Origin of the sequence: Paenibacillus sp. S-38 (assembly GCF_049942825.1) — a bacterium.
In the GTDB taxonomy this organism is placed as follows: domain Bacteria; phylum Bacillota; class Bacilli; order Paenibacillales; family NBRC-103111; genus Paenibacillus_G.
Genome location: NZ_CP187970.1, coordinates 5,964,295 through 6,194,980, shown reverse-complemented (window position 1 = coordinate 6,194,980; position 230,686 = coordinate 5,964,295). Strand labels below are relative to the sequence as shown.

The window sequence follows — 230,686 nt, the reverse complement described above, 5'->3', positions numbered from 1 at the left end:
GGAGCCAGGGGTCTCCGGCTGCCATGATGCATGACAGAGAGCAGGACAGCGCCACCGTGGCCGCGTCCTACAGCCGGGAGCACGCTCCCCTGAAGCCGGCTGCGCCCGGATTAGCCCACAGCCTTCCTGGCGTCCCCACGCCGGGCCGTCCGGAAACAGCAGCTGCCAAGGGGCCTGGGTTAAGCAGGCCGGCAGAACCTGTCGGCGCAGTGCTTCCGGATCTTCCGGCAACGGCTGCCGTCAGAGCCTGCGAGCCTGTCACAGCCGCCGTCACTGTCCACGGCCATCCGGCTGCCGCTGGGGCCTCCACTCTGTTGACGCCCACTGTGCCCCGAGATGATCTCGCTCCTGCCTCTGCCGGCCCCAGCCAGCAGGGGGACTACGGCGCAGCCGGGACACTGCCGGATACCGAGCCCCCGGACCCGGTGCATCCCTGGATCCGCCGCCGGCATCCCGTGGCGAAGTGGATTGTCTACCTGCTGCTGTCTGCAGGCATGCTGATCCAGGGCACCTGGGCCGGCCTCGGAGCCGGAGCCCTGCTGCTGACCTTCTGTCTGGTCCGCTTCCGCGTGCCGCCGGCTGTCCTGTTGAAGCCGCTGCGGCCGTATCTGCTCTTCCTGTTCTTCGCCTGCCTGCTGGCGGGCATGCAGTGGGGGCCGGGAGCGGCAGACGGCGGGGCCGGGGGTGTATTCTCGGCCGAGCAGGCCTCGGCGACGTTCCTCCAGCTCACGAATCTGGCGCTGGTGATGATGCTCGGCTTCGTCTTCGTGCGGGTGACGGGTCAGCGCGGGCTGCGCCAAGGGCTCGAGCAGGTACTCGGCCTCGTGTCGCGGGTCGGTATTCCCGTCGGCACGGTCAGCCTGTACGCCGCCCTGCTCCTGCGGATGATTCCCCAGCTGTTTCGGGAGATGGGCCGGATGTCGCTCATCGTCCGCTCCCGGGGACGCGCGCGGGTGAAGCCCGGTCAGGTCCGGCTGCGGGACGTGCCGCCTTTTCTGATCCCGCTGCTGCTCTCCATGATGAAGCAGGCGGAGGATCTGGCACTCGCGCTCGAGGCCAGAGGCTGCCGGATCGAGGGGCCTTCCGTACGCCGCAGGGAGCCGATCCGGTGGGACCGGGGGGACATCCTGCTGCTGGCCGCATCCGGAGTCCTTTTTCTGGGACTTCTTGCGGTTGCCGGCTGGGCGTAAGGTATGCTACCATGACGGAAGAAAAGAGTTTGCAATGGAATATTGATAGGAACACTAGGGGTGCCGCCAAGGCTGAGAGAGACGCAGGTCTTAACCCTTGAACCTGATCTGGGTAATGCCAGCGAAGGGAAGTGGTCTGCCGTCCGCCGCACACACCTGTGTCCATGGATGTACGAACCGCTTTCCTTTGGGAGAGCGGTTGTTTGCTTTGCCGTCCTGTCTGCGGTTTAAGGTCTGCATCGTCGTTAAGGCCAGGCGCCCCCAAACCTGTACATGAGGGGGAAGCCGGGAAATGAAGAACACACCGAAGGATATGGTTCAGGAGCTTCCGGGCGGGGAGACATCCGGAGCACCGGGCCTTCAACCTGCCGCAAACCAAACGCTCGAGCATTTAACCGGCTTGGTGGAACAGCGGGAGGAAGAGCTGCTGGCGCTGGCCTCGAAGCTGATTGCCTTTCGCACGCCGGCCCCGCCGGCACGCAATACGGAGGGGGCCCAGGCCTTCGTCGCTAGCTACCTGGAGGAACGGGGATTCTCCGTCGACCGCTGGGACGTGTATCCCGGCGATCCTAATGTCGTCGGGGTACTTAAGGGAACCGAGCCCGATGCCTACCGGAGCCTTATCGTCAACGGCCATATCGACGTGGCGGAGGTCGGGGCGGACGAGCCGTGGGACCAGGACCCGTTCGCTCCGGTAGTGCGGGACGGCCGCCTGATCGGGCGGGGCGCCTCGGATATGAAGGGCGGGCTGGCCGGCGCCTTGTTCGCCATCGGTCTGCTGCATGAGGTGGGGATCCGCCTGCCGGGCGACCTCACCTTCCAATCGGTGATCGGCGAGGAGGTCGGCGAAGCGGGCACGCTGCAGTGCTGCCGGCGCGGATACACGGCGGACTTCGCCGTGGTGGTCGATACTAGCGACCTGCACATCCAGGGCCAGGGCGGCGTGATCACCGGCTGGGTGACGGTCCGCAGTGCCCGAACCCACCACGACGCTACGCGCAAGCGGATGATCCACGCGGGAGGAGGGCTCCACGGCGCCAGTGCCATCGAGAAGATGATGAAGGTCATCGCGGGTCTTCAGGAGCTGGAGCGGCATTGGGCCGTGATGAAAAGCTATCCGGGCTTCGAGCCCGGCACGAACACGATCAATCCGGCGGTGATCGAAGGGGGGCGGCATGCGGCCTTCATTGCCGACGAGTGCCGGCTGTGGATCACGGTGCATTTTTATCCGGATGAAACGTATGAAGGGGTGGCCCGGGAGATCGAGGAGCATCTGGAGCGGGTGGCTGCGGCGGATCCGTGGCTGCGCGAGAATCCGCTGGAGTTCCGCTGGGGCGGCACTTCGATGATCGAGGACCGGGGCGAGGTATTCCCGTCCCTGGAGGTCGATCCGGACCATGAAGCCGTCCGGCTGCTGCAGCGCTCGCACGAGGGGGTGCACGGCGTACCGGCCGTGGTGGATGTGTCGCCTACCGTGACCGACGGCGGTTGGTTCGCCGATGCCGGCATTCCGGCCGCCATCTATGGCCCGGGGGACCTGCAGAACGCCCACGCGGTGAACGAGAGCGTATCCGTCAGGCAGCTCGTCGATTATACGAAGGTGATGCTGCGTTTTATCTACGAGTGGGGTCATACGCCCAAGGGGTAACATACGATACTACGAAACTACGATATTACGAGAGTCGAGGAGAGGGTTAACGATGACATTCACGCAGAGGCTGCTTGGCAGGCTGGAAGGGGTCTGGCGGCAAAATCACTCGCATCCGTTCGTTCGCGAGATGGGCGCAGGGACGCTGGACCGGGACAAATTCCGTTTCTATATGATCCAGGACTACCTGTACCTGATCGATTACGCGAAGCTCTTCGCGTTGGGGGCGGTGAAGGCGCATGACCTGGCGACGATGGAAAAGTTCGCCGCCCTGCTGCATTCGACGCTGCACGAGGAGATGGCGCTGCACCGTGCTTATGCGGCCCGCTTCGGCATCTCGGAAGAGGAGCTTGAGGCGGCGGAGCCGTCGCCGATCACGCTGGCCTACTCGCATTACATGCTTCATGCGGCGCAGAACGGATCGCTGGCGGAGCTCGTCGCCGCCCTGCTGCCCTGCATGTGGAGCTACTGGGAGATCGGCAAGGAGCTGAGCCGGATCCCGGGTGCGGCGGACCACGAAGATTACGGCGAGTGGATCCGCATGTACAGCTCGGAGGAGTTCGGGGCGCTGGCCCGGTGGTGCATCAGCCTGCTCGACGAGCTGGCGGAAGGGCGGTCCGAAGCGGAGCTGGCGAGGCTCGAGGAGATTTTCCTGAACACGACCCGTTACGAGTACATGTTCTGGGACATGGCCTATCACGGCCAAATGTGGCCGGCGGGCTGACCCCTCTTGGTACAATAGAAGGCCTCCTGCGGCTCTGTATGCGGGAGGTCTTTTTTAGCGGCCTGCCCCCCGTTCCAGCAGCGTAAGGAACACCTGCGGGGCGACCTCCAGCTCCCCGGCTTCCGTGAATCCGTAATTTGTATAAAGCTGCTTGGCCGGCCCGTTCTTCGCTCCGGTGCTCACCCGGTACCCCTTCACCCCAAGGTCCAGTCCGAGCAGAAACCGGATAAGGGAGCCCCCAATGCCCCTGCGAAAAAACTTCGGATGCACGACCAGCCTCGTGATCTCCATCGTATCGCCATCAAGCTCGTAGGCTGCGGCTCCGGCCAGCTCGCTCCCGGTGAAGGATCCGTAGAAGGTCTCCCCGGACTGGGCCAGGGATTCCACCGTGTCTTTCAGTGCAGGAATGCCGTGGAACCCGATCAGCTCGGCTTCGACGAGGTAGGAAGGGGTCTGCACCTGCAGTAGACTCCGCGCGGTTGTGGGGTCGGTTAGATCCAGTCGGACGATCATCAGGCGTACACGTCTCCTTTTTTCGGTCATGAGGTTATTGGTCATTTGTATGGCGGAGCGGGATCAAGTTAGGGCTGTGGTAACGACTGCCATTACGGTTCCACGATACGCGCGTCAGATCATACCTGTCAATCACATCCGGATGGGAAGAATCGGAAACACCGTTTTTTGAACAAGGAAGTCGGCTCTGTGGGTGGACGGAGGACGGCCGCTTCGTTATAGTCGGATTAGACTGGGGCGGACAGATCAGCCGTCCGATGCCGCACAGATGTCAGGAGGATGAAATCATGCTTCGCAGGGATGAAATTCGGATTCGTGATCCGTTCGTGGTGCCGGTGCACGGCGAGGGGCTGTATTACCTCTACGGAACCACCGATGAAAATGTATGGGAGGGCACGGGCGCCGGGTTCGACGTGTTCCGAAGCCGGGACCTGGAGTCGTGGGAAGGGCCGTTCCCTGCCTTCCGCCCGGAGCAGGGCTTCTGGGCGGACCGCCACTTCTGGGCGCCGGAGGTGCATCTCTACGAGGGCCGCTATTATATGTTCGCCTCGTTCAAGGCGGAGGACCGCTGCCGGGGCACGCAGATTCTTGCGGCCGACTCGCCGCTCGGGCCGTTCGTGCCGCTGACCGAAGGACCCGTCACCCCGGCGGAATGGGAGTGCCTTGACGGCACGCTGTACCGCGATGAGGAGGGAGCTCCCTGGATGGTCTTCTGCCGGGAGTGGCTGCAGGTGCATGACGGCGAGATGTATGCGGTGCGCCTGACACGCGATCTGCAGGGCACCGAGGGCGAGCCTCTGCTGCTGTTCCGCGCTTCGGAGGCTCCGTGGACGCGGCATGCCCGGGAGGAGACGGACTATGTGACGGACGGGCCGTTCCTGCACCGCACGGAATCCGGTGAGCTCGTCATGCTGTGGTCGAGCATCGGGGACAAGGGCTATGCGATCGGCTTGGCCCGTTCGGCGTCGGGCCGCATAGAGGGCCCTTGGGTCCACGACGCGGATCGGCTGCTCGAGGAGGACGGCGGGCATGGCATGCTGTTCCGCACCTTCGAGGGCGAGTGGATGCTGACCATCCACGAACCGAACCGGACACCGAACGAGCGGCCGGTTTTCTATCCGGTGAAGGAGCTGCGGGCAGCGGGCCTGCTGTAAGGGAAGAGGGAGAACAGTCTGCCGGGAGGCGGGCTGTTTTTCTCTTGGAAAGCAGGTATAATGGGAGGGATTTCCAAAGGGGGTTGCACTTATTCGTTCCGTATTCCGGTATTTGCTTCAGAAGATGGCTTCAGCTGGATTTGCCCTGCTGTGTCTCTGGGCTCTATTCCTGCTCACGGGCGGAGGGTATCTATCTTTTCGCTTGATGGAGGAAATCAACTTATGGGGAATCCTTTATCTTTACGGCGCTGCATGTTCTATCATTATCGATATGTTCGTGCGATACTTTCCTTCCAAGCGGACCCTTAAAGAAGGGCTGCTCTATGCTTTTTTCGGTTATTGTTATTTTCCGGCCGCCGGTTATCTCAGCAAAGGGGCTGCGTTATCCGCTAGGGAGTTGCTCGGCACCTTGTTCATTGCCGGTACCCTTGGAGCGATTACGGCGCTGATCTTCTGGGCAGGCGGCAGACTGGCGGCCAACCATCGACGGACCTCTTATTTGATGGGCATTGTAATCCCCGGAGTGCTTTTCCTCTCCATGACGATTGTGAACGATCTGAAAATGGGGTGGAAGGAAACCTTTACAAATTCAACCTACGAGGCGGCTTTTGATTCCTTTAACGGAGCCCAGGAGATTCCGGTAGAACTGCGCAAAGGACAAACGCTGGTCTTCGGTGTTTTATGGAATGTAAAAGGAGGCTCGTCCACGGGTCATCATGTCCTGAAGCCAAACGGCGGGTATGCTGCGCTGCAGACAACCACTGATCATAGAACCGCCATTAGTGCAGAGGAGGATGGTGTCTATCGGATCGTGGCTCAAGCCAGAGGAGGTGGCAGCGGGAGCTTCAAAGTTACATGGGAGATCCGTGATTAAAAAATAAATACGACCCCACAAGGAGGCGCCACCATGCAAACGATAAAAAAAGTAGGCGAACGATTCTGGTACCAGACCCCTGTGTCCGAGACGGACCGTCCGATCCTCGGCATGGTCGTGGGACGCGAGCGTAGGCTCATGATCGATGCGGGCAATTCGGAAGCCCATGCCCGGTATTTCCTCGAAGAACTGGCGGAGCGGGGGATCGGGGCGCCGGACCTCGTGGTGCTGACGCATTGGCACTGGGATCATATTTTTGGCCTGGAATGGCTGCATGAGCATGCCGTGTCGATCGCGTCCTTCGGGACGAGGGAGGCCATGGAGAAGCTCGTGCCGCTCTCCTGGAGCGATGAGGCGCTGGATCGGCGGGTGGAGGAAGGGACTGAGATCGAGTTCTGTGCCACTGCCATCAAAAAAGAGTTCCGGGGCTACCGGGACATTCGGATTGCGCTGCCGGTGATGACCTTCGGGAACCGGATGGAGCTGGACCTCGGGGGGGTCACCTGCGTGCTGCAGCATGTGGGCGGGGACCATGCCGGGGATTCGGTGGTGATCTATATCCCCGAGGAGAAAATCCTGTTCCTCGGCGACTGCATCTATGCCGACATTTTCTCCGCCAAGCGGAACTATACGCCGGGGAAGACGCTTGCGCTGCTCGATGTTCTGGAGACATTCGATGCCGAGACGTACGTCCTCTCCCACTGGAAGCCGGTGTCAAAGGCGGAGTTCCGGGAGGAGGCGGCGCTCCTCCGGACGATGGCTCAGCTCACGGAGGAGTTCGCGGGAGATGGAGACGGGATGCAGGAGGCGTACGAGAAGCGGAAGGGTAGAGGGCTGACCGAGGAGGAGCAGGAGACGCTGGAGTATTTTGTGAATGGGGCAGACCTTCAAAAAAAGACCTCCATGACATAAAGTCTGCGGTTCTCTGCGTCCAGCACCGCCAGCATCCGGCTTCCATCCTCTTTGGACCGGGTTAAATACAGCAAGCGTTCGTGGGAGGAGACCGGATGGCTCCGGAACTGTTCCTCCAGCACTTGGGACTCCTGGGAATGCAGCTCCTTCATCAGGGATTGGAAGGAATCGACATGGGCCTGCACGGCACCCGGGACTCCGGCGGAATGCCAGGCATTGCGCCGGCGGAGCTCTTCCACAGCCTCTGCGCTGTATTCGACTATGATGTACTGATCCGGGTCCCGGCCGGCATGCTCGAATACGGTGGTCTTCCGCTGCTCTGGAGGCGTCTCGAAGGCCCAGTTCGCCTGCCAGACCTCGATTTGATGGTCCTGCGTCGCGTAGTGAAACCAGACCACGAAGACAGCCACCAGGAACACGGCAAGGCCGGCAAAGGTCAGGACGAGCTTTTTGAACATACCGTGTACTTCCTCCCGTATTTCTTCCCCATCTGACGGCGGCTCCTCCTCTTACCCCCGCCGGGCCTGCGGCAGGCGTTTCATATAGCTCTGCGGGTCCCGCTGGAAGCCGAACTGCTCATACAAGCCGTGCGCATCCCTGGTTCCCAGAATCCCGGTCATCCACTCGAATTCAGGCGCATGGGTGATGAGCTCCACGAGCTTCTTCGAAATCCCTTGTCCCCGGTACGCTTCGAGCACGAAGACGTCGCATACATAATAGACAGTAGCCCCGTCGGTGACGACACGGGCGAAGCCGACCATCCGCTCCCCCTCGTACACGCCGTAGCATACCGAACTGCGGATCGAAGCGCGGATCCGCTCCGGCTGCCTGAGGTTCGCCCAATAGCTGCCCGCGAGAAAATCGACCACCGTCTCCACCTGAATTTTGGACCGGTCATCGCTGATCACGTACTGCTTGTAAGTGGTTTCCATCGTGCACCTCCGGTAGGAATGTGAATGCTGATTGTGCTTTTTCATACGATTGCCGGCCTCTAGTCTACCATAAATTAGTAGATTCCGACATGAAAAAGGAGCGCAATTCGTAAGAAATCCGGCATCCGGCGGCATGGTACAGTTAAGGCAGAACATGAGCCAAAGGCTGAAAGGATGGAAGAAAAGATGGCGAAGCATAACACGTATTTTTTCTCGGAGGATGCACGGGCACAGGCGGACTTCTACGTGCAGGCGCTGGGCGGCGAGATTCAGGCCGTCATGACGAACGGGCAGCTCCCGGATGCGGCGGAAGGAACGAAGGATAAGGTCATCCACCTCAGCATGGTCGCCGCCGGCGTGAACTTCTGCCTGGCCGATGCCGTATTCGGTCCGGTCAGCCCGGGGAGCGCGATCTCCCAGTGCCTGACTTTCGCAGCGGAGGCCGAAGCCCGCGATGCGTTCGAGAAGCTGTCGGAGGGCGGGACGGTGAGCCAGCCGCTCGAGCCGGCGTTCTGGGGGGCGCTGTTCGGACAGCTCGAAGACAAATTCGGCGTCCAGTGGATGATCACCACGGAAGCGCAGGAGTGCCAAACCCCGGCTTGATTGCCCATAGGTTGAGAAGCGAGGTCGCCGTGATTCACGGCAGGCCTCTTTGCTGTACCCGGCAAAGCGCTGATCCGGGTGGGCCGGGTAGGAAACGGGAAATGCGGCGGGTCATTCCTGACGTGCCTATACCCAATGGGCATCTCCCAAAGTGAGCACAAGAGTGCTATTCATCAGGCTACGTGAGTGTTAGTTTTTACCAAAAATACCCACTATACTGAAGGGGCATGAGGGAAGCCTGCATGCAGACTCTTGCGGAAGTGAACGTGACCGATGGGGTTGAACCTTGTGACCCCAGCCTGCCTCTCTCGTGCAAGATAAGCAGGTAAGCGTTTACTTACCCGGGGAAGGATTCGAGACGAATACGCCGCATGGCGCGGTGAAGGAGGCGGTGGAGCGGACGAAACCGATGTCTTAGGCGGAGCATCCACACCAGCGGCAGAAGCAGCGGTTCTTGTTGAGAAGCATCAGGGAACAGCGCAGGTATGACGGAAGTCAAGTGGAATCCAGGCAGTTTTTATATGAGAGGATGGGTGAATGATTTGAGGAACAAGCTGTGGCGCACAATCTCCTCGGCTCTTGCGGCGGCGGCGCTGCTGGGCGGGCTGCTGCCGGCAGGCGCGGCAACGTCCTATGCGGCGGAAGCGCATGTCGATAATCCGTTTGCGGGAGCGACGGCCTATGTCAACCCGGATTATGCGACGCTGATCGACACGTCGATCGCCAGGACTGCAGACGCGTCCTTGAAGGCCAAGATGGAGACGCTCAAAAGCTACCCGACCGCCGTGTGGCTTGACCGGATCGCGGCGATCGGCGGCGGGGACAGCAACGGCGGACGGCGGAGTCTCGAGGGGCATCTGGATGCGGCCTTGGCCCAGAAGAAGGGTACGGCGCCAATTACGGCGACTTTCGTCATCTATGACCTTCCGGGCCGCGACTGCCACGCCCTTGCATCGAACGGCGAGCTGCCGCTTACCCAGGAGGGGCTGCAGCGCTACAAGACGGAATATATCGACGCGATTGCGAGCATCTTCGCCAATCCGAAGTACCAGGACATCCGGATTGTGACGGTCATTGAGCCGGACGGTCTGCCGAATCTGGTGACGAATCTGAGCGATCCCAAATGTGCAGCGGCTAACTCCAGCGGAATTTATGTCGAGGGCTTCCAATATGCGCTGAACAAGCTGCACGCGATTCCGAACGTGTACAACTATCTGGACATCGGCCACTCCGGCTGGCTCGGATGGGACGATAACCGCCGGGGAGCGGTGACGCTTTACACCAATGCCGTCAAAGGGACGGCAGCGGGCCTGGCGAGTGTGGACGGCCTCATCACCAATACAGCCAATACGACGCCACTCGTCGAGCCGTATCTGACCAATCCGAACCTCACGATTGGCGGCCAGCCGATCCGTTCGTCGAAGTATTACGAGTGGAATCCGAATTTCGACGAATCGGATTTCACGGCAGCCCTCTATGCCGACTTCACGGCAGCCGGCTGGCCTTCGACGCTCGGCTTCCTGGTGGACACGGGCCGCAACGGCTGGGGCGGGGTGAACCGGCCGGCTGGCGCGAGCGGCTCGGACCTCAACACGTACGTGAACTCCGGCCGGATCGACCGCCGGGCGCACCGCGGGCTGTGGTGCAACAACAGCGGTGCGGGCATCGGCCTGCCTCCGCAGTCGGCGCCGGCAGAGTATGCGGCATCCCATATCGATGCGCTGGTCTGGGTCAAACCGCCGGGAGAATCCGACGGAGCAAGCAAGTTCATCCCGAACGACGAAGGCAAGCTGGCGGATCCGAACTGCGATCCGACCTATACGACGTCCGACGGCGTACTGACCGGCGCCATGCCGGATGCGCCTCTGGCAGGCCACTGGTTCCATGACCAGTTCGTGATGCTGGTGCAGAACGCCTTCCCGGCCATCCCGGCTTCCGGCGGCGGCACACCGACGGTTCCGGCAGCACCGGCAGGCGTGAAGGCCGCAGCGGGCAATGCACAGGTGACATTGACATGGAATGCTTCTGCAGGGGCGGCGAGCTATACCGTGAAGCGTGCGTCCGTCAGCGGCGGCCCTTACACGACGGTAGCGACGGGGGTGACGTCCACCAGCTTCACGAACACGGGACTGACGAACGGCACGGCCTACTATTATGTCGTCACGGCTTCGAATGCTGCCGGTGAAAGTGCGGCGTCGGCGCAGGTGAGCGCCGTGCCAACCAGCGGTGTGACCGTTCCAGCCGCGCCGGCAGGCGTGAAGGCCGCAGCGGGCAATGCGCAGGTGACGCTGACGTGGAACGCGTCTGCCGGAGCGGCGAGCTACACGGTGAAGCGCGCCTCCGTCAGCGGGGGTCCTTACACGACGGTAGCGACGGGACTGACGGCGACCAGCTTCACGAACACGGGCTTGACGAACGGTACGGCATACTATTACGTGGTCAGCGCGGTGAACGGTGCCGGCGAGAGCGTGAACTCGGCAGAGGTGTCCGCGGTTCCACAGGGCACCGTGACGCCGGCCGGCAGTCTCGCCGTGCAGTACCGTGCAGGCAACACCAACGCGACCGATAATGCGATTTCGCCGCATTTTAACATCAAGAACAACGGTACGGCGGCGGTGAACCTGAGCGACCTCAAGCTCCGCTACTACTTCACGAAGGACGGAAGCGCCGGCCTGGATTCCTGGGTGGATTGGGCGCAGGTGGGCGGTGCCAACGTACAGCGGGTATTCGGCAGCACATCCGGCACCGGAGCCGACACGTATGTGGAGATCAGCTTCACGTCCGGAGCGGGTTCGATTCCGGCAGGCGGGCAGACCGGGGACATTCAGCTGCGGATGGCGAAGACCGACTGGTCGAATTTCAATGAGACCGGTGATTACTCCTTTGATCCTACCAAAACAACCTATGCGAACTGGGATAAAGTCACGCTGTACCAGGGCGGCAAGCTGGTTTGGGGAATCGAGCCGTAGGCATAGGAGCGATGTAGGCACTTAGCCGTCTGTGGAGCAGGGATCCGCCTTCCGGGGCGGGTTCCTTTGCTTTATGATGCAGCGCATGACCAAGGACTTGGAGAGGGGACGGGAAACATGAAATCATTCCGCTTATGGGGGGCATGGCTCGGTACCGCGGCGGCGGTCCTCGGCCTGCTGCTGCCGTTTGGCGCAGGACAGAGCAAGGCGGCTGCGGCCGTGCCATATGGCCAGCTGAAGGTGCAGGGGGCCGATCTGCTCGGCGAAGGAGGGCAGCGCGTCCAGCTGAGGGGGATGAGCTCCCACGGCATGCATTGGTACGGGGAGCTCGTGAACCGGGACAGCCTCAAGTGGCTCAAGGAAGACTGGAACTCCAATCTGTTCCGGGTGGCGATGTACACAGCGGAGAAGGGATATATCACCGACCCGTCCGTGAAGGAAAAGGTGAAGGAGGCGGTGCAGGCCGCTATCGATCTCGGGCTCTACGTCATCATTGACTGGCACATCCTGACCGACGGGGATCCGAACACCTACAAGACGCAGGCCAAAGCGTTCTTCCAGGAGATGGCCTCGCTGTACGGGCAGTATCCGAATGTGATCTATGAGCTGTGCAACGAGCCCAACGGGAACGTGAGCTGGGCGGGGCAGATCAAGCCGTATGCGCAGGAGCTCACGCAGGCGATCCGGGCGATCGATCCGGACAACATCATCATCGTCGGCACGCCGAACTGGAGCCAGGATGTGAACCAGGCGGCGGACAGCCCGCTGCCTTACGGCAACATCATGTACGCGGCTCACTTCTACGCGGGCACGCACGGGCAGTGGCTGCGCGATAAGATCGACTATGCGCGGGGCAAGGGAGCATCGGTGTTCGTCACCGAGTGGGGCACCAGCGACGCTTCGGGCGACGGAGGACCGTTCCTCACCCAGGCGCAGGAATGGATCGACTTCATGAACAGCCGCGGCATCTCCTGGGCGAATTGGTCCTTGGCCGACAAGGAGGAGAGCTCCGCGGCGCTGCTTCCCGGTGCGAATCCCACCGGCGGGTGGCCGGCTTCCCAGCTGAGCGCCTCCGGCCAGTTCGTGCGGAGCAAGCTTCGCGAGAGCCTGGTGAGCGTGCCGGCGGCCCCCGCGGGACTGAAGGCGCTCCCGGGCAGCGGGCAGGCCGCCCTGAGCTGGGATGCCGTTGCGGGAGCGACCGGCTATACGGTGAAACGGGCGGCAGCCAGCGGCGGTCCGTACACCGCGGTCGCCGACGTGACGGGAACCGCCTACACGGACACGGGACTGGCGAACGGGACGACATACTACTATGTCGTCAGCGCCAAGAACGCGGCGGGCTCTGGACCGGCTTCGGCGCAGGTAAGCGTGCAGCCGGCTCAGGGAGGGGGAGGCACGCCGCCGCCCGGCACCTTGGTCCTGCAGTACCGTGCCGGTGACACGAATGCGGGGGATAACGGGATCAAGCCTCATTTTAACATCCGCAATACCGGCACAGCCCCAGTGGATCTTACCGGAGTGAAGCTCCGCTACTATTTCACGAAGGACGGGACCCAGCCGCTGAACTTCACGGTGGACTGGGCGCAGGTCGGCAGCCAGAACGTCAAAGGGACGTTCGGCAGCATCTCAGGCACCGGTGCGGACACGTACCTCGAAGTGAGCTTCACGGGGGGCAGCCTCCCGGCCGGCGGCCAGACGGGCGACATCCAGACCCGCATTCACAAGGGCGACTGGTCGAACTTCCAGGAGACGGGCGATTACTCGTACGATCCGTCTAAGACCGCGTACGCAGACTGGAGCAAAGTGACGCTCTACCGGGACGGCACGCGGGTTTGGGGGACGGAGCCGTAAGAGGTGGTACCCATGCGAGGGGTGCTCGGCGGTACAGTGCGAGGAATGGGTGGCGGTACAGTGCGAGAAAGGGGCCTCGTCGGCCGCCCATCCGAAGGTATGAAAAGCATCCAACTTTACCGGGACGGTACGCGGGTTAGGGGGACCGCGCTGTAAGAGGCGGAGCCCATGGTACAGTTCGAGGAAGGGGCTCGCCGGCCGCCCATCCGGAGCTCGGGCGTAGGTTCGAAGCAGCCCCTGCCGGAGGCAGATTGTACAATTGCCGCTGTCAAGTCTGTCACCGGATGGGGCGAACTAGGATTTTAGCGGAACTGGAGTTCGTTATATGCTCCATGAGGAGTGTGGTTTTGAGGTTAGCGGAACTGAGGTTCGCTATTTCGACGGCAGGGGCAGATTTTGAACGCTTCGAAGGCTCATAAAGCACTGGATTTCCGCTATTCGCTGGGAAATGTCAGGAAATAACCGGATAAGGCATCCTGGTTCCTTTATTTCAAGACAGATTGTAATATGAAGTGCGACAGTTAGAAAAAACAAAAGGCCCATGTATGGATTCGTGTAAAATGGAAGTCACCACAACACCATTTACAAGGAGAACCCCTACATGAGCTACTCCCATCTTAGCATAATTGAGCGTGGACAACTAGAGACATTGTATCGGCTTGGCTGGTCGACACGTGCCATTGGCCGTCAGCTCGGGCGGCATCATGCTACTATTGCCCGTGAACTTAAACGCGGCCAGTACGAACAGTGTTACGTCGCCCTGCCAGCTCAAAATGCGTATCACAAACGAAGAATGGCTAGCGTACCGGTCGGTAAATTTACTTCGGAGCTTGCAGCAGAGGTGCAAGAGAAATTAGAACAAACCTGGTCACCCGAGCAGATCGCCGAAAGACGCAGATGCGAAGGAAAGCCATTGGTTTGCTTTAAGACGATCTACAGATGGCTCTATGACCGCCGGTTGTCCGTTTCAGAGACAGATGTATTGCGTCACAAAGGAAAGCGGCGGCAACCCCAGGAAACAAGGGGAAGGTTTCTGGTTGGGACGTCGATTCACCAGCGCCCCAAAGAAGTGCGTAAACGCACAACCTTCGGACATTGGGAGATCGATACCGTGGTCTCCAGCCGAGGAAGCAGTAAGGCCTGCGCAGCTACGTTCGTCGAGCGAAAGACACGTCGCTACCTCGCTATAAAGATGCCGGATCGTACAGCACATTCGATGGAGGTGGCCTTTGGGGTGGCCGTGAGCCAATATCCGCAGGGAACCTTTCAAACGGCAACAACTGATCGTGGAAAAGAGTTCGCCTGTTATGCCTCTCTTGAACACCATCATAACATCAATGTTTATTTCGCAGATCCCTACTCTTCTTGGCAGCGAGGCTCTAATGAGAATGCAAATGGACTTTTACGGGAGTTTTTCCCCAAGGGTTATGATCTGGCCACGGTTACGGATGAAGAGCTGGCAGAAGCCATCGATCTGATCAATCATCGACCTCGAAAATGTCTTGGCTGGAAATCTGCTTACGAATCCTTCATGGAAGAACTGTCGCACTTAGCTTGACAATCCATCTCAAATAAAACGGCCGGGACGGGACATCCGTACATTGGATCCGTGGTCTTCCTCCCATTCCACCTCTTTTCCAGTGCACACTTGGCTTACGGTAGGTGCTATGCCGGAGCCGAACCAATGCAGCTCCACAGCAGCGGCTTCATGGTTTTGAAATAGGAAGCGTCAGGTTTCCCGCTCCGTTGGAAGCAGCATACACCATGCACCGGCCCTGGGGCCGGTGTTTTACTATGCAGCTGCCCAATCGCATCCTGCTCGTTGCTCTCCATACCGTACATTTTGCCTCAGCCCACACGCATACAGTCCTCGAGTACAAAGTAAGCCGTCAAACCTCTCATTCGCACTCGTATTCGCACTAGTATTCGCACTAGTATTCGGACTTGTACTCGTCTTCGCCCTCGTCTTCGTATTCGCACTTGTACTCGTATTCGCCCTCGCACTCGTATTCGCACTCCTACTCCTTTGACCCGCGCTTTCCTATCCCGTTCCGGGCCCAATATATGGTATGCTAGATAGGATAAAAAGGAGGGATGGGATGAAAGCGACCATCTACGATGTGGCCAGAGAAGCGGGCGTCTCCATTGCAACCGTCTCCAATGCGATCCGGGGCAAAGGCAAGATCAGCCCCAAGAAGCGGGAGGAAATTCTGGAGATCGTCGAACGGCTGCAGTATCAGCCCAGTATGATCGCCTCGGCCCTGACGGGCAAGAGAACCTATACACTCGGACTGCTCGTGCCGGATATTTCGAACCCGTTCTTCGGGGAGATTGCGAGAGCGGTGGAGGAGCGGGGACAGCAGCTCGGCTACAGTGTCATCATTTGCTCAACGGACAACAAGGACGAGCGGGTCGAACGCTACATCAGCCTGCTCGAGCAGAAAAGCGTGGACGGCATCATCATCGGGACGGGGATATCGGATGCGGCGCTGCTGGAGCGGCTGTCGTCGCGTTCGGTCCCCGTGGCCATGATCGCCAGAGACCTGCCGTCCGCGGACGTGCATAAGGTCGTCATCGACGACTATCTCGGCGGCGAGCTGGCCGCCCGGCACCTGCTGGAGCTCGGCCACCGCCGGTTCGGCGTCATCTCGGAGAAGCATAACCGCGAGCGGGTCCGCGGCTTCTGCGAGACGGTGGAGCGCTCCGGTCAAGCGCTTGCGCCGTGCGGCATCCGCATCTTCGGCGACGACGACCAGATTCAGGATGGCGGGCGGGCCGCCGCCGAGCTGCTCGAGCTGGAGGCGCGTCCGACCGCCCTGTTCTGCTGCAACGATATGTCCGCCACGGGGGCGCTGCGCGCGGCCAAAGCCCGGGGACTCGCGGTACCGCGGGACATCTCGATCGTCAGCTTCGACAACACGATACTCTCGGAGGTGTGCGATCCGCCCATGACCACCATTGCCCAGCCCATGGAGGAGATGGGCCGGCTTGTGGTCGACGCGCTGCTGCAGGAGCTCGGTGAAGGCGGGGCCAAGCAGCGCTTGGTGCTTCAGCCGGTGCTGCTTGTGCGGGGATCGACGGCGGCCTGCATGCCGGAAGAGCGGAGGAATGCATAACACGGCGGAGATCAGGGAAGCTATTGGAAGATCCTTCCCTGCAGGCTAGAGCAAGAAGATTCAATTTCAGACAAAATGGACAAGGGCGGGGGGAGAAACCGAGCGGTTCCATGACCTATAATGGGAACACAAACCGGCAGAATGCCATTCCATTTCAGAAAAGTAGGTGCATCCTTTTATGTCATCGATAGAACCGATCGTCTCCGGGGCCTCCTGGACCCTGTCCGAAGTCCGGCTTCCTTCCATCCCGGAGCGCTCCTTCTCCGTTACCGACTATGGCGCGGTGGGGGACGGCTTAACCGACAATACGGAAGCCTTCCATAAGGCTATCGCGGCCTGCTCCCAGGCCGGGGGCGGACGGGTGGTTATTCCGGCCGGCGTCTGGCTGACCGGCCCGCTGTCCCTGGCCAGCCGCCTGGAGCTGCATGCGGAAGCCGGAGCGCTGGTGCTCTTCTCGCGCCGCTTCGAGGATTATCCGATGATCTTCTCGCAGTATGAAGGACAGCCTTCGATTCGCTGTCAGTCGCCGCTGGACGGCGAAGGGCTGGAGCATGTGGCCATCACGGGAGCGGGCGTCTTTGACGGGGGAGGCGATGCCTGGCGTCCGGTCAAGGACTGGAAGATGACCGAGAAGCACTGGGCGAAGCTCATCGCCTCCGGCGGGGTAGTCGATGAGGCTGCGGGCATGTGGTGGCCGTCCGAAGCCGCAATGAACGGGCCGGCGAAGGTCGCGCAGCTGAAGCGGGAAGGCAGCACGGATCCGAAGGACTATGAAGCCGCGCGGGATTACCTTCGCCCGAACCTGCTCAGCCTGCGGCGCTGCAAGTACGTGCTGCTCGAGGGTGCGACCTTCCAGAACTCCCCGGCCTGGAATCTGCATCCGTGGGCGTGCGAGCATGTGACGCTGCGCGGGGTAACCGTGCGCAACCCGTGGTACGGCCAGAACGGGGACGGCCTGGATCTCGACTCGTGCCGCTACGGTCTGGTCGAGGACTGCTCGTTCGACGTGGGCGACGACGCGATCTGCATCAAGAGCGGCAAGGACGAGGCCGGCCGGGCGCTTGGTATCCCATGCGAGGACATCCTCATCCGGAACTGCCGGGTCTATCACGGACACGGAGGCTTCGTCATCGGCAGCGAGATGTCCGGCGGCGTCCGCCGTCTGCGCGTGGAGGACTGCACGTTCATGGGCACGGATATCGGGCTCCGCTTCAAGAGCACCCGCGGCCGCGGCGGCCTGGTGGAGGATATCGAGATCGAGCGCATCCGTATGAACAGCATTGTCGGCGAGGCGATCTCCTTCCACCTGTTCTACGAAGGTAAGGAAGGCTCGGGGGTAGCGGGCGAGAACCTCGTTCCCGTATCGGTGGAGACCCCGGTCTTCCGCGGGATTACGATCCGCGATGTCCAGTGTGCAGGGGCCGAGACGGCGCTGCTCATCAACGGGCTGCCGGAGATGCCGCTCGACGGGCTGGTCGTCGAGAACTTCACGGCTTCTGCGAAGCGAGGAGCGGTCTGCACGAATGCGCAGAACCTGACGCTGAAGGACGTGACGCTGCATGTGGAGCAGGGGCCGGTCGTCTCCCTCCGCCATGCGCAGCAGGTGAAGATCGAGGGGCTCGGCGGCGGCGCGCCGGAGGGCAGCGATATGCTGGAGGTATCGGGACGCGGTTCGAAGGAGATTGCCTACGGCGGCATTCGGCTTCAGGAAGAGCTCCGCGGCGTGAAGATCGCTATGGAAGTAGAAGACAAGAATTCGATTCGCGGGTAATGGCAAAAGCCCCGGTTCGGCAGCCTTTTGGCGGCGGACCGGGGTTTTTAGTGTGTAGAAGAGCGCTCAAGAGGGATCAAGCCTCCAAAAACGATTGTACCGCATCCAAAAACGCCGGCAGCCGGGTAGAATGAACATGGTGTCCGCCCCCCTCGACCGTCACCAGCTCGCAGGTAGGAATCAGGCGGGAGACTTCCTGCAGCTTATCCTGCGGAATTGGGCTGGTTGACCCGCCTCCGATAATCAGCGTCGGGGCCTGGATGTCGGGCAGCCGGGCCCACCAATGCGGATCCGGCTCGTTAAGCTGCCCGATGATCGAGGGTACCAGGGACCAATCAAAGGGCAGCGGTTCGGACGGCTCCGGAGGAATGTCGAACTTTTTGCCTGTAAAGGGAGGGGGAGTATCCTCCACAATGAGGCGTTGCACTCTCGACGGATAGGTTTGTGAGAAGAGGTAGGATACGGTGCCGCCCATGGAATGTCCCAGGAGTGTGAACCGTTCGAGCCTCAGGCGATCCGCGAAAGCGAGCACGTCTTCGCACATCAGCTCAAAGCTGTAGCTTCCCGTTCTGGCACTTGCACCATGCCCGCGCTGGTCCAGTGCCAGTACGCGGTGAGTCTCCCCTAATACGGCCGCGGCTTCATCCCAGGATTCGGCCGTCATCCCGAGCGCATGAAGAGCGATGATCGGCGGTGATGAGAACTCTCCCGTCTCCCGGTATTGAAACGGTAGTCCATTCCATTCGAGTTGCTTCACAAGCGTTTGCATCCTTGTCATCTCCCTTGTAGGACTTGGCCGCCATAGTGTCGTCGTTGTTCGTTCAGCGGCAGGCTGTTTTGAATTCCCCATACTTCCTCAATTTATCATTGAACGAACATTCAGTCAATTAATTTGACGGCAGCTTTCTTCTTCGCATATGATGGATGGACAATCGTAACCCAAAGGTGAACACATATGCCTAGAACTCCCCAAGAAAATGAACGGATCCGTGCCATGGCCAAGGATAAAATCCGCGCCGCGGCGATCGAGGTTTTTATCGAAAAGGGCTTTCATAAGGCCTCGATTGACGATGTGGCCAAAAAAGCCGGCATCTCCAAGGGCCTGCTGTACAATTATTTTAAGGGCAAAACCGACCTGCTGGCCGAGCTGGTTCACATCCGCAAAGAGGAGATCGTGCAGGTTATGGAAGAAGCGGTGGGGCAGGCATCCCCTAAGGAACAGCTGCATTATATTGCAGAGCATGCGCTTCGCAATGTGCAGCAGCAGCCCCATGTCTACCGCTTTTACCTCCATCTGCAGACGCATCCGGAAGCGGATGAAGTCGTGTCCGCCTACAGCCAGACCCTGAAGGACGAGATGGCCCGCCAAGCCGAAGTCCAGGCGGAGATCTTCCGGAAGCTGAACGCGGCCAGGCCCGAAATGGAGTCACTGCAGTTCTCGACCCTGCTGCATGGGATCATGCTGATGTACTCCACCTATCCGGACCAGATTCCGTTAGAAGAACTGAAGCGTGATTTGGTGACCGACTTCATCAACCGCTATTCGTAAAAGGGCGAGGGACTGCTCTTAGAACCCTATAAGGCCGCCGTTTTGTGAACGTCAGCCTTAGTGGATATTTATACCAAATGGGCGGTATTCGCAAAGTCCACCAAACGGAACCGGCCGTCTTCGCAGCTCACTCGGGTTATGGAGCATTCGGCGACCAGCTGGCTTTGCTCCGCCAGGAATCGGGAATGCCACTTGTCCAATTCCGCCTCTGCGATGACATGGACAAGGAAGTCGGTGATCAGGCCGCCATGAGTCACCACAAGGATGGGTGCCGGAGGATGCTCCGCTGACAGTTCGAGCAGGCAGGAAGCTAACCGTTCGCCCGCCTGCCTCGCCGAATCGCCTGCAGGCGGGGTGAAGTCCCGGTCCTGCGTGCACCGGTTCCACATCTCCACGAACGCCTCGAAGGACTGCCCCGGAAGATCACCCCAGTTGGCGCGCTCCCGCAAGCGGCTGTCCTCTGAAAGGCCGGCCCCCGTTTCATTTGCGATGATGGCCGCGGTCTGCTTAGCCCTTTGCAGTGGACTGCATAGGATTCGGGTTATCGGTATTTCACACAAGTACCTTGCCGTGGCCAGAGCTTCCAGCACGCCTTCGGAGGAGAGGGCCACGTCCCCCATCCCCTTTTCCTTCTTCGCATGCCGGACCAGGTAAAAGTCGGTTCTCATCACATCAGCTCCCCTGTCATATCATTACTGCCTGCTCAGTCTTCTTCTGATTTCTCCGACAAGCAGGTTCTTTTCATCCTCGGATATCGCATCGGCCGATAGCTTGCGGGCTGCGACAGGAGTAATCCAGGGATCGATCTCGTCATATGAAATCCCTGTCAAGCTTGTATATTCATCGATGAACGTATGAATCATCGACTCTCTGCTGGAATTCAGGTAATCTATCACTTCCTGCGGCATAGAGGAGGGCAGGACGGCATAGCGAATCATGATGATGTATTCAGCCAGATCGGCTTCCGGATTGCCGAGCGAGGCATTCATCCAATCGATCATTACCGCCCGGCCGTCCCGCATCAGTATATTCCTCGGATTCGGGTCACCATGACACATCTGCCGCTTGAGGGGCAAGCGGTCCAGCAGGGTGAGGGCGGCCTCCTTCTCGGCAGGGTGCAAATAACCAGCCCCCAGGATCCCATGCTTTATTTGCTCCCTTTGGGAGGGCAGATTCGTATGGGATCGGGCATGAATCTCGCTTAAGATCCGGGCGGTGAGCCGTACATCAGGATGCGCATCCTTTCCCGCAGAATCATTGTCTGAAGCAGGTCGGTTCAAAGCCTGGTGTATAAAGCGCTCCATCAGCGTTTCCCCATGGATCCGTTCCGAGACCAATCCCGGCCGGCCGTCCAGATCGACATGCTCAAAAGGCTGGGGAACGGATAACCCCAGATTCCATGCGATGCGATGGTTGTCATATTCTCTTCTCACAGCGTCCCGGCTTGTGTTAGCACGTGCTAACTTCAGGATCTTATCGGAATCATCCCACTCCAATACTTCGGAGCAGCCGCCCTCGCTGATTTTTTTGCCCCTGTTCGCGTTCATGCGTAGAAACCCTCACCCTCCATCTGCCGGCATGAAAAAATATCCATATATAGGGATCTTAAAGAATGTATGTTCGTTTGTAAACGGTGAAAAAAAGGAGCCTTTTTGCCGCGGCAAAAGGCTCCTTCATGCTGCAATAACAACGTTCGTCCCCGGACATGTCTGTCGGTTTTCTTTTGTCATAACGGATTCCCTACCTGTGTTGGTCGCGGTACTGCAGAGGGGAGAGGCCCGCGATGCGCTTGAACGTCTTGTTGAAGTGGGAGATATGCTCGAAGCCTACCTGCTCGGAGATCGACTGGACCTTGTCGCGGGTGGTGCGCAGGAGCTTCTGCGCTTCACGGACCCGGACGACGCGGATATACTCGCTGAAGTGAAAGCCCGTCAGCTTCAGGAATACGCGGCTCAGATAGGCCGGGGAGATGAAGAACTGCTTGGCCACGCCGCCAAGCGTCAGAGCGTCCTGATAATGCCCGTGGATGTAGGAGGCGATCTCCGTCACCTTCTGGTGCATCGGATGCACGCTCTCGGGCGGCTCCTGCTCGATCAGCCCCCGGCGGTGAATGCGCACGAGAAGCTCGCCGAGCAGGTGCCGGACGCAGGAATCGTACAGCGGCGGCTGTTCGCGGCATTCGGCATGGAGCTGCAGGAGCAGGTGCTCGAACTCCGGCTGCTCCTTCATCGGAATGCTGAGCAGCGTCGACTCCCGGAAGGGGGGCAGCTCCATCAGGCCGGTCCCTTCCTCTCCCAGGAAGCCGGGCGAGTAGTGAACGAGCATCCGCTCGAATTCGGCTACAGCCGAGGAAGCGGTGGAGTGGAGGTCGTTCGGTACGACCACCACCAGATCCCCCTTGCGGGCAGTATAGACCTTGCCGCCGATGAAGTAGACGCGTTCGCCGTGAAACAGGTAGTAGAGCTCATAGAACTCATGCGAATGAGGGCGGGGCATGGAGGTTATGCCGGTCTGCTGCAGCTGCTGGATCGCAAACGCGGTGTCCCCGATCGTATATTTGATACCGGTGCTTTCGGTCATGATCGTCTCTCCTGCGAAGATATGTCTGCCCCGATTGTAGCACAAGGCGATGCCGGCCGGAACAGGGATACGCATTTCAAAAAATTTGTTGTTTACGATACGCAGGTTATTTGATAAGATAGTCGCAACATTGAATTGCGATTGCTATCCGATCCAAATGCGATGAAGAGAAGAGTAGGTAGATCTTAATCTTTCACAGAGAGCTCCGTCCGCTGAAAAGGAGCAAAGAGGGATGTATCGAAAAAAGACTCAGAGCAGCACGCCGGAACCTTCGGAGGGGATGGTGTGACAGGAGCTCCTGTTACAGAGCTAGAGTATACGCAGGGCGTCGTTAGGCCCCTAAGCCGTACTCGAAGAGGCTGATGTGGTGACATATCGGCGAATCTGGGGTGGTACCACGAGGATCCGAATCTCGTCCCTAAGACTATCGACGTCTTGGGGGTGGGATTTTTTTTATTATGCGGCGGCGGTTCGGCTGACCCTGAACCTTAGGGGAACGAAATCCGTAACGAAAACAGACAGGTTGAATAGGTTTTAGGAAGAGGTTCCTTACAAGCAGGTTTACTTCATAAATTTGAACCGGAGAGGAATGGAATGTCATGAGCGCAAAGTTGAAGGTGGGTATTGTCGGAGGAACGGGTATGGTAGGTCAGCGGTTTATGCAGCTGCTGGATCAGCACCCTTGGTTTCAGGTAACGGCGATCGCGGCGAGTGCAGGCTCGGCAGGCAAAACGTATGAGGAGTCCGTACAGGGCCGGTGGAAGATGGACGGCCCGATTCCTGAAGGTGTGAAATCCATCGTGGTTCAGGATGCTTCCAAAGTCGAAGAGGTGGCGTCCGGGGTCGACTTCATTTTCTGCGCGGTGGACATGAAGAAGGCAGAGATTCAGGCGCTCGAAGAGGCGTACGCCAAAACGGGCACGCCGGTCATCTCCAACAACTCGGCGCACCGCTGGACGCCGGACATCCCGATGGTCATTCCGGAGGTAAACCCGGGGCACATCGAGATCATCGAGGCCCAGAGAAAGCGTCTCGGCACCTCGACCGGCTTCATTGCCGTAAAGCCGAACTGCTCGATTCAGAGCTACGTGCCTGCGCTTAACGCGCTGCTGGATTACCAGCCGAAGGTCGTGGTGGCCTCCACTTACCAGGCGATCTCCGGTGCGGGTAAGAACTTCACCGACTGGCCGGAGATGCTCGATAACGTGATTCCGTACATCGGCGGCGAGGAAGAGAAGAGCGAGCAGGAGCCGCTGCGCATCTGGGGAAGCATCCAGGGCGGCGAGATCGTGAAAGCGAGCGCGCCTCTGATCACTACGCAGTGTATCCGCGTTCCGGTAACGGACGGACATATGGCGACCGTATTCGCTTCCTTCGAGAAGAAGCCTTCGAAGGACGAGATTCTCGACCGCTGGCGTACCTTCAAGGGCCGTCCGCAGGAGCTCGGTCTGCCCAGCGCGCCGGAGCAGTTCATCACGTACTTCGAAGAAGAGAACAGACCGCAGACTAAGCTCGACCGCGATATCTACGGCGGCATGGGCGTATCGGTAGGACGTCTGCGGGAAGATACGGTGTACGATTACAAGTTCGTCGGGCTGTCGCACAATACGCTGCGCGGCGCAGCGGGAGGCGCGGTGCTGATCGCCGAGCTGCTGAAGGCGGAAGGCTACATTCAGGCGAAATAAAAAGCATAACGCAGGACAACAGGAGGCTGCCGGCATGACCCGGCAGCCTCCGCTCATCATTACGGGGACCGTGGGGGAGAGAGACGGATATGAAGAATCAGGTGGATCTTGTTCATTGGGATGCCGAAGAACTTGGCAACCACCACCGCATCTTGTCGGAACGGTACGAGGCGTACCGGGAGCAGAAGATCTCCTTGGATATGTCGAGGGGCAAGCCCTGCCGGGAGCAGCTCGAGCTGTCCGCGCCCATGCTCCAGATCCTGCCGCCGGACGATCCGCTGAGGGCGGAAGACGGCTCGGACTGCCTCAATTACGGCGGGCTCGATGGGATTCCGGAGGCGAAGGCGCTGTTCTCCCAGGTGCTTGGGGTAGATCCCAAGGAGCTCCTGATCGGCGGGAATTCGAGCCTTACAATGATGCACGATACGCTGTCCAGAGCGATGCTGCATGGCGTGTACGGCAGTGAGCTGCCCTGGGGGAAGCTTCCCAAGGTAAAGTTTCTATGTCCCAGCCCCGGTTACGACAGACATTTTGCCATTTGTGAGCTGCTGAATATAGAGATGATCGTCGTTGATATGCTGCCGGGCGGGCCTGACATGGAACAGGTGGAGCAGCTTGTCAGAGAAGATGATTCCATCAAAGGCATATGGTGCGTTCCGAAATACAGCAATCCGGACGGCATCACCTATTCAGATGAAACGGTGGACCGGCTTGCCCGGATGAAGACGGCAGCGGCGGATTTTCGGATTTTTTGGGACGATGCCTATACCGTCCATCACTTGACATCGAAACCGGATGAGCTCAAGAGCATCCATGCCGCTTGCAGGACTGCAGGGAATCCTGACCGTGTCTTCATCTTCAGTTCGACAGCGAAGATTACGTTTCCCGGTGCCGGCGTGGCCGTATTGGCATCCAGCGAGAGGAATCTCGACTTGATCAGGCGGCAGCTCGCGGTCCAGACGATTGGCCCCGACAAGATCAACCAGCTTCGGCATGTCCGTTTTCTTCCGGATGCGGATCATGTCAAGCGGCATATGGAAAAGCACGCGGCGATCATTAAGCCCAAGTTCGATTTGGTCCTGCAAAAGTTTGAAGCTGAGTTAGGCGGCAAACAGATTGCATCTTGGCATAAGCCGAACGGAGGGTATTTCATCTCCCTCAATACGCTGGACGGGTGTGCGAAAGAGGTTGTCCGTATGGCGGCGGAAGCGGGTGTGACCTTGACAAAGGCCGGAGCAACCTTCCCTTACGGCAGGGACCCGAGGGATCGGAACATCCGCATTGCCCCCACGTTCCCCTCCCTTGCGGAGCTCGATACCGCCATGGATATCCTGTGTCTGTGTGTGCAATTGGCAAGCATACGGAAGATCTTGTCCGAGAGATAAGGGCCGTGCGGCAGGACGCACCGGTTGACGGTAGAAAGCAGAACCACCAGGAAGAAGAGGCAGCCGCCGGCTGCCTCTTCTTTTATCGCTCAGGTCTGAACTTAGGCCCGCCGTACCAGCCCGCTCCAGCATAGAAAATGCCGTAACTGAGGAGAAGGACGGCGAAAAACAGCTCCACGAAGCTGACGGCATGACTCCATCTGGAAGCGTCCCGGTACAGCGCAGCCAGCTCGGTTACGATGAACTGCGGGCGCGTGGCCAAATCCCAGGAGTTCCAGCGCAGGATACGCCCGATATACACGCCGAAGCTCGCGAGGGCCATGGCGGCCGCTGCGAACAACCATCCGGACAGCGCTCCGAACCGTCCTGCGCTCAGCCTGTGCAGCAGGAGCAGGGAGTATGCGGAGAGGGCAAGCCCTAGGCAGGCCAGACCGAAGATAGGCAGGACGCCGTACCAATAGTCGATCCCGGTCCAGAAGCTTGGCTGCATCTCGAAGAAGCGGAAGGCATGCAGCAGCTCCGTGACCAGGTAAGCCGAATTGGGGAAGAAAGCGAGCCAGGCTATGCCGACAACAGCACTCAGCCCATGACGGACCCAGCCGGGCTTCAGCCCTTCCAGCGACAGGAACAGCAGGGCGAGCCCAACGGGAATCCAGGCCAGCGTTACATCCCACCGGAGAAAGTGATACTCCTCGCCCAATCGGGCACTGAGCGTAAGGCAGGCTGCCGTTGCAAGCAGGAGGAGCATAAGGAGATAGGCCCCAGGCAGTAGACGGTTCCGATTCATGAAGTTCCTCCCGCAGGATATTAGTTAGCTGATCGGAGGCGGATCCCGCTCTTTCAGCGTTTTCCCGAAGTATACCAACACGGGCGGGAACGATCAACTTTGTGGGCTGGCATGGGCAGGTTTTATCGAATTCAAGGAACTTTTTGGAAATCCATGCGTCTAGAGTTGAGGAAGATTGTAGGAAGCGGACAGGAGAGATGGCAGATGAGAACACAAAGAATGGGCCTATGGCTTGCGGCAGCGGTGATATTCGCTTCGACTTCGACTTTGGCCCTGCCGTATGCCAAAGCGGAACCCGAGATGGCCGAGCAGAGTGTGATGCCTTACATTACGCTGCTGGACGATTTTAAGCTGTATAAGAGCGAGCAAACCCGGAGCAGCGAAGTGATCGGGGCGCTCAACGGGCTCCAATCGGTCCAGCTGGCCCCCATCAAGGCGAACGAGATGATGAACATTACAATCATGAATAAAGTGCCGGTTACCACGTGGCTCGGCACCGCCTGGATTAACCTGAAGGAAGGGGCATACAAGTACGGCCAGCTGGAATGGAAGGAAGAGGCGGTCACGCTCCTGCAGCCGGAGACCGAGCTGTACGGCGCGCCCATGAAGAGCACAGCGTATAAGCTGGGTCCCCAGCAGGTGCAGGCGGTTGCGTCCCTGCCCGTTTGCGATCCGTTCACTTCATGTTATTCCATGGACAAATGGTATCTCATCCGCACGTCCTGGCTGGGGGACAAGTGGATTCTGCCGTATCATTATGCCGAAAAGTACAAGGCCTCTCCGGTGGAAGGATACATCAGCATCGAAGAGGAACAGGAAGTCTATTTGTACCCCGATGATGAACCATTGAAGGATGAGCCGAAGGTGAAGCCGCAGATCATCAAGCCGGCGGGCAAGTATCTGAGGGTCAGCCGGATGGTGCCTCCGTGGTTGTGGTACCAAGTCGAGACGGAGAAGGGTCTGCGCTGGATTAGCATGGGAGACAGCCGAGGACTGGGCTTTGAGAACGTGGAGCCCGTAGACCAGAAGCTCGATCTGCCCGTTCCTTTCCAGTATTACATCACGCCTTTTTCCTACGAGGAGCCTTCTCCGGCCGTGGAGCCGCAAACCGTTCAGGCGTTGGGGCGACGGGGAGACTGGTATTTCGTCCTGACGGATGGCAGGGGGCGGTGGATCAACCCGGCGATGGAGATCGCGGCACGGATCACGGGGGACTTGGAGAAGGATGCGGAGCTGGGGGTGCGGGCGAGCAGCAAACAGGTGATCTTAACCGCCCAGTCGGTCGGTCTCGATAAGCCTTATCTCGACGAGGGTCGCTTTAGCGGCGACGACATCCTCACCTTTACTTCGCAGGTGGCGACCGCGTCTAGGGTATGGAATTCTCCGAACGGGGAGACGTGGTATTACATCCATACCTGGCGGGGCGCCAAATGGGTGCGTCCCTGAGCTGAGCTAAGACGCAGCTGGAGCAAGCAGTTCGTTCTCAGAGAGAGTGATGACAGCACCTAAGGGGGAGAGAAATACAATGTCCTTATTTCAAAAAGTCATTCCGGCCGCCGCTCTGTTTCTTCTGGCTTCAACGGGCAGCACCTATGCGTATGACGTGCCTTTACGACCGTTCAGCGACATAACGAACCGCGATTGGTTCCAGGAGGAGGTCTACTCGCTCTCCGCGCTCGGGATTATCGACGGGTATCCCGATGCGACGTACCAGCCCGACGGCATGCTCACCCGGGAAGCCTTCCTCAAATTGTTCGTGCAGGCGAAGCGTCTCGATCCAGCCAAGCCTGCAGGCACAGCCCCTTCGGATGTGGAACAGGCGAGGTGGTCCTATCCGTACATAGCCGCTGCCTATGAGCGAAAATGGATCGCCGGCTTGCTGGACGGCAAGCATGCCTTGGACCCCGAGCGGGTCATCACGAGGGGAGAGGTGGCGGCGGTCGCCGGCACGGCCCTGCTTGAAGCCCAGCCGGAAGAGGCGCGGAGCCGGTGGATGAGCCAAGGCTGGCAGAAGGAGAAGGAGAAGCGGAAGTTCGCCGACGCAGAGGCGCTCGCGGAAGGGCTTCGTCCGTATGCCTATTACGCGGTAAGCCGAGGCCTCATGGAAGGCGACGAGAGCGGCTTCCGCCCGCAGCAGCCGCTGACGCGCAAGGAAGCGGCTGCCATCATCTATCGGCTCATTGACGAGGAGACGGGGGGTGTGGAGCTGCAGAATACGGGCTTTTATGCGATCCGTTCCTACCCGGCGATCGGGCACATGCCGCAGCTGAACCAGGTCGCATTCGGATGGTCCCATCTGGAGTACACCACGCCGGGGACGGCCCGGCTGAACACGGAGAAGACCGAATACCGCATTCCTTCCGGGTGGGAGGAGGCGGTCAGCGCAGCCGATGCGGCCAAGGCGGGCAAGGAGCTTATGGTTTACTACGGCGACAAGAACCTGAAGGACTTCCTGAAGGACGAAGGGGCCCAGCAGGGGTTCATCGAATCCCTGAAGGCCGTTCTTACGGATGGGAAGTACGGCTTCACCGGAGTGTGTATGGACTTCGAGGGGCTCCTGGAGCCGGCCAGCGGGGCGGATTATGTGCAATTTCTCCGGGGCTTGAAGCGTAGCATACCGGACCGCAAACTGACCGTCGCCGTGCAGCCGGATTACTACTATAAAGGCTATGATCTCAAGGAAATCGGCAGCCTGGCGGATACGGTCATTCTCATGGCGTATAACTTCACCCATGACGCCAGCCGGCTGCCTTCGGCTCCGCTGCCGCTTGTCAATGATTCGGTGAAGCGCGCGCTGGCCTCCGTGCCAAAGGAGAAGCTGGTGCTCGGGATCTCCAAGCAGGCCAATCAATGGGTGACGACCCCGGACGGGGTGACGGACTCCTTCAATCCGGAGATCGCAGAGGTCGAGAAGCGATTGGCGGCTCCAGGCGTTTCGCAGGAGATGAGCTATCCGTACTTCCTGCGGCGGATTGAATTTGAGGATGAGCGGGGCCATCACGAGATGTACTACGAAGATCCGGAGAGTATCGGGAAGAAGCTCTGGCTGGCGAAATACTATGGACTAAAGGGCGTGTCCCTGTGGTACATGGGGAATTATACGGAATCGGACTGGAAGCTGCTGGACTAAAGCTGCAGGGGAGAGGGAGGCGCAGGTTGAGGCCTCTCTTTTCTAAATCGGATGAGGTGAGGGGGACGACGAAGATGATGTCGATCGCACTGGACCAGCTCTGTATGGCGGCCGCCCGAATATCGACCGTAGTCATCCCTTGGATTGCGGTGTATTGGCTGGCCCGGTTTGTTAAGGCGTATGAGCGAAAGAACTGATGGCATTGACGCCATATCGGGAGAGAAAGCTAGTTCTTTTATGAAGAAAATGATTATATTGGCTTGCCTCCTTCTGCTGCTCGGCTGCAATAAATCTGACAATAAAATAGGGGAAATTACGTATCTTCCTATTTTATCAGAAGATGTTTCCGGTATGAGCATAACGGGAGATGCAATAGAGGGCCGGGAGGCAGCCCCGGAGGAGCGGGAGCAGATTGTACAGTGGATCAACAGCGTGAAACACTTTGAAAGGGAGTCCCGTGGTTCGGATCGGCTGTGTCCTCTTCGGGTTACTATACAATTAAAGTCTCATGGTGAAATCTGGATATGCTATAACGATCCGTATGGTGGTACTTCCGGCGCTTTTGGTCAATTGGAACTTACATCAAGATATCAATTCTCCCAGAAGGATTTGCAAAGGTTTTTTCATAAGATGTTGCAAGATCAGGTGAAAGAGGAAGCGTGACAAAAGGAGCCTGCCGCCCGGCAGGCTCCTTTCGTTCTAACGAGCAGAAGGGTGGGACGTCCTCCGTCGAACCCGCCACACCCGCGCCTACATCCCCGACGTATACTTGCCGGGCTCCTTCTCGAGCACGAGATACTCGAAGAACCGCAGCAGCTCCATGTCCCAGAATTCCCACGTATGAGCCATGCCCTCCGGCTGATCGTACCGGTAATCGTAGGGATTGCCTTCGAGCCCCTCGAAGAAATCCCGCACGATCAGGTTCAGATCGAGCCAGGGGTCGAGGCTGCCGCAGGCATGGTAGACCCTCGGCAGCGGGGAGCCGCCCGCAAGGGCGGTCCGGCCGAGATGCTGCAGGTCGTTCTCCGTGCCCTTCAGGCTTCCTTCGCCGAACAGCTGAATCCGGTCGCGCGAGCGGGGGGAGCCGTCGTTCACGAACGGAATGTCGGATTTGTCGCCGGCCGAGAAGGCGCCGATGGCTCCGTACAGATCGGGCCGCGCCAGTCCGGCCTTCAGGCAGCCGTAGCCGCCGTTGGAATAGCCGGCAATATAGTTGTCTTCGCGGGCGGCCGACAGGCGGGGGAACAGGTGGCGCAGCAGGGGCGGCAGCTCCTGCGTCAGATAGCTGTGGAACTTACCCCCGTGCTCCATGTCCGTGAAGCAGGATTGCAGGCCGCCGGGTACGATCAGGGCGATGCCATACTCGTTCGCGTAACGCTCCGCCGAGCTCATTCGCAGCCACGCCGTGTGATCGCCGGAGCCGCCGTGGAGCAGCCAGAGCACCTTCAGCCTCCCGTCTCCCGAATACGGCTGTTTCTCTTGAGGGAGGATGACGCTCACGGCAGCGTCCATCCCGAGCACCGCCGAGTGGATGTGCGTTTCGATCCGCATGGGCTATTCCTCCTCCTTAACCGGGCTTCCGGCGGGCGCCAGCGGCAGACGCTGCAGCAGCCGCTCGATGCACCGGTCCCAGTGCTTCCACTCGTGGCCGCCGGGGCCTTCCTCGTAGACCAGCGGCAGGCCGAGCCGGGCGGCATGATCCCGGAAGCGCACGTTGGCCTCGTATAGAAAATCCTCGGTTCCGCACCACTGGTACAGGTCGGGGACGCTGTGCCCGGAGCGGGCCAGCCCCTCTGCGGCAGCGAAAAGATCGTTCACGCCGCCTTCGAGAGCGTCCCGGCTCCCGAAGATATCGGCGGCCTGTCCGGGATCGAGCCGGTCATACGCACGGAGCACGTCCAATGCGCCGGAGAACGAGGCCGCCGCCCCGAACCGGTCCGGAGCGAGAAGTCCGGCCTTCAGAGCGCCGTACCCGCCCATGGACAGCCCGGCGATGAACCGCTGCCCGCGTTCGGCGGCCAGAGGGAAGTTCCGCTCGCATAAGGCGGGCAGCTCCCGGGTGATGAACTGGAAATAATCGCGGCCGCTGGCCATATCCGTATACCAGCTGAGATGAGCGGCCGGCATGACGATGGCCAGAGGAAGTCCTTCTACATACCGTTCCACACTCGTGCGCCGGAGCCAGGCGGTCTGGTCATCGGTCCGGCCGTGCAGCAGATAGAGCGCGGCGTAGGGTCCGGGGACGGCCGTTCCGCGCGGACCGCCATACTGGGGCAGCAGCACCTCCATGGGAACCGGCATGCGGAGGATTTCGGAGTAATACTCAATATGCAGCCAAGCCATAGGGCAGCCTCCTTGAGTTCGACTATTTTGCAGCCTCTTCTACTTTCTTGGCGAAGGAGGGAGAACCCTTCCACAATGCCCGATTTGGAGTTAAAACGTTTAGATAGTCTGATTTTTGAACACGAATCTCTGATTTTTCCTGTTTTTTTTCTTGTAAATTTTAACTAGGATGTAAGCACCAGGGGTCAATTCAACGCGAACCTGGAACATGAAAACAAGGGCGGTGAGATGCCAAACGAATAAGTAAGCGTTTACGAGTGGAGTGGATGATCCCACAAGCTGCTCATCAAGCCCGGAGGCAGCGAAGTACAAGAACGGAGGATCGGAATTAGGAAGAAGCAGTTCGGCAGTTATGGAAATCAATGGACACAGGGTTTCGACCAGAGGTAGGAAAGTGGACTCGCCCACGAATCGTAATGTAAACGGAGGAATGAACCTTATGAATAAAAGAAAGCGTTTCCCGCTGCGCACGACGGCAGCCCTTCTCTTTGCGGCCACGCTGGCCGCGTCGCCGGTTCTCCCCCAGCCTGAGGCTCATGCGGCCGCCCGCCAGGCGGAGAAGCTGAACCGCGGCGTCGTCGCCGTCCAGACATCGAATGGCGTCTTCGTCTCGTGGAGACTGCTGGGAACCGAGGACAGCTCGGTTTCCTTTAATCTCTACCGGGGCGGCACCAAAGTGAATTCGTCGCCGATCACGAACAGCACCAACTACCAGGATACGGCAGGCACTTCATCCTCCAGCTATACGGTGAAGGCGGTTGTGAACGGAGCGGAGCAGAGCGCTTCTCCGGCCGCCGGGGTGTGGGGCTCCGGCTATCTTGATGTGCCGATCCAGAAGCCGGCCGGCGGGACGACGCCCGACGGAGTGGCATACACCTACAGCGCCAATGATGCGAGCGTAGGGGACCTGGATGGTGATGGGGATTATGAGATCGTGCTGAAGTGGGACCCGTCGAATTCCAAGGACAACTCGCAGAGCGGGTATACCGGCAATGTATACCTGGATGCCTACGAACTGAACGGCACACGGCTCTGGCGGGTCGATATGGGAAAAAACATCCGTGCCGGTGCCCACTATACCCAGTTCCTCGTATGCGATTTTGACGGAGACGGCAAAGCCGAGGTGGTCAGCAAAACAGCCGACGGCACAAAGGACGGCACGGGGGTTACGATCGGCAGCTCCACGGCGGACTACCGCAACTCCAGCGGATACGTCCTGGACGGTCCGGAATTCCTCACCGTCTTCTCCGGTACGAACGGCAAGGCGCTGTCGACCATCGACTATGTGCCGCCCCGGGGTACGGTATCGAGCTGGGGCGACAGCTACGGTAACCGCGTCGACCGATTCCTTGCCGGCGTGGCCTATCTGGACGGCGTAAGACCGAGCATTATCATGGCCCGCGGCTATTACACCCGCACGGTGGTCGTCGCGTTCGATTGGCGCAGCGGCAGTCTTACCCGCAAGTGGACCTTCGACAGCGACAGCTCGACGAACGGGTCGTCGACAGCCGGACAGGGCAACCATAACCTGAGCATCGCGGATGTCGATGGTGACGGCAAGGATGAGATCGCTTACGGTTCGCTGGGGATCGACGACAACGGGGCGAAGCTGTACGTCACGGGCCTCGGTCACGGTGATGCGATGCACCTCGGTGACCTGAACCCGGACCGCGCCGGGCTGGAGGTCTTCCAGGTCCATGAGAGCACCGGAGCCGCGTACGGCGCGGAGATCCATGACGCGAAGACGGGGGCGATTCTGTGGGGGCAGAAGACCGGGGCCGACACCGGCCGCGGCTTGTCCGCCGATATCGATCCGCGCTACAAGGGTGAGGAGCTGTGGGCTTCCGGTGTCGGACTGTACTCCGTAACCGGTACCCAGATCAGCAGCTCCAATCCGGGCTCGATCAACTTCGCGATCTGGTGGGACGGGGACCTCTCCCGCGAGCTGCTCGACCATACCGGCGGGACCGGCAAGATTGACAAGTGGGATTACAACGCAGGCTCCCTGACAAGATTGCTGACAGCCACCGGCACCAGCTCCAACAACTCCACCAAGGGCAATCCTTCCCTGCAGGCCGACCTGATCGGCGACTGGAGGGAGGAAGTCATCTGGCGGACATCCGACAGCTCAGCCCTGCGCATCTACACGACGAGCGCGGTGACGACGACGAAGCTGCATACCCTGATGCATGATCCGGTCTACCGTCTCGGCGTGGCCTGGCAGAATACAGGCTACAACCAGCCGCCGCATACGAGCTACTACCTTGGCACGGGCATGAGCACGCCGGCTAAGCCGAGCATCTATACGACGCCGTAACCGGCATCCGGACTGCAGCAGAAACAACCTCTTGCCCATAGCTCCACGGGAGAGAGGTTGTTTTTGGTGCGAAGAGAAGGACGGCGAGCCGGACGATCAAACCGGATCTTCCGCTCCGTCCGGACATAAGATTATCCAGAAAAACAGGAGGGTCCGGCGCCGCGGGGACTCTTTAGGTAACGCAAAAAGCCGCCGGACAGGCCTGCGGCTCCCTGCTTCAGAAGTCAAGATCCCGGTTCATTCCAACCCCGGATCAAGCGAGACGAAGAGATCGTCGGACTCCGCTCTTCCAGTACGCCGGCTTCCGTTCACCGTGTACTTGAACGGTACGATAATCCGCCACTTGAGCCAAGTTCGGTGAGGGTGCCTTAGGATCCGGATGCGGTAAGTGATCTCAATCGAGCTGCGGGCGGGCACTCTGAAGCTGCCGCCTGGATCTTCCGCGCCCTGCCACTGGAGACTTCCCTCCACGTACTCCGCACCTAGCGGAACTAAGTTCCCAGGCACAATCAGGGCTTCGGTATTCCCTGAGTTGGTGACCCGAATCCGCACGGTGACGAGATCTCCGGGATCGGCCGTCCCCGGAGCAGCCCCGGCATTCACGGTAAGCAGCGGCATGACCAGGCGGGTGAGGGCCGTACCGGAGAGGAAGGCGCCGTGTACCGAGCGGCCCCCCTTCAGCTGCAGCGTATAGCCGAGCTCCGCTTGGTTGGACAAGAGCTCTTGAAAGGGCGGCGTGTGTACGCTGCTGACGGTGGTCTGGAACGTGACGGTGCTTTGGGCGCCGGGCCCGAGCAGACCCAGCGGGATGCCGTCCGAGGGCTGGGCTCCAGGCATCGAGGTTCCGTTCAGCTGCAGACTGCCCAGGACGAACAGGCTCCCGGGGGGAATGGTGTCGGTCAGTACCGCATTCACAGCACAGTTGCCTGAATTGGTCACTACCATGAGGTAATGCAGACGGTCGCCGGGTGCGGCTTGGGCCAGATCCACCCTTTTGGTGATCGTCAGGTTCGGCGCCAGGATGACCGCGGCTGCTGTGTTCGAGACGGCGGTAGAGCTCAGCTCGATGCCCTCCGGGATATAGCGGACCACAGCTTGGGAAGCGATGGTATAAGGCGGAGCGGGCAGCCCGGTCACCCGGACCCGGAATGCAGCCTCCACCGAACCGCCCGGCCCGATGTCTCCGAGGGGAATGCCTTGGAGGGGGGAGGCCCCCGGCTGGAAAACCCGGTTCAAGGAGACACTGCCCTTCACGAATTCGGCGAAGGCGGACAGCGGGTCGTTGAGCCAAACCTCCCGGATGGCGAGCGTGCTGTCATTGCGGATGGTGATCCGATAAGTAATCGTATCCCCGACAAGCGCTTCCTCGGGATCCACCCGTTTGACCACGGAGACCTGAAGTCTCTGCACCCGGACCAGCGAGAGCGAGGACAGGGCTTCGCCATGCACCAGACGGCCTTCAGGGGTCCGGAAGGAGTAGGCGGCCCGCGCCCGATTCTCAAGTCTCCCCATAGCGGGGAAGGCGGCGAGCAAGAGCTGGAAGGCCGCCGACGCCTCTCCCTGCGGCGGGATGCTGCCGAGCCGAATCCCCGTATCCGGTGCGGCACCGGGCAGGGGGAGCCCGCGTACCGAAAGCGAATTGGGCACATAGACGGTGCCTTCCGGGAGGGGGTCGAACAGGACGACATCGGCCTCCGCATTCCCCGTATTCCTCACCCGGATGCGGTAAGCGAGGGTCTGGCCGGGCAGGGCCTGCACCTGATCCGCCTGCTTTTCTACCGTGAGCATAGGGCTGATGACCGGCGTATGCACAACATTGGAATAGGCACTGCCGGTGTAGCTTCCCCATTGAAAACGGACAACGGATTGATTGGTCAGCGGCTGAGGCGGCTGCGGTTCGTTCATGGTACTACAACAACCTGGAAGGTAACGGTGCTGGAGGCTCCCGCAGCAATGGCAGGCAGAGCCACGCCGGTGGCAGGGTTGTCGTTCGGCCGGGCTGTGCCGTCGACCGTAACGCTGCCGGGGACCAGCTGCGTGCCTGCAGGGATCGGATCGGAGAGCAGCACATTGTTTACGGGTTCAAACCCATTGTTGGTCACAACCACGGTATACGTGAGCGTATCGCCCACGACGGCGTCGATGGCGTTCACGCTCTTCACCACCGATACGTTCGGGGCGGAGACCGGGATCGTTACGATGTTGGAGGCTGCGGCCCCGGTTACAGTGCGCCCGGAGGGCGGAGTGAAAGTAAAGGAAGCATAGCCCGAATTCACAAGCTGCTGCGGCGAAGGCAGGGCATCCACGGTCACTTCAAGGGAGACGCGGACGGACACCGTTTCCCCGATTCCCAGCGTCCCCAGAGGAATGCCCGCTTCCGGATCGGTGCCCGGCTGGGGCAGTCCGTCGACAACGACGCTGTTCGGTACGAAGGCGGTGCCGTCCGGCAGCGAGTCGGTCAGGAGCACAACCGCCGGAATGTTCCCGGTATTGGTGACATTGAAGAAAAAGGCGATGGTGTCCCCAACCGTCGCATTGGTGCTGTTGGCTGTTTTGGTGAGTGTGATCAGCGGTTGGAAGACCGGAGTCTCCACGGTATTGGAGAAGCTGGTGGCCGAGAACGTACCCGAGGTGAAGCTGGCGGACGAACGGTTGCTGAGCCGGTCCGGGTCTGGCAGCAGGGCCACTCTGACCTGGAAGCCGACGGCTGCGGACGCTCCCGGCGAGAGTGAACCGAGGGAGACCCCGGACTGCGGGTCGGCATCCGCCAGGGGGGTCCCGTTTACCGTCAGGGTGCCGGGAACAAAGGATGTTCCTGTTGGGACCGGATCGTGGAACACGATATTGCTGACTTCCGCCGCACCGGTATTGGTCACGACGGAAGTATAGACTACCGTATCTCCGACGACCGCATCTACCGCCGGCGTCGATTTCACGATCGCAATATTCGGCGAAGATACCGCTACGGTAACTTGATCCGATAGCAGGCTGCCCGTCAGCGTCCGGCCGTCAGGCGGACTGTACGTATAAGCCCCCGCCGCCTGGTTGGTGAGCCGCTGCCCGGGAGGCAGCGTATCGATCACCACAGCGAACGTGGCGGTGACGGGTGAGTTCGGGGCGACGGGACCGAGGGAGAAGCCTGCCTCCGGGCTTGCCCCCGGCTGAACGACGCCGTTCACGATCACGCTGTTGGGCACAAAGGAGGCTCCCGCGGGAATCGGGTCCGTGATCGTTACGACGGCAGCCAGATTCCCGGTGTTCTCTGCAGTGACGCTGTAGACCAGAGTGCTGCCGACCGTGGCACTGCTGGCACTCGCGCTCTTATCAAGCGAAAGGATAGGCTGGAATACGGGAGTGACCGAGGTATTGGATACCGAAGTGCCGGAGAACGCGCCGGAAGTGAAGCTGACGAAGGACCGGTTGGTGATCTGGGGCGGGTCCGGCAGCGACGTCACCCGCAGCTGGAAGGTCACCGTGACGGAGCTCCCCGGTTCGATGGAACCGATCACTACGCCGGATGCCGGAGTGGCATCCGGCCGAACCGCCCCGTTCACCCTGACACTGCCGGGCACGAAGACGGTACCGCTTGGAAGCGTATCAAAGAGCACCACGTTCTCCACGACCGTACCGACCCCGTTGTTCGTCACGGCTACGGTATAAGGGATAATGTCTCCCACAACCGCATCCGTCACGGTAGTGCTTTTGACAGCGGAGACGTTCGGCGAGGAGACGTGGAAGGTGACCGTATTGGAGATCGCCGAGCCGGTGAGCACGCGGCCGTCGGGCGGCGTGAAGGTGAAGGCGGCCGATGCCTGGTTGGCAATCTGCTGCGAAGGCGGCTGGCTCTGGATCAGGATGGAGAAGGACACGGGTACGGTTGCCCCCGCAGCCACGGTACCGATAGAGAAGCCGGTTGACGGGCTCGCCCCCGGCAGAGGGGAACCGGCAGCGATGACGCTGTTGTCCACGAACACGGTTCCCGCAGGGACCGCATCCGTCAAGGTGACGCTGGCGGGGAAGTTCCCCGTATTGCGTACATTCACCGTGAAAGTGACGGTGTCCCCTACCGTGGCGTTGGCCGTATTTGCGGTTTTGGCCAGGTTCAGGATCGGCTGGTAGACCGGCGTGACATCCGTATTCGAGAAGGCGGAGCCCGAGAAAGTCCCGGAGGTGAAGGAGACGATCGCCTGATTGTTCAGCTGTGCCGGCGAAGGAAGGGAGTCCACTCTCACACTGAACGTTACGGTTACGGTGCTTCCCGGCGGCAGGGTCCCCAGCGTAATGCCTGAGGCAGGGTCGCCCGGTGCCGGACTGCCGTTCACTGCAGCGCTCCCGGCGACATAAGAGGTGCCGGAGGGGAGACGGTCGGTGAGCACGGCATTCGTCACGGCCTCGATGCCGCTGTTTGTGACCGTAATCGAGTAGGCGACAACGTCCCCGACAACGGCGTCGATGGCCGGTGAGCTTTTCACCACGTCCACATTCGGGAGAGCGACAGGGAAGGACACGCGGTTGGATACGGCGGACCGTGTCAGGACTCTTCCGTCCGGTGGTGTGAAGGTGAAGACAGCCGAAGCCTGGTTCGACTGCTGCTGCCCGGCGGGCAGCGTGTCGATGACCGTGGCGAAGCTCACGGCAACCGTCTGCCCGGGAGCCACCGTTCCCGCGGCGATGCCGCCTGCCGGAGATGCGTTCGGCTGGGGAACACCGCCCCCCACCACACTATTCGGTACGAACGTGGCGTTCGCGGGCACCGAGTCGGACACCGTTACCTGGGCGGCCAGATTGCCGGTGTTGCTTACCGTGATGGTGAAGACCACCGTATCGCCGACCGTAGTGTTCGTCGTATTGGCCGTCTTCACCAAAGCGATCTCAGGCTGGGTGACCGGTGTAACGACCGCGTTCGACGAAGAAGAGGCCGCGAATGTGCCGGATGTATAGCTGACGGTCGACTGGTTATTGATATTGGAAGGCGTAGCCATGGTAATCATCACCTCGTAAATCAGGGTAACCGTATCGCCCGGGGGCAAGGTTCCGATAAGAACACCGGTCAGCGGATCGGCGGAAGGCACGGAGGTGCCGTTCAAGCGAATGCTGCCGGGAACGAAGGCGGTGCCTTCGGGATTGGAGGCGGCGAAGACGACATGATCGGCTGCGGCCGTTCCATTGTTGCGGATCACCGCCGTATACGTGGCGGTATCACCTGAGGTAACGGCGGTGGTGCCGGTGGTCAGCGTCACGGCGATCTCCGGAGCGGATACCGGAATGCTGACGGAATTCGAGAGGGCCGATCCGGTGATGAGCCGTCCGTCTGAGAGGGAGAACGAATAGACTGCCTGTGACCTGTTCACCAGGAACTGCGGAGAAGGGAGCGAGGTCACGGCCACACCGAAGGTCACATCGATGCCGGTCCCCGGGGCCAGCACCCCCAAGGGGATGCCGGTTAGGGGACTCACGCCCGGCCTTGGCCGGCCCCCGGCAATAACACTGTTCGTGACGAAGGTGCTTCCCTCGGGCAGCGGATCGCTCAGCGTAACCACCGCCGCCGCGCTCCCCGTATTGCTTACCGTCACACGATAGGCGAACGTATCTCCTGCCGTCGTGGCACTCCGGTTCGCGCTCTTGATCACGGCGAGGACAGGCTGCAGGATAGCCGTCACCGTCTCACCGGAGAACGCCGCCCCTCGGAAGGTACCCGAGGTGAAAGAGGCTGCGGCGCGGTTCATGGCCTGGGGCGGATCCGGCAGCGATCGCACCCGCACCTGGAATGTCGCGATGACCGAAGCACCGGCGGCTAGCGCTGGGATCGCGAGGCCGGCCTCGGGATCTCCCTCCGGCCGGGCCGCACCGTTCACGGTGACACTGCCGGGAACGAAGGCGGTGCCGGCCGGGGCCGCATCCGAGAGGACGATCCCGCTCACGGGCGCGAGGCCGCTGTTGGTTACGGTGACCGTGTAGGTCAGCAGGTCGCCGAAGGCGGCCTCCGCCAGACTCGCGGTCTTCTGAAGGGTGAGCTGCGGTGAGGAGGCCGGCAGGTCTACGGTATTCGACACCGAAGAGCCTGTGAGCGTTCTGCCGTCCGGAAGCAGGTACGAATAAGAAGCCGTGCCGCGGTTGCTCAGCCGCGGCGGGGACAGCAGGGCATTCAGGAGCACGCGAAACGAGACGGTGACGGCCGTACCGGGAGCCAGGGTGCCGGCCGCGATCCCGGAGACGGGGCTGGAGCCGGGACTCGGGCTCCCGCCGACCGTGACGCTCCCCGGAACGAAGGAAGCCTCGGCTGCCGGCACGTCGGTCAGTGTGACGGCAGCCGCAATGTTCCCGATATTGCGCAGCGTGAACACATACCCGATCTCGCTGCCTACGACCGCGGCGCCGGCCGTGGAGGCTTTCTCCAGCGTAATCACCGGCTGGTACACAGGGGTCTGCACGGTATTGCTTAAGGAGATGCCCTGGAAGGTGCCTGAGCTGTAGGTGAGATAAGCCTGATTCGACAGCTGGGCGGGAGAAGGCAGCGCTGCGGCCTCCAGCCGGTAGGTAACTACCGCTGTATCCCCCGCTGCGATCGTGCCGAGAGCGATGCCTTCCGCCGGATTGGCATTCGGCAGGGCGCTGCCCCGGACGGTGACGCTCCCCGGAACAAACCGGGCTCCTGCAGGCAGAGCATCGAAGAGTACTGCCTGCGTGATACTGCCAATCCCGTTATTCGCCGCCGCGGCCGTATAGGTAATGACATCGCCTACAGCCGCAGCCGACAGGCTGGCCGACTTGGCCGTGATCACATTGGGCAGCGACACCGGGAGGGTGACCGTGTTCGAGGCGGCGGTGCCCGTCAGCACCCGGCCGTCCGGCACTTGGGCCGAATAGGCCGCGGTCCCCTGATTGACGAGCTGAGGCGGGGAAGGCAGGGCGTTCACCCGCACATCGAAGGCAACGGTAACGCTGCCTCCCGCCGCGATGGTGCCGGCCGCGATCCCCGCCGCAGGGTTTGCCCCTGCGGCCGTCGTTCCGTTGATCCTGACGGAGTTCGGGACAAATGAGGTGCCGGCCGGAATGTTGTCCGTTACTGTCAGCACCGCCGCGAGATTGCCGGTGTTGGCGATCTGCAGGGTATACGTGAGGAGGTCACCGACCGTGACGGCCGCGGCGCTTGCGGTCTTCGATACGCTGATCAGCGGTGCATATACGGGCGTTACCACGGTGTTGGAGGGAATGACCCCCGAGATAACGGAGCCCCCCGCCACGCTTTGGAAGGTAAATGCAGCCTCCGCCTGGTTGGCAATCTGCTGGGGGCTTGGAACGGAAGTCACCCTTGCCCGGTATGTAAGAGTAACGGATGAGTTCAGGGCCAGCGAACCGATCGGCACCCCTGTCGTAATATCGAGCGTCGGCTGAGAGACGCCGGAGATCGTAACAGAGCCGCTGACGAAGGCGGAGCCGGCCGGCAGGCGGTCGGAGACGACGACGCTGGCCGCATTTGCCGTACCCGTGTTGCTTACCGTGACGGTGTACGTAAGGATGTCCCCGGCAATGGAGCCTGACGCCGAGGCGCTTTTGGCCACCGAGATGCGGGGGGCGTTGATGTCGATCTGTATGGCATTGCCGTTCACCACATAAGCATCCCCGGAGGTCGTGAGCTGAAGGACGGCGGAAGACTGGTTGTTGACCAGTCGGGCCGAGATATCGACGTTGGTGATGTCCCAGCCCTGACGGCCGCCGGAGATGTTCGTTCCCGGCGCTCCGTTGGTCTGATTGCGGGTGCCGAAGGTGCCCGTGGTCGAGAGTTGGCCGTTGTCCCCGTTGATCTGCGACGCAAAGAAGTTATTCGCCAAATTGTTCGGTCCCGACAAGGCCGCCAGGGAGGCGGTGGTGGGGCCGAACAGCGCCTGATCCCCCGTCCGGTTCGCATCCCCTTCCTGGGCGCTGAACAGGGCCCGGCCGCCGAGCGCTCCGGTGACCGGGGTTGCAAAGCCTGTCAGCGTCGTGGAGACCGCGGCGGATGTGGATTGGACAAGCACGGCCCCGGCACGGAGCGACATGTTGCGGAAGGGCAGGGACGGGTTCTCGTAGATCACGCCGAGCGTCCAGCCGGCATGATTGGCTGTAGGGTCGTTCGTAGTCACGAGCGTACCGACCACCCGGCCGACCGTATAGGTCCCCGCCCCTCCCCCCTGGATAAGCGAAGTGACGTTGGCCGTCCGCACATAGGCGAAAGCCCCGCTGCCAAGATCCACCTCGTTACGGGTGGCCGTGTCAGGCGTGATGCTGTAGGTGGTTCCGGCCGGGGTCGTGAGCGTGATGGCATTATTGATCGAAGAGTTGAGATTCACATTGCCGTTAATATAAGTGGCACCCCAGATCAGCTCCGCATACAGTACCGTGCTTCCCGAAGGGAGGGTGAGTACGGCGGATGAGCTGCTGCTGAGATACTGGCTCGTCGTTCCCAGCGGGTAAGTGCCATAGCGTACTGTGGCGTTGGTCGTGACAAAGGCACCGATGCTGTCGTTGGTTCCCGGCGTTCCTTCGCTGTTGCCGCGGCTTAAACCAAGCGTATTGCCGGTAAAGGTGATGGCTCCTGTGGCGTTGAGAGTGGAGCGGACAACAAGAGGAATATTCCTCACCCCCTGAGCATCAGGATATATGGCGTCAAGTAAGCCTGCCGCTTTCCGGGCGCTGCATCCTCTACCATTTTATGAGGGCTCAGGGAATTATTGATCGACTTTATGCAAAAGAGGAGCGGGAACGCTCATTTATCTTCTGCTGCCGGTCCCCCGCGGGCGCCGGCTGCGGCTGGATTTGCGCTTGCGGACCCGCGGCGGAAGAGGGGGGCTCCGCCGCGGGTCCGCGGGCCGCGTCTCCCGGGAAGAAGGGGGCGCAGATTCCTCCTCTCCTCCTTCTTCCGGTTCGGATTCCCTGACCGATCGCAGGGAAGCGGCCCATACGGGTTCCTCGTGCCCTTGTCTGCTGAGCTGATGCAGCTCTTCGGGGGACATCTCCGCTTTGCAGACGACGAGGTGGAACATCATTTCATCGACGACATTCGGCTCGAAGCTCTTTAGCCCCTCCAGTTCCTCCTCATCGTACAGCGGTGGCCGATAAGGGGGGCTGTAGAACAGTTCCATCCGGAGCAGCCGGAAATCGTAGGGAACTTCTTCTCCCCCGTATGCGGACAAGGGCGGACACCTGGCACCGGCCGCGGCTTCCCAGAAGGAGTTGGTCCAGTACCTAGGCGAGGACTCGTCAAAAAGCTGCCGGAGGTAGGGATTGGAGCGGTGCCGGAAGTGATGGGCATAGGGGACAAGCATGCAGACGACGGCCTTATGAATGCACACCCGGTAGATTTCGCTGAGGAGAGCGGGGAGGTCCCGGGAATAGGCCAGAGACCGGCTGGCGATGACGAATTCGACCGAATTCTCCGGCAGGGGGAACCCCTGGTCAAAATCACAGACGAGATCCACCCCCTCGAGAGGCCGTTTGTCGATGCCGAGGAATCCGGGGTGTTTGGACTCCCCGCAGCCCAGATCCAGTTTCAATGCGGTTCACACTCCCTGTCTCGGTTTCTATTCAGCGTATGAGCTATAGGAGGGGACCGTCCGTCAGAAGGGGCGGATTTTTGACAGGGGGAGGTATAGAGAAGGCGGATGCCGGACAATATAATATCAACGGTGAAAAGCGAGGTGTCGATCCGTTGAACGATTCAACGTTAGACAAGGTGTCAGGCGGAATCTGAAATGAAGTGAGGGGATGTGCCGCAGAGACGTTAGTGCAGCAATAACTGCGATAGTGTTTTCTAGGTAAAAGAACCGAACTCTCATGATGTTCCCTAATGAACCAACAAATCCATTCACCGTTGAAAAGGTCCCGAAAGGGGCCTTTTTCTTATGCCCGCAGCTCTTCCGGCCGCAGGAACTCCGCTTGCCACCAATTGTTTCGGGAACTGCTCTTGTGCTATCACAGTACAAGCCGTTCTTACATTTATTAAGAGAGGATGGTAAGAAGGAGGAGTGAAGCGTAATGGGAGTCATCCTGTACCCGCCCACAATCGATTGGTCCTGGATGAAGCAGCGCCCCCAGCACCTGATGGACCAGTTTGCGACGCATGGACATACCGTGTTTTATTTCAATAAAACGGGCACTGCCGGCCAGCCGGTGGTCGAACCGATTGCTCCGAACTTATACCTGGTGCATCACGCCGAATATTTCCTTAAAGAGCTTTGGCCGGGAATCAAGCCCGGACAAGGAACCGTCTACTGGACTTCCTGGAGCAGGCAGCTTCCCCGCGGCCGTTCCGTATATGGGGCCGACTATGTCATTTACGACTGCGTGGATGACTTTCCGGATTGGGAATCGGATGAGCAGAAATATATCCATACGGCAGATGCCGTCGTCTGTACGGCGGATGGTCTGGAGGAAAAGATGACGGCGCTCGCGTCTTCGAAGCCGGTGATTCAAGTGCCGAACGGCTGTGACTGGGACTTCTTCCGGAAGACCATGTTCTTGAACCGCAGCGTTCCGCTTCCCGGCATGCCGAATACGCGGGGCCCGAAGATCGGGTATATCGGCGCCTGGGCGCCCTGGGTGGATGAGCGGATCATCCAAGCCTTGGGAGAGCGGATTCCGGAAGCCCAGGTTGTGATCGTGGGGCCTAGACTTAGAGAAGATACGCTGGCCTATCCGCCGAACGTGCATTTCCTGGGATATCAGGATTACAGCAAGCTGCCGGAGATTCTCCCGCATCTGGATGTCTGCATCATCCCGTTTCATGTCAACCGGATTACCCGGAGCACCAACCCGATCAAGGTTTACGAGTACCTGGCCGCAGGCAAGCCTGTCGTCTCGACCGATCTTCCCGAAGTCCGCAAAATGGTGCCGCATGTGTCGATCGCGGGAGATCCGGACGAATTTGTCCGTCAGGTTCAGGCTCAGCTTGCCTCGCCGGGACGCCGTCAGGAGCAGCGCTCACGCTACGCCCAAGCCTTCAGCTGGCGCAACCGGTACCTGAGCATCCAGCAGCATCTCGGCCAGTGGTATCCTGAATTCAGCGACGTCACCACGCCGCTGCCGCCGATCTCTTCACCTTACGCACATGAAATTCCCCTGTCCCATCAGACGGTGAACTCCTACTATTCGCAGACGGTATTCCACCGCGAGCCCCCCTGGGTCGGTCATATGGCGGCCGGCGAATACCGTTTCGTGGTGAAGCTCGATCCGAGCATCATACCGGCTGAGGCCGAGCGGGTGTACCTCGAACTGGACGGTACCTGCCGGGCGGAGGACGGGATCATCCTGCGTCTCGGGGTCAGTGACGAGCCGTGGTCGGCCGATTCGCTCAGCTTCAGCAGGCTTCCCTCGTTCAAGCCTCTCGCTTCCATAGAGGCGAACGACCGTCTGCAGGAAACGTTCTCGTTCGATGTGACGTCTTACGCGAAGCTGGATCATTCCGTTTCCTTCGAGCTGTCGAGTCCGCAGCCGGTCGTTACCCGGCTAGGCCGCCCGAGATTGACCTGCTTTGTTCCAACTTCCGAAGGAGGAATCCGTACATGAACATCTGCGTATGCGGCTACCTGGGCATGGGCAATTTCGGCGACGAGCTGTTCCTGAAGACGTTCGCCCAGACGCTGAAGGGTCACCGCGTGTTCCCGTGGGTTGCACAGGTTGACGTGGATCGCGTGGATGCGGTGATCATCGGCGGGGGGGACCTGATTACCCCCTACGCCTTCAACTCGTTCTATTTCCCTCCCCAGCTGGAGAACAAACCGACCTGGATCTATGGTGTGGGCATTGTGGATTATTACCCGGAGCCGACATGGCCCCAGAAGGAAGTAGAGCAGTACCGGATCCGGACGGCCAAGGCGCACGGCATGGCACTGCGGGACCAGCGGTCGGCTGAGATTGCAAGCAGGCTGTCGCTGAACACGGCGGTGGAGGTCGTCCCTGACGTGGCCTTTGGCTATGAGCCGCCGGGCTACCCGATGGGCCGTTTCTCTGCCCGTCCCACTGCGGGCCTCTGCATATTTACGTATGACGCGTTCCCGAAAGACAAGCTGATCGCCATCGCTGAACGCCTGATCGGCAGAGGATACGACCTGGTGTTCATCCCGGTCGTGAACCAGTCCAACAATCCGTTTGCCGATGCGAAGATGTGCACCGAGCTGAGGGAGGAGATTCTGAAGAAGCACCCGAACGCCGTCGTTCTCGTACCCCGGCCGCAGTACGACCTGGAGGTGACGTACAGCTATATCGGCTCGCTGGACTGCCTGATTTCCTTCAAGCTTCATCCGTCTCTTGCGGCGATCCGCAGCGGAGTACCCGTGTTCTGCCTGACCCAGATGAGCAAGGTCCGGAGCCTCATGGAGAGCTTCGGGCTCGATGACTTCGTCCTGGATTACAGCCTGCCGCAGGAGCAGCTGCTGGGGAAGCTCGACGATTTCCTGGCCGGCGGCAGGATGAGGCTGGCCGCGGCCGAGCCGCTGATCCGCAAGACGGAGGAGCTCGCCCGCCTCAAGCTGGCGGAGCTCAAGGCTTCCATCGAACACACGCTTCCCTAGGGGAGGCGAAGAGTCTCCATCAGCACCTCTTCCACTTCGCGGGCGCGGTGGGACCAGGTATGCTCCAGGGCGTAAGAGGTACGGGCAGCACGGTCTCCGGCATCCTGCAGACGGGAGGCCGTAAGGCGCAGGAACTCCCCGTGGTTGCCGGCACAATCCACGAAAGGCGCCATCCGGCGGCATTCGGGAAGGTCGGTCGCAACCACGGGTTTTCCTGTGGCCAAATATTCGTAGGCCTTCACCGGGTTGGTGGCGAGCGTCACGCCGGTGATCCGGAAGGGGATGATGAAGAGGCTGCACCAATCCATATAGAGGGGAAGCTCCTTATGAGGCTTCAAGCCGAGGAAGTGGAGCCGGGGGTCGCCCGCATACTTGCGGCCGAATTCGGGCCCCACAATCATGATATTGGCACCCGGCAGGGTGCGGGCCAGGCGGCGCAGCAGGGCTTCGTCGACCCAAGGGGCCCAGGCCCCGATATAGCCGATCCAGCGGCCCGGCAGGTCCGGCAGGTCCCGCGGCCGGGAAAGAGGGGCGGCCGGCCGGGTGTGCAGGCCCATGGAGGTGTCATACGCATTGCGGACAAGCTCGATCCGGCGCCCGGGATACCGCCGCCGGAGGCGCTGCCGGATCCGTTCGGCCGTGCAGAAGATGACATCCGCCTTATCGGCCAGCCGGTGCTCGTCCCGGAGCCATTCGGGGAACTCGTCGACGCAGTCGTAGACGGTGAGGGCCGCGCCGTATCTGTGAAGTGCGGGGGCGAGCTGCGGAAGGGTGACCCAGACCACGGAGGGCTCGGAAGTGCGGCCCTTGGCGGACGGCCACTCGTCCCGGAGCCAGGCGTCATGGTCGTGTACCAGGTGCAGACCGGGGGCGAGCGTTTCCACCGCTGCATGCGTGCGCGTCTTGTTGCAGAAGTACACGGTATGTCCCCTGGCGGCCAGGGCGCTCATGAGCTGCTGCGGACGCTGCTTCATCCAGCCCCAGTCCATGGTGGGAGGGAATACGAACAGCATGGGAGTACCTCCTTTCCGTAGTCGAAGGGAAGCCCCTTCCCGGAATCCCGAACGTAAACTTATGCCTCCGGGCTCACGTTTATACGTCCCCTGCATAAAGTAGGAGTACATTAGGCTTTTGAAATGGAGTGGAGCGCATGCTGCTGCTGATTCTGGAGCAGCCGGAGAACGCGGCTTCCAGGCTTACCCTGCAGAGCGTGCCGGCTGCGGCGTCCTTCGATATCCGGGTGATCCGGCCGCCGTTCGCGGAGCGCATGAACGCCCTGCTGCAGGATTATAGGCTTCCTTTCTTTGCCGCGGCCGAGGCGGGGGTGCGGCTGAATCCGCTCTACTGGCTGCAGGAGGCGGGCAAGTGGGACCTGCTTCCGATTGGAACGGCAGGAATCGTGGAGCACCGGGACGGATTCAGGGGCAGCCGTGGCCGGCCCGATCCTTATCCGTTCCTGTGGAGCACGGAGGCGGTCCGTGAGACCGGCGGCTTCGAGACCTGGGCCCGTCTGCCTTTCGATTCGCTTGTGCTGGAATCGAAGTACCGTTCGCTTGCGCGGACACGGCCCTGGGCGAAGTCCGGAGACGTCGCGCCGTTCGCGGGTATGGCCCGGAGCTCCCGTCTCCTGCGGGACACCCGGGAGCTGGTCGTCCCGCTGCTCGAAGGCACCGGGCAGGGGCGGGCCGAGGGGGCGAAGGCGGGAGCGGGGGAGTTTGCGGAGAACGCGGAAGCGGGAGACATGCCGCTCTGCTCGGTCGTGCTCTGTCTGTACCGTGATGAAGTCCTCGTGCCCTGGGCGGTCCGCAGCGTGCTGGCGCAGACTCATCCGGATTGGGAGCTGATCCTGGTCGATGACGGTTCACCGCTGCCTCCGGAGCAGTATATGGCGGACCTGCTGGTCTCCCCCAAGGTGCGCATCCTCCGGCACGACCGCAATTACGGCAAGGCCCGGGCCCTGAACACGGCGCTGGCCCATGTCCGGGGGCGGTGGATCGTTGAGCTCGATGCGGATGACTGGCTGGCTCCCGGCTGTGTGGCGGGCTTGTCCCGGGCGGAGGACCGCGTTGCCACCCATGCCGCTCTGCTCTACGGCGATCATTACGAATGGCTGCAGCTTCCGGGCAGGGAGCCGCTGTTGAAGGGAATCCGGCGCTACGGGCCGGCGCTTGAGGTGGAGGACTATGTGCGGAGGGGGCAGCCGGTCGCCCCGCGGATCTACCGGACGGCAGCGCTGAGGGAGCTCGGCGGCTGGCCGGAGGGAGGCCTCTTCGGCGGCCGGCTGTACGAGGATATGGAGATGCTGCTGGCCTTGGCGGAGACCCATTCGTTTCATTATGTACCGGAGCCGCTCTACCACCGCCGCATCCGGAAGGACAGCGTGACGCGGCAGAGGGAGACAGAGTATCAGCGATGGCTGGAGGCAAGGCCCGGGGGCGGCCGGGGGAAATCTTAGGCCGCCCGATGGGGTCCGAGGTTTAGGTGAGAATACGCACGAACTCGACGCTGGAGTTCAGAATGGTAATGTTGATCGGCGGATTATTGTAGGTGCCGTCGCTTTGGCTGATGACAAAAAAGGTATCCTCGACTTGCACAAGAACGCCCGTAAAGAACTGGTTCTGCTGGAATACTTCAATCGTCCGGCCCAGGTAACCGGCAAGAAGCTCTGAGAAAGTCATTCGTCAACCCTCCTTAGTAGATTGCGTTGATGCTCGAGATCGGAATCAGCAGAATGTCCCCTGTCGGTTCAAGCACCTGGACTACATTCGAACCTACCATTTGCAGGACCCCGGTAACCGTGCCGGCATTCGTTTCGATCGTCACGGTATCCCCGATCTTGTCTTCCAGATAAGGCGGAACATCCGGCTGCTCTTCCGTGTACAGGGTGTAAGAATACCCTTGAGCGTCCGCGGTGGAATTTTGGATCTCGAAGCCGCTGTTATCAAGAAGCTGGAGGGCTGCGGCCACTTCCGTGCCGATTGGAATGTTGGGAGCCCCTGCCGTTCCGCTGTAGGCGGTGACGACGATAAGCGAGTTCAAATACACAAAATTGCAGCGCATCACTACATATTCTGCCATGGGCCTATTCCTCCTTAACCGATCGGCGCCGGCGCTGGAACGGTCACAGCAGGCCGGAACCCGATGATTTCACAGATTGAATAATACACGACTTGACCCGTGGGGTTGCCAGTCGTTGGCCGGATCACAAAGGTGCCCACACCAACGGCTTCCAGTGTACCGATCCGGTTTGGCGGAGTTCCGCCTGCTCCCGCACCGCCGGCATCGATGACTTCAATAACGCTTCCGAGGAAGCGGCTGAGCTCGGCGCGAAGCTCCGTTACGCAGGCATCCTCTGGTTCGGTGACGTTCACGACCGGGGCCGGGATGACAACCGGCTGAGGCGTCTCCACATTGACGACCGGAGCGGGAATGACGAGGGGCTGGGGGGCGGATACGGTCACGTCAGGAGCGGCGACTCTGATTTTGGGGCGGGGGCAGACGACAACCTTTCGCGATTTCTTCTTGATGACTTTTCTCGGGCAGTGTGTCGGCTTTTTCTTCTTGCTCGGCTTGTGGCAGCCTTTCTTGACGATCACCTTGACTTTTTTGCATCTGAACAACCTGAACACCTCCGGGGATTGGGGTACAGCACATCATACTCCGCTCCTGCAGGCTGCGACGGGGCGAATGCCGCAGCAATGGGGAAAGGGGCGTTTGTCCATGGATTAAAAACCCAGTCCAATTTAGAATGGGGCTGAAAATGGATTGAGGGGTGCGGGCGGGCGTACAAAATCCTGTGAACTCCGCTGCATATACTGGGGGAGAGGAGGGATACGAGTAAAGATGACAGGAATATTCACGAATCTGATCGGCAATCCAAGCTTCGAAACGGGCTCGCTGTCTCCCTGGAACGGTGTGAACGCGGCGGTCATCACGAGCCCCGCCGTTCAAGGGTCCCGCTGCGTCCGGCTGCTGGGCGGGGCCATTAATGCTTATATCTCACAGAATATTGCCGTAACAGCCGGTGAGAGCTATGAATTGTTCTTTTCGGCGGCCTCTCTCGGGGATGGTCTTGGAGCCCCGATGCTGGTATCCCTGCAGTATTATAATTTGGCGGGGGCTTTTATTGGGTATGGGACGTACTTTACGGTAGATTCGAACAACCTCCCGAACGCCTTATCGGGAGAATGGAGGACATTGTACGCCATCACCGCGGTTGTTCCGGCTAACGTAAGCCGGGCCGTGCTCGTGATCAACAAACGTTCGCTAACGGGGAGTCAGGCGGTTGTTGTGGACGAGGTTCTTTTTGTAAGGGTGTCGGGAGCGACAGGCCCGGCAGGTCCGACAGGTCCTGCGGGACCCAAGGGTGCCACGGGAGCGACGGGTGGACAAGGCCCGATAGGGCCTGCAGGTGCGACGGGCGCCACGGGGGCGACAGGTGAGCAAGGGCCGGCAGGCGCGACGGGAGCGACAGGTGAGCAAGGGCCGGCAGGCGCGACGGGAGCGACTGGTGAGCAAGGGCCGGCAGGAGCGACAGGGGCGACTGGTGAGCAAGGGCCGGCAGGAGCCACTGGAGCGACCGGGGCCACGGGTCCAGAAGGCTCGACAGGCGCGACAGGCGCGACAGGTACGACGGGCGAAACCGGACCGGTGGGAGCCACCGGCACGACCGGGGCCACGGGTCCTGTAGGCTCGACAGGCGCGACAGGCCCGACAGGTACGACGGGTGAAACCGGACCGGCGGGAGCCACGGGAGCGACCGGGGCCACGGGTCCGGCAGGCTCAACAGGAGCGACGGGCCCGACAGGTACGACGGGTGAAACCGGACCGGCGGGAGCCACGGGAGCGACCGGGGCCACGGGTCCGGCAGGCTCAACAGGAGCGACGGGCCCGACAGGCACAACCGGTGAAACCGGACCTGTGGGAGCCACGGGAGCGACCGGGGCCATGGGTCCGGCGGGCTCAACAGGAGCGACAGGCCCGACAGGCACAACCGGTGAAACCGGACCTGTGGGAGCGACCGGGGCTACGGGGCCAGCAGGGGCGACCGGAGCGACGGGCCCGACAGGCACGACCGGTGAAACCGGACCTGTGGGAGCCACGGGAGCGACCGGGGCCACGGGTCCGGCGGGCTCAACAGGAGCGACAGGCCCGACAGGCACAACCGGTGAAACCGGACCTGCGGGAGCCACCGGAGCGACCGGGGCTACGGGGCCGGCAGGTTCAACAGGAGCAACGGGCCCGACAGGTTCGACCGGTGAAACCGGACCTGCTGGAGCCACGGGAGCAACCGGGGCTACGGGGCCAGCGGGGTCGACCGGAGCGACAGGTCCGACAGGCACGACCGGTGAAACCGGACCTGCGGGAGCGACTGGAGCAACCGGGGCCACGGGGCCAGCAGGGTCAACAGGAGCAACGGGCCCGACAGGCACGACCGGATCGACAGGAGCCACAGGAGCCACAGGAGCCACCGGTCCGGCACCGCAGTATGCTTTTGCCCAGGTTCGGACGGAGGTGGCCGTGCCGCTTAATACGGAAATCGTAGTGGCCTCCTTGACAGCGGTTACCTTCGCTTCACGGCCTGTGAAGCTTGATGCATATGCCGAAGTGGACCTGATTCAATTGGAAACCGGATCCACTTTTAACTTTACTATTACTTTACGCCTGTACAGAGGAGCTGTGTTGTTGAATGAAGTAATTCTGTCGAGAACCTTGCCCAGAGTTTCCGGGGGGACGAATCCCCGGCTGATTCCAGCGATGACCTGGACGGATACGGCACCCGGTATATCAGCAGGCTACTCCATCTCGGTCATCGTCACGGGATCGGGAATTTCCTCGGCCACCGTGTCTTCGCGTGCTCTGAACGCTGCAGCGTTCCTTTAATCCGATAAGGCAGGGGTTGTTCCTATGATCACGATCAGCCTGTGCATGATTGTCCGCAACGAACAGGCGACCCTGGCGCGCTGCATGGACTCGGTCCGTGATGCGGTTGACGAGGCGGTTATCGTGGATACGGGTTCTGCCGACGCCACAAGGGAGATTGCGGGGGCCTACACGGATAAGGTTATCTCTTTTCCCTGGATCGGCGATTTTGCTGCGGCTCGTAACGCGTCGTTCCGGCATGCCACCTGCGACTATATTCTCTGGCTGGATGCCGACGATGTGCTCGCTCCGGAGGATGCGGAGAAACTGCGGGAGCTGAAAAGCCGGCTTGATCCCTCCGTCGATTCGGTGACCATGCCGTATCTGCTCAGCTTTGACGAGCGGGGACGCGCCGTGTACAGCCTTCGGCGGAACCGGCTCGTGAAGCGCTCCCGGCAGTTTCAGTGGATCGGCTGCGTGCATGAATACCTGGAAGTGTCAGGGAATATTCTTCACAGCGACATTGCCGTGCGCCACCAGCCGGTCGAGCGCCCGGGCCGTTCGGGACGCAACCTCGCCATCTATGAGAGGAAGCTGGCGTCGGGGGAGGCCTTCACCCCGCGGGACCGGTACTACTACGCCAATGAACTCAGGGATCACGGACGGTGGAAGCAGGCGGCGGAGCAGTATGAGCAATTCCTGTCCGAAGGTCTCGGCTGGGCGGAGGACTGCATTCAGGCCTGCGGCAAGCTGGCGGATTGCTATCACGAGCTGGGGCAGCGGGAACGCTTCGCTGAAAGCGCTCTTCGTTCCTTCCGGTACGGGATGCCGAGGGCGGAGCACTGCTGCCGGCTTGGTTATCACTTTCTGCAGAGCGGGGAGCTGGAGGCGGCGGTATTCTGGTATGAGACGGCCGCACGGCTGAACCGGCCCGGAAGCCGTTGGGCCATCCTGAATGAGGCGTGTTGGTCCTGGCTGCCGCATCTGCAGCTATGTGTATGCTACGACCGGCTGGGGGATTACGCCAGGGCTTACGAGCACAACAGGCAGGCGCTGGCTTACCTGCCGAAGGACCCGCGGATGCTGGCCAATCAGGCATACCTGGAAGGCAGGCTGAAGAATACCCTTCCTCCGCATCAAGCCTGAAGCGGCGCAGGGGCAGAAAAGGACTCCGGATGGAGTCTTTTTTTGTTGACAGAGGTCGGACGGCCGGGTACCGGACGGATGGAATCGGGACGGCCCCATGTGATAAAGTAAAGAATATACAGCACCCGGGGAGGCAGTTCACGGAATGAAAGCTTATCTCTTCTTGGCCCTTGCCATCGTAACGGAGCTCTTCGGAACCTCCATGCTCAAAGCTTCAGCCGGCTTCACGAAGCTTTGGCCGTCCCTGGGCGTCCTTGCGGGCTTCGGGATCGCCTTCTATTCCTTGTCGCTGTCCCTGCAGTCGATTCCGCTCAGCGTCGCCTACGCGATCTGGTCGGGTGTCGGCACGGCCCTGACGGCGGCGATCGGAGTGCTCGTCTGGAGGGAATCGATCTCGCTGCCGACGGCGGGCGGCATCCTGCTCATTATCGCGGGCGTTGTGCTGATCAATCTCAAGGGGCCGGCGCACTAGCGCATGATACCTACCAATGAACGTATAGGAGATGGAACTGTGGACAAAATCATGTTTATCGAAATCGGCATGGGCATCGATCTTCATGGTCAGAATGTGACGAAAGCGGCCGTGCGGGCGGTGCAGAATGCGATCCACCACAACTCGATGCCGGGGCTGCGTTCGGTGCTGCCGGGTGGTTCCCTGCATAACATGAAGGTGAACGTGAGGCTGGCGGTCCCCGCCGACAAGGAGAAGCTCGACCTCGAGACGGTCCGGGCCGAGCTGCCCTATGGCCAGGTCACCTTTGAGGTCACGGACGGCGGGATGCTGACCGGCACCGGGGTGGTCCTCCCTGAGAAGGACGATGTGAACGACCTGGCCTATATCGTGATCGCGTCGGTGGAAGTCGGGTATTGACCGGTTTTCGTCTTGGGATGTTGAACTTGGGGTTTGAACTTGGGAACGAATGTCATGCGGAATGTGGCTTGGTAATGTCTTGGTAACTTGGGAATGTTGACTTGGTAGTGTTAGCTTTGGATGAAGCTTCGCTCTTTTGGGCGGGAGCTTCTTTTTTTGTGTTTCGGAAAGGGGTATGCCCCAAATAACCATTGTGCCGGAGGCAACTTGAAGAGCTGCGGGGCTGCTTCAAAAGTGGCTGCCATCCCTGCTGCGCGGCGTCGGGACCCCGGCTGCAGTCAAGAGGTTATCCAGGCTGCATAGCCTGCCACAAGGCTGCCGCCCATAATGGAGAGGCCGGGAGGAACGGCAGGCGGACGGAAGTCCGGCCGTTCCCTTTCACTGCTGCCGGAGGGAAGGAGGCGCCGTGGGTGAACGGATCCGCCGTTCTTTGAGAATGGCGTGAGTACGAGCATGCCGGGGCGCAGGGAGAGGAGAGAACGGTCAGCTCCGAAGGCAGTATGGCAGTCAGAGCAGGACAGCGCAGTCAATCAAATCAGAGTGCAAAGGGAGGCAAGGTTGTGAAAAAGACAGTGGCATCCGTACTCATTATGGCCATGCTGGGAAGCATGCTGCCCGGGGCGGCTTCGGCCGAAACGCCGGCACCGGGCGTTCCCGCCTTTCCGGGGGCGGAAGGCGGAGGCAAGTATACGACCGGCGGCCGGGGAGGCAGCGTCTATGAGGTGACGACGCTCGCCGATTCGGGACCGGGCTCGCTCCGGGATGCGGTATCCGGCAGCAACCGGACGGTCGTCTTCAAGGTCGGCGGCACGATTCATCTGCAGTCTCCGCTGAAGATCACGGGATCGAATCTGACGATCGCCGGCCAGACGGCACCGGGCGAAGGCATCACGGTCGCGGATTATACGACCTCGATGGATGGGGACAACCTCATCGTCCGCTATCTGCGGTTCCGGCTCGGGGACCGGGTGATGAGCGAGGACGACGCGTTCGGAGGCCGGTATCACAAGAACATCATCATCGACCACTGCTCGTTCTCCTGGTCGGTCGATGAAGTCATGAGCATGTACGAGAACGAGAATACGACGGTGCAGTGGTCGATCATGTCCGAGAGCATGCTGATGACCACCCACTTCAAAGGCAGGCACGGCTACGGAGGCATCTGGGGCGGACGCAATACGACGTTCCATCACAACCTTGTCGCCCACAACGTCTCCCGGAACCCGCGCTTCGCGGCAACTTCGGCGGAGGACAAGACGGACGCGTACAACAATGTCATTTATAACTGGGGCTTTTTCTCCGCTTACGGCGGGGAGAAGGGAAGCTTCAACCTCCGCAACAACTATTTCAAATACGGGCCGAGCACGTACTATAATGCCCGCAGCATGATCTTCGTCGGTGTGGCGGCGGACTCCCGGATGTACATCGGCGGGAACTACATGGACGGAAATCCGGAGGTGACCGCGGACAACTGGAAAGGCGTGGGTTCGCTGGCCAGCCCCGACGCCAAGCTTGCCGAGCCGGTGGCCATGCTCGAGCCGGCGCAGCCGCAGACCGCCGAAGAGGCTTATGCCAGTGTGCTGGCCGGCGCCGGCGCCGTACTGCCGCGCCGCGATGCGATCGACGCGAGGATCATCAGCGACGTGAAGAACCGGACAGGAGAGCACATCAATTCCCAGAAGGAAGTCGGCGGCTATCTGGAGTTCGAGCAGGCGGTGTCGCCTCTTGCGGACGGTGACCAAGACGGCATGCCGGACAGCTGGGAGGCGCAGCACGGGCTGAATCCCGCCGATAGCGCGGACGGCAATCTCGTGAATGCCGAAGGGTATACGAACCTGGAGGTCTACCTGAACTCCCTCACAGGGAACGGCTCGGCGAGCCCGGCCGCTTCGATCACCGCTCCGGCCCACAATACGATCGTGGAGGCGGGATCGGATATCACCGTGCAGGCCGAGGCTTCCGATCCGGACGGCACGGTAGCCAAGGTGCAGTTCTATCACGGCGATGTGCTGCTGGGCGAAGACACCTCCGCACCGTACTCGCTGACGTTGCCGAAGGTGAAAGACGGGACCCACTATCTGACCGTCAGAGCGGTCGATAATACGGGCACCGCGGTGCAGTCGGATCGTGTCACCGTCCATGCGAGCACGAGCGGCAGCACTGCTCCGTGGGAGGCGAAAGACATCGGTACGCCGGGCATAGCCGGGCATACGCAGCTTGGAGCCACACCGGGCGACGTGACGGTCAAAGCGGCCGGACTCATGGGCGGGTCGGCGGATGCCGTCCACTTCGCTTATCAGCCGCTCACGGGCAACGGCGAGATCATCGCCCGGGTAGAGAGCGTGACGGCGACTGACGACGGGGCGGAAGCGGGCGTGATGATCCGCGAGGACCTGACCGCGGGCTCCCGTATGGCGGCTCTGTACATTCCATATGTCAAAATGGGCCGCAAAGCCGTGACCCTCACCCGTACAACGGCCAAAGGCCAGGCTGTGAAGACTGAGCCGGAAGACTTCATCTCCGTGCCGTATTGGGTGAAGGCGGTCCGTCTCGGCAGCCAGTTCACGACCCTGGTGTCGAAGGATGGGGTGGACTGGACGGTAGCGGGCACCGCTTCGATCCCGATGGGCGAGACGGCTTACTTCGGTCTCGCAGCGGATGCCGCCGATGCCGACGACGATGTCCAGAAGTACAATACATCGGTCTTCTCCGGCGCTGCCGTGCGCGCGCTTCCGGCGGATTACCCGACCGCGCCCCAAGGGGTGCAGGCGGCTGCGGGCGACAAGCAGGTAACCTTGAACTGGAGTCCGGTCAGTACGGCACAGAGCTATACGGTGAAGCGCAGCGAGCTGCCCGGCGGCCCTTACACCGTGGCGGCGCAGGGGCTGACGCAGCCGAGCTATACGGACACAGGGCTGACCGCCGGCCTGAAATATTATTACGTGGTGACCGCAGCCAACGCCCAGGGCGAGAGCTTCAACTCGGCCGAGGTCAGCGCGGAGCCGACCGGAACCACAGGAACGATCTACCTGGTGAACGACAGCTACGAAGGACTGGCGGAGGGAACGCTGCCGGCGGGCTACACGATTACGCCGGATCCGCAGGATGCCGACCACAAAGTAGGCGCCGTACCTGTGCCTGCGGGAACGACAGGCAACTCCTCTTCGGTGGCGATGATCGTGTACGACAATGGAGTGGGCAATACGCAGTTCGTCCGCAAGTTCGCACCGCAGACCGGTGCCGTAGTGATCGAGACGGATCTGACCTCCGCCGCGTGGCCGGGCACCTCGGTGCTGCTGCAGCTGCAGGACGAAGCGGGGACGAAGACGCCGCTGTCGGTCGAGCTCCGCAAGCCGACCCAGCCTGTCGCCGAATCGGCCAATACGTTCGTCTACAAGAAGAGCGGCGCGGACTACAAGATCAGCGAGCCGCCGGTGAACAACCGCTGGTACAATCTCAAGATTGTAGCGGATGTGCCTGGCAAGAAGGCGGATATCTATATGGACGGCGCTCCGGCAGCTCTCGGTGTGGACTTCCAGGCCGATCTGGCGGGCGCGGGTATCGGCCGGATTCTGGCGAAGACGCCGGGGACGGGCAAAGGCACGCTGTATTACGATAACCTCAAAGTGTATGTGGAGCCGATCGCCACACCTCAGGGACTTACGGCGCTTCCGGGCAGCGGCAAGGTCCAGCTGAACTGGACGTCAGCGGCCGGTGCCGCTTCCTATACGGTGAAGCGGTCCAACGTCAGCGGAGGCCCTTACACGGCTGTGGCGTCCGGCCTAACGACGACGCAGTATATTGACGAAGGCCTCACGAACGGGACGACGTACTACTATGTCGTCACGGCCACCGGGCCGACCGGCGAGAGCGGACCGTCCGGGCAGATTGCCGTGACGCCGTCCGAGGACGCCGTGAAGCCGGAGGCTCCGGCAGGGCTGACGGCGCAGGCCCGCAGCACGCAGGCGGACCTCACGTGGCAGCCGTCAGAAGGCGCCTCGTACTACACCGTTAAGCGTGCTGAGAATGCAGCAGGACCGTTCACCGTGGTGGCGGCCAAGGTAACCGGCACGACCTTCCGCGATGGGGGTCTTATCAACGGCACCCCTTACTATTACACCGTGTCGGCCTCCAGCGTGGGCGGGGAAGGGGCGGACGCTCCGGCCGTAACCGTGCTGCCGGCGGCGGCGCTCGGAACGCCTGCCGTGACGGGAACAGCCGGAGCAGACAGCGTTACGCTGAGCTGGAATGCGGTGGAGGGTGCATCCTCCTATGAAGTGAAGCGTGCCGCAGCGCCGGAAGGACCTTATACGGCCCTGACGGATACGGCCGGCCTCTCGTACAGGGAGGAAGGTCTGCCGCAAGGCGTGCCGTACTACTACACCGTGACGGCACGCAACGACGAGGTACGCGGGCTCGACTCCGCTCCAGCGGCCGTACGTCCTGCCGCAGCCGGGGGTGTGCCGGCCGTTCCGCAGGGACTGCGGGCGGAGCCGGGCAGCGGGGAAGCCGCGCTGTTCTGGACGGCGGCATCCGGTGCCGATGCCTACAGCGTCAAGCGGAGCGAGAGCCCGGACGGCGGATTCGTGACGATCGCTTCGCAGGTGTCCGGCACCACCTATAAGGATACCGGGTTGGTGAACGGGAAGACCTATTACTACCTTGTCAGCGCCGTCAATGCCGCGGGGGAGAGCGGGTCGACCGCCCCTGTGCAGGAGGCGCCGGCTGCCGTACTGACGGTAGCGGCGGACGGCAGCGGCATGTACGCCAAGGTGCAGGAGGCGATTAACGCCGTGCCGGACAACAGCCCGGTCACGACAGTCATTAAGATCAAGGACGGTGTATACCGCGAGAAGCTCAACATTCCTTCCTCCAAAGTGAAGATCCGCATGATCGGCGAGAGCCGGGAAGGCACCGTGCTGATCTACGGCGACAGCGCCAAGACACTGGATGCGAGCGGCCGCGAGCTCGGCACCACCGGCAGCGCCTCGTTCACGGTATCGGCGAATGACTTCACCGCAGAGAACCTGACGGTCGCCAACGATGCCGGCCAGTTCGCCGGTCAGGCGGTGGCGCTCTTGACCAAGGGAGACCGGATGTTCTTCCGCAGCGTCAAGCTGACGGCCTTCCAGGATACGTTCTACGCGAACGACGGCCGCCAGGTGTTCGTGGACAGCCATATTGAAGGCACCGTCGACTACATCTTCGGCTCCGCCTCGCTCGTCTTCCAGAACTGCGTGATCCACAGCTTGGCCGGAGGCTACGTTACGGCAGCCTCCACGCCGCAGGGCGGCATGGGCTACCTGTTCCTGAACAGCCGGCTGACGGCGGAGCCCGGACTCACCGGCACCGTCGCGCTCGGCCGCCCTTGGAGACCTTATGCCAAGGTCAGCTATGTCAACACGTATATGGACGACCATATCCGGCCGACCGGCTGGGATAACTGGGGCAATGCCGCCAACGAGCTGACGGCGAGCTACAACGAATACGCGAGCTACGGGCCGGGGGCGAAGCCGCAGGACCGCTACCGCTGGTCGAAGCAGCTGACGGCAGAGGAAGCGGCCGCCCTGCTGCCGGAAGTCACGCTTCCGGGCACGGACGGCTGGAATCCGCTGAAGCGCACTCCGCTGCTCGGCGGCAGTACCCAGCTCGCTGCGTTGAAGACGGACGGGGTGCCCGTAGCGGGCTTCCGTCCGGAGATCACGGAGTATGAAGTGCTCCTGCCGGCGGGAACCACAGCCGCACCGACCGTTACTGCGTCTGTCTACGCGGCAGGCTCCGCAGTGCAGGTCGAGCAGGCTGCGGCGCTTCCGGGGACGGCTTCTGTGAAGGTAACCGCCCAGGACGGTACCGCCGGTACGTACCAGGTTCATTTCCGGGTGGATAAGCCGGTGGACACCGTGCCGCCCACCGCCACGGTTACGTACAGCGCTTACGGTCCGACGAACGGGTCGGTGACAGCCACGATCGTGCCGAGCGAGCCGGTGACCGTCACGAACAATAACGGGTCCCTCAGCTACACCTTCGAGGCCAACGGTTCGTTCACCTTCACCTTCGTGGATGCGGCGGGCAATAAGGGCTCGGCCACCGCGAGGGTCAGCGTGATCGACAAGTCGGCGCCGTCGCTGACGCTCAGCGTCAATACATCGAAGCTCTGGCCGCCGAACCACCGCATGGTTCCCATCCATGTGACGGTGAAGAGCTCGGATTCGGGCTCCGGCATCGCGTCCGTCGTGCTGAAGTCCATTACAAGCAGCGAAGCGGACGCGGGTCTTGGCCGGGATGATCTGCCGAAGGACATCCAAGGCGCGGCTTACGGGACGAATGACGCTGATTTCCAGCTCCGGGCGGAGCGCTACGGAGATCGCGTCTATACGATTACGTATACGGCGACGGATAAGGCAGGCAACCGAACGGATGCCGTAGTGAAGGTATCGGTGAAGCCGTAAAAAGGCGCCGAACTGTTCCATCCGGCAGCATCCTTGCAGGCGGAGGGGTAAGGAAGCCGGCAGGTGCCCTGCCTGCCGCCCCTTGGGGGATCGTCCGCCGGGAGATTCCCTCTCCCGCGCCGGGAACCCGGCGCTGTAGTCTTCCGCTTATCCCCTGCTCCGCTTAGAGCAGGGGATAAGCTTTTCTTTGGGGGAACAAGGATAGACAATTTTCGGGCCCTAGGGTCAAGAAAACAGGTAGAAGTGCACATAATTTTGCTTTAGAATGAAGGCTATATTCCGGAATGCAGCTGCGGCTGCCGTATCTTTTACCTTCAGACCGAATACGATTTCCCATCCTAAAAACGGCTATAGAAAGGGGCTCATCAAACCATGAATACGACTTCACAAGAACAACCCGTATGGTACGCGGACCTCGGCAGCGGGCAGTACCGCAATCCGATCCTGTATGCCGACTATTCGGATCCCGATGTGATCCGCGTCGGAGAAGATTTTTATATGACCGCCTCGAGCTTCGTCAGCTCACCGGGCCTGCCGATCCTGCACTCCAAGGATCTCGTGAACTGGACGATCCTGACCCATGCCGTGGACCGGCTGCCGGACAGCTTCAACGGCAAGGTCCGCCACGGGGACGGCGTCTGGGCGCCCAGCCTGCGGTACCACGACGGCAAGTACTGGATCTACGTCGGCTTCCCGGACGAGGGAGTCTACATGACGAACGCCGAGAATCCGGCGGGTCCCTGGTCCCCGCTGCACCTGGTGAAGGAGGCCAAAGGCATCATCGACACCTGCCCGCTGTGGGATGAGGACGGACAGGCCTATCTCGTGCATGCGTTCGCGAAGAGCCGCTGCGGCATCAAGAGCCGTCTGCAGGTGTGCCGGATGAGCCCGGACGGCAGGTCGCTGCTCGACGACGGCGTGATGATATTCGACGGTACGGAGCATCACCCGACGGTCGAAGGGCCGAAGTTCTATAAGCGGAACGGCTATTATTACATCTTTGCTCCGGCCGGCGGCGTATCGGTTGGATGGCAGCTGGTGCTCCGCTCGCGCTCGGTCTTCGGCCCCTATGAGGAGAAGGTTGTGCTCCACCAGGGGGACAGCATCGTGAACGGACCGCACCAGGGCGGCTATGTCGAGCTGGAGTCCGGCGAATCGTGGTTCCTCCACTTCCAGGACCGCGAGGCTTACGGGCGGATCGTCCACCTCCAGCCGATGGGCTGGGAGAACGACTGGCCGGTGATGGGGATCGACACGAACGGTGACGGCATCGGCGAGCCGGTGCTCACCCATAAGAAGCCGGATGTCGGCCGCACCTATCCTCCTGCCGTACCGGAGACCTCCGACGAGTTCGAGAAGGCGGAGCTCGGCCTGCAGTGGCAGTGGCAGGGCAACCGCGAACCGGGCTGGCACTCGCTCACGGAAAATCCGGGCCAGCTGCGGCTGTTCGCCCGCGCGCTGCCGGAAGGGTCGACGACGTTCTACGATGCGCCGAACGTGCTCTGCCAGAAGCTTCCGGCACCTGAGCTGACAGCCTCCACCGCACTGACGCTCACGCCGGGCTCCGGCGAGACGCTGGCCGGCCTGACCGTGTTCGGCCACGACTACCGCTATGCCGCCCTGCGCAGCACTGGACAGCGGACGGAGCTCGTTTTCGTCGCTGGGACGGGCAATAAAGAATCCTCTTCCGAAGCCGTGGCGGCGGTGGTGGCGCTGGACGCTGCCGTGCGGGTCTATCTGCGGGTGAAGATCGTGCTTGAAGCCGTATGCACCTTCGAGTACAGCCTGGACGGTGCCGAGTACGAGACGATCGGCGAGCCGTTCGATGCCGTCCCGGGCGGATGGGTCGGCGCGAAGCTCGGCTTGTTCTGCCTCGGAGGGGACGGCGGTCATGCCGACTTCCCTTGGTTCCGCGTGGAGTCCGTGTAAGGAAGCGGGATGAAGGGAAAGACCGGTGAGGACGTGCGGACCGTACCGATCCGGCCGGCAGCATGCTCTTCCCTTCCGCAGCCATAGCAGGATACAGGGACCGGAACCCGTTTCCGGTCCCTGCGTCTTAGGGCGGGAGGCGGCATGCCGGGCTAAGCGGGCAGCGGCGAATCCCATTGCAGTCGGCATGGAGCCTGGAGGGGGACGCAGCGGAGGCGGGGAGTGTTGTGACAGCTTCCTTCCGGGGGATTTGACGGCTTTCCACTGATTTATAAAGAAAGCGCTCTATTTTTTCTCTTGTAAGCAGTACGGGCTGTAGGCGATACTTGACATGAATATACTGCGAGCAGGGCAGGGCGGCACACCAGACACCAGGACGAACCGACACGAGAGCAGAAGCCTGCCCTTCCGGGAAGGGGTAGAAATCGACATGAAGGGTTATTTGCTTCGGCTGCTGGTCTTCAGTCTGGTACTGGGTGCGCTGCCAACCGTGTTCATCGGCATCGTCTCCTACTATATCGCGGCAGGGGATATCGAGAAAAAAGTAAGTGAAGGGAACATGCAGCTGCTGTCCCAGACCCAGATGCGGGTCGAACAGACGCTGAAGTCGCTCGAGATGTCGGCAACCCAATTCGTCTCCTCCTCCCGCGTCAAAGCGGCGATGAACGAAACGCTGACGCCGGGCGAGTTCCCGGAGGTGCGCGAGCTGTCGGCCGAGCTGTCCCATTTGCAGACGGAGGCGGTCATCAAGCAGGCGTATCTCGTCAATATCGACCGCGATTGGGCCGTCTCGCTCGGGATGCTCTACAAGCTGAGTGCGATGGAGAACCGCCGGGAATTCGCCGCTTACGCGATGCACCCGGCAAGCATCTTCTGGAGCACGCGGGGCCGCCCGGTTCCCGTGTCGTCGAGCGGTGTGTCGCCGGGAGTGGAATCGGTGGACACCACCACCGAGACGGTGACGCTGGTGCACAAAATCCCGCTGCTGCCCCGCTCCATGGCGCCCAAAGGGCTGCTCGTCGTCCATCTGGCGAAGGATGACATCCGCGATCTGCTCGCCCCGAAGAACCGCCTGGGGAACAACTATGTGCTGGACGGCAGCGGTCTTGCTTTCCTGGCGGCGCCGGAGGAGCAGGCGCAGCTGGCGGACATCAATAGCCGAATCGCCGAGCTGGCCGGCAGCCCGGGCGGCCGGACCGGCTTCTTCCATGCGGAGGCGGGCGGCGAGAAGGTCAGCGTGCTGTACCGCACCTCCGGGTACAACGGATGGACGTATGTGTCCCTGATCTCGCAGGCGGAGATCACGAAGGAGCCGAAGAAGATCGCGCTGGTCACCGGAGCTGCATGCGCGCTGATTCTTCTGCTGGTGCTCATCTTCGCGTACATCGGCTCCCGGCGCATGTACTCGCCGATCCGCAGCCTGCTCGAATACAGCCGGGGGCTGACGCCGGAGCGGCCGGAGGAAGCAAGGGAAGGCGGCGACGAGATCGCCTACATCCGGCAGAGCCTTCAGTCGCTGGCCGTCTCCCGGTCCCAGCTGCAGGAGAGGATGGAGGGGCAGGCCGGCCACCTCAAGGAGTTCTTCGTGCTGAAGCTGTTCACGGGCCAGATCTCCACGAACGACGTGGAATACCGTTCCCAGATGTACGGCTTCCCCCAAGGGTGGAAGGGCCTCGGGGTGCTGACGCTGGCGATCGACAACCTGCAGGAGACCCGATATGCGGAGGAAGACCGGGAGCTGCTGCTGTTTGCCGTGAACAACATTGTCGGCGAGCTGCTTCCGTCCTCCGGCCGGTTCTCTCCGATTCTGCTCGACGAAACGCAGGTCACCCTGCTGGCCTCCCAGACGGAGGACCCTGAGGCGCTGAAGGAGGAATTCTACCACACGGCGGAGGCGATCCGTACCCATGTGGGGAGTTACCTGCAGCTTCAGGTGAGCATCGGCATCTCGCAGCCTTTCACCCGGCTGTCCGATACGGTCAAGGCCTACGGCGAGAGCCTCGACGCCCTGAAGTGCCGCATCTCGCTCGGCCCGGAGATTATCGTGCGCTACGAGGATATCGCCCGGCAGGAAGGCAGCGGCACCACGGTCTACGCCCATCTCAAGGTGCTCGAGGAGCAGCTCGTGCAGGCCCTGCGGGAGATGCAGCCCGAGCGGGCGTCCGCGGTCTTCGACCAGTATCTGTCGGCGGTGCTGCATAAGGACAGCTTCACGCAGGAGCACCATCTGCTGCTGCTTCAGCTCATGAGCCGCCTGCTGCTGCTCGTGCAGGACCAGGGCGTCCCGCTGCGCAAGGTGCTGGCGGGCGACAGCGCGGTGGAGCGGCTGATGCGGCTGCGCACCCGGGAAGAGATCTCGCTCTGGTTCGCCACCCGCCTGTTCGCGCCGATCATTGCCCTGCTCTCCGAGAAGAACGAATCGCAGTACGTGAACATCGCGGACCGCCTCGTCGGCATGATCCACGAGGGGTACGATGGGGACATCACGCTGGAGTCGTGCGCGGCGGAGCTGAATTTTCACCCCGTGTACCTCAGCCGGGTATTCAAGCGGGAGATGGGCGTGCCGTTCAGCGACTATCTCTCCGAATACCGGATGAACATGGCCAAGGTGCTGCTGGAGACGACCACGCTGAAGATCTCCGAGGTGGGGGAGAAGCTGCAGTACAAGAACATCAGCGCATTCATCCGCAGCTTCCGCAAGACCTTCGGCATGACGCCGGGTCAGTACAGGGACCTCATCGACCAGCAAGGATAACACGCCACACGGGGAGCCCGGCCGGGACTGCCCCGTTTGGTATGCCGTGCCGACTCTCAAGATGGAGAAGGGGCCGCAGGCTGACCTTACGGCAGGGATAGCGGATGGTCCGACATGTGCACGTGCAAAAAGGAGAAAGGCTGCCGCAGGGCAATAGAGCGGGCGGGACGGACGACTTTGGCAGGCAGGCCAGGGGGCCGGCGAGTCGGCAGCCTGCAGGCGCCCCTTCCATCGCCGGTGCCGGATAAGCTTCCGCACCGATCCCGCATATTGGAGAACCGCAGCATGGTGAGCCGCTGCCTGCAGCCCCGCGCCTGGGGCAAGGAACATTCCGTCTCCCGGTCAACCGCCGGGCTGCTTCCCCTGGAGCAAGCCGCCTTTCTTCCTCTCCCGCCGGATACCGGTAGAGCCCATGCCCAGGCCTGGTTGCTTTCTGCACACGGGGTTGCTTCAAGGCTATGCGCCCGTTCGGCATCGCCCTCTGCAGCGCCTATTCCTCTGGTCCCCCCAAAGGAAGTTATCCCCCGGCTATAGCCTGGCGCGTCTCCTCCCCGGATAATGGGGACATCACCAATTCACGGGGAGGACCGGGAACATGAAGGCAGAATCGGCATGGCCTGCCGGCGGGTCGGGCGCGGATGCCCGGCTGAAGAGCCGCAGCGCCTGGCTCAGGGACGTGATCCGGGACAAGTGGCTGTATCTCATGCTGCTGCCGGGCGTCGCTTATTTTATCATCTTCAAGTATGTACCGATGTACGGGGTGGTTATGGCGTTCCAGGACTTCAAGCCGCATCTCGGGTACGCCGACAGCCCTTGGGTGGGGCTGAAGCACTTCCGGCGCTTCTTCGCGGAGCCGCAGTTCTGGACGCTGTTCCGCAATACCGTCGTCCTTGCACTCTACAACCTGATCTTCTTCTTTCCGCTGCCGATCGTGCTCGCTCTGATGATGAACGAGGTACGGCGAGAGCGGTTCAAGCGGTTCGTGCAGACGCTGGTATATATTCCGCATTTTGTGTCGTGGGTCGTTGTCGTGGGGATCTTTTACATGCTGCTGACGACTGAGAACGGGGTGCTCAACGAGCTGCTCTTCTACCTGTTCGGCGAGAAGGTCGCCTTCCTGCTTGAGCCCGAGTGGTTCCGGACGATGATCATCACGCAGTCGATCTGGAAGGAAGTCGGCTGGGGCACGATTATTTTCCTGGCGGCGCTGGCCGGCGTCGACCTGCAGCTCTATGAAGCGGCGCGGATCGACGGGGCGGGCCGCTGGCGCCAGCTCTGGCACATCACGCTGCCGGCCATCCGCAGCACGATCATCATCCTGCTCATCCTGCGGCTCGGCAACTTTCTCGACTCGGGCTTCGAGCACATCTTCCTCATGCTGACGCCGACCAACCGGGAGGTGGGCGAGGTTTTCGACACCTACGTGTATGTGAAGGGCCTGGCGCAGGCCCAGTACAGCTACAGTGCGGCGGTGGGCTTGTTCAAATCCCTCGTGGGGCTGGTTCTCGTGCTGGGGGCCAACCGGCTGGCCAAAAAATTCGGTGAGGAAGGCGTCTACTAGCGCCCGAGAGGAGGAGTTCCCATGTCATACGACAAAACGCTCGGCAACCGTCTGCTGGACTTCGTCATCTACGGGGTTCTGCTTGGGACCGCCATTCTGTGCGTCATTCCGTTTTTGTATGTGCTGGCCGTATCGTTCACGGACCCGGCCGAGGTCGCCCGCGGGGGCATGATCCTGTTCCCGAAGGAGTGGTCGCTGGCCGCTTACCGGTATATTTTCTCCACGGATACCCTGCTGCGCAGCCTGCTCGTGTCGATCTATATTACCGTGGTCGGTACGCTGATCAACCTGCTGTTCACCTCGCTGATGGCTTATCCGCTGGCAAAGCCGTACCTGCGGGGCCGCCAGACGATCCTGCTCGGCGTACTCTTCACGATGCTCTTCAGCGGCGGGCTGATCCCCACGTATTTTATCGTGAAGAACCTGCAGCTGACCAACACGCTCTGGTCGCTCATGATTCCGTCCGCGATCTCCGCCTTCAACCTGATCGTGCTCAAGAACTTCTTCCAGGGAATTCCGGACGGTCTCGAGGACTCGGCGAAGATCGACGGCTGCTCTGACCTCGGGGTGCTGTTCCGCATCGTGCTGCCGCTGTCCATGCCGGCCATGGCCACCTTTGCGCTCTTTTATGCCGTGGCGCACTGGAACCAGTATTTTAACGCGGTGCTCTATATCAACGACAATACCAAGTGGCCGGTGCAGGTGCTGCTGCGGGAGATCGTCATTCTCGCCCAGAGCCGCATCGGCGACACGAATATCGACGACGCGCAGATTCAGCCGCTGACCATCCGCATGGCGGTGATCGTCTTCGCGACCCTGCCGATCCTGCTGGTGTATCCGTTCCTGCAGAAGCATTTTACCAAGGGCGTGCTGCTCGGCTCGGTGAAAGGGTAAGCGGGCGGTCCTGGTGTGGACACCGGTGCGGGGGAGTGGTACGAACACCGCGTCGCGATCCAACCTAATAACCGAAGGAGTATGAACATGAATACGAATACGAATGCGATTCCGCAGCAAAAGACGTTCCGCAATCCCATCCTCTCCGGTATGTATCCGGATCCGTCGGTCTGCCGGGTGGGCGAGGACTACTATATGGCGGCATCCACCTTCGAATATTATCCGGGCGTGCCGATCTTCCACAGCAGGGATCTCGTGAACTGGCGGCAGCTCGGGCATGCCCTGGACCGTCCGTCGCAGCTCAATCTCGACGGCGTTCAGGTATCGCGGGGGATCTACGCCCCGACGCTGCGCTACCACCAGGGGACGTTCTACATGATCACGACCTTTGTGGAGAATGCGACCAGCGTGCGCCGCAACTTCTACGTGACCGCGCAGGACCCGGCGGGCCCGTGGTCGGAGCCGCACTGGCTCGAGGATGCGCCGGGCATCGATCCTTCGCTGTTCTTCGATGACGACGGCCGGGTGTACTACACAGGCAACCGGATGCCGCCGGGCGGCCAGCTCTACCCGAAGCATATGGAGATCTGGCTGCAGGAGCTCGACCTGAACACGCACCAGCTCACCGGTCCGAAGTTCAGCCTGTGGGACGGCGCGCTGAAGGGCATTCATGCGCAGGAGGGACCGCATCTCTATAAGGTGAACGGGTACTACTACCTGTTCATCGCCGAAGGCGGCACGGGGTTCACCCACTCGGTGACCGTTGCGAGAAGCGAGAGTCTCACGGGACCGTACGAATCGTGCAAAAGAAACCCGATCCTCACGCACCGCCATCTCGGCAGCACGAGTCCGATCGCCAATGTCGGCCACGCGGACATTGTGGAGACTCAAACCGGCGAGTGGTGGATGGTCTGCCTCGCCTCCCGCCCGTACGGCGGCTCCCACCGCAACCTTGGCCGCGAGGCATTCCTCGTGCCGATGAGCTGGGAGGACGGCTGGCCGGTTGTCAATCCCGGCAAGGGCGTCGTGGAGCTGGAGTCCGTGCGGCCGAATCTGCCGGAGCACCGCTGGCCGGCGCTGCCGGCGTGCGACCACTTCGACGCTCCGCGTCTCGAAGACCGCTGGAACTTCATTCGGACGCCGCGCGGTGAGTTCTGGAGCCTGGAGGAGCGGACGGGGTATCTGCGGCTGCGCCTCAAGGACCAGAAGATCACGGAGCCGGGCAACCCGGCCTTCGTCGGCCGGCGGCAGCAGCACATGTCCTTCGCGGTGCGCACCGCGGTGGAGTTTGCGCCGCAGGCTGCGGGCGAAGCGGCGGGGCTGGTGCTCTACCAGAGCCCGGATTACCAGATCCGGGTGGAGCTTGTGGCGGCCGGCAGCGGTGCGAGCTCTGGCGGGGCGGTCGTGCGCGTCGTGCGGCGCGCAGCGGGCGAAGAGCGCGTGCTGGCCGCACGCGAGGTCTCTGCGCAGCGGGTGTACCTGCTCGCGGAAGCGCACGGGCAGTCGCTGCGCTTCGCGGTGGCGGAGCGGGCCGAGGACTGGCTGACGCTGGCCGAGGAGGTCGACGGCCGGCTGCTCAGTCCGGACAGCGCGGGCAGCTTCGTCGGCGCGTACATCGGGCTGTTCGCCGAGAGCGGGGATGCGTCGGCATCCGCCGGGCGTGCGGCGGATTTTGATTATTTTGAATACACGGAGCTAAAGTAGGATTTCGTTGGAGTTTGTACCAGCGGCTCCTTCCCCGTCCGTGAATGCAGTTTCGGCGGCCTTCTCCCCTGCTTCATTGGCCGGTTCCCTCCCTTGTTGGGACTGCCGCCGGCGTTTGACTGATCATGAGACGACCATTTTTTTCATTCCATCCTGAGGGGGATATTACATGAAGAAAGTCAAGGCGGCTTTGGCAAGCACCGTGCTGCTGACCAGCGTTCTGTCCGGGTGCGGCGGCGAAAGTACAGGGGAAGGAGCTCAGGGGGCGCCGCAGGATGACGGCACGCCTTATCCGCTGACCCTGACCGTCAATCAGGTCGGCGAGATTCCGCAGAAGGACAATGACGTCGAGAAGGCGATCAAAGCGTACACGAACACGGACCTGCAGATCCAGTGGATTCCCCAATCGGCCTACGACGAGAAGATCAACGTCATGATCGCCTCGGGCGAGCTGCCGAAGCTCATCAAGCTGAACTACAACCCGACGGTCGTCGGTGCTCTGAAGTCCGACCTGTTCTGGGAGATCGGCCCGTACCTCAAGGACTACAAGAACCTGGCGGCGCAGAATGAGCAGTACTATAACAACACCGCCGTGGGGGGCAAAATCTACGGGGTGCCGCTGTTCCGCGATCTCGGCCGGGCGGCCATCCAGTACCGCAAGGACTGGTTCGACGCCCTCGGCCTGCAGGTGCCGAAGACGCTCGACGACTGGTATAACGTGGTCAAGGCGCTGACGCTGAACGACCCCGACAAGAACGGGAAGAACGATACGTACGGCCTCATGCTTGAGAAAAAATACAACCAGGACGTCAACTCCACCCTGGCCCGCCTGGCCGTATCGCAGGGGGCGCCGAACAAGTGGCTCGTGGAGAACGGCAGTTTCATTCCGGACTTCACCACGGCGCCGTACTTCGAGACGATGAAGCTCTTCAAGCGGCTCTATGACGAGAAGCTGATCAACCAGGACTTCGCCGTATACGAGTCTACCGAGATGGATAAGGTGTACGAATCGGGCCGGGCCGGCATCCGTTTCACCGGCGGCAACACGCAGAGCTGGCAGGATAAGCTTGTGAAGGTGTTGCCAGGCGCAGTGGCCGACGTAGCGCCGGTCGAAGGGCCGGGCGGCCGCAGGCTGCCGGGCGAGCCGGGCAACGCCGGCTTCCTCGCCGTGCCGAAGTCGACGGTCACCTCCGAGGCTGAGCTGAAGAAGGTGCTGGCCTTCGTCGACAAGCTTATGGACCCGCAGATGGCGACGCTGCTCGTCAAGGGCATCGAAGGCCGCCACTGGGAGGATAAGGGCGACTACACCCAGCCGCTGGACCCTACGACCGCGGCCAAGGAGGTCAAGCCGTACCGCGACACGCTCCCTCACCGCGGAGAAGCGTATAATGTCGCGAAGCCGAGCAAGGAGACGGATCTCTTCCGCAAGAGCCAGACGGTCGGCAAGGAGAACGAGAAGTTCATCGTGACGAACCCGGCACACACGCTCGAATCCGCGACGTATTCGGAGCGCGGCAAGGAGCTCGAGCAGATGATCACCGACGCGATGACGAAGTTCATCATGGGCAAGATCGACGAGGCCGGCTGGAAGGCCGAGATCGAGAAGTGGCGCAAGGCGGGCGGCGACGCCATGGCCCAGGAGTATAAGGAGGCGTACGCGAAGGCGCCGAAGAAGTAATCGGCGAAGGCGGAGGCCGGGGAGAATGCCGCTGATGGCGGCATGGAACGGGCGTACGTGAAGGCGCCGAAAAAGTAACGAATGCAGGGGAAAGGGCGGGTTTCGGTGTGCGTGAAGCTGAGGAAGTAGCCCCCGGCGCGCAGGCCGGCTCCGCTCCCACATAGCGAGGCTGCAGGAGGAAAAAAGGGGAACGGCACCCGTGATCATCGGGGACGCTTCCCTTTTTTACTGTTGATGGAAGCTTGAAAAGCATGAAAGCCGCCACGGACACTAACGCCCGGGCGGTTGGGAGTGTGCGCCAGCTCACGCTGTAACACAGCCGGAGCACTTTTGGGAGAAAAGTAGAAATAACGGAACTACGATGCGTTATACGCTTCATCCAGAGGGAGATTTTGAATATAGCGGAACTGAGGTTCGCTATTACGAGCCTTGGGGCGGGATTTGATGAAAATGACTATCTTAACGCGCATTTGAGTTCCGCTATTCCTTGGGAAATCACGGGAAATACCCGAATAAGGCATCCTGGTTCCTCTATTTTCAACAAAGCCGATCTCCCGCCAATGGGGAGAAAACAGGCCCGGGATGTCCGGCCGCCCGTACCTGTCTGAAGAGCTCAGACGCTGCAGGGCCGTCTCATTTGAGGACATTGGCCGTAACGCAGCGTAAGCCGCCATGGACACCATCAGTCCAGAAGGCCTTATTTTTTGTTGCTTATGGTCCCGATCTGGTACTCACCTGCCCCCCTCCTCATACCCGCTGATTCCTTCAATTCCAGTCTCAAACCTGCTCACTGCCATGCTCTACGCAGGATGATATTCCTGCAGGCTGCGGTACAGGGTACAATAGGATCATTAGGAGAAAGGTGGTTGTCATCCGCATGACCGGTTATCCGTCTGATCCGTATCTGAGGCGCGTTGAGCTGCTTCGGGAGAAGGTGCCCTCGTTCGGGCAGTATCCGTTTCATCTGAATGCCATCCGCGAGTTGGACACCCTGGAACTGCATCCCAAAGTGACCTACATCGTCGGCGACAACGGCATGGGCAAGTCCACGCTGATCGAGGGGCTCGCCGTGGCTTGGGGCTTCAATCCCGAGGGGGGAAGCTTGAACTTCCAGTTCTCCACGTACGCCTCGCATTCGGAGCTGCACCGTTATATCCGTCTGGTGCGCGGTGCGAGGAAGCCCAGGGATGGCTTTTTCTTCCGAGCTGAGAGCTACTATAATCTGGCCAGCAATATCGAAGAGATGGATCGAGAGCCCTCCAGCGCACCCAAGATCATTGAGGGCTTCGGGGGACGCTCCCTCCATGAGCAGTCGCATGGAGAATCCTTCTTCGCCGCCTTCCTGAACCGGTTAAGAGGGAACGGCCTGTATGTGATGGATGAGCCGGAAGCGGCCCTGTCCCCGTTCCGGCAGATGTCGCTGCTGACCCAGATTCATAAGCTTGTGCAGCGCAGCTCGCAGTTCATTATCTCCACCCATTCGCCCATTCTTATGGCTTATCCCGAGTCTGTCATCTATCAGCTGACCTCCCGTGGCATCGAAGAGGTGACGCTGGAGGAAACCGACCACTATGAGCTTACCCGGCAGTTCCTCAATAACCGGCAGCGCATGCTGCAGGAGCTGTTCCGCGAAGAGGGCGGCGAATAGTTTTTTCCATGGACTACTGGGGCGGCAATCGGAAGGTGTCCCCGGCGGATAATGATCAGCGCGTGCTCGTCCGTGTGTCCGTGTGGAGATTCAGGGTTTGGAGCGCAGCGCAGGAGTCAATGCGGCGGGGGATCGGAATCCTCCCCATTAGCTGCTGAAAATTCATGAGGACGGTCCCCTCCCGGGAATGGCTCATCGCCTCGGATTCACTTTGATAACGGAGTTCATGGCGTTGGAGAAGATTCGACAGGAAGGCGATGAAATACATGTGAAATCCCGGGGAAAAAGGCTTCCGGGGGAGCAGGGTATGGGGCGTATGACGCATCAGAAAATTCTTCCAAAAAAGCTATTGCCCGGGAAGCAGAGTCTGTAGTAAGATCAAGTAAAGCGCTTACCTAAACGGGCAAGCGTTTCTCAAATAGAGGTTAAGCGCTTAATTCAACCTATTTTCTTTTAACCTGTTCACCCGGCAGTTGATCTTATGTGACCATCCATGCCTTACCGTACACAATCTCAACTATCCAACGAGTATGCGAAAGGAGAATGGGTATGACCACCATCCGTCTCACGATGGCCCAGGCGCTGCTGCGGTTTCTCGATGCGCAGTATGTCAGCCGGGACGGCAGGGAGACCAAATTCGTCCGAGGTGTCATGGGCATCTTCGGGCACGGCAATGTGACCGGCCTCGGGGAAGCGCTGGAGCGCAGCAGCGGAAGTCTAACGTTCATTCAGGGCAAAAACGAGCAGGGCATGGTGCACGCCGCCGCCGCGTTTGCGAAGCAGCGTAATCGTATGGAGATCTTCGCCTGCACCTCGTCGATCGGGCCGGGCGCGCTCAACATGGTGACGGCCGCGGCGACCGCTACGGTCAACCGGATCCCGGTGCTGCTGCTGCCGGGCGACAACTTCGCCACGAGGCAGCCGGACCCGGTACTGCAGCAGCTTGAGGTGGCGGGGGACTATACGGTCTCGGCCAACGATCCGTTCAAGCCGGTGAGCAAATACTGGGACCGCATCGAGCGTCCCGAGCAGCTGATGCCGGCCCTGCTGCAGGCGATGCGCGTGCTGACCGACCCGGCCGAGACAGGTGCCGTAACGCTGGCGCTCCCGCAGGACGTGCAGGCGGAGGCGTACGATTACCCGCTCTCCTTTTTCGATAAACGGATCCATTACATCGATCGCAGGCCCCCCGCGCCGGAAGCGCTGAGGCGGGCGGTGGAGCTGGTACAGTCGGCCCGCAGGCCGCTGATTGTCGCGGGGGGAGGCGTTCTGTACGCGGAAGCCGCCGAAGAATTGAAAGCGTTTGCCGATACCTTCGGCATCCCGGTGGCGGAGACGCAGGCGGGCAAGGGCGCACTGCCCTGGGATCATCCCCTGAACGCCGGCGCGATCGGCGTCACCGGTTCGCTCGCTGCCAATCGGCTCGCGCAGGAAGCGGATCTGGTCATCGGTGTCGGTACGCGGTACTCGGACTTCACGACCGCATCGAAGTCGGCCTTCCGCCATCCGGAGGTCCGTTTCCTGAACCTGAACGTGAGCGCCTTCGACGGCGCGAAGCTCAGCGGCACCCCGCTCCTGGCGGATGCCAGGGAAGGGCTGAGGCTTCTGCGGGAGGCCCTGCAGGAGGCGGGCTGCGCCGGCGGCTATGCGCCCGGGGAGATCGCCGCCCGCAAGGCCGAGTGGGACGCCGAGGTTGACCGGCTGTACGCCGCTGAGCATGAGGCCGGTCTCGCCCAGACCCGGGCGATCGGCATCATCAACGCGGCCGTCGGACTGGAGGCGGTCATCGTCTGCGCCGCCGGCTCGCTGCCGGGCGATCTGCACAGGCTGTGGCGGGCGGCCGGGCCGAAGACGTACCACATGGAGTACGGCTTCTCCTGCATGGGCTATGAGGTCAGCGGCGCTTTCGGGGCCGCGCTGGCCGACCCCCACAGGGACGTCTACGCGCTGGTCGGCGACGGCAGCTACCTCATGCTGCACTCGGAGCTGCTGACGTCCCTGCAGGAGGGACGCAAGATCACCGTGCTGCTGTTCGACAACCACGGCTTCCAGTGCATCCACAACCTGCAGCGGGAGCATGGGAGCGACGGCTTCGGCAATGAATTCCGCAGCCGCTCGCAGGAGACCTCCCGGCTGACGGGGGCGTACCTGCCGATCGACTTTGCGGCGCATGCCCGGGCGCTCGGGGCCAAGGCCTACAAGGCTTCCACGCCGGAGGAGCTCCAGGAGGCGCTGCGGCTGGCGAAGGAAGAAAGCATCACGACCCTGATCGAGATTCCGGTTGTCCCGGGAACGAACACGGGCGGCTACGAATCGTGGTGGAATGTCGGCGTGCCGGAAGTGTCGGTCAGCGGGAAGGTGCTCGAAGCGCACCGCGGGATGAAGAGCCGGATTGAAGCGGTTACGGTCCGATAAGGAGAGAGGAGAGATCTGAGATGGTGAAGCTGCCGTTCCGCCTGGGGGCGCACCCGATCAACTGGGTCGGGGAAGATGTCAAGGAGCATGGGGACGATACGACGTACGAGCGGATACTGGACGATATGGCGGCTCTGGGGCTGCAGGGGACGGAGATGGGGCGCAAGTACCCGGCGGACCCGGCCGTGCTGAGGGAAGAGCTCTCCCGCCGGGGACTGCAGCTCGTGTCGCAGTGGAAGTCGGTGCTGTTCTCCGACCCGTCTTACCGGAAGGAGGAGCTGGAAGCGTACCGCCGGCATGCGGCCTTCCTGAAGGATATGGGCGCTGAGGTCATCTCCACCTGCGAGATCGGGGGCTCGCTGCATTTTGACCCTAGACGCACTTCTCACGAGAAGGAAGTGCTCCGTCTGGACGACGCGGGCTGGGAGAGCCTGGCCGAAGGCCTGAATGAAGCGGGCGTTATTGCCCGGGAGTACGGGCTGAAGCTGACATACCACCACCATGGGGGCACGGTCGTGGAGCAGGGGCACGAGATCGACCGTCTCCTGGAGATGACCGACCCGGCGCTGGTGCATCTCCTGTTCGATACGGGGCATGCGTACTACGGCGGAGCGGACCCGCTGAGCGTGCTGCAGAAGCACTATGACCGGATCGCTTACGTCCACCTGAAGGACATCCGCCCGCAGGTGCTGGAGGAGGCCCGGGCTGAAGGTGCTGATTTTATCTCCTGCATCCGGCGCGGCGTGTTTACGGTGCCGGGCGACGGGTGCATCGACTTCGCCCCGATTGTCGGCGAGCTGGCCGCACGCGGCTACGGCGGCTGGGCGATGCTCGAAGGGGAGCAGGATCCGGCGGCGCACCCGCCTTACGACTATGCGAAGCAGGCGCTGCTCTATTTGGAAGGACTCATCGACAGAAAGGAAGGGATCGCGTAATGAGTTACGTTTCCTTTGCGGCGGGCAAGCCGCTGGATTTTGTGGCGGTCGGCCGCCTCTGCATCGATCTCAACGCGAACGAGATCAACCGCCCGATGGAGGAGACGATGACGTTCACCAAGTATGTCGGCGGCTCTCCGGCGAATATCACGATCGGCATGTCGCGGCTCGGCCTGCGCACGGCGTTCATCGGCAAGGTGGCGGACGACCAGATGGGTCGCTTCATCACGGATTATCTGGAGCGCAACCGGATCTCCACGGAGAATGTCGTGACGGACCGGACGGGGGCGGTGACGGGGCTGGCTTTTACGGAGATCAAAAGCCCCTCGGAGTGCAGCATCCTGATGTACCGCGATAACGCCGCCGACCTGCTGCTGTCTCCGCTTGAGGTCCGCGAGGATCTCATCGCGGAAGCGAAGCTGCTCCTGATCTCGGGGACGGCGCTTGCGAAGAGTCCATCGCGGGAAGCGGTATTCCTGGCGCTCGACTATGCCAGGAAGCACGGGGCGGTCGTGGCCTTCGACCTCGATTACCGGCCGTACACCTGGACTTCCAAGGAAGAAACTGCGGTCTACTACAACCTGGCGGCCGAGAAGTGCGACATCCTGCTCGGCACCCGCGAGGAGTTCGATATGATGGAGGCGCTCGGGGGCAATCCGGGCGGCGATGACCGGGTAACGGCGGCGAAGTGGTTCGATTACGCGGCGAAGATCGTCATCATCAAACACGGTAAGGAGGGCTCGATCGCGTATACGCGGGATGGCGCCTCCCACCGGGCTAAGAGTTTCCCGGCTAAGGTCGTCAAGACGTTCGGCGCAGGTGATTCCTATGCGGCCGGCTTCCTGTACGGCGTCATGCAGGGCTGGACGCTGGAGAAAAGCATGGAGTTCGGCAGCGCCGCCGCCTGCATCGTCATTTCGTCGCACAGCTGCTCGGATGCGATGCCGACCGCCGAGGCCGTCGAGGACTACATCGACCGGTGCAACCGCGGGGAGATTACGGCGACGGTGTGATTTTTTTGAATAGGCTGTGTTGATACCAATGAACCTGACTAGAGAGGAGCACCCCCTATGAGCCAAGTGATTACGCAGGTGCTGAACAACTGGATCGGCGGCCGCTGGATCGGGTCCGAGTCGGATCGCTCCGAGCCGGTGTACAATCCAGCGACGGAGGAAGTGATCGCGCAGGTGCCTTTGTCCACGAAGGGAGACGTCGATCTGGCCGTGCGGACGGCCAAAGAGGCGTTCACGGCATGGAGCCGTACGCCGGTGCCAAGGCGCGCCCGCATCCTATTCCGCTACCAGCAGCTGCTCGTCGAGCACTGGGAGGAGCTCGCGAAGCTCGTCACGCTGGAGAACGGCAAAAGCTACAGCGAAGCCTACGGCGAAGTGCAGCGCGGCATCGAGTGCGTGGAGTTCGCGGCCGGCGCGCCGAACCTGATGATGGGCCGGCAGCTGCCGGACATTGCGACGGGCCTGGAGTCCGGCATGTACCGCTACCCGGTCGGGGTGGTAGGCGGCATCACGCCGTTCAACTTCCCGATGATGGTGCCCTGCTGGATGTTCCCGCTCGCGATTGCCTGCGGCAATACGTTCGTGCTGAAGCCTTCCGAGCGGACGCCTCTGCTTGCGAACCGGCTGGCGGAGCTGTTCCAGGAAGCCGGCCTGCCGGACGGCGTGCTGAACATCGTGCACGGGGCGCATGACGTGGTGAACGGGATTCTCGAGCATCCGGGGATCGGGGCGGTGTCCTTCGTCGGCTCCCAGCCGGTGGCCGAGTACGTCTACACGACCGCATCGAAGCATGGCAAACGCGTACAGGCGCTCGCCGGCGCGAAGAATCATTCCATCGTGCTGCCGGATGCGGACCTGGAGCTTACGGTCAAGGAGATCACGAACGCGGCCTTCGGCTCTGCGGGTGAGCGCTGCATGGCCTGCTCCGTGGTGGTGGCTGTCGGTGACATCGGCGATGCGCTCGTGGAGAAGCTGCTTCAGGCGGCGGATGCGATCACGATCGGCAATGGGCTGGAGGACGGCGTCTTCCTAGGGCCGGTCATCCGCGGCCCGCACAAGGAGCGGACGCTGAAGTACATCGAGACCGGCGAGAACGAGGGCGCGATCTTGCTCCGCGACGGGCGCAGGGATGCGGCGGCAGACGGCAGCGGCTACTTCGTCGGCCCGACGATCTTCGACGGCGTGGAGTGCGGGATGAAGATCTGGCAGGATGAGATTTTTGCCCCGGTGCTCTCCATTGTCCGCGTAGGGACGCTGGAGGAAGCGATTGAGCTGGCCAACCGCTCCGAGTTCGCCAACGGCGCGTGCTTGTTCACGAAAAGCGGAAGCGCGGTACGCCAGTTCCGCGAAACGATCGATGCGGGCATGCTCGGCGTCAATCTCGGGGTGCCCGCGCCGATGGCGTTCTTCCCGTTCTCCGGCTGGAAGAAGTCGTTCTACGGCGACCTGCATGCCAACGGCACGGACGGCGTGGAGTTCTACACGCGCAAGAAGATGGTTACGGCCCGCTGGTAAAAAAAGGGACTTGAGACGGCGGGCGGGCTTTCGGGCAGTGAGCTGAGGGCTGAGACGGCGGCCGGAAGACTGCAGGGAAAGGTCAGCCAGGGTGACACCGCCAGCGGCTAAACCCTGCAGCGATAAGCGGGCGTGCCGGCCGACAGCCAGGGGCCGTCGGCATGGGGAGCTCAGCGGATACGGGGAGCTGCATGCCCGGCGAGCTGCCGGCGTTCCATGCAGAGGCAGCCGTCAGGGGCTGCAGGCGCACAGTGCATCGCCTAGCCAAGAGCAGCTGAGCTGACGCCGACATGCAGCCAGGGGCTGCAGGCGGACACTGCATCGCCCCAACGAAGAGCAGCTGTGCCCTTACTAACCGGCAGCAAGGCTGTTGACAGGCGCGATGAGGCTGATGCCGGTGCCCAGCATCCCCGGTTAGGAGCGGCTGGCTTGTACCAGCGAGGTCGACGTATGGCAGCACTCATTTTTGGCCGTTGCATCACGGGGGGCTGCCGCCAACTGGTGAACAGACAGCGCCGATGCCTTGAGTCGGCACCGGGATTGGGCACCTAGCTTGTATAACGCGCACCTGTCAGCGGAAGTCTGCTTAGACACACAAGGCCTTTTTCACCAAGTAAAGGAGGGTATGGGGAATGACGCTCGTTTCGATGAAAGACATGCTGGAGCAAGCGCTCGAGGGGGGCTATGCCGTCGGGCAGTTCAATCTCAACAACCTGGAATTCACCCAGGCGATCCTGCTGGGAGCCGAGGAGGAGCAGGCGCCGGTCATTCTCGGCGTCAGCGAGGCGTACATCCCTTATATGGGCGGACTTCCCTGCATCGCCGGTATGGTGAGGGCGTTGATCGGCCACTATGGGATTACCGTACCGGTTGCCCTGCATCTCGATCACGGGTCCACGTACGAGGTCTGTCTTCGGGCGCTGAAGGCTGGTTTTACCTCCGTCATGATTGATGCTTCCCACCATGGCTTGGAAGAGAACATCGACGTGACCGGGCGGGTAACGCAGGCAGCCCATGTGCTGGGCGCGACCGTGGAGGCTGAGCTCGGCCGCATCACCGGCCGGGAGGACGACCTTGTCGTCGATGAGGCGGAGGACATGTACGCCGTGCCCGAAGACTGCGTCCGGCTCGTGCGGGAGACGGGCATCGACTGCCTGGCCCCTGCGCTCGGCTCCGTGCACGGTCCCTACCGGGGACAGCCCAAGCTGGGCTTCTCCCGCATGGAGGAGATCCGGCAGCTGACAGGACTGCCGCTTGTGCTGCACGGGGGCAGCGGCCTGCCTGACGAGGAGATCCGTGAGGCGATCGCGCACGGCACCTGCAAGATCAACGTGAATACGGACAATCAGGCGGCCTGCACGGCGGCCATCCGCAGCTACCTGGCGGAGCACCCGGAGGCTTACGACCCGCGTTCCTATCTCATTCTCGCAAGAGAAGCCGTCAAGGCATCGGTACGAGCCAAAATCCGCCTGTTCGGCAGTGCAGGCAAAGCGGAGGGATATACGAGATGAAGAAGATCAGAATCGGGATTATCGGAGCAGGGCGGATCGGCAAAATTCACGCGGACAATCTGCTTCGTCTGCCGGGAGCGGAAGTGGCGGCGATCAGCGACTTGTTTGCAGGCCCTGAGCTGGAGGCCTGGGCGGCCGAGCGTGGGATCGGGCAGGTGACGAAGGACAGCGGGGAGATTCTCTCCCGTGCGGACATCGATGCGGTATTTATCTGCTCGTCCACCGACACGCACGTCGAATTGATCATCGAGGCAGCCCGGGCGGGCAAGCATATTTTCTGCGAAAAGCCGGTCAGCATGGATCTCTCCGCGACGGAAGCGGCGCTCGAAGCCGTGCAGGCAGCGGGCGTCAAGCTGCAGGTCGGCTTCAACCGCCGCTTCGACCATAACTTCCGCCGGGTACGGGAGCATGTGCTGCAGGGCACGATCGGTGAGCCGCATATCGTCCGAATCACCTCGCGGGACCCGAATCCGCCCCATCCGGACTACATTGCAAAGTCCGGCGGACTGTTCATGGACATGATGATCCATGACTTCGATATGGCGCGCTTCCTGTCCGGCAGCGAAGTGGTGGAGGTGTATGCGCAGGGTGGCGTGCTTGTGGACCCTGTATTCGCCGAGCATGGGGACGTGGATACGGCGATCGTTACGCTTCGTTTTGCGAGCGGGGCGCTCGGCGTCATCGACAACTCCCGGCAGGCGGTCTACGGCTACGACCAGCGGGTGGAAGTGTTCGGCTCCCGGGGCAGCGCCGCCGTCAGCAACGACCATCCGAATACGGCGGAGGTGTCGACGGCAGAGGGGCTGCGGCGCGATAAGCCGCTGCATTTTTTCCTCGAGCGGTACAATGAGGCGTACATCGACGAGACCCGGCAGTTCGTGGAGGCGCTGCTGCACGATCGGCCGCTGCCGGTGGACGGCATCGACGCGCTGCAGGCGGAGAGGATCGCCCATGCGGCGAAGCTGTCTTGGCAGCAGGGGCGTCCGGTGAAGCTGAGCGAGATTGCGCGGGCCGGCATCGGGGCAGGCGGGCAGGTGGGGAGCGAAGCGGTGTAGCGGGTCGGCTGCGGGGATGCACTACTGAACAAAGCGGGACCCAACGAGGTAGAAGTGCTTGAGCGCAGCTGATCGTGAAGCCGCTTCCGACGAAAAGGAAGGACGGCTGATGCCAGGCCTGGGCCGATGATCGACTATCGTGCACAACAGCTGTACAGGGAGAACAGGCGCTACGGCTTCGGCAGTGCCTATAATCCTGCACCGCGGACCAGGGATGGACTGTCCCGTGAATCTAAGGATGGTACTATATGCTCGCCGTCTCATCCGATCCGACCCGCCTTGACAGGCAGCAGTTTGGCTGATTTTCTGCATGCCCCCTGCGGGGGAATGGGGAGTGGAGAGGGCTCGGCAGATAGCGGAACTCAGGTATCTTATTTGCTCCATTTAAGGGGCGAAAATTAAAATAGAGGAACTACAGTTACTTATTTGCCGCAAATTCAGGGCAGGAGGGGGAATACGGTCGCATAGCGAATCGTAGTTCCGTTATTTCCTGTCACCCGTGTGAAAATGAGCAAATAGCGCATCGTAGTTCCTCTATTTGGCTTTCAAGCGGAACTGTGCCGCTTGACCGGCTCCCAGCGCTTCGCGCGCGGGCTGGCGGGCGTGTGCATTGATGGGGGAGTGGGTCCAAGAGTGCGCCCTCCCACGCCAAAAGACCGCCCGGCACAGTTCCCGGACGGTCTTTTTTTCATGCTGGCTTCTTACACCTCGTTCCACGCCTTGCGGAAAAAGTCCAGCGAAGGGGCGATCTGGTCCGGCTCGAGGCCCTCCATCGTGATGTGGCAGTGCGGCTTGCGCTCCTTCACCAGGCGGAGGAAGTGCGGGTAGTCGAGCTCGCCCGTACCGAGCGGCGTGTATTCGGTCCCGCCGGAAGCGGTCTTGCGGATGTCCTTGGCATGGAAAAGCACCGTGCGGTCGGCCAGCGCGTCGAATGCCGCCGAGATGATCTCATGCTGGCGGTCGATGAGGGAGGCGTTCAGCAGATTGCACGGATCAAGCACGACGCCGAGCGTGGAGGTAGGCACTTCCTCGAGCAGGCGGAGCATGCCTTCCGTCGAGTGGATGACGAGGGTGTAGGCCGGCTCAATGCCGACGGTGACGCCCCACTTGTCAGCTTCTTCGGCGAGCTCCAGCACGGAGCTGCGGAGCGTCTCGAAGGCCTTCTCCTCATAGCGGTCCGGTTCGTCCGCCTTGAAGGTGTCGAGCTTGCCCGTTTCCGTGGCGACGACGCTTGCGCCGAAGTCACGGCAGAACCGCAGGTGCTCCTTGAAGCGGCGCAGCTCCTGTTTGCGCAGCTCGGGGTCCGGATGCACCGGGTTGATGTAGCAGCCGAGGCTGGCGATCCGCACCCCGCGCTTTGCGAAGGCTTCGCCGACATGGTTGGCAAGACCTGGGCTCAGCTTGCCCGTAGCGCTGTCGACGTCGGACAAGGCTTTGGCGAGCGCAAGCTGGACGCTGGCAAGGCCTGCGCCGGCCACGCGGTCAGCCAGCTCCTCGAGCGGCAGGCGGCCGAAATTGTGTGCGAGAATACCGGGTTTGCTCATACGAATACGATACCCCTTCCGAGTGCTGAATAGAATGGCTTTGAAGTAGGATTGCGGGATTGAAGCGTTTATATAACGATTATATTATATCGGATTCGGGCGCTTTTGCACACCTGTGCATAGAATGGAAGACAGCCTGGTTGGGACACCGGGTCCTTCGCCCCTCCGCCCGGAAATAGCGGATTTTGACATGAAAAATGATGCGTTCTGCTACTGGCCCGGGAGGCATCTGCCTGTGTTACGATGAAGAGATCACAGAGCCCGGTGAAGCCGGGAGGGGAGGATTCACGATGAAGCTCACGTATGACAAGCCGGCCCGAGTCTGGACGGAAGCGCTTCCGGCAGGCAACGGAAGGCTGGGCGCCATGGTGTTCGGCGGGGTGGAGCACGAGCTCCTGCAGCTCAACGAGGACACGCTGTGGTCCGGTGCGCCCGCAGATCACAACAACCCGCGGGCGAGGGAGGTGCTGCCGGAGGTCCGGCGTCTCGCCCTGGAGGGCCGATACCGCGAGGCCGATCGGCTGTGCAAGGAGATGCTGGGCCCTTACACCCAGTCCTATCTGCCGCTCGGGGACCTCAGCCTGCGCTTCCACCACGGGGACCATGCAGGCGAGTATGAGCGCTATCTCGATGTCGAAGGGAGCATCCTCCGGACGAGCTACCGGATCGGGGCGGTAACGTATACCCGCGAACTCTTCGTGTCCCATCCGGATCAGGCCCTGGTCATGCGGCTTGCGGCAGACCGTCCGGGAGCGCTGAGCTTCACGGCGAAGCTGGACAGCCCGCTGAAGCACCGGACCTTGGCGGACGGGGAAGATCTTGTGCTCCGAGGCCGGGCTCCGTCACACGTCGATCCCAATTACTATCGGACGGACGAGCCTGTACAGTATGCGGATGGGGATGCCGGGGGAGGCATGCGCTTTGAAGCGAGGCTGCGGGTTCAGGCGGACGGTGCGGAGCTTCAGGCGGACGGCGGCGCACTGCACGTGGAGCGGGCGACGGAGGTCATCCTGCTGCTCACCGCCGCGACAAGCTTCAACGGCTATGACAAGCAGCCGGACGGTCATGGGAGAGACGAATCCCTGGCCGCTGCGGGCTGGCTCCATGCCGCTTCCGGGTATACCTACGAAGAGCTGCTGCAGCGGCACCAGGACGATTACCGCGCCCTGTTCGGCAGGGTCACCCTGAGGCTTGGCGCCTCGCGCGCGCCCGAAGGGATGCCGACCAACCGCCGGATCGCCGAGTACGGCGCAGGGGATCCCGGGCTTGCGGAGCTGCTGTTTCACTACGGACGTTATCTGCTCATCTCTTCCTCACGCGAAGGCACCCAGCCGGCGAACCTGCAGGGCATCTGGAACAAGGAGGTCCGGCCGCCGTGGAGCAGCAACTACACGCTGAACATCAACGCCCAGATGAACTACTGGCCGGCCGAGACCTGCAATCTGTCCGAGTGCCATGAGCCGCTGCTCGGCTTCATCGGGCGCCTGGCCGTCAACGGGGCCAAGACGGTATCCGTCAATTACGGCCTCCGGGGGTGGACCGCCCACCATAACTCCGATATTTGGGCGCAGAGCGCGCCGGTGGGAGCTTACGGCCATGGAGACCCGGTCTGGGCGTACTGGCCGATGGCGGGCGCCTGGCTGAGCACGCACCTGTGGGAGCGTTATGCCTTCAACCGGGAGGAAGCTTATCTGCGGAGTGAGGCTTATCCCGTAATGAAAGAGGCGGCGCTCTTCTGCCTCGACTGGCTCGTGGAGGATGCCGACGGCTTCCTGGTGACGGCTCCGTCGACTTCGCCGGAGCACCGGTTCGTCACGGAAGAGGGGGAGCTTGCCGCGGTGACGGCCGCTGCGACGATGGATCTGGCGCTGATCTGCGACTTGTTCACGAACTGCATCGAGGCGGCACGGACGCTTGGCACCGATAGGGAGTTCAGCGTTGGACTTCAAGAGGTGCTGGCCCGCCTGCAGCCGCTGCAGATCGGACAGTACGGCCAGCTGCAGGAGTGGAAGCGGGACTTCGGGGACGAAGACATGCACCACCGGCATGTGTCACATCTCTATGGAGTGTACCCGGGCCGTCAGCTTACGGAGCAGGATGAACCTGATCTGTTCCGGGCTGCCCGGCAGTCGCTGGAACGCCGCGGGGACGCAGGAACCGGCTGGAGCCTCGCCTGGAAAATCTGCCTGTGGGCCCGCTTCGGCGACGGCAACCGAGCGTACCGGCTCATCGGCAACCTGCTTAGCCTGACCTCGGAGTACGAAGCGCAGGGGCAGCGGGGCCAGCAGGGAGGCGTCTATCCGAACTTGTTCGACGCCCATCCGCCGTTCCAGATCGACGGCAACTTCGGCTACACCGCCGGCGTCGCCGAGATGCTGGTACAGTCGCACACCGGCGTCATCCGGCTGCTCCCGGCGCTTCCGGACGCTTGGCCGGACGGCGAGGTCGACGGCCTCCGCGCTCGCGGGGGCTTCGAGATCGGCCTGAGCTGGCGGGGGGGCCGGCTGGCCGAGGCCCGGATCCGTTCGCTGGCAGGGGGGCGCTGCCGGCTGCACGCGAACGGCAGCTTCCTGCTGCTGGCCGGCAATGATGAGCCCCAGCCGGCGGAAGCGGGGGACGACGGCACAGTGGGCTTCCATACGGAGGCGGGACGCACCTACGTGCTTCGTCCTGCGGCCGCCGGATCGGCCGTCTAACGAACAGCTTCCACGCACTCCGGTCCCTTCATGATGGGGAACCGGGGTGTTTGTTTTGTGTCCTTTTGGGCCTTCGACGACCCCGATGGCTTAACTTTTTCAACGAACGCTCGACATTATTCGCCAAATAAACCCTTTTTACATCGGAATATGATAGCGTATTCAAAAATTTATTGACATATTTCGGGATTTCCATATACTTAGATTAAACTGATTTATAATCGTTTGAATGGATTTTGGGGAGCAGCGGCCGGCATCCGGAGAGGAAGTAAGCGTACGCCGGGTTCTTGTACTTTTTGACTAGATAACCGCGAGTGCAGAGGATACATCACGATTCCGCTCCTTGATCTTCTGAACGGTAAGCCGGCAGACGGCCCGGCTCACTTGGCGTGGGAAGACGGCAGGCAGGGAATTTCATTCCCTGCCTGTTTGGCATCCGCATGGTCAATTCCGCTGACCTATTCGGGGGCCCTGCTGAAGGGGACGGATCGACGAAGTAGGCGTACCTTCCGCTGCCGTCTGTCGGAATAGGCGGATGCGGAATCACGGCTGGATCGCCCAGTTCTGTTAGGTGGTGTATGCGCCGGACAGGCCGAAGAGGCCGCGGTTCGCACCAGCGGCCGTTCAGCAAGCGTTCCTTATCATTAGGATGCAAACGGCTCGGAATACAGCACACGAACCAGAAGATCCTGGTTGTAATTGCCGAAATGCCTGCCGTAGAGGGTAAGCCCCTTGCGGTTCCTCGACTTCTCTCCGACCTCGATGCGGAACTGCAGGTCGCTCTTGTCATTAAGGCCGATCTGCGGCAAGGATACATCGGAGATGCGGCAGCCGTCGATATAGCTTCCATCCTCCGTGATGCGGATGAGCTTCAGCATGCCGTACTGGTTCACATGGGGCGGCCACCAGTCCGGATTGTATTTGCCCCTGGTATCGCCGAAGTCTCCCGGGCAGGTCCAGCTTCCGATCTCGTAGCCGTTGAGATAGAAGAAGATATCCGAAGGATAGTGATTGTTGAAGCCGGGGGCTTCCGAGCTGAGCTCCATGGAGAATTGGATTTCCTTGAAGGTTTGGTGGGCCTTGATATAATTGGGGATCCGGTATTCCAGGAATCCCTCGGACAGCCACACCATCTGGGCATCGATCCGCCCGGGATCCGCAAAATAACGGGGATCGTCAAAATCTCCGACAATGCTGTCCTTGGTGGCGAGCCCGCAGGTGGGAACGGCCTGATAATCGCTGTAGTGGCCCACCTTGATCTCGACCTCATACAGGTTCTCAAGCTCCTTGCTCCGCAGGTCGACCATCAGCTTCTCTTCGCTGAGGTAGCAGAGCTTCTGGATGCCGTGGCGGCCTACGGCGGTGGTCACCTCGATAAGTCCGCTCTCCTCCAGCTTCTTGATATGCATGGTGATCGCGCCGTTCGTTAATTGAAGCGCTTTCGCAAGATCGTTCAGATTCAGGCTCTGATTCTGGGCAAGCAGGTCCAATATCGCAAGCCGGATGTCCGAGCCCAGCGCCTTGAAGATCGGCAGACCGGAACGCAAATCTTTGATATAGAGCATGGCCTGAACTCCTTTGGCCCGTGGCTTGGGCAGAATGCGGTATTTCTTTAAGTAAGTGTATTTTAATTTTATATGGATGTAAAGGGAAAAGAAGGATGAACGCTGAAACTCGAGGTTTCGAAGGCTGAAAGGGACTATAAGAACAGGGAGAGTCAAGATGGGGGAAGATTTACAAAATAATTTAAAATATTTTATATTGATTTAAAATATAATTTCCAGTATAATCCGGAGTAGGCACTGTTTTAGATAATATTAAAACATTTTATTCGGAAAGGAAAGCCCTTATATGATTACTTCTTACAAGCTCCGCAATCCCTTGATCGAGCAGCGTGCGGATCCGTGGATTTATAAGCATACGGACGGCTTCTACTACTTTACGGCTTCCGTTCCGGAGTATGACCGTCTTGAGATCAGAAGATCCGAGACGATCGAAGGGCTCGCTTCCGCCGAACCTGCCGTAGTGTGGAGAAAATACGATACCGGTCCGATGAGCGCGAACATCTGGGCTCCGGAGATTCACTACGTGCAGGGCAAATGGTACATCTATTTCGCAGCAGCCAAGACAACGGAGACCGTGGAAGGTCTGTTCGACCACCGGATGTTCGTCCTGGAGTGCGACGCTGAGAATCCGCTCGAGGGCGAGTGGATCGAGAAGGGCCAGCTCAAGACCGACTGGGAATCGTTCTCCCTCGATGCGACTTCGTTCGAGCACAACGGCACGCAGTACCTGGTTTGGGCACAGCGCGACCCGGAAATCCCGGGCAACTCCAATCTGTATATCGCCGCCATGAGCAATCCGTGGACGATCATCGGTCCGCAGGTGATGCTCACCAAGCCGGAGTACGACTGGGAAGTGATCGGTTTTCTCGTGAATGAAGGCGCTGCCGTGATCAAGAAGAACGGCAAAATTTTCATCAGCTACTCCGCCAGTGCGACCGACCATCACTACTGCATGGGTCTGCTCAGCGCTTCGGAAACGGCAGACCTGCTCGATCCGGCTTCGTGGACGAAGTCTCCTGTACCGGTATTCGTGACCTCCGAGGAGAACGGGCAGTACGGCCCGGGCCATAACTCCTTCACGGTCGCTGAGGACGGCGTAACCGATCTGCTCGTCTTCCATGCGCGCAGCTACAAGGAGATCGTCGGAGATCCGCTGTACGATCCGAACCGCCATACCCGCGTTCAGGTGCTGGAGTGGAACGCCGACGGAACACCGAGCTTTGGGGTGCCGCTGCCGGATACGAAGGAAGAGTAGTATATTAACGTGGATTAATTCAGCAAAATATAAAGAAGCATGATCAAGAAAGCGTATTCAAAAAAGTGATTGACAGTTGTTTTATGTCGGTTTAAAATAAAGGAAGAAAATAGCTATTGTGTTTTAACAGAAACTAAAACAAATAGCTATTCCTTCTTTTAGATTAAATAAATAAACCATATTTAGAAAAGAATGCGTTAACAAAACAGACACGGGGGTATTTACACATGAAAAAAGCACACGGCCTTATGCTCGCAACGACACTGCTCCTCAGCTCTCTGGCAACGGCTTGTTCTTCTGGCGGCGAAACGGCGAAGCCTGACGCCAATGCAGGAGGCGGCGCTGCAGCCGGCGGCAAAACGAAGCTTCAGTTCTGGACCTTCAACGAGCTGCACCAGAAGTACTTCGTGAGCATGGCTGAAGCGTGGAACAAGGCGCACCCGGACAAAGCGATCCAGCTCGAAGCGAGCACGCTGCCGTTCGACGACATGCACAACAAGCTTCTGGTAGCGCTTCAGTCCGGTACAGGCGCTCCGGATATCTCCGACATCGAGATCAGTAAGTTCCCGAACTACCTGAAGGGCACGCCGCAGCTCGCCGAGCTGAACAGCGTAGTGGAGCCGGAGCTGAAGAATATCGTCAAATCGCGTGTGGATATCTACTCCAAAGGCGGCAAGTACTACGGTATCGACTATCATGTTGGCGCTTCCGTTATCTACTATAATAAAGAAATGCTCGATAAAGCCGGCGTTAACCCGGACAGCATCACCACTTGGGATGAATTCTACGAAGCGGGCAAGAAGGTTGTCGCCGCCACAGGCAAGCCGATGATCACCTTTGAAGCGACGGATCCGTTCTCCTTCTGGCCGATGATCGCGCAGCAGGGCTCCGACATCACGGATAAAGACGGCAAGGTCACACTCGACAACGAGAAGAACATCGCGGTCCTGACGTACATGCAGAAGCTCGTCAAAGAGAAGATCGCCATCGTCGCACCGGGCGGCTTCCACCACGCGGAAGAGTACTACGGCTTCATGAACAAAGCGGGTGCAGCTTCCATCGCGATGCCGATGTGGTACATGGGACGCTTCACGGACTACATGCCTGACCTGAAGGGCAAGATGGTCATCAAGCCGATGCCGGCTTGGACCAAGGGCGGCAACCGCTCCGTAGGTATGGGCGGTACGGGTACGGCGGTAACGGCGCAGTCCAAGAACAAGGAACTGGCGGCTGAATTCCTCGCTTTCGCTAAGCTCTCCAAGGAAGCGAACATCCAGATCTGGAAGCAGCTTGGCTTCGACCCGATCCGTACGGAAGTATGGACGGCTCCTGAGCTCAAGGAAGACAACAAGTTCACGCAGTACTTCGGCAAGGACATCTTTGACGTCATGACCGAGATCAAGGACGAGATCGGACCGATTAACGTCAATGAGAAAATGCCTGAAGTGAACGATGAACTCAAGAAAACGACACTCTTCAAAGCGCTGAACGATATGGAAGATCCGGCGAAAGTACTGAAGGAATCCGCTGATCAGCTGAGAAAATAATGGGTTAGACGTGACCGGCTCCGGCTCCGGAATTATGGGGGCCAGCCGGTCATCTACAACCGACAATTGGAGGAACCGTGCCGTGGAGAACCATACTGCAGCTATTCAAACCGTAGAGAAGAAGCGGAGAGGCAGCCTGGCCTACAACCAGCGACTAGCTCCCTACGTGTTTGTGGCGCCCTTTCTCATCACGTTCATTTTGTTTTTCGCGTATCCGGTTGCTTCAACCGTCCTGATGAGCTTCCAGGAAGTGCTGCCGGGCCAGACCAGATTCATCGGCTTCGACAACTACACGAAGCTGCTTAACCCTACGTTCTACAAGGCGATCCTGAACAGTGCGAAGTACACGGTGCTTACGCTGCTTGTACTGATTCCGCTGCCGCTTGTCCTCGCTGTTTTCCTTAATTCTTCGTTTATGAAAGCCAAGAATTTCTTCCGTTCCACCCTTTTCGTTCCTGCACTTACTTCGGTCGTTGTGGCCGGTACGGTCTTCAAGCTGGTCTTCAGTGAGCTCGACAGCGCACTTGCGAATACGTTCATCGGATTCCTTGGAATCGAACCGCAAAAATGGCTTGGACAGTCCTCGACAGCCATGCTCGTGCTCGTCCTGCTGGCAACATGGCGGTGGCTTGGCGTCAATATCATATATTTCCTCTCCGGTCTGCAGAGCATCCCGACGGAGCTCTATGAATCCGCGGATATCGACGGTGCGAACACCTGGGATAAATTCGTGAAGATCACGCTTCCGCTGCTCAAGCCGGTGACGATCTACGTACTTACGATCTCCATCTATGCCGGTTTCGCGATGTTCACCGAGAGCTACATGCTCTATAACGGTAACCGCTCGCCGAAGGATATGGGCCTTACGATCGTCGGTTACATTTATCAGCAGGGTCTTGAGAAGAACAACCTCGGTCTCGGCTCCGCGATCGGTCTGACCCTGCTCGGCATCACGATGTTCATCAACCTGGTTCAGCTCAAAATTACCGGACAATTCCGGAAGGAGGACTAATCACGTGCCTCAGCCTAAATCCTGGTCCGCTCAATCGGTCCTTCTTCTCCTGTTGTTCGTCGCCATCGCTGCCTTCACCCTGTTTCCGATCTATGCGCTCTTCCTGGCTTCGTTCAAGCCTTCGCAGGAGCTGCTCCGCTACGGTCTGAACCTCCGGTTCGATACGGAGCTCATGAGCCTGAAAAACTATGCGTTCATCTTCTCCGGCGATGCGAGCAACTACTTCGGATGGTATAAGAACTCGCTGATCATTACGGTTCTGGCGACCCTGCTCTGCCTGCTGTTCTCCTCGATGGTAGGCTACGGGCTCGCAGTGTACGATTTTAAAGGCCGGAACCTGGTCTTCGTTCTGGTTCTCATCGTGATGATGGTGCCGGTCGAGATCATCCTGCTTCCGCTCTACAAGCTGATCATCGGACTGAAGATGATGGACAGCATCTGGGGGGTTATCCTTCCGTTCGTGGTGGCTCCGCTGCCGATCTTCTTCTTCCGCCAGTATGCGGAAGGGCTGCCGAAGGACTTCCTCGATGCAGGCCGGATTGACGGCTGCTCCGAGTACGGCATCTTCTTCCGGCTGATGGCCCCGCTCATGGCTCCAGCCTTCGGGGCGATGGCGATCCTGCAGGGAATGGGCGCCTGGAACAACTTCCTGTGGCCGCTTATCGTGCTCAAATCCAATGAGAAGTTCACCCTGCCGATCGGGCTCGCGACGCTGCTTACCCCTTACGGGAACAACTACGATATCCTGATCGCAGGCTCCGTACTGGCCATTCTGCCGATTCTGATTCTGTTTATCTTCTTCCAGCGCTTCTTCGTCTCCGGCCTGACCGTAGGCGGAGTGAAGGGATAATTCACCTGGGGAAGACACAAGCGTTACACGACAACCGGTATAGGGAACGGCGGATGGTTCGCCTCTCTGTGCCGGTTTTCTTTTAAGATATTAAAAGCTTCATATCAACTACGGATGTACTTCTTGGAGAGGACCCCGATCCGGGGTTTTTCTTCTGGCCGAATAGAGAAGGAGTGAGCACGAGAATGCCGGGAATGTGGAAAAGAAGAGGGCTAGTCCTGCTGATGGGACTGGCCGTACTGGCGGCAGGCTGCAGTCCTGCGAGCAAGACGCCGGATAAGGCAGGGGAAGCCTCCTCCCCCAAGGAGGAGACCATCGAGTGGAACAACCCGCTCGTGGAACAGCGGGCCGATCCCTTCGTGATGCGCCACACGGACGGTTACTATTACTTCACGGCTTCGGTGCCGGAGTATGACCGCATCGAGGTGAGGCGGGCCAAGACGCTGGGCGAGCTGGCGAAGGCGGAGACGGTCACGGTCTGGCAGAAGCATGAGAGCGGGCCGATGAGCAAGCATATCTGGGCGCCGGAGATTCATCATATCGATGGCAAATGGTATATCTACTTTGCGGCAGGGCGTACGAATGCGCCTTTTGACCACCGCATCTATGTACTCGAGAACGATTCGGCCAATCCGCTCGAGGGAACCTGGACCGAGAAGGGGCAGCTGAAGACGGACTGGGAGTCGTTCGCACTGGATGCGACGACCTTCGAGCACAAGGGCACCCGTTATCTGGTCTGGGCCCAGAAGGACCCTGCGATTTATGGGAACAGCAATCTGTATATTGCTCCGATGAGTAATCCATGGACGCTCGGCGGCCGGCAGGTCCTGATCTCGCAGCCGGAGTTCGACTGGGAGCAGATCGGCTTCTGGGTGAACGAGGGTGCGGCGGTGATCAAGCATGACGGGCGCCTGTTCATGACGTATTCGGCCAGCGCCACGGATGCCAACTATGCGATGGGGCTGCTGACTGCGTCCGAATCAGCGGATCTCCTTGATCCGAAATCATGGACCAAATCGGAGAAGCCGGTCTTCGCCACCAGCGAGGAGAACGGGCAGTACGGCCCGGGGCACAACTCCTTCACCGTCTCGCCGGACGGGAAGCGGGATATTATGGTGTACCATGCGCGCAGCTACAAGGAGATCACAGGCGATCCGCTCTATGATCCGAACCGGCATGCCCGCGCGAAGTATGTCACGTGGAATGCGGACGGGACGCCGAACTTCGGGGTGCCGCTGCCGGATACGAAGCAAGGAAAGTAAGGAGGGGGACGCCGCCGAATGGAGAGAGGCGTATGCCGGCGAAGGGAAGGACGCCGTGAGCAGCGCTTACCCTGGCGCTTGCCATGGTCCCTCAAAGAGGGGCTGTCCCAAAAGTATTTCCAGTAGATGTGAACAACCCCAAAATGACCTCAAAATCCATTGTTAAGTGGAGGATGAGGTCATTTTTTATCGCTGAATTCCTATTCAAAGTGGGGGATCAAAAATCATTAATTGCCTTTTGGGACAGCCCCTTTCGTTCGTGCGGAGGGAATCATACGGAGGGCATAGGGGATCCTCAAGATGAAGTAGGCGGCAGGATGCAGAAGCAGCTGCTATAGTGCGCGTATGCCTTGCGATGGGAAAGTCGGTGGAAGCAACGCTTAGCCGGTCGCTTTCCACTAGAGACCCTGTAGGCCGTTTTATCACTGTTGACGAGCCGAAAATAAAATAAAGGAACTGAGATGCCTTATTAGGTCATTTCCCATCATTTCCCGAGAAATAGAGGAACTCAGGTATCTTATTGTGCCATTCACCTGACTATGTACTACGAAACGCTGAAATAGTGAACCTCAGTTCCGCTATCTTCGACGGAGGCTCCTTAAAATGGGAATTAACGAATCTGAGTTCCTTTATTTGAGGGACGGACTTACGGATGGCAGCGCGGATGCTTGGATCCGTGGCTGAAGGAAGGCAGGACTGTTCGTACAGTCGGCTTGTTCTCATGGAAAACGGAGGTGGCAGGTGTGCATAGGGATTTTAATAGAGGAGGTCTGATGTATTGCCGCTTGACTCTAGAAAGAAGCTAGTGGAGGCACGTAATGCAGCGGGCCGCTTCATAGAAGCGGAATGGGCTGATACAGGGACGGACTTTTACTCATAACTGAAGGTCCGCGAGGCGCAGAGATCTCCCCATTGAAGCTGGAAGATGGGCCGATATTCAGACGGCCTGTCTCTTAACGGCTGAAGGTATCACGTAATTCAGAAGCTGGGAGGGAGGGCAGCACCCCAAAAAAAACGGCCCCCTGCTTGGAATATGCAGGGGCCCGTTGTACAGATGGACGCGAGACCGTTAGTAAGGCCTCGACACGCCTTATATGAAAAGGCTGTATTTTGCTGCGGAATTAAGCGCAGCAGCTCAGAGGGAGGGAGAGCCTCCGGAATAATAAGCCTAGTCGATGTCCCGTTCGGTGTACATGACCCGGACCAGAAGGTCCTGGTTGTAGTTGCCGAAGTTTTTGCCGTAGATGGTCATGCCGCGCTTGTTCTTCGACTTCTCCCCGACTTCGATGCGGAAGTTAAGATCGCTCTTGTAATCGAGGTTGATGTCGGACAGCTTCACGTCGGAGATGCGGCAGCCGTCAATGTAGCTGCCTTCTTCGTTGATGCGGATGAGCTTCAGCATCCCGTATTGATTCAGGTGGGGCGGCCACCAGTCGGGGTTGAAGGTGCCGCGCACATCGCCGAAGTCGCCGGGGCTGGTCCAGCTCCCGAGCTCAATATCATTAAGATAAAAATAAATGTCCGACGGATAGTTGTTGTTGTATCCCGGCGCCTCGGAGCTCAGCTCCATCGACAGCTGGATTTCGGCGAAGGCCTGGTTCGGCTTCAGGTAATTCGGAATGCGGTATTCCAGGAAGCCCTCGGAGAGCCAAATGATCTCCGAATCGATCCGCTGCGGGTCGGCAAAATAGCGGGGCTCGTCAAAGTCGCCGATGATGCTGTCCTTGGTCGCCAGTCCGCAGGTTGGCACCGCCTGATAGTTGCTGTAATGTCCGACTTTGATATCCACCTCATAGAGGTTATCGGTTTCCTTGCTGCGAAGATCGACGATGAGCTTCTCTTCGGTTAGGTAGCAGATCTTCTGGACGCCGTGCTTGCCGACGGCCGTACCGATCTCGATCAGCCCGCTTTCTTCGAGTTTCTTAATGTGCATCGTGATGGCGCCGTTCGTGAGCTTCAGCCGGGTAGCGATTTCATTGAGATTGAGGCTCTGATTTTTCGCAAGAAGTTCGAGAATTTCGATCCGGATATCCGACCCCAGGGCCTTGAATATGTTTAGGCCTGTCTTTAGATCTTTGATGTAGAGCATCTGCGTAAGATCCCTTCTTTACTTTACCTATTTTATTTTAAATTAATTATAATTAATTTACGCAGAAAAAGAAACAAGGATTTTTTGCTGTTTTGCGGGGCGGATTATGAAACCGTTATATCGTCAGGCTTTTGGCAGGGGGGGAGGAAAAAAGAGATAGAGAACAGACTGGATGAAGCTTACAGTTGGCGCTATAAATTCATAAAATAAAACAGGGGGCTGCCCAGGGACGGTCTGAGGTATATGCTGCGAAGGCCTTGCGTGAGAAGAGGAAAACTTCGGGCGGGAGAATAGGGGGGAAAGTGAAAAGTGTCGGCGAGCAAGCAAACACCAATCGGGGAATGGAGGGGGAAGATGAGGGAGAGGCTGATCGGGGCTAAAATGCGAGAGTGAGGCGAAGGTGGCGAGAGGCAGACGCGGTGAGATTGGAGGCTCAAGCAGAGGGAAGCGGGGGACGGGGTCAACGGGGGCCACCGGTGAGGTAGAGGAACCCGAGGGGTGAGGCTCAGTCTGGAGGTAAGGAAAACGAGAGAAGGGCTGAGCGAGGCTGGAAATGTGAGAGTTGAGCGATAAGTGGCGAGAGGCAGGCGCGGTGGGATCAGAGGCTCAAGCGGAGAGAAGCGGGTTACGGAATGAGCGGAGGCCGTCAGTAGGGAAGAGGAACCTGAGGGATGAGGCTCAGCCTGAAAGGGAGAAAACGAGAGAAGGGCTAAGCGTGGCTGGAAATGCGAGAGTGAGGCGAAAGGTGGCGAGAGGCAGGCGCGGCGGGATCGGAGGCTCAAGCGGAGGGAAGCGGTTACGGAATGAGAGGGGGCCATCAGTGAGGTAGAGAATCCTCGAGGGTTGAGGCTCAGCTTGAAAGGGAGGAAAACGACAGAAGGGCTGAGCGAGGCTGGAAATGCGAGAGTGAGGTGAAAGTGGCGAGAGGCAGGCGGGCGATGTGGGATCGGACGCTCAAGCGAAGGGGAGCGGGGGAACGGGGTCAAGGGGGGCCATCAGTAGGGATGAGGAACCTCGGGGGTGAGGCTCAGCCTGAAGGTAAGGAAGACGAGGTAGAGGCTGAGCGGGGCTAAAATGCGAGAAGAGGCGAAAGTGGCGAGAGGCAATCGAGGGGGGCGGAAGGCTTAAGCGGAGGACGGAAAGGGGGTTCCGTCGGGTTGGAGGGAGGCAGGGAACGAAAGGGAGAGGGGGCCGTCAAAGAGGAAGGCAGGAGGCCTCGGGGAGAGGCTCAGCCTGGAAGAGAGGAAAGGGGCTTGGCGGCATAAAGGCTGGCCGGGCGGGGGAGCCCGTAATGCTCGCGGAGGGTCGAGCCGCTGTATTCGGTGCGGAATAACCCGCGGCGCTGCAGCTCGGGGACGACCTTGTCGAGGAAGTCGGGGAGTCCCTCGTGCGTCAGCTGGGGCATGACGTTGAAGCCGTCCGCTGCGCCGCTGCGGAACCAGGCTTCAAGCTGGTCGGCCACCTGGACGGGCGTGCCCGTGAAGGTCCGATGGCCGCGGCCCCCGGCGAGGCGCTGGAGCACCTCCCGCAGGGTCAGGCCCTCGCTGCGGGCCAGCCCGGCGATCAGGCGTGCGCGGCTCTGATGGCCTTGGATCGCCTCAGGCTCCGGCAGCTCGGGGAACGGGGCATCGAGCGGATAGCCCGTCAGGTCGAGACCGAGCCGGTTCGACAGCTGCAGCAGGCTGTGCTGCGGGTTCGAAAGCTCGTGGAGGCGGGCTTCCTTCTCGCGGGCCTCATCTTCCGTATCGCCGATCACAGGGCAGATGCCCGGCAGAATCTTCACGGCCTGCGGGTCGCGTCCGAAGCGCGCTGCCCTCGCTTTGACATCGGCGTAGAAGGCCTGCGCCTCTTCAAGCGTCTGCTGCGCCGTGAAGATCGCTTCGGCGTATTCGGCAGCAAAGCATCTTCCGTCCTCCGAGGAGCCGGCCTGTACAAGGAGCGGACGCCCCTGAGGGGAACGCTGCAGGTTCAAGGGGCCGTCGACCTGGAAGTGCCTGCCTACATGGCGGACAGGATGGACCTTGCTGGAGTCGGCGAACAGGCCGGCCGCCTGGTCGGCGATCACCGCATCGTCCTCCCAGCTGTCCCACAGCTTGACCGCCACCTCAAGAAATTCCCGGGCGCGCTCATACCGCAGGGCGTGGTCCGGAATCTCCTGCAGGCCGAAGTTGCGCGCTTCGCCGTCCGTGCCGGAGGTAATGATGTTCCAGCCGGCGCGGCCGCCGCTGAGGTGATCCAGCGAGGCGAGACGGCGAGCGAGGTTGAACGGCTCGTTGAATGAGGTCGATACCGTCCCGATCAGTCCGATCCTGGATGTGACGACCGACAGGGCGGACAGCAGCGTCAGCGGCTCGAGCCCGCCGGCGGCGCCGTGGCGCACGCTTTCGGGAGAGGCGGCGACCCGGTCGGCCAGGAAGATCGAGTCGAGCTTGGCTTCTTCCGCTTTCCGGGCGATTTCTTGATAGAGAGCGAATTCGGTAAGACGCCGCGGGTCGGACCCCGGATGGCGCCATGCCGCCTCGTGATGGCCAAGAGGAGCAAGAAAGAGATTCAAGTGGAGCTGCGAACGCGGGGAGCTCATAGGTACATACCTCCGGACCGGATCATGAGATCTATCGGTAATAGAAGTCCAAGATGACGTTTGATTGAAAACATAACTCGAAAGAAAAAGGATCAAAAAAGGCAAACAAAAAAAGACTCCCGGGACGCAGACAGCTGCGGGCACAGAGAGCCTTTGGTTGACCAATAGGCGGTGGTCGTTCATGGGGTCATATGTTGACTGTGAAATCTATTATAATTCAACTATTCCGATTATACAAGTGGGTTTTTGCCGCGGCAGCCAATGATGATAAAAAACGGCTGGAGAGCGCATCCTATCCTATTGGAAGCAGGAGGAGGAGGATAAGATGAGTCAAGGGAAAACAAGCTCGAAGGATGACAAGCTGAAATGGTGGCAGCTTTCCCTGCTGGGCGTAGCCTGCACCATCGGTACCGGATATTTCCTCGGCACCGGGATTGCCCTGACGATGGGGGGACCGGCGGTCATCTTCCTGTTCATCCTGGCGGCCTTCGGCACGTATATGGTGTTCGACGCGCTCGCCCGGATGACGGCGGCCGATCCGCAGCAGGGATCGTTCCGCTCCTATGCCAAAAAAGCTTACGGCCGATGGGCCGGTTTTACCAGCGGCTGGGTGTACTGGTCGAGCGAGCTGCTTATCATGGGAAGCCAGCTGGCGGCCCTGTCCCTGTTCACCCGCATGTGGTTCCCGAATCTGCCCATGTGGATGTTCGCCGGGGCCTACGGCCTGCTCGGGCTGGGCATCATTCTGCTCGGCACGAAGGGCTTCGAGCGGCTGGAGAACATGTTTGCCGTCATGAAGATCGCCGCGATCCTGATGTTCCTGGTGCTGGCCGGCGCGGCGCTGTTCGGGATGCTGGGACAGGGGGCTTATGCGCCCAAGGTGCCGGCGACGGGACCGGAAGTGTGGCCCGGCGGCGGCATGGGCTTATGGTCCGCGTTTATTTTTGCATTCTATGCCTTCGGCGGCATCGAGATTATGGGTCTCATGGCGATGCGGCTCAAGAATCCGAAGGAAGCGCCCAAGGCGGGCAAAATGATGATTCTGCTCCTGACGGCCGTCTATATCGCGTCCCTGGTCTGTGCGGTCATCCTGGTGCCGGTCGGTGCGTTCGACTCCAAGGAAAGTCCGTTCGCCTCGGCGCTGAATCATTATAACCTGCCGTTCGTTCCTCATGTCTTCAATTCCGTGCTGATCATCGCCGGCTTTTCGACGATGGTCGCATCGCTGTTCGCGGTGACGACCATGCTTGTCACGCTTGCAGGTGACCATGATGCGCCGAAGATGTTCTCGGCGAAGAAGGGCTCCGCCAAGCTGCCGTTCACGGCGATCGGCTTCACGGCGGCCGGGCTTGCCGTCTCGGTCGTTACGGCGCTGCTCATGCCCGAATCCGTGTATGAATATGTGACCACAGCGGCCGGACTCATGCTGCTCTATAACTGGACCTTTATTCTCATTACGTCGGGCAAGCTGCTGAAGCTGTCGGGCTGGGGCCAGACGAAACGGTGGGGCGGCATCCTGCTCATCGCTCTGGCCGTGGTCGGCACGCTGTTTCATGAGACGAGCCGGCCGGGCTTTTTTATCTCGCTGGGGTTCGTGGCGGTGATCTCCGTGGTCACGCTGATCATGCGCTCGGTGTGGAAAAAGCAGGGCGGCAGCGAGGGCGGACCCGGGAAGAAAGCGCAAGGGCACGAAAGCGGTCCGCCATCCGGACATGACGAATACGAGCCGAATGTGAACCGGCCCGTACTGCCGCACAGACGCAAATCGTACACCTAAAAGAGCAGCCGGCAGGCGGCGACCGCAAAATAAAGCCCGAAGCCGATGAGGGACAAGCCCGAGATCACGGAGATCCCCGTGAGCAGACGCGGGGTCATCAGCCGGCGGAAGGTGCTGGCCATGCCTGCCATGGAAAAATCCCATGCGATGATGCCGAGCAGAATGGCCGAGCTGTAAACGAGCAGCTCCTGCGTACCGTAGACTGACGCGGTCTTGGCCAGGACGGAGCCGTAAATGCCGAGCCAGAAGAGAATGGTCAGCGGGTTGGAGAGCGACATCAGGAAGCCGGAGAAGAAGGATTTGAAGAGCGTATCATCCTTCTTCTTGGTGACGACGGCTACGCTGCTCGCCCCAAGTAGGCTGTCGATGCCCGTATAGATGAGCATAAAGCTGCCGAAGCTCCATAGAAGCGTCTGAATCAGCGGTGTGCTCAGGAAGTGGACCAGTCCCATGTACACCATGATCATGTACAGGGCATCGGCCATCATGGCGCCGAGACCGACGAGCCACGCATGCCAGAAGCCGCAGCGGATGCCCTTGTCCAATTGGGCGGCGTTGATCGGCCCGATCGGAGCCGAGAGCGACAGCCCGAGAAAGATGTAGCTTAAGATTACGCTCATGGTCGTGAACAACCCTCCCGATCACCTGTTGAGCCAGTATGGAAGCGTACGTACAAGGGCTCGTTTCATTCTATTCGGGAGGGGCGGCTCGTACGACAAGTTCCCGGAAGATCGGCATGAACGGCATTGAAAAAAGCTGATCCTGCAGGAGAAGACTCCTTCGGGCATCAGCCTTTTTACTTTTGATCCGTTCCGCCGCAGGATACCGCTCCAAACGGCCGTAATAGCGCCCGGGGGCTCAGCGGCGGCTGCGGTAGACCCGCTCGGGACGGCCGACCACGCCGTAGGACAGGTCGGCGTACACATCGCCGAGGGAGACGAGGTGCTCGAGATAACGCCGGCCGGTAGAACGGCTGACGCCGATGAGCTTCGCCACGCCCTCGGCCGTCATGCCATCGGGCGTGGAGGAGAGGGCACCCACGACCTTGTCGAGCGTCAGCTTGTCGATGCCCTTTGGGAGCTGGGCGAAGGACGGCGCTTCCGTCTTGTCGGCGCGGGCCAGCAGGCGGTCGATGTCATCCTGGGCGACCTGGCCGCTTCCCGAGCCCAGCCGCTGCAGCTGCCCCTGGTAGTCCCGGAAGCGCAGCAGCGTTTCCTGCAGCCGGTTGAAGACAAGCGGCTTGATGATATAGTCGAAGGCTCCGCTGCGGACCGCTTCCCGGACCGGCTCGATTTCCTTGGCAGCGGTAATCATGATGACCTCCGTGTCGCGGTGATGCCGGCGGATATGCTGCAGAATCTCGATGCCGTTCGAATTCGGGATATAGATATCGAGCAGTACCAGCTGGGGAGCCAGAATCTCGAGCTGTTCCTTGGCCTGACTCTCGTCCGTGGCGATGCCGATGACCGAGAAACCCGGCACCTTTTCGACGAACCGCCGGTTGATCTCGGCGATCTTGGGGTCGTCGTCTACGATCAGCACCGTAGTCTCGGGGGAGGATGGTTCATTCATTGGACGGTACTCCTTTCTGCTCGTGGGCGTGCTTCGGGAGAGCGACGGTGAAGACCGTGCCTCCCGCAGGGTGGGGCTGGTAAGTGATGTACCCGCCGAGCATCTGAACCGCATGCTGGACGAGCGAGAGGCCTATGCCCCGGTCCGCCCCCTCTTTAGTGGAGAAGCCCTTGGCGAACACCGAGCTTCCAGTCTCTTCGGGAATGCCGATCCCGGTATCCTCGCATTCGATGATGAGGTCTTCGCCGAGATCCGTCAGGAACAGCTTCACTCCGCGTCCGGAAGGGTCCCCGCAGGCAAGCACCGCTTCCATCGCGTTGTCCGCCAGGTTGCCGATGATGGTAACCAGCAGATGGCGGTCCATGCCCGGCGGCAGATCCCGGAACGAGCTTTCCCGGTCGATCTCGAAGGTGACCTTCAGCTCCTGGGAGCGGTTGTATTTGCCGATGAGCAGGCCGCCGATCATCGGATCGGGAATCTCGCGCATCAGGAAGGCGACGAGGTTCTGATGGACATCGGATTCCCGCGAAATGAGATCGACCGCTTCCTGGTACGCTTCGAGCTGGATGAGCCCGGAGATCAGGTAGAGCTTGTTGGAGTATTCATGGGTCTGGGCCCGCAGGGCGTCCGCAAACCGCTTTACCTGCGAGAGCTCCTCCGCCAGCCGGTACAGCTCGGACTTGCTGCGGAAGCTGGACACGGCTCCTTCAATCCCGCCGTTCCAGCCTGTGATCGGCACGCGGTTCACAATGACTTCGTGGCTGCCGATGAGCATCTCCTGATCGAACTCGGCTTGTCCCGAAGAGATCACTTCGGTGAGCCGGGTGTTCGGCAGCAGCTCCTGCAGCGGCCGGCCGCGGATGTCGGTATGCTCAGGTAGTCCGAGGAGGCGCAGCGCATACGGGTTCGCCAGCGTGACGACACCCTGCCGGTTCACGGCGAGGATCCCTTCACGGATCGATTCCAGGATCGCCTGCTTCTCTGTATAGAGCGAGCCGATCTCGCGGGGCTCAAGTCCATGGATGGAGCTGCGCACACTGCGTGCGATCAGGACGGCCCCCACAGCCCCGACCACAAGCACGCCCAGCGTGAGCCAGACGATCCGGTGCCTGTAGCTCTCGGTGATATGGCTGATGTCCTCGGTCAGGAAGCCGACGGACACAATGCCGATCACCTCGCCGCTGTCGCTGAAGATCGGCGTCTTACCGCGCAGGGAGGGCCCCAGTGAGCCCACGGCCTTGGACACGATGGACCGGCCCTCGAGCACGGGGCCGTTATCGCCGCCGACCATCTCCTTGCCGATGCGCTCGGGCAGCGGATGGGAGTAGCGGATGCCTGCCCTGGAGCCGATTACGATGTATTCTGCCCCGGTTTTTAGGCGGATGCTCTCCGCGATCGGCTGTAGGACGGTGGAGGGCTCGGGGAGCGTAAACGCTTTCCGGATGTCCGGCACAGCTGCGACCGTTTCGGCTACCTTCAGGGCCCTCGTACCGATTTGCTCTTCCAAGGCGGAGCTCATCAGATAATAGAAGATCCCTCCGAGGCTTACCGTGACGAGAGCCAGCAGAGAGCAGATGACAAGGATAAGTTTGCTTTGCAGACGCATGGATGCTTGGCCCCCTGGTGTGTTCATATGGAATAGGCATGGTCAACTTGCAGATGGGTTTTCGCCAACATTATAACATACATCGGAAGCGGATCCGCTCAGGATAAGACTTGAACATAATGAGCATAATAGGCTTAATGGACGAAATGCGATTAATGCCGTTAAACTTCTCAAAGCCCGAGCAGGGATGATATGATGAAACCGTTAACAAGAAAGCGTATTCAAAAAATGGGGAACAGAGAAAACAGGAGGGTTAACCTATGATGAACCGCATGATAAACAAGGCCTGGAAAGTAACAACGGTAGGTGTTCTGGCAGCAAGCCTTGCAGCCTGTGGCAGTACGGCGAAGCAACCGGCAGCCGGCGGGGATGCGGCACAAACGCCGGCCCAGACGACCTCTAAATATCCTGAGAAGGCCATCACGCTCGTAGCTCCATCCGGGGCGGGCGGCGGCTGGGATATGACGGCGCGCACGATCACCAAGGTGCTCTCCGAGACGAAAGCTGTTGCGAAGCCGATGTCCGTGGAGAACAAGCCGGGCGGCGGCGGCTCGGTATTCATGGCCGAATACGCGACGAAGGATGTCAAAGACGATTACAAGCTCTTCGTCAGCTCCCCGCCGATCCTGATCAACCACATCAAGAAGGAAGGCAACTCGCCATACGGCTATGCGGATACGACGCCGCTGGCCCAGCTTACCAAAGATTACGGCGCTGTTGCGGTAGCTGCGAATTCCAAATACAACGATCTGAAATCGCTGCTTGACGATATGAAAGCCGATCCGACGAAGCTGACGGTGGCCGGCGGCTCCGCTCCGGGCTCCATGGACCACGTTGTGGCTATACTGCCGGCATTCAAGTACGGCATCGATCCGAAAAAAGTGAAATACGTCTCTTATGACGGCGGCGGCGAAGCCGTAACGGCCCTGCTTGGCGGCAATGCCGACGTGCTGGGAACGGATGCATCGTCCCTCGATCAATACGTCAAGGCCGGCAAGATCAAGATTCTGGCCGTAGCCGCGCCGCAGCGTCTTGAGAACATGAAGGACGTGCCGACGATGAAGGAGCAGGGCGTCGACGCGGAGTTCCTGATCTGGCGCGGCATCTTCGGGCCGAAGAACATGAGCGCGGACGCGAAGAAGTACTGGGAAGACACGCTGGCCAAGATGGTCGAATCCGACCAGTGGAAAAAAGAAGTCGCGGCAAACAACTGGCAGACCGATTACAAGAAGTCCGATGACTTCAAGACCTTCCTGGCGGCTCAGGAAACGCAGCTCAAGGATGTCCTGACCGCGCTCGGCATGCAGAAATAACGGCGTATGAAGGTCCGGGGGAGAAGGGAGCAGCTCTTCTCCCCCGGGGCCGTTCAAGACAGGAGTGTGAAGCATGAACAAAACGTTCGACCGGTACGCCGGCATTGTATTCCTCGCGGTCGGAGCCGCTTTTGCGGTCGGCAGCGGGACGATAGCGACCAGCGCTTACGGCAGCAATGTGGGCGCCAATATATTTCCCATGGTGCTCGGCGGGTTCCTTGCTCTGATGAGCATCCGTCTCATCTACGAGACGTTCCGCTACCAACAGCGGGAAAAGAGTAAAGAAAACCTCGATTACAAGCGGTTCGGGATCATCTTCGCCGCCGCTCTGCTCTATGCGTTCTTTCTTGAGGATATCGGTTTCGTCCTCGGCACCTTCCTGTTCCTGATGATCGGCTTTCAGACGATGGAACGCGGAAGGGTCTGGGTATCGCTGCTGATCTCAGCCGCCTTCTCGGTCGGCGTCTATTACCTGTATGTCCACGTGCTGGAAGGATCGCTTCCCGGTTTCCCAGCTTGGTTAGGCTTATCGTAGGGAGGGATTACTGATGGGCACTATCGATTATCTGCTTCACGGCCTGGCTACGGCCATGCAGTGGCACAATCTTCTCTTCGTATTCTTCGGCGTGCTGATCGGCACCGTGGTAGGGGTTCTGCCCGGTATCGGCCCGATGAGCGGCGTTGCGCTGCTTATTCCGATCACGGCTTCCCTCACGGCAGGACTCGGTCCCGAGGAGGCGGCCACGTCTTCGATCATCCTGCTCGCCGGCGTCTATTACGGGGCCATGTACGGCGGTTCGACGACCTCCATCCTGCTTAATACACCGGGCGAATCCTCCTCTGTCGTCACGACGCTTGACGGCTACCAGATGGCGAAGCAGGGCAGAGCCGGCGCGGCGCTGTCGATCGCGGCCATCGGTTCCTTCGCCGCCGGGATCGTGGCGCTCATCGGCTTGATCTTCCTGGCGAATCCGCTCTCGGAGATCGCGATCAAGTTCGGTCCGGCGGAGTACTTCTCTCTGATGGTGCTCGGTCTGCTGGCCATCAGCGGGCTGGCGGGCAAGTCCATGACGAAGGCACTGATGATGACGGCCTTCGGCCTGCTGCTTGCCACGATCGGCATTGACAATGTATCGGGGGTTGCGAGATTTACGTTCGATATACCTGAGCTCTATCAAGGGCTGGAATTCCTCACGGTAGCCGTGGGACTCTTCGCGGTCGGTGAGGTATTCAAGACGATTCTGCACCGGGAGGGCAATGATGGGGAGATCGCCCGGATCAACGGCATCCTGCCGACCAAGCAGGATCTGAAGGATAGCGCGGCTCCGATCGCCAGGGGCTCCCTCCTGGGCTTCGCCGTAGGGCTGCTGCCGGGAGCCGGCGCGATTCTCGCTTCCTTCTTCTCCTACATTATGGAGAAGAAGCTGAGCAAGAACCCGTCGAAGTTCGGCAAAGGGGCGATCGAAGGCGTGGCGGCGCCGGAATCGGCGAACAACGCCGCTGCGGGCAGTGCGATGATTCCGCTGCTGACGCTCGGGATTCCATCGTCCGGCACAACGGCGATTATGATGGGCGCCTTCATCATGTACAACGTGCAGCCGGGTCCGCTGCTCTTCCAGGACCACCCGCAGCTGGCCTGGGGAGTTATTGCGAGTATGTTCGTCGGCAACCTGATGCTCATCATTCTCAATATGCCGATGGTGAAGATTTTTGCCAAAGTCATTGAAACACCTACGAAGTATCTTATACCGCTTATCATTGTCTTCTCCGTCTTCGGCGTGTACGCGGTCCAGTATTCGATCTTCGATCTTATGCTGGTGATGGTCTGCGGTCTGCTCGGCTACTACCTGTCGAAGAATGACTTCCCGCTGGCCCCGCTCGTGCTCGGCCTGATCCTTGGTCCGATGATGGAGAATAACATGCGCCGCGCGCTGACGATCTCCAACGGGGACTTCATGATCTTCCTCCAGAAGCCGATCTCGCTTGCATTCCTGATCGTGGGCGCCCTGTGGATCCTGGTGCCGCTGGTGCTGAAGCTCAGAGGCAAGAACGTGCTTGTCAACGAAGAAGGCTAAGCCGGCCTCTCCTTGCAAAGCATAAGACAAGCGGGGAGGAACATAGGAGTGAAAGTAACAACCGAGGGGAGGGAGTACACCGATGAGCGGAATCGAACCGAGAGCGATCGTGGAGATCAATCAGACGGCGAACCGGTACACATCAAGCATCGTAATCCGCGTGGATAACCGAAGCATCGACGCCAAGAGTATTCTCGGCCTAAGCTTCACGCTGTTCGGCAACCAGAGCTACAAGCTCGAGATTTACGGACCCGATGCGGAGGAGGCCAAAGCGGCGATGGCTGCCGTCTTCGAGAAGCACGGGCTGCAGGTGGAAGTGCTGGAAGGCTGAGTGGAGAGGACAAGGAGCCGCGGCCAAGCGGCGTTCAGGATCCTCGGGCCATGAGCAGGCAGGGCAAGAAGCTCCAAAAAGCTGTCCGAGAGTGCGGGAATGCGCTCTTCGGACAGCTTTTTTTGATTTCACGGATCGTTCCGCATCCAGACTCTACCCTCTGTCCAGCACCAAAAGAAAGCGCGCCGCTCTTCAAGAACGGTGCGCTTTAAGTCCTCCCGGCCGGCGGATTCGGTCTTCCCGGGCCGGTCTGAATTTATTTGCTTTCCTTCAGCTCTTTCAGAGCCTGCTCCACGAATTTGCTCTCGAGCACCTTCGAGGTATCGAGCTTCTTGGTGATTGCGCCTGCGCTGAACAGGAAATCCGCCTGATCCTGATGCGCCTTGGCGAACTCAGGGGTGATCGGCGAAAGCAGCGGCTCGGATTTCTTGAGCACGGTGGAGACGATTTCCTTGTCAACCTTCTTCGTCTTCACGAAGTGATCGGTGACTTCATCATAGTGCGTCGTGTAGTACTGGCGAATCTGTTCGTACGTCTTGAGGAACAGGACGGTCAAGTCCGGATGCTCTTCGGTGAATTTCGTGCGGGCCACGAGGAAGCCGGGCGCAACGACCCCAAGCTCTTCGCCCGAGACAAGGATGGTCGCTTGGCTTTGCACAACGGCCGTAGTGATGTAAGGCTCCCAGACCGACCAGGCATCGATGGCGCCGGTGTCGAGGGCCGGCTTCGCTTCATCGGGCTGCAGCTGGATGATCTTCACGTCGGAGTCCTTCAGTCCGGCCGCCTCAAGTGTGCGGTAGAGGAAGTTATAGGCGGAGCTGCCTTTGGCTACGGCAATTTTCTTGCCGCGCAGCTCTTTGATTTCTTTAATGGTGCTGCCCTTCGGCAGGACAATCGCGTTGCCCTTCTTGCCGTCGCCGGTCACGGCAATCGCTCTGAAGTCGACGCCTCCGGTCTGGGCCGATACGACAGGAGTGCCCCCGACGCTGCCAAAATCAAGGCGTCCGGAAGCCAGTGCTTCGAAGTGCGGCGGGCCGCTGGCGAATTCGTTCCATTTCACTTCAGCGCCCACTTTGGCGAAGGCTTCTTCGAAGAGACCTTTGTCACGGGCATAGGACAAGAGGTTAGTAGAGCCTTGGATGCCCAGGTTGATGACGACTTTCTCTTTGGCTGCACCGCCTGAAGCACTGCCCGCAGCTGCTGCGCCGTTCACGGCTTCCGTTTTGCCGCAGGCGGAAAGCAGGGGGAGAGAGAGGAGCAGAATGCCGGTCAGAGCGGTAAGCCAACGGGTCTTGCGGATGGTCTGGGTTGTCATGCGGAGTGGACTCCTTTCGAATTAGGAAGAATAAGCTGGGCGAACCGGTCGGCAGAAAGACAAAACGGAGACGCATGTGTCCCCGGAGGGGGGGCAGCATGGTCTCCGTTTGTACGGTCGACTCAATTCACTTAAATCTAATTGGTATACTATGGATTGAATCATAGCAAGCGCCGCCGTCCCTGTCAATGGGGAATTTCATTCGGATTCCGGCAGCCGTCTCGGCAGAGGCGGGACAGGCCGATGGGTTCTTGACGCCTATGGAGGGCTGTGCTACATTTTCATTGCCAAGTAGATAGGTTGGATATTATGCGAGCCGATGAGGGGAGAGATGGGCATGAGCATCATTACCGAATGGATATCGTATGGCACGGAGGGAAGGTGGCAGGGCTACGCGGCCCGGCCGGATGTGGAGCAGCCGCTGCCGGCTGTTCTTGTCATCCAGGAGATCTGGGGGGTGGACGAGCACATCCAGGATGTGACCCGCCGCCTGGCGCAGGCCGGCTATGCCGCATTCGCGCCGGATCTCTTCACGGCGGAAGGGCCGAAGCCGCAAGCGCTGGCGCCGGAGAGAGTCGAGAGGGCGAAGCAGTTCCTGAACACGATCCCCCCGGGCGCCTGGCGCAGCCCGGAAGAGCGGCAGACGGCGCTGTCGAAGCTGCCTGAGGCGGAGCAGGCGGAGCTGACCGCATCGCTTGAGCTCATCTTCAGCGCGGGCACTCGGATCCCCGCTTTCACCGAGCAGATCATGGCCACCGCAGCCTTCCTGCGGGAATCCTACGCGCCTACGGCCGGTCAGGGAGTGGCCTCGGTCGGCTTCTGCCTCGGCGGCCTGCTGTCGGGCACGCTGGCCGCGAAGGATCCCGGCCTCCGCGGTGCGGTGATCTTCTACGGCAGCCCGCCGCCGAAGGAGCTTATCCCTGACATCGGCGCTCCGCTGCTCGGCTTCTACGGGGAGCTCGATCCGCGGATTACGGATGAGATCCCTTCGTTTGCGCAGGAGCTGGAGAAGGAGGGCAAGCGCTTCGAGTATCAGATCTACCCGAAGGCACCGCACGCCTTCTTCAATGATACCCGGCCGACCTACCATGTGGATTCAGCCCGGGATGCGTTCGCCCGCACCCTGGCGTTTCTTGGGCGGGTGCTCGCTTAATCTCTTTGATACAAGGCTTGAGGGCCCCCGTCATGCGGATATGGCATGGCGGAGGGCTCTTTTTGGCTGCAGTCCTTAAGCCTGCCCGCCGTTCACCTTACCCTGGGGTTTTACTGGATATCCCTGCCTTCCTAGTACTACTTTAGTTTCAAAGCGGAGGCCCCGCTTTAAATAATAGGTAGAAAGATTCGCAGGTCCGAAGGTGCGGGAATGCGATTCTACACAGGGAGGTGGCTAGTCATGGGAAGCATTAGAGTGGGCATTATCGGCACGGGCTTCTCGGCCCAGGCCCATGTGGACATGCTGCGGAGGCTTCCGGGTATTGAGGTGACTGCGGTAGCGGGTACGGACAGCAGCAAGGCGCTGGAGTTCGCCGAGCGGCTCCGGGTGCCTAAGGCTTATGAAAGCGCGGAGGAGCTCATCCGCGATACGGATATTGATGTGGTGCACAACTGTACCCCCAATGATATGCACTATCCGCTGAACCGGCTCGTCCTGGAGGAAGGCAAGCACCTGCTGTCCGAGAAGCCGCTGGCGATGAACTCGGAGGAGTCCGGCATCCTCCGCCGTCTGGAGCAGGAGCGCAATGTCGTAGCGGGGGTCTGCTTCAACTACCGTCACTACCCATTGATTTCCGAGGCGCGCAAATGGATCTCCGAGCAGAAGTACGGCCGCCCCCACATGGTGATTGGGGAATACCTGCAGGACTGGCTGCTCTTCGACACGGATATCAACTGGCGGCTGGATCCCGAGCGTGGCGGAGCTTCGCGGGCGGTGGCGGATATCGGGTCCCACTGGTGCGATCTCGTGCAGTTCGTGCTCGACAGCCCCATCACCGAGGTGTTCGCGGATCTCAGGACGATCCATCCGGTGCGAACGGACGCGGACTTCAAGGAAGTGGAGGTCCAAACCGAGGACTGCGGCTCGGTGCTCGTGCACTTCGAGGACGGGACGCACGGCATGTTTGCCGTCTCGCAGGTCAGCGCGGGCCGAAAGAACAAGCTGCGCTTCGAGATCAGCGCGCGGACCGCTTCCATCGCGTGGAACCAGGAGCGTCCCAACGAGCTGTGGATCGGCCGGCGGGATGAGCCCAACCAGACGCTGATGAAGGACCCGAACCTGCTGTCCGCGCGGGCCGCCTCGTTCTCGCATTATCCGGGCGGCCATCAGGAGGGCTGGCCGGATGCGCTGCGCAACCTGTTCCATGACTTCTATGAAGCGGTGCGGGAGAAAAAAGAAGGCCTGCCGAAGCGGCGCAACCACCTGTTCGCCACGCTCTCAGACGGCCACCGGATCATGAAGCTTATCGAAGCGATTCTGCTCAGCCACCGGGAGAGGCGGTGGGTGGCGGTGGAAACGTGAGCGGAGCAGGGAGCAGGGCAGCCGAATAAGAAGCAGAAGCAGCCTGATCTGAGCCGGTACCATCCGGCCTTGGATCAGGCTGCTTTATTGCGGTGCCGGCTGCCTTCTAATGAAACGGCTGCCGTTCACACGGCTGCCATCCCGGCAGAAGCGGTTATGACCGGGTGAGCTGCCGGCGGTCCTCCATCTGGGGCGGCTCCTCCATCCAGTTGTTCTTGATCATGAGTCTGCCGCCTTCGACAGCGAAGGAGAAAACGTCCTTGGATAGCGAGGCCATCAGGGCGTGCAGATCGCTTCGCAGGCTGAAGGCGCTGCCGAGCGCATTGCTGCCGAGACCGAAATTGCTGAGGAGCGAGGTGTTATACATCATCAGCTTGTCGGAGAATGGAGAGACGGTGACATCTGTTGCTTTGCCTGCCCAGGGAGCGGGAGCCGTTACATCGCTTTTCATGAGTACGCCGCTCAGTTCCAGAACGATTTTTTTCGCGAGATTCTTGCCCTTGGTGAAATACATTCGAACCTCCGGCTCGGCTGCACCCTGTGCAAACCCGGTCATTAGCTGCATGCCGGTAAGGTTGGTCTCGATAGCCTGGTAAAGGTGGCCGACCTCTACCGTGTTAAGCGAGCGATTGTTTCTGAAAGGATTGAGGCCCCTCATGTAGCTCTTGTCACGGACAAACTCGACCTCGTGGGGCATGGTCACATCGGGCGGATGGATCAGCGTGCCCTGCTCGAGCAGAAGCTCCGTGGTCCGGTCGTAGGTTTCCTGGGACTCCATAGTCAGCCGGCGGTACAGCTGGCGGATATCCGAGCGGTAGGACATGCTGTTGTAGAGGGCGTACAGGCCCGTGAGGACCTTGGACATCATTCTCAGATACATGACCTCGAATACCGGATCGAAGAGGCGCGGCGCATCCCGCGTGACATCCTGTTCGGTAAAGCCCTGCGGGATGACAGCGCCTGCTTCCCCGAAGATGTCCTTGATCCTGGAGATGCCCTCCGATGCCTTGTCCCGGTCATATTTCATGATCCTCGCCGGCTCTTCATCCATCGCCCCTTCCAGAAAGTGGGTGTAGATCTGAAGCATCATCGTTTTCGTCTGGTACGTCATCCACAGCGTGCCAAGCTCCGTGGAAGAAAGCGGTGTGTGCTTCTCTGTCTGCATCTTCTTCGGATGCCTCCTATCCGTTTAGGAATCGATAACCCCAACCGTTTGGCATCTAGTGTAACCTGTGGAAGATCTTCGCATGCGGGATTGGTCTTGCTGGTTCTTGCAGATCGCAGGGCTCCTTGGATAAATTGCGTCAGCTTGTAAGAAAATAGGGTAAGTCGCACGCATGGAGACTGCACTGGGGGAAGGAGGAGCGGCTATCTTTTTCGTGCTGGTTGCACTTATCGCTCTTACTGCCGTAAGGCTGACAAGGAGCTATAGACGCTGGGAACGCTATCTGCCCACGGTGCTGTTTATGATCTTCTGCAGCATGCTCTATTACTTCCTGGTCAGAGGCAGGCTGCTGTGGGAGTATACCCCCGCCACCTGGGTGACGCACTGGGGCGCGGAGCTGCTCCTGTCCTTCGTTGTTTTTCCCTGCACGGTGCTGCTGCTCCTGGACCTTCTGCCGCGCAGCGGCGGAAAGCTCCGGCTGGCGCGGTATCTGCTGAACTGGTCCTTCGTTTATTTGCTCACGGAACAGGTTGCGCTGCAGATGCACTTTATGCGCTATCACCGGGGCTGGAGCTTTGGGTGGTCGGTCTTCTTCGTGTGCACCATGTTCCTTATCCTGTACCTGCACCACCGGTGTCCTTTAGCGGCTTACCTGGCAACCGTGGGCTTGATCGTGCTTTATATGGTCTGGTTCCGGATTCCCTTCCCCATCTTCCTGCAAGCTGTAGAATAAAAAAGGCAGACGGCGCGCTGTGAGGGGAAGACCAAGTGCAGCAGGGCCACGACAAAAAAGGCGGGGACCCTTCCGGGAAGGGTCCCCGCCTCTTTGGCATGCTTTAGTCGTTCAACAGCTTGGCCTTCTCAGCGGCCCGGAAGAACAGGCTGAGCACGATGGCGACTACCGTTGCGAGCGCCATGCCCTTGAGCGTCAGCGGCCCCCACGTGAAGGCCGCTCCGCTGATCCCGATGACGAGCACGACGGTCGTCAGGATCAGGTTCACCGGCCGGCTGTAGTCGACTCGGCCGTCGACCAGAATCCGGATGCCCGAGGAGGCGATGACCCCGAAGAGCAGCAGGGACACGCCGCCCATGACGGGGGACGGAATCGTCGAGATCAGCGCCGCCAGCTTGCCCGAGAAGGAGAGCAGGATCGAGAAGACGGCGGCTCCGCCGATGACGTAGGAGGAGTAGACCCGCGTGATCGCCATGACGCCGATGTTCTCCCCGTAAGTCGTATTCGGTGTAGAGCCGGCGAAGCCGGACAGGATCGTCGAGACGCCGTTGCCCATCAGCGAGCGATGCAGGCCGGGCTCCTGGGACAGCTTGCGGCCGACGATGTTCTCCGTGACCACGAGATGCCCGATGTGCTCGGCGATGACGACCAGCGCAGCGGGCGCGATGACCGCGATGGCGGACCAGCTGAACTGCGGCGCGTAGAAGGTCGGAAGCGCGAACCAGGGAGCGGCGTCCACCTTGCTCCAGTCGACCATGCCGGCTGCGGCGGCGATGGCATACCCGGACGCGACGCCGACGAGGATCGGGATGATCTTCAGGAAGCCGCGGAACATGACGGTACCGAGGATGGTGATCAGCAGCGTGGCCGCTGCTACACCTACCGTCGCCGGATCCGGAGACCAGTTCGCGGGCGCGTTCTGTGCGGGCTTGATGAACCCGGCCATCCCGGCCGCGGTCGGTACAAGCTCCAGGCCGATGACGGCGACGATCGCGCCCATAGCGGCGGGCGGGAAGACGACGTCGATCCAGCCGCTGCCGACGGCCTTCACGAGCAGGCCGACGAGCAGGAAGATCGCCCCGGCGACAATGAAGCCGCCGAGCGCTTCCTGGTACGATCCGGTGGAGAGCACCAGGAAGACCGGCGAGAGGAAGGCGAAGCTCGATCCGAGATAGGCTGGAATCCGTCCCCGGCAGATCAGCAGATAGAGCAGCGTGCCGATGCCGTTCATGAGCAGGATCGTCGCCGGATTCACCTGGAACAGCACCGGAACGAGGATATTGGCCCCGAACATGGCGAACAGGTGCTGCAGGGCGAGCGGAATGCTCCTGGACAGCGGCGGGCGTTCTTCAACTTGAATGACTTGCTGTGACATGTGTGGAATCACCTGACTTTATCGTAGTGTTGGATACGGACAATGAATCTTACTGATTGTACAATTCCTGGGCCCGCTGGACAAGACGGATTTTGTCGAATTCGCGAGGAATTTGCCTGAATTTTTGCATCTGCCACTCTACGAATCCTATTCTCTCGTGATAGAATGATTGTGGTATACAGACAACGAGAGAATGGGAAGGAACAACCATGGGGAACTCAACACGCATTGCGAAAAAGACCGCGGTCATCGCGGCAGCCGCCGCACTGCTGCTCGGCCTTCCGGTGCCAAGCCCGGCGCAGGCAGCCGAAAGTATGGAATGGAAAATCGAGGATCCGGTACTGGAGCAGGCCATCCGGGACGAACTGAAGATTACGGACCGGGCGCTCCAGAAGGAGGATGCCTTTAAGCTGAAATCCCTGTACCCACAGGGGGAAGGGAAGATCGCGTCTCTGGCCGGCCTGGAATGGGCGACCAACTTGGAAGGGCTGTACCTGCCGGGACAGTATATCACGGATATTACGCCGCTGCAGTCGCTGTACCAGCTGGACTTTTTGGCTCTTAACGGTAACCGGATTACTAACATTTGTCCGGCTGCAGGCTTATATAATCTGAGCAAGCTCGTGATCAGCGGCAATGAGATTACAGATATCGGCTGTTTGTCGCGTCTCGAAGGGCTGACGGACCTGCTCGCGGACAGCAACCGGATCACCGACGTATCGGGACTGGCGGACATGAAGCTGCGCTGGCTGAATCTCGAGAACAACCGGCTGACCGACATCACGCCGCTGGAGTTTATGGGGTCGCTGACCCATCTGTACGTCGGGGGAAATGCGCTGAATGACCGCTCGCTTGCCCTGTTGGAGTCATTCCGTCAGTCGGGGATCGCCGTAGACGCGCCGGGGAGTGGACAGACATCGGCTTCGGTTATCTCGGTCCTCCTGGACGACGAGCGGGTGTTCTTCGAGAAAGCGCCAGTTCTGGAGAGCGGGACTACCCTCGTCCAATTCCGGCCGCTGTTTGAGAAGCTCGGATTCACGGTGGAGTGGGAGGCGGGTACACAGACGGTGAGGGCGGAGAAGCCCGGTGTGAAGCTTTCGCTTCAGGTGGGGAACCGGCAGGCTGTGCTGAATGGGACGCCGACGCTCCTTCAGGAGGCTCCACAGAACCGGGAGGGGAATGTGATGATTCCCCTGCGCTTTGTGGGGGAGGCCACGGGCTATTCCGTATCGTGGGACGGGGAGTCGAAGACGGTCCGGCTGCAGAAGCCCTACTGGGCGGTCAGCGATGGAGGAGGCTCGCAGGTTTATGTGGACGGGGACTGGCAGGACTTGACGAGAATGGACAACCAATTCGATCTTTATTTAGTGAAGGGCAACCAGTTTCTCCTCCTTCTAAGTGAGGAAAAAGAAGGGGAAGACGGTGTGGTCCCGTTCGACCGGTACGAGCAGCAGATGCGAAAGGCACTGGCGGATGCCGGCTTGGACACCTCCGAAGCGGCCGCCCCGTTTAAGCTTGGCGGCCTTCAGGCCAGGCAGCTGGAATATACGGCAAAGAACCAAAACACCCAAGCGGAGTACAACGTGCAGCTTACGCTGATTGAAGGAGAAAGTAGATACTACCGTCTCTTGATGGCTGTGCCGGCCGACAGCTCGAAAGGGGTCTCGGATGAATTTGAGAAGATCGTGCAGTCCTTCCAGGAAGTGAAGAGCAGTGAGGAGCTGTTCCAAGAGAAGTTTGGGACATTTTCTCCTGAGGAGCGGGTTGCGGATGCGGCGAAGTACTACCGGGCCATGGGCTTTTTCGCTTCAATGACAGAGCAGCAGTTGGCAGAGAAGTTCCGGGATTTCCACAAGAACTTTGGGGAAGAGCAGGACTGGAACCCTTACTACCCCAAGAGCGTGAACGGCATGCAGGGCGATTTGTATCTGCTCGGGGAAGACGCGGGCCGGGTATGGCTTGAGGATACCGAAGCGGATGTGGGCAAAGGCAACGACGTCTATGTGCAGGCGCTTCAGCGGTGGAGAGAGATCTCGCGCGGGGCGTTCCAACCGACGGATATCGTGGAATCCTGGGGTTCCGAGGAAGGGCCGGTCACGGTCTCGTTTACGTTGAATGGGGAGCGGAAGACCGTCTATCCGCTGTTCTACAATGATTTTATGGACATAGAGATCATTCGTGAGCTGAACCGCATGATCCGGGACACCGGGTATCAGTTCGCCGTCTATGAGATCGACCAGACGGTCTTTGTTACCGTGCTTACACCGGATGAGCAGCGGAAGATGGAAGCGGAACGGTTCCTGGAATTGACGGGCGTTTAGTAGTAAAAAAGGACAAGACCACAATACGGGCAGCCCGTACTGTGGTCTTTCATATCAGAAGAGCAAGGCGGCGGCATCTGAAAACACAGAAACCGCCGTTTTCGATTGTAGGAGGGTTACTCAAGAATTAGGAGGCCAACCTAATTAAAGTGCAATCCAGCCTTTCTGTCCTTCGGAGCCTTGGGCTCTTCCGCCTTAAGCCAGCGCCTTCCGGAACTCCGCCGTCAGCAGCGGCACGACATCGAACAGGTCTCCGACAATGCCGTAGTCGGCTACCTTGAAGATCGGCGCTTCGGCGTCCTTGTTGATCGCGATGATGATGCGCGACTGGCTCATGCCGGCGAGGTGCTGGATCGCCCCGGAGATGCCGCAGGCGATATAGATCTCCGGCGTGACGACCTTGCCGGTCTGGCCGATCTGCAGCGCGTAGTCGCAGTAGCCGGCGTCGCAGGCGCCCCGGGAAGCGCCGACCGCGGCGTTTAGCACCCCGGCGAGCTCCTCGAGCGGCTTGAAGCCGTCGGCGCTCTTCACGCCGCGCCCGCCGGAGACGACGATCTTCGCCTCGGCGAGGTCGACCCGGCCGCTCATCTTGCGCACGACGTCCTTGATGACGGTGCGCAGGGAGGGCGGGGCGTCGTACGCTTCGGCGGTGACCGGCGCCGCGCCGGCCGCCCCGTCAGCCGGCACGATGTTGTTCGGCCGCACCGTCACGACGAGCGGGCCGCCGCCCGTGCGCTTCTTCTGCTCGAACGCCTTGCCGGCATACACCGGCCGGGTGAAGAGCACGTCTGCGCCCGAGCGCTCGATGGCCGTGACGTCGGAGATCTGCCCGGCCTGCAGGTGGGTGGCGGCCGCCGGAGCGAGATCCCGGCCGATGGCCGTATGGCCGAAGAACACCGTGTCCGGCTGCAGCCGGTCCAGCAGGGCGTTCAGCGCCGCGCCGTAGGCTTCCGGGTTGTAGAGTTCGAGCGCGGGGCTGTCGATCACATGGACCGCGTCCACACCCGCTCCGGCCAGCTCTTCCGCCAGGGAGCCTACACCAGCGCCGATCAGCACGGCGGCGAGCCGGTCCCCTTCGCCGCCGGTCCGTCTTGCGGCCTGCACCGCTTCGAAGGTCACCTGCCGCAGCTTGCCTCCGCGGGTCTCCGCCACAATCACATGTACTTTGCTCATCACTTCGTCCTCCTCGGTTGGTTGGATTCCACAGCGGAATTAAAGCGCTTTCGCTTCGGTGCGGAGCAGGTGGACCAGCTCGGCGGCCTGGGCGGCGAGATCGCCCTGCAGCACGCGGCCCGCGCCGCGTTCCGGCGGCTGGCTCAGCGTGACGCGCTCGATGCGCGGAGCGATGTCGGCTTCCGAGAGGCCGAGGTCATCCAGCGTCAGCGTGCGCAGCGGCTTCTTCTTCGCCTTCATGATGCCGGGCAGGGAAGGGTAGCGGGGCTCGTTCAGCCCCTGCTGGGCGGTGAACAGCGCCGGCAGCGCGACCTCCACCGTCTCCGTATCGCCTTCGGCATCGCGGAGTACCGTGGCCGCCGTGCCGCTGACTTCAAGCTTCGTGATCGACGACACGTGCGGGATGCCGAGCAGGCGCGCTGTTCTGACGGCGACCTGGCCTGCGCCGTTGTCGACGGAGAAGCTGCCGCCGAGCAGCAGATCGAAGGCCTGCCCGCCGAGGTGCGCACCGAGAACGCGCGAAAGCCCGTATTCATCGCCGGTGATGCGGCTGTCGTTGATCAGCACCGCTTCATCCGCGCCCATAGCGAGGGCGGTGCGCAGCGCTTCGGCGCAGCGGTCCGGACCGACGGAGAGGACGGTGACCGTCCCGCCGTGCGCTTCCTTAAGCCGGATCGCTTCTTCGACCGCATACTCGTCATACGGATTGATCACGAACTTGACCCCATCCTCGGATACCTCGCCGCCGCGGATGACGATTTTCTCCTCAGTATCGAACGTTTGCTTCATCAATACCACGATCTTCATGGAACCCGCTCCTCTCCGTGTAACAAGCCAAGTCAATCTTAGAACTAGGACAGTCCTTTCAAAAAGAAATCAATCGTCTTGCCCGCCTGCTCCGACAAGGAATACTTGCGTCCCGAGATGAGCCACGAGGTGACGACCTCATCCATGCCGCCGAAGATCAGCAGCCGGACGACCTTCGGGTCGAGGCCCTGACGGAACGTGCCGGCATCCATCCCCCGGCGGATCACGCTCTCGATGAGCTCAATGTACGGCTTCACCGCGAGGCCGATCTCCTTGCGCAGCTCAATGGAGCTCTGGCGCAGTTCGATCTGGGCGACGTGGGCCAGATGCACATTCTCCTCCAGCGCCGTGTAATGGATCTCGCAGATCTTGCGGAGCGCCACGTCCGCGGAATCGCCTTCCTGTATGGAGGCGTTAAACTTGGCGACGAGTTCGCCGAGCTTCTCCCGGAGCAGTGAGATCAGGATGTCTTCCTTGTTCTTGAAGTACAAGTAGATGGTCCCGTCCGCTACGCCGGCTTCCTTGGCGATCCGAGAGACCTGGGAGCCGTGGAACCCGTGCTCCGCAATGACTTTCAGGGCCGCCTCGAGAATGAGATCGTATTTTTCCTTTTTCCTACTTGCCAATGAGGTCACCCCGGTGTTAAGATTCAAGTGTAGTGAATGAATGCTCATTCATTTTTCTTAATCTTATGAGAAACCGTACGAATTGTCAATGTGTTTTGAACAGGATTCCGCAAGGTGAAGGCCCCGGCCACATATACCTTAGAGAGAAGTCTTGATCAGCGCGTTCGTTCTAATGAAGTGTATGCGCATCCCGGCCCGTTCTTGTACGGAGGGGAAGCGCAGAGCCCGGTAATCGTCATAAGATTTTTTTGCAGAGAGTATGCAAGCGGTTTCAAAAAAAGGAACAGGCCGCTTGGACCCGGATTTTCAGGCAGATTGTTCGAGCAGATCGAGCGTACTTATGAAAAGGAAGGAGAACAACCTATGCTGCAGATCGTTACCTTCATACTCTTCCTCGGCATCACGGGCTATGCGCTGTACCTGTTCTACCAAGCGGTCTATCACCGGTATCTGTATGTGAGGCTCGGGCAGCCTGTTTCCTTCCGGGAGCAGAACCGGGAGCGCATTCGGGAATTCCTGTCCCAGGTGTTCGCCCAGAAGAAGCTGATGAAGGACCCGAAGAGCGGCATCATGCATATCGTCATCTTCTACGGCTTCATTCTGCTGCAGTTCGGGGCGCTGGATCTCATCGTGAAGGGGCTGACGGGCGGGCGTTCTCTTCCGATCCCGGGCTATGAGGCGTTCAATCTGCTGCAGGAGATCACGGTGTTCCTGGTGCTGGCGGCGATGGGCTATGCGGCGTATCGGCGGTACGGGGAGAAGCTGGCCCGGTTGAAAAAGGGCTGGAAGCCCAGCCTTGTCGTATTCTTCATCTTCTCGCTGATGCTGTCGGTGCTGCTCTCTCTGACCTTCGAGCGGCTCTGGCACGGACACGGGCCTTCGGCGTATGCGCCGATCTCGTCCGTCCTTGCAGCTCCGCTGCAGGGCATCTCCACAGGGGCGGCCGAGGTCTGGTTCTACGTCTTCTGGTGGCTGCATCTGCTCATCCTGCTGAGCTTTCTGGTGTATGTGCCGCAGTCGAAGCATTTTCACATCATCACGGCCCCGGTCAATATCTGGCTGCGCCGTACGGAGCCGGCCGGCCGGCTGAAGAAGCTCGATCTCGAGGACGAGGAGGCGGAGAGCTTCGGCGCGGGGAGAATTGAAGACTTCACGCAGAAGCAGATGCTGGACTTCTATGCCTGCGTCGAGTGCGGCCGCTGCACGAACGTGTGCCCGGCCTCCAATACGGGCAAGGCGCTGTCCCCGATGCACCTGATCACGAAGCTGCGCGACCACCTGCAGGAGAAAGGGGCGGCGGTCACCTCGAAGTCGCCGTGGGTCCCGGCATTCGCCTTCGCCGGAGGACCCGCGCACGGGGCGGCCGAAGAGCGGCCGGGCGTCGAGTTCGCCGCCGCTCCGGGAAGCATCACGAACATCCGGCCGACGCTGGACTGGCAGGGGAAGACTTGGGGGGAGTCGCCGAAGCCTGTGCAGGAGATGGAGCTGATCGGCGACGTCATGACCGAGGAGGAGATTTGGGCCTGTACTACGTGCCGCAACTGCGAGGATCAATGCCCGGTCGGCAACGAGCATGTCGACAAGATCGTCGACCTGCGCCGCCATCTCGTGCTGATGCAGGGCAGCCTGCCGCATGAAGGGCAGCGCGCCATGCAGAACATCGAGCGTCAGGGCAACCCGTGGGGCATCTCGCGCAGCGACCGGGCGAAGTGGACTGGCGAGCTGGAGGGCATCCCGGTACCGACGGTGAAGGACCATCCGGACTTCGAGTACCTGTTCTTCGTCGGCTCGATGGGCTCGTACGATCTGCGCTCGCGCAGGATTACGAAGGCGCTGGTCCGGCTGCTGAACGAAGCGGGCGTCTCCTACGCGATTCTCGGTAACGAGGAGAAGAACTCCGGCGACACGCCGCGCCGCCTCGGCAACGAGATGCTGTTCCAGCAGCTCTGCATGGAGAACATCGAGACCTTCACGAAGTACGGCGTCCGGCGGATTGTAACCGCTTGCCCGCATACCTTTAATACATTCAAGAATGAATATCCCGAATTCGGGCTGGAGGGGGTCGAGATTCTTCACCATACGCAGCTGCTCGACCGGCTGCTTCAGGAAGGCCGGCTGAAGCCGGAGCATGCGCTGAACGAACGCATTACGTACCATGATTCCTGTTATCTCGGCCGCTACAACGATGTGTACGACCAGCCGAGGAATGTGCTGCGGGCCATCCCGGGCGTGCAGCTCGTGGAGATGGAGCGCACCCGGGAGAACGGCATGTGCTGCGGCGCGGGCGGCGGCATGATGTGGATGGAAGAGACGTCGGGCAAGCGGGTGAACGTAGCCCGCACCGAGCAGGCGCTGCAGGTGAACCCGACGGTCATCTCCTCGGCCTGCCCGTACTGTCTGACGATGGTCGAGGACGGGACGAAGATGAAGGAAGCAGAAGAGCGGGTGAGAGCAAGAGACATCGCCGAGCTCCTCGAGGAGTCCGTGTTCGGCACTTCCTCCAAGTTATGACGGAGCAGCATTGCAGCCTGATGGTTCATGCCGGCGGAGATGATCTTTCGGACAGCGGCCAATAAAAGAAGCCTGACGGAGCGCCAATAGAGATGTCCGATCAGAGTTGCACGAGTGTAAAACATGCAAGATGTTGAGCTTACGCAGCGGTTCATGCAGGAGAGGACTTTTATTTACCACTTGGGACTGGGAGGAACGTATCCATGAGCAAAAGCATCCGCAAAGCGGTAGTCATCGGTTCGGGTGTGATGGGGTCCGGCATCGCGGCCCATCTCGCCAATGTGGGCATTGCGTGCCACCTGCTCGACGTCGTGCCGGGGACGCTGACCCCTGAAGAACAGGCCAAGGGCCTGACGCCCGAGCACCCGGCAGTCCGCAGCCGGCTGGCGGCCGGAGCGGTCGCAAGGCTGGCGAAGACGAAGCCCGCACCGCTGTATGACGAGAGCCTCGTCGCCCGGATCACGCCGGGGAATCTCGAAGACCATCTGCATGTGGTCGGAGAGGCCGACTGGGTCATCGAGGTCGTCGTGGAGAACCTGCAGGTGAAGAAGGAGCTGCTCCGGCGCGTGGAGGAGCACTGGAAGCCGGGGACGGTCGTGTCGTCGAACACCTCCGGCATCTCGATTAACGCGATGTCGGAGGACTGCGGGGTGGAGTTCAAACGGCATTTTCTCGGCACCCACTTCTTCAATCCCCCACGCTACATGCAGCTGCTCGAGCTCATCCCCGGGGAGCATACCGACCCTCAGCTACTGCAGGATATGAAGGCGTTCTGCGGCAGGGTGCTCGGCAAGGGCGTCGTGACGGCGAAGGATACGCCGAACTTTATCGCGAACCGCATCGGCACCTACGGGCTGCTCGTCACGCTGCAGGCGATGACGGAGAAGGGCTTCGCGGTCGAGGAGATCGATGCGGTCACCGGGCCGGCTATGGGCCGGCCGAAGAGTGCGACGTTCCGCACGCTGGACCTCGTCGGCCTCGACACCTTCGTTCATGTGGCGAACAACGTGTATGAGAACGTCACGGACGAAGCGGAAAAGCAGGTGTTCGCCGTCCCGGGCGTCCTGCGGACCATGGTGGAGAAGGGCTGGCTCGGCGAGAAGAGCGGGCAGGGCTTCTACCTGAAGCGCAAGGGCGAAGACGGCCGCAGCGAGATTCTGTCGCTGGACCTCGGCACGATGGACTACCGCCCGCAGAAAAAGACCGGCTCCGGCTCGCTCGAAGCGGCGAAGCTGGCCAAGGGGGCGCGAGAGAAGGTCAAGGCGCTGATCGGCGCGGGCGACAAGTATTCGGATCTCGCGTGGGACATTCTCAAGCTCGTGCTCGTGTACTCGGCGGAGCGGCTCGGCGAGATTGCGGATACGGTGCAGGAGATCGACGAAGCGATGCGGTGGGGCTTTAACTGGGAGCTCGGCCCGTTCGAGACGTGGGATGCGCTCGGGCTGGTCAGGTCCGTCAACCGGATGGAAGCCGAAGGGCTGACCGTTCCCGCCTGGGTCAAAGAGTGGATCGAGGCCGGCAACCGGAGCTTTTACCGCCAGGAGGAAGGCCGCACGTTCTATGTGCACCAGGGGGCGTACACGGCGCTCGACCAGCCAAAGGAAGTCATCTCACTGAGGGCTCTGAAGGAACAGAACAAGGTTGTGCGCTCGAACTCCGGCGCTTCGCTGATCGACATCGGCGACGGCATCGCCTGCCTGGAGTTCCACTCGCCGAACAATGCGATCGGAGCGGACATTCTGACGATGATCGGGCAGAGCCTGGAGGAGGTCCGTCGCGGCTTCGACGGGCTCGTCATCGCGAACCAGGGCCGCAACTTCTGCGTCGGGGCGAACCTCATGATCCTCCTGATGGAAGCGCAGGACGAGGAGTGGGAGGAGATTGACGGCATCATCCGCCTCTTCCAGAACACGATGTACAAGGTCAAACGATTCGAGAAACCGGTCGTGGCGGCTCCGCACCGGATGACGCTCGGCGGCGGCGTCGAGGCTTGCATGCCGGCGGACCGGATCGTGGCGGCGGCCGAGACGTACTACGGCCTCGTGGAGGTGGGCGTGGGTCTCATCCCGGCCGGCGGCGGCTGCAAGGAGCTCGCGCTGCGCATTGCGCAGAACAACCCGCATCCGGACAGCGACCTCCAGCCCTACCTGAACCAGGTGTTCGAGACGGTCGGGATGGCGAAGGTGTCCACCAGCGGCCATGACGCCAAGAAGCTCGGGCTGATGACGCCGGGGGACCGAATCGTGGTGAACCAGGACCACCTGATCTACGAGGCGAAGCAGTCGGCCCTGCAGCTCGTCGCCTCCGGCTATGAGCCGATCCGCGAGGAGAAATTCCGCGTGGCGGGCGCCGAAGGCAAGGCGGTGCTGACGCTTGGCGCACTCGGCCTGAGGCAGGGCGGCTACATCAGCGACCACGACCTGCATATCGCGAAGAAGCTCGCCCACGTGCTGGCCGGCGGGGATATGCCCGCAGGCACGCTGGTGACGGAGCAATACATGCTCGATCTGGAGCGCGAGGCGTTCCTCAGCCTCTGCGGCGAACCGAAGACCCAGGCGCGGATGAGCCATATGCTGTCCAAAGGCAAGGCGCTGCGCAACTAACCACGGAGAGGGGACTTGAGGGAATGAGAGAAGCAGTGATCGTATCCATCGCCCGAACCGCCATCGGCAAAGCCAAGAAGGGCGTGTTCGCGCAGACGCGGGCCGAGGACCTGGGCCGGGCCGTGCTCCAGGCGGTGATCGACCGGGCGCCGGGGCTGAGCAAGGAGGACGTGGAGGACGTCATCATTGGCTGCGCAATGCCGGAGGGCGAGCAGGGGCTGAACTTCGCCCGCATCATGTCGCTGTACGCGGGCTTCCCCGTGACGGTGCCGGCGCTCACCATCAACCGGTTCTGCTCGTCGGGGCTGCAGTCGATCGCCTTCGCCGCCGAGCGGATCATGCTCGGCCATGCCGATGTGATCATCGCCGGAGGCGTAGAGAGCATGAGCCACGTGCCGATGACGGGCTTCAAGGTATCGCCGAATCCGAAGATCGTCGAGACGATGCCGGAGGTGTACATCGGCATGGGCCACACGGCGGAGCAGGTGGCGGACCGGTTCGGCGTCACCCGCGAGGACCAGGACCGCTTCGCGGTGGAGTCCCACCGCAAGGCGGCGGCCGCGATCGCGGAAGGCCGGTTCCGCGAGGAGATCGTCCCGTTCGAGGCGGAGTGGACGGTGCTGGATGAGGCCGGGAAGGTCAAGCGGAAGCGGTACACCGTCGACACGGACGAAGGCGTCCGGCCGGACACCTCGCCCGAGGGTCTGGCGAAGCTCCGTCCGGCCTTCCGGCTCGGCGGCAGCGTCACGGCGGGCAACGCCTCGCAGATGAGCGACGGGGCGGCGGCGTGCGTCGTGATGAGCCGCGAGAAGGCTGACATGCTCGGGCTGAAGCCGCTGGCGACGTTCCGCTCGTTCGCTCTCGCCGGCGTGGAGCCGGAGATCATGGGCGTCGGCCCGGTGAAGGCGATCCCGAAGGCGCTGCAGATGGCGGGCATCGGGCTGCAGGACGTGTCGCTGTTCGAGATCAACGAGGCGTTCGCCTCGCAGTGTGTGCAGGTCATCCGCGAGCTCGGCATCGACGAGGCGAAGGTGAACGTGAACGGCGGGGCGATCGCACTCGGTCACCCGCTCGGCTGCACGGGCACGAAGATTACGGCGACGCTGCTGCATGAGCTGCGCCGGCGGGGCGGCGGCTTCGGCGTCGTGTCGATGTGCATCGGCGGCGGGATGGGAGCTGCAGGCGTGTTCGAGGTGCACGGGGCGTAGAGCGGGCACTCTTTTTACTTCATCACCCATATTCAGGAAAAAGGGAGCAGTGATCGGGATGAACAAAGCGGCAGGCAAAGTGGTAGGGGGCAGCTTCATTATTGAAGAAATGGACCCAAGCCGGGTCGTAACCCCGGAGGATTTCACCGAAGAGCACCGCATGATCGCCCAGACGACGGAGGATTTCGTTGCGGGAGAGATCGAGCCGCACGACGAGGCGATCGAGAAGCTGAACTATGAGCTTACGGTAGAAAAACTGCGGGCCGCCGGCGAGCTCGGCCTCCTGGGCGCGGATGTGCCGGAGGCCTACGGGGGGCTCGGGCTCGATAAGGTGAGCTCGACGCTGATCAACGAGCGGCTGACCAAAGCGTCCGCCTTCGCCCTCTCGGTCGGCGCGCATGTCGGCATCGGCACCCTGCCGATCGTCTACTTCGGCAATGAGAAGCAGAAACAGAAGTATCTGCCGGCTCTCGCTTCCGGTGAGAAGATCGCGGCGTACTGTCTCACGGAGCCTTCCTCCGGCTCGGATGCGCTGGGCGCTAAGACGGCGGCCGTGCTGTCCGCGGACGGCAAGCACTATGTGCTGAACGGGACGAAGCAGTTCATAACGAATGCGGGCTTTGCGGACCTTTTCATCGTGTACGCCAAGGTGAACGGCACGGACTTCTCGACCTTCATCGTCGAGCGGACGATGGAGGGCGTGAGCATCGGGCCGGAGGAGAAGAAGATGGGTATCAAGGGCTCGTCGACCTGCCCGCTCATTCTCGAAGACGTGCACGTGCCGGTGGAGAACCTGCTCTGGGAGATCGGCAAAGGCCACCTCATCGCCTTCAACATCCTGAACATCGGGCGCTTCAAGCTCGCTGCGGGCTGCGTCGGCGCGGCGAAAGACGCTATTGCGCTCTCGGCAAAGTATGCCAATGAGCGGACCCAGTTCGGCCGGGCGATCTCGTCGTTCCCGCTCATCGGCAAGAAGCTCGCCGAGATGAACATCCGTACCTATGTACTGGAGAGCATGGTGTACCGCACGGCGGGCCTGTTCGACGAAGGGCTGGCCGAGGTTGACACGAGTTCCCCGCAGGCCGGCGCCCAGTCGGCCAAGGCGATCGCCGAGTATGCGCTCGAGTGCTCGATCAACAAGGTGTTCGGCTCCGAGGTGCTGGACTTCGTCGCCGACGAAGGCGTGCAGATCCACGGCGGCTACGGGTTCATCCAGGAGTACCGGATCGAGCGCATCTACCGGGATTCGCGGATCAACCGCATTTTCGAGGGCACGAACGAGATCAACCGGCTGCTCATTCCCGGCACGCTGATCAAGCGGGCGATGAAGGGCGAACTGCCGCTCATGCAGAAGGCGATGGCGCTTCAGTCCGAGCTGCTCCAGCTGGTGCCGGGCCAGGTGTTCGAGGGCGTACTTGAAGAAGAGACGCATCTGCTGGCCATGGCGAAGAAAATCTTTCTGATGGCCGGCGCCGGTGCCGTGCAGAAGTATCAGACGAAGCTCGAGGCGGAGCAGGAGATCCTCAGCCACCTCGCCGACATCATGATCCTGGTCTTCGCCATGGAGAGCGCGCTGCTCCGCACGAAGAAGCTCATCGGCCGCGCGGGGGAGGCCAAGGCGAAGCATGCGGCCGACATGACGATTGTGTTCGTGCATGAGTCGTTCGACCGCATCCACGAGCTCGCGAAGGAGACGCTGGCCGCCATGGAGACCGGCGACGTGCTGAGGACGCAGCTGTCGGTGCTCAAGAAGCTTACGCGCAGGTCGGCGGTGAACACCATCGAACTCAAGCGCGGCATCGCCGCCAAGGTCATTGAAGCGGAGAAGTACGCGCTCTAGGAAGCCAGATTAGCAGGATAGGGGGGTTCGACTTGTCAGGCCAACCTTGGATTGGACAGTATCCCGCATCCGTACCGCCGACCTACGAGTATCCGCGTCACAATCTGGCTCAGTTCCTGAAGGACTCCGCCGCGAAGTATGGCGACCATCCGGCCTTGTATTTTATGGGCCGGACGGTAACTTACCGGAGCCTGCTTGAGAGTGCCCGGCGCTTCGCGAACGGCTTGCTCGGCCTCGGCGTCCGCAAGGGGGACCGCGTGGCCGTCATGCTGCCGAACTGTCCGCAGGCGGTGATCGCCTACTACGGCACGCTGCTGATCGGCGGGGTCGTCGTCATGACGAACCCGCTGTATATGCCGCGGGAGCTGGAATACCAGCTGAACGACGCGGACGCGAAGCTGATCGTCACCTTGGACCTGCTCTGCGAGCGGGTCCAGGGGGTGATGCCGGCCACGGGGCTCGGGCACCTCGTGGTGACGTCCCTGGCGGACTATCTGCCTTTTCCGAAGAACGTGCTCTATGGATTGAAGCTCCGCAAGGACGGACAGAAACCCGTTGTCGATTATGGGGAGCGCGTGATTTCTTTTTCGAAACTGCTCAAAACGTCTTCTCCGGAGGCCGTGGATGTAGAGGTGGATGCCGGGAGCGATCTTGCACTCATTCAATATACCGGAGGCACGACAGGCCGCCCCAAGGGGGTCATGCTCACGCATCGGAACCTCGTGGCCAATACGATCCAGAGCCGCCTCTGGGCCTACCGGACGAAGGAGGCGCAGGAGAAATATCTTGCGGCCCTTCCGTTCTTCCACGTGTTCGGTATGACGGTGCTCATGAACCAGTCGGTCTATCTGGCCGGCACGCTGATCCTTATCCCGAGATTCCGGGTAGAAGAAGTGCTGACGACGATTCACAAGCTGAAGCCCACCGTGTTCCCGGGGGCGCCGACGATGTACATCTCGCTGATCAACCACCCGGATATCCGGGAATACGACCTGTCCTCGATCGGGTTCTGCATCTCCGGCGCGGCTCCGCTGCCCCATGAGGTGCAGGAGCGGTTCGAGAGCCTGACGGGAGGCAAGCTCATCGAAGGCTACGGACTCACGGAAGCCTCGCCGGTTACCCATGCCAACAACATCTGGGAGGCCCGGAAGCTGGGCTCGATCGGCATCCCTCTCCCGGATACCGAGGCGCGCATCGTCGATCCGCAGAGCGGGGAAGAGGTGCCGCAGGGGCAGATCGGGGAGCTGGTCGTCCGCGGGCCGCAGGTCATGGCGGGCTATTGGAAGCGGCCGGATGAGACGGCGAAGGTGCTGAGGGACGGCTGGCTGTCCACGGGCGATATGGCCCGGATGGATGAGGACGGCTATTTCTTCATCCTCGACCGGCACAAGGACCTCATCATTGCAGGTGGCTACAACATCTACCCGCGCGAGGTCGAGGAGGTGCTCTTCGAGCATCCGGACGTGGAGGAGGCGGTGGTCGCCGGTGTGTCCGATCCGTACCGGGGCGAGACGGTCAAGGCGTTCATCGTGCTGAAGCAGGGGGCCGCCACGGATGAGGAAAGCCTGAAGCGCTGGTGCAAGGAGCGGCTGGCCGTCTACAAGGTCCCGAAGATCTTCGAGTTCCGCGAGAGCTTCCCGAAGACGATGGTCGGCAAGGTACTGCGCCGCAGGCTGATTGAAGAGGGGCAGGAGCCGCCGGGTAAGGATAAAGATCAGGGGGCCTGAATACCCTAATCCTGACAATACGGTCAGAGGGGCTGGAGGGAAGAGCGATGGAGAATATTGAAGGGGGAAGCGAGGCGCATCTGGAGCTGTTAAAAGCCTCCTCGCCCCAGGGCACCTTCTGGGACCATGTCGGCGGCGAGGTGACTGAGTTCGGGCCGGCCCGCGTGGCGGCGGCCCTGAAGATCGAGGCCCATCACCTGAACATGCTGGGCATCCTGCACGGCGGCGTCCATGCCGCGCTGCTGGATTCGATCATGGGGCTGATGGCGATGGCCGTCAGGCCGCTGGAAGCGGTCGTGACGACCAACCTCAATCTGCACTACCTGAGCTCCGTCCGCAAAGGCACTGTCACGGTCAGTGCGGAGCTCATCCACCAATCGCGCCGCATGGTGACGACGCAGGGGTATGTCCATGCGGAGGACGGCACGCTGTGTGCGTACGGAACGGGTACGTTCCGGGTGCTGGAGTCCGGAGCCGGCGGCGGGAAGCCGGCTTCGAAGGCGGAAGAGGATGCGGGCGGATCCAGCGGTCCGGACGCATCGCAAACGTAGAAGACGGGGCGGCAGTTTCACGGGAGGGCAGAGTGGCTCCGGTTCCGGGCAAGGCTGGAGGTGTTTAAGCTGCATAACCACCTATATGCCTAACTAGGCCTCTTTCCCTTGCGCCGAACGGCAAAGACCGCACCCCTTTTAAGGTGGATGCGGTCTTTCAGGCTGTGGACTTAATCCCGAATACGAGGAGGCTGCCTGCTTTGTATACGGCATCTCAAACGGAGCCCTTCGCCCTCCGCGGGAGCCGCATGGAGCACCCGCCGCCGGCTCAATCCTCCCTATTGAAATAGAGGAACTAGGATGCCTTATTGACTTATTTCTCGGTATTTCCCGGCGGGTAGCGGAACTCAGGTGCGCTATGCATGTCCTTTCGCTCCGCAAACGGCCTCATGCATCGAAATAGCGAACTTCCGTTCCGCTATGCGGCTCAGCTGCTCTTTTTTAGGCAGCATAAGGCATCTGAGTTAATCTGAGTTCCGCTATTTTCGCCGGAGGATGCTGTGCGCGGCGGTACTGCGAAAAGGCTGTCCGCAAAACGAAAGACCGCCTCCCCAGTCAAAAGGTCTGGACGATGCGGTCTTTCTTTGCGTCAGCAAACGAGCGAGCCAGTTGGCAGTCCGACGGCGGTGCAAGCGTGTGAACCAGTTGGCGGTCCGGCTGGCGGTGCAAGCGTGTAAGCCAGTTGGCGGACCGGCAGACGGTGCAAGCGAGCGAGCCAGTTGGCGGTCCGGCTGGCGGAGCAAGTGTGTGAGCCAGTTGGAGGACCGGCTGACGGTGCAAGCGAGCGAGCCAGTTGGCGGCCCGGCGGCGGAGCAAGTGTGTGAGCCAGTTGGCAGTCCGACGGCGGTGCAAGCGAGCGAGCCAGCTGGTGGTCCGGCTGGCGGTGCAAGCGAGCGAGCCAGTTGGCGGTCCGGCTGGCGGTACAAGCGAGCGAGCTAGTTGGCGGTCCGACGGCGGTGCAAGCGTGTGAACCAGTTGGCGGTCCGGCTGGGCGGAGCAAGCGTGTAAGCCAGTTGGACGAATTGGCTGTATGCGGGCAAGCAGTTGGCAGTCTGGCGTAGCCACAATGCAGTCCGCCGCTGCCGCGTACGCCGCTGTGGAGCGGCACAAACCAGCCGCGTGCATGCCCGCCGCCGCCCTACAGCTTGAAGCGCAGGATCAGCCCCTGCAGCTCCTCGGCCATGTGCGCCATGGCCCGGGCGGAGGAGGAGATGTCCTCCATCGTGGCGAGCTGCTCTTCGGAGGCGGCCGACACGTTCTGCGCGTCGCCGGCCGAACGGTCCATGATCACGCCGATCTCCTGGAAGGCGGCGTTCACCTGGCCGGCGCCTTCGGACATCTCGCGGGTGTCCGCCGAGGTGCGGGAGATGTAATCGACGACTTCGCCGATCGACTCCTGAATCTCAGTGAAGGCGGCATCCGCTTCGTGGACGGCCGTGATGCCGAGCTCCACTTCATGGGCCGTGGAACTCATGGAAGCGGTGGTCTGGCCGGTCACCGCCAGCATCTGCTGCACGAGCCCGCTGACGTTCTTGGCCGCCTCGCTGGAGAGCTCGGCCAGCTTGCGCACTTCGCCGGCGACCACCGCGAAGCCGCGGCCCTGCTCCCCGGCCCGTGCCGCTTCGATGGCGGCATTGAGCGCGAGCAGGTTCGTCTGATTCGAGAGGCCGGCAATCGTGCGGGCGAAGCTCTCGATGTCCCGGGAATGGTCCCCGAGCGTGCGGACTGAGCCGCCCAGCTCGGCGACCGAGCGGCCGATGCTCGTCATCCGCCCGACGGCCGCGCGGATGCGCTGGCTGCCCTCGGCCGTCTTCCGGGACGTCCCCCTGGCATGGCCGCTGACATTGTCCAGGCTCTCCGAGATGCGGCGGGCCGCGCCGGTGATCTCCTGCAGGCTCCGGAAGCCGGAGCCCACGCTGAGCCGCTGGGTCTCGGCATCGGAGGCGATCCCCTGGATGCTCTCGGCGATATGCTCGCCGGCTTTGCCCGTCTCTTCGGCCGAAGCGGACAGCTCCTGCGAGGAGGCGGCTACCTGCATGGCAGTCGTGTTGATGGCCGTGATGAGCTCCCGCAGGCTGCGTGTCATCCCGTTAATGGACGCAGCCAGCCGGCCGATCTCGTCCTTCGTCGTTACGGGGATCTCCCCGACCGTGAGATCGCCTTCCGCGACGCGGTTGGCTACCTCGACCACGCGGCCGACGGACCGGCGGATGTCCCGCGATACCATCCAGCCCAGAGCCACGATCGCAAGTCCCGCGAGCAGGACGACGGCGGCCAGCTTCAGCTTCAGGGCTTCCATCGCGTCCATCGTCTGCTCGATCTGCCGGCCGGCATTGGCGTCGACGAGTTCTTCCAGCCCGTTGAGCGCATTGCGGGCCGTCCCGAAGGTCTTGTCGAGCCCGTCAAGCTTCGCCGCTTGTGCTTCACGCGAGCCGGGCTGGGTGCCGGCCAGCGAACGGATGACCTCGGCGGAGCCGGATTCCCAAACGGCGATTTCCTGGCCGAACAGGCTGAACTGGGCGGCCAGCTTCGTTTCGGCGTCAGGCGCGAGCAGCTGGGCCTGATTCCGCTTCCAGATCGCCTCGGCTTCACGAACCCGTTCCTTCGCTTGAGCGAGGTTGTCCCGGGTGTCTTTCTCACCGGCCGCGAAAGCTTCAGTTCCGGCCGGGATCAGGAGCAGCTTCTCTGCGGCGACGAGCGCCTGGTACAGGTCGCGGTCGGCATTGAGCAGCGCTTCCGAGCTGCGGTAGGTCGAATCGTGCAGCGAGACGATCAGGTTCTGCTGCATAACACTCATCTTCCGCATGCCATAAGCATTGGTTAGGAGCAGAAGGAGCAGAGGAATCAGAAGCATCATCATGAGCTTGGTACGCAGGCCGAGTTTGTTTAGCATGGTCGGTTTCTCCGTTTCGTTGGGGGCTGGTCCTATTGGCAGGTAGAATTACTGTCTATATCGGCAGTGCCGCCCTCCCGTCTGCATAGGCGTATGGAAGGGATTCCTGTCGGCCTGAGAGGGCTGAAGTCCTACAGAGCCCCAGGCGGTAATCCTGACACGACGGTGGACATGGCAAAAAGCACCGTATCCCCCAAGATACGGTGCACCTGTGCACGCTGCGGCCTCCTCAGGCGGCCGGCCACTCAAGCCGGGCTCGCCGCCCTTGCCTCCCCGCCGCCCTCCAGCTTCTTGATGAACTCGGCCGCCGCCGCCGAGAGGGGTACGCTCTTCAGCGTGATGATGCCGACGCGCGTCGAAGGAAGCGGCGCCTTCAGCTTCACCTCGAAGAGCGTCTTCTCCTCTAGCTCCTTCGCGACGAATTCGCGGGTGACGAAGGAGACGCCGAAGCCGATCTTCGCGAACTCGATGAGCAGGTCGACGCTGCCGAGCTCGATCTCCGGCTCGAGGACGAGCCCCTGCTCCAGGAACTGCTTCGTGATGAAGCGCCGGGAGGAGGAGTTGCGGGAGAACAGGATGATCGGGTAGGCGAGCAGCTCCTCGAGCGAGACGTCCCGTTCGGCGAGTTCGCGGTACTTGGGGCCGGCGACGAAGCAGTCGCGGATCGTGATGCCTTCGCGGACCAGGAGCTGCTCGTCGGTGACGGGCAGGCGGACGATGCCGATGTCGATTTTGCCCTCCTTGAGGCTCCTGACGATCTCGGGGGTTGTGCCGTGCACCAGGTTGATGCCGATCCCGGGGAACTCGCGGTGGAACGACTCCAGGAAGGGGAGCAGGTAATGCTTGCAGAGCGAGTCGCTGCCGCCGATCTGGATCTCCCCGCTCGTGTTGCTGCGCAGCTCCTCCATCTTCTGCTCGGCGAGGGAGATGAAGTTGAAGGCCTGCTCGATGTACGTGTAGAGCACGCCGCCTTCCTTCGTCAGTTCCACCCCGCGGGAGGTGCGGGCGAAGAGCTGCAGGCCGAGACCTTCCTCGAGCAGCTTGATCGAATGGCTGACGCTCGGCTGCGTGATGTAGAGCTCTTTGGCGGCCTTCGACAGGCTGCCGGAGCGGGCGGTGAGGTAGAACACTTTGTACAGCTCAAAGTTGATCATATGGATATAGACACCCTCTATAGCGAGTATTCAAGATATCAATTACATATATAAGCATGCTCTTTATTATAATGAAGGGAGAAAAAGTTGACAATGCACCTGGGAGGGCGATGACTTGATTACCGTAGATACTTCGGTTGAACATCTGAGCATTAACACGATCCGCACCCTGACCATCGACGCCGTAGAGAAGGCGGGCATGGGTCACCCCGGCATGCCGATGGGCGCCGCGCCGATGGCTTACACGCTTTGGAGCCGTTTCCTGAAGCACAACCCGGCGAACCCGAAGTGGGTCAACCGCGACCGCTTCGTCCTGTCGGCCGGCCACGGCTCGATGCTGCTGTACTCGCTGCTGCACCTGACCGGCTATGACGTAACGCTGGAGGACCTGAAGCAGTTCCGCCAGTGGGGCAGCCGGACGCCGGGCCACCCGGAATACGGCCACACGGCCGGCGTGGAAGCGACGACCGGTCCGCTCGGCCAGGGCGTGGCGATGGCGGTCGGCATGGCGATGGCGGAAGCGCATATGAGCGCGGTGTACAACAAAGAAGGCTATCCGGTAGTCGATCATTACACCTACTCCATCTGCGGCGACGGCGACCTGATGGAAGGCATCTCCGGCGAAGCATCCTCGCTGGCAGGCCACCTCAAGCTCGGCAAGCTCATCGTGCTGTACGATTCGAACGATATCTCGCTTGACGGCGAGCTCAGCATGAGCTTCTCCGAGAGCGTGAAGGCGCGTTACGAGTCCTACGGCTGGCAGTACCTGCGCGTGGAAGAAGAGAACAACATCGAAGCGATTGCCCTGGCGATCGAAGAAGGCCGGGCCGACCTGTCCCGTCCGACCCTGATCGAGATCAAGACGACGATCGGCTACGGTTCCCCGAACAAAGCGGGCAAGGGCGGCCACGGCGGTACGCACGGCTCCCCGCTCGGCAAGGAAGAGCTGCGCCTGACGAAGGAAGCGCTCGGCTGGCCGCTCGAGCCGGACTTCTACGTGCCGGAGGCGGTCACGTTCCACTTCGCGGAGCTGCAGCAGCGCTGGAGCGCGGAAGAGCTCGAGTGGGAGAAGCTGTGGAGCGGCTATGCGCTGGCTTATCCTGAGCTTGCGCAGCAGCTCAAGTCGGCCGTCAGCGGCGAACTGCCGGAAGGCTGGGATGCGCACCTGCCGGTCTTCTCGCCGGAAGACGGGGCGATCTCGACCCGTACAGCTTCGGGCAAGGCGCTGAACGCGCTGGCGAAGGGCATCCCGAGCTTCATCGGCGGCTCGGCCGATCTCGCTTCCTCCAACCTGACTGCACTGAACGGCGAAGATGCCTTCAGCGCGAAGAACTATGCGGGCCGCAACCTCTGGTTCGGCGTGCGTGAGTTCGCGATGGGCGCGGCGGTGAACGGCATGCTGCTGCACGGCGGCCTGCGCGCTTACTGCGGCACGTTCCTTGTGTTCAGCGATTACCTGCGCGGCGCTATCCGCCTGTCGGCGCTGATGAAGGTGCCGGCGATCTACGTCTTCACGCACGACAGCATCGCGGTTGGCGAAGACGGCCCGACGCACCAGCCGATCGAGCAGATTCCGTCGATGCGCCTGATCCCGGATCTGACGCTGTTCCGTCCGGCGGATGCGAACGAGACGTCCGCGGCATACCGCTATGCGGTAGAAGCGGCCGAAGGCCCGTACGTGATGGCGCTGTCCCGCCAGAACCTGCCGGTGCTCGAAGGCACCCGCGAGCTTGCGGCGGCGAATATCCACCGCGGCGCTTATGTGCTGTCTGACGCCGAGGGCGGCGCTCCGGACGTGCAGCTCGTAGCGACCGGTTCCGAAGTGAGCCTCGCGCTGAAGGTCAAAGAAACGCTGGCCGCGCAGAACATCAAGGCGCGCGTGATTTCGATGCCGAGCCGTGAACTGTTCGAGCGTCAGCCGCAGGAATACCGCGACGAAGTCATCCTGCCGGGCGTGAAGGCGCGTGTGGCGATCGAGATGGCCTACCCGTCCGGCTGGGACGAAGTCCTCGGCGGCGAAGGCTTCACCATCGGCATCAAGCAGTTCGGCGCATCCTCCAAGCCGGACAAAGTGATCTCCGAGTACGGCTTCACGCCGGAGAAGATCGCGGAGCGCGTCGTGCAGAAGTTTTTTGCTTAATCACATGCGGGAGAACAGTCCCCGGCCGGTCCGGCCGGGAGGCTGATTCGCCGCTTGATCAATACCTATCAGACCAGGGAGAGATGAGAAGATGAAACTGTTTATCGATACGGCGAACGTTGAAGAAATCCGCAAAGCGCATGAGCTGGGCGTGATTGCAGGGGTAACGACGAACCCTTCCCTGATTGCCAAGGAAGGCCGCGACTTCTTCGAAACGGTAAAAGAAATTATCTCCATCGTCGGCGATCTGCCGATCAGCGCGGAAGTCATCTCGCTCGAAGCGAATGAAATGGTCGAGCAGGGCAAGAAGCTGGCCGCTCTCGGCTCCAGCGTGGTCGTGAAGCTGCCGATGACCGAAGAAGGTCTGAAGGCGACGAAGATCTTCTCCGAGCTCGGCATCAAGACGAACGTAACACTGATCTTCTCCTCCACGCAGGCGCTGCTGGCGGCAAGAGCGGGGGCGACGTACGTATCTCCGTTCATCGGCCGTCTGGACGACATCAACCAGGTGGGCATGAACCTCATCAAGGAAATCTCGGATATCTTCAAAATTCACGGCATCACCTCCGAGATCATCGCGGCGTCTGTACGCCACTCCGCACACGTCATCGAATCGGCTCTCCACGGCTCCGACATCGCGACAGTTCCATACAAAGTGATCCAGTCCATGACGAAGCATCCACTGACCGATGCGGGCATCGAGCGCTTCCTGGCCGACTGGGAAGGCGCGAAGCAAAGCGTATTCTAGGTCAAGGTATCCACCTGCCAACTTTATATGATCCCAAAGCCGTTTCCGGGCCTTGTTTCGGAAGCGGCTTTTTCGCGTGCGGGAGCGTTCTCATTTTATGGCGAATTCAGGAAAAGGGGGAGGAATTCTGTCGTGTTGGGAGAATTATTTATTAAGAAAAGTTAATAATAAGCATTATTTTGGAACGGAAATGAGGAGCAAGTATGCAGTGGATCAAGGATGCCAAGCTGAACAGCAAGCTCATGCTTATGATTCTCATCCCGATGCTGGGGGTCCTGTATTTCTCGGTAACGGCCATCGCGGGAAGAATAGCGGAAACCCGCAGCATGTCGGAGCTGCAGCAGATGACCGGGCTCGCGGTCCGGTTTAATGGCGCCGTACACGAGCTTCAGAAGGAGCGGGGCCTGGTCGCCGGATATTACGGGGAGCAGGGAACGGTAGGCATGGCGGAGATGAACAGCCAGCGGGCCGAAACCGACCGGTTCTTGACGGAGCTACGCAGCAGTCTGACAGGGGCGGAGGGAGGGAAGTACGGCAGCCGGTTCGAGAGCCAGCTAACCAAGGCGATGAGCCTGCTGGGCCGTCTCGCGGGGGAACGCTCGAAGGTGGATCAGAAGACGGCAACGGAGCTGGAAGCCCTGGATTACTACCGGGAGCTCATAGAGACACTGTTCGGCTCCATGGAGGCGATGACCCATACCGGCACGCATCAGGAAGTCGGCAATATGCTGTCCGCCTACATCTACCTGTCGAAGAGCAAATATGCCGTAAGTCGGGAGCGTACGCTCTTCAATCATGCTTTTTCCGTCAATACGCTGAGCAGGTCGCTTGAAGTGCAGGCCAGTGTTCTTAGAAGCGAACAAATGCTCTACTACAGCGTCTTCGCTTCGTTCGCTCCCACCGAGATGGAGGAGTTCTTCCGCGCTACGGTCCGCGGTGAGCCGGTGACCGAAGTGGACCGGATGGTACAGGCGGCCCTGGCCACCGGGGTGGATAAGCCGCTGAATATCGATCCGTCCGCATGGTATAAGGCATCTACTCAGAAGATCGATCTCTACAAAGAGGTGGAGACCCGCTTCTCCGAGCTGCTGCTCTCTACCCTTGAGCGGATGAAGCAGGAATCCATCTCCTCGCTGATCTTCATGATTATCCTGAATGTGCTGATCATCGGTCTGTCCGTCCTGTTCATTCTGACGATCTCACGGATGCTGCTTCGGAAGATCGGTGCGCTGCGCCGCGCTACGGAGCTCATCCTGCAGGGGGAGACGGACGTCAGAATCGATGTGCATTCGCGTGACGAGTTCGGCCAGCTGACCGAGGCGTTCAACCAGATGGTGGAGAGCACAAGGAATGTCATCGCCCAAGCGGACCGGATCTCCCAAGGGGATTATGAGCTGACGATCGTCCCGAGGTCCGACCGGGACCGCCTCAGCTTCGCACTGACGGAGATGCTGACGTCCCTGAAGGAGACGAAGGCGGAGAACGAGCGCCAGTTCTGGTTGAAGACACAGCTGGCTCGTCTGACAGGGCTTGCCCAGGGGGTTGCCGATCTGCAGACGCTCGTTTCCATGCTCGTCTCCGAGATTGCTTTTCTGGTCGAGGCTGGCCAGGCGGCTTTCTATGTGAGGGAGCGCAGCCGGGTAACGGCCGGGGAGACCGGCTATGTGCTGCTCGGCAGCTTCGCATACCAGGAGCGCAAGCACCTATCGAACCGGTTCCGGCCGGGGGAGGGTCTTGTCGGCCAGTGTGCGCTGGAGAAGAAGCCGATCCTGCTGACCGGTGTGCCCGAGGATTATATCCGGATCACGTCGGGGCTCGGCGAAGCGAGCCCGCGGGCGATCCTCGTGCTTCCTGTGCTCTATCACGATGAGACGGTGGCTGTCCTGGAGCTTGCTTCGTTCGGCGGATTCACGGATATCCAGCGGGATCTGCTCCACCAGCTCACGGAGCTGCTCGGCGTCATGATCCAGAGTGTCGTGGGCCGTCAGCGTACCGAAGAGCTTCTGCGGGAATCCCAGAAGCTGGCCGAGGAGCTGCAGACCCAGCAGGAAGAGCTGCGCACCGCGAACGAGGAGCTGGAAGAGCAGACCCGCATGCTGAAGCAGTCGGAGGAGAAGCTCCGCATACAGAGCGAGGAGCTGCAGGCGATCAACGAAGAGCTCGAGGAGAAGACGAACTACCTCGAGCATCAGAAGGCGGATATCGAGCGGCAGAACGCGGAGATTCAATTCTCAAAGACGGAGATCGAGAAGAAGGCCGAAGAGCTGGCGCTGGCGAGCCGGTACAAGTCCGAATTCCTCGCGAACATGTCCCACGAGCTGCGGACGCCGCTGAACTCCCTGCTCATTCTGGCCAAGTCGCTCGCGGCCAATGATGAGGGCAACCTGACCGAGGATCAGATCGAATCCGCCAAAATCATTCACAGCGGCGGACTGGATCTGCTCACGCTCATCAACGATATCCTCGACCTCTCGAAGGTCGAGGCCGGCAAGATGGATATTCTCCGGGAGGAAGTCCGGCTGGCCGGCATTCTGCGCCATCTGCAGAACCAGTTCGGGCATGTGGCGCAGGAGAAGGGGCTGGATTTCAAGCTGGAGCTGGCTCCGGGACTGCCGGAGACCATCGTGACCGACGGCCAGCGGACCGAGCAGATTCTGAAGAACCTGCTCTCGAACGCCTTCAAATTCACCTCCCGTGGCAGCGTCACGGTGAGGATCTATGCGCCGGACCCGAAGACCCGCTTCATGAGCGGAGCACTCGTGCCGGAGGAGACGGTGGCGCTGGAGGTGCGGGATACCGGCATCGGCATTGCGGCCGGCAAGCAGCGCGCGATCTTCGAGGCGTTCCAGCAGGCGGACGGCTCGACCTCCCGCCAGTACGGCGGCACAGGCCTTGGGCTGACGATCTCGCGGGAGCTGGCGAAGCTGCTCGGCGGCGAGATCCAGCTGCAGAGCCGGGAAGGGGAGGGCAGCGTGTTCACCCTGTACCTGCCAATCGGCGGCAGCCGCGTGCAGGCCGGGGGGGCTGATGCGGCACAGGAGGCCGTCCGGCCATCCGCGCCGGAAGCGCCCCGGAGCGGACTCACGCAGGAGCCCGAGGATGTCCCTTCCCCGGCATCAGCGGAGGCTGATCTTCCGGCGCAGCCGGCGAAGGTGTTCATCCCGGATGACCGCGAAGCGCTACTCGGTGCCGGGGGCGAGAGGGTGCTGCTGATCGTCGAGGACGATCCCAAGTTCGCCAAGGTGCTCATGGACCTTTCCCGCAAAAAGGGCTTCCGCTGCCTGGCCGCGGGGGACGGCTTCAGCGCCCTGCAGCTTGCCAAGCAGTATGTGCCGACGGCCATCCTGCTCGATCTCGGGCTGCCGGACATGAGCGGGCTCAAGGTGCTCGACCATCTCAAGTTCCACAGCGAGACGCGGCACATCCCCGTTCACATCGTGTCAGGCCGGGACGAGAGCGCAGTATCCCTGCAGAAGGGGGCCATCGGCTTCCTGCCGAAGCCGGTGGCGGCCGAGGAGCTCGAAGGCGTCTTCGCCCGGTTCGAGGATGCGCTGCAGGAGCGGATCAAGCAGGTGCTTGTTGTCGAGGACGACGCGGGGAACCAGAAGGCGATCCAGGAGCTGCTCCGCGGCAAGAATGTGGAGATCCACAGCGTCTTCTCCGGGCGGGATGCCCTAGAGCGGATGAAGGCGCAGACCTACGACTGTGTGATCCTCGATCTGAAGCTGCCTGACATGACGGGCTTCGAGATGCTCCAGCGGCTTGTGGCCGAGGGCGAGAAGGCGCTGCCGCCCGTCATCATCAATACGGGCAAGGAGCTCACGCAGGAGGAGTACAGGGAGCTCGGTTCGTTTACGGACAGTATCGTGATCAAGGGGGTCAACTCGCCGGAGAGGCTGCTTGACGAGGTCTCCCTGTTCCTTCACAGCGTGAAGCGGGCGCTGCCCGATGAACGGAAGCCGGCGCTGCGGCCGCTGGAAGAGCTGGACGTGTCGCTGAAGGGGCGCAAGATTCTGCTCGTGGACGATGACCTGCGCAATACGTTCGCCCTGTCGAAAGTGCTCCGCCAGCATGGGCTGAACGTGGTGATGGCCGATAACGGCAAGCTCGCCCTCGAGAAGCTCGAGAACGAAGAAGACATAGAGCTTGTGATCATGGACATCATGATGCCGGTGATGGACGGCTACGAAGCCATGAAGCGCATCCGCGCGAACCCGAAGCATGCGGCGCTCCCGATCATCGCTTTGACGGCCAAGGCGATGGCGGGAGACCGCGAGAAAAGCATAGAAGGAGGGGCCAACGACTATATGACCAAGCCGGTGGATACGGATAAGCTGCTGTCCTTGATCCGCGTGTGGCTCTCGGTGTAGCCCGATGGACGCCAAGGAAGCGGAAAAAATAGAAATTGACCTGCTGCTCGAGGCCATTTACCGGAGATACGGATATGATTTTCGGGGCTACGCCCGTTCTTCGCTGATCCGCAGGCTCCATCATATCCGCCAAAAGGCTGGAGCCCCGCACATGGCCGACCTGATCCCGAGGGTGCTCCGGGATGAGACGTTCCTGAGGCGCTTCCTGCTCGACATGTCGGTGACGGTGACGGAGATGTTCCGTGACCCCGAGTTCTTCTATGAGCTGCGGACGAAGGTGATTCCGGTGCTGAAGACGTACCCGTTCGTCAAGATCTGGCATGCGGGCTGCGCGACCGGGGAGGAAGTGTATTCCATGGCGATTCTGCTGCAGGAGGAGGGCTTCTATGACCGGGTGCAGATCTACGGGACCGACATGAACGCGGAATCGCTCGTTACGGCCCAGGAAGGCATCTACCCGCAGGAGAATATCCGCAAGTTCACCGCCAATTATCTCAAGAGCGGCGGGAGAGCCTCCTTCTCGGACTATTATCATGCGAAGTACGGGATGGCGAAGATGAACGAGAGCCTGAAGAAAAATATCGTGTTCACGCAGCACAACCTTGTGACCGACGAGGCGTTCGGCCAGATGCACCTGATCCTGTGCCGCAATGTGCTGATCTACTTCGACCGGAATCTGCAGGACAAGGTGCTCGGCCTGTTCGGCCGCAGTCTCGGCCACCGCGGGTTCCTCTGCCTAGGGAGCAAGGAATCGCTGGATTTTGCCGATAACGGAGACCAGTTCGAAGCTCTCGTGCCGAAGTGGAGGATCTTCCGCAAGCAGCTTCCGGAGCTCTGAGGAATGAAGCGGAGGGGGAGATGGGCATGAGGCGCTATGAAGCGGTGGTGATCGGCGTGTCCGCGGGCGGGCTCCATGCGCTGTCCGTCCTGCTCGGCTGTCTTCCGGGGGACTTCCCGCTCCCCGTGCTGGTCGTCCAGCACCGGCTCGAGAGCAGCGACAGCTATCTCGCCGAATCGCTGGACCGTTCCCTGCGGATTCGGGTGAGGGAAGCGGAGGACAAGCTGGAGCTCGAAGGGGGCTGCGTGTACCTCGCGCCCGCGGGCTATCATATGCTTGTCGAGGAAAGCCGCACGGTGAGCCTGTCGGTGGATCCGCGGGTGAATTATTCGCGGCCGTCAGTCGATGTGCTCTTCGAGAGCGCGGCCTACGTATACGGGCCAAGGTGCATCGGCGTCGTGCTGACGGGGGCGAACGGAGACGGCAGCGCCGGGCTTGCCCGGATTGCAGACTCGGGTGGGCTGGCGGTGGTGCAGGACCCGGAGGAAGCGGAGTATGACGCGATGCCGCGGGCGGCGATCGCCGCGGTGAAGACGGAGCACATCCTGCCGCTCACGGGGATCGGCAGCCTGCTGTGCAGGCTGGCGCAGGAAGAGGAATAGGGGTTTTTATTATGGAGGGGGCGGCCCTGCGTGATGGACGCGGCTGTCCGCACGCTGACTCGCCAAGGGGGAGACACGGTTATGGGAACCGAGAGAAACCGGGAACCTCAAACCAAGATACTGGTCGTAGACGACCGACGGGAAAATCTGTTTGCCATGGAAAAAACGCTGAGAACGCTCGGCTGCGAGGTCTATACGGCGGAGAGCGGCAATGAGGCGCTGTCTTACACGCTGCGCCACGATTTTGCGCTGCTGCTGCTCGATGTGAATATGCCGGAGATGGACGGCTTTGAGCTCGCCGAACTCCTGCGCATGAACGAGGAGACGAAGAACATTCCGATCATCTTCGTGACAGCGATCAATAAGGAAGACAAGAGCGTGTTCAAGGGGTACGAATCGGGGGCGGTTGATTACCTGTTCAAGCCGGTCGATACGGATATTCTGCTGAGCAAGGTGAAGGTGTTCCTCGAGCTGAATATGAAGAGAAAAGAGCTGGAGCTCATCCAGGCCGAGCTCGAACGCAGCAACCGCAGCCTGCAGGAATTCGCGCAGGTCGTCTCTCACGATCTGAAGAATCCGCTGAATGTGATTACCGGACTCTGCGAGCTGATGGAGGCCAAGCATGCGGAAGGCCTCAGCCCCAAGGGACGGCAGTATGTCGCCCATATCTCCAGCGCGGCCAAACGGATGACCTCGCTGATTACGGATATTTTGAGCTTCTCCCAGGCGAATGCCCAGCCGGGCCAGCTGACGGAGGTGGACCTGAACCGGGTGTATGAGGATGTGCTCGCCGATCTGGACAGCCGCCTGAAGCAGACGGGAGGGTGCGTGGAGAAGCTCGATCCTCTCCCGGTGGTTGAGGCCGATCCGACCCAGATGTATCAGCTGCTGCTGAACCTCATCGGCAATGCCGTCAAATATCACCGGCCGGACACTCCGCCGCGGGTACGGGTGTACGGGGAGGGGACCGATCAGGATCATCAGGTGGCGTTCGTCATAGAGGACAACGGGATCGGCATGAATCCGGAGGACATCCCCGCGATCTTCACACCGTTCCAGCGTCTGGACAACGCCAAAGGGTTCGAGGGTACCGGACTCGGGCTGGCGACGGTCAAGGGGATTCTGGAGCGCCACGGGGGAGACATTGCGGTGTCCTCGAGACCGGGTGTGGGCACGAAGTTCCGCGTGGTGATGCAGGCCCGCGGGGGAGCTGCGCAGGGGGAATAGAACAGGGCCGATGGACAGTACGGAAGAATATACGGATCCGGAGCAGCATGGAACTTTCCATGCTGTTTTTTGCATGCTCGGCTTGTCGTACCATGTTTATCATCCGGCGGTCTAAAAATTCCAGATGCTTCTGCCGATATCTCCTTGAGGTGAGGAAACTTTTACATATCGAAGGAGAATAGACAATGTACATACGAAAATTGCTCGCTCCGCTGCTGGCGTTCGTCCTGCTGGCCGTTTCCGGCTGCTCTGCATTGAAAGACAATGAAAGTCAAAATACGGAGCCCCTCCGCGTGGGTATTCTCCTGTCCAATGTTGGGCTTGGGGATGAGTCCTTCAGCGATGCGGGTATCAAGGGCCTGATCCGGGCCCGCGACGAGCTCGGCATCCGCTTCGATTACCGGGAGCCTGGTAACGACAAGACTTCTCAGGAGCAGGCTCTCGAGGAGCTGGCTGCACAGGGCAGCGAGCTGATCATCGGCCTCGGCTTCTCGGCCAAGGAAGATCTCGAGAAGGCGGCGAAGAAGCATCCCGAACTGCCGTATCTGCTGGTCGACGAAGTATCCGACCTGCCTAACGTAAGCAGCATCACGTTCAAGGAAGACGAAGGCAGCTTCCTTGTGGGCGCGATTGCCGGCATGAAGTCGAAAACCGGCGTGATCGGGTTTATCGGCGGGGTCGATGTGCCGATCATTCACAAGTTCCAGCGTGGCTTCGAGCACGGGGTCCGCAGCGTCTCCCCGAATGCGAAGGTACTGTCCGCGTATGCCGGCACGTTCGGCGACGACCAGAAAGGCGCCGAGCTTGCGGGCGAGATGTTCAAGGCCCGGGCCGACATCATCTTTCCTGCGGCAGGCTTCACCGGCGTGGGCGCGCTGAAGGCCGCCGAGCAGGCGGGCCGGTACGGCATCGGTGTCGATACAGACCAATTCTTCGTTGCGGAGAAGGCGGTGCTGACGTCCATGCTCAAGAATGTCGATGTGGCCGTGTACCAGGCCGTCAAGGAATTCAGCATGAACCGTGCCTTCGCCGCCAAACAGGTGCAGCTGGGACTGAAGGAGCAGGGGGTCGATTATGCGCCGGTCCGCCTCCTGGGCTTGTCCGAAGAGGAGGCCGCCCGGCTGGAGATGCTGAAGAAGCAGCTGAAGGAAGGCAGTCTCACGATCCCCCAATAGAAAGGAACCAGGATACCTATGAAACTGAGATCCCAATTGTTCGCGAACGCCCTGTTCCTGCTGCTGCCAGCGATCGCACTAATTACATACATTATCGTGTCGATGCATTCCATCCAATCCACCAATGGGGGTTATGTGCCCATCCTGCTCGAGACCGAGAAGCTGGATTCTTCCCTGGTCTCCGTGAAGCAGGCGCTGGGCAATTACGCCTTCAATCCGAGCGAAGGCAATAAGGAGGAGAGCCGCCAGCTTCTGGCCGAGTCCCAGAAGATTTTTGATGGGCTGAAGGCCCTCCCGCTGACGGAAGAGAACCGGGCCGTCCTCCAGAAGGCCGAGGCGAAGTTCACACAGCTTGGCCGGGAGTCCGAAGCGGCGCTGGCGAAGTCCGATCTGGCGGGTGTCAAACGGCAGTCGAGCCGCACGCTCGGCATCATGAACGACATCCATCTGCTCGGCGAGCAGGGCTCCGAGCATTATGACGAGCTGACGAGGGAGATGCTGGACCGCATCGCACACATCGTCTTCATCGCGGCGGCCGGCTGTGCCGTGCTGCTGGCCGTGGGCGGTGCCGCGAGCTTCTGGCTCACCCGCCGGATCGTCCGCCCGGTGACGGAGCTCTCGGCCAAAGCCCGGCAGATCGCCTCCGGCGATCTGGGCGTGGAGATCCGGCCGCTGGCCTCGCAGGATGAGATTGCGGCGTTGAATGCCTCGTTCCGGGAGATGGTGGTCAACCTCCGCAGCATCCTCGAATCGGTGAACGGGGCGAGCTCCCGGATCGGCGGCCATACCCGGCAGTTAGAGGAGGAGAACCGCGCCTTGACGGAGATTAGCGGCCAGGTGTCCCAGTCGATCGACGAGATCGCCCGGGGTACATCTTCCATCTCGGAGGATCTGCAGGTGACCGTGGAGCAGATCTACGGCATGCGGACGGCGCTGGAGCGCAGCGCACAGGAGATTCAAGAGACCTTCGCCTTCAGCGGAGAGTCCCGGGAGGCGGTGGTCCAGGGCCGCGAGCTAATGCTGGAGCAGCACCGGCTGGCCGAGCAGAATACGCAGGTGACCGCGGAGATCGAGCGGACGCTGCAGGGGCTGAGCCGGCATACGGAAGAGATTAATGCGATGGCGGAGGCGGTCTCCGGCATTTCCCGGCAGACCAACCTGCTCGCGCTGAATGCGGCGATCGAAGCTTCCCGGGCCGGCGAGCAGGGCCGAGGCTTTGCCGTCGTCGCAGCCGAGGTGCGGAAGCTGGCCGAGCAGTCGGATGCCGTGACCCGGCAGATCTTCAGGCGGATCGCTACGATGAACGAGAGCATGGAGATGGCCTTGGCGGTCATGCAGACCGGAGTAGAGACCGTAGGCCGTCAGAAGGCCTCAGCCGACGCTTCCATGGCAGCTTTTGAGCTCATCGGCACGAAGGTGCAGGAGAAGGTTCGCCGGCTGGAATCCATCCGCGGCGGGATGGAGGGGCTGCAGCGGGTGAGCGACCATATCCTCGCGGCCGTTGAGAACATCTCTTCGGTGACGGAAGAAGCGGCGGCGGGCAGCGAAGAGATTGCGGCTTCGAGCAGCGAGCAGCTGCAGACCGTTTCGGCGGTGGAGCGGAAGGTGCTGTCTCTGAAGGACATCGCTTCCGAGCTGGAGGAGCAGGTGACCCGTTTCCGGTTATAGATCCGGGCTTAGACACAACAAGAATAGAGCTGACGTCACCGGAGAGGGGGCTGTCAGCTCTTTTTATTGATTATAGATACTAGGATAGATGCCTTGTCTCTACGAAGAGAGGAATAAGGCCGGGTCCTAAGACGACTGCTGCGGAAGCGATCTGGCCCGGATCAGCCGGACGAGCTGCTCGGGATGATTCGTAATGATGGAGGTGACGCTGAGGTTCAGCATCCGCTCCATGACGGCCGGATCGTTCACCGTCCAGACGTAGACTTCCTTGCCGTGCTTCGCCGCTTCCTTGACGAGAGAGTCCGGAACGAGCGTATAGGCAATGGAGATCACATCATAAGCTGTGCCGCTGAGCAGGCTCTCCAGATCGGAGCGCTTCTCGCCGACAATCAGACCGGTCTTGATTCTCGGGTCGAGCTTCTTGATGGCGGCGAGCAGCTTGACGTCAAAGGAAGTTACGGTGCAGTCGCGGACTGCGTTCTGTGCCTGCAGCAGGCGCACGGTTTCTTCGGCGAGACGCCGGCCGTGACCGCTGCTCTTCAGTTCGATGTTCAGGCGGATGCGCCCCTTGGCTGCCTGGAGCGCCTCTTCGAGCGTGGGCACGCGCTCGGCTTCGAAGCGCTTGTTGAACCAGGCACCGGCACTTGCGCGCTTCAGCTCCGCGGCCGTCACATTCCACATCATCTTGTCGATTCCCGTGGTCCGGAGGAGGCTGTCGTCATGCATGAGCATCACTGTGCCGTCGGAAGTTTCCTGCACGTCGATTTCGGCATAGCCGGAACCGTCGGCAATCGCCTGTCGGATCGAAGCCAGCGTATTCTCAGGTGCGGAGGAAGAGCTCCCCCGATGGGCGGTCACTTGATTGTAGGATTCGGCGAGTGTCGTACCGGCAGGGGGCACGGCGGCCAGATGGGCGGTGAGCAGCAGGGTCAGCAGCAGCAGGGTTTTATGCAAGTGGACTCTCCTCCATTCCGTGAAGCCATCCGTGGGCAGGCAGCCGGGAACCGCTTCTTGAACCCAAGATATCACACAAGATTTAGAAAAGATTTAGCAAAAAAAACCATCCTGAAGGACCCCGCTAACACTTTTCTAACAAGTTTCCATGGTATAATCCGGATATCGGGCAGGAGGAAAGGGGTTAGGACGTATATGGGGAAAACGTTCGAATGCATGCTTGAGGAACACATGGAGTTCATTACCAGGCAGAGGATCTTTTTCGTCGGCTCGGCGCCGCTCAGCGGGGAGGGGCATGTGAATCTCTCGCCCAAGGGTTACGATGCCTTCCGGATTCTGTCGCCCGGCGAGGTCGCGTATCTCGATCTGACCGGCAGCGGGAACGAAACGAGCGCCCATCTGCAGGAAAACGGGAGAATTACCGTCATGTTCTGCGCCTTCGAGGGCCCGCCGAACATTCTGCGTCTCTACGGCAGGGGAGAGGTGATCCTTCCGGGGACGGAGGACTGGAGCGAGCTGGCGCCCCTGTTCGAGGAGATGCCAGGGGCCAGGCAGATCATCCGGGTCAGGGTCTATCAGGTGCAGACCTCCTGCGGCTTCGGCGTGCCGCTGTACCGTTATGAGAAGGACAGGGAGACGCTGGTGAAGTGGTGGGAGGCCAAGGGCCCCGATGCCCTGCAGACCTATTGGCGGGAGAAGAACAGGACCACCCTGGACGGCCTGCAGACCCCGCTCGGGGAGAGGCTGCAGGAAAAGGACGCGCGCAAGGTGCCCTGACGGGAAAAAAAAGGAGGCTGCCGGATGCCCGGCGCCTCTTCTGTTTTTTGAAATGGAACTGCATCAGCCTTGCGAGTGCTGCCGTAACCGGACCGCATGCACGGTGTTTCGAGAGGGCTGTCCGCCCCCTCCTACCCGGTCGGACGATAGGGCTTAAGATGAAGAGTGGCTGTCACGCTTAGGGTGATGGGACTTCAACTGTCGGCGCCGGCCGTGTCAGTTCAGGGCGAACATGGCATAGATGGCGACAACCGGCATGACGAAGAACAGAAAGGCCAGCCGGAGAGTGATGATATCTTCGCGGGAAAACATGGGAACCGCCTCCTTCGTGAACGTAACAACCTATGGTATGCGGATGTTTACACAAAGATGCGCCTAATTTTACACTGAGTTAACAATTCGGGCTTCCGGCCCGTTAATCCTTTGTGGAAAAAACACTAGTTTTGTCAAAGGGAGAGAGGGAGGCGCAGAGCCGTCACCGCACCGTCCTTAAAGAGAAGGTCGGCCGTTTATTTCGCTTGCAAAACATACAAATCCTAGTATAATACTAGGAAAATGAGTGTTTTGGGGAGGCTCGGAGATGAACGGAGAAAGAAAAGGATTCACGGAAGCGTGGATCAACGACTATTTGGATTTGTACAATTATGCCAAGCTCCTCGGTGATAAGGCGTGGCAGGCTGACATTCTCGAAGCGCTCCGTTCGCGCGAAGCCACGATCCGGCGGGAGGAGCAGTCCGCGGCCAGAGAGCAGCTGTGGCGTCAGTTCGACGCCTTGAACCTTCGGCTGCTGGAGCTGTATGCCCGTCTCAGAGACACGGATTCCAGGAAAACCGCGGAAGAGCTGCAGGGGGAGATCTGGGCGCTGAAAGTGGAGCGGATCCGTCTGACCAACCGGATCTGCTCGACCCGCAGAGAGGGCGGGGCGAAGACCGCACGGAGGAACGTCCGTCCCTGAAGCGTGAGGCAGGGAGGGGCGGGAGATGCGTCGGCCTGCGTTCGTCCAAGACCCTGTGACAGCGGGGAAGGCGGAGAAAGGGCGCAGGCTATGCGTATTCGGACCGCAGGAAGCGGTCCCTCGGGTCAAGCAGGCAAGGATAAAGAAAAAGCGTCCGTCCGGCTGGGCCGGGACGGACGCTTTTTTGGCGTTTTCTTAAGCTTGTATGGCAGGGTGAACGCTGCGGAGTCAGGTGCCGCCGCCGCAGCCTGAGGAGCAGCTGGACGAAGAGCAGCTGGAAGAGGAACCGCCGCCGGATGAACAGCTGGAGGAGGAGCAGGAGGAACCGCTGCCGGATGAACAGCCAGAAGAGGAGCAGGAGGAACCGCCTCCGCTGCCATCGGTGCCGCCGCCGTCCCCGCCGCTGTTCTGGTCTCCGCCGTCGTTTCCGCCTCCGTCATCATAGCCGTCTCCGCCGGAGTCATCCCACGCTCCGCCGCCATCGGTGCCGCCGGAATTCGCTGCATCCTGCTGCCTGCGCTGCGCCTCTTCCTCGGCAATCTGCTCTTCCATCCGTTCGTCGAAGCTGGACAGCTCCCCGGCCGAGTAGAACATCAGGGCTCCGGCCAGGAAAGGCATGTAGTCGGAGGAATGATAGGCCGGTCTTCCGCCCGGGTACTCTTCCGTGTCCGCCGGCCGGGAGGCCTGCTCCCGGGCTCTGGCCGCCAGCAGGGCGGCCGCCTCGCGGATCTCGGGATAGCGCGATGCCGTGACAGGGTTAAACAAGCGCTCTGACAGCGTCCCTTCCCCGGATGCTTTGAGCTCCGTCAGGAGGGCGGGGGTGAGCGGATGGCGGAAGAAGGGCCCCCAGAGCCGGTCGGAGTAGGGCGTGTGGACGAAGAGGTTCGCATAGACCCAGTCGAACCAGGCCCGGCCGCCGGGATCGGGCCCCCCGCCGGTGTGGGGGGCATGGTGAATCACGGAGCCGATGAACCCTTCACCGAATGCGTTGTATTCGCGGGTGAACATCAGCATCTCATGCCACAGCGCATCCACCTTCCCGCTGAACATCGGCACGTCACGGAGCACGGCGGCCATCAGGAAGTAGCGCTTCAGTTCCAGGAAGGTCCAATCGAATTCAGCCCGGGTCATTCCCGGCTGGCGGGCCATTACGCGATGTCTCAGCTGCTCCGTGTAGGAGCTCCCGAGCGCTTGCTCGAGCCGGGCGGCTGCCGGAGCGAGCGGGATATCGGGCTGCAGGCCGAGTCCGGCGGGAAGAGCGGCATCTTCATATGACAGGCGGGACGGGCGGCGCTGAGGCCTGGGAGCACCGGTTCCGGAGCGCAGAGGTCTATAACCGGGCCGCTGTGGGGGCCGCGCGGGCCGCCGGGCGTTTGATTTGGCTGCAGCCATCACAAAAAAGGCAAAAAGCAGAAGGGGAACCAGAATAACGAGAAAGGGTAACATGGCCAGCCTCCTTGGCTAGAGGGATGCTTTTATTGTAACACATTTCCAGAATGGGGGATAAACCGGGCCAGCTTCATCCCATCAGCCCTCACAGAATAGGTGTGGATATGGGATCATATGTTTGGTATAATGGATGGTGCTGCATAGAAAGACAGGGCTGCGGCCCAATGACCTGGGGGAGAATCGAATCGCATGCTGCAAAAAACCCATAGTGCGGCCGGACTGGTAGCCGCCGAATGCGTACTGATGTACTATCATATGCCAGTGTTCTCCTGGGAGTCGGCGGCCGGCCTGATGATCGGCTGTCTGGCAGGCCCGCTTGCGGATGTGGACAAGAAAGGCTCAACGATGGCCAAGGTGCTCTTCCCGTTATCCGCCGCACTGCGCCTGCTCAAGGTGAAGCACCGGACGATGACCCACTCGCTTCTCTTCATGGCAGCGATGTTCGCTTTGTCGCTTACGATGCCGGAGCCGCTGTTCTGGTGCTTCATGCTGGCGTATGCCTCCCATCCGCTGATCGACCTGTTGAACGAGCAGGGCGTGGAGCTCCTGTGGCCGATTCCGATCAAGTTCCGGCTTCTGCCGAAGTTCTTGGCCGTGGATACGGGCTCCGAGATGGAGACCGCGATCCGCTACCTGCTCAGCATTCTGTCCCTTGTGCTGCCTGTCCGCTATTATCTTCATATGTAACAAGTGTCTTGGAGCAATCTATCGACGTACGAAGAAGGAATGGTGAACACGAAGAACGCTGCATACCCCTAAGCGACTAAGCGGGGCGTGCAGCGTTCTTCGTGTTGATTGCTGTGCGAGAGGTGCGCAGGTCCTGCGGGTGCAGTGCGATCCCTGCGGGCGCTCCCAAGGCCGGTCTTACTTGGAGGAAGACTGGGCCAGGCGCACAAGCAGGTGGGCCAGGGAGTGCTGCCGGTCTTTGTCCGCCACCTTCCACAGCTCCTGCAGGAGTTTTTCTTCGCTGTTGCGCGGTTCTTCATGGGAAGCGAGGTAGCCGGCCACCTTCTCGGCAAGCACAGCCATCTGCTCTTCATTCAGACCGATGTTCTCAGCCAGTTCAATGCGTTTGGCAAGATAGCTTTTGAAAGATTGAAAGTTCTGGAGAATTTCGTCCTTGCGGGACGGATCCATGGTGTTCAGCGCATTCTCTACCCGGTCCGGGGACAGGTTACCGCTCTTGTCTACGACATGATTCTGCTGTAACGACATCTTGTAACGCCTCCTCTGGGTAAGGGTTCTGCACACCGGAGGAACTCCCCGGCTGCACATGACCTACTTAACCGGGTTGTCCGGGCATGAATCAATAAGGAAGCGGCCCCTCTTGACACAGGGAGGACACGGGGCTACTATGGAATGAAGTGTAAACAGGGCGATAAAGTGGGATAAGAAGGATGTTGACCAGACCGCTGGAGGCACTCTTTCCGTAAAAGGAGAGAGGTCTCCTTTTTGGCGTGCGGTGAAGCAGGAATCGCCGGCGGCCTGAACCTGCCTTACCCGAACCGTCCGGTCCGGACGGCGGGCATTTATCTTAAGCCTTAGGAGCATATGAGAACAAGGGAGTGGATCACGTGGCCGGCTGGCAGCGTAACATGTGGATTCTATGGGCGTGCGTGCTTCTATGCTCCGCCAGTTATACGATGTGTGTCCCGTTTCTGCCGCTGTTTCTTTACGAGCTTGGCGTAACGGGCACGGCAGTGCACTTGTGGGCAGGCCTGGTGCTCTCGGCCTCCTTTCTCGTCGGCGTGGTGATGGGCCCCTTCTGGGGGATTCTCTCAGACCGGTACGGCAAGCGGAAAATGATCATTCGGGCGGGGCTGTCGCTGGTCGCAGTCTATTTACTGTTTACGATCGTGCGCAGCCCGTGGGAGCTGCTCGGCGTGCGGCTGCTGCACGGCTTCGTCGCCGGGTTCATCCCGGCTTCCATGGCTCTTGTCGCCTCGACGGCACCCAAGGAGAAGCTCGGCGAAGCGCTGGGATACATGCAGGCGGCCGCGATGTCCGGAGGGATTCTCGGACCGCTGCTCGGCGGTGTCCTGTCCTCTGCGTTCGGTATGCGCGAGTCCTTCGCGGCAGCCGCAGCCATCGTGCTGCTGTCGGCCCTCTCCGTCATCCTGTTCGTCCGGGAGGCTCCGCCGGCTGCTGCCGGCGAGGCCGCCGCTCCGGCCGAGGAGGAGGGGGAGACGGGCGGCGCTTCGACGCTGGGAGAATGGCTGCGGACGCCCGTTCTGTTAGGACTGCTCGGGCTGCTGTTCCTGTACCAGCTCGCCGTGAATACGATCCAGCCGGTCCTCTCGCTCCACCTGGCCGAGCTGCAGGGGCAGCTCAAGGATGCGGCGCTGACTTCGGGGATCGTGCTGGCGCTGGCCGGCGCCGCCGGCATCCTTGCCTCGCCGTGGTGGGGAAGGCGCGGGGCGGCCTGGGGAGGCCGGCGGATTCTGCCCCTGTGTCTGGCCGGCGCGGGCGTCCTGCTGGCGCTTCAATCGATCGTGCCGAGCGTCGGCATCTTCTCGGCGGTGCAGTTCGCCTACGGGCTCTTCATCGCAGGGATCGTGCCTACCGTGAACACGATGATCATGCGTCATACGAATGCGGCCGCCCGGGGCCGCTCGTTCGGGCTGACGTCGAGCGCCAACCAGCTCGGCGGCCTGCTCGGGCCGCTTGCGGGAGGCGCGCTGGGGGTCTGGCTCGGCAGCTCCTGGGTGTTCGCCGTAACCGGAGCGGTGCTGTTCGCTGCAGGAGCGGCCATGGCCGGTCTGCAAGCGTGGCGCAGCCGCACCGCTCTGCAGCCTTCCCCGTCGGGAACGGTCCGCGGGAAAGGCGTCGACCATTTCCCCTAAGGCGCTGGTAGAAATGCCCAAGCCCGCTGCTGCAGATGCAGGGGGAGCGGTATCATTCGCACTATTGCGGTGGGAAAGGCCCGAAATGGTTTGACGAGCAAATTCGACCAGTGGTAAACTGACCAATAGCCTGTTTTGAGCATGAGGTTCGGCTGAAATTGGCAAACTACAGAGAAACCAGATGTGGAGGGTTCAAATCATGACCAGAAGATGGACATCCATCGTACTGCTGTTCGCAGTACTCACGCTTCTCATTACAGCTTGCGGAACGAAGAATGCGGCGCCAAACGGCGGAGCGGCGGCACCGGAAGGCACGAAGGAGGGCGCGGCACCTGCGGCCGGAGCCAACCTGCTTGAGAAGGTCAAGAGCAGCGGCAAGCTGCGCGTCGGTACGGAAGGCACGTACGCCCCGTTTACGTATCATGACAAAGAGGGCAAGCTGACCGGCTTCGACGTCGAGATCGCCGAAGAAGTGGCGAAGCGCCTGGGCGTACAGGCCGAGTTCATCGAGACCAAATGGGACGGCATGTTCGCGGGCCTCGACGCCAAGCGCTTCGATCTTGTGGCCAACCAGGTGTCGATCAAGGAAGACCGCAAGGTGAAGTACGACTTCTCCGATCCGTACATCGTGTCCAAAGCCGTGCTCCTCGTACATACCGACAACCAGGATATCAAGAGTCTTGCGGACCTCAAGGGCAAGAAGGCCGGCCAGTCGCTGACGAGCAACCTGACGGAGATCGCGAAGGCGAACGGCGCGGAGATCGTACAGATCGACGGGTTCAATCAGGCGATCGACCTGCTGCTCTCGAAGCGCATCGACGCTACGATCAACGACGGCCTGTCCTACCTCGACCTCAAGAAACAGAAGCCGGATGTGGCGATCAAGATGGTAGACGAGACGAAGGAAGCGACGCCAAGCGCCCTGCTGCTCAACAAGGGCAACCCGGAGCTGCTTGCTGCGGTCAACAAGGCGCTGGCTGACATGAAGAGCGACGGCACGTACCTGAAGATCTCGGAAAAATATTTTGGGCAGGATGTGTCCAAGTAAAGGTTGATCCCTATGGATGACAATACCCAGAGACTGCTGGATATCTTCGTTGATTCCTTTCTACCCCTGCTGAAGGCAGGGGTAGCTTTTACAATTCCGCTGACGCTGATCTCATTTTCTCTTGGACTGATCCTTGCCTTCCTGACCGCGCTTGCGCGGATCTCTTCCGTGAAGCCGCTGGCATGGCTGGCGGGCTTCTATGTATGGATTATCCGCGGAACGCCGCTGCTCGTGCAGCTCTTTATCATTTTCTACGGACTGCCGGCGGCCGGGGTCACGCTTGAAGCGTTCCCGGCGGCGGTCATCGGCTTTACGCTCAGCGTGGGCGCCTATGCGTCCGAGATCATCCGGGCGGCGATCCAGTCGATCCCTAAGGGGCAGTGGGAAGCGGGCTACTCGCTCGGCATGACGCGCGGACAGGCCCTGCGGCGCATCATTCTGCCGCAGTCGGTCCGGGTGTCCGTGCCGCCGCTGTTCAACTCCTTCATCTCCCTGGTGAAGGATACGTCGCTGGCGGCCACGGTCACGGTGACGGAGCTGTTCCAGACAGCCCAGCAGATTACGGCCTTGCACTACGAACCGCTGCTGCTGTACTGCGAAGCGGCCTTGATATATCTGATATTCAGCACGGTGCTATCGAGCCTGCAGAACCGGCTGGAGAAGCGGTACGACCGCACCTCAGCCAGATAGAGGTGAACTATGACAAGCAGCAATGCCATGCTGGAAATGAAGGCGCTGACCAAATCGTTCGGCCCGGCGCAGGTGCTGAGAGGCATTGACCTGACCCTGGAGCAGGGGAAAGTGCTGGCGATCATCGGGCCGTCCGGCTCCGGGAAGACGACGCTGCTCCGGTGCATGAACCTGCTCGAGACCCCGACCGGCGGCACGCTTCGCATCGGCGACCTTGCCCTGGACTTCGGGGGCGGGCGGCTTCCCAAGCAGGGGCAGGTGCTCCAGCTCCGCAAGAAGACCGGCATGGTCTTCCAGGCGTACAATCTGTTCCCGCACAGAACCGTACTCCAGAACGTGATGGAAGGGCCGGTCACGGTGCAGAAGCGGCCGAAGGAGGAAGCACGCACCCGGGCGCTGGAGCTGCTGCGCAAGGTGGGCCTTGCGGAGAAGGCGGACGCCTATCCGCATGAGCTCTCCGGCGGGCAGCAGCAGCGGGTCGGCATCGCGCGGGCGATGGCCATGGAGCCGGAGCTGCTCCTGTTCGACGAGCCAACCTCCGCCCTTGATCCGGAGCTCGTCGGTGAGGTGCTCAAGGTCATCAAGGCCTTGGCGCTGGAGGGCCGGACGATGGTCATCGTCACCCATGAGATGAAGTTCGCCGGCGAAGTCGCCGACCGGGTCATCCTGATGGATGACGGACGCATTGTCGAAGAGGGCTCCCCGGACGATGTCTTCAACCGGCCGAGCAGCGAACGGACGAAGCTGTTCCTCTCCCGTCTGCAGACGCAGGCGTAAAGGCCTTGGACGATAAGCAAGGAGTAAGCCGATGAACACAAGGGCATAAGAAGATTATGGAAGTATACGAAAAAGGCCGCATCTACAGGAACGGGAGAGTCCCGATCCGGGAGGTGCGGCCTTTTGGCTTGGTCTGGGCTATGGGGAAGGGAAGTGCTGAAGGCAATGCCGGTGCTTCGGGGACAATGCCTTGGCAGCCAAAGCAAAGGATTACCGGACGGCTGCGCCGCTCGTCTCCCAGGACGTACGCCGCTCGCGTGGTTCGCGGGCCTGCCTCCCGCGGAAGCACCCGCGCCCCATCGTATTACGATAAGGCGGAGGGAAGTGCAGGGGCCGCATTCATGTCTGCTGTTCGCGGTTCCTCCGCTGCCGCGACATCCGTACCAGCCTCCAGCGCCTCGCCGGACTGCAGCAGGTACATCCCATAGTACCGGCCTTTGCCGGCCATGAGCTCGGCATGATTGCCCCGTTCCATGATCTGGCCGCGGTCGAGGACGAGGATCGTATCCGCATTCTTGATCGTCGACAGGCGGTGGGCGATGATGAACGTCGTACGCCCGCGCTTCAGCACCTCGAGCGCCGACTGGATAACCGCTTCCGTTTCGGAATCGATGCTCGCCGTCGCCTCATCGAGAATCAGGATGGCGGGGTCGAAGGCGAGCGCCCGGGCGAAGGAGATCAGCTGCCGCTGGCCGGCGGACAGCGTGCTGCCCTTCTCGATAACCGGCTCGTCGATCCCGCCGGGCAGCGCGGAGAACATATCGTAGGCACCGACATCGCGCAGCGCTTTTTCGACCTTTTCCCGGGAAATATTCGGGTCCCCGAGAGAGATGTTCGAGGCGATCGTACCGGTGAAGAGGTATGGGTCTTGAAGCACTATGCCCATATGCTGCCGGAGCAGCTGGCGCGGGATGTCGCGGATGTCCCGGCCGTCGATGGTGATGCGGCCCTGCTGCGGGTCGTAGAAACGGAAGAGCAGGTTGAGGATCGAGCTCTTGCCGGAGCCCGTGTGCCCAACGAGAGCGACGGTCTCACCCTGCCGTGCTTCGAACGCAATGTCCTTCAGCACGTAGTCGTTCTCCTTGTAAGCGAACGATACCCCATCGAAGCGGACATTACCGCGGTACCGGTCCAGCCGGCCTTCCGCGACATCCGTTCCCTCCTGATCGAGCAGCTCGAACACCCGGTTCGCCGAGACAAGGGCCGTCTCCAGGTTGCTGAGCTGGTTCACAATACCGACAATCGGCTGGAACATGCGGTTCATGTAATCGACGAAGGCATACAGGACGCCGACCGTGACGGCGGTGCCGAGCAGGCCGCCCCCGAACATCCAGATGACCCCGAGGAAGATCACGTTGCGGATCACGTTGACCAGGTTGTGTGAAGTGATGGAGTTCAGGCTGAGGAGCTTGTTCTGGTAGGTATAGTGCTCGCCGTTCAGCGACTCGAACTCGTCCATGGTCATCTTCCCGCGGCGGAACGCACGGATAATCGGCATGCCGCCGATCGCCTCGTTGATCATGCCGTTGATGTCGCTGAGCCGGGAGCGGATCTCCTCATTGTACCGCTCGGCGAAGCGGCGGTAGACCTTGATCCACAGGTAGAGCAGGGGGAACAGCGGCAGGGCGATCAGTGCGAGCCGGGTGTCGAGCAGGAACAGCGCGCCCACGATGGCGGTCATATAGATGATGCCGGAGAAAAAGTTCGCGAGCACCGCCACGTACAGCTCCCGGATCGATTCGGTGTCATTGGTGATGCGGGAGACGACCTTGCCGGCCGGCAGATTGTCGAAGTATTGGATCGGCAGCCGCTGCACCTGGGCGAAGACGTCCTCGCGCATCCGGCCGATGACCCGGTTCGCGGAGATCTGCAGCAGGTAGCGCTGACCGTAGGTGAACAGGGCGCTCAGCACAAGCAGACCGAAATAGCCGGCCGCGAGCAACAGAAGCGGCTGAAACTCCGGCGCATAGAACGCATAGAGCTCCACGGGAGACAATGGGCGTGCGGGATACGTGCTGCGTTCGCCGGATGGTGAGGTCACCGTAAGCCGGGCCGCTCCGGGGGCCGAGGGTTCGACACTTCGTATGCCATCCGAGGCGAAAGGACCTTCCGCGAAGTAGTAAGCGATGCCGCTCTGGACGATGCGCACCTCGGTTCCCGGCATCTCGCCGGGCAGCCAGTGGTCGCTCCGCTTGTAGTACTTGCCGCTGTAAGCAGCGGTGGATTCGCCCGGCCCGGGCGCCTCGTACCACGCCATCTCGATGCCCAGAATGTGGCGGTCGATCATGCGCTTGGCAATCAGCGGCCCTGCGAGCTCGGCACAGGCGGCCAGGGTCAGCAGGGCCAGCGCGATCAGGATCGGCCGGCGGAACAGCATCGCGTAACGGAAGAGCCGGGCGCCTGTGCGGCGTGAATCGGTATTCATCTGGGGTTCACCCTCTTATCTCATTAAAATAAGGTCATGTGTCGCATGGCTGAAGCAGCCAGAGCAGTGCTCTTGAGCGCCTATGCGCCTGCGGCGGCCGACTCCAGCTGCTGCCTGTCATGCTGCTCCTTGTACCACCCGCCGAGCGCCAACAGCTGCTCATGCGTGCCCGCCTCAGCCACCCGTCCTTCGTCGAGGACGAGGATCAGGTCGGCATGCTGCACGGCGGAGAGCCGGTGGGTCGTGATCAGCGTCGTTCGTCCGGCGCGCTCCCGGCGGATGCCGGCGATGATCTCGGCCTCGGTCTTCGCATCGACGGCCGAGAGGGCGTCGTCGAGCATCAGGATCTCCGGGTCTGCGATCAGCGCCCGGGCAATCGACACGCGCTGCTTCTGGCCGCCCGAGAGGGCCACGCCCTTCTCGCCGACGAGCGTCTGCAGCCCTTCGGGCAGGAACGCGACGTCCTTCTGGAAGGAGGCGAGCTCGAGCGCCCGGTCCAGCTCGGCGTCACCCGCCACGGGGCGTCCGAAGAGAATATTCTCGCGGATCGTGCGGGAGAACAGGATCGGCTGCTGCGGCACGTAGCCGATCCAGCCGTGAAGCACATCGAGATCGATCTCCTCAATCGGCGTGCCGGAGATCGTAAGCGATCCGCTGCCGGAGGGATATTCCCGGAGCAGCTGCTTCAGCAGCGTCGTCTTGCCGCTGCCGGTCCGCCCGACGATGCCAAGCGTCTGTCCCCGCTGCAGCTCGAAGGAGATCTCGACGAGATTATCGATGGGCGACGAGGGGTAGCGGAACGTCAGGCCTTCCATGGCGATGGTTTCAGGCCGTGCCACCGCCGCGGGGACTGCCGGTCCGGGGACATCCGGCTCATAGGCGAGCGTCTCGTTCACCCGGTCGAGCGACGCGCTGCCCCGCTGCATGATGTTGATAAGCTCGCCGATCGCGAACATCGGCCAGATCAGCATGCCGAGGAAGACGTTGAAGGACACGAGTTCGCCGAGCGTCAGCTCGCTGTGGAACACAAGGTAGGCCCCGTAGCAGAGGCCGATCAGGTAGGAGAGACCGACCAGAATTTTGACCGTCGGTTCAAAAAGGGCATCAATGCGGGCGACCTCGGCATTCTTGTCGAAGACATGCCGGGTCATCTCGCCAAACTGCTCCCGGCTCGCTTTCTCCTGCACGAAGGCGCGGATGACCCGAACCCCGCCGATCGTCTCAAGGACGCTGTCGTTCATCTGACCGAAGGCTTCCTGCGCTTCGGTGAATCGCTTGTGGATGCGCCCGCCGAACTGCTGGATGAGCAGGGCCATAACCGGCAGCGGCAGCAGGGAGGCCAGCGTCAGCTTCCAGGAGATGAAGCCGGCCATTGTAATGAGGATCGTCAGCATGAAGATGCTGGAGTCGATCAGCGTGAGAATGCCGAAGCCGGCGGTGGTCGACACGGCGCGGAGGTCGTTCGTCGCCCGGGCCATAAGGTCTCCGGTGCGGTTGCGCTCGTAGAACGAAGGTGTCATGCGGAGCAGATGTTTCATGAGGGAGGTGCGCAGGGTGCGCTCCAGCACGAAGGCCCCGCCGAACAGCTGGCACATCCAGACGTAGTTGATGCCGTAGCCGATCACGGTAATACCGGCCCATAGGGCCAGGATGCCGTATAAATGCGTGCCGCCGAGCGTTCCCTGGTGGAAGCCGTCGATGGAATAGCCGATGAGCTTGGGCGGGATGACGTCAATGACGCCGGCCACTGCCAGAAGCAGGATGGCGGCCGTATACCGGCGCCAGTGCTGCCTGAAGAACCAGCGCAGCTTGTAAAGCACGGTAAGCATGAGAGAAGCTCCTTTCTTTGTACCGCATTTCCGAAGAACCCAATTCCAAATTGTATGTCCTGAATCCTTCGTACCCCATTCTAGCGTCAAGCAGAAGTGACCGGGGAAGGAAGGGCTGTGCCACACCAAAAAGGCCTACCGCCGGTCACTCCTGCGATACGCCTTTGCAGCGGGTTCCCCAGCCGTGCCTTCCCATAAGGTATGGGAGGTCGGGGGAACGCGCAAAAAAGGCGCACGGGTTACGGGGTCGTAACCGGTGCGCCGCATTCTTGTCGGTCTCATGCCTTGTTAAGGCAGGAGGGCACAGGAAGGAAGCGGGACGGTTACGCCGCAGTGATGGCGATGGAAGATGACAAAGCGGTGGGGCCGATCATTCCCTGGAGTCATCATAGTGCAGCCGTCCTTTCCTGTAATTTGGTAATATCTACAAGAGCCACTGTACCATCCCGCTTCCGAAAATGTCAACGGGAAAGAATCGTTATAGTCATGCTTGCCTGAGTCTCACGCAGGCAGTGCAGGGAGGGCCGGGAGTGCGCGGAGTGCCGGAGCTCCCGGACCGGCCTCCCGGTGTCCGGGAGGCTTCAAGCCGGAATGAGGGGGACGCCAAAAAGGGCGCCTGCCGGTCTACCGCAGACGCCCTGTAAGGATTATTTGGTTGTGAACCGGCTGACCATGTCGCGCAGCTCCATCGCCATCTCGCTCAGCGACTGGGAGGAGTTCGACACCTCGTCCATGGACTGCTTCTGCTCGGCAGCGGCCCGGGACACCTGGGCGAGCTGCTCGGCGGCTTCCTTGGTGACATGGAGCATCTCGGACATCGAGGCGGCGACTTCCTCCGTACCGGCGGAGAGCTCCTCCGAAGCAGCGGATACTTCCTGGATCTGGTTGCTTACGGACCGCACCGAAGCAAGCACGTGCTCGAAGATCTCGCCGACCTTGGACACCTGGCCGACGCCTTCGCTCATCATCTCGACGCCTTCATTCACGGAGCCGGCTACTGTGCGCGTGTTGTCGAGGATGGAGGAGACGATGACCGTGATGCGCTCGGCTTCCGTGCGGGTCTGCTCGGCCAGCTTCTTGACCTCGGTGGCCACGACGGCGAAGCCTTTGCCGTGCTCGCCGGCCCGTGCCGCCTCGATCGAGGCATTCAGGGCGAGCAGGTTCGTCTGCTGGGCGATGCCGCGGATGACGTCGATGATCTCGCCGATCGTATGGGACTGCTCTTCGAGCGACTGCACGGCACTGGCCGTCTGCCGTACCGTGCCGCCTACCGCCGTCATCTGGCGGATGGCCGCCTGCACCTCGGCATGGCCGCTGGTGACGTCGGACACGACTTCCGTCGTCGCCTCCGATACAACGGAGGCCGACTCGGCAATCCGTGTGATTCCCACCGCCATCTCGGTCATGGTCATGCTCGTCTGGCTTGCGCTTTCGTACTGCGCTTCCGAGCTCGAGGCGATGAACGAGACGGAACGGTTCACCTGCTCGGTGGCTGCAGCCGTCTGCAGCGAAGTGGCGGTGAGCTCCTGGGAGGAGGCCGCAACGGTTTCGGAGGATTCCGTAATCTTGCGGATCAGCGCACAGAAGGAATCGAGCATCTGGTTGATGTTGGCTTTGAGCGTCTGGATCTCGTCCTCGCCCCGGACCTCAAGTCTGCCCGCAAGGCGTCCCTGAGCCACTTCCTTCATCAAGGAGCTGATATGCAGCAGCGGGGAGGAGATGACACGGGCGACGATCATTGCGATTCCTACGACGACGATCAGCGAGGCCGCAATGATCACGAGGGTCGTGATGCGGGTCCGATTGACCGCCGCATAGACTTCTTTCTCCGGCGCGATGATGACCATCTTCCAGCCCGTCGAAGCTACCGTCTCATACGCGGCTGCATAGGAGGCACCGTCCGCCTCGGTATAGTCGAGAACGCCGTCTTCGCTCTTCAGTACGCTGTTCTCGAAGCCGGCGGCTGCATTCCCGAGCAGCTCGCCGACCGGCTTGCCTACCCGCTCGACTTCCTTATGGATCAGATACGTGCCGGTAGATGACAGAAGATAACCGTAGCTGCCGCCATCCTGAATGCTGCTGATCATACTGATGAGATCCGCAGGGCTGAGGAGCATCTGCAGCAGGCCGGCGAATTCGCCGCTGTCCTTTTTGAAAGGAATGTCAATAATGATGACATTCTCACCGGTAGCCGCCGATTTGCGGATATCGGATACGGCCGTCTTCAGCGTGCTTTTGGCCGCCTTGAAGTTGTCGAAGCTGCTCACATCCACCACACTGCCGTCAATGCGGTAGGAGGCGCCTTCCGTGTTGACGAAGTTGAAGGCCTTCACGTCGGGGTCAGCCTCGGACATGATTTTGAGCACGGGAACAATCAGGTCCGGATTGCCCTGCTTAAATTCGGGGTGGGCATCGATGACCCGCTGGGCCCGGATGATCTTGCTCTTGAGCCAAGTGTCGATATTGACAGCGCTGAGCTGCGCCAGAGCGGATTGGTTTACTTTGGTTGCAGTTTCCATGGCTCCTGTGGAGGTCGTCATAAGCAGGCTGCTTGCGATCAACAGCGGGATCATGGAAACCGACAGGAGCAGGGCGATGATCTTCGCCCGGATGGATTTGCCTACAAGTTTCCTCATGATGCGGTACTCCTCCTAATCGGTCCGAGTTTTGCCTGGAATGGGATGATGATGATGAATATGAATAGATATCCCTTATGTCGGCTTAGGAGGGACGGGAGTAAAGAGTGATTTGCTGGATGATTGGGGGAAGCGCGTTATCATCGGCCCATTTGCCTATTGCGGGCGGATGCTGTGCGAGGTAGAGTGAAGAGGATGCCTTTGCCATTTTGCGCCAACACCGTGATAGGAGGACGAAGATCACATGCCGCTGCTTGATATGCCGCTTGACAAGCTCCGCACGTATCCGGGCCGCAATCCGCGCCCCGACGATTTCGATGCTTATTGGAACGCAGCCCTGGAGGAGATGAGAAGCGTCGACCCGCAGGTGGAGCTGGTGCCTTCCAGCTTCACGGCCCCGTTCGCCGAGTGCTTCGATCTGTACTTCACCGGGGTGAGGGGAGCCCGCATCCATGCCAAATACATAAGGCCGACAGGCGTGAATACGCCTCATCCGGCCGTGCTGCATTTCCACGGCTACACGGGCAGCAGCGGCGATTGGCACGACAAATTGTCGTATGCGGCCCTCGGATTCTCTTACGCTTCGCTTGACGTCCGCGGTCAGGGAGGACTCTCCGAGGACACCGGCGGCGTCAAGGGGACGACCCACAACGGGCATTTCATCCGGGGGCTCGACGATGAGCCGCAGAATCTGCTTTTCCGCCACATTTTCCTAGATACGGCCCAGCTCGCATCGATCGTGATGGGCTTCCCCGAGGTGGATGCGGAGCGGGTGGGCGCCACGGGATGGTCTCAGGGCGGAGCGCTGACGATGGCCTGCGCCGCACTCGAGCCCCGCATCAAGAAGGCGGCTCCGGTATATCCGTTCCTGAGCGACTACCGCCGCGTCTGGGAGATGGATCTCGCTAAGGACGCCTATGCCGAGCTGCGGACTTACTTCCGGCATTTTGACCCGCAGCACCGGCGGGAGGAAGAGATCTTCACGAAGCTCGGCTATATCGACATCCAGCATCTGGCCCCCCGGATCCAAGCCGATACGCTGGCGGGCGTCGGGCTCATGGATCCGATCTGTCCCCCATCCACCCAGTTTGCCGCCTTCAACAAGATGACGGCGCCGCTTCAGCTGGAGATTTTCCCTGATTTCGGACACGAAGGCCTGCCGGGGATGAACGACAAGATCTATCAATTCTTGAAAGAGCTGTAGGCTGCAGGCCAGGCCTGCGGTATGAAGAAGACCCTTTTCCGGTTGAGGAAGGGTCTTTTTTTCATGCTTGAGGCTGTTTATGTCATCCGGTGTGAGGAAGGCCGGAAGAACCACCGCAGCATCGCGCGGGAGAATAGAAATAGGAGTCCTTCCGTAATGAAAGTGACGTACCAGTCCCAGTGCTGGTAGCGGATCAGCTGCGTGTACCGTTCCACGAACGCTTCCGGCACCGTCAATGCCGTGCAGAAGAACAGCAGATACAGGGCCTTGACCCACCGCGGGCGAGTCTCCGGGTACCAGGCATTATAATGGATGCAGGCGACAGGCAGCAGAAAATATTCAAAGCAGAAGCTCGTACGGTTGATCGAAGCGAACTCCCGGACCGGGTAGGCTAGCAGATCCCATTCCACGACAAGCAGACCGATGATCCAGGTCGGAAGGCCGACGACAAGGAAGACGAGATGATGCTGAAGCGCTTTGCTGCGGGGAAGGAAGAATAAAGAGGTCAGCGCTCCCAAGTTCGCTGTAACGAGAATGACGCGTTCGATGAGAAACATGTCAGCGGCCCCCTCTCAAGGTCGGTGCCCAGCGCCGGAGAAACCAGATGACATACCGCCTGGTGATCCAGTATTCCGCGAGGTAGAGCAGGACAGAGAGGTAGACCGTCCAGCTTATGTAGTCAATCAGCCCGGTCCGGTCCGCAACCCACCATTGAAGAAGGGCTATGCCTGCGGTATAAGCGGCATAATGCAGTCCCTGCTTCATCAGGGACCGTTCCTGCGGGTAGCGGACCTGGAACAAGGCGAAGACAGCCGGACAGAGCAGATAATCGAACATAAAGCCGAGATTCGAGGCCTGCGGGAACATCCGGATCGGATAGGTAATCCAGCCGAGACCCGTCAGGGCCAAGCCGACCGGCCAAGTCAGCACTTGGAAGGAAGTGAACGAGATGAGCGCTTCCCGGATCTGGCTGCGGGGAATACCGAAATATAGAACGGCCAGGGAAAAGGCGAGAATGGCAAGAAGGATGGAGCGTTCCAAGGACATGATCGGATCACCTGCCGGCCGGATGTGGGATGCTAACCTGTAGGAGCTAAGGTGTAGTCAGAATGGGCCTCCCCAAAAAAGGCCCTTCATAGTATGTGGCAGGATTCCCATCCCTATTCAGGCAGGAAAGGCTTGCATAAGCGGTATAGGACCTGCGGCTTGGGCGAGAATAACCGGTGGTACGGGAACTTATCACATTTACCGAAGGGGATTATGTCCGATGGGGATTCTAAGCGGCAATCCGAAGCATGAGCCGATGCACTATGGCGAGATTCATCAGGTATGGCAGTTCTGTATGACAGCCAAGAACTGCATCTCGGCCACTGAACTGTACCGCAACCACGCGGGCGACAGGGAGCTGAAAAAAATACTCGGCGACATCCTGGAACAGGCGAGGCTGGAAGTCAAGGAGTGCGATGATCTGCTCCTGCATAACGGCGTGATGCCTTCCCCGGCGCTGCCGGTACGGCCTGAGGTGGAGCTCGAGAGCATCCCGGCGGGAGCGCGGTTCGGCGATCCGGAGATCGCGGCGATGATTGCCGCAGACCAATCGCTGGGCCTCGTGGCCTGCAGCCAGGTCATGGGCATGTCGATCCGTGAGGACATCGGCGCCTTGTTCGCCAAGTATCATACGGCCAAAGCGGCGCTCTCCGTCCGGATTCTCCGCATGAACAAGGAGAAAGGGTGGCTGATCCCTCCTCCGCTTCATGTCAAGAGCGAGGATCTCGTAAAGGTGTAACCTGTTTATTTTGAAAAGCAGCCCGGGAGTCTTCCAGAGCAGGGGAAGACTCCCGGGCTATTCGCCGCGGATGCTGCGCTTACAAAAAAAGGATTGCAATGGACTCTTACACGTAATAATATAATATTATGTAAAAATAAATTATTACGTATAGGAGCGTGCTTCATGAAACTGCTGGTGCTCGGTGGAACCCGCTTTCTGGGATACTATGTGGTGTTGGAGGCACTGAAGCGAGGACATGAAGTAACGACCTTTAACCGCGGGAAGACGGATCGAGGGGTGCACAGCAGGGTGAAGGAGCTGTACGGGGACCGGGACGGGGGGCTCCACGTGCTGCAGAGCGACGAGTGGGATGCGGTGATCGATACCTGCGGGTATCTGCCCCGTCTCGTCAGGGCATCGGCCCGGGAGCTGGCAGACCGAGTGGGCCAGTATACCTTCATCTCCAGCATCTCGGTCTATAAGGATCTGAGCGTGCCGCGCAGCCATGAAGACTCGGACGTTCTGGAGCTTGAGGACGAGTCGATCGAGGACATTCCGAACCATTACGGTGCCTTGAAGGCCCGCTGCGAGCAGGTACTGGACGGCGTGATGCCGGGACGGGTCCTGACCGTCCGGCCCGGCTTGATCGTAGGTCCGAAGGATCCGACGGACCGCTTCACCTACTGGCCGGTGCGCATGAGCCGCGGCGGGGAGATGCTCTGCCCGGGCCGCGGGGACAGCGAGGTGCAGTTCATCGATGTCCGTGATCTGGCTCAGTGGACGGTGGTGATGACCGAAGCGAAGCGGACTGGCGTATACAACGCAGCGGGTCCTGGAGTGGCTCTTACGATGCGGGAGTTCCTCGAACGGGGGAGGGAGGCGCTCGGCAGCAGGGCCGTGTTCACCTGGTGTGATGAAGCCTTCCTGGCCGAACACGAAGTGCGGGGATGGAGCGACCTGCCGGTCTGGCTGCCCTCCGGGGGGCAGCTCTCCGAATACAGGGGCATCCTGCAGGCCGATTATTCGAAGGCTATGAAGGCTGGGCTAACCTTCCGTACGGTGGAGGAGACGGTCCTGGACACCGTGCGGTTCCATGGGCAGCGTGGAGACGGGGCGCAATGGAAGGCGGGACTGTCCGCCGCGCGCGAGACGGAACTGCTCGCCTTGTGGCATGGGAGAATGTCGGGAGAGCAGACGGCCGGAGGCAGCGGGGAAGCAGGGTAATTGGGCCGTGTCTCAGTCCTAGTGTGGCCAAATCACCCTCTCAGGTCGGCTACGCATCGTCGCCCGCCGGCAGGGAAGTCGGGTGGCAGGGAGATTGCGGCCGGGCTTCGCGGTGGATGATGAGGAGGAGAAGGGCGGGCACCCCCGGAGGGTGTCCGTTTTTTAGGTTAGGGAACGGTTTTTCAGGTCCATATTTACGAAAACGGTTTCGGATGATAGAGTGGGATTCAACAGGGATAGGGTATCAAGGATGGGGTCTAATGGGGGAAAGAGGCCATGAAAAGCACGCGAAATGGGTTTCGCAGCTGCTCTCTGAATCTACGCCTGCCCCTCCGCTCCGATGAAGCGGTATCGGGGGCCCTCCGGATTCCCTGGGTTGTCCATTTTTGTTGATAGCGCTGTCATTGTTTCTTGATCTCACTGTGTTTAGGCGAAAGGAGGGAAGAAGGACAGAGCTCGACAGGACGCACATGTTCTGTGTGCGGAATTTAAAAGGAGGTTGACTATGAAGAAGAAGATGGTATCGCTGGCCTTGTCGGCCGTGCTGGCTGCCTCCGGGCTCCTGCCCGGAACCGGTCAGGCGTTCTCGGGCGAAGTGCCGCTCGGCTCGGGCAGCTATTCGACCGTTCTGCCCGCGGGGGCGGCGGATGTGCAGGCACAGATCTACAAAACAGGGAATGTGACCGGTAAGATGCCGACCAACGATTGGTGGAGCTCGCTGGCCTGGGTGCCGTATTCCGAAGCGCAGTATCCTCATCCGCTGGCGGTCAAGAACCAGAGCGACGGGTTCCGGATCTATAATCCTTCGGGGCGGATCACGGCGAACTCGTCCTGCGTCTGCGGCTGGATCAACGATATCCACGACTTCACGGTCGGTCATACGGGCAGCGGCACGTTCCCGGATGCGAAGGTCGACGGCTTCAGCGACTGGTTCGTGAAGGCGCAGTACCAGAATGGCGTCAGCTCCATGAATGTGTCTTACGGCCACGGCTCCCCGTACGTCTATTTCAACTTCGGCGGCGGCAATCCGCAGCTGAAGTTCTACACGCCGCCGACCGTCTGGTCCGGCAGCGCCGGCAGCAGCGTGCTCGGCATCACCATCGAAGGCGCCCATTACGGGTTGTTCGGCCCGACGGGCAGCACGTGGTCCGGGATCGGAACGAATACGCTGACGAACGCGCTGAACGGCAAGACGTACTTCTCCATCGCGGCGCTGCCCGATAATACCGCGGCGACGCTGAACAAGTTCAAGCAGTATGCCTATTCCCACGTGACCGACACGAAGATCAGCTACGGCTACAACGCGGCGGCAGGCGAAGTCACCACGACGTTCAACTATACGACGTCGGCCAAGGAAGGCACGCAGGCGGGGACGATTTTTGCCCTGTATCCGCACCAGTGGAAGAACTCTTCTCAAGCTCTGCTGCCTTACACCTACAACTCCGTACGCGGCACGATGAAGACGGCGGAGGGGGCTTCTTTTACCACCCGCATGAAATTCACGGGCGTGCTGCCGGCGCTGCCGGACAAGGGCACGTACAACAAAACGACCCTCGGCGGCTACATCAACGAGGAGGAAGCACTGGCCTACACGGGCGGCACGGATACGTACTGGCTCGGCAAGCGCCTCGGCAAGCTGGCGACGCTGGCCCCGATCGCCGACCAGGTCGGCGACACGGCCGCATCCGGCAAGTTCCGCAGCGAGATCAAGAGTCGTCTGCAGGACTGGTTCAAGGCCAGCGACGCTTCCGGCAATCTCAAGAGCAGCAATGTCTTCTACTATAACAACAACTGGGGCACCGTAATCGGCTATCCGGCAAGCTTCGGCAGTGACGGCGAGCTGAACGACCACCATTTCCACTACGGCTATTACATCAAGGCGGCGGCGGAGATTGCCCGCACCGACAAGACCTGGGCGCAGAGCTGGGGCCCGATGGTGGAGCTGCTCATCCGCGACATCGCGAACTGGAACCGCAGCGACACGATGTTCCCGTTCCTGCGCAACTTTGATCCGTATGCTGGCCACTCCTGGGCTTCGGGCCATGCGAGATTCGGCGACGGCAACAACAACGAGTCGTCCTCCGAAGCGATGAATGCGTGGGCCGGCCTGATCCTGTGGGGCGAAGCGACGGGCAATACGACCATCCGCGATCTGGGCGTCTACCTGTACACGACGGAGATGAACGCGATCAACGACTACTGGTTCGATGTGCAGGACAACACGCACCCGGCCGCTTACACGCCGTCGGTGGTGACGATGATCTGGGGCGGCAAGGGCGCCAACGCCACGTGGTTCACCGCTAATCCGGAGCAGGTGCATGGCATCAACTGGCTGCCGATCACCGCAGGCCATCTTTATTTGACCCACTACCCAAGCTACGCGGCCAAAAACTACAACGCTCTCGTCAGCGAGAACGGCGGCACGAACTGGGATATCTGGCGTGACCTTATCTGGATGTACCGCGCAATCTCCTCGCCGGCAGATGCCAAGAACCAGTTTGCAGCGGGCATTGGCTCCATGGCGACCGGCGGGGCCGAAGGCTCCGGCGGACCGGAGACCGGCAACTCCAAGGCGAACGCGTACCACTGGATTTACAACCTGGACGCGATGGGCAACGCGGATCCGACGATCACGGCCAATTCGCCGACGGCGGCCGTCTTCAACAAGGGCGGCGTGAAGACTTATGTCGCCTACAACTTCAGCAGCAGCGCCAAAACCGTCACCTTCTCGGACGGTACCTCCGTCAGCGTGCCGGCGAACAGCTTTAATACGGGGAACGGCGGAGGCACCGGCGGCGGGGATACGACCGCTCCGTCGGCTCCGGGCAGCCTCGTATCGACGGGCAAAACGTCCTCCAGCGTCTCCCTGTCGTGGAACGCTTCGACGGATAACGTCGGCGTGACCGGCTATACGGTCAGCTACGGCGGGAACAGCCTGAACGTGACCGGCACGACGGCGACGGTCAGCGGCCTTGCTGCCGGCACGGCCTACACGTTCACCGTGACGGCCAAGGATGCGGCGGGCAACGTTTCTGCTGCGAGCAATGCGGTAACGGTAACCACCGACAGCACCGGCGGAGGAGGGGTGATCACGACGCCGGATTATACGGCGAGCGTGACGAAGACGTCGGCGGCGCAGGCAAAGATTGCGTTCACGCCGACCGTGAACGCGCTGTATGTGGACGTTCACTACACCGTGAACGGCGGCGGCCAGCAGAATTTCCGTATGACGAAGAACGGCTCGACGTGGGAGCAGCTCGTGAACGGGCTCAGCACAGGCAGCGTGCTCAAATACTGGTTCACTTACGAGAAGTCCGGTCCGCAGTATGATTCGCCGCAGTACACGTATACGCACCAGTAACAAGCTGTACGGGGCGGCGGGGTTGTTGAGAGCCCGCCGCCTTTCTTGAGGGAAGCCCCCGAGGAAGAGGGGCTGCCTGCCTGACGACGGTATTCTCCATTCAATCCAAGAAGAAGAGGTGTTCTTATTATGAAGCTCTTGCTCACCCGTACACTCTTGTCCCGCACCGCAGCCGCCCTGCTCGGCGGTGCGGTAGCCCTGACGGCGGTCCTCGGCCCGCTGCCCGCGCCCCGCGCTTATGCGGATCCGGCCTCCGCAGCCAATCAGGCGCTCGTCTGGCTGAAGACCCAGCAGGATGCCACGGCGGGGCTTGCGTTCGACGGTCTCGTGGATTCCTTCGAGGACTACTGGGGTCCGAACAACCCGAAGCAGATCGTGTATACGTATGATCAGGCGGTGGCGGCAATTGCTTTTATTACGAAGGGGGAGCGCGCCAGGGCCGAGAAGGTACTGAACAAAATGCGCGACATCCAGGACCCGTCGGGCTACTGGCTCAACTCCTACTGGTACAACAATGGGGCCGGCGAGGAGATCCGCAGGCACGTCGGACCGGTCGTCTGGATGGCGATGGCCGTGATGGCCTATGAGAAGCAGTACAACGATACGCGGTACCGCAGCATGGCGGTGAAGGCGCTGGACTGGTCGCTCCAGTACAAGAAGCCGCACGGGGGAATCTCCGGCGGGTGGAGCGGCTGGACGAATGCCGACGAGCCGTGGACCTCGACCGAGCATAATATCGATTTGTACCCGACTCTGCGGTACTTTGCCTCGGTGGAGCCGGCGAAGGCTTCCGCTTACAACAGCGCGGCGGACGGCGTGAAGCGGTTCCTCGACAACACGGTGTGGAACGACAGCCTGAAGCGGTGGAACGGCGGCTGGAAGGACAATACGAGCCTCATCGACCCGAACGTGCCGATGGACGTCAATCCGTGGGGCGTGCTGGCTCTGGGGCTGTCTGGCACCCGGAATTACCAGGCGAGCCTTGCTTATGTCGAGAATGCGAACGGCTCCCCGGGGACGCTGGCGAATCCGAAGTACAAGCAGACGCTGACCTACAACGATCAGGGCGGGCTTATGACCGCTTATGACTTCGACTGGACCGATGAGGTGAAGCCGGCCTACGACGACAACGGCAATCCGATCGGCAGCACCGGTCCGGATATCTGGCTGGAGGGCTCGGCGTTCATGTCGGCAGCCTACTACCTGCAGGGCAATCAGGCCAAGGCCGACAGTATCCTGAACGAGCTGGCCAAAAAACAGGGCACGAGCGGCCCCTCGACCGGCGGTCTGCCGTATTCGCTCAAGGGCACGCATAACAGCTATTGGACGATGGCGCAGCAGAACTGCGTATCGAGCACGGGCTGGTTCATTCTGGCGGCCCAGCGGTTCAACCCGTTCCAGGGCCAGTACATGACCGGCAGCGGCGGCGGAAGTGATACGGCGGCGCCTACGGCTCCAAGCGGTCTCGTGTCCACAGGCAAAACCTCCTCCAGTGTTTCGCTGCAGTGGAACGCCTCGACCGATAATGTCGGCGTCACGGGCTACACGGTCGGCTACGGCAGCGGCAGCTTGAACGTGTCCGGGACGACGGCAACGGTCAGCGGGCTGGCGGCGGGCACCGCCTACACGTTCACCGTGAAGGCCAGGGATGCGGCGGGCAACGTCTCCGCGGCCAGCCCTGCCGTGACGGTCACGACGAACGCCGGCGGCGGAGGAAGCGTGATCACGACGCCGGATTATACGGCCGGCGTGACCAAGACGTCCGCGACGCAGGCGAAGATTGCGTTCACGCCGACCGTGAACGCGCTGTACGTGGACGTTCACTATACCGTGAACGGGGGAGGCCAGCAGAACTTCCGCATGACGAAGAACGGCGCGGCCTGGGAGCAGCTCGTGAACGGCCTCAGCGCCGGCAGCGTGCTGAAGTACTGGTTCACGTACGAAAAGTCGGGGCCGCAGTACGACTCGCCGCAGTACACGTACACGCACACGCACTAAGAAGGCGCCGACGCCTGTCTTGCGGCTGGCAGGGGCAGCAGGGGCTGGTTCGCTGCCTCCTGGCCGCCACCGGGACCGGTGGGGAGCCGGTCGGGTGGAGGTAGGCGTGAGGCTGCGGTAGACTGCGTAAGAGTGCGAAGGGATGCCAGGGCTGTGTTAGGCTGCGTGAGAGAGTATGAAGGGAAGCAGGGCTGTGTTAGGCTGCGTGAGAGTGCGAAGGGATGCAGGGCTGTGATAGGCTGCGTAAGAGTACGGAAAGAGGATAGATGCTAGTCAGGGTGTCAGGAGCCAACGTTTTCGGATGTTGGCTCTTTTTGGCGCTGGCGAGGGAAAGTGGGCAGCATCGGCACCCGGGAGTGTTCGAGGAGCAGAGTGGGACGTGGAGGAGTTAATGGAGTGGAACGTGGTAGGGCGAGAGTAGCGGAAGTGTGGAGGAAGGGAGAAGTGGGGAGAGGAGCAGAGGAGCGAGGAGTAGAGGGGTAAAGAGCAGATGACCAGAGGGGGAGCGGAGGAGTAAAGGGGGAGTAGGGTAGTAGAAGAACGGGGTAGTAGAAGAGTGGAGCCTGAGAGGGCATGAGTAGTGGAGGAGCAGCGGAAGAGTGGAGGAACGGAGAAGTGGGGGAGGAGAAAGTAAATATGGTGTAGTGGGGAGAGGAGTAGGCGAGTAAAGGTCAGATGAGCAGAGGGGGAACGAAGGGGAGGAGCGGGATAGTGCAGGAGTAATGGAAGAAGGTGGGGGGAAGGAGGAGTAGGGGGGCAGAAGGCGTGGAGTCTAAGTATGGAGAGAGGAGTGGGCGAGAAGGTGAACAGTGGAGTAAGTAAAATAGCAGATGAGCGGAAGAGGAACGGTGGAGTAGGGAGGCAGAGGGAGTGGAGTAGAAGCGTAGAAAGAAGACCAGACGAGAAGGTGAGCAGAGGAGAAAGTAAATAGAGCAGATGAGCAGAAGAGGAACGGTGGAGTAGGGAGGCAGAGGGAGTGGAGTAGAAGCGTAGAAAGAAGAACAGACGAGAAGGTGAGCAGGTGAGAGTGGAGAGGCGCACTAGTAAAGGAAGAGACTGGGAAAAGGGGACATTTCGGTCGGCGTACGGAGAGAAAAAGCGGTTCCAGAGGCGGTATACTGTAATCAGGACAACAGATCAAGGGGAATGCCTGGGGAGGACGAAATTACGGAACTGAGATGCGTTATTGGGGTCAAATCCAAGGTGAAAATGAAAATAACGGAACTCAGATGCGCTATCTCGCGTTTGAAGGGGGGTTCACAGGACTTTAAGGCGGAATAGCGAATCGTAGTTCCGCTATTTGCTGCGAGGCCCTCTTTTTCTAGCGAATAAGGCATCTGAGTTCCGTTATTTGGTGTTCCTGCTTCTGCCGTAGGGCGCGGACTCACATTTGGGCGTACCATTCAGATGCTACGCTGCAGCTGCCCGCGAGAACGCCGCGCGTCGGAACGCACGGCTGCCCGCGAGAACGCCGCGCGTCGAAACGCACGGCTGCCCGCGAGTACGCCTCGCGTCGGAGCGCCGCGTTGCGTCCGCGAGATCGCCAAGCGCCGTAGCGCCGCTGCCCGCGAGATCGCCAAGCGCCGTAGCGCCGCTGCCCGCGAGATCGCCAAGCGCTCTAACGCCCGGCTGCTCGCGAGATCGCCCCGCGCCGGAGCGCTTCGCAGCTCGCGAGATCGCCCCACGCCCGCGCGTACGCTAACCTTCCCTGCAGGAGCCGCAGGACTCGCGGACGATCAGCTCGGGCTCTACGACGACGCTGCTCGAGCTCATCTGGCCGTTGATGAGATCGTACAGCATCAGGGCGGCGAGCTTGCCGATCTTTTCCTTGTTCTGGCGGATGGTGGTGAGGGGAGGGCTGACATAGCCGGCCGCCTCGATATCGTCGCAGCCGATGACCGATACATCGCCGGGTACCTGCAGGCCGTGCTCCCGCAGCGCGCGGATCGCCCCGATGGCGAGATGGTCCGAACCTGCGAACAGCGCCCGCGGCAGGCTCCCTCCCGCGATAAGCGCTTTCGTGGCCGCATAGCCGCTCTCCTCGGAAAAGTCGTCCCCGTGAATGAACCAGGCCGGCTGCACCGGCAGTCCCCAGCGGCCGAGCGACTGGACCAGCCCGTTCTCCCTCATCGACGAAATATCATACTGCGCCGAGGGGCCGAGATAGCCGATCTCGCGGTAGCCGAGCAGATAAAAATGCTCGACGACCTTGTCGGACATCCGGTTGTTGTCCGACATGATGTGGCCGGAGCTCGTACCGGAAAGCACGAGGTCCACGCCGATGCAGGGAATCGAGCTGGAGTCCAGCTCATGAATGGCCGGTTCGAGCTCCTGGCCGGAGAGCAGAATGCACCCGTCCACCTGGAAGTGCCGGCAGCGTGCCAAGTAATCTTCACCGGAGGAGTGAAACTTCTCGTTCGAGAAGAAGAGGAGGTCATAGCCGAGCAAGCCCATCTGCTTTTTGAACGCGTTCAGCACCCCGACGAAGAACGGATGCGTGAAGTCGATGTTGAGCTTCCCGGCAAAAACAACACCGATGAGGCCCGATTTCTTGGTGGCCAGCGTTTTGGCCGAATTCGACGGGATGTAGCCGGTCTCTTTCATAATGGCAAGAACCTTCTGCCTCGTTTCGGCGGAGATGTCGCTGTAATTGTTAATAATCTTCGAGACGGTCGAGACCGACACGCCCGCAAGCTTGGCTACGGTTTTGATGTTCACGCTGCTGGACCCACCTTTGGTTGTCTTGTTTCGAAAGTTTTCGTTCATTACTTACTCTCATTGTATCCCGGCAATGAAATGGCAGTCAACGGAAGCACCGAGATCCGTGAAGAATCCCTTCCTGACAGCCTAAACCGAAGGTGTTCCAGTAACGAAACAGTTTCGTAAATCGCTCCGGACTGCACGGGTTGGGGACGATATGCAAAGGGGAGGGGATTCCATAAAGAGGAAAAGTACAGTGAACCATGGAATAGATCTAATTCACGGCTGATCTCATACACTGCCGTACTTAAGGTGCTTGCAACAGGCGAAAGGAACGCGGCAAAATAGGCGTACCTTTGGACAGACATGGAATCATACCAGGAAGAAGGAGGGCGGCTTCAAGATGATTCGCCGTGCATGCGGGGAAGATGCGGCCCAAGTGACCGGGCTGCTGAAAGAGCTGTGGCCCGGCAGGGCGATGGATGAAGACCGGATCAGGGAGGTGTACCGGAGAAGCTTGGAATCCACCTCGGACCACCTGCTGGTAGCCGAGGAAGAGGGGCACGCGGTCGGATTCGCTTCGATGGTCATCAAAAACAGCTTTTGGCAGGAGTCGTATGTGGGGTACATCACCGCACTGGTAGTTAAGGAGAACATGCGCGGGAAGGGGACCGGACGTGCGCTGATCGGCGAGCTGTCAAGGATAGCGGCGGCAAGCGGGTGCAGGAAGGTGGAACTGGATTCGGGCTTTCACCGGGAGGGGGCCCACCGCTTTTATGAAGGGCTTGGATTTGAACGGAGGGGCTTTATTTTCTCCAGGGACAGCTGAACAACGGAGCCGGCGGCAGCGCCGGTACGCTTAGGAAAGGAAGGGAATCGGCATTGATCGTTCGCGATTCGGGGGACGCTTGGGTGCTGACGGCGCAGCATGAGCATGCCCGTCAGTCGGGGGAGGCGGCGCGGCGCTTCCGGTCTTTTTTTGAGGATTACCCTTACTTCGAAGACCTGGTGAAGGCGGTGTACCAGCATGATCTGGGCTGGGTGCGGCTTGATGAGACGCCGGTCTGGAATGACCGCGCTTCGGCGCCTTACTCGTTCATCGATTATCCGCTGCTGCCCAAGCTGACGCATTACCGGCTCGGGCTGGATCAGACGGAAGCGCTGAATCCGTATGCCGCTCTGCTGTGCAGCATGCACTACGCCGCCTTTGTGGAGGGAAGTTCCGACAACGAAAGCCAAGCGTTCTATCATCACGAAACACGGAGGCAGGAGCGGATTCGCAGAGGGCTGGGTATTCCGGAGGAGGAGCTGCAAAAGCCGTTCAGCCTGCTGAAGCTTTGCGACCTTCTCTCTTTATATCTATGCTTGAATGAACCGGGCGCGGGCAAGGAACAGGAATATCCTCCGTACCGGTCAGGATTCCGGTATTCGGAGCCGTTCCACCCGGACGCGGCCGGGAAGCTGACGGCCCGGTGGATCAGCCGGTCCGAGGTCGAGATGGAGCCAAACCCCTTCGAGTACACCTTCCGCCTCTCGGTTCGCCAGAAGCGGGTACCGAAGGCTCTCGCCGCAAAGGCGGGGCTAGCCGAAGCTTACCGGCAGACGGAGGAGACGGTGCTGGAAGTCCGTTTCCGCGGCCGCTCAGGAGAGGAGGAGGCGTGATGTACAGCATCAGAACCTTGGGTCTGGCGGATGCCCAGGCCTTCCTGCAGCTTCGGCTGGAGGCGCTGAGGGAGCACCCCGAAGCTTACTCGGCGGATGAAACGGAGTGGCGCGCCAAGACCGCCCAGGATGCGGCGGCGGTCCTCTCCGGGGAGAATGGCGGGTTTGTGCTTGGAGCCTTCCTTGCGGACGGAGAGCTGATCGGCATGGTCGGCTTCTATCCGAACGGCAGGCCGAAGCTGTGCCACAAGGGCACGCTTTGGGGGATGTATGTCGCAGCGAGGTACAGGAGGAAGGGAGTGGGGCGGAGCTTGATCGATGCTCTTCTCCACAAGGCCCGCTCACTCCCTGGCATTCGTAAAGTCAATCTCGGCGTGATCCGTACGAAGGGGGACGCGCGCAGGCTGTATGCTTCGGCCGGCTTCATTGTCTACGGCACGGAACTGGGCTCGCTGCAGGTTAACGGGACGTTTTATGATGAAGACCTGATGGTCTATGAATGGGAAAAAGGCGAGGCGGGGAGGCAGTCATGACTGCGGACAAATGGGAATGGGATGACAGATATGACTATCTGCGGGATACCCGGGACCTTTATTACAATGAGGACTATCTGGAATTCCTCGTGAGGATCGTCTGGAGAATCGACTGGCCCGTCGATCTGCTGGATTTCGGATGCGGTTACGGGTATCTCGGGCTCAAGCTGATGCCTCTGCTTCCCGAGGGCTCGACCTATACGGGAATCGACCGGTCCGGGGAGCTGCTGAAACGGGCACGGGATGCGTTCCGGGACGCCCCGTATCCCGCCGAATTCATCGAAGCGGACCTCGAGACCCCCATCCGGCCGGAACGCCGTTACGATCTGGCCGTCTGTCATGCGCTGCTCCTGCACCTGTCCGACCCCTTTCGGACGCTGGGGAAGATGGCCGGCAGCGTGAAGGAAGGCGGGCGGGTGATCTGCTTCGAGCCGCATTGGATCGCGGGGATGGCCGGCCACCAGCTCGGTGAGGGGGACGCATCGGAGCTGGTGCCGCTCGGCATTCTTCAAAAGCTGTATGAAGAAGGAAGACAGCGGACCGGAAAGGATGGCAATATCGGCCTCAAGCTTCCGCTGTATTTCAGCAGACTCGGTCTGGAGAAAGTAGAGTGCCGTGCCAGCGATAAGGTGAATTTCCTGGATCCGCGGACTGAGGGAAGCGGGCGGCAGAAGCTTTACCACTCCCTGAAGCAGGAAGGGCTCGGCCTGATGCCCGGGGAACAGGAGTCCTTTGTCCGGGGACTGCTGGGCCGGGGGCTGAGCCTCGGGGAAGCGGAGGCCCAGTACGAGGCGGAGAGGCTGTACGCCGGGCGATTTCGGGAGGATTCGGCCTTGGCTTACGCGCCGGGAATGAAAATCACCTTCGGCACGGTGGGAAAGTGCGAGACGACAGGCGGTCCACCCATTTCGTAAGCCTGTGTTTCAAGCGGTCAAGAAGGGGGTAATAAGGAGTAAAGGTCCGCCATAAGGCTAAGGACCGGTTTTGGGGAGGTGCTGCGAGTGCAAACATCCTTGGATGATCTTGGCCAGGTATCGCAAAGAACCGACAAGTTGATGGATGTCAGTTTGAATGTCGTGGGCAAAGCGACGGCGCACTACAACAACATCAGGCGTGCAGTGCACCGGAATTCCGAACAGATCGACAGGTCGTTCCGCAGTATTGACCAGACCAGAACGCTGATTGAAACAGCGCGCAGGACGCTGCGTTGAAGGGTCGCCGCCGTTTTTTCTGGCTACATAGAGCTTTAGCATCATAATGAAGATGTAGGCAAAATAGAGTTGTACGCACAGCAAAGCCGCCCGTCCATTGGATCGGGCGGCTTTGTGTATGCGGTCAGCAGGCAGGGCCTCAGCGGGAGACAGGCGGGGCGATTTCGCAGAAGCCTTCCGGCTGTCCGCGTGTAAGGCAGGCGCCACCGCCATCCTTCCCCCGCGTCCGCCGCCTGGGCAGCGCCCTGTCGGCCGGCTCTACCAGCTGCCGCCGCCGGAGGAGCGTCCGCCACCACCGCCGCCCCAGCTGCCGCCGCCGGAGGAGCGTCCGCCACCACCGCCGCCCCAGCTGCCGCCGCCGGAGGAGCGTCCGCCGCCACCGCCGCTCCAGCTGCCGCCGCCGGAGGAACGTCCGCCGCCGCTGTCCAAGCCCCCACCGTACCCTGTGGAACGCTGCCCGATCAGGATCTGCTGCTGCTCCTCCTGCAGCATGGCGTGGTAAGCCATATCGAGCTGGGAGACGGCCTGGTCGGCAGCGGCCAGCCGGTGCAGCGCATCGCCGTAGAGCCCCAGCATGAGCAGGTTCTGGATCTCGCTGATGCTTGCGGCGTAGCTCTGGGTATAGCCGGTATGCGTCAGCCGGGAGCCGGCACGCAGGGCCACGGCCTGATACCGTGCGTGTACCTCGCGGAGCATCCGCTCCGCCTGCTCCTTCTCCTCGGCCATCCGCGAGATGCCGGATTGATAAGCGCGCGCGTCCGAAGACAGGCGGGCGATGAGCGCGGCGAGCTCTTCCAGATCGTAGGGCGGCGAAGCGAGCGCGGCATGGATGTGCTCCTTCTGGCCGTGCAGCTCGCGTTCGAGCAGGGCCAGCTGCCGGTTCCCCTGGGTGTGGAGGGGCAGGGAGCGGGCTTCCGCCAGGGCCGCACCACTGCGGAAGAGTGACCAGGCCTGCGCCTCCTCGTCCCGGAGCTCCTGCAGCCGCCGCGACGGCCCGGTGTACACGCCGAGCACGTCCGCATGCAGCGCCTCCGCCTCTTGGAGGCGCGCGATGAGTCCTTCCGTGAGCCGGCCCGCTTCGGTGTACGCCTGGGTCTGCGCTGAGGCCAGCGGGCGCGCCGCCTCCAGGCCCTGCTGCAGTTCCGCCGCCGCCGTCTTCAGCGAGCGGAAGCTGTTCTCGGCCGGGGCCCAGTGCTTCTCGGCGAACTCGGCCTGCGCCCTTGTCCGCTCCTGCGGGTACGTGCGGTCTGCCGCGGCATAGTCCGCAAGCGCCGCTTCGACCTGCTTCAGGCGGCCGGCCACCGCATCCCGCAGGGCGGCCCGCCGCGCCACCCCGCTGCGCGCCTGCTCCAGCAGGCCGGCGACGGAGGCCGAGGCGCTGCCGGCTTCCGCCAGGGAGCCGCGCTCCAGCGCCCGCTTCATCGCGGCGCCGGCCTTCTCCGCCTCGGCGAGCGGAGCGTACGGGTCCCAGGCCTCGGCAGGCCGCAGGCCGGAATCGGCCAGCTCGCGTTCGATCCCGGCCCGCTCGGCTTCGATCCGGGTGGGCAGCCCTTCAAGCTCCTCCAGGTAGCCGGGCAGCTTGTCGAGCCCGCCCCGGATGGAGGCCAGCTTCTCCTGCTGAGGCAGCACCTCCTGTTCCGCCGCGAGCAGGTCCGAAACCTGCAGCGCCGAGGAGCGTTCGAGCTGACCGCGCATGCCGGCCAGCTCCGCCTTCAGCTCGTCCATCGGCAGGGCATGCCGGGCGGAGAGCTCCTCCACCTTGGCCTCGGCTGCAGCCACCTTGCTCTGCAGCTTTCCAATGTCCTCGGAGATGGAGCGGTCGAGGCCGGAGAGATGATCGACCTCCCGGCGCGCTTCCTCGAAGCGGGTGCGCAAGGCGGCGAGCTCCGCGCGCACCGCCTCAAGATCCCGGGCGGCTGCGCCTGCGCCGAGCAGCGGAACGGCATGGCCGCCGAGGCGCTCAAGGCGGCCCTGCACTTCGGCCGACAGCGCCGTCAGCCCCTCTTCGAGCCGGTCGGCGGCATCGCTGGTCCGCTCGCCGGGATACAGCTCGCGGATCGGTGTCAGCGCCTCCTGCGTGCGGCTGATATCGACGATCAGCGTCTTCGCCGATCCGGTGAGCTCCTCCTGCAGGGCAGTGAGCCGGCGGCGCTTCAGCAGAGCCATCACAAGCCAGCCGGCAAGCAGCAGCACGATGCCTCCGGCAAGCAGGGGCAGGAGCCCGCCGAAGTCGGGGCTTGCGCCGGCCGAAGCACCTGCTCCGCCCCCGGTCCCGGACGCCGGTCCGGGGGAGGCGAGACTTTGGCCAGACTGCATCAGCTCGAGCAGCCCGGCGGCAAAGTCGCCCTGCCGGGCATGGGGCAGGAAGTGCGCCCCGACCCATTCGTCAATGGAGCTCTCGCGCAGCCCGTCCCGGTCGTAATCGGCGGGAAGCGCATCGATCCGGCGCTGCAGGTCGGGATTGTCGAACTGAACCTCAATGCGGCGGTCGCTCTCCGAGAGCAGGAGAAGCACATCCCGGCGCTGCAGGTTCCACGCCCGATAGACGGAATCGGCGTACGCCTCCGGCGGCATGCCCTGAAGGCTGACGACGGTCAGGACATGGAACGAGTAGCGCCCTTCGGCCGCACGTTCGAGCGAAGACCGGCTGCCGGCTGAGAGCATGCCGGCCGTATCCTGTACGGCTCCGTTCACGGGCGGCACCTCCGCGGCCGAGACCGGGGAACCGAGCAGGAAGAGCAGGGATAAGGTAAGGGACATGAGCTTTTTCATGAGCATCCTCCACTTCCAGGGAGATTGTCGTTTCGGTGCTTCCCCCTATGCGGCAGGGGAAGACGTTCTACCGATACTTAAACCAATCTCGGGGAGATCAAGCGCCGTCAGACCCGCTCTGCGGCTGCCGGAGCCGGAAGGCGCATTCGCAATGGTCCCTTCCCAATTACGCAAAAGCCCCGCGCTGCCGGAGAGAGCTGACCGGAAGGCGCGGGGCTTGTTATTTTTAGGGGCGAAGCAGCGGGGTCAAATCGGAGATGAGCAGATCGACCTCATAATCCGTGCCGTAGATCCGGATCGCCTGGAGTCTGGCGAGCGTGTCCTCGGGGATTGAGCGGGCGGTGTGCTGCGGCTCCATGCTGAGCTCCGTTCCGCGGTCCGACATGTTCACGAGGAAGATGCCGTTGTGCAGGTTGAGCAGCTCGCCTGCGGCCGCCTCGAACAGCTCGTCCGGCGAGGAGATCGGCTCCTGGGCGAAGCGGGAGGCGAGCCGGAGCATCGATTCCTGGCTGCCCGCGATGGCGGTATAGCCGGCTTCGGAGGCTTCCGCCGCGGTGATCCGCTGGGAGAAGACCCAGTCATACACGCTCGGCCGGGGGGCGATCGCCATCTCGAGCCGGACGCCGGAATCCGCGAAGCGGATCAGGTTCTTGGCGAAGAGAGACACATACCCGGAGAGCCACTCGCCCGCAGGCGACCCGTCCTTGAGCAGCACCGCGGACACCAGCGCATCCACGCTGCCCTGCAGGATGGAGGAGAACTGCTCGTCGGAGAGGCTGTAGGCGTCCTTGAACGAAGACAGGACCTCGGAGAACGATTCGTAGGTCATCAGGCCCTGGTCGATCAGGGTCTGTCCCAGCAGCAGATGCTCGCTCTTCTGGGAGAGAAGCAGCTCCTGCACCTGTTCCTCGGTCAGATAGCCCTGTTCCACGGCGATTTCCCCGAAGCGCTTGTCACGGCTCATCTGCTCCGCGTGCACTTCCTCCACCTGAGCTCCGGTCATCCATCCTTGGTTGATCGCGAGCACGCCGAGCTTCGGTCTGGCGTCCTTCTGGGCGGTGAGCGCCTCATAGAGCTGGGTGGACGTCAGGTGTCCCTGGGACAGCAGGTATTGGCCAAAATATTGTGCGAACATCACGCTTCTCTCCGATCCTGGGCCATTTTGTGAATCAGCTCGTTCAGCGCCTCGATCGTCACAGGCTTCTGCATGAAGTTATCCGCGCCGGCTTTCAGCGCCTTGATCAGATTGCCCTGCGTCCCTACGGAGGACACCATCACGACATGGATGTTCTTGTCGAACTCCTTGATTTCCTTTAACGCCTCAATGCCGTCCTTGCGCGGCATGACAATATCCATAAGAACGAGGTCGGGCTTCTGCTCCTGGCAGAGCGCGACGGCCTCAAGCCCGTCGGCTGCTTCCAGAATGCCGGTGTAGCCCTGCTCTTCCAGAGCGCTTTTCAGCTTCTTGCGGACAAGAAGGGAATCGTCGCATAACAATATCTTTACTTCTTTGGGGTTCATGGTCCCACTCTCCCTGACGGTGGTATAGGCTTCCTGTTTTTTTATTATCGACCAATTGACCCCGGATCATTACCATTTTTTCATTATGGAGCGGGATGGAAGGGGCTTTTTAACATTCGCGGGAGGGAAAACGTGCAAAATAACACTCTTTTAATTCGATCCTAACAGTTTCCTAAAATAGGTCTGTTAGTATGGGTTTAACGACAAAAGAGCGGTCAGTCCTCCCAGAAACGACAGCAGACGACAAAACACGCAAGATCCAACTTTCAAACAAAGGATGATGATCCCGATGCAAACCGCGACCCAGCAGACAGTGACCGAGCGCCCTTACCACATTCCACAGTTTCTTTCCTCTGCCAACATGGAGCGTCTGGAGAAGGTTATGGTTCTCCAGCGTGCTTCCGAAGCATCCCACCTCTTCTGGGAAGGCGACACGGCGGACAAGCTGTATTTTGTCAAAAAAGGCGCAGTCAAGCTGATGAAGTCGACGGAAGACGGACGGTCCATCATCCTGCAGATTGCCCAGGCGGGCGACCTGTTCGGGGAGTTCGGCGACGCTGGCGCCATGAGCTTCGGTTACGATGCCGTTGTCCTGGCGGAAGCGACGCTCGGTGTCATCGCCTTGAGCGACCTTGAGAACCTGATGAGATCCAGCGGCGACTTTGCCGTGGAATTCGTCAAATGGCAGAGCCTGATGCAGAGAGCGGCCCAAACCAAGCTGCGTGATCTGCTCCTGTACGGCAAGAGCGGCGCACTGGCGGCCACGCTGATCCGTCTGGCGAGCTCCTGTGGCATCCGCACCGAGCGCGGGGTGCGGATCTCGATGAGGCTGACGCATACGGACCTCGCGCATATGATCGGATCCACGCGGGAAAGCGTGAACCGGCTGATTTCCGAGTACCGCGCGGAAGGGGCGCTGGACTTCCAGAAGGGCTACCTCACAATCAAGGACGAGTCGTTCTTTAAGGACATGGTAGGCGGAACGGAAATTCCGCTGGAGCTCTGCCGCATCTAGGGCCGGCGGAGCGGCACCTTCCGGCTTGAGGCCCGGGAGACGGAGGCTGAGGCATGAAGTAGGGCAGACAAGTGAATAGAGCAGACTGCGGTACGGGCCCGTGTTTTTCGGGGAAGCCGGACATCCGCGGTCCAGGCGGCAGAGAGAGTGCGGGAGGGACCCGGTCACTGTCTCTTTTTTATTGATTCCACCGGCTTTGGACGGCCGTCGGACCTATCTTTCGTTAGCCTTTGAACCGCCTCCTCCAAGATATGGTACACTAAAGGCAAATTAGAAGTTCGAGTTGCCGTATGGGGGTCTATGGGTATGCATGCTGCCGGTAAGCTTTTCTCTTACAAGGAATCCGGAGGATATTGGAAGAGGTATCAGAACTTTTTTCCTGAAGAACTGCGCATTACGGATTCTAACTCCCCTGTGGAGGAATGGTGGAATTGGATGGATTGCCGTATCCATATCGACCGGATGCCCGCTGCGGATTCCAGCCTGAAAGTCATTCTCATTCATGGGGCAGGCGGCCACGGCCGATTATTGGCTCCCTACGCGCGGATGCTGCAGATCCATGGCTATGAAGCGGTCGCTCCCGATTTCCCGCCTTACGGGTTAAGCGATGCCGAATCGGTAAGATCGCTGAGTTACCGGCACTGGCTCCAGATCCTTACCTCTTTGATCGACCGGGAGACCGACCGGGACGGCAAACCCGTCATATTGCTCGGAGTCAGCATTGGCGGTATGCTGGCTTATCATGCGGCTTGTATGACGGACAGAGTCAAAGGGCTGATCGCCACCACCTTTGTCGATACAAGCAATCCGAAGGTGCGTGACCAGCTGGCCCCGAACAAGTTGGTCAGCCGTGTGGGAAAACGTTCGATGGATGCGTTCCCCTTGGTATTCGATCCCATCCGAATCCCGATCCATCTCGTATCCAGAATGGAGTCGCTGACGAATAACTCCGAATTGACCGCGCTCATCATGGAAGATCCCCAAGCTGCGGGCATCAAGATACCGGTGAGATTCTTGAGAACCTTCCTGGATTTCAAGCCCCTCATTGAACCGGAACATTTTGATCGCTGCCCAGTGCTACTAATCCACCCGGAAAAAGATCCGATGACCCCGTTTTCCCTAAGTGAATCGTTCTATCGGCGGTTACAAGGCGCGAAGCAGTGCGTCCTTTTGGAGGGAGCCGGACACCTGCCGATCGAACAGCCGGGACTGGATCAAATGAAAGCCTCAATCCTCTCCTTCTTAGGGAAGATCGAGATGGAACTGCGGCAGCCGCAGCAGGAAGGCTCCGCGGGGGGACCGGACCTCTAGGCCGTGCAGGAAGGCTCAGTCTCCTCCCGGGTAAGCCGATCTCCGGGGAAATATGTTAAGATAGAGCTGTCGATCCCTCAAGGGAATCGATAGGGAGAAGTGAAGGAGCAGGTTTCCATGGTGTATTGGATCATTCGTAATGCCGTCAAATTATGGCTGTATCTCAGGTTCCGTGTCAAAGTGGAAGGGGTACGGCATATTCCGCAGGGAGGCTGTATTCTGGCGATGAATCACCGCAGCAATTATGACTCGCTGCTCGTGGGCGTGCATACGCCGCGCAAGATGCACATCATGGCCAAGGAAGAACTCTTCAGGAACAAATTCGGCGCCCGGGTCATTGCGGAAATGGGCGCTTTCCCGGTAAAGCGCGGCAGCGCGGACCTGCGTTCGCTCAAGCATTCGCTGAAGCTGCTGGAAGAAGGCGGCCTGCTCTCCTTATTCATCGAAGGCACCCGTTCGCAGTCCGGCGAGATGGGGGATCCGAAGAAAGGGATCGGCTTCCTCGTGGCCAAAAGCCGCGCTCCTGTGGTGCCTGTACTGATCCAGGGGTCTTCGGGCGGCTGGTTCTCAAGAGCCACCGTCACTTTTGGGGAGCCGCTCGTCGTACAAAGCAAGGAGTATGAAGAGATTGCCCTGCAGGTGGCGGGTGCCATCAAACGTCTGGCTTAGTTATTAAGGGAGAAAAGAATTACACGGGAAGTCCGGTGGCAAGCTAGAAGCAAGCCTGACTTTACCGGAGGATCCTACCTTGAACGAACATCGACCGCAGGCTCCCGTTAGGGGGCCGTTTTTTATGTGCAGGCTGGCGATCTGCATGCTGCTTTGGGCTGTACTGGGCCTGGCCGTCCCCGACCTGAGCGCAGCCGCACCCGCTCCCCGGACGCCCCAGACCTCGGATACGCCGCCCCCGGGGCTGCAGGAAGAGGGCGTCTATGTCGTGATCAGCAAAAAGACGAACCGGCTCACGGTATACATGAACGGCACAGCGTACCGAAGCTTCCCTGTCGCCACCGGACGCAAGAAGGGGCTGACCCCCATGGGGACATTCCACATTGTCACGAAAATTAAAAAGCCCTGGTATATCCGCAAACAGATTCCGGGCGGAGACCCGGCCAATCCGCTCGGCAGCCGGTGGATGGGCTTGAACGTGCCAGGCACCGGCGGGTATACGTATGGCATCCACGGGACCAACCGGCCTTATTCGATCGGCCACAGCGCTTCCTCCGGATGCATCCGGATGCACAACCGGGATATCGAATGGCTGTACCGGCATCTGCCGCTGGGCACGGTGGTCATTGTGAAGGATTAAGCGGGGCGGCCGGATTTTTTTTGGAGCGGCAGGTATAGATCGTGCTCATCCGGTGCAATATAATATCAACGGTGAAAGAGCGAGGTGTGGTACCGTTGAGCGAATCAATGGAGTATTCACAAGAAGTTGCTTCTGACTCGAGATAGAGCGGAGGGATGTGCCAAAGACACGTTAATGTAGTCCATGTGCTGCAGTAGTGTGGGTGAGGTCAAGTCCGAAGCGAGGTTCGAGATTCAAGGCAATACCAAATTCATTTCACCGTTGGAAGGGACTCCGCAAGGGGTCCTTTTTCCTGTATCCGTATTTTATTCTGTCCGTATTTTTCTGAGGCGGATTCATCAATTGCGGTCCCTCTCCATATTCGTCCGTAACCCTTCGCATCCCTCTCGCATTTACTATGATTAGCTTGAGAGGGAAGGAGATGATAGATATGGCAGTAACTCGTGTTCCTCGTCCGCCGGATGTGGTCACGCTGACTGTGGTCCGCAGCCCGCGGACCGGACGGCGCATTATCACCGGAAGCAGCGTCATCGGCAGTGCGGCTCCCTGCACGTCTCTGATCGCTCCCGGAAGCCGTCTGGTCCCGGCTGTGCGCTGTTTGGTCCGCAGCGGTTTCCGGCTCATCGCCCGGATTCAGGGCGTCTGGGTATTCCGCCGCATCCGCTGACCTGCGGATAAGCTTCTGAAGCAGGCATGAAAGAAAGCCTCCTGCCGAACCTTGGCAGGGGGCTTTTTACATAGGCCGGGCCGTTTGGCCCGCGGCGTTCAGGTTCGGCTTTGGCGTCCCGTAAAAAAGCTCGCAACGAAGAGAATGAGAAAGACGATGAACAGGATTTTGGCGATGCCGGCTCCTGGCCCGGCGATACCCAGGAATCCGAAGACTCCTGCCGTGACGGAGACCAGAAGGAATAGAAAAGACCAGGTCATCAGCGGATTCCCTCCCGGGCGGACCTGCTTCCTTCCGCATTTTTTTGCTTCAATCGTGTCTTACCCGCCGGCTTCCGCTCCTGAAACAAAGGTGCGCTGCGCGGGGGCCTCACCAAGGCTTCGGGAACATCGCGCCTCATCCGGGCGCCCGCCCGGGCCGATTCGCTTTCGTCCGCATACCCTGATATACGCCATGGCGGATCACGTTTGGGGAGGACCTCCGTTGGAACTGTTCGAATCGCTTCTTCTCATTCTCGTCTTGTTCATTCTGCTGCTGATCGTGCTGCTGCTGTTCCTGTGAACTCTTACACCGTACGGGCCGCCGGCTGGAAGCTGCTTCCCCAAGGCTGCCCGTGCCCGCAGAACCACCTACAGAAGGCCGCTTCCCCAAGGCTGCCCGTGCCCGCAGAACCACCTACAGAAGGCCGCTTCCCGCCATTCCCACCCTCTCCCTGCGCTGCAGTTTCTTCCCATTTATAACTTGGACATGCGGAGCTCATAATGTATATGTTGCAACGTACTGCCGGAAGAGGGAGGGTACCTATGGAAGATTGGTGGCATATTGGCCTGCGCTCGCTTGCTGCCGTCGCCGTATTGTTCACCATCACGCGTTTGCTGGGCAAGAAGCAGATCTCCCAACTCAGCTTCTTCGAGTACATCACGGGGATCGTTATAGGGGAGCTGGCCGGGTTCATTTCGACGGAGCTGGAGGCGCACTTCATTCACGGCATTACCGCCATGCTGGTCTGGTTCGTGGTTCCGTTGTTCCTAGAACACCTCACCCTGAAGAACAAGCGGCTGCGGGACCTGCTGGAGGGCAAGGGAACGGTCTTCATCCGGCAGGGCAAGGTACTGGAGGATAACCTTCGGAAGGAGCGCTTTTCTTCGGACGAGCTGATGGAGGAGCTGAGGACGAAGAAGGTATTTCGTCTGGCGGATGTGGAGTTCGCTATGCTGGAGGCCAGCGGAGAGCTCAGCATTCTGACCAAGGAAGAGGCCAGAAAGCTGAAACCCGAAAATGCGGGAGCCGCAGACGAATGCATCCCGCAGGCGGTCATTATGGACGGTCATCTGATGGACGACGCCTTGTGCAGCTTGGGTATGACCCGGGAATGGCTGTTTGGAGAGCTGGACAAGATGGGCTTAACGGTAGAGGATGTCTTTCTCGCCCAGATCGACGCCAAGGGGAAGCTGTATATAGATCTGTACGAGGATGGCGCCAAGCCGCCGGTCCTTCAAGCCCCTTCCGGTCTTCTGACCGCCCTGAAGCAGTGTGAGTCATACCTCATAGCGCAGGGACAGCGCAAGGACAGCGGCCAGGCGGACGGGGTCTATGCCGAATGCGCCTCTATGCTGGGAGACATTATCCGGCGGGTTGAGAACGTATAGGAATCATGTCGATGGCGTGCGGAAGCAGGCAGCGGAGAAAGGAGTGTTCAGCCCATGGCAACGAATGTGAAAAACGGAAAGGCCCAATGGAACAAAAAGCAGTACCAGGATTTTGCCAAAACAAAGGAGCCGGCCCGTCCGGTTCTGCGCAACTGCCTTCGGGCGTTCCTGGTGGGCGGGTTCATCTGCCTGATCGGACAAGGCTTGATGGAGCTGTTCATTCACGGATTCGGGTTTACCAAAGAGACGGCGGGCAACCCTACGGTGGCCGTCCTTATTATCATTTCCGTCCTTCTGACAAGCTTTGGCGTGTACGACAAGATCGCCCAATGGGCCGGTGCGGGTTCGGCGGTCCCGGTCACAGGCTTCGCCAACTCGGTCTGCTCGGCTGCGCTGGAGCATAAGAGCGAAGGCTATGTGCTTGGCGTGGGAGGCAATATGTTCAAGCTGGCCGGCTCGGTCATCGTGTTCGGTGTCGTGGCCGCCTTTTTCGTAGGTATCGTGCACTGGATCTTCGGATGGGGGGTCGGCTGAGGGATGCTGATCGGGGAACAAAGCTGGGAATTCAAGAGACGGCCTGTTATTCTGGGCACATCGTCCGTCGTTGGTCCGGATGAAGGCAAGGGTCCCCTCGGGGATCAGTTCGACGTGGTCCATGACGACACCCTTGTCGGACAGGACAGCTGGGAGAAGGCCGAAAAAAAGATGCTTGAGGAAGCCGCACAACTGGCATTGAAGCACGCTAATCTGCAGAAGGATCAGCTGCAGTTCTATATCGGAGGAGATCTGCTCAACCAGATTATCTCGAACTCCTTCGCCGTGCGGACGATGCAGGTTCCGTACCTCGGCATCTTCGGTGCCTGCTCCACCTCCATGGAGGGGCTGGCCATCGCCTCGATGATCGTCGACTCAGGCTTCGGAGAGCGGGTCATGGCCGGCACCTGCAGCCATAACTGCACGGCGGAGAAGCAGTTCCGCTACCCGACCGAATACGGTTCCCAGAAGCCTCCTACCGCGCAGTATACGGTAACGGGAGCGGGGGCGGCCGTGCTCGGGCTGAAGGGGGATGGGCCTGTCGTGACGGGAGCGACGATCGGCCGGGTCGTCGACCTCGGGATTAAGGACCCGTTCAACATGGGCGCGGCCATGGCTCCGGCGGCGGTGGATACGCTGACCGCGCACTTCCGGGATTTCGGCCGGGAGCCGGGCTATTACGATCTGATCGTAACGGGCGATCTGGCCACGGTAGGGTACGACATCGCATGCGACCTGCTCCGGGAGCGGGGCATCGATATGACGCAGACGGTCTACCAGGACTGCGGCAAGCTGATCTATGACCTTGAGAAGCAGAATGTGCAGGCGGGGGGAAGCGGCTGCGGCTGCTCGGCTACGGTGACTTACGGACCGCTCCTGAAGCGCATGAAAAAAGGAGAATTGAACCGCATTCTGGTGGTGGCTACCGGAGCGCTCCTCTCGCCGCTCTCCTTCCAGCAGGGAGAGAGCATCCCGGGAATAGCCCATGCGGTGGCCATCGAGAGAGGAGAGGTGCAGAATGGATGACGTCATGCAGTACTTATGGGCCTTCCTGGTCGGCGGCGCGATCTGCGTCATCGGACAGCTGCTCATCGATGTGAAAAAGCTGACGCCTGCGCATACGATGAGTGCGCTGGTGGTGGCCGGCGCCCTGCTCGACGGCATTCCGGCCGGCGGCAAGAGCGTCTACGACCGGCTCACCGACTTCGCGGGAGCCGGAGCGACCGTGCCGATCACAAGCTTCGGAAACGCGCTGGTGCACGGCGCCTTGACCGAGCTCGTAGAGGACGGTCCGATCGGCATCATTACCGGAATCTTCTCGATTACGTCTGCGGGCATCTCGGCCGCGATCATCTTCTCGTTCCTGGCGGCGCTGGCTTTCAGGCCGCAGGGCTAAAGCCCTGGCCCGGAGCCGTTAATGCAGGGCTGGAATCGAGCGGAACCGACCTTCATCGTCCCGGACCGCCTGCGGGTGCAGGCGCCCTCCGGGGCTTTTTGGCGTGTCCGGACAAAAGTGCGCATCGCGCCAGGTGTCCGTCGTCACCGGAAAGTAGAAAATGCCAAAAGAATTCATCCATTTTATCCGTATACTTGCCCTTATGCCATCCTGTACAATAGAAATCTGGGACTCTATGGTGTGCAAAAAGCCGTTTTTCGCGTTAATATTACAGTTTCATGTCAATACGCTTACACCCATAACCTTTTGTCTGCTGCTGCGTATATAGGTTGTACCATCTTATGGAGGAGGCCGGACGTCAATGGAAACTGTCACACATGGGGAACTTGCCGTGTTGAAGCGCATTCAATCCAACCTGGAAGCATGCATCCTCGGCAAAACCGATGAAATTTTACTGCTGCTCACCGCCATGCTGGCCGGCGGACACGTGCTGCTTGAAGATGTTCCCGGGACGGGCAAGACCGTCTTGATCAAAGCTCTGGCGAAGTCCATACACGGCCTGTTCCGGCGCATTCAGTGCAATCCGGACCTGCTGCCTACCGATATAACCGGCGTGTCGATCTTTCACCCGAAGGAGGAAGTGTTTTTGTTCCGCCCGGGTCCGATCATGACGAATATTCTGCTCGCCGACGAGATCAACCGGGCGACCACGAAGACGCAGTCCGCCCTGCTGGAGGCGATGGAAGAGCGCCACATTACCGTGGACGGCGAAACTCATGAGCTGCCGAAGCCGTTCCTGCTGCTCGCCACGCAGAATCCGATCGATTTCGAGGGGACCTACATCCTGCCGGAAGCCCAGCTCGACCGCTTCATGATGAAGTTCTCGATGGGCTATCCGGATGCGGAGACGGAGACGCGGATGATCGTATCGCAGAGTGTGGGCCATCCGCTGGATTCCCTGGAGCCAGTGGCCGAGGTGGAGCAGATTCTGGCCATCCAGGCGCTGGTGAAGCAGGTGCACCTGGATGAGGCCGTGGCCCATTACCTCGTATCGGTTATCCGGCTGACCCGGGAGAACCCGTCGATCTACCTTGGCGCAAGCCCACGGGCCACGCTGGCCCTTGTTCAGGCGGCCAAAGCCTACGCCCTGCTGCAGGGCCGGGATTACGTCATTCCGGACGATATCAAGTTCCTCGCGCCTTATGTGCTCGGACACCGGATCATTCTTCAGGCGGAGGCGCGGATGGAAGGCGCTACGGTCGGCAGCGTGCTCCAGTCGGTGTTCCAGCAGGTGAAGGTCCCGGTTCGCCTGGAGAGGTGAGGGGATGAGAGAAACCTTCGCCCACAAGCTGTCGGAGCTGCCGCGCTTCAGCCGCAAGTTCTGGGCTGTGTTCGGCGCCTTCCTCGGCAGCCTCGGCTTCCTGCTCTTCCAGGGCGGGAAGCTGGCGCTGATGCTGTTCGTCATCATGCTCATCTTAAGCATCTACCTGCTGCTCGGCCAGTGGAGCGGAATTAAGCGTACCCAAGGGAACCGCGTTCTGAACAACACGGATTTCGGCTCAGTGATCGAGGCCGGAACCTCGCTCGGCGTGAGGATCGAGCTGAGTATCCCGGGGTATTGGCCGATGCCGTATCTTTTCGTCAAGGACCGCTTGTATCACAAGAGCGGCCGGGAGCTGATCTTCGAGGCGACCGTCGTACCGGACTGGCGCCGCCGCGCCGAATGGGAGTACCGGACGCCGGCGATGCGCCGCGGCCATTATACCTTCGGCCATACCGAATGTGTGACCGAAGATATCTTCGGGCTCTTCGAGCACCGCGGCGAGCTGGAGCTGCCGCAGAGCATTGCGGTCATGCCGCAGACCGTACCGATCCGCGAATGGCAGCAGTTCCACCAAATGATGAAGGGAACGAACCATCATTCCTCCACCACGCGGGCCGTCCGGGAGACGACCCAAATCAACGGGGTGCGGGAGTACAGCTACGGTGACCGCCTGTCGCGCGTCCACTGGAATGCGACGGCGAAGACCGGCACATGGAAGTCGAAGGAGTTCGAGCGGGAGTCCCTGCCGAAGACTTACGTCGTGCTGGACCGTTATATGAAAGCTTATGACGACCCCGAAGAGCTGGAGCTCGCGGTTTCCGCGGCGGCATCGCTGTTTCAATACGGTGCGCACCGCGGTCTGTCGCTTGGTCTCCTGTCGAGTGGAGCGGACAATGTGTACTTCGAGCCCAGATCGCCCCAAGCCCAGCAGCATGCGCTCATGCAGCACTTCATCGATGTAGAGGCGGATGGCACCCATCCCGTGTGGCAGGTGCTTAAGACGCGGATCTCCCGCCTGGTGCCCGGCTCGTTCATTACGCTGATCTCGCCGGAAGCCGGCGAAGGGATGCTGCAGCTGCTCGGCTGGCTGAAGCAGCAGGGCACGAACCCCTGCCATCTCTGGATCGCCCCGCAGGCGACGGTGAAGGACGCCTGGGTGAAGCAGCTGCGAAGCCGGGGCATTACCTGCTATCCGCTGCACGCGCTCGCTGAGCTGCCGGGGCTGCTGGGAGGGAGGAACCCATGAATAACCGAACCGATACCGGCCGCTCCGCCCTGCGCCGCTTCCTCTGGGACGACTGGCCTCACCGGCTCACCCTGCTGCTCAGCGGGCTGATTCTGCTGCAGTTCACGCTGTGGTTCGGCAAGGAGGACGGCCTGTGGCTGCCCGAGACCGTCCTGATCGTCCAGCTGACCCTGCTCATGGTCTGCGTGCTCGAGCATGTGCAGAAGCTGCACTGGCTCCTGCGGGGGCTGCTGCAGTTCGTCCTGATCCTGGCGGCTAATGTAGAGGTGCTCGAGAACTACGGCATTGTGGATCCGATGCCTGTCTCCAGCTTCTTCTCTTCGAGGCTGTTCCTGAACTTGTATGAGCTCACGCCGTATTTGTGGTTCTCTCTCGGAGCCTGGGCGGCCTACCACTTTATGATCTGGTGGGTAGAAGTCAAGTGGCGCATTTATTCGCTGCTCGTCATCAGCGTGATGGCGCTCTGCATCCGGGATTCGTTCTCTTCAGTCTTCTTGTGGCCGCAGGTGGCCGTCATCGTAGGCTGCGGGCTGTTTCTGCTCATCCTGAGCCATTTTGCCCAGCTGAGGCGACGGGATCCGGCGGCCTGGCGGCATCTTGCCGACTACCCGGCTTCCATTGCCCTGCCGGTTGTCGGCCTCATCTCGCTGACGGTGCTGATCGGCGCCATGATGCCGGAGGTGGGCCCCTCGCTTACCGATCCTTATACGGCCTGGCGCAGCCTGCGCGGGGAGCCGATGAATTTCTCCACCGCGAAAGGGGTCACCGTACCGCCGAGCGAGGCGATGGACTCCTCTTCCGGCTACAGCCGCAATGACGGGGCCCTCGGCGGCGGCTTCCAGTTCGACTATACGCCAGTGATGGAGGTCGAGACGACCCAGCGCGCCTACTGGCGCGGGGAGACCAAGTCACTCTATACCGGACGCGGCTGGGACGAGAGCGAATCGGAGCGCCGCAATGCGCGCAATCCGGTGCGTGCCGACAATGTCCTCGCCTCCGATTCGCGCCTGCCGTCCGGCAGCATGAAGACGGTGGAGGTCACCCAGAAGGTGACCCTGCTGACCGAGCAGCGGTATCCGGTGCTCTTCGGTGCTTACAGCATCCAGAAGGTGACGGGGATCAACAACCTGAAGAACGGCTTCGAGCCCCTGCAGTGGCTCGCCGCGCAGGGGGAGCTGCGCTTCAGTGAGCGGCAGCCTTACCCGAAGACCTACGAGGTTATCTCGCAGGTGCCGGTAGTCGATGAAGCGGCGCTGCGTGCGCTGCCGGCCGGCACCCCCGCCGGAGCAGAGGAGTTCCTGGCGCTGCCGGCGAACCTGCCGGAGCGGGTGAAGCGTCTGGCAGCCGACCTTACGGCGGATGCTGCGAATCCGTATGATAAGGCGAAGAAGCTGGAGCAGTACCTGCAGACGACCTTCCCGTACACGAACAAGCCGGATCTGACCAAAGGCCGCAGCCGCGACTTCGTGGACCGGTTCCTCTTTGAGATCAAGGAAGGCTACTGCGACTACTACTCGTCCGCTATGGCGGTCATGGCCCGGTCGGTCGGGCTGCCGGCGCGGTGGGTCAAAGGCTATTCCTCCGGCGCCACGCCGCTCGATCCGGAGCTCATGGGCCTGATTCCCGGCCAGATGATGATGGACCCGGATGCCGCGGGCACGTATACGGTCCGCAACGCCGACGCCCACTCCTGGGTCGAGATTTACTTCAGCGGCTACGGCTGGGTGCCGTTCGAGCCGACCGCCGGCTTTTCCATGCCGCGTGCCACGCTGCCGGATGTGCCGGTCGTGGAGCCGGCCGATACGCCTGAAGCGGAGCCGGCTGCAGCCGAGCCCACGGCCGAGGAAGAGCAGGGCCGCGGCCTTGCCATCACCGGCGGCCTCGCCGTTCTGGCGGCCCTGGCCGGCTTCCTGGCCTGGAAGCTGCAGGTGGCGGAGCTGTGGAGAGAACGCGCCCGCCGGCGCCGCGCCTCGCTCTTGAAGCAGAAGGTCATCGTCGAATGCGAGCGGATGCTGCGGATCTTCCGGCGCAGCGGCTATGTCCGCGAAGAGCATGAGACGCTGCGCGAAGCGGTGGCCCGCTGGACGAAGCAGAGCCGCTGGATGCGCATGGACGTCGAGACCGTACTGCTTCTCTTCGAGAAGGCGAAGTACGGCAAGGCCGACATTACCGAAGACGACTATAAGACGGCGACGATGCTTATTGATAAGCTTCGTTCGCAGATGTAGGCGGGCTGAGGTAGTTGCTGCCCTTCTTATGAATACTAGAGAGCCTCTTCCGTTCTTTGGGCGGAGGAGGCTCTCTTTTTTTGTTTCCATCGCCTTTTGTTGCAGGGCTTGTTTCCAAACCGGGAAAAGGTGGTAAGTATGGGGGTGTCAGACATTACAAAGACAGAGGAGGATTCCGATGGCCGATCTCGATAAAAAGAAGCTGGAGGAGCAGACCCGCGTATTCTACCCCCCTGCAGGCAGGTTCGACCCTTGCCCGCCGATCGTAGAGAAGACCTTCGTAACCCCGCCGCAGCTGTTCCTGGCTTATCAGCCGGCGGACTTGGCGCAGTACAGTCCGAAGGAAGCGCTCCAGAAGGGCACCCTGTGGCCGGACCTCTACAGTCCTTACGAGCCGCAACGTTACAAGGAGGTGTGAGAATAATGACAGCCAAGCCCAAACCGCTGCCGCAGACTTACTACACGGCACTCGAGGAGCTGCAGGCTCTGGATTTTGTGCTCGTGGAGCTGCAGCTGTACCTCGATACCCATCCCGCAGACGAGAAGGCGCTGCAGCAGTACAAAGAGCTGTCGGCCCAGCGCCTGGAATTGGCGGAGCCGTTCGAGCGCAAATACGGCCCCCTGATCCACAACGGACGAAGCCAGGCCGGAGAGCCTGCCGAATGGAACACAACGCCATGGCCATGGCAGGTATAGGAGGAGAAGCCCATGTTCTTATATGAAAAGAAACTCCAGTATCCGGTACGCGTAAGCAAATGTGATCCCCAGATGGCGAAATTCCTCACCGAGCAGTATGGGGGAGCGGATGGCGAGCTGGCGGCGGCCCTGCGCTACATGAATCAGCGGTATTCGCTCCCGGACAAGGTGGTCGGCTTGCTGACGGATGTGACGATGGAGGAGTTCTCCCACCTCGAGATGATTGCCACGATGATCCTCAAGCTGACGAAGGATGCGACGCCGGAGCAGATGCGCGAGGCCGGCCTTGGCGACCATTATGCTAACCACGGCAATGCCCTGTTCTACCAGAACGCATCGGGTGTACCTTGGCAGGCGAGCTACATACAGGCCAAATGCGATCCGATCGCCGACCTCTATGAGGACATTGCGGCTGAGGAGAAAGCGCGGGCCACCTATCAATGGCTGATTGATATGACTGACGACGTCGACCTGCAGGACAGCCTGAAGTTCCTCCGGGAGCGCGAGATCGTCCATTCGATGCGCTTCCGTGAAGCGGTGGAGATGCTGAAGGAAGATCAGGCGGCGCAGAAATTTTTCTAAAAGACTGCTTTTTATGAAGCAGTACAGGACAAGCCGCGGGGCAGCCCGCGGTTTTTTAAAATTATGAATTTATATCTCGCCGGAGCTCGATCCCGTCATCTTATATTTTCTTATAAACGCGCATTGTCCTTAAAGGACAGCGAAGCCGTTTATCTTGGTAGGATTTCAAGGGAGGTGAAGCCCGTTTATCTGCAGCGGCGAGCCTTCCTTATGCCTGACTCTGAAGGCTTTGAAGCCGGGTTATCTTTTCGCAGGGATTGGCATCCTAAAAAGCAGGGGAACGAGAATTCACCCCTCTAAGGGGGGTTGTCGTCGGTTTTCTCCGTTTTAAGAACCATTTTGCAAGGAATTGGACATCTATGGTATAGTTTGACGTATACAGCCTATCGTCTTACGAGGTGAACGCATTGCTGAAAAAGCTGATTCCGCACCAACATGTCAATTCGATATACGAAATTAATCTGCAGCAGCTATATGAGCAGGGATATCGGGGCATTATTACGGACTTGGACAATACGCTGGTTGGGGCCAAAGCGCCGCTCGCCACGCCGGAGCTGATCGATTGGCTGAAGGTCGTGGGTCAGATCGGGTTTCAGGTGGTGGTCGTATCGAACAACCAGCGGACGAGAGTGACCAAGTTCGCGGAGCCGTTATCCCTGCCTTTCATTTACCGGGCCAAGAAGCCGACTACCGCAGCTTTCCGCAAGGCGCTCACCATGATGAATCTGCGTTCCTCCCAGACGGTCGTGATCGGCGACCAGATGCTGACCGACGTGCTCGGCGGCAACCGGATGGGGCTCCACACGATCCTCGTGACCCCGATCTCGCCGTCGGACGAAGGTTTTTTCACGAAGGTGAACCGCAGACTCGAGAAGGCTGCCCAAACGCTCATGAGAAAGTAGGAATCCACACTTGGAAAACAAGAATTGCGCGGGATGCGGCGTTGCGCTGCAGCAGGAGAACCCGGATCAGCTCGGCTTCGTGCCCGAGCAGGCTCTGTCTCGTACGCCGGTGATCTGCCAGCGCTGCTTCCGCATCAAGAACTATAATGAAGCATCAGGCATTACGCTGAACCAGGATGACTTCCTGAAGCTGCTCGGCCATGTCGGCACGACCGATTCGCTGGTCGTCAACATCGTCGACCTGTTCGACTTCGAGGGGAGCCTGATCTCCGGTCTGCCCCGGTTCGTAGGGAACAATCCGATCATTCTCGTCGTGAACAAGATCGACCTTCTCCCGAAGGTGACGAATTACAACCGTATCCTGAACTGGGTGCAGCGCCAGGCGAAGGAAGCCGGGCTGAAGGTTGTCGATATCGTGCTCTGTTCGGCCCGCAAGAACATGGGTTTCGAACGGGTGATTGAAGCGCTGGACGAGCACCGCAAAGGGCGGGACATCTACGTGGTCGGCGCAACGAACGTCGGCAAGTCCACGCTGATCAACCGTCTGATCCACGACTACAGCGATCTCGATGCGGAGCTGACCGTGTCCCAATATCCGGGTACGACACTCGATCTTGTGCGCATTCCGCTTGACGACGGCGCTTCGATTATCGATACGCCGGGTATCGTGTACAAGCACCGCCTCACCGAGCTAGTGAACAAGAAGGATCTCATGAAGGTTATGCCGGACAAGCCGGTCAAACCGCTCGTGTTCCAGCTGAACAGCGGGCAGTCGGTGTATTTCGGCGCTTTGGCGCGCTTCGACTTCCTGCAGGGAGAGCGCCAGTCGTTCACCTTCTATGTCTCCAACGCGCTGCAGGCGCACCGGACGAAGCTGGAGAAGGCCGACGAGCTCTACGAGAACCATAAGGGCGTGCTGCTGCAGCCGCCGGCGTTAGCGGATCTGGAGGAGCTGCCGAAGCTGACCAAGCATGCCATCCGTATTCCGAAGGGCGGCAATCTGGACGTCTCGATCTCCGGCCTCGGCTGGGTGAAGGCGAACGGCGACCAGGGGGCGGAGCTGGCCATCCACGTGCCCCGCGGGGTCAAAGTGGCGGTCAGGGAATCCCTGATCTAGATCGCACCGCCCTTTGGGGAACGGGCAATAGAGTGCGAAGGAGTTACCAACGAAGCGGGAGGAACGTTACCTAATGGAGAAGCTGGTGCTGGTGAGAAAGCAGGGGCTGGACAGCCACACGATTCTGTATGGCGTCTTTGGAGACCCGGTGCGGCACTCAAAGTCGCCGGTCATGCTGAACCGGGCGTTCGACGTAGCGGGCCTTAACGCGGCCTACGGCGCATTTCATATTCTGCCGGGGACGCTGAAGGATGCGGTCGCCGGCATCCGTGCGCTGGGCTTCCGGGGCGTGAACGTGACGGTGCCCCACAAGCTGGAGGTCATGTCGTATCTCGATGAGATCGACGAGGGCGCCCGGATCATCGGCGCCGTGAACACCATCGTGAACGAGGGCGGCCGCCTCATCGGCTACAACACCGACGGCATCGGCTACATCCGTTCGCTGAAGGAAGAGACGGGCCTTGCGCTTAAGGGCCGCAAGGTGCTCATGATCGGGGCCGGCGGGGCGGCCCGCGGCGTCGGGTATGCGCTGGCGCAGGAAGGCGCGGAGCATATCTACATTGCGAACCGGACGAAAGAGAAGGCGCTCGATTTGGCCGCCTCGCTCGGCAGCTACGGCAGCGTAAGCGGCCATGGGCTCGACGAGATTCACGGGCTGGTGGGCGAAGCGGCGCTTATCGTGAACAATACGCTGGTAGGCATGTACCCGCTGGTGGACGAGGTGCCGATGGACATCTCGCTGATCCGGGAGGATCATGTCGTCAGCGACCTGATCTACAATCCGCTTGAGACCCGCCTTCTGAGAGAAGCCCGCGAGAAGCGCGGAGCCACCGTGCACAGCGGGCTGGGCATGTTCATATACCAGGGGGCCTATGCCTTCGAATACTGGACGGGACAGCCGGCGCCGGTCGATGCCATGAGGAAAGCGGTACTGGATTCGTTCGCCGAATCCGAAGCAGGCGGACAGAAGTAAATCAAACAAACTAGAGCACAAGATAAGGATGAAGAACAGCATGCTGACAGGCAAACAAAAACGATATTTAAGATCGCTGGCCCACCATCTCGACCCGATTTTCCAAGTGGGGAAGGGCGGCGTGAATGACCATATTATCCGCCATATCAACGATGCGATCGAGACGCGGGAGCTTATCAAGGTGACCATCCTCAACAACTGTATGGAGGACCGGGGCGACGTGGCGCAGCAGCTTGCTGACGGAGCTAAAGCGGAGCTCGTCCAGGTCATCGGCAAGATCGTGGTGCTCTACAAGGAGTCCCGCGAGCACAAAACGATCGAGCTCCCGGTGTAAGCCGGAGTCCAGGGGCAGCTCCCGGGAGAGGAGAGACCAGGAATGAAAGTCGGCTTGATGGGCGGCACGTTCGATCCGATCCATCTCGGACATCTCCTTGCCGCGGACAGTGTGTGCGAGGCGCTGGAGCTCGACGAGGTGTGGTTCATGCCGACGAACGTCCCGCCCCACAAGGAGCATAAGCCGGGGGCTTCGGCCGCCGAGCGGCTGGAGATGGTGCGCCTCGCGGTGGAGGGTCATCCGCGGTTCCGTGCATCGGATGTGGAGCTGCGCAGGGGCGGCGTGTCCTACAGCATCGAGACCGTAACCAGGCTCCGGAAGGAGCACCCGGACAAGCAGTTTTATTACATTATCGGTGCGGATATGGTCCAGTATCTGCCGAAGTGGTACCGCATCGAGGAGCTTGTCCGGCTGGTGACGTTCGTGGGGCTCGAGCGGCCGGGCTATTCGACTGAATACGAGACCCTTCCCGGACCGATCCGGGAGGCGGTGAGGCTCGTGCGCATGCCGCAGGTGGAGCTGTCCTCCACGGAGATCCGGCAGCGCCGGGCCGAAGGCCGTTCGGCGCGTTACCGCGTACCGGACCGGGTAAATGATTATATCGAGGTGAACTCGCTGTATGAAACGTGAGGAGATCATGGAGTCCGTCCGCTCGCAGATGCCCGAGAAGCGCTGGACCCATACGCTGGGCGTGATGGAGACGGCGGTCCGGCTCGCGGAGCGCTACGGAGCGGATCCGGTGAAAGCGGACCTCGCCGCTATTCTTCACGACGTGTGCAAGTATTGGCGGGTGGACGAGCAGGCGCGGATCATCCGGGAGAACGGGCTTCCGCAGGATCTGCTGGCGTACGACAAGGAGTTGTGGCATGCCCATGCCGGTGCTTGGGTCGCCCGGACGCAATACGGTGTGGAGGACGAGGAGATTCTCGATGCTATCCGCTACCATACGTCCGGCCGGGAGAAGATGACGCTGCTCGACAAAGTCGTCTGCCTGGCGGATTATATGGAGCCTGGCCGGGATTTCCCGGGCGTGCATAATATTCGGGAAAACGCCGAACATAGTTTAGAGAAGGCGCTGCTTGCGGGCTTCGACGGAACGATCCGCTTCCTGCTGGACAAGCGTAAACGGGTGTATCCGCTGACCCTGGCGGCCCGCAATGGCCTTATTGTTGATTTGGAAGCTGAGGAAGCACAAGGATAGAAGAAAGTATCATGGCCGCCGGAATCAACGGCTGGACCATTGCAATTAGCTTGACAATGGGGCTGATGAAGATCAGCCTATCCATTGCAATTAGCTTGACAATGACCGCCGAAATTAACGGCTGGTTCATTGCAATTAGGAGGATACTACATGATACAACCGGAAGAGCTGCTGGAGCTCGTGGTCGATGCGGCCGAAGACAAAAAAGCGATGAACCTCGTCGCCCTGAACCTGAAGGGCATCTCGCTCATTGCGGACTACTTTATGATCTGTCACGGGAACTCGGAGACGCAGGTGCAGGCGATCGCTACCGAGATCCGCAAGCGCGCCGAGGAGAAGGGCGCACGCGTGCGGGGTCTCGAAGGCATGGATACGGCACGCTGGGTGCTCGTGGACCTGGGGGATGTCGTGGTACACGTGTTTCACCGCGATGACCGGGAATATTACAACATCGAGCGTCTGTGGTCGGATGCGAAGGTTGTTGAACGCGTATGAGGCTCGAAGCTGGCACGAACCAGCGTCTTGAAGTAGCCCGTGAGGTTTCTCCCCACGGGTTCTTCTTGACAGACGGAACGCAGGATATTCTGCTCCACTACAGTGAGGTGGTCGGCGAAGTGAAGCCGGGCACCCAGGTGGACGTCTTCCTGTTCTACGATACGCAGGACCGGCTGGCCGCCACGATGCGGGAGCCGCTGATCAAGCTGAACGAAGTCGCGCTGCTCGAAGTCGCTGATTTTCACCCCCGATTCGGGTGCTTCCTTGAGATGGGCCTCGGCCGGCAGCTGCTCCTTCCGTTCCGGGAGCTTCCCGAGATGGAAGAGCTCAGGCCGCAGGTCGGCGACAAGGTGTTCGTCACGATGACCCATGACCGGCAGGGGCGCCTAGTGGCTAAGGTCGCCGGGGAAGACCGGCTGAAGGAGCTGTGCTTCGATGCCCCTCAGTCCTGGCGCAACCAGACGGTTGAAGCCCGCGTGTACAAGCCGCTGCAGATGGGAACCTTCGTTGTGTGTGATGGAGGCGTCGTCGGCTTCGGTGTGATCGGCTTCATCCATACGTCCGAGCGCACCCGGCTGCTTCGGCTTGGGGAGAAGGTCAGCGTGCGGATCACGTTTGTCCGCGAAGACGGCAACGTGAACTGTTCGATGCGCGAGCGTAAGGAAAGGGGGCTCGGCGAGGACGCGGACAAGCTGCTGGAGTTCCTGAAGGAACGCCGCAACGGAGCGATGCCGTTCTCGGACGAGACCCCGGCGGATCTGATTTCCCAGCGCTTCGGGATGAGCAAGTCAGCTTTCAAGCGGGCCCTCGGCAAGCTGATGAAGGATGGGCTTGTTTACCAGGAAGGCAGCTGGACCTACCTGAAACAAAACGAAGAACAGCCGGTTTCCGAGTGAGCCTTGCGCTCCGGAGCCGGTTTTCTCTTTTATACGCAAGCACCGCGCCCTGCGCGAATCCGGAATCGGGGGATGAGAGATATGGCTTATGAGCGTTTTTCTTATGTGTACGACCGCCTGATGGAGGACATGCCGTATGACGAGTGGCTGAGGTTCGCCAAAGGGTGCTGGGATAAATTTGGCCACCCCCGCACGGTGGTGGATCTCGGCTGCGGCACCGGCAGTATTGCGGTTCCCTTAGCCCAGGAAGGCTACGAGGTGATCGGCATCGACCTCTCGGAGGACATGCTGGCTGTGGCGCAGAGCAAGGCGGATGAAGCGCGGCTTCACCGCCCGCTGCCGCCTGGAGGAAGTGTCACCTTCCTCCAGCAGGACCTAAGAGACTGGGAGCTGGGCCGTCAGGCCGACAGCGTCGTGTCCTTCTGTGACTGCTTCAACTATCTGCTCGAGGAAGAGGACATCACGAAGGCAATCCGCCAGGCCTATGCCGGACTGAAGCCGGGCGGCGTCTTTATTTTCGACGTGCATACGGCGGAGCAGCTGCTGGATTATGCGGCGAGCCAGCCGTTCTTCCTCAACGAGGATGATATTGCCTATATCTGGACCTGCGGGTATGACGAGAGCCGGAGCGAGATCGAGCATGCGCTGACGATCTTCGTGCAGGAGGAGGAGCATCACAGGGGGGATGACACGCCTTCGGAGTGGTTCAACCGCGTGGAAGAAATGCACACGCAGCGCGCTTACCCCCTTCCTTGGCTGGAGACTCAGCTGAGGGAAGCCGGCTTCCGCGAGGTGGTCTGCTACGGGGATTTCCTGTTCAAGCAGGCCACGGAGGATACGCGGCGCGCGTTTTTTGCGGCAGTGAAATAGGATTTATGGCGAGAAATGAATCAGCAGCTGGACGATACATAAGATGATTCCCCACAGCGGCAGCGCCAGGGCTGCGCCGTTCAGCAAGCCTCGCATGGGGAGGCCCCCTTTCTTCCTGGAACCGAATACGGTCCTTTTGGTACCCAGTATGGACAAGTTGAAAGAAGGGTATCCCCGGAGCCGGGCGGTTCTATGTACCGCTGCTTAGGGAGGGAGCCCGTTTGAGGCATCTGAGGGGTCTGGATCGGCTTGTCCCGTGTCCATTCGGGAGAGCTGCTTGACATGAGGGAACCGAAGCTTTTATAATGAATGCTAATTGGATGGAATGTACATATTTTGTTTACAAATATGGCAAGGCTGTGAAGAGAAACAGTAGCTGAAGACCGTTACTTCAGAGAGCCGGTGGAAGGTGCGAACCGGCGGCGGCAGCGGCGAACTCATCTTGGAGCCAGAAGGTGAAGCAGTGATTGGGATCATTCCCGGTCCTTCTAACCGGATCGTTTCCCCGCGTTAAGGGGCTTGAGTGGATCAGGGCAAAGCATGCCCGGATCAACTAGGGTGGTACCACGGGAATTCAAGCCTCTCGTCCCTAGCGTTGCGCTAGCGATGAGATGGCTTTTTTTGTTGCTTTTGGGGTATATAGCAAAATTTGGACCTTGCAAAAGAGGCGTGGAAGGTGCCTCGGCAGCAGCCGTCCGGGCGTACGCACAGCCGGAACCATCACACAGAGGCGAATGCCGGCGGTGCCGATGCAGGAGTTGAAGGAGGAGCAGAGTTCATCATGACACAGGAAACCAGAGAAAATCAGGGGTACAACCCGTTAGCCATCGAACCGAAGTGGCAGAAGTATTGGGATGAGAAGAAAACGTTCAAGGTGCTGGACGACGAGAGCAAGCCGAAGTTCTATGCGCTCGACATGTTCCCGTATCCTTCGGGAGCAGGGCTGCACGTTGGCCATCCGGAAGGCTATACGGCGACGGATATCGTCTCGCGCTATAAGAGAATGCGCGGCTACAATGTGCTTCACCCGATGGGCTGGGATGCGTTCGGCCTGCCGGCTGAGCAGCATGCGCTCGATACCGGACAGCACCCGCGCGAGATCACGGTGAAGAACATCAACAACTTCCGCCGCCAGATCAAGTCGCTCGGCTTCTCCTACGATTGGGACCGTGAAGTCTCGACGACCGATCCGGATTATTACAAGTGGACGCAGTGGATCTTTATCCAGCTCTACAACAAAGGCCTTGCTTACGTAGACGAAGTGCCGGTGAACTGGTGCCCGGCCCTGGGTACGGTTCTGGCGAACGAAGAAGTCATCGACGGCCTCAGCGAGCGCGGCGGCCATCCGGTCATCCGCAAGCCGATGCGCCAGTGGGTGCTTCGCATCACCGAGTATGCCGAGCGCCTGCTTGAGGATCTCGAAGAGCTCGACTGGTCGGAGAGCATCAAGGACATGCAGCGCCACTGGATCGGCAAGTCCAAGGGGGCGGAAGTGACGTTCGCCATCGACGGTCATGACGGCGAGGGGCTCAAGGTCTTCACGACGCGCCCGGACACGCTGTTCGGCGCCACCTACTGTGTGCTGGCTCCGGAGCATGAGCTGGTGGAACGCATTACGACGGGCGAGCAGTCCGCTGCCGTCAAGGAATATCAGGAACGTGCGGCGCGCAAGAGCGACCTGGAGCGTACGGACCTTGCGAAGGAGAAGACGGGCGTCTTCACGGGTGCTTATGCGGTGAATCCGGTCAGCGGCGCGAGACTGCCGATCTGGATCGCGGACTATGTCCTCGCCGGCTACGGCACCGGCGCCATCATGGCGGTACCGGGCCACGACCAGCGCGACTGGGAGTTTGCGAAGCAGTATGACCTGCCGATCCTCGAGGTGGTCAGCGGCGGGGATGTCGAGAAGGAAGCTTACGCGGGCGACGGCCCTCACGTGAACTCCGACTTCCTCGACGGCCTGAACAACGAGCAGGGCATTGCGAAGATGATCGAGTGGCTCGAGCAGAACGGCAAAGGTCAAGGCAAAGTGACCTACCGTCTGCGCGATTGGCTGTTCTCCCGCCAGCGCTACTGGGGCGAGCCGATCCCGATCCTGCACCTCGAAGACGGCACGATGAAGACCGTGCCGGAAGACCAGTTGCCGCTCCTGCTGCCGGAAGTCGACGAGATCAAGCCGTCCGGCACCGGAGAGTCTCCGCTGGCTGTCGTAACCGATTGGGTGAACACGGTGGATCCGGAGACGGGCAAGCCTGCACGCCGCGAGACGAACACGATGCCGCAGTGGGCCGGCTCCTGCTGGTATTACCTGCGCTTCATCGATCCGAAGAACAACGACGCGCTCTGCTCGAAGGAGCTGCAGCGCAAGTGGCTGCCGGTCGACCTCTACATCGGCGGTGCGGAGCATGCGGTGCTTCACCTGCTCTATGCCCGCTTTTGGCATAAGGTGCTCTACGACCTCGGTGTGGTGGAGACGAAGGAACCGTTCTACAAGCTCGTCAACCAGGGCATGATCCTCGGCGAGAATATGGAGAAGATGAGCAAATCGCGGGGCAACGTCATCAACCCGGACGAGATTGTGAACGAGTACGGTGCGGATACGCTGCGCCTGTACGAGATGTTCATGGGCCCGCTCGAGGCGACGAAGCCTTGGAACACGAACGGCGTGGACGGGGCGTACCGCTTCCTGAGCCGCGTATGGCGCCTCTTCATCAGCGAAGACGGCAGCCTCAGCGCGAAGATCACGGACAGCGCCGATGCCGGCACCGACGCGTTCAAGCGCATCTGGCACCGTACGATCAAGAAGGTGACGGAGGATCTCGAGGCGCTGCGCTTCAATACGGCGATCTCGCAGCTCATGATCTTCGTCAACGAAGCGTACAAAACCGAGACGCTGCCGAAGGCCGCCATGGAGCAGTTCGCGCAGATGCTCTCGCCGATCGCGCCTCACCTGGCTGAAGAGCTGTGGGAGAAGCTCGGCGGCAGCGGTACGATCACCTACGCGTCCTGGCCGGTGTATGACGAAGCCTGGACGGTCGACAACGAAGTGGAGATCGTGGTCCAGGTGAACGGCAAAATCGCCGAGCGTGCGACCATCGCTGCGGACGCTGACGAAGCGGCCATGCAGGAATTCGCGCTGGGTCTCGACAAGGTGAAGGAAGCCACTGCGGGCAAAACCGTCCGCAAGATCATTGCGGTCAAGGGCAAGCTGGTGAACATCGTAGTCGGCTAACGCGGAAGCCATTCCCCTCGGTGGGAACCCATCCCCCTCTTTCCCCCTTACCCGTAAGGGGGAGGACCGGGGCTCTCGCCCCCTGGACCCCCAAAAGGGCCGGTGGAGGGGCGGGGCCGGCGTTGACGGGGCATGGGGCGGAGGAACGCTTTCGTCCTCCCTTGCAAGGCTGCCTATCCGGCAGCTTTGCAGGGAGGACACGCTCTCATGCGGCGCTCTTCCGGTACGTGGTGCCCTGCTGGAGCAGACCCGTGGGGCGGGCGCTAGGTGAGGGAGGGCGTGCGTATTGCCGCCTCAAGACTGCGTCTTGAAGCTTCTGTTCGCAACCGGAACGGGCTTCGCAGCCGAACGGAAGAGCAGGCTCCCTCGACTGAGCGCTTCGCGGCTCAGCGAGGGAGGAGGGCCTGGCCCCAAGCGCTCTGCGCGCTGTCGGCCTGAGAAGAGCAGGCTCCCTCGACTGAGCGCGAAGCGCTGGCTCAGCGAGGGAGTAACCTACTACAAAACAAATAACCGCTGTCCGGACGGACACAGCGGTTGAGGGAAAGAAGTTGGATCAAGCGAGCCGTTAGGTGCAGTATCCCTTGGAGGAGCCGCTCTGCGGCGCCCGCCTTTGAAATTCGTGATGATTCCTCTGAAAATTTCAATGAGTTCATCACGGGTTTCAACAGCGGCCGGAGAGGGATACTGCACCGCCAGGTCCTCGCTACCAGATCATACTTTTCTCTCAACCCCTGTCCTCTGGACAGCGGTTCATACCGGAAAACGTGAAAGCATCGCGTCAATCGACCCGGGTCCCGAAAAAGCGGGCTTCCACCTTTTCCAAGTCTTCTTCGTATTTGGAATGAGTTGTGCGGATCAGGTCGTAAAAGACCCCGCACAGCTCTTTTTCCATTAGGCGGAGTCCTTCGGCGGTGATGCCGCCGGGAACGGCCACGCGCTTCTGCAGCTGGGCGGGTGAGAAGCCTCCGGTGGTGAGCAGCTTGCCGGTGCCGAGCGTCATTTCGCTTGCGAGCTGGGTCGCTTCCTCTTCCGAGATGCCCGTGGTATCGACGGCCGCCTCCACGAACTTCTGGACGAAGTAAGCGAGGAAAGCGGGGCCGCAGGAGGACAGGTCCGAGGAGATGCGCGTATACTGCTCGGAGACGCGGATCGGCGCGGAGACATGCGAGAACAGGTTCTCGAGCAGATCCTTATCCTCGGGAGTCAGCCGGTCGCCGTAGATGCAGAGGGTGGCGCCGCTGAGCACATAGTTGGTGATGCTGGGAATGACCTTGGCAATTTTGCTGGGAAGGATTTCTTCGAGATGACGGATCAGGACCGGGCTGGTGATCGAAATGACGATCTGGCTCGCAAGCGTATGGTCCTGAATCTCATCGAGGACGGCCTTGTATTCCGAGGGTTTCACACAGAGGAACAGGAGATCGGTTCCCAGGGCCACTTCCTTATTGGATCTTGCCACCTGCATGCCGGGATACTTCTCGGCCAGCAGCTCGGCTTTGGCAAGGGTACGGTTCGTTGCCACGATATGCTCCGGGTTCAAAGCGCCCGACCGGATGAATGCTTCGATCAGTATGCTCCCCATGCTGCCTGTTCCAATGAATCCTACCCGCATGATCATCCCCCCCTGATTAGATTGCAGTCTTCTTCATGTATGTATATCGGGGGGCATCGGGGTTTATGACTGAAAAATTCCATTTTGGCAGGAGGTTCCCGTGTTACGCAAGTTGGATATGAAAATGACCCTGTTCGCCGTCATACTGGCGGCCTGCGGTCTGTTCCTGATGCTCGGAGTGGCGAAGCCCTGGAGCGGCGGGGAGGCGGCAGACGGCTTCGCCGCCGTCGATGACGAGATGCGGCTGCTGCTGAAGGCGTCGGCAGAGGAAAAGAACCCGGCACAGGCTGCCAAAGAAAGCGGGGGCGCTGCGGCTGGGCCGGAGTCGACGGCGGACAAGGGCTCTGCGGCTGCAGAGTCGAAAACTCAAGGATCCGCAGAGGCGGCGGCTCTCTCCTCGCAGCCCAAGGAGTCGGCGGGGGGAACAGCAAATGAGCCCAAGCCGCAGTCGGGCGGTCCGGTGCCGTCCGCCGGTGGACAGTCGACTGAGAGCGGGGCGCCGGCGGCCGCAGACGGTGGGCCAGTGCCTGCTGCAGGGGCTCCTTCAGGCGGCAACGGGCCTGTGTCTCAGAGCAGGGCGGAGTCCACGGAGGGGCCTGGCGCTTTGCTTCATCTCAATCAAGCTACGGCGGAACAGCTCGATGCGCTGCCGGGGATCGGGCCCAGCCGGGCGGCGGCCATCATAGAACTGCGCAAGAAGCGCGGAGGAGCCTTCCGCTCGCTGGACGAGCTGCTGGAAATCAAAGGAATCGGCGAGAAGTCGCTCCAGAAGCTGAAGCCGCTGCTGACTCTATAGGCGGCTTGGGGTATTTCCTGCCGGCAGGCAGCGGAGCTAACGGGCCTGCCTGGGTCCGTGGTGCCGGGAAACGCCGTGCGCACGGCCAGGAGGTCAGTACCCGGAGGGCAGCTGATTTCGGGAACGGCAGCAGCTTACGTCAAGTCCTGACGGGGCAGGGCCGACTCAAAAATCCTTTTGTTTTGCGGGAGAATGTGCGAAAATGAATGAAAAGCTGGGAAAGGCAGGCAGGTGGCATCGATGACCGGACGCAAGGATTGGGACACATATTTCATGGATATCGCCTATATGGCGTCGACCCGTTCACAGTGCGGCCGCAGGCATGTCGGCGCGGTGCTCGTACAGGGGAAGAAGCTGCTTGGAACAGCCTATAACGGAGCTCCGATGGGCGTGCCGGACTGCTCGGAAGCCGGCTGCATGCTGGTCGAGGAGTTTGAGCTGGTCAGCGACGATCACGGCGAGCAGGTGGTCAAGAAACAGCGGTGCATCCGCACCATTCATGCGGAGCAGAATTTGCTGCTCTTCACGGACCGGGAGGACCGCGAGGGTTCGGTCGTTTACGTGACGGACCAGCCCTGCTGGACATGCGCGAATATGCTCGCGAACAGCGGGATTGACGAGATTGTATACCACCGGCCTTATCCGAAGGATGAGGCGAAGGTCCGCAGCCTGATGGACAGCAGGGGGCTGCGGTTCCGCAAGCTGGAACACTACGAGCCGCCGGCTGGAACATTGTCGGAAGTTCACAATTAAAAACAAAGAGGAAGGAAGAACCTTCTCTGTGCACGGGATGTCGTGTACGGGGAGGGTTCTTTTGCTATGGGCATAAAGGGGGGGAGAGAACATGCTGCAGCGAAGACCGGTCGTCGGGCTGGCGCTCTGCTGGACGGCGGGGTATGCTCTGGCGCTGTCCTGGCCGCAGCCATGGCAGAATGCGCTGCTCGTGCTCGGTGCAGGGCTGCTGCTCTGTCTGCTTCGGCTGCTTCGGCCGCAGGCTTCGGCTTTACTAGCCGGTCTGTGCATAGCGGCGGCAGCGATGGGGTGGTACGGGGAGGTTGACCACCGGAACGCCACCCGCATCTTCCTTGCGGGAGCGGAAGAGCCCGCAGCGGCGCTGCAGGGCCGGATCGTTACACCGGTCACAGTGGATGGGGACCGGGTCAGCTTTCAGGCGGAGGCCGAAGTGCTGACGGTGCCTCAGCCGGGAAGGACCGAGAGGCAGGGGGAGGGCGAGCGTGTCCAGGTGTCCATACGGCTTGCCTCGCAGGAAGAGCAGGCAGCGGCCCAGAAGTGGGAGCGGGGAGATCGGATCGATCTGAAAGGAAAGCTGGCGGCTCCGTCCTCTGCAAGGAATTTTGGAGGCTTCGATTACAGGCGGTATCTCTATTACCAAAAGGTGCACTGGCAGCTGACGGCCAAGGGGCTGGGGGAAGTCCGGGTGAGTCCGCCGGAGCGCGGCGATTGGGGCGTCTGGCTCCCGCTGCGGTGGAATGACCAGGTGAGGAAGGCGCTGGGAGAGCAGGCGGGGCGTTTGTTTCCCCCGCAGCAAACGGGCTTCATGCAGGGGATGCTCGTCGGTCTGACCGATGCGATCGACCCCGAGTTATTCGACCGCTTCTCTCAGCTCGGCCTCACGCACATTATTGCGATCTCGGGCTTGAATGTGGCGATCTTCGTCGGCTGCCTCGTCTGGGTGCTGAAACGCTTCGGCCTGACGAGGGAGACTACACTGCTCACGGCGCTGTATCTCATGCCGCTCTATATCGCGGTAACGGGAGCCTCGCCGTCAGTGGTTCGGGCGGGGCTTATGGCGATGATCGCCCTGTATGCCGCTTACCGCCACCGGCTCAAAGACGGACTGCATATCGCGCTGCTTGCGGGCGTGGGAATGCTGGTGTGGAACCCATACTACCTGACGGACGTCTCCTTTCAGCTCTCTTATCTGGTGACCTTGGGGCTGATCCTCGGCGTGCCGGCAATGAATGCGGTATTGACTGACCGCCTCGGCAGGGTGAAGGACGTGGTTTCCATGGCGCTGGTGGCGCAGCTCATGTCTTTCCCGCTGACGGTATACTATTTCAACGGCTTCTCGCTGCTGTCGCTGCCGGCCAATTTCATATTGGTGCCGGTGTTCAGCGCGTTCGTGATGCCGGCGGGAACGGTGGCACTTCTGCTTGGATTTGTCAGTGCGGCGGGAGCGGGTTGGATCGCCTGGCTGGTGGCGCAGGTGAATGCGTTTTTGTTTGCTGCCGTGGAGTGGTGCTCAGGGTGGAGGGTGTTCCAGACGATCTGGCGCAGTCCATCCCTTCTCTGGATTGCCGGATACTATGCGCTGCTGCTTCTGATGATCGCTCTGATTCTGGAGCGCAGTAGGAGGCAGGCCGAAAAGGGACAGGAGCAGCCCATGCTCTTCACTTCGAGCGAGGAGCAAAGGCTGCTCCGCCGGCAGCGCCGGAGCGTGCGGATCGTGCTGCCGGCAGCGCTGCTGGCATGGGTGCTGCTGCTCCTGTATGCATTCCATCCGGAGCTGGGAGTGCGGGAAGGGCGGGTGCAGTTCCTCGATGTCGGCCAAGGGGACAGCATCCTGATCCAGGTGTTCCCCGAAGGGCGCACGGTCCTGGTGGATGGCGGAGGCACCATCAGCTTCGGCAAAGAGGGGGGAGGATGGCGTGCGCGCCTGGACCCCTATGAGGTGGGGCGAAAACTGCTCGTTCCCCTGCTCAAGAAGCGGGGCGTGCAGAGGATCGACGAGCTGATCGTGACGCACCAGGATGCCGACCATTATGGCGGGCTGCAGGCGGTCCTGGAGGACATCCCCGTCCGCCGCCTGCTCTTCAATGGAACCGTAAAGGGAGAAGCCGGGGCGGAGAAGCTGTTCCGCACCGCTCTGGAGCAGGGGACGCGGCTGTCAGCGGTACAGGAGGGGGACCGCTTGGAGCTCGCGGAAGATACGGTGCTGCACTTCCTGCATCCGGCGATGAGAGGCGGCGGCGCCGGGCTGGTAAGAGAGGAGGACCAGAATCCGAATTCGGTCGTCTTCCTGATGGAGATGCAGGGAACCCGGTGGCTGTTCACAGGGGATATCGGGGAGGAGACAGAGCGGATGCTGCTGGGCCGGTGGTCGGAGAGGAGTCCGGACGAAACCGGGGAATCGGAGCTGCGGCTGCCCGGCGGGCAGGAAGGGGCACGTCTTCGTCCGGCGCCGCTCGATGTGCTGAAGGTGTCGCATCACGGCAGCAAATCCTCTACGTCGGAGGCGTGGCTGGCCGCTTGGCGCCCGAAGCTTGCGGTGATCTCGGCCGGGGTCAACAATGTCTACGGGCACCCAAGTCCCGCAGTACTGGACCGGCTGGCCGGACAGGGCACGGCTGTTCACCGGACCGACCGGGAGGGGGAGATCCAGATGGCCGTCCGCAGCGGACGAATCTACATGCGGACCCGCTTCCCGGAGGGAGAATAGGCGGGGGCCTATCGGCTGGCGCCGGCGCATCCGGGGGATTTCCCTCCGGGAAGCCTCGGTTAGGGGGAAGCGGACCTGATCCAGCGGCAGGCTTCTTCGAAATGAGGAGCGGGGTCGTGATTCCCCGAAAGCGGATCGATCAAACGGCAAAAAACATGACATGAGAGGGCCTTTGCAGGAGGTTTTGACTTCCCGCAGAGGTTTTTTTATAAAATAGGCGAAAAACAGCAAAAAACGAATGAGTTTTTTAGATGTCAGCTTCATTTTTCGGATATCGGTTTTTCTATAATGCGGAAGATAAGGTGACATAAAAATTGCTGATAAATGCGTGCTCTCTTCATGGGCAAAAATGGATGATCTCCTGAAGTCTATGAGTATTTAGTTTTAAATCCGAATAATTATAACTATTTATTCATATAATGTTCGTTTATAAAAGAAAGTAAAAAGTCAAAATAGAAATTAACTCCAAAAAAGGACTTGAAATATACGGCAAATTTCGGTACTCTAAGAATCAAGTTGAATGTGATGTTACCTAACACGTATTAGGTCGGGGTCAAAGATATAGCTGTTGGAATGGTATTGTCTAATGTGATGTTATATTAATTAACGCTAGGGAGTGTGGATTAAGGCATGAAGAAGAAATTAGTACTCATCGGCAACGGGATGGCAGGCGTATGGGCTGTAGAGCAGCTGCTGAAGCTGGCACCTAACCAGTATGAGGTGACGGTATTCGGCAGCGAGCCTCACCCGAACTACAACCGGATCCTGCTGAGCTCGGTGCTCGCAGGCGATGCCAAGATTGATGACATCGTCATTAACGACTGGAACTGGTACAAAGAAAACGGAATTACGCTGCACGCCGGCCATACGGTAACCAAGATCGATACGGAGCGCAAGTCGGTATCGACGGCAACCGGCATTACCGCGGAGTACGATGACTTGATCCTCGCGACAGGCTCGCTTCCGTTCATGCTCCCGCTCCCTGGCGCGGACAAGGAAGGCGTCATCGCTTTCCGGGACATCAACGACTGCAACACGATGATCGAAACGGCAAAAAATTATAAGAAGGCGATCGTGATCGGCGGCGGTCTGCTCGGTCTGGAAGCGGCCCGCGGTCTGCTTAACCTGAATATGGACGTATCGGTTGTCCACATTTTCAAGGACCTGATGGAGCGTCAGCTCGACCAAACCGCTTCCCAGATGCTGCGCAAGGAGCTCGAGAAGCAGGGCATGAACTTCCTGCTCGAAAAGAACACGGATTCGATCCTCGGCAAGAAACGTGTCACCGGCGTCAAGTTCAAAGACGGTTCGGTCGTCGAGGCCGATCTGGTGGTCATGGCGGTAGGGATCAAACCGAATGTCCAGCTTGCCAAGGACAGCGGCCTTGAAGTGAACCGCGGCATCGTGGTGAACGACTACCTGGAGACGAGCATCCCGAATGTATACTCAGTGGGCGAATGTGCCGAACACCGCGGCATCGCTTACGGTCTGGTGGCGCCGCTGTACGAGCAGGGCAACGAGCTGGCGAAGCGTCTGGCGGGTGTGCCTTCCGCAGGATACCAGGGTTCCGTGGTATCGACGAAGCTCAAAGTATCGGGCGTCGACGTCTTCTCCGCCGGACAGTTCACGGATGCGGATGACACGGCTTCGGTGCGGGTGCAGGATGACTTCGAGGGCGTCTACAAGAAAGTGGTCATCAAAGACGGCAAAGTGATCGGTGCAGTGCTCTTCGGTGACACAAGCGACGGTTCCCGCCTCTTCAAGATGATCCGCGAAGGCGAAGACGTAACAGGCAAGGAAAAGCAGATCCTCCTCGGCGAAGGCTCGGGCGGCGGCGCAAAATCCGGACTCGATTATGTTGCTTCCATGGCGGACAGCGAGATCGTGTGCGGCTGTAACGGGGTATCGAAGGGTACCATCCTGAACGCGATCAGCGAGAATGGCTGCACGAGCGTCAACGAAATCAAGGCGTGCACAAAAGCATCCGGTTCCTGTGGCGGCTGTAAGCCTCTGGTAGCCGACCTGCTGACGCTGGCGCTCGGCGCGGACGGCGTGCAGACGGTGAAGGAAGGGATCTGCGGCTGTACGGAGCACTCCCGTGACGAAGTCGTGGAAGCGATCCGCAGCATGCGTCTTACCTCCTCCAAGGAAGTCATGAACGTGCTCGAGTGGAAGACGGAGGAAGGCTGCTCGAAGTGCCGTCCCGCGCTAAACTACTACCTCGGCATGGCCTGGCCGGAAGAGCACGAAGAAGAGCGCGAGTCCCGCTTCGTCAACGAGCGCAACCACGCGAACATCCAGAAGGATGGCACCTACTCCGTCGTTCCGCGGATCTACGGCGGTGTAACGTCTCCGGCCGAGCTGAAGCGCATTGCGGAAGTCGCCGAGAAGTTCGATGTGCCGATGGTGAAGTTCACGGGCGGCCAGCGTCTCGACCTGCTTGGCGTGAAGAAGGAAGACCTGCCGAAGATGTGGGCGGAGCTCGATATGCCGTCCGGCTATGCGTACGGCAAGGCGCTGCGTACCGTCAAGACCTGCGTAGGCTCGACATTCTGCCGCTTCGGCACCCAGGATTCGATCCAGATGGGGATCGACCTGGAGAAGCGCTTCGAGCGGCTGAATACGCCGGCGAAGGTGAAGCTTGCCGTATCGGGCTGCCCGCGTAACTGCGCGGAGTCGACCGTCAAGGACTTCGGCGTCATTGCGATCGACGGCGGCTGGGAGCTGTATGTGGGCGGCAACGGCGGCGTGAAGGTACGCGCCTCGGAGCTCCTCTGCAAGGTGAAGACGGAAGAGGAAGTACAGGAGTGGGCGGGCGCATTCCTTCAGTACTACCGGGAAGCGGCCAAGTGGAACGAGCGGACGAGCGAATGGGTCAGCCGCGTAGGCCTCGAGTCGATCAAGCAGGCGCTGGCGAGCGAGGAAGAGCGCAGAGCGCTCAACGAGCGGATCGACAAGACGCTCAGCCTGACCACCGACCCGTGGAAGGAAATCATCGAGAACGACAAGCTGCGTGCGACATTCGAAGAGCTTCAGGCCCCGGCGCTTGAGACGGTAGCGGACTAAGGGAGGACGACATAGATGAAAAGAGTAGTAGTGGGACACAGCTCCGAGGTAACCGAAAGAAGATCGCGGATCGTTCATGTGGACGGCGTGGAGATCGCCATCTTCAAATTGACGGGCGGCAAGCTGCGGGCGATCGAGAATCTTTGCCCGCATAAGAACGGCAAGCTCTCCGAGGGCATTGTCTGCGACCATCACGTATTCTGCCCGCTGCACGACTGGAAGATCAACCTGAATGACGGGCTGGTGCAGGAGCCGGATGAAGGCTGTGTACGGACGTACGGGGTTGAGGTGGAAGAGGCGACCGGTAACATCATCCTGCTGGTAGAGCAGGGCAGCTCCCTGGCTTCTTAACCCGGATGCCGCCCGGCAGGCGGCGTCCCCTATAGATCACAAGCAGATCCGCCCCGCCATGGAACACCGGCACGGGGCGGCTTCTGACATTGTACCGAAGGAGGCTGACCATGGATTATGTGAAACCGGAGCAGGTAGTGAACACAATGATCCAGTCGGGTGCGGCAAAAGCGGCACTTGGGGTGAAGGATGCGCTCGTAAGGGGATTCCTGGGCGGGTCTATTCTGGCCTTCGCCACCACGCTGGCCTATACGGCTGCGGCACAGACCAAGCTGCCGCTCGTCGGTGCGCTGGTGTTTCCCGTAGGGTTTGTGATCATCATTCTGCTGGGCCTCGAGCTTGTCACCGGCAGCTTCGCGCTGATTCCGCTGGCGGTGCTCGAGAAGAAAGCGACGCTGCGTTCCATGCTCTCTAATTTTTTCTGGGTCATCCTGGGTCATCTGGTGGGTGCCGTCGTTTATGCCGGATTGTTCTATGCGGCGGTAACCAATTTCGGGCATATTCAGGACCAGAGTGTGATCCAGACGATCATCAAGACCGCGGAGACGAAGACGAACGGCTATGCGGTCCTCGGCTTCGACGGTCTGGCCGCGGTGTTCGCCAAAGCGGTGCTCTGCAACTGGATGGTCACGCTGGGAGCGGTGATGGCCATGACGGCCCAGTCCACCACCGGCAAAATCCTTGCCATGTGGCTCCCGATTCTCACGTTCTTTGCGCAGGGGTTCGAGCATGCCGTTGTGAACATGTTCGTGATTCCGGCCGGCATGCTGTATGGGGCCGATGTCTCCTTCAGCGGTTGGTGGCTGTGGAATCAGCTTCCCGTTCTGCTCGGCAACTTTGCCGGAGGCGTCATCTTCACCGGACTGCTGCTCTACTATACGCATTCTCAGAAAAAGAAAAGCTCCGCAGCCGAGCCGGTAACGGCTTCCGTTCCCAGCAAAGTGGAACTCGTGGCTGCACCCGCTGCACATCGCCGATAAGGCGGGTGCAGTTTTTTGTGTGCATGGGGCGGACATTGGTCCTTGAACAACCGCAGGGGTTCTGATATATTCTATCCTTGGCAGGCCCCGCAGAACGGGGTGCTGTGGGTGGGAGAGGGTTGCAAGACAAGTTGAGTGATTCGAAATGATCAATGTGCGTTTGAGAGCAAGCCTGCTCGTGCTGCTGGGCGCCGCCTCTTACGGTGTGCTGTCCACCTTCGTGAAGCTGGCGTATGCCGACGGCTTCACACCGGGTGAGGTGACGGGCAGCCAAGTGCTTCTAGGCTGTGCCGTAACCTGGCTGCTGGTACTGATCGGCAGCGGCAGGGGGATCCCGTCCATCGCGCCGCGGGTACGGTGGAAGCTGGTCGGCAGCGGCGTCTTCACGGGACTGACCGGCGTGTTCTATTATTATGCGCTGCAGTCGCTGGATGCTTCCTTCGCCGTTCTGCTCCTGTTCCAGTTCACCTGGATGGGGCTCGTGGCGGATTGGGTGCTTCAGGGACGGGTGCCGACACGCTACCGTGTAGCCGGGATCGTCGTTGTCCTGGCGGGGACTGCGATGGCCTCCGGTGTCCTGGACGGCTCGCTGCTGGAGCGCGTGTCGCCTTCGGGCATCGGTCTCGGGCTGGCCGCCGCGGCGAGCTATACGCTCTTCATTTACTTCAGCGGCAAGGTGGCCGTTCAGGTGCCGGCGCTCTGGAGAAGCGCCTGGATGCTGACCGGAGCATCGATCGGGGTGTCGGTCATCTATCCGCCGCAGTTCCTGTGGAACGGCGCGCTCGGCCACGGCCTGCTGATGTGGGGATTTCTGCTCGGCCTCTTCGGGATGATTCTTCCTTCCTATCTATATGCGAAGGGGGCGCCCCGTCTGGATACGGGCCTTACGGCGATTCTCGGAGCGGTAGAGCTGCCGGTTGTGATCATCTGCTCCTCGCTGCTGCTTCAGGAACGGACGGGGCTTGCCGAATGGGCCGGCATAGCGCTGATCCTCGCCGGCATCGTATTCTCGGAGCTCGGCGGAAAGAGCCGTCAGCCGGAGGAGTCCGCATCGGCGGGCCCCGAGGAGCTGCAGGCCTGAGTCGTTCGGGGGCGGCGGTTTGCTGCTCCCGACGAAAGTATGGCGGATGCGCGTGACACGCAGGGTTGATTTTTATGGCTGCAAGGCAATAGCCTGCAGTATTGAAGTGAGCGGCGGACTGGACGCGCCTTCCTTGGGAGGCGGACGGACAGTCCGCTTTTTTGTGTAAGGTGCGAAACAAAACCGGTACCCGTACGTATAATAGGTGACAAAATTTGGCTGAGGCGGTCGGGCGGGCCTCCCTATGCGTACATAACGGATTTTGATATGCTGGTAGAGTTATCGGAAGAAGCTGCAACATTTTTGCGGTCCCGCACGTTTATAAGGTTGCAAGAGAGGGGGATCCCAGTGGTAGCGCCTGAATTAATCAAGGCTGCCCAATCGGGCGATCGCGACGCTCTAATTACCCTACTGCGTGAGATAGAAACCCATGTGTACCGCACGGCCTATTACATCCTCGGTAATGAACAGGATGCGATGGATGCGGCACAGGAAGCGTTAATCCGGATTTATACGAAGATCGGGTCTTATGAAGAGAAAGCCCAGTTCAAAACCTGGGTGCAGCGCATCGTGACGAATCTGTGTATCGATAAGTTCCGCAGAGCGAAGCCGACAGTGTCCATCGAAGGGCACGACCTCACCTTCACCGACCACAAGAGCGTGGAGGACGAGGTGCTGTCCGCTTACGTCGCCCAGGATATCCGGGAGGCGATCGACAAGCTGCCGGAGCATCACCGCTCCGTCGTCGTGCTGAGGTACCTGCAGGACTTCTCTTATAATGAAATAGCGGAGTCGCTGGACCTTCCGATCAATACGGTCAAATCGTATTTGTTCCGGGCCAGGCAGCAGCTCCAGACGATTCTCGGAGAGTATAAGAAGCCGAGCCGGGACGCGGTTCGGGGGTAGCGGTGATGAGCAGCAGAGAGAGAGAAACTTGCAGTGACATGAAAATCAGGGGATATAGTTACAACGCAGAAAGGTAGTGTACGGGGATGATGTGTCAAGAGGTGATCGAACTGATGCAGAGGTACCTAGACAGGGATCTCGACGAGACGGAATACCGCCGGATGCTTCTGCATCTGGAAAACTGTCCGGACTGCACGGAACTGTTCGAGCGTCTTGTGAACGTTTCTCAGGAGCTCGAAAGCCTGCCGAAGGTGCTGCCTCCGTTCTCCCTGGTCGACGCCATTCTGCCGAAGCTGGAAGAGCTGGAAGCGCAGGGGGTGGATGCTGCGGAGCGGGGTCTCGCGGCAGGTGCGGAGAAGACGGCTGCCGCCCCGCCGGCGCCCGAAGAGGTGCGGCCGGCTCCGCGGCCCGAGCGGGGGAGCTGGCGCAAGAACGTGCGGGAATGGGTCTCCTTCCCGGTATTCGGCGGTGTCGTAGCCGCAGGACTGGTGCTGGGGTTCTTCCTGTTCGGCCAGGGCCAGCCGGGACAAGATGCCGATAAGCTGCTCAGCGGCTTGGCCGGCGGCAGCTCGAAGGAGAGCGCATCTTCGGCACCGGCAGCCGCAGGGACGGCGGCGCAGAATGCGCCAGGCGGCAGTGCCGACCAGAACGGCGCGGGGGAACAGCCCAAGGCGGATCTAGTGAACCCGCCGGCCAAGAAGGAGCTTGCGCCGCCTGCCGACGGAGCGAATACAAACGCCGGCGGCACGGCGCCGAAGGAGCCTGCGCCTAGAGCCGGCGGAGCGGCCAAGTCCGCACCGCCGGCCGTGCAGTCGGAGCAGCCGCCTGCAGCGAAACAAACGCAGCCGGATCCGATAGCATCGGCGCAGAACCCGGCGGCTCCGCCGCTGAAAGCGGAAGAGCCCGGCGACGGCCAAGGGGCGGCGTCAGTGCCGCCGGCTGGAGCCGATGCTGCCAAGGGAGCGGCGGCGTCCGAGCCGGCGGCACCGGAAAGTACACCGCCGGCGGATAACGGGGCGCAGGCGTCGGAGGAGCAGCCTTCCAGTGAGCCGGTTGATACGTTCCGGGCCGCAGAAAGCGGCGGAAGTGGTGAGAACGGCACGGGGCAGTCGCTGAAGGCTCCCGATGCGAAAAAAGCGATACCGCAGACTCCTTCCGCTTCGGGAGAGGGAACTTCTTTCGCGGGAATCAGCAGCATCCGTCCTGCAGAGCCGGTGCATAAGCTGGCCGCCGAAGGCGGAGCTTACGCCGCCGCCGTGATCGACGGTAAGGTGCAGATCCAGGACAAGGACGGCAAGACCGTATTTACGAGCATGGACTGGTCGGACGCCGACCGGGTCGACCTCAAGCAGTGGTCGGGGGATAAGCTCACCTACCACGTCGAGATGGAGACCGGCGGCCAGATCCGCTGCTTCATCGTGGATGCCAAAGCGGGCACCGAGACCGAAGGGAAGAAGACGCCATAGAGGTTCTATGTTTCGCGGAATGGCCGCCAAACCATGCACACTCTAGAGCCTTGCGGCGTATACTGCAGCTATAGACATTCATCGATCCACGTCGTATGACCACCTCACCCCGGGTTTCTAGAGCCCGGCATGCGGGGGTGTTTATATAGATGGGTTTCGGGCAAAGGGATTAGGTCAACTCCTCCGGGTTTTGACGTAATCCCTTTGTTGTTGTTATCATGGGAGCATAGAAGAAGAACGGGGTGCATGGGGCAGTATGGATTACAAGACGGCGGTTAAACGGATCGGACGGGGAGAGATAGCACCGATCTACGTGTGCTACGGGGGCGAAGCCTACCTGATCCAGGAGCTGATCTCCCGGCTGACGGACAAGCTGGTCGAGCCGGAACACAAGGCTTTCGCCGTGACCAGGTACGACCTGGCCGAGACGCCGGTGGAGTCGGTCATTGAGGAGGCGGAGACGCTTCCGTTCATGGTGCCGCGCAAGCTGGTTGTGGCTTCGAACGCTTTATTCCTCACAGGAGCCAAGGAAAGCAATAAGGTGGAGCACCGGCTGGAGAAGCTGACGGAGTATATGAAGTCGCCGGTCGATTATTCGGTGCTGATCTTCACGGTGGACGCGGAGAAGCTCGACGAGCGCAAAAAAATTGTGAAGTCGCTGAAGGAAGCGGATGTACTGGTTCCCTGCACGATGCTCTCTGCTGACGAGCTGACCCAATGGGTGGCGCAGGAAGCGCGGCGCCGAGGGTTCGAGTTCGCGCCGGGGGTGGTGGACCGGCTCATTCTCTACACGGGGACCAGCCTGCAGGCGCTGACGAAGGAAGTGGAGAAGTGCGGGCTGTTCGCAGGCCAGGGCGGTACACTGACCGCGGATGATCTCGAGCAGCTGGTCAGCCGCACGACGGAGCAGAACATCTTCCAGCTCATCGAGCATATCGTCCAGATGCAGATGGATCCCGCCTTCACGATGCTGAACGAACTCCTGCGGCGCAAGGAAGAGCCGATCAAGATCGTCATGCTGGTGGCCCGGCAGTTCCGCATCATGTTCCAGGTGAAGGATCTGATGAGCCAGGGCTATTCCCAGCAGCAGATTGCGAGCCAGATCGGGCTGCATCCGTACGGCGTGAAGATCGCGGCGGGGCAGGCGAACCGGTTTGACCTCAAGCGGCTAGGATCGATCCTGCAGCAGCTGGCGGATCTGGACTTTCAGATGAAGAGCGGGCGGATCGACAAAGTGCTGGGTCTCGAGCTCTTCCTGCTCAAGCTGGCTTCCTGAGGAAGCCGGCTGTATGGCTTTCAGCCTTACCTGGCATCGGCGAGGTTAAGAATAGAAAAAAGATCCTCCCCGGATACCCGAAGGGAGGATCTTTTTTCGATGGGAAGCGGAGCTCGCTGCTGCCTGTAAAATGAATAAACGCGCACCGTTCTAGGAACGGTACGCGTTTATTTATCGCTTTGCAAGCATTACGCTTGAGCGGAAAGAGCGTTAAGCTTTTTCGCCAGGCGGGACTTCTTGCGGGCTGCGGCGTTTTTATGGATCAAGCCTTTAGTCGCGGCTTTGTCCAGCTTTTGGCTGGCAGCGATCAGAGCGGCTTTAGCCGTTTCCACGTTAGAGCCTGCTGCAGCGGTCTCGAAAGACTTCACAGCCGTGCGGAGAGCGGATTTATGAGATGCGTTGCGCAGACGGCGCTTCTCGCTCACTTTCACGCGTTTGATTGCGGATTTAATGTTTGGCATTGACGATTCACCTCCTACTACAACTTGCAAAAGACACAAAAAAGCGGTCTATTGACAACTCTTGATATTCTAACATGAGCCCATCCAAATTGCAATAGAGTGTGGGAAAGCCTGCAAAACTTTTGCATAACGGCTCTTCGGAATTGGCACAATAAACCGAGGAAGAGAGCACCATATGAAAGGAGATGGGTTCATGAGTCTCGACCTGAGCGAGTATTCGGTACGCACCGATCTGGCCTTGGAGGCGCATGATATGGCCTCTGCGGGTGGAACGCTGATTCCCGGATTACATAAGACCAATTATGAGGAGGAAGGGATTCGGGTTTCCCTCATTGATATTACCACGCCCGAGGCTTCCCGGACGATCGGCAAGCTGCCGGGGCATTATATTACGATTGACGTGCCGGAGCTCCGCAAGAAGGATACGGAGCTGCAGGACCGTGTGGCGACGCTGTTCGCCAAAGAGTTCGAGCGCTTTCTGCAGAAGCTGAACATCGGGCCTAATGCCAGTGTGCTCATTGTGGGCCTCGGGAATTGGAACGTGACGCCGGATGCGCTCGGACCGATGGTCGTGGAGAACGTGCTGGTCACCCGGCATTTCTTCGAGCTGATGCCGGGTCAGGTTTCCCCGGGGTACCGGCCGGTGAGCGCAGTCGCGCCAGGGGTGCTTGGAACGACGGGAATCGAAACGGGCGAGATCGCACAGGGAATCGTGGACCGCTCGAAGCCGGATCTCGTGATCGCGATCGACGCGCTGGCCTCCCGGTCGCTTGAGCGGGTGAACACGACGATCCAGATCGCCGACACGGGCATCCACCCGGGATCGGGGATCGGCAACAAGCGCAAGGGGCTTACCCTCGATACGCTGGGAGTGCCCTGCATCGCGATCGGCGTGCCTACCGTCGTGTATGCGTCCACCATCGTCAACAATGCCTTTGACATGATGCACAACCACTTCCGCAGCCAGACTTCGAACACCGGCCATATTCTCGGCCTCCTGGACGCCATGCAGGAAGGAGAGCGGCTGCAGCTCGTGAAGGAAGTGCTGAACCCGCTCGGCCACGATCTGCTCGTCACACCGAAGGAAATCGACCAGTTCATCGAAGACATCGCGAGCATCATCGCGAACGGTCTCAATGCGGCGCTGCACGAAGCCGTGGATACGAATAACGTTTCGGCGTATACCCACTAGGACTTGGGCGGCAGCCGGAACATAGCAGAAGAGGGTCCGTCCTGCAGCGGCAGGGGGACGCCTCTTTTTTTGTTTGCCGGGCGGCTCGGGTGGATCTGGGTGCCGCTGCTCGGTTTTGAACCGGACTCTCCGATTGGAATGAATCTATTATGCGGCTCTATTGCATATCGTTCTATTCTTCTTTTTTGGTTCTACCCTCCGTCCTCCGCTCATAGAGTTGATAGTAGAGAAGGCTGAAGGAGGAATGGCTATGATGAAATGGTCAGCCGTAACGGCAAGCTGGAGCAGGTATAAAAAAACAGGACAAGCCATCGGCGTGTATACCCGCACGCTTACCATTCTGATGACGGGGAGCGTCGTGTTTTTTCTCGGACTCGGGGTCCTCGGGTATATGCAGTCCAAGCTGACGGGGACGGCGCCGTCCTCCTCGATGAAGGGGCTCGCAGCTTCGGTATCGAGCCGGTTTTTCATGGATATGATGGGGATGGAGGTGCCGCACCTGCAGGCGGACCGGCAGTCGTTCACCTTCTCCCAGTCGAACATCTCGGGCTTTCTCTTCTCGCTCGTCACGGATATCAATCCGGACGACCCGAAGACCTTGATCGCGCGCGAGATGCCCGGGATGGACAGGCCGGTGGTGCTCAGCACGCCGCAGGGAGGCCTTGTCGTAGACTCGCCGGAGGATTACGGACCGACATCGCCCGACTTGTTCAAGGGAGAGAACCTCGGGGAAGCCGGCTCCATTACCGCCAATCCGGGCGGCGAAGAGGGACCGGTGCTGGGGCCCGCTCTCCCGGCACAGGCCAAGCCGCCAAGCTCGGCAGGCAAGAATGTGGCTTTTATCTATCAGTCTCACAACCAGGAATCCTATCTTCCGGAGCTGCCGGGCACGAAGGATCCGGACAAGGCGTACGACCCGAAGAAGAATGTGACGCTGGTCGGGCTTCGTCTGGCACAGAAGCTGGAGAAGGAAGGGATTGGGGCGGTTCATTCGGACAAGAACTATCCGGCCATCGAGAAGACCTTCAACTATTACTATTCTTATAAGTACTCCTTCAAAACGCTGCAGGAAGCGATGGCGGGGCACCCCGATCTGGACTTCTACTTCGATATCCACCGCGATTCCCAGCGAAGGGACAAGACCACCGCCCGGATCGGCGGCAAGGATTATGCCCAGATTTATTTCATTATTGGAGGGAAGAATCCGAAGTGGAAGGAAAATTACGCGTTCGCCGAGCGGATCGACAAGGTGCTGGAGGAGAAGTACCCGGGCCTCTCCAAGGGAATTCACGCGAAGAGCGGTGAAGGCAACGGGGTGTACAACCAGAATTTCTCGCCGAATAGCGTCCTGATCGAAGTGGGTGGTGTCGATAACTCGCTGGAGGAATGCTACCGGACCGTGGACGCCCTGGCGGACGCGATCTCCGAGGTAATCCTCAATGCGCAGAAGGTGGACGCCAAGCCGCAGGGCGGCGGGGATGGCAAGAAGCAGGGATAAGGAAGAAGCGGGATTGTGGAAGAAACCAGGCTTAGGAAGTGGCACGGATGAGCCGGATACAGGAAATACACTTGACGGACAGGCAGGTAGCGAGGATCAATAACGGACAGGGGGACGAAGGCGATGAGGGGAAATGCGGCAGTGACGATCGGCGGGGTGGCACTGGCCATGGGATTCTGCATCTTCTTCGGCGTCTCCCTGGCCACGCAGGGGACCGAGCGGATCAACGGGCCGCTGGAGCGTGTGCAGGTGTCCGCCCAGCCGCGCGCTTATACGGCGGCTCCGGCCGGCAAGACGGCTGCCCCTCAGCCGGTGAAGGAGGCGGCGGTGTCGGGGGCCAAAGGGGACGGCCGCCCACTGCCGCGCCCCGCCGAGGAGCCGGCGGCCGACACCGGCATCAACCGGCTCGGCAACAAGGCGGGCGAGCTGCTGCAGATCATCACGCGCCACGCCATCAAGCTGTTCGTTTCGATGGTGGAAGCGGTGCTGGAATAGCGTCAAGCCAGGGGAGGGCGTTCCCGTATCGCGGCGGCAGCTGCGGTGCTGGGGAGCGCCCTTTTTCGGCGTAGGTTGAAATCCCATAGGCGGGGTACATTGATGCAGGGCCCCACAACTGCTATAATAAGAAGTATTGTAAAAATTGCAGGTTAGTGAGGTTTAGCTGCCGATGGATATTCAGGCCAGACAGAAGAAAATCAGAAACTTTAGCATTATCGCCCATATCGACCACGGAAAATCGACGCTGGCGGACCGTATTCTTGAGTTTACCGGAGCGCTTACCTCGCGCGAAATGCAGGAACAGGTGCTCGACCAGATGGAGCTCGAGCGCGAACGCGGCATCACGATCAAGCTGCAGGCTGTACGGCTGAACTACCGCGCCGACGACGGCGAGGATTATATATTGAACCTGATCGACACCCCGGGACACGTCGACTTCACGTACGAGGTCTCCCGAAGCCTGGCGGCCTGTGAAGGCGCGCTGCTGGTGGTGGACGCGGCACAGGGGATCGAGGCGCAGACGCTGGCGAACGTGTACCTCGCCCTAGACAACAACCTCGAGATTCTGCCGGTCATCAACAAGATCGACCTGCCGAGCGCTGACCCTGAACGCGTGAAGACCGAAGTCGAAGATGTCATCGGCCTGGACGCGAGCGAAGCGGTGCTGGCTTCCGCCAAGGCGGGCATCGGGATCAAGGAAATCCTGGAGCAGGTCGTCCAGAAGGTGCCGGCGCCGACCGGGCAGTCGGATAACCCGCTGAAGGCCCTTATTTTCGACTCCCACTACGATCCGTACAAGGGCGTTATCGTCTACGTGCGGGTAGTGGACGGCTCGATCCGCGCGGGTTCCAAGATCAAGTTCATGGCGACCGAAGCGGTATTCGACGTCATTGAAGTCGGGGCGTTCAAGCCGCGGATGAGCACAGTGGAGTCACTCGAAGTGGGCGACGTAGGCTTTATCGTGGCCGGCATCAAGAATGTCGGTGACACACGGGTCGGGGACACGGTCACCGACGCGAAGAACCCGACGCCGGAACCGCTGCCGGGCTACCGCAAGATCAACCCCATGGTGTTCTGCGGACTGTACCCGATCGAGACGAGCGATTACAACGACCTGCGCGAAGCGCTCGAGAAGCTGCAGCTCAACGACGCGTCGCTGAGCTTCGAGCCGGAGACTTCGACGGCGCTGGGCTTCGGCTTCCGCTGCGGCTTCCTCGGACTGCTGCATATGGATGTGATCCAGGAGCGCATCGAGCGGGAGTTCGATATTCCGCTGATCACCACGGCGCCGAGCGTAGTGTTCAAGGTGCATGAGACCAACGGCAATGTGCTCAGCATCGAGAACCCTTCGCTGTTCCCGGAGCCGGGCAAGATCGATTATGTCGAAGAGCCTTACGTCAAGGCTTCGATCATCGTGCCGAAGGATTACGTCGGAACGATCATGGAGCTGTGCCAGAACAAGCGCGGCGAGTATAATACGATGGAATACCTCGATGCAACGCGGGTGACGCTGAAGTACGACATCCCGCTGTCCGAGATCGTGTACGACTTCTTCGACCAGCTGAAGTCGAGCACCCGGGGCTATGCTTCCTTCGATTATGAGGTGTCGGGCTACAAGCAGTCGAACCTCGTGAAGATGGACATCATGCTGAACGGCGAGCAGGTCGATGCCCTGTCGTTCATCGTGCACCGCGACCGCGCCTACAACCGCGGCCGCATCATCTGCGAGAAGCTGCGCGAGCTCATCCCCCGCCAGATGTTCGAGGTGCCGATCCAGGCGGCCATCGGCCAAAAGATCATCGCCCGCGAAACGGTCAAGGCGATGCGCAAGAACGTTCTTGCCAAGTGTTACGGGGGCGATATCTCGCGGAAGCGGAAGCTCCTCGAGAAGCAGAAAGAGGGCAAGAAGCGCATGAAGCAGGTCGGCAGCGTAGAGGTGCCGCAGGAAGCGTTCATGGCGGTCCTGAAGCTCGACGACAACTAAGACAGATACGCCGGCAGGTGCTTTCGGACTCCCCCTTGCGGGGAGCCCGGCACCTGCTTTTGATTTGGGGACGAAAGCCGGCGGCTTCGAGTTATCGGAGCGGGGCCGGGTTAAATAAAAGAAGAGCGCCCGGACGGGCGCAGGAGGGAACGCCGATGCATAGAATGCACCTAGAACAAACGCCGGCGGCGGTATACATTCATATCCCGTTCTGTACGAACAAGTGCCACTACTGCGATTTTAATTCCTATGTGCTCAAGGGACAGCCTGTGATGGATTATCTCGAAGCGCTGGAGAGGGAGATGGCCGAGACCGTCCGTCTCGTCCCGCCGGGGGAGATTCAGACGATCTTCGTGGGCGGCGGGACGCCGACCGTGCTGACGCCTCCGCAGATGAAGGTGTTTCTGGAGGGCGTGAAGCGCTATTTTCCGAACTGGTCGGAGCATATCGAATTCACGATGGAGGCGAATCCGGGCACGACGGACCTGGAGAAGCTCCAGGCGATGCGAGAGGGCGGGGTCAACCGCATCTCGTTCGGGGTGCAGTCGTTCGATAACGGGCTGCTCGAGGGCATCGGACGCATTCACAACACCGACGACGTCTACCGGAGTCTGGAGAATGCAAGGAAGGCCGGCTTCACGAACCTGTCGATCGACCTGATGTTCGGTCTGCCGGGCCAGACGCCGCAGATCATGCAGGATACGCTGACGAAGGCGCTGGCGTTGGACTTGCCCCACTATTCGATCTACAGCCTGAAGGTGGAGGAGAATACGCTGTTTCACACCCTGTACCAGCGCGGCGAACTGAAGCTCCCGGAAGAAGAGGCGGAGCTCGAGATGTTCCTCGCCCTGATGGAGCGGCTGAAGAGCGAAGGGTACGGACAGTACGAGATCAGCAACTTCGCGCGGCCGGGGTATGAGAGCCGGCACAACGCGATGTACTGGCGCAACCAGAGCTACTACGGCCTGGGCGCCGGGGCGCACGGGTATGTGCACGGCTTGCGGCATGTCAATATCAAGGGCGTGCAGCCGTATATCGATGCGACGCGCAAGGGACGCCCGCTGCTCAGCACGGAGGAGATCACCGTGGAGGAAGCGATGGAGGACTTCATGATGGTCGGACTGCGGATGCTGCAGGGCGTGAAGGGCAGCGATTTTGAGTTCCAGTTCGGGCGTTCTCTCGAATCCGTCTTCGGCGGCGTGCTTGGCACGCTGTGCGGGAAGGGGCTGCTGGAGAACACGGCGGAAGGGTACCGTCTGAGCTCGCAGGGCATTCTGCTCGGCAACGAGGTGTTCGGTGAATTTTTAGGGCTCGCGGAGCAAAAAAAGATCTGAACGGTTCAAAAAATGGGTTGATGGATTATACGTCGTGTTGTATATTTATTCATATGATTTTCTTCAGTTGATAGAGGCGGCAGCCTAAAGGGGATGCACGCGGATATCGACCTTGAGAAGACTCGGCCGCATGCTCCTCACGGAGTGTCCGGGCCGGCTCGCTCTTGAAGGCAGACTTAGAGGGAATGGTGGGGATCTGCAATGACGACGACATTAACCTGCCGCAAAGCGGTGGAGCAGGATATTGACAGACTGTATCATATTATTCAAGGGTATGCGGAGAAAGGAATTATGCTTCCGCGCACCCGGGAGACGCTCGCGGCACAGCTCGATACGTTCGTCGTTGCAGAGATCGGCGATGAGCTCGTAGGCTGCGGCTCCCTGACCCGGCTCGGACAGGATCTCGTGGAGATCCGGTCGCTCGGCGTTACGGAAGGGCACAAGGGGCAGGGGATCGGCAAAGCGATCGTCTCGCTGCTGGAGCAGGAGGCGAGAAAGCAGGGCATTCCGAAGCTGATGGCGCTGACCTATGAAGACAAATTCTTTGAACGCAGCGGGTTTAGCGTCGTGCCCAAAGAGATCTTCCCGGAGAAGGTGTGGCGCGACTGCATCCACTGCAAAAAACAGCACTGCTGCGATGAAATCGCGGTGCTCAAACGACTGGATTGACTTGACACAGACCCTTTGGGTCTGTTATTTTTGTATTAGCTTAGCACTCACTTCGAAGGAGTGCTAACGACAAGCCCGTCAGAGGGTTTTCTCTCTGCGCGGCCCTTTGTAATGTTCTTAAGTCATTCAGCTTCTAGGGGTTTATATAAGCGGCAAGGCCATGTACCAGGGTAAAGGTGGGATGATTTATGTTGACCGAACGCCAGCGACAGATTCTTAGTGCCATCGTAGATGATTACATTCGTTCAGCAGAGCCGGTAGGCTCCCGCAGCATCTCCAAGCGCGGTAATGTGGGGTTTTCCCCCGCCACCATTCGTAATGAAATGTCCGACCTCGAGGAGATGGGGTTCCTGGAGCAGCCGCATACGTCGGCCGGCCGGATTCCTTCGCATAAGGGCTACCGGTATTATGTGGATCACCTGATGACCTATGCGGAGAACCAGGAGTTTCAAGAGGTGGACCTCATCAAGCGGTTTTTTGCGGACAAAATGCAGGAGATGGAGCGGATCATCCAGCAGGTGGCGATGATTCTCTCGAATCTGACCAGCTATACGTCCATCGTCATGGGGCCGGAGATGCTCGGCACGACGATGAAGCATCTGCAGATCGTACCGCTGAATGAGCGTACGGCTGTGGCGATTATCGTAACGAACACCGGCCAGGTCGAGAACAAGACGGTGACGATTCCCGAGGGCATCCCGATGTCCGAGATCGAGAAGTTCGTCAACATCCTGAACGCCCGGCTGCAGAACGTTCCGCTGCTCCATTTCAAATCGAAACTCTACAGCGAGATTGCGGCGGAGATGAGCTCCTACGTCTCCGGTTACGAGGAGCTTCTCGGTATGATCGACGTCGTCATGAACAAAGACGAGGAGGAACGGATCTTCCTCGGCGGGACGACGAATATGCTGACGCAGCCGGAGTTCAAGGACGTCGATAAGGTCAAAAGCATACTCGACCTGCTCGGGGAAGCGCCGCGTCTCATCCAGCTTTTCGAAGGAACGGCCGGGGCCGGCGGCATCCAGGTGCGCATCGGCAGTGAGAACAAGATGGAAGCCGTGAACGACTGCTCTCTTATCACCGCGTCCTACTCGATGGACGGACAGCTGCTTGGCACGATCGGCATCCTCGGGCCGACACGGATGGATTACGCCCGGGTGATCCGGCTGCTCGATTACCTGTCGAAGGATATGACGAAGCTCATGGGAAGATGGTACAAATGAGCGGCGGCGTGAAGCCGGCCGGCGGGGAAGGCGAAGAAGCCTACGCGACGCTCCGCAACAACGCGGGAGCGATCCGGGCCATCACCTCGGCGGTCGAAGGGACTCTTGGGCCGAAGGGGCTGGATACGATGCTCGTCGGCCCCCGCGGGGAAGTCATCATCACCAACGACGGGGTGACGATTCTCGAACAGATGGATGTCACTCACCCGGCCGCGCGGCTGCTCATCCAGGTCGCCCGCTCCCAGCAGGAGCAGATCGGCGACGGGACGACGACCGCGACCGTGCTTGCCGGCGCGATCGTGGCCGAAGGCACCGCCCAGGTTACGCGGGGCGTACCTGTAGCCAAGGTGGTGCGGGGCGTGCAGGAAGGCGTGGCTGCGGGGCTGCGCATGCTCGCGAAGCGGGCCCGCCCGCTCGAGGGGCTGGAGGATCCGCAGCTGCACTCGATCGCTTATGTCGCCGGACGTGAGAACGAAGACCTCGCCCGGCTTGTGATCGAAGGCGCGAAGAAGCTGGGCCTGCCCAAGATGCGGGATGCGCAGTTTCGATTCTCGGACACGATCGTATCCCATAGCAGGGCGCAAAATGAAGTATGGCCTGGGCTGCTCATCCAAAAGCGCCCGGCGAACGCCCAGCC

General features: G+C 60.5%; 179 protein-coding genes, 1 riboswitch and 2 other annotated features (2 of these 182 running past the window's edge). Of the genes, 131 read left to right on the top strand and 48 right to left on the bottom strand.

Features of this window, described 5'->3' with window-relative positions; all coding sequences use genetic code 11:
• The 3 genes from ACP26L_RS27285 to tenA all read left to right on the top strand — a co-directional run.
• Positions 1 to 1,190 carry the 3' portion of an ATP-binding cassette domain-containing protein gene (locus ACP26L_RS27285; RefSeq protein ID WP_426448141.1) on the top strand. Its footprint begins 1,039 nt before the window's first position, so 1,190 of the gene's 2,229 nt are visible here — the last part of the coding sequence; the start codon falls outside the window, past its left edge; the stop codon is at positions 1,188 to 1,190.
• A 46-nt stretch (positions 1,191 to 1,236) separates the two neighbouring features.
• Positions 1,237 to 1,337, top strand: a riboswitch (TPP riboswitch).
• Positions 1,338 to 1,503: 166 nt separating this feature from the next.
• Positions 1,504 to 2,838, top strand: a complete 1,335-nt coding sequence (locus tag ACP26L_RS27280; protein WP_426455107.1) for an acetylornithine deacetylase — start codon at positions 1,504 to 1,506, stop codon at positions 2,836 to 2,838.
• A 52-nt stretch (positions 2,839 to 2,890) separates the two neighbouring features.
• Positions 2,891 to 3,562 (top strand): thiaminase II, encoded by a 672-nt coding sequence (gene tenA, locus ACP26L_RS27275; RefSeq protein ID WP_426448139.1) that lies wholly within the window; start codon positions 2,891 to 2,893, stop codon positions 3,560 to 3,562.
• A gap of 54 nt (positions 3,563 to 3,616) precedes the next feature.
• On the opposite strand, the gene ACP26L_RS27270 is transcribed toward tenA, so the two are convergent.
• Positions 3,617 to 4,075 carry a GNAT family N-acetyltransferase gene (locus tag ACP26L_RS27270; RefSeq protein ID WP_426448137.1) on the bottom strand — a complete coding sequence of 153 codons (459 nt, stop codon included), beginning with the start codon at positions 4,073 to 4,075 and terminating at the stop codon, positions 3,617 to 3,619.
• Positions 4,076 to 4,362: 287 nt separating this feature from the next.
• Here ACP26L_RS27270 and ACP26L_RS27265 point away from each other — a divergent pair, with 287 nt between their 5' ends.
• From ACP26L_RS27265 to ACP26L_RS27255, 3 genes are all read left to right on the top strand, one after another.
• Entirely contained in the window at positions 4,363 to 5,229 is an 867-nt protein-coding gene (locus tag ACP26L_RS27265) for a glycoside hydrolase family 43 protein (RefSeq protein ID WP_426448135.1), read from the top strand.
• Positions 5,230 to 5,341: 112 nt separating this feature from the next.
• The gene (locus tag ACP26L_RS27260; protein WP_426448133.1) at positions 5,342 to 6,103 is read left to right on the top strand and encodes a hypothetical protein; all 762 of its coding nucleotides are present in this window, start codon (positions 5,342 to 5,344) and stop codon (positions 6,101 to 6,103) included.
• Positions 6,104 to 6,136: 33 nt separating this feature from the next.
• Complete coding sequence (locus tag ACP26L_RS27255; protein ID WP_426448131.1) at positions 6,137 to 7,015, top strand: MBL fold metallo-hydrolase; 879 nt, start codon at positions 6,137 to 6,139, stop codon at positions 7,013 to 7,015.
• Here the strand turns inward: ACP26L_RS27255 and ACP26L_RS27250 are convergent.
• Both ACP26L_RS27250 and ACP26L_RS27245 read right to left on the bottom strand, forming a co-directional pair.
• A complete protein-coding gene (locus ACP26L_RS27250; RefSeq protein WP_426448129.1) occupies positions 6,991 to 7,473 on the bottom strand; it encodes a hypothetical protein in 483 nt (160 codons plus the stop codon). The genes ACP26L_RS27255 and ACP26L_RS27250 overlap by 25 nt on opposite strands.
• Before the next feature lie 51 nt (positions 7,474 to 7,524).
• Positions 7,525 to 7,947 (bottom strand): GNAT family N-acetyltransferase, encoded by a 423-nt coding sequence (locus ACP26L_RS27245; protein ID WP_426448127.1) that lies wholly within the window; start codon positions 7,945 to 7,947, stop codon positions 7,525 to 7,527.
• Between the two features lie 186 nt (positions 7,948 to 8,133).
• On the opposite strand from ACP26L_RS27245, the gene ACP26L_RS27240 reads away from it, so the two are divergent.
• From ACP26L_RS27240 to ACP26L_RS27215, 6 genes are all read left to right on the top strand, one after another.
• On the top strand, positions 8,134 to 8,550 hold the full coding sequence (locus ACP26L_RS27240; protein ID WP_426448125.1) for a VOC family protein: 417 nt from the start codon (positions 8,134 to 8,136) through the stop codon (positions 8,548 to 8,550).
• 521 nt (positions 8,551 to 9,071) lie between these two features.
• A complete protein-coding gene (locus tag ACP26L_RS27235; RefSeq protein ID WP_426448123.1) occupies positions 9,072 to 11,519 on the top strand; it encodes a glycoside hydrolase family 6 protein in 2,448 nt (815 codons plus the stop codon).
• A 117-nt stretch (positions 11,520 to 11,636) separates the two neighbouring features.
• The gene (locus tag ACP26L_RS27230; RefSeq protein ID WP_426448121.1) at positions 11,637 to 13,370 is read left to right on the top strand and encodes a cellulase family glycosylhydrolase; all 1,734 of its coding nucleotides are present in this window, start codon (positions 11,637 to 11,639) and stop codon (positions 13,368 to 13,370) included.
• 601 nt (positions 13,371 to 13,971) lie between these two features.
• Entirely contained in the window at positions 13,972 to 14,928 is a 957-nt protein-coding gene (locus ACP26L_RS27225) for an IS30 family transposase (protein WP_426448119.1), read from the top strand.
• A 541-nt stretch (positions 14,929 to 15,469) separates the two neighbouring features.
• Complete coding sequence (locus ACP26L_RS27220) at positions 15,470 to 16,486, top strand: LacI family DNA-binding transcriptional regulator (protein WP_426448117.1); 1,017 nt, start codon at positions 15,470 to 15,472, stop codon at positions 16,484 to 16,486.
• 178 nt (positions 16,487 to 16,664) lie between these two features.
• Complete coding sequence (locus ACP26L_RS27215) at positions 16,665 to 18,257, top strand: glycoside hydrolase family 28 protein (RefSeq protein ID WP_426448115.1); 1,593 nt, start codon at positions 16,665 to 16,667, stop codon at positions 18,255 to 18,257.
• A 76-nt stretch (positions 18,258 to 18,333) separates the two neighbouring features.
• Here ACP26L_RS27215 and ACP26L_RS27210 read toward each other — a convergent pair whose 3' ends face one another.
• Positions 18,334 to 19,026 carry an alpha/beta fold hydrolase gene (locus ACP26L_RS27210; protein ID WP_426448113.1) on the bottom strand — a complete coding sequence of 231 codons (693 nt, stop codon included), beginning with the start codon at positions 19,024 to 19,026 and terminating at the stop codon, positions 18,334 to 18,336.
• A gap of 186 nt (positions 19,027 to 19,212) precedes the next feature.
• Between ACP26L_RS27210 and ACP26L_RS27205 the strand changes: the two genes are divergently transcribed.
• Positions 19,213 to 19,806 (top strand): TetR/AcrR family transcriptional regulator, encoded by a 594-nt coding sequence (locus tag ACP26L_RS27205; protein WP_426448111.1) that lies wholly within the window; start codon positions 19,213 to 19,215, stop codon positions 19,804 to 19,806.
• Between the two features lie 68 nt (positions 19,807 to 19,874).
• Here the strand turns inward: ACP26L_RS27205 and ACP26L_RS27200 are convergent, their stop codons facing one another.
• The 3 genes from ACP26L_RS27200 to ACP26L_RS27190 all read right to left on the bottom strand — a co-directional run bounded on the left by ACP26L_RS27200 (position 19,875) and on the right by ACP26L_RS27190 (position 22,386).
• Positions 19,875 to 20,474, bottom strand: coding sequence for a histidine phosphatase family protein (locus ACP26L_RS27200; RefSeq protein ID WP_426448109.1), 600 nt, complete (start codon positions 20,472 to 20,474; stop codon positions 19,875 to 19,877).
• Positions 20,475 to 20,498: 24 nt separating this feature from the next.
• Positions 20,499 to 21,353 (bottom strand): aminoglycoside phosphotransferase family protein, encoded by an 855-nt coding sequence (locus ACP26L_RS27195; protein ID WP_426448107.1) that lies wholly within the window; start codon positions 21,351 to 21,353, stop codon positions 20,499 to 20,501.
• Positions 21,354 to 21,546: 193 nt separating this feature from the next.
• A complete protein-coding gene (locus ACP26L_RS27190) occupies positions 21,547 to 22,386 on the bottom strand; it encodes an AraC family transcriptional regulator (RefSeq protein WP_426448105.1) in 840 nt (279 codons plus the stop codon).
• A gap of 153 nt (positions 22,387 to 22,539) precedes the next feature.
• Positions 22,540 to 22,809 (top strand) — a binding site (T-box leader).
• A 176-nt stretch (positions 22,810 to 22,985) separates the two neighbouring features.
• Here ACP26L_RS27190 and asd point away from each other — a divergent pair.
• Positions 22,986 to 24,071 (top strand): aspartate-semialdehyde dehydrogenase, encoded by a 1,086-nt coding sequence (gene asd, locus ACP26L_RS27185; protein WP_426448103.1) that lies wholly within the window; start codon positions 22,986 to 22,988, stop codon positions 24,069 to 24,071.
• 89 nt (positions 24,072 to 24,160) lie between these two features.
• Positions 24,161 to 25,456 carry an aminotransferase class I/II-fold pyridoxal phosphate-dependent enzyme gene (locus ACP26L_RS27180; protein ID WP_426448101.1) on the top strand — a complete coding sequence of 432 codons (1,296 nt, stop codon included), beginning with the start codon at positions 24,161 to 24,163 and terminating at the stop codon, positions 25,454 to 25,456.
• 82 nt (positions 25,457 to 25,538) lie between these two features.
• Here the strand turns inward: ACP26L_RS27180 and ACP26L_RS27175 are convergent, their stop codons facing one another.
• The gene (locus ACP26L_RS27175; RefSeq protein WP_426448099.1) at positions 25,539 to 26,243 is read right to left on the bottom strand and encodes a DUF1361 domain-containing protein; all 705 of its coding nucleotides are present in this window, start codon (positions 26,241 to 26,243) and stop codon (positions 25,539 to 25,541) included.
• Positions 26,244 to 26,447: 204 nt separating this feature from the next.
• On the opposite strand from ACP26L_RS27175, the gene ACP26L_RS27170 reads away from it, so the two are divergent.
• From ACP26L_RS27170 to ACP26L_RS27155, 4 genes are all read left to right on the top strand, one after another.
• On the top strand, positions 26,448 to 27,689 hold the full coding sequence (locus tag ACP26L_RS27170) for a hypothetical protein (RefSeq protein WP_426448097.1): 1,242 nt from the start codon (positions 26,448 to 26,450) through the stop codon (positions 27,687 to 27,689).
• Between the two features lie 79 nt (positions 27,690 to 27,768).
• On the top strand, positions 27,769 to 29,373 hold the full coding sequence (locus ACP26L_RS27165) for an S-layer homology domain-containing protein (RefSeq protein ID WP_426448095.1): 1,605 nt from the start codon (positions 27,769 to 27,771) through the stop codon (positions 29,371 to 29,373).
• A gap of 74 nt (positions 29,374 to 29,447) precedes the next feature.
• Positions 29,448 to 29,570 (top strand): hypothetical protein, encoded by a 123-nt coding sequence (locus ACP26L_RS27160; RefSeq protein ID WP_426448093.1) that lies wholly within the window; start codon positions 29,448 to 29,450, stop codon positions 29,568 to 29,570.
• Entirely contained in the window at positions 29,554 to 30,036 is a 483-nt protein-coding gene (locus ACP26L_RS27155; protein ID WP_426448091.1) for a hypothetical protein, read from the top strand. The genes ACP26L_RS27160 and ACP26L_RS27155 overlap by 17 nt, the downstream gene beginning before the upstream one ends.
• 87 nt (positions 30,037 to 30,123) lie before the next feature.
• On the opposite strand, the gene ACP26L_RS27150 is transcribed toward ACP26L_RS27155, so the two are convergent.
• Positions 30,124 to 30,924: an alpha/beta hydrolase gene (locus ACP26L_RS27150; protein ID WP_426448089.1), complete on the bottom strand. Its 801-nt coding sequence runs from the start codon at positions 30,922 to 30,924 to the stop codon at positions 30,124 to 30,126.
• 3 nt (positions 30,925 to 30,927) lie between these two features.
• Positions 30,928 to 31,716: an alpha/beta hydrolase gene (locus ACP26L_RS27145; protein ID WP_426448087.1), complete on the bottom strand. Its 789-nt coding sequence runs from the start codon at positions 31,714 to 31,716 to the stop codon at positions 30,928 to 30,930.
• 439 nt (positions 31,717 to 32,155) lie between these two features.
• Here ACP26L_RS27145 and ACP26L_RS27140 point away from each other — a divergent pair, with 439 nt between their 5' ends.
• Positions 32,156 to 34,033, top strand: a complete 1,878-nt coding sequence (locus ACP26L_RS27140; RefSeq protein WP_426448085.1) for a rhamnogalacturonan lyase — start codon at positions 32,156 to 32,158, stop codon at positions 34,031 to 34,033.
• 237 nt (positions 34,034 to 34,270) lie between these two features.
• Here ACP26L_RS27140 and ACP26L_RS27135 read toward each other — a convergent pair whose 3' ends face one another.
• From ACP26L_RS27135 to ACP26L_RS27125, 3 genes are all read right to left on the bottom strand, one after another.
• Complete coding sequence (locus ACP26L_RS27135) at positions 34,271 to 35,938, bottom strand: hypothetical protein (RefSeq protein WP_426448083.1); 1,668 nt, start codon at positions 35,936 to 35,938, stop codon at positions 34,271 to 34,273.
• Entirely contained in the window at positions 35,935 to 42,654 is a 6,720-nt protein-coding gene (locus tag ACP26L_RS27130; RefSeq protein WP_426448081.1) for a DUF7507 domain-containing protein, read from the bottom strand. Before ACP26L_RS27130 ends, ACP26L_RS27135 begins: the two co-directional genes overlap by 4 nt.
• Before the next feature lie 129 nt (positions 42,655 to 42,783).
• Positions 42,784 to 43,566, bottom strand: a complete 783-nt coding sequence (locus ACP26L_RS27125) for a hypothetical protein (protein ID WP_426448079.1) — start codon at positions 43,564 to 43,566, stop codon at positions 42,784 to 42,786.
• Positions 43,567 to 44,047: 481 nt separating this feature from the next.
• Between ACP26L_RS27125 and ACP26L_RS27120 the strand changes: the two genes are divergently transcribed.
• Entirely contained in the window at positions 44,048 to 45,577 is a 1,530-nt protein-coding gene (locus ACP26L_RS27120; RefSeq protein ID WP_426448077.1) for a glycosyltransferase, read from the top strand.
• Entirely contained in the window at positions 45,574 to 46,581 is a 1,008-nt protein-coding gene (locus ACP26L_RS27115; RefSeq protein ID WP_426448075.1) for a polysaccharide pyruvyl transferase family protein, read from the top strand. The genes ACP26L_RS27120 and ACP26L_RS27115 overlap by 4 nt, the downstream gene beginning before the upstream one ends.
• Here the strand turns inward: ACP26L_RS27115 and ACP26L_RS27110 are convergent.
• A complete protein-coding gene (locus tag ACP26L_RS27110) occupies positions 46,578 to 47,594 on the bottom strand; it encodes a glycosyltransferase (RefSeq protein ID WP_426448073.1) in 1,017 nt (338 codons plus the stop codon). The genes ACP26L_RS27115 and ACP26L_RS27110 overlap by 4 nt on opposite strands.
• Positions 47,595 to 47,731: 137 nt before the next feature.
• Here ACP26L_RS27110 and ACP26L_RS27105 point away from each other — a divergent pair, with 137 nt between their 5' ends.
• The gene (locus ACP26L_RS27105) at positions 47,732 to 49,036 is read left to right on the top strand and encodes a glycosyltransferase family 2 protein (protein ID WP_426448071.1); all 1,305 of its coding nucleotides are present in this window, start codon (positions 47,732 to 47,734) and stop codon (positions 49,034 to 49,036) included.
• 22 nt (positions 49,037 to 49,058) lie between these two features.
• Here ACP26L_RS27105 and ACP26L_RS27100 read toward each other — a convergent pair whose 3' ends face one another.
• From ACP26L_RS27100 to ACP26L_RS27090, 3 genes are read right to left on the bottom strand one after another with little or no spacing between them, the layout of a single operon-like run.
• Positions 49,059 to 49,259 (bottom strand): hypothetical protein, encoded by a 201-nt coding sequence (locus ACP26L_RS27100; protein WP_426448069.1) that lies wholly within the window; start codon positions 49,257 to 49,259, stop codon positions 49,059 to 49,061.
• Positions 49,260 to 49,272: 13 nt separating this feature from the next.
• Positions 49,273 to 49,659 (bottom strand): hypothetical protein, encoded by a 387-nt coding sequence (locus tag ACP26L_RS27095; protein ID WP_426448067.1) that lies wholly within the window; start codon positions 49,657 to 49,659, stop codon positions 49,273 to 49,275.
• Between the two features lie 14 nt (positions 49,660 to 49,673).
• The gene (locus ACP26L_RS27090) at positions 49,674 to 50,210 is read right to left on the bottom strand and encodes a hypothetical protein (RefSeq protein ID WP_426448065.1); all 537 of its coding nucleotides are present in this window, start codon (positions 50,208 to 50,210) and stop codon (positions 49,674 to 49,676) included.
• 214 nt (positions 50,211 to 50,424) lie between these two features.
• On the opposite strand from ACP26L_RS27090, the gene ACP26L_RS27085 reads away from it, so the two are divergent.
• The 19 genes from ACP26L_RS27085 (at position 50,425) to iolG (ending at position 81,522) form a co-directional block, all read left to right on the top strand.
• Entirely contained in the window at positions 50,425 to 52,464 is a 2,040-nt protein-coding gene (locus tag ACP26L_RS27085; protein WP_426448063.1) for an NTTRR-F1 domain, read from the top strand.
• Positions 52,465 to 52,488: 24 nt separating this feature from the next.
• Complete coding sequence (locus ACP26L_RS27080; RefSeq protein WP_426448061.1) at positions 52,489 to 53,589, top strand: glycosyltransferase; 1,101 nt, start codon at positions 52,489 to 52,491, stop codon at positions 53,587 to 53,589.
• Between the two features lie 145 nt (positions 53,590 to 53,734).
• On the top strand, positions 53,735 to 54,061 hold the full coding sequence (locus tag ACP26L_RS27075; protein ID WP_426448060.1) for a DMT family transporter: 327 nt from the start codon (positions 53,735 to 53,737) through the stop codon (positions 54,059 to 54,061).
• A gap of 39 nt (positions 54,062 to 54,100) precedes the next feature.
• Positions 54,101 to 54,460 (top strand): Lin0512 family protein, encoded by a 360-nt coding sequence (locus tag ACP26L_RS27070; RefSeq protein WP_426448058.1) that lies wholly within the window; start codon positions 54,101 to 54,103, stop codon positions 54,458 to 54,460.
• Positions 54,461 to 55,020: 560 nt separating this feature from the next.
• Positions 55,021 to 60,909 carry a pectinesterase family protein gene (locus ACP26L_RS27065; protein WP_426448057.1) on the top strand — a complete coding sequence of 1,963 codons (5,889 nt, stop codon included), beginning with the start codon at positions 55,021 to 55,023 and terminating at the stop codon, positions 60,907 to 60,909.
• A 372-nt stretch (positions 60,910 to 61,281) separates the two neighbouring features.
• Positions 61,282 to 62,838, top strand: a complete 1,557-nt coding sequence (locus tag ACP26L_RS27060; RefSeq protein ID WP_426448055.1) for a glycoside hydrolase family 43 protein — start codon at positions 61,282 to 61,284, stop codon at positions 62,836 to 62,838.
• Positions 62,839 to 63,268: 430 nt separating this feature from the next.
• Positions 63,269 to 65,593, top strand: a complete 2,325-nt coding sequence (locus tag ACP26L_RS27055; protein ID WP_426448054.1) for an AraC family transcriptional regulator — start codon at positions 63,269 to 63,271, stop codon at positions 65,591 to 65,593.
• 122 nt (positions 65,594 to 65,715) lie between these two features.
• Positions 65,716 to 65,841, top strand: coding sequence for a hypothetical protein (locus ACP26L_RS27050; protein WP_426448052.1), 126 nt, complete (start codon positions 65,716 to 65,718; stop codon positions 65,839 to 65,841).
• 347 nt (positions 65,842 to 66,188) lie between these two features.
• Positions 66,189 to 67,154, top strand: coding sequence for an ABC transporter permease (locus ACP26L_RS27045; protein WP_426448050.1), 966 nt, complete (start codon positions 66,189 to 66,191; stop codon positions 67,152 to 67,154).
• A 21-nt stretch (positions 67,155 to 67,175) separates the two neighbouring features.
• Positions 67,176 to 68,048, top strand: coding sequence for a carbohydrate ABC transporter permease (locus ACP26L_RS27040; RefSeq protein ID WP_426448048.1), 873 nt, complete (start codon positions 67,176 to 67,178; stop codon positions 68,046 to 68,048).
• An 87-nt stretch (positions 68,049 to 68,135) separates the two neighbouring features.
• Positions 68,136 to 69,752, top strand: coding sequence for a glycoside hydrolase family 43 protein (locus tag ACP26L_RS27035; RefSeq protein ID WP_426448047.1), 1,617 nt, complete (start codon positions 68,136 to 68,138; stop codon positions 69,750 to 69,752).
• A gap of 169 nt (positions 69,753 to 69,921) precedes the next feature.
• Positions 69,922 to 71,430: an extracellular solute-binding protein gene (locus ACP26L_RS27030; protein ID WP_426448046.1), complete on the top strand. Its 1,509-nt coding sequence runs from the start codon at positions 69,922 to 69,924 to the stop codon at positions 71,428 to 71,430.
• A gap of 877 nt (positions 71,431 to 72,307) precedes the next feature.
• Positions 72,308 to 73,078 carry an AAA family ATPase gene (locus tag ACP26L_RS27025; RefSeq protein ID WP_426448044.1) on the top strand — a complete coding sequence of 257 codons (771 nt, stop codon included), beginning with the start codon at positions 72,308 to 72,310 and terminating at the stop codon, positions 73,076 to 73,078.
• Between the two features lie 549 nt (positions 73,079 to 73,627).
• A complete protein-coding gene (iolD, locus tag ACP26L_RS27020) occupies positions 73,628 to 75,493 on the top strand; it encodes a 3D-(3,5/4)-trihydroxycyclohexane-1,2-dione acylhydrolase (decyclizing) (RefSeq protein ID WP_426448042.1) in 1,866 nt (621 codons plus the stop codon).
• 20 nt (positions 75,494 to 75,513) lie between these two features.
• Positions 75,514 to 76,428 (top strand): myo-inosose-2 dehydratase, encoded by a 915-nt coding sequence (gene iolE, locus ACP26L_RS27015; RefSeq protein ID WP_426448040.1) that lies wholly within the window; start codon positions 75,514 to 75,516, stop codon positions 76,426 to 76,428.
• Positions 76,428 to 77,441, top strand: coding sequence for a 5-dehydro-2-deoxygluconokinase (gene iolC, locus ACP26L_RS27010; protein WP_426448038.1), 1,014 nt, complete (start codon positions 76,428 to 76,430; stop codon positions 77,439 to 77,441). Before iolE ends, iolC begins: the two co-directional genes overlap by 1 nt.
• A gap of 57 nt (positions 77,442 to 77,498) precedes the next feature.
• Positions 77,499 to 78,956 (top strand): CoA-acylating methylmalonate-semialdehyde dehydrogenase, encoded by a 1,458-nt coding sequence (locus tag ACP26L_RS27005; protein WP_426448036.1) that lies wholly within the window; start codon positions 77,499 to 77,501, stop codon positions 78,954 to 78,956.
• A 632-nt stretch (positions 78,957 to 79,588) separates the two neighbouring features.
• Positions 79,589 to 80,467 (top strand): class II fructose-1,6-bisphosphate aldolase, encoded by an 879-nt coding sequence (gene fba / locus ACP26L_RS27000; RefSeq protein ID WP_426448034.1) that lies wholly within the window; start codon positions 79,589 to 79,591, stop codon positions 80,465 to 80,467.
• Positions 80,464 to 81,522, top strand: a complete 1,059-nt coding sequence (gene iolG, locus ACP26L_RS26995) for an inositol 2-dehydrogenase (protein ID WP_426448032.1) — start codon at positions 80,464 to 80,466, stop codon at positions 81,520 to 81,522. Before fba ends, iolG begins: the two co-directional genes overlap by 4 nt.
• Positions 81,523 to 82,223: 701 nt before the next feature.
• On the opposite strand, the gene ACP26L_RS26990 is transcribed toward iolG, so the two are convergent.
• Positions 82,224 to 83,066 carry a sugar phosphate isomerase/epimerase family protein gene (locus ACP26L_RS26990; RefSeq protein WP_426448030.1) on the bottom strand — a complete coding sequence of 281 codons (843 nt, stop codon included), beginning with the start codon at positions 83,064 to 83,066 and terminating at the stop codon, positions 82,224 to 82,226.
• Between the two features lie 290 nt (positions 83,067 to 83,356).
• On the opposite strand from ACP26L_RS26990, the gene ACP26L_RS26985 reads away from it, so the two are divergent.
• Entirely contained in the window at positions 83,357 to 85,762 is a 2,406-nt protein-coding gene (locus ACP26L_RS26985; RefSeq protein ID WP_426448029.1) for a glycoside hydrolase family 95 protein, read from the top strand.
• A gap of 644 nt (positions 85,763 to 86,406) precedes the next feature.
• Here ACP26L_RS26985 and ACP26L_RS26980 read toward each other — a convergent pair.
• On the bottom strand, positions 86,407 to 87,327 hold the full coding sequence (locus ACP26L_RS26980; RefSeq protein ID WP_426448027.1) for an ArsR/SmtB family transcription factor: 921 nt from the start codon (positions 87,325 to 87,327) through the stop codon (positions 86,407 to 86,409).
• A gap of 286 nt (positions 87,328 to 87,613) precedes the next feature.
• Between ACP26L_RS26980 and ACP26L_RS26975 the strand changes: the two genes are divergently transcribed.
• The 5 genes from ACP26L_RS26975 (at position 87,614) to ACP26L_RS26955 (ending at position 93,253) form a co-directional block, all read left to right on the top strand.
• Positions 87,614 to 88,582, top strand: a complete 969-nt coding sequence (locus ACP26L_RS26975; protein ID WP_426448025.1) for a glycoside hydrolase family 43 protein — start codon at positions 87,614 to 87,616, stop codon at positions 88,580 to 88,582.
• Between the two features lie 227 nt (positions 88,583 to 88,809).
• The gene (locus ACP26L_RS26970) at positions 88,810 to 90,129 is read left to right on the top strand and encodes an ABC transporter substrate-binding protein (RefSeq protein WP_426448023.1); all 1,320 of its coding nucleotides are present in this window, start codon (positions 88,810 to 88,812) and stop codon (positions 90,127 to 90,129) included.
• 82 nt (positions 90,130 to 90,211) lie between these two features.
• A complete protein-coding gene (locus ACP26L_RS26965; protein ID WP_426448021.1) occupies positions 90,212 to 91,141 on the top strand; it encodes a carbohydrate ABC transporter permease in 930 nt (309 codons plus the stop codon).
• Between the two features lie 4 nt (positions 91,142 to 91,145).
• Complete coding sequence (locus ACP26L_RS26960) at positions 91,146 to 91,991, top strand: carbohydrate ABC transporter permease (RefSeq protein ID WP_426448019.1); 846 nt, start codon at positions 91,146 to 91,148, stop codon at positions 91,989 to 91,991.
• A 224-nt stretch (positions 91,992 to 92,215) separates the two neighbouring features.
• On the top strand, positions 92,216 to 93,253 hold the full coding sequence (locus ACP26L_RS26955; protein ID WP_426455105.1) for a glycoside hydrolase family 43 protein: 1,038 nt from the start codon (positions 92,216 to 92,218) through the stop codon (positions 93,251 to 93,253).
• Between the two features lie 1,168 nt (positions 93,254 to 94,421).
• Here ACP26L_RS26955 and ACP26L_RS26950 read toward each other — a convergent pair.
• Positions 94,422 to 95,342 carry an ArsR/SmtB family transcription factor gene (locus ACP26L_RS26950; protein WP_426448017.1) on the bottom strand — a complete coding sequence of 307 codons (921 nt, stop codon included), beginning with the start codon at positions 95,340 to 95,342 and terminating at the stop codon, positions 94,422 to 94,424.
• A gap of 1,228 nt (positions 95,343 to 96,570) precedes the next feature.
• On the bottom strand, positions 96,571 to 97,923 hold the full coding sequence (locus ACP26L_RS26945) for an LLM class flavin-dependent oxidoreductase (RefSeq protein WP_426448015.1): 1,353 nt from the start codon (positions 97,921 to 97,923) through the stop codon (positions 96,571 to 96,573).
• A 325-nt stretch (positions 97,924 to 98,248) separates the two neighbouring features.
• Between ACP26L_RS26945 and ACP26L_RS26940 the strand changes: the two genes are divergently transcribed.
• Positions 98,249 to 99,700: an amino acid permease gene (locus tag ACP26L_RS26940; protein WP_426448014.1), complete on the top strand. Its 1,452-nt coding sequence runs from the start codon at positions 98,249 to 98,251 to the stop codon at positions 99,698 to 99,700.
• Here ACP26L_RS26940 and ACP26L_RS26935 read toward each other — a convergent pair.
• The 3 genes from ACP26L_RS26935 to ACP26L_RS26925 form a co-directional block, all read right to left on the bottom strand.
• Positions 99,697 to 100,320: a LysE family transporter gene (locus ACP26L_RS26935; RefSeq protein ID WP_426448012.1), complete on the bottom strand. Its 624-nt coding sequence runs from the start codon at positions 100,318 to 100,320 to the stop codon at positions 99,697 to 99,699. The two genes, ACP26L_RS26940 and ACP26L_RS26935, sit on opposite strands and share 4 nt — an antisense overlap.
• Before the next feature lie 238 nt (positions 100,321 to 100,558).
• Positions 100,559 to 101,272, bottom strand: coding sequence for a response regulator (locus tag ACP26L_RS26930; protein ID WP_426448010.1), 714 nt, complete (start codon positions 101,270 to 101,272; stop codon positions 100,559 to 100,561).
• Entirely contained in the window at positions 101,265 to 102,878 is a 1,614-nt protein-coding gene (locus ACP26L_RS26925) for an ATP-binding protein (RefSeq protein WP_426448008.1), read from the bottom strand. Before ACP26L_RS26925 ends, ACP26L_RS26930 begins: the two co-directional genes overlap by 8 nt.
• A 260-nt stretch (positions 102,879 to 103,138) precedes the next feature.
• On the opposite strand from ACP26L_RS26925, the gene ACP26L_RS26920 reads away from it, so the two are divergent.
• From ACP26L_RS26920 to ACP26L_RS26905, 4 genes are all read left to right on the top strand, one after another.
• Positions 103,139 to 104,191, top strand: a complete 1,053-nt coding sequence (locus tag ACP26L_RS26920) for a Bug family tripartite tricarboxylate transporter substrate binding protein (RefSeq protein ID WP_426448006.1) — start codon at positions 103,139 to 103,141, stop codon at positions 104,189 to 104,191.
• A gap of 73 nt (positions 104,192 to 104,264) precedes the next feature.
• The gene (locus ACP26L_RS26915; protein WP_426448004.1) at positions 104,265 to 104,726 is read left to right on the top strand and encodes a tripartite tricarboxylate transporter TctB family protein; all 462 of its coding nucleotides are present in this window, start codon (positions 104,265 to 104,267) and stop codon (positions 104,724 to 104,726) included.
• A 13-nt stretch (positions 104,727 to 104,739) separates the two neighbouring features.
• A complete protein-coding gene (locus ACP26L_RS26910) occupies positions 104,740 to 106,266 on the top strand; it encodes a tripartite tricarboxylate transporter permease (protein WP_426448002.1) in 1,527 nt (508 codons plus the stop codon).
• 82 nt (positions 106,267 to 106,348) lie between these two features.
• Positions 106,349 to 106,597 (top strand): HPr family phosphocarrier protein, encoded by a 249-nt coding sequence (locus ACP26L_RS26905; RefSeq protein ID WP_426448000.1) that lies wholly within the window; start codon positions 106,349 to 106,351, stop codon positions 106,595 to 106,597.
• A 256-nt stretch (positions 106,598 to 106,853) separates the two neighbouring features.
• Here ACP26L_RS26905 and ACP26L_RS26900 read toward each other — a convergent pair whose 3' ends face one another.
• Positions 106,854 to 107,912: an aliphatic sulfonate ABC transporter substrate-binding protein gene (locus ACP26L_RS26900; protein WP_426447998.1), complete on the bottom strand. Its 1,059-nt coding sequence runs from the start codon at positions 107,910 to 107,912 to the stop codon at positions 106,854 to 106,856.
• 337 nt (positions 107,913 to 108,249) lie between these two features.
• Here ACP26L_RS26900 and ACP26L_RS26895 point away from each other — a divergent pair, with 337 nt between their 5' ends.
• Both ACP26L_RS26895 and ACP26L_RS26890 read left to right on the top strand, forming a co-directional pair.
• Positions 108,250 to 109,065: a dienelactone hydrolase family protein gene (locus tag ACP26L_RS26895; protein WP_426447996.1), complete on the top strand. Its 816-nt coding sequence runs from the start codon at positions 108,250 to 108,252 to the stop codon at positions 109,063 to 109,065.
• 240 nt (positions 109,066 to 109,305) lie between these two features.
• Positions 109,306 to 110,427 carry a Gfo/Idh/MocA family protein gene (locus tag ACP26L_RS26890; RefSeq protein ID WP_426447995.1) on the top strand — a complete coding sequence of 374 codons (1,122 nt, stop codon included), beginning with the start codon at positions 109,306 to 109,308 and terminating at the stop codon, positions 110,425 to 110,427.
• A 154-nt stretch (positions 110,428 to 110,581) separates the two neighbouring features.
• On the opposite strand, the gene ACP26L_RS26885 is transcribed toward ACP26L_RS26890, so the two are convergent.
• Entirely contained in the window at positions 110,582 to 111,592 is a 1,011-nt protein-coding gene (locus tag ACP26L_RS26885) for a DUF3231 family protein (protein ID WP_426447993.1), read from the bottom strand.
• Between the two features lie 172 nt (positions 111,593 to 111,764).
• Here ACP26L_RS26885 and ACP26L_RS26880 point away from each other — a divergent pair, with 172 nt between their 5' ends.
• Complete coding sequence (locus tag ACP26L_RS26880) at positions 111,765 to 112,325, top strand: CBO0543 family protein (RefSeq protein WP_426447991.1); 561 nt, start codon at positions 111,765 to 111,767, stop codon at positions 112,323 to 112,325.
• A 103-nt stretch (positions 112,326 to 112,428) separates the two neighbouring features.
• Here the strand turns inward: ACP26L_RS26880 and uraA are convergent, their stop codons facing one another.
• Positions 112,429 to 113,700: a uracil permease gene (gene uraA, locus ACP26L_RS26875; protein WP_426447989.1), complete on the bottom strand. Its 1,272-nt coding sequence runs from the start codon at positions 113,698 to 113,700 to the stop codon at positions 112,429 to 112,431.
• 209 nt (positions 113,701 to 113,909) lie between these two features.
• On the opposite strand from uraA, the gene ACP26L_RS26870 reads away from it, so the two are divergent.
• On the top strand, positions 113,910 to 116,021 hold the full coding sequence (locus ACP26L_RS26870) for a stalk domain-containing protein (RefSeq protein WP_426447988.1): 2,112 nt from the start codon (positions 113,910 to 113,912) through the stop codon (positions 116,019 to 116,021).
• A 195-nt stretch (positions 116,022 to 116,216) separates the two neighbouring features.
• Here the strand turns inward: ACP26L_RS26870 and ACP26L_RS26865 are convergent, their stop codons facing one another.
• From ACP26L_RS26865 to ACP26L_RS26855, 3 genes are read right to left on the bottom strand one after another with little or no spacing between them, the layout of a single operon-like run.
• Positions 116,217 to 117,194, bottom strand: a complete 978-nt coding sequence (locus ACP26L_RS26865) for an electron transfer flavoprotein subunit alpha/FixB family protein (RefSeq protein WP_426447986.1) — start codon at positions 117,192 to 117,194, stop codon at positions 116,217 to 116,219.
• Positions 117,195 to 117,233: 39 nt separating this feature from the next.
• On the bottom strand, positions 117,234 to 118,001 hold the full coding sequence (locus ACP26L_RS26860; RefSeq protein WP_426447984.1) for an electron transfer flavoprotein subunit beta/FixA family protein: 768 nt from the start codon (positions 117,999 to 118,001) through the stop codon (positions 117,234 to 117,236).
• Positions 118,002 to 118,045: 44 nt separating this feature from the next.
• Positions 118,046 to 118,627, bottom strand: coding sequence for a TetR/AcrR family transcriptional regulator (locus ACP26L_RS26855; protein WP_426455103.1), 582 nt, complete (start codon positions 118,625 to 118,627; stop codon positions 118,046 to 118,048).
• Between the two features lie 363 nt (positions 118,628 to 118,990).
• Here ACP26L_RS26855 and ACP26L_RS26850 point away from each other — a divergent pair, with 363 nt between their 5' ends.
• The 6 genes from ACP26L_RS26850 (at position 118,991) to ACP26L_RS26825 (ending at position 129,067) form a co-directional block, all read left to right on the top strand.
• On the top strand, positions 118,991 to 121,138 hold the full coding sequence (locus tag ACP26L_RS26850; protein ID WP_426447982.1) for a (Fe-S)-binding protein: 2,148 nt from the start codon (positions 118,991 to 118,993) through the stop codon (positions 121,136 to 121,138).
• Positions 121,139 to 121,341: 203 nt separating this feature from the next.
• On the top strand, positions 121,342 to 123,741 hold the full coding sequence (locus tag ACP26L_RS26845) for a 3-hydroxyacyl-CoA dehydrogenase NAD-binding domain-containing protein (RefSeq protein WP_426447980.1): 2,400 nt from the start codon (positions 121,342 to 121,344) through the stop codon (positions 123,739 to 123,741).
• A gap of 23 nt (positions 123,742 to 123,764) precedes the next feature.
• Complete coding sequence (locus tag ACP26L_RS26840) at positions 123,765 to 124,949, top strand: acetyl-CoA C-acyltransferase (RefSeq protein WP_426447978.1); 1,185 nt, start codon at positions 123,765 to 123,767, stop codon at positions 124,947 to 124,949.
• Between the two features lie 58 nt (positions 124,950 to 125,007).
• Positions 125,008 to 126,789 (top strand): acyl-CoA dehydrogenase family protein, encoded by a 1,782-nt coding sequence (locus ACP26L_RS26835; RefSeq protein ID WP_426447976.1) that lies wholly within the window; start codon positions 125,008 to 125,010, stop codon positions 126,787 to 126,789.
• A 32-nt stretch (positions 126,790 to 126,821) separates the two neighbouring features.
• Positions 126,822 to 128,516, top strand: coding sequence for a long-chain-fatty-acid--CoA ligase (locus ACP26L_RS26830; protein ID WP_426447974.1), 1,695 nt, complete (start codon positions 126,822 to 126,824; stop codon positions 128,514 to 128,516).
• Positions 128,517 to 128,563: 47 nt separating this feature from the next.
• Positions 128,564 to 129,067 carry a PaaI family thioesterase gene (locus tag ACP26L_RS26825; protein WP_426447972.1) on the top strand — a complete coding sequence of 168 codons (504 nt, stop codon included), beginning with the start codon at positions 128,564 to 128,566 and terminating at the stop codon, positions 129,065 to 129,067.
• Positions 129,068 to 130,205: 1,138 nt separating this feature from the next.
• Here the strand turns inward: ACP26L_RS26825 and ACP26L_RS26820 are convergent.
• Positions 130,206 to 131,960 (bottom strand): methyl-accepting chemotaxis protein, encoded by a 1,755-nt coding sequence (locus ACP26L_RS26820; protein ID WP_426447970.1) that lies wholly within the window; start codon positions 131,958 to 131,960, stop codon positions 130,206 to 130,208.
• Positions 131,961 to 132,205: 245 nt separating this feature from the next.
• Positions 132,206 to 133,114: a LysR family transcriptional regulator gene (locus tag ACP26L_RS26815; protein ID WP_426447968.1), complete on the bottom strand. Its 909-nt coding sequence runs from the start codon at positions 133,112 to 133,114 to the stop codon at positions 132,206 to 132,208.
• Between the two features lie 115 nt (positions 133,115 to 133,229).
• Here ACP26L_RS26815 and tkt point away from each other — a divergent pair, with 115 nt between their 5' ends.
• From tkt to ACP26L_RS26775, 8 genes are all read left to right on the top strand, one after another.
• Entirely contained in the window at positions 133,230 to 135,254 is a 2,025-nt protein-coding gene (gene tkt, locus ACP26L_RS26810; RefSeq protein ID WP_426447966.1) for a transketolase, read from the top strand.
• Between the two features lie 91 nt (positions 135,255 to 135,345).
• Positions 135,346 to 136,002 (top strand): fructose-6-phosphate aldolase, encoded by a 657-nt coding sequence (fsa, locus tag ACP26L_RS26805; RefSeq protein ID WP_013919716.1) that lies wholly within the window; start codon positions 135,346 to 135,348, stop codon positions 136,000 to 136,002.
• Positions 136,003 to 136,205: 203 nt separating this feature from the next.
• A complete protein-coding gene (locus ACP26L_RS26800; protein ID WP_426447964.1) occupies positions 136,206 to 140,372 on the top strand; it encodes a response regulator in 4,167 nt (1,388 codons plus the stop codon).
• A gap of 4 nt (positions 140,373 to 140,376) precedes the next feature.
• Positions 140,377 to 141,210 (top strand): CheR family methyltransferase, encoded by an 834-nt coding sequence (locus ACP26L_RS26795; protein ID WP_426447962.1) that lies wholly within the window; start codon positions 140,377 to 140,379, stop codon positions 141,208 to 141,210.
• Positions 141,211 to 141,236: 26 nt separating this feature from the next.
• Positions 141,237 to 141,812, top strand: a complete 576-nt coding sequence (locus tag ACP26L_RS26790) for a chemotaxis protein CheB (RefSeq protein ID WP_426447961.1) — start codon at positions 141,237 to 141,239, stop codon at positions 141,810 to 141,812.
• Positions 141,813 to 141,845: 33 nt separating this feature from the next.
• A complete protein-coding gene (locus ACP26L_RS26785; protein ID WP_426455101.1) occupies positions 141,846 to 143,039 on the top strand; it encodes a sensor histidine kinase in 1,194 nt (397 codons plus the stop codon).
• 185 nt (positions 143,040 to 143,224) lie between these two features.
• Positions 143,225 to 144,214, top strand: a complete 990-nt coding sequence (locus tag ACP26L_RS26780; RefSeq protein WP_426447959.1) for a BMP family lipoprotein — start codon at positions 143,225 to 143,227, stop codon at positions 144,212 to 144,214.
• Positions 144,215 to 144,232: 18 nt separating this feature from the next.
• Positions 144,233 to 145,882 (top strand): methyl-accepting chemotaxis protein, encoded by a 1,650-nt coding sequence (locus ACP26L_RS26775; protein WP_426447957.1) that lies wholly within the window; start codon positions 144,233 to 144,235, stop codon positions 145,880 to 145,882.
• A 126-nt stretch (positions 145,883 to 146,008) separates the two neighbouring features.
• On the opposite strand, the gene ACP26L_RS26770 is transcribed toward ACP26L_RS26775, so the two are convergent.
• Positions 146,009 to 146,836 (bottom strand): glycerophosphodiester phosphodiesterase, encoded by an 828-nt coding sequence (locus ACP26L_RS26770; RefSeq protein ID WP_426447955.1) that lies wholly within the window; start codon positions 146,834 to 146,836, stop codon positions 146,009 to 146,011.
• A gap of 195 nt (positions 146,837 to 147,031) precedes the next feature.
• Between ACP26L_RS26770 and ACP26L_RS26765 the strand changes: the two genes are divergently transcribed.
• Together ACP26L_RS26765 and ACP26L_RS26760 are read left to right on the top strand one after the other, a co-directional pair.
• On the top strand, positions 147,032 to 147,613 hold the full coding sequence (locus ACP26L_RS26765; RefSeq protein WP_426447953.1) for a pyridoxamine 5'-phosphate oxidase family protein: 582 nt from the start codon (positions 147,032 to 147,034) through the stop codon (positions 147,611 to 147,613).
• A 580-nt stretch (positions 147,614 to 148,193) separates the two neighbouring features.
• The gene (locus ACP26L_RS26760; RefSeq protein WP_426447952.1) at positions 148,194 to 148,568 is read left to right on the top strand and encodes a hypothetical protein; all 375 of its coding nucleotides are present in this window, start codon (positions 148,194 to 148,196) and stop codon (positions 148,566 to 148,568) included.
• A 228-nt stretch (positions 148,569 to 148,796) separates the two neighbouring features.
• Here the strand turns inward: ACP26L_RS26760 and ACP26L_RS26755 are convergent, their stop codons facing one another.
• Positions 148,797 to 150,014: a hypothetical protein gene (locus ACP26L_RS26755; RefSeq protein ID WP_426447950.1), complete on the bottom strand. Its 1,218-nt coding sequence runs from the start codon at positions 150,012 to 150,014 to the stop codon at positions 148,797 to 148,799.
• A 192-nt stretch (positions 150,015 to 150,206) separates the two neighbouring features.
• Between ACP26L_RS26755 and ACP26L_RS26750 the strand changes: the two genes are divergently transcribed.
• Complete coding sequence (locus ACP26L_RS26750; RefSeq protein WP_426447948.1) at positions 150,207 to 150,704, top strand: metal-dependent hydrolase; 498 nt, start codon at positions 150,207 to 150,209, stop codon at positions 150,702 to 150,704.
• 177 nt (positions 150,705 to 150,881) lie between these two features.
• Here the strand turns inward: ACP26L_RS26750 and ACP26L_RS26745 are convergent, their stop codons facing one another.
• Positions 150,882 to 151,232: a DUF3243 domain-containing protein gene (locus ACP26L_RS26745; RefSeq protein WP_426447946.1), complete on the bottom strand. Its 351-nt coding sequence runs from the start codon at positions 151,230 to 151,232 to the stop codon at positions 150,882 to 150,884.
• 350 nt (positions 151,233 to 151,582) lie between these two features.
• Between ACP26L_RS26745 and ACP26L_RS26740 the strand changes: the two genes are divergently transcribed.
• The 4 genes from ACP26L_RS26740 (at position 151,583) to ACP26L_RS26725 (ending at position 155,375) form a co-directional block, all read left to right on the top strand.
• Entirely contained in the window at positions 151,583 to 152,860 is a 1,278-nt protein-coding gene (locus ACP26L_RS26740; RefSeq protein WP_426447944.1) for an MFS transporter, read from the top strand.
• Positions 152,861 to 153,059: 199 nt separating this feature from the next.
• The gene (locus ACP26L_RS26735; protein ID WP_426447943.1) at positions 153,060 to 153,908 is read left to right on the top strand and encodes an amino acid ABC transporter substrate-binding protein; all 849 of its coding nucleotides are present in this window, start codon (positions 153,060 to 153,062) and stop codon (positions 153,906 to 153,908) included.
• A gap of 12 nt (positions 153,909 to 153,920) precedes the next feature.
• A complete protein-coding gene (locus tag ACP26L_RS26730; RefSeq protein ID WP_426447941.1) occupies positions 153,921 to 154,598 on the top strand; it encodes an amino acid ABC transporter permease in 678 nt (225 codons plus the stop codon).
• Positions 154,599 to 154,625: 27 nt separating this feature from the next.
• Positions 154,626 to 155,375 (top strand): amino acid ABC transporter ATP-binding protein, encoded by a 750-nt coding sequence (locus tag ACP26L_RS26725; protein ID WP_426455099.1) that lies wholly within the window; start codon positions 154,626 to 154,628, stop codon positions 155,373 to 155,375.
• Positions 155,376 to 155,679: 304 nt separating this feature from the next.
• On the opposite strand, the gene ACP26L_RS26720 is transcribed toward ACP26L_RS26725, so the two are convergent.
• The 3 genes from ACP26L_RS26720 to ACP26L_RS26710 all read right to left on the bottom strand — a co-directional run bounded on the left by ACP26L_RS26720 (position 155,680) and on the right by ACP26L_RS26710 (position 162,265).
• A complete protein-coding gene (locus ACP26L_RS26720; protein WP_426447939.1) occupies positions 155,680 to 157,800 on the bottom strand; it encodes an ABC transporter ATP-binding protein in 2,121 nt (706 codons plus the stop codon).
• An 80-nt stretch (positions 157,801 to 157,880) separates the two neighbouring features.
• Positions 157,881 to 159,629 (bottom strand): ABC transporter ATP-binding protein, encoded by a 1,749-nt coding sequence (locus ACP26L_RS26715; protein ID WP_426447937.1) that lies wholly within the window; start codon positions 159,627 to 159,629, stop codon positions 157,881 to 157,883.
• Between the two features lie 647 nt (positions 159,630 to 160,276).
• Entirely contained in the window at positions 160,277 to 162,265 is a 1,989-nt protein-coding gene (locus tag ACP26L_RS26710) for a methyl-accepting chemotaxis protein (RefSeq protein WP_426447935.1), read from the bottom strand.
• A 244-nt stretch (positions 162,266 to 162,509) separates the two neighbouring features.
• Between ACP26L_RS26710 and ACP26L_RS26705 the strand changes: the two genes are divergently transcribed.
• Positions 162,510 to 163,469: an acetylxylan esterase gene (locus tag ACP26L_RS26705; RefSeq protein WP_426447934.1), complete on the top strand. Its 960-nt coding sequence runs from the start codon at positions 162,510 to 162,512 to the stop codon at positions 163,467 to 163,469.
• A gap of 77 nt (positions 163,470 to 163,546) precedes the next feature.
• On the opposite strand, the gene ACP26L_RS26700 is transcribed toward ACP26L_RS26705, so the two are convergent.
• Both ACP26L_RS26700 and ACP26L_RS26695 read right to left on the bottom strand, forming a co-directional pair.
• On the bottom strand, positions 163,547 to 164,026 hold the full coding sequence (locus ACP26L_RS26700; RefSeq protein WP_426447933.1) for a CBO0543 family protein: 480 nt from the start codon (positions 164,024 to 164,026) through the stop codon (positions 163,547 to 163,549).
• 1 nt (position 164,027) lies between these two features.
• Positions 164,028 to 164,516 carry a CBO0543 family protein gene (locus ACP26L_RS26695; protein WP_426447931.1) on the bottom strand — a complete coding sequence of 163 codons (489 nt, stop codon included), beginning with the start codon at positions 164,514 to 164,516 and terminating at the stop codon, positions 164,028 to 164,030.
• Between the two features lie 220 nt (positions 164,517 to 164,736).
• Here ACP26L_RS26695 and ACP26L_RS26690 point away from each other — a divergent pair, with 220 nt between their 5' ends.
• The 5 genes from ACP26L_RS26690 to ACP26L_RS26670 all read left to right on the top strand — a co-directional run bounded on the left by ACP26L_RS26690 (position 164,737) and on the right by ACP26L_RS26670 (position 172,751).
• A complete protein-coding gene (locus tag ACP26L_RS26690) occupies positions 164,737 to 165,255 on the top strand; it encodes a DUF3231 family protein (RefSeq protein WP_426447929.1) in 519 nt (172 codons plus the stop codon).
• A gap of 165 nt (positions 165,256 to 165,420) precedes the next feature.
• Positions 165,421 to 166,461, top strand: a complete 1,041-nt coding sequence (locus ACP26L_RS26685; protein WP_426447928.1) for an NAD-dependent epimerase/dehydratase family protein — start codon at positions 165,421 to 165,423, stop codon at positions 166,459 to 166,461.
• 505 nt (positions 166,462 to 166,966) lie between these two features.
• Positions 166,967 to 169,822 carry a glycosyl hydrolase gene (locus tag ACP26L_RS26680; protein ID WP_426447926.1) on the top strand — a complete coding sequence of 952 codons (2,856 nt, stop codon included), beginning with the start codon at positions 166,967 to 166,969 and terminating at the stop codon, positions 169,820 to 169,822.
• A 129-nt stretch (positions 169,823 to 169,951) separates the two neighbouring features.
• The gene (locus ACP26L_RS26675) at positions 169,952 to 171,820 is read left to right on the top strand and encodes a fibronectin type III domain-containing protein (protein WP_426447924.1); all 1,869 of its coding nucleotides are present in this window, start codon (positions 169,952 to 169,954) and stop codon (positions 171,818 to 171,820) included.
• A gap of 778 nt (positions 171,821 to 172,598) precedes the next feature.
• Positions 172,599 to 172,751, top strand: a complete 153-nt coding sequence (locus ACP26L_RS26670; RefSeq protein WP_426447922.1) for a hypothetical protein — start codon at positions 172,599 to 172,601, stop codon at positions 172,749 to 172,751.
• A gap of 767 nt (positions 172,752 to 173,518) precedes the next feature.
• Here the strand turns inward: ACP26L_RS26670 and ACP26L_RS26665 are convergent.
• Positions 173,519 to 174,538 carry a LacI family DNA-binding transcriptional regulator gene (locus ACP26L_RS26665; protein WP_426447920.1) on the bottom strand — a complete coding sequence of 340 codons (1,020 nt, stop codon included), beginning with the start codon at positions 174,536 to 174,538 and terminating at the stop codon, positions 173,519 to 173,521.
• Between the two features lie 385 nt (positions 174,539 to 174,923).
• Between ACP26L_RS26665 and ACP26L_RS26660 the strand changes: the two genes are divergently transcribed.
• The 4 genes from ACP26L_RS26660 to ACP26L_RS26645 are packed head-to-tail and all read left to right on the top strand — an operon-like array spanning position 174,924 to position 177,629.
• Complete coding sequence (locus ACP26L_RS26660) at positions 174,924 to 175,349, top strand: GNAT family N-acetyltransferase (RefSeq protein ID WP_426447918.1); 426 nt, start codon at positions 174,924 to 174,926, stop codon at positions 175,347 to 175,349.
• 53 nt (positions 175,350 to 175,402) lie between these two features.
• A complete protein-coding gene (locus ACP26L_RS26655; protein WP_426447916.1) occupies positions 175,403 to 176,182 on the top strand; it encodes a DUF3891 family protein in 780 nt (259 codons plus the stop codon).
• On the top strand, positions 176,182 to 176,715 hold the full coding sequence (locus ACP26L_RS26650) for a GNAT family N-acetyltransferase (RefSeq protein ID WP_426447915.1): 534 nt from the start codon (positions 176,182 to 176,184) through the stop codon (positions 176,713 to 176,715). The genes ACP26L_RS26655 and ACP26L_RS26650 overlap by 1 nt, the downstream gene beginning before the upstream one ends.
• A complete protein-coding gene (locus ACP26L_RS26645) occupies positions 176,712 to 177,629 on the top strand; it encodes a class I SAM-dependent methyltransferase (RefSeq protein WP_426447913.1) in 918 nt (305 codons plus the stop codon). The genes ACP26L_RS26650 and ACP26L_RS26645 overlap by 4 nt, the downstream gene beginning before the upstream one ends.
• Before the next feature lie 57 nt (positions 177,630 to 177,686).
• Here ACP26L_RS26645 and ACP26L_RS26640 read toward each other — a convergent pair whose 3' ends face one another.
• The 4 genes from ACP26L_RS26640 to ACP26L_RS26625 form a co-directional block, all read right to left on the bottom strand.
• Complete coding sequence (locus ACP26L_RS26640) at positions 177,687 to 178,010, bottom strand: hypothetical protein (protein ID WP_426447911.1); 324 nt, start codon at positions 178,008 to 178,010, stop codon at positions 177,687 to 177,689.
• A 174-nt stretch (positions 178,011 to 178,184) separates the two neighbouring features.
• Positions 178,185 to 180,698 carry a TPM domain-containing protein gene (locus ACP26L_RS26635; protein WP_426447910.1) on the bottom strand — a complete coding sequence of 838 codons (2,514 nt, stop codon included), beginning with the start codon at positions 180,696 to 180,698 and terminating at the stop codon, positions 178,185 to 178,187.
• Between the two features lie 226 nt (positions 180,699 to 180,924).
• Positions 180,925 to 181,833, bottom strand: a complete 909-nt coding sequence (locus ACP26L_RS26630) for a hypothetical protein (RefSeq protein ID WP_426447908.1) — start codon at positions 181,831 to 181,833, stop codon at positions 180,925 to 180,927.
• Entirely contained in the window at positions 181,833 to 182,219 is a 387-nt protein-coding gene (locus tag ACP26L_RS26625) for a response regulator (RefSeq protein WP_426447907.1), read from the bottom strand. Before ACP26L_RS26625 ends, ACP26L_RS26630 begins: the two co-directional genes overlap by 1 nt.
• A gap of 289 nt (positions 182,220 to 182,508) precedes the next feature.
• Between ACP26L_RS26625 and ACP26L_RS26620 the strand changes: the two genes are divergently transcribed.
• From ACP26L_RS26620 to ACP26L_RS26600, 5 genes are all read left to right on the top strand, one after another.
• The gene (locus ACP26L_RS26620) at positions 182,509 to 183,234 is read left to right on the top strand and encodes a Crp/Fnr family transcriptional regulator (protein ID WP_426447906.1); all 726 of its coding nucleotides are present in this window, start codon (positions 182,509 to 182,511) and stop codon (positions 183,232 to 183,234) included.
• Between the two features lie 435 nt (positions 183,235 to 183,669).
• Positions 183,670 to 184,545: an alpha/beta hydrolase gene (locus ACP26L_RS26615; RefSeq protein ID WP_426447905.1), complete on the top strand. Its 876-nt coding sequence runs from the start codon at positions 183,670 to 183,672 to the stop codon at positions 184,543 to 184,545.
• Between the two features lie 117 nt (positions 184,546 to 184,662).
• On the top strand, positions 184,663 to 185,214 hold the full coding sequence (locus ACP26L_RS26610) for a lysophospholipid acyltransferase family protein (RefSeq protein WP_426447903.1): 552 nt from the start codon (positions 184,663 to 184,665) through the stop codon (positions 185,212 to 185,214).
• A gap of 124 nt (positions 185,215 to 185,338) precedes the next feature.
• Positions 185,339 to 185,854, top strand: a complete 516-nt coding sequence (locus tag ACP26L_RS26605) for a L,D-transpeptidase (RefSeq protein WP_426455098.1) — start codon at positions 185,339 to 185,341, stop codon at positions 185,852 to 185,854.
• Between the two features lie 430 nt (positions 185,855 to 186,284).
• Positions 186,285 to 186,521, top strand: a complete 237-nt coding sequence (locus tag ACP26L_RS26600) for a hypothetical protein (protein WP_426447902.1) — start codon at positions 186,285 to 186,287, stop codon at positions 186,519 to 186,521.
• A 98-nt stretch (positions 186,522 to 186,619) separates the two neighbouring features.
• On the opposite strand, the gene ACP26L_RS26595 is transcribed toward ACP26L_RS26600, so the two are convergent.
• Positions 186,620 to 186,784 (bottom strand): DUF1328 domain-containing protein, encoded by a 165-nt coding sequence (locus ACP26L_RS26595; RefSeq protein WP_426455097.1) that lies wholly within the window; start codon positions 186,782 to 186,784, stop codon positions 186,620 to 186,622.
• Between the two features lie 540 nt (positions 186,785 to 187,324).
• Here ACP26L_RS26595 and ACP26L_RS26590 point away from each other — a divergent pair.
• The 20 genes from ACP26L_RS26590 to leuS all read left to right on the top strand — a co-directional run bounded on the left by ACP26L_RS26590 (position 187,325) and on the right by leuS (position 206,196).
• On the top strand, positions 187,325 to 188,170 hold the full coding sequence (locus ACP26L_RS26590; protein WP_426447900.1) for a DUF421 domain-containing protein: 846 nt from the start codon (positions 187,325 to 187,327) through the stop codon (positions 188,168 to 188,170).
• Between the two features lie 54 nt (positions 188,171 to 188,224).
• The gene (gene spoVAC / locus ACP26L_RS26585) at positions 188,225 to 188,704 is read left to right on the top strand and encodes a stage V sporulation protein AC (protein WP_426447899.1); all 480 of its coding nucleotides are present in this window, start codon (positions 188,225 to 188,227) and stop codon (positions 188,702 to 188,704) included.
• A 3-nt stretch (positions 188,705 to 188,707) separates the two neighbouring features.
• Positions 188,708 to 189,730, top strand: a complete 1,023-nt coding sequence (gene spoVAD, locus ACP26L_RS26580) for a stage V sporulation protein AD (protein ID WP_426447897.1) — start codon at positions 188,708 to 188,710, stop codon at positions 189,728 to 189,730.
• A 4-nt stretch (positions 189,731 to 189,734) separates the two neighbouring features.
• Positions 189,735 to 190,100: a stage V sporulation protein AE gene (spoVAE, locus tag ACP26L_RS26575; protein WP_426455095.1), complete on the top strand. Its 366-nt coding sequence runs from the start codon at positions 189,735 to 189,737 to the stop codon at positions 190,098 to 190,100.
• A gap of 361 nt (positions 190,101 to 190,461) precedes the next feature.
• Complete coding sequence (locus ACP26L_RS26570) at positions 190,462 to 191,421, top strand: AAA family ATPase (RefSeq protein ID WP_426447895.1); 960 nt, start codon at positions 190,462 to 190,464, stop codon at positions 191,419 to 191,421.
• Positions 191,422 to 191,425: 4 nt separating this feature from the next.
• Positions 191,426 to 192,670 (top strand): DUF58 domain-containing protein, encoded by a 1,245-nt coding sequence (locus ACP26L_RS26565; RefSeq protein WP_426447893.1) that lies wholly within the window; start codon positions 191,426 to 191,428, stop codon positions 192,668 to 192,670.
• Entirely contained in the window at positions 192,667 to 194,898 is a 2,232-nt protein-coding gene (locus ACP26L_RS26560; protein ID WP_426447892.1) for a transglutaminase TgpA family protein, read from the top strand. Before ACP26L_RS26565 ends, ACP26L_RS26560 begins: the two co-directional genes overlap by 4 nt.
• Positions 194,899 to 195,076: 178 nt before the next feature.
• Positions 195,077 to 195,316 (top strand): spore coat associated protein CotJA, encoded by a 240-nt coding sequence (locus tag ACP26L_RS26555; RefSeq protein WP_426447890.1) that lies wholly within the window; start codon positions 195,077 to 195,079, stop codon positions 195,314 to 195,316.
• 5 nt (positions 195,317 to 195,321) lie between these two features.
• Positions 195,322 to 195,594: a spore coat protein CotJB gene (locus tag ACP26L_RS26550; RefSeq protein WP_426447889.1), complete on the top strand. Its 273-nt coding sequence runs from the start codon at positions 195,322 to 195,324 to the stop codon at positions 195,592 to 195,594.
• A gap of 12 nt (positions 195,595 to 195,606) precedes the next feature.
• Positions 195,607 to 196,176, top strand: a complete 570-nt coding sequence (locus ACP26L_RS26545) for a manganese catalase family protein (protein ID WP_426447887.1) — start codon at positions 195,607 to 195,609, stop codon at positions 196,174 to 196,176.
• Between the two features lie 407 nt (positions 196,177 to 196,583).
• On the top strand, positions 196,584 to 197,078 hold the full coding sequence (locus ACP26L_RS26540; protein WP_426447885.1) for a YqeG family HAD IIIA-type phosphatase: 495 nt from the start codon (positions 196,584 to 196,586) through the stop codon (positions 197,076 to 197,078).
• A gap of 10 nt (positions 197,079 to 197,088) precedes the next feature.
• A complete protein-coding gene (gene yqeH, locus ACP26L_RS26535; RefSeq protein WP_426447883.1) occupies positions 197,089 to 198,195 on the top strand; it encodes a ribosome biogenesis GTPase YqeH in 1,107 nt (368 codons plus the stop codon).
• Positions 198,196 to 198,268: 73 nt separating this feature from the next.
• A complete protein-coding gene (locus tag ACP26L_RS26530) occupies positions 198,269 to 199,168 on the top strand; it encodes a shikimate dehydrogenase (protein WP_426447881.1) in 900 nt (299 codons plus the stop codon).
• Between the two features lie 40 nt (positions 199,169 to 199,208).
• Complete coding sequence (yhbY, locus tag ACP26L_RS26525; protein ID WP_426447879.1) at positions 199,209 to 199,502, top strand: ribosome assembly RNA-binding protein YhbY; 294 nt, start codon at positions 199,209 to 199,211, stop codon at positions 199,500 to 199,502.
• A 42-nt stretch (positions 199,503 to 199,544) separates the two neighbouring features.
• Positions 199,545 to 200,132 (top strand): nicotinate-nucleotide adenylyltransferase, encoded by a 588-nt coding sequence (locus ACP26L_RS26520; protein ID WP_014371688.1) that lies wholly within the window; start codon positions 199,545 to 199,547, stop codon positions 200,130 to 200,132.
• Complete coding sequence (yqeK, locus tag ACP26L_RS26515; RefSeq protein ID WP_426447877.1) at positions 200,122 to 200,703, top strand: bis(5'-nucleosyl)-tetraphosphatase (symmetrical) YqeK; 582 nt, start codon at positions 200,122 to 200,124, stop codon at positions 200,701 to 200,703. Before ACP26L_RS26520 ends, yqeK begins: the two co-directional genes overlap by 11 nt.
• A gap of 150 nt (positions 200,704 to 200,853) precedes the next feature.
• Positions 200,854 to 201,198 carry a ribosome silencing factor gene (gene rsfS / locus ACP26L_RS26510; RefSeq protein WP_426447875.1) on the top strand — a complete coding sequence of 115 codons (345 nt, stop codon included), beginning with the start codon at positions 200,854 to 200,856 and terminating at the stop codon, positions 201,196 to 201,198.
• A complete protein-coding gene (locus ACP26L_RS26505) occupies positions 201,195 to 202,094 on the top strand; it encodes a CvfB family protein (protein WP_426447873.1) in 900 nt (299 codons plus the stop codon). The genes rsfS and ACP26L_RS26505 overlap by 4 nt, the downstream gene beginning before the upstream one ends.
• 81 nt (positions 202,095 to 202,175) lie before the next feature.
• Positions 202,176 to 202,964, top strand: a complete 789-nt coding sequence (locus tag ACP26L_RS26500; RefSeq protein ID WP_426447871.1) for a class I SAM-dependent DNA methyltransferase — start codon at positions 202,176 to 202,178, stop codon at positions 202,962 to 202,964.
• Positions 202,965 to 203,314: 350 nt separating this feature from the next.
• Positions 203,315 to 203,558 (top strand) — a binding site (T-box leader).
• 187 nt (positions 203,559 to 203,745) lie between these two features.
• A complete protein-coding gene (gene leuS / locus ACP26L_RS26495; RefSeq protein ID WP_426447869.1) occupies positions 203,746 to 206,196 on the top strand; it encodes a leucine--tRNA ligase in 2,451 nt (816 codons plus the stop codon).
• A gap of 778 nt (positions 206,197 to 206,974) precedes the next feature.
• Here leuS and comER read toward each other — a convergent pair.
• Positions 206,975 to 207,808: a late competence protein ComER gene (gene comER, locus ACP26L_RS26490; protein ID WP_426447867.1), complete on the bottom strand. Its 834-nt coding sequence runs from the start codon at positions 207,806 to 207,808 to the stop codon at positions 206,975 to 206,977.
• Positions 207,809 to 207,908: 100 nt separating this feature from the next.
• Between comER and ACP26L_RS26485 the strand changes: the two genes are divergently transcribed.
• The 10 genes from ACP26L_RS26485 (at position 207,909) to holA (ending at position 221,190) form a co-directional block, all read left to right on the top strand.
• The gene (locus ACP26L_RS26485; RefSeq protein WP_426447866.1) at positions 207,909 to 208,604 is read left to right on the top strand and encodes a helix-hairpin-helix domain-containing protein; all 696 of its coding nucleotides are present in this window, start codon (positions 207,909 to 207,911) and stop codon (positions 208,602 to 208,604) included.
• A gap of 240 nt (positions 208,605 to 208,844) precedes the next feature.
• Entirely contained in the window at positions 208,845 to 209,357 is a 513-nt protein-coding gene (locus tag ACP26L_RS26480; RefSeq protein ID WP_426455093.1) for a deoxycytidylate deaminase, read from the top strand.
• A gap of 91 nt (positions 209,358 to 209,448) precedes the next feature.
• Positions 209,449 to 212,064, top strand: a complete 2,616-nt coding sequence (locus ACP26L_RS26475; protein WP_426447864.1) for a DNA internalization-related competence protein ComEC/Rec2 — start codon at positions 209,449 to 209,451, stop codon at positions 212,062 to 212,064.
• A 630-nt stretch (positions 212,065 to 212,694) separates the two neighbouring features.
• Positions 212,695 to 215,130, top strand: a complete 2,436-nt coding sequence (gene nirB, locus ACP26L_RS26470) for a nitrite reductase large subunit NirB (RefSeq protein ID WP_426447863.1) — start codon at positions 212,695 to 212,697, stop codon at positions 215,128 to 215,130.
• Positions 215,131 to 215,145: 15 nt separating this feature from the next.
• Positions 215,146 to 215,481 (top strand): nitrite reductase small subunit NirD, encoded by a 336-nt coding sequence (gene nirD / locus ACP26L_RS26465; RefSeq protein ID WP_426447861.1) that lies wholly within the window; start codon positions 215,146 to 215,148, stop codon positions 215,479 to 215,481.
• Positions 215,482 to 215,591: 110 nt separating this feature from the next.
• Positions 215,592 to 216,461 (top strand): formate/nitrite transporter family protein, encoded by an 870-nt coding sequence (locus ACP26L_RS26460; RefSeq protein ID WP_426447859.1) that lies wholly within the window; start codon positions 215,592 to 215,594, stop codon positions 216,459 to 216,461.
• Between the two features lie 145 nt (positions 216,462 to 216,606).
• On the top strand, positions 216,607 to 217,542 hold the full coding sequence (locus ACP26L_RS26455; RefSeq protein WP_426447857.1) for an EamA family transporter: 936 nt from the start codon (positions 216,607 to 216,609) through the stop codon (positions 217,540 to 217,542).
• A 348-nt stretch (positions 217,543 to 217,890) separates the two neighbouring features.
• Positions 217,891 to 218,448, top strand: a complete 558-nt coding sequence (locus tag ACP26L_RS26450; protein ID WP_426447856.1) for an RNA polymerase sigma factor — start codon at positions 217,891 to 217,893, stop codon at positions 218,446 to 218,448.
• A gap of 86 nt (positions 218,449 to 218,534) precedes the next feature.
• Positions 218,535 to 219,914 carry a zf-HC2 domain-containing protein gene (locus tag ACP26L_RS26445; protein WP_426447855.1) on the top strand — a complete coding sequence of 460 codons (1,380 nt, stop codon included), beginning with the start codon at positions 218,535 to 218,537 and terminating at the stop codon, positions 219,912 to 219,914.
• 256 nt (positions 219,915 to 220,170) lie between these two features.
• Positions 220,171 to 221,190 carry a DNA polymerase III subunit delta gene (gene holA, locus ACP26L_RS26440; protein ID WP_426447854.1) on the top strand — a complete coding sequence of 340 codons (1,020 nt, stop codon included), beginning with the start codon at positions 220,171 to 220,173 and terminating at the stop codon, positions 221,188 to 221,190.
• 188 nt (positions 221,191 to 221,378) lie between these two features.
• Here holA and rpsT read toward each other — a convergent pair whose 3' ends face one another.
• The gene (rpsT, locus tag ACP26L_RS26435; protein ID WP_013917850.1) at positions 221,379 to 221,651 is read right to left on the bottom strand and encodes a 30S ribosomal protein S20; all 273 of its coding nucleotides are present in this window, start codon (positions 221,649 to 221,651) and stop codon (positions 221,379 to 221,381) included.
• Positions 221,652 to 221,844: 193 nt separating this feature from the next.
• Between rpsT and gpr the strand changes: the two genes are divergently transcribed.
• The 8 genes from gpr to ACP26L_RS26395 form a co-directional block, all read left to right on the top strand.
• On the top strand, positions 221,845 to 222,843 hold the full coding sequence (gpr, locus tag ACP26L_RS26430) for a GPR endopeptidase (protein WP_426447853.1): 999 nt from the start codon (positions 221,845 to 221,847) through the stop codon (positions 222,841 to 222,843).
• 250 nt (positions 222,844 to 223,093) lie between these two features.
• The gene (locus tag ACP26L_RS26425; protein ID WP_426447852.1) at positions 223,094 to 224,341 is read left to right on the top strand and encodes a stage II sporulation protein P; all 1,248 of its coding nucleotides are present in this window, start codon (positions 223,094 to 223,096) and stop codon (positions 224,339 to 224,341) included.
• Positions 224,342 to 224,464: 123 nt separating this feature from the next.
• The gene (locus ACP26L_RS26420) at positions 224,465 to 224,836 is read left to right on the top strand and encodes a hypothetical protein (protein WP_426447850.1); all 372 of its coding nucleotides are present in this window, start codon (positions 224,465 to 224,467) and stop codon (positions 224,834 to 224,836) included.
• Between the two features lie 172 nt (positions 224,837 to 225,008).
• On the top strand, positions 225,009 to 226,823 hold the full coding sequence (gene lepA, locus ACP26L_RS26415) for a translation elongation factor 4 (protein WP_426447849.1): 1,815 nt from the start codon (positions 225,009 to 225,011) through the stop codon (positions 226,821 to 226,823).
• A gap of 155 nt (positions 226,824 to 226,978) precedes the next feature.
• On the top strand, positions 226,979 to 228,157 hold the full coding sequence (hemW, locus tag ACP26L_RS26410; protein WP_426447847.1) for a radical SAM family heme chaperone HemW: 1,179 nt from the start codon (positions 226,979 to 226,981) through the stop codon (positions 228,155 to 228,157).
• A 201-nt stretch (positions 228,158 to 228,358) separates the two neighbouring features.
• On the top strand, positions 228,359 to 228,826 hold the full coding sequence (locus ACP26L_RS26405; RefSeq protein WP_426447846.1) for an N-acetyltransferase: 468 nt from the start codon (positions 228,359 to 228,361) through the stop codon (positions 228,824 to 228,826).
• A gap of 188 nt (positions 228,827 to 229,014) precedes the next feature.
• A complete protein-coding gene (hrcA, locus tag ACP26L_RS26400; RefSeq protein ID WP_426447845.1) occupies positions 229,015 to 230,049 on the top strand; it encodes a heat-inducible transcriptional repressor HrcA in 1,035 nt (344 codons plus the stop codon).
• Positions 230,046 to 230,686, top strand: the beginning of a protein-coding gene (locus ACP26L_RS26395; protein ID WP_426455092.1) for a TCP-1/cpn60 chaperonin family protein. 904 nt of this gene lie beyond the right edge of the window; 641 of the gene's 1,545 nt are visible here — the first part of the coding sequence; its start codon is at positions 230,046 to 230,048; its stop codon lies beyond the right edge, outside the window. Before hrcA ends, ACP26L_RS26395 begins: the two co-directional genes overlap by 4 nt.

Bases quoted from the DNA above. Each gene is read 5' to 3' on its own strand.
- ACP26L_RS27280 (WP_426455107.1), top strand. From the start codon at position 1,504: ATGGTTCAGGAGCTTCCGGGCGGGGAGACATCCGGAGCACCGGGCCTT.
- tenA (WP_426448139.1), top strand. From the start codon at position 2,891: ATGACATTCACGCAGAGGCTGCTTGGCAGGCTGGAAGGGGTCTGGCGG.
- ACP26L_RS27270 (WP_426448137.1), bottom strand. From the start codon at position 4,075: ATGATCGTCCGACTGGATCTAACCGACCCCACAACCGCGCGGAGTCTA.
- ACP26L_RS27265 (WP_426448135.1), top strand. From the start codon at position 4,363: ATGCTTCGCAGGGATGAAATTCGGATTCGTGATCCGTTCGTGGTGCCG.
- ACP26L_RS27255 (WP_426448131.1), top strand. From the start codon at position 6,137: ATGCAAACGATAAAAAAAGTAGGCGAACGATTCTGGTACCAGACCCCT.
- ACP26L_RS27250 (WP_426448129.1), bottom strand. From the start codon at position 7,473: ATGTTCAAAAAGCTCGTCCTGACCTTTGCCGGCCTTGCCGTGTTCCTG.
- ACP26L_RS27245 (WP_426448127.1), bottom strand. From the start codon at position 7,947: ATGGAAACCACTTACAAGCAGTACGTGATCAGCGATGACCGGTCCAAA.
- ACP26L_RS27240 (WP_426448125.1), top strand. From the start codon at position 8,134: ATGGCGAAGCATAACACGTATTTTTTCTCGGAGGATGCACGGGCACAG.
- ACP26L_RS27235 (WP_426448123.1), top strand. From the start codon at position 9,072: ATGAGAGGATGGGTGAATGATTTGAGGAACAAGCTGTGGCGCACAATC.
- ACP26L_RS27230 (WP_426448121.1), top strand. From the start codon at position 11,637: ATGAAATCATTCCGCTTATGGGGGGCATGGCTCGGTACCGCGGCGGCG.
- ACP26L_RS27225 (WP_426448119.1), top strand. From the start codon at position 13,972: ATGAGCTACTCCCATCTTAGCATAATTGAGCGTGGACAACTAGAGACA.
- ACP26L_RS27220 (WP_426448117.1), top strand. From the start codon at position 15,470: ATGAAAGCGACCATCTACGATGTGGCCAGAGAAGCGGGCGTCTCCATT.
- ACP26L_RS27215 (WP_426448115.1), top strand. From the start codon at position 16,665: ATGTCATCGATAGAACCGATCGTCTCCGGGGCCTCCTGGACCCTGTCC.
- ACP26L_RS27210 (WP_426448113.1), bottom strand. From the start codon at position 19,026: ATGCAAACGCTTGTGAAGCAACTCGAATGGAATGGACTACCGTTTCAA.
- ACP26L_RS27205 (WP_426448111.1), top strand. From the start codon at position 19,213: ATGCCTAGAACTCCCCAAGAAAATGAACGGATCCGTGCCATGGCCAAG.
- ACP26L_RS27200 (WP_426448109.1), bottom strand. From the start codon at position 20,474: ATGAGAACCGACTTTTACCTGGTCCGGCATGCGAAGAAGGAAAAGGGG.
- ACP26L_RS27195 (WP_426448107.1), bottom strand. From the start codon at position 21,353: ATGAACGCGAACAGGGGCAAAAAAATCAGCGAGGGCGGCTGCTCCGAA.
- ACP26L_RS27190 (WP_426448105.1), bottom strand. From the start codon at position 22,386: ATGACCGAAAGCACCGGTATCAAATATACGATCGGGGACACCGCGTTT.
- asd (WP_426448103.1), top strand. From the start codon at position 22,986: ATGAGCGCAAAGTTGAAGGTGGGTATTGTCGGAGGAACGGGTATGGTA.
- ACP26L_RS27180 (WP_426448101.1), top strand. From the start codon at position 24,161: ATGAAGAATCAGGTGGATCTTGTTCATTGGGATGCCGAAGAACTTGGC.
- ACP26L_RS27175 (WP_426448099.1), bottom strand. From the start codon at position 26,243: ATGAATCGGAACCGTCTACTGCCTGGGGCCTATCTCCTTATGCTCCTC.
- ACP26L_RS27170 (WP_426448097.1), top strand. From the start codon at position 26,448: ATGAGAACACAAAGAATGGGCCTATGGCTTGCGGCAGCGGTGATATTC.
- ACP26L_RS27165 (WP_426448095.1), top strand. From the start codon at position 27,769: ATGTCCTTATTTCAAAAAGTCATTCCGGCCGCCGCTCTGTTTCTTCTG.
- ACP26L_RS27160 (WP_426448093.1), top strand. From the start codon at position 29,448: ATGATGTCGATCGCACTGGACCAGCTCTGTATGGCGGCCGCCCGAATA.
- ACP26L_RS27155 (WP_426448091.1), top strand. From the start codon at position 29,554: ATGAGCGAAAGAACTGATGGCATTGACGCCATATCGGGAGAGAAAGCT.
- ACP26L_RS27150 (WP_426448089.1), bottom strand. From the start codon at position 30,924: ATGCGGATCGAAACGCACATCCACTCGGCGGTGCTCGGGATGGACGCT.
- ACP26L_RS27145 (WP_426448087.1), bottom strand. From the start codon at position 31,716: ATGGCTTGGCTGCATATTGAGTATTACTCCGAAATCCTCCGCATGCCG.
- ACP26L_RS27140 (WP_426448085.1), top strand. From the start codon at position 32,156: ATGAATAAAAGAAAGCGTTTCCCGCTGCGCACGACGGCAGCCCTTCTC.
- ACP26L_RS27135 (WP_426448083.1), bottom strand. From the start codon at position 35,938: ATGAACGAACCGCAGCCGCCTCAGCCGCTGACCAATCAATCCGTTGTC.
- ACP26L_RS27120 (WP_426448077.1), top strand. From the start codon at position 44,048: ATGGGAGTCATCCTGTACCCGCCCACAATCGATTGGTCCTGGATGAAG.
- ACP26L_RS27115 (WP_426448075.1), top strand. From the start codon at position 45,574: ATGAACATCTGCGTATGCGGCTACCTGGGCATGGGCAATTTCGGCGAC.
- ACP26L_RS27110 (WP_426448073.1), bottom strand. From the start codon at position 47,594: ATGCTGTTCGTATTCCCTCCCACCATGGACTGGGGCTGGATGAAGCAG.
- ACP26L_RS27105 (WP_426448071.1), top strand. From the start codon at position 47,732: ATGCTGCTGCTGATTCTGGAGCAGCCGGAGAACGCGGCTTCCAGGCTT.
- ACP26L_RS27100 (WP_426448069.1), bottom strand. From the start codon at position 49,259: ATGACTTTCTCAGAGCTTCTTGCCGGTTACCTGGGCCGGACGATTGAA.
- ACP26L_RS27095 (WP_426448067.1), bottom strand. From the start codon at position 49,659: ATGGCAGAATATGTAGTGATGCGCTGCAATTTTGTGTATTTGAACTCG.
- ACP26L_RS27085 (WP_426448063.1), top strand. From the start codon at position 50,425: ATGACAGGAATATTCACGAATCTGATCGGCAATCCAAGCTTCGAAACG.
- ACP26L_RS27080 (WP_426448061.1), top strand. From the start codon at position 52,489: ATGATCACGATCAGCCTGTGCATGATTGTCCGCAACGAACAGGCGACC.
- ACP26L_RS27075 (WP_426448060.1), top strand. From the start codon at position 53,735: ATGAAAGCTTATCTCTTCTTGGCCCTTGCCATCGTAACGGAGCTCTTC.
- ACP26L_RS27060 (WP_426448055.1), top strand. From the start codon at position 61,282: ATGAATACGACTTCACAAGAACAACCCGTATGGTACGCGGACCTCGGC.
- ACP26L_RS27055 (WP_426448054.1), top strand. From the start codon at position 63,269: ATGAAGGGTTATTTGCTTCGGCTGCTGGTCTTCAGTCTGGTACTGGGT.
- ACP26L_RS27045 (WP_426448050.1), top strand. From the start codon at position 66,189: ATGAAGGCAGAATCGGCATGGCCTGCCGGCGGGTCGGGCGCGGATGCC.
- ACP26L_RS27040 (WP_426448048.1), top strand. From the start codon at position 67,176: ATGTCATACGACAAAACGCTCGGCAACCGTCTGCTGGACTTCGTCATC.
- ACP26L_RS27035 (WP_426448047.1), top strand. From the start codon at position 68,136: ATGAATACGAATACGAATGCGATTCCGCAGCAAAAGACGTTCCGCAAT.
- ACP26L_RS27030 (WP_426448046.1), top strand. From the start codon at position 69,922: ATGAAGAAAGTCAAGGCGGCTTTGGCAAGCACCGTGCTGCTGACCAGC.
- ACP26L_RS27025 (WP_426448044.1), top strand. From the start codon at position 72,308: ATGACCGGTTATCCGTCTGATCCGTATCTGAGGCGCGTTGAGCTGCTT.
- iolD (WP_426448042.1), top strand. From the start codon at position 73,628: ATGACCACCATCCGTCTCACGATGGCCCAGGCGCTGCTGCGGTTTCTC.
- iolE (WP_426448040.1), top strand. From the start codon at position 75,514: ATGGTGAAGCTGCCGTTCCGCCTGGGGGCGCACCCGATCAACTGGGTC.
- iolC (WP_426448038.1), top strand. From the start codon at position 76,428: ATGAGTTACGTTTCCTTTGCGGCGGGCAAGCCGCTGGATTTTGTGGCG.
- ACP26L_RS27005 (WP_426448036.1), top strand. From the start codon at position 77,499: ATGAGCCAAGTGATTACGCAGGTGCTGAACAACTGGATCGGCGGCCGC.
- fba (WP_426448034.1), top strand. From the start codon at position 79,589: ATGACGCTCGTTTCGATGAAAGACATGCTGGAGCAAGCGCTCGAGGGG.
- iolG (WP_426448032.1), top strand. From the start codon at position 80,464: ATGAAGAAGATCAGAATCGGGATTATCGGAGCAGGGCGGATCGGCAAA.
- ACP26L_RS26990 (WP_426448030.1), bottom strand. From the start codon at position 83,066: ATGAGCAAACCCGGTATTCTCGCACACAATTTCGGCCGCCTGCCGCTC.
- ACP26L_RS26985 (WP_426448029.1), top strand. From the start codon at position 83,357: ATGAAGCTCACGTATGACAAGCCGGCCCGAGTCTGGACGGAAGCGCTT.
- ACP26L_RS26980 (WP_426448027.1), bottom strand. From the start codon at position 87,327: ATGCTCTATATCAAAGATTTGCGTTCCGGTCTGCCGATCTTCAAGGCG.
- ACP26L_RS26975 (WP_426448025.1), top strand. From the start codon at position 87,614: ATGATTACTTCTTACAAGCTCCGCAATCCCTTGATCGAGCAGCGTGCG.
- ACP26L_RS26970 (WP_426448023.1), top strand. From the start codon at position 88,810: ATGAAAAAAGCACACGGCCTTATGCTCGCAACGACACTGCTCCTCAGC.
- ACP26L_RS26955 (WP_426455105.1), top strand. From the start codon at position 92,216: ATGGGACTGGCCGTACTGGCGGCAGGCTGCAGTCCTGCGAGCAAGACG.
- ACP26L_RS26950 (WP_426448017.1), bottom strand. From the start codon at position 95,342: ATGCTCTACATCAAAGATCTAAAGACAGGCCTAAACATATTCAAGGCC.
- ACP26L_RS26945 (WP_426448015.1), bottom strand. From the start codon at position 97,923: ATGAGCTCCCCGCGTTCGCAGCTCCACTTGAATCTCTTTCTTGCTCCT.
- ACP26L_RS26940 (WP_426448014.1), top strand. From the start codon at position 98,249: ATGAGTCAAGGGAAAACAAGCTCGAAGGATGACAAGCTGAAATGGTGG.
- ACP26L_RS26935 (WP_426448012.1), bottom strand. From the start codon at position 100,320: ATGAGCGTAATCTTAAGCTACATCTTTCTCGGGCTGTCGCTCTCGGCT.
- ACP26L_RS26930 (WP_426448010.1), bottom strand. From the start codon at position 101,272: ATGAATGAACCATCCTCCCCCGAGACTACGGTGCTGATCGTAGACGAC.
- ACP26L_RS26925 (WP_426448008.1), bottom strand. From the start codon at position 102,878: ATGCGTCTGCAAAGCAAACTTATCCTTGTCATCTGCTCTCTGCTGGCT.
- ACP26L_RS26920 (WP_426448006.1), top strand. From the start codon at position 103,139: ATGATGAACCGCATGATAAACAAGGCCTGGAAAGTAACAACGGTAGGT.
- ACP26L_RS26915 (WP_426448004.1), top strand. From the start codon at position 104,265: ATGAACAAAACGTTCGACCGGTACGCCGGCATTGTATTCCTCGCGGTC.
- ACP26L_RS26910 (WP_426448002.1), top strand. From the start codon at position 104,740: ATGGGCACTATCGATTATCTGCTTCACGGCCTGGCTACGGCCATGCAG.
- ACP26L_RS26905 (WP_426448000.1), top strand. From the start codon at position 106,349: ATGAGCGGAATCGAACCGAGAGCGATCGTGGAGATCAATCAGACGGCG.
- ACP26L_RS26900 (WP_426447998.1), bottom strand. From the start codon at position 107,912: ATGACAACCCAGACCATCCGCAAGACCCGTTGGCTTACCGCTCTGACC.
- ACP26L_RS26895 (WP_426447996.1), top strand. From the start codon at position 108,250: ATGAGCATCATTACCGAATGGATATCGTATGGCACGGAGGGAAGGTGG.
- ACP26L_RS26890 (WP_426447995.1), top strand. From the start codon at position 109,306: ATGGGAAGCATTAGAGTGGGCATTATCGGCACGGGCTTCTCGGCCCAG.
- ACP26L_RS26885 (WP_426447993.1), bottom strand. From the start codon at position 111,592: ATGCAGACAGAGAAGCACACACCGCTTTCTTCCACGGAGCTTGGCACG.
- ACP26L_RS26880 (WP_426447991.1), top strand. From the start codon at position 111,765: ATGGAGACTGCACTGGGGGAAGGAGGAGCGGCTATCTTTTTCGTGCTG.
- uraA (WP_426447989.1), bottom strand. From the start codon at position 113,700: ATGTCACAGCAAGTCATTCAAGTTGAAGAACGCCCGCCGCTGTCCAGG.
- ACP26L_RS26870 (WP_426447988.1), top strand. From the start codon at position 113,910: ATGGGGAACTCAACACGCATTGCGAAAAAGACCGCGGTCATCGCGGCA.
- ACP26L_RS26865 (WP_426447986.1), bottom strand. From the start codon at position 117,194: ATGAGCAAAGTACATGTGATTGTGGCGGAGACCCGCGGAGGCAAGCTG.
- ACP26L_RS26860 (WP_426447984.1), bottom strand. From the start codon at position 118,001: ATGAAGATCGTGGTATTGATGAAGCAAACGTTCGATACTGAGGAGAAA.
- ACP26L_RS26850 (WP_426447982.1), top strand. From the start codon at position 118,991: ATGCTGCAGATCGTTACCTTCATACTCTTCCTCGGCATCACGGGCTAT.
- ACP26L_RS26845 (WP_426447980.1), top strand. From the start codon at position 121,342: ATGAGCAAAAGCATCCGCAAAGCGGTAGTCATCGGTTCGGGTGTGATG.
- ACP26L_RS26840 (WP_426447978.1), top strand. From the start codon at position 123,765: ATGAGAGAAGCAGTGATCGTATCCATCGCCCGAACCGCCATCGGCAAA.
- ACP26L_RS26835 (WP_426447976.1), top strand. From the start codon at position 125,008: ATGAACAAAGCGGCAGGCAAAGTGGTAGGGGGCAGCTTCATTATTGAA.
- ACP26L_RS26825 (WP_426447972.1), top strand. From the start codon at position 128,564: ATGGAGAATATTGAAGGGGGAAGCGAGGCGCATCTGGAGCTGTTAAAA.
- ACP26L_RS26820 (WP_426447970.1), bottom strand. From the start codon at position 131,960: ATGCTAAACAAACTCGGCCTGCGTACCAAGCTCATGATGATGCTTCTG.
- ACP26L_RS26815 (WP_426447968.1), bottom strand. From the start codon at position 133,114: ATGATCAACTTTGAGCTGTACAAAGTGTTCTACCTCACCGCCCGCTCC.
- fsa (WP_013919716.1), top strand. From the start codon at position 135,346: ATGAAACTGTTTATCGATACGGCGAACGTTGAAGAAATCCGCAAAGCG.
- ACP26L_RS26800 (WP_426447964.1), top strand. From the start codon at position 136,206: ATGCAGTGGATCAAGGATGCCAAGCTGAACAGCAAGCTCATGCTTATG.
- ACP26L_RS26795 (WP_426447962.1), top strand. From the start codon at position 140,377: ATGGACGCCAAGGAAGCGGAAAAAATAGAAATTGACCTGCTGCTCGAG.
- ACP26L_RS26790 (WP_426447961.1), top strand. From the start codon at position 141,237: ATGAGGCGCTATGAAGCGGTGGTGATCGGCGTGTCCGCGGGCGGGCTC.
- ACP26L_RS26785 (WP_426455101.1), top strand. From the start codon at position 141,846: ATGGACGCGGCTGTCCGCACGCTGACTCGCCAAGGGGGAGACACGGTT.
- ACP26L_RS26780 (WP_426447959.1), top strand. From the start codon at position 143,225: ATGTACATACGAAAATTGCTCGCTCCGCTGCTGGCGTTCGTCCTGCTG.
- ACP26L_RS26775 (WP_426447957.1), top strand. From the start codon at position 144,233: ATGAAACTGAGATCCCAATTGTTCGCGAACGCCCTGTTCCTGCTGCTG.
- ACP26L_RS26765 (WP_426447953.1), top strand. From the start codon at position 147,032: ATGGGGAAAACGTTCGAATGCATGCTTGAGGAACACATGGAGTTCATT.
- ACP26L_RS26760 (WP_426447952.1), top strand. From the start codon at position 148,194: ATGAACGGAGAAAGAAAAGGATTCACGGAAGCGTGGATCAACGACTAT.
- ACP26L_RS26755 (WP_426447950.1), bottom strand. From the start codon at position 150,014: ATGTTACCCTTTCTCGTTATTCTGGTTCCCCTTCTGCTTTTTGCCTTT.
- ACP26L_RS26750 (WP_426447948.1), top strand. From the start codon at position 150,207: ATGCTGCAAAAAACCCATAGTGCGGCCGGACTGGTAGCCGCCGAATGC.
- ACP26L_RS26745 (WP_426447946.1), bottom strand. From the start codon at position 151,232: ATGTCGTTACAGCAGAATCATGTCGTAGACAAGAGCGGTAACCTGTCC.
- ACP26L_RS26735 (WP_426447943.1), top strand. From the start codon at position 153,060: ATGACCAGAAGATGGACATCCATCGTACTGCTGTTCGCAGTACTCACG.
- ACP26L_RS26730 (WP_426447941.1), top strand. From the start codon at position 153,921: ATGGATGACAATACCCAGAGACTGCTGGATATCTTCGTTGATTCCTTT.
- ACP26L_RS26725 (WP_426455099.1), top strand. From the start codon at position 154,626: ATGCTGGAAATGAAGGCGCTGACCAAATCGTTCGGCCCGGCGCAGGTG.
- ACP26L_RS26720 (WP_426447939.1), bottom strand. From the start codon at position 157,800: ATGAATACCGATTCACGCCGCACAGGCGCCCGGCTCTTCCGTTACGCG.
- ACP26L_RS26715 (WP_426447937.1), bottom strand. From the start codon at position 159,629: ATGCTTACCGTGCTTTACAAGCTGCGCTGGTTCTTCAGGCAGCACTGG.
- ACP26L_RS26710 (WP_426447935.1), bottom strand. From the start codon at position 162,265: ATGAGGAAACTTGTAGGCAAATCCATCCGGGCGAAGATCATCGCCCTG.
- ACP26L_RS26705 (WP_426447934.1), top strand. From the start codon at position 162,510: ATGCCGCTGCTTGATATGCCGCTTGACAAGCTCCGCACGTATCCGGGC.
- ACP26L_RS26700 (WP_426447933.1), bottom strand. From the start codon at position 164,026: ATGTTTCTCATCGAACGCGTCATTCTCGTTACAGCGAACTTGGGAGCG.
- ACP26L_RS26695 (WP_426447931.1), bottom strand. From the start codon at position 164,516: ATGTCCTTGGAACGCTCCATCCTTCTTGCCATTCTCGCCTTTTCCCTG.
- ACP26L_RS26690 (WP_426447929.1), top strand. From the start codon at position 164,737: ATGGGGATTCTAAGCGGCAATCCGAAGCATGAGCCGATGCACTATGGC.
- ACP26L_RS26685 (WP_426447928.1), top strand. From the start codon at position 165,421: ATGAAACTGCTGGTGCTCGGTGGAACCCGCTTTCTGGGATACTATGTG.
- ACP26L_RS26680 (WP_426447926.1), top strand. From the start codon at position 166,967: ATGAAGAAGAAGATGGTATCGCTGGCCTTGTCGGCCGTGCTGGCTGCC.
- ACP26L_RS26675 (WP_426447924.1), top strand. From the start codon at position 169,952: ATGAAGCTCTTGCTCACCCGTACACTCTTGTCCCGCACCGCAGCCGCC.
- ACP26L_RS26670 (WP_426447922.1), top strand. From the start codon at position 172,599: ATGGAGAGAGGAGTGGGCGAGAAGGTGAACAGTGGAGTAAGTAAAATA.
- ACP26L_RS26660 (WP_426447918.1), top strand. From the start codon at position 174,924: ATGATTCGCCGTGCATGCGGGGAAGATGCGGCCCAAGTGACCGGGCTG.
- ACP26L_RS26650 (WP_426447915.1), top strand. From the start codon at position 176,182: ATGTACAGCATCAGAACCTTGGGTCTGGCGGATGCCCAGGCCTTCCTG.
- ACP26L_RS26645 (WP_426447913.1), top strand. From the start codon at position 176,712: ATGACTGCGGACAAATGGGAATGGGATGACAGATATGACTATCTGCGG.
- ACP26L_RS26635 (WP_426447910.1), bottom strand. From the start codon at position 180,698: ATGAAAAAGCTCATGTCCCTTACCTTATCCCTGCTCTTCCTGCTCGGT.
- ACP26L_RS26630 (WP_426447908.1), bottom strand. From the start codon at position 181,833: ATGTTCGCACAATATTTTGGCCAATACCTGCTGTCCCAGGGACACCTG.
- ACP26L_RS26625 (WP_426447907.1), bottom strand. From the start codon at position 182,219: ATGAACCCCAAAGAAGTAAAGATATTGTTATGCGACGATTCCCTTCTT.
- ACP26L_RS26620 (WP_426447906.1), top strand. From the start codon at position 182,509: ATGCAAACCGCGACCCAGCAGACAGTGACCGAGCGCCCTTACCACATT.
- ACP26L_RS26615 (WP_426447905.1), top strand. From the start codon at position 183,670: ATGGATTGCCGTATCCATATCGACCGGATGCCCGCTGCGGATTCCAGC.
- ACP26L_RS26610 (WP_426447903.1), top strand. From the start codon at position 184,663: ATGGTGTATTGGATCATTCGTAATGCCGTCAAATTATGGCTGTATCTC.
- ACP26L_RS26605 (WP_426455098.1), top strand. From the start codon at position 185,339: ATGTGCAGGCTGGCGATCTGCATGCTGCTTTGGGCTGTACTGGGCCTG.
- ACP26L_RS26600 (WP_426447902.1), top strand. From the start codon at position 186,285: ATGGCAGTAACTCGTGTTCCTCGTCCGCCGGATGTGGTCACGCTGACT.
- ACP26L_RS26590 (WP_426447900.1), top strand. From the start codon at position 187,325: ATGGAAGATTGGTGGCATATTGGCCTGCGCTCGCTTGCTGCCGTCGCC.
- spoVAC (WP_426447899.1), top strand. From the start codon at position 188,225: ATGGCAACGAATGTGAAAAACGGAAAGGCCCAATGGAACAAAAAGCAG.
- spoVAD (WP_426447897.1), top strand. From the start codon at position 188,708: ATGCTGATCGGGGAACAAAGCTGGGAATTCAAGAGACGGCCTGTTATT.
- spoVAE (WP_426455095.1), top strand. From the start codon at position 189,735: ATGCAGTACTTATGGGCCTTCCTGGTCGGCGGCGCGATCTGCGTCATC.
- ACP26L_RS26570 (WP_426447895.1), top strand. From the start codon at position 190,462: ATGGAAACTGTCACACATGGGGAACTTGCCGTGTTGAAGCGCATTCAA.
- ACP26L_RS26565 (WP_426447893.1), top strand. From the start codon at position 191,426: ATGAGAGAAACCTTCGCCCACAAGCTGTCGGAGCTGCCGCGCTTCAGC.
- ACP26L_RS26560 (WP_426447892.1), top strand. From the start codon at position 192,667: ATGAATAACCGAACCGATACCGGCCGCTCCGCCCTGCGCCGCTTCCTC.
- ACP26L_RS26555 (WP_426447890.1), top strand. From the start codon at position 195,077: ATGGCCGATCTCGATAAAAAGAAGCTGGAGGAGCAGACCCGCGTATTC.
- ACP26L_RS26550 (WP_426447889.1), top strand. From the start codon at position 195,322: ATGACAGCCAAGCCCAAACCGCTGCCGCAGACTTACTACACGGCACTC.
- ACP26L_RS26545 (WP_426447887.1), top strand. From the start codon at position 195,607: ATGTTCTTATATGAAAAGAAACTCCAGTATCCGGTACGCGTAAGCAAA.
- ACP26L_RS26530 (WP_426447881.1), top strand. From the start codon at position 198,269: ATGGAGAAGCTGGTGCTGGTGAGAAAGCAGGGGCTGGACAGCCACACG.
- yhbY (WP_426447879.1), top strand. From the start codon at position 199,209: ATGCTGACAGGCAAACAAAAACGATATTTAAGATCGCTGGCCCACCAT.
- ACP26L_RS26520 (WP_014371688.1), top strand. From the start codon at position 199,545: ATGAAAGTCGGCTTGATGGGCGGCACGTTCGATCCGATCCATCTCGGA.
- yqeK (WP_426447877.1), top strand. From the start codon at position 200,122: ATGAAACGTGAGGAGATCATGGAGTCCGTCCGCTCGCAGATGCCCGAG.
- rsfS (WP_426447875.1), top strand. From the start codon at position 200,854: ATGATACAACCGGAAGAGCTGCTGGAGCTCGTGGTCGATGCGGCCGAA.
- ACP26L_RS26505 (WP_426447873.1), top strand. From the start codon at position 201,195: ATGAGGCTCGAAGCTGGCACGAACCAGCGTCTTGAAGTAGCCCGTGAG.
- ACP26L_RS26500 (WP_426447871.1), top strand. From the start codon at position 202,176: ATGGCTTATGAGCGTTTTTCTTATGTGTACGACCGCCTGATGGAGGAC.
- leuS (WP_426447869.1), top strand. From the start codon at position 203,746: ATGACACAGGAAACCAGAGAAAATCAGGGGTACAACCCGTTAGCCATC.
- comER (WP_426447867.1), bottom strand. From the start codon at position 207,808: ATGCGGGTAGGATTCATTGGAACAGGCAGCATGGGGAGCATACTGATC.
- ACP26L_RS26480 (WP_426455093.1), top strand. From the start codon at position 208,845: ATGACCGGACGCAAGGATTGGGACACATATTTCATGGATATCGCCTAT.
- ACP26L_RS26475 (WP_426447864.1), top strand. From the start codon at position 209,449: ATGCTGCAGCGAAGACCGGTCGTCGGGCTGGCGCTCTGCTGGACGGCG.
- nirB (WP_426447863.1), top strand. From the start codon at position 212,695: ATGAAGAAGAAATTAGTACTCATCGGCAACGGGATGGCAGGCGTATGG.
- nirD (WP_426447861.1), top strand. From the start codon at position 215,146: ATGAAAAGAGTAGTAGTGGGACACAGCTCCGAGGTAACCGAAAGAAGA.
- ACP26L_RS26460 (WP_426447859.1), top strand. From the start codon at position 215,592: ATGGATTATGTGAAACCGGAGCAGGTAGTGAACACAATGATCCAGTCG.
- ACP26L_RS26455 (WP_426447857.1), top strand. From the start codon at position 216,607: ATGATCAATGTGCGTTTGAGAGCAAGCCTGCTCGTGCTGCTGGGCGCC.
- ACP26L_RS26445 (WP_426447855.1), top strand. From the start codon at position 218,535: ATGATGTGTCAAGAGGTGATCGAACTGATGCAGAGGTACCTAGACAGG.
- holA (WP_426447854.1), top strand. From the start codon at position 220,171: ATGGATTACAAGACGGCGGTTAAACGGATCGGACGGGGAGAGATAGCA.
- rpsT (WP_013917850.1), bottom strand. From the start codon at position 221,651: ATGCCAAACATTAAATCCGCAATCAAACGCGTGAAAGTGAGCGAGAAG.
- gpr (WP_426447853.1), top strand. From the start codon at position 221,845: ATGAGTCTCGACCTGAGCGAGTATTCGGTACGCACCGATCTGGCCTTG.
- ACP26L_RS26425 (WP_426447852.1), top strand. From the start codon at position 223,094: ATGATGAAATGGTCAGCCGTAACGGCAAGCTGGAGCAGGTATAAAAAA.
- ACP26L_RS26420 (WP_426447850.1), top strand. From the start codon at position 224,465: ATGAGGGGAAATGCGGCAGTGACGATCGGCGGGGTGGCACTGGCCATG.
- lepA (WP_426447849.1), top strand. From the start codon at position 225,009: ATGGATATTCAGGCCAGACAGAAGAAAATCAGAAACTTTAGCATTATC.
- hemW (WP_426447847.1), top strand. From the start codon at position 226,979: ATGCATAGAATGCACCTAGAACAAACGCCGGCGGCGGTATACATTCAT.
- ACP26L_RS26405 (WP_426447846.1), top strand. From the start codon at position 228,359: ATGACGACGACATTAACCTGCCGCAAAGCGGTGGAGCAGGATATTGAC.
- hrcA (WP_426447845.1), top strand. From the start codon at position 229,015: ATGTTGACCGAACGCCAGCGACAGATTCTTAGTGCCATCGTAGATGAT.